This window comes from Streptococcus sp. F0442, assembly GCF_000314795.2.
Lineage (GTDB): Bacteria > Bacillota > Bacilli > Lactobacillales > Streptococcaceae > Streptococcus.
Map to the genome: position 1 here is coordinate 554,418 of NZ_KB373314.1, position 230,686 is coordinate 785,103.

212 protein-coding genes, 1 tRNA gene, 1 pseudogene, 2 riboswitches and 1 other annotated feature are annotated in these 230,686 nt (G+C 42.8%); of the genes and pseudogenes, 39 read left to right on the forward strand and 175 right to left on the reverse strand.

The genetic code is table 11. The annotated features are described in order from the left end of the window. Both HMPREF9186_RS11055 and recJ read right to left on the reverse strand, forming a co-directional pair. A partial coding sequence (locus HMPREF9186_RS11055) for a TipC family immunity protein (protein ID WP_009731323.1) occupies positions 1-214 on the reverse strand: 214 nt, incomplete at its 3' end. After that, complete coding sequence (gene recJ / locus HMPREF9186_RS02880) at positions 211-2,436, reverse strand: single-stranded-DNA-specific exonuclease RecJ (protein WP_009731324.1); 2,226 nt, start codon at positions 2,434-2,436, stop codon at positions 211-213. The genes HMPREF9186_RS11055 and recJ, both read right to left, overlap by 4 nt. 469 nt (positions 2,437-2,905) lie before the next feature. On the opposite strand from recJ, the gene HMPREF9186_RS02885 reads away from it, so the two are divergent. Next, complete coding sequence (locus HMPREF9186_RS02885) at positions 2,906-6,730, forward strand: Spy0128 family protein (protein ID WP_009731325.1); 3,825 nt, start codon at positions 2,906-2,908, stop codon at positions 6,728-6,730. Positions 6,731-6,781: 51 nt separating this feature from the next. On the opposite strand, the gene HMPREF9186_RS02890 is transcribed toward HMPREF9186_RS02885, so the two are convergent. From HMPREF9186_RS02890 to miaA, 7 genes are read right to left on the reverse strand one after another with little or no spacing between them, the layout of a single operon-like run. Beyond that, positions 6,782-7,186: a GNAT family N-acetyltransferase gene (locus tag HMPREF9186_RS02890; protein ID WP_009731326.1), complete on the reverse strand. Its 405-nt coding sequence runs from the start codon at positions 7,184-7,186 to the stop codon at positions 6,782-6,784. Position 7,187: 1 nt separating this feature from the next. After that, positions 7,188-7,898 (reverse strand): class I SAM-dependent methyltransferase, encoded by a 711-nt coding sequence (locus HMPREF9186_RS02895; protein ID WP_009731327.1) that lies wholly within the window; start codon positions 7,896-7,898, stop codon positions 7,188-7,190. 10 nt (positions 7,899-7,908) lie between these two features. Then, positions 7,909-8,664, reverse strand: a complete 756-nt coding sequence (locus HMPREF9186_RS02900; RefSeq protein ID WP_009731328.1) for an SDR family NAD(P)-dependent oxidoreductase — start codon at positions 8,662-8,664, stop codon at positions 7,909-7,911. A 1-nt stretch (position 8,665) separates the two neighbouring features. Further along, positions 8,666-9,595 carry a ribonuclease Z gene (rnz, locus tag HMPREF9186_RS02905; RefSeq protein WP_009731329.1) on the reverse strand — a complete coding sequence of 310 codons (930 nt, stop codon included), beginning with the start codon at positions 9,593-9,595 and terminating at the stop codon, positions 8,666-8,668. 3 nt (positions 9,596-9,598) lie between these two features. Continuing rightward, the gene (locus HMPREF9186_RS02910; protein ID WP_009731330.1) at positions 9,599-10,228 is read right to left on the reverse strand and encodes a hypothetical protein; all 630 of its coding nucleotides are present in this window, start codon (positions 10,226-10,228) and stop codon (positions 9,599-9,601) included. Next, positions 10,212-11,459: a GTPase HflX gene (hflX, locus tag HMPREF9186_RS02915; RefSeq protein WP_009731331.1), complete on the reverse strand. Its 1,248-nt coding sequence runs from the start codon at positions 11,457-11,459 to the stop codon at positions 10,212-10,214. The genes HMPREF9186_RS02910 and hflX overlap by 17 nt, the downstream gene beginning before the upstream one ends. Continuing rightward, positions 11,452-12,339: a tRNA (adenosine(37)-N6)-dimethylallyltransferase MiaA gene (miaA, locus tag HMPREF9186_RS02920; RefSeq protein WP_009731332.1), complete on the reverse strand. Its 888-nt coding sequence runs from the start codon at positions 12,337-12,339 to the stop codon at positions 11,452-11,454. The genes hflX and miaA overlap by 8 nt, the downstream gene beginning before the upstream one ends. Positions 12,340-12,422: 83 nt before the next feature. Here miaA and HMPREF9186_RS11060 point away from each other — a divergent pair, with 83 nt between their 5' ends. Then, on the forward strand, positions 12,423-12,593 hold the full coding sequence (locus HMPREF9186_RS11060; protein ID WP_003002781.1) for a DUF3042 family protein: 171 nt from the start codon (positions 12,423-12,425) through the stop codon (positions 12,591-12,593). 357 nt (positions 12,594-12,950) lie between these two features. Here HMPREF9186_RS11060 and HMPREF9186_RS02925 read toward each other — a convergent pair whose 3' ends face one another. From HMPREF9186_RS02925 to rexB, 3 genes are read right to left on the reverse strand one after another with little or no spacing between them, the layout of a single operon-like run. After that, positions 12,951-13,268, reverse strand: coding sequence for a DUF4298 domain-containing protein (locus HMPREF9186_RS02925; RefSeq protein ID WP_009731333.1), 318 nt, complete (start codon positions 13,266-13,268; stop codon positions 12,951-12,953). Positions 13,269-13,271: 3 nt separating this feature from the next. Continuing rightward, entirely contained in the window at positions 13,272-16,937 is a 3,666-nt protein-coding gene (gene addA, locus HMPREF9186_RS02930) for a helicase-exonuclease AddAB subunit AddA (RefSeq protein ID WP_009731334.1), read from the reverse strand. Next, positions 16,934-20,200 (reverse strand): ATP-dependent nuclease subunit B, encoded by a 3,267-nt coding sequence (rexB, locus tag HMPREF9186_RS02935; RefSeq protein WP_009731335.1) that lies wholly within the window; start codon positions 20,198-20,200, stop codon positions 16,934-16,936. The genes addA and rexB overlap by 4 nt, the downstream gene beginning before the upstream one ends. Before the next feature lie 158 nt (positions 20,201-20,358). On the opposite strand from rexB, the gene HMPREF9186_RS02940 reads away from it, so the two are divergent. Then, positions 20,359-20,841 carry a glutathione peroxidase gene (locus HMPREF9186_RS02940; RefSeq protein ID WP_009731336.1) on the forward strand — a complete coding sequence of 161 codons (483 nt, stop codon included), beginning with the start codon at positions 20,359-20,361 and terminating at the stop codon, positions 20,839-20,841. Between the two features lie 314 nt (positions 20,842-21,155). Here the strand turns inward: HMPREF9186_RS02940 and HMPREF9186_RS02945 are convergent, their stop codons facing one another. The 17 genes from HMPREF9186_RS02945 to trpX form a co-directional block, all read right to left on the reverse strand. Beyond that, on the reverse strand, positions 21,156-23,024 hold the full coding sequence (locus HMPREF9186_RS02945) for an ABC transporter ATP-binding protein (protein ID WP_009731337.1): 1,869 nt from the start codon (positions 23,022-23,024) through the stop codon (positions 21,156-21,158). Beyond that, positions 23,014-24,759 carry an ABC transporter ATP-binding protein gene (locus tag HMPREF9186_RS02950; RefSeq protein WP_009731338.1) on the reverse strand — a complete coding sequence of 582 codons (1,746 nt, stop codon included), beginning with the start codon at positions 24,757-24,759 and terminating at the stop codon, positions 23,014-23,016. The genes HMPREF9186_RS02945 and HMPREF9186_RS02950 overlap by 11 nt, the downstream gene beginning before the upstream one ends. Before the next feature lie 224 nt (positions 24,760-24,983). Then, the gene (locus HMPREF9186_RS02955) at positions 24,984-26,753 is read right to left on the reverse strand and encodes a glycerophosphoryl diester phosphodiesterase membrane domain-containing protein (RefSeq protein ID WP_009731339.1); all 1,770 of its coding nucleotides are present in this window, start codon (positions 26,751-26,753) and stop codon (positions 24,984-24,986) included. A gap of 97 nt (positions 26,754-26,850) precedes the next feature. After that, positions 26,851-27,996, reverse strand: a complete 1,146-nt coding sequence (locus HMPREF9186_RS02960) for an FtsX-like permease family protein (protein WP_009731340.1) — start codon at positions 27,994-27,996, stop codon at positions 26,851-26,853. 3 nt (positions 27,997-27,999) lie between these two features. Beyond that, positions 28,000-28,680 (reverse strand): ABC transporter ATP-binding protein, encoded by a 681-nt coding sequence (locus tag HMPREF9186_RS02965; protein WP_009731341.1) that lies wholly within the window; start codon positions 28,678-28,680, stop codon positions 28,000-28,002. Then, positions 28,677-29,252: a TetR/AcrR family transcriptional regulator gene (locus HMPREF9186_RS02970; protein ID WP_009731342.1), complete on the reverse strand. Its 576-nt coding sequence runs from the start codon at positions 29,250-29,252 to the stop codon at positions 28,677-28,679. Before HMPREF9186_RS02970 ends, HMPREF9186_RS02965 begins: the two co-directional genes overlap by 4 nt. A 148-nt stretch (positions 29,253-29,400) precedes the next feature. Further along, on the reverse strand, positions 29,401-30,324 hold the full coding sequence (locus HMPREF9186_RS02975; protein WP_009731343.1) for an aldo/keto reductase: 924 nt from the start codon (positions 30,322-30,324) through the stop codon (positions 29,401-29,403). A gap of 103 nt (positions 30,325-30,427) precedes the next feature. Beyond that, positions 30,428-31,642 (reverse strand): ABC transporter permease, encoded by a 1,215-nt coding sequence (locus tag HMPREF9186_RS02980; RefSeq protein ID WP_009731344.1) that lies wholly within the window; start codon positions 31,640-31,642, stop codon positions 30,428-30,430. Continuing rightward, entirely contained in the window at positions 31,639-32,532 is an 894-nt protein-coding gene (locus HMPREF9186_RS02985) for an ABC transporter ATP-binding protein (protein WP_009731345.1), read from the reverse strand. The genes HMPREF9186_RS02980 and HMPREF9186_RS02985 overlap by 4 nt, the downstream gene beginning before the upstream one ends. A gap of 11 nt (positions 32,533-32,543) precedes the next feature. Then, positions 32,544-33,329, reverse strand: a complete 786-nt coding sequence (locus HMPREF9186_RS02990; RefSeq protein WP_009731346.1) for a DUF3169 family protein — start codon at positions 33,327-33,329, stop codon at positions 32,544-32,546. A gap of 2 nt (positions 33,330-33,331) precedes the next feature. Beyond that, positions 33,332-33,541, reverse strand: a complete 210-nt coding sequence (locus HMPREF9186_RS02995) for a helix-turn-helix transcriptional regulator (protein ID WP_003002675.1) — start codon at positions 33,539-33,541, stop codon at positions 33,332-33,334. Between the two features lie 13 nt (positions 33,542-33,554). Continuing rightward, positions 33,555-33,863 carry a hypothetical protein gene (locus HMPREF9186_RS03000; RefSeq protein ID WP_009731347.1) on the reverse strand — a complete coding sequence of 103 codons (309 nt, stop codon included), beginning with the start codon at positions 33,861-33,863 and terminating at the stop codon, positions 33,555-33,557. 235 nt (positions 33,864-34,098) lie between these two features. Continuing rightward, positions 34,099-36,504 (reverse strand): phenylalanine--tRNA ligase subunit beta, encoded by a 2,406-nt coding sequence (gene pheT / locus HMPREF9186_RS03005; protein WP_009731348.1) that lies wholly within the window; start codon positions 36,502-36,504, stop codon positions 34,099-34,101. A gap of 157 nt (positions 36,505-36,661) precedes the next feature. Beyond that, the gene (locus HMPREF9186_RS03010; RefSeq protein WP_009731349.1) at positions 36,662-37,177 is read right to left on the reverse strand and encodes a GNAT family N-acetyltransferase; all 516 of its coding nucleotides are present in this window, start codon (positions 37,175-37,177) and stop codon (positions 36,662-36,664) included. A gap of 2 nt (positions 37,178-37,179) precedes the next feature. Further along, positions 37,180-38,226: a phenylalanine--tRNA ligase subunit alpha gene (pheS, locus tag HMPREF9186_RS03015; protein WP_009731350.1), complete on the reverse strand. Its 1,047-nt coding sequence runs from the start codon at positions 38,224-38,226 to the stop codon at positions 37,180-37,182. A gap of 313 nt (positions 38,227-38,539) precedes the next feature. Then, positions 38,540-38,959 (reverse strand): chromosome partitioning protein ParB, encoded by a 420-nt coding sequence (locus tag HMPREF9186_RS03020; RefSeq protein WP_037614032.1) that lies wholly within the window; start codon positions 38,957-38,959, stop codon positions 38,540-38,542. A gap of 78 nt (positions 38,960-39,037) precedes the next feature. Then, positions 39,038-40,039, reverse strand: coding sequence for a tryptophan ABC transporter substrate-binding protein (gene trpX, locus HMPREF9186_RS03025; RefSeq protein WP_009731352.1), 1,002 nt, complete (start codon positions 40,037-40,039; stop codon positions 39,038-39,040). Between the two features lie 129 nt (positions 40,040-40,168). Next, positions 40,169-40,401, reverse strand: a binding site (T-box leader). Between the two features lie 150 nt (positions 40,402-40,551). On the opposite strand from trpX, the gene HMPREF9186_RS03030 reads away from it, so the two are divergent. Further along, positions 40,552-42,213: an Rqc2 family fibronectin-binding protein gene (locus tag HMPREF9186_RS03030; RefSeq protein ID WP_009731353.1), complete on the forward strand. Its 1,662-nt coding sequence runs from the start codon at positions 40,552-40,554 to the stop codon at positions 42,211-42,213. Positions 42,214-42,249: 36 nt separating this feature from the next. On the opposite strand, the gene budA is transcribed toward HMPREF9186_RS03030, so the two are convergent. The 3 genes from budA to HMPREF9186_RS03045 all read right to left on the reverse strand — a co-directional run bounded on the left by budA (position 42,250) and on the right by HMPREF9186_RS03045 (position 45,431). Next, a complete protein-coding gene (budA, locus tag HMPREF9186_RS03035; RefSeq protein ID WP_009731354.1) occupies positions 42,250-42,966 on the reverse strand; it encodes an acetolactate decarboxylase in 717 nt (238 codons plus the stop codon). A 67-nt stretch (positions 42,967-43,033) separates the two neighbouring features. Continuing rightward, positions 43,034-44,266, reverse strand: a complete 1,233-nt coding sequence (locus HMPREF9186_RS03040; protein ID WP_037613908.1) for a tetratricopeptide repeat protein — start codon at positions 44,264-44,266, stop codon at positions 43,034-43,036. Beyond that, positions 44,256-45,431 (reverse strand): AI-2E family transporter, encoded by a 1,176-nt coding sequence (locus HMPREF9186_RS03045; RefSeq protein WP_009731356.1) that lies wholly within the window; start codon positions 45,429-45,431, stop codon positions 44,256-44,258. The genes HMPREF9186_RS03040 and HMPREF9186_RS03045 overlap by 11 nt, the downstream gene beginning before the upstream one ends. Before the next feature lie 165 nt (positions 45,432-45,596). Between HMPREF9186_RS03045 and HMPREF9186_RS03050 the strand changes: the two genes are divergently transcribed. Together HMPREF9186_RS03050 and HMPREF9186_RS03055 are read left to right on the forward strand one after the other, a co-directional pair. Then, a complete protein-coding gene (locus HMPREF9186_RS03050) occupies positions 45,597-46,607 on the forward strand; it encodes a lactonase family protein (protein ID WP_009731357.1) in 1,011 nt (336 codons plus the stop codon). A 73-nt stretch (positions 46,608-46,680) separates the two neighbouring features. Further along, positions 46,681-46,866: a hypothetical protein gene (locus HMPREF9186_RS03055; protein ID WP_009731358.1), complete on the forward strand. Its 186-nt coding sequence runs from the start codon at positions 46,681-46,683 to the stop codon at positions 46,864-46,866. A 102-nt stretch (positions 46,867-46,968) separates the two neighbouring features. Here HMPREF9186_RS03055 and eno read toward each other — a convergent pair whose 3' ends face one another. Continuing rightward, the gene (eno, locus tag HMPREF9186_RS03060; protein WP_009731359.1) at positions 46,969-48,273 is read right to left on the reverse strand and encodes a surface-displayed alpha-enolase; all 1,305 of its coding nucleotides are present in this window, start codon (positions 48,271-48,273) and stop codon (positions 46,969-46,971) included. A 211-nt stretch (positions 48,274-48,484) separates the two neighbouring features. On the opposite strand from eno, the gene HMPREF9186_RS03065 reads away from it, so the two are divergent. Beyond that, on the forward strand, positions 48,485-48,937 hold the full coding sequence (locus HMPREF9186_RS03065; RefSeq protein WP_009731360.1) for a DUF1694 domain-containing protein: 453 nt from the start codon (positions 48,485-48,487) through the stop codon (positions 48,935-48,937). 42 nt (positions 48,938-48,979) lie between these two features. On the opposite strand, the gene HMPREF9186_RS03070 is transcribed toward HMPREF9186_RS03065, so the two are convergent. The 9 genes from HMPREF9186_RS03070 to HMPREF9186_RS03110 form a co-directional block, all read right to left on the reverse strand. After that, positions 48,980-50,095, reverse strand: coding sequence for a glycerate kinase (locus HMPREF9186_RS03070; protein WP_009731361.1), 1,116 nt, complete (start codon positions 50,093-50,095; stop codon positions 48,980-48,982). Then, positions 50,080-50,748 (reverse strand): phosphoserine phosphatase SerB, encoded by a 669-nt coding sequence (gene serB, locus HMPREF9186_RS03075; RefSeq protein WP_009731362.1) that lies wholly within the window; start codon positions 50,746-50,748, stop codon positions 50,080-50,082. The genes HMPREF9186_RS03070 and serB overlap by 16 nt, the downstream gene beginning before the upstream one ends. 112 nt (positions 50,749-50,860) lie before the next feature. Beyond that, complete coding sequence (gene ezrA / locus HMPREF9186_RS03080; protein WP_009731363.1) at positions 50,861-52,585, reverse strand: septation ring formation regulator EzrA; 1,725 nt, start codon at positions 52,583-52,585, stop codon at positions 50,861-50,863. A gap of 86 nt (positions 52,586-52,671) precedes the next feature. Beyond that, the gene (gyrB, locus tag HMPREF9186_RS03085; protein ID WP_009731364.1) at positions 52,672-54,621 is read right to left on the reverse strand and encodes a DNA topoisomerase (ATP-hydrolyzing) subunit B; all 1,950 of its coding nucleotides are present in this window, start codon (positions 54,619-54,621) and stop codon (positions 52,672-52,674) included. Between the two features lie 12 nt (positions 54,622-54,633). Further along, positions 54,634-55,197 carry an HAD-IA family hydrolase gene (locus HMPREF9186_RS03090; protein WP_009731365.1) on the reverse strand — a complete coding sequence of 188 codons (564 nt, stop codon included), beginning with the start codon at positions 55,195-55,197 and terminating at the stop codon, positions 54,634-54,636. Between the two features lie 164 nt (positions 55,198-55,361). Continuing rightward, positions 55,362-55,913 carry a DJ-1 family glyoxalase III gene (locus HMPREF9186_RS03095; protein WP_009731366.1) on the reverse strand — a complete coding sequence of 184 codons (552 nt, stop codon included), beginning with the start codon at positions 55,911-55,913 and terminating at the stop codon, positions 55,362-55,364. Between the two features lie 15 nt (positions 55,914-55,928). Further along, the gene (locus tag HMPREF9186_RS03100) at positions 55,929-57,158 is read right to left on the reverse strand and encodes an FtsW/RodA/SpoVE family cell cycle protein (protein WP_009731367.1); all 1,230 of its coding nucleotides are present in this window, start codon (positions 57,156-57,158) and stop codon (positions 55,929-55,931) included. Positions 57,159-57,191: 33 nt separating this feature from the next. Then, on the reverse strand, positions 57,192-58,172 hold the full coding sequence (locus HMPREF9186_RS03105; RefSeq protein ID WP_009731368.1) for a YeiH family protein: 981 nt from the start codon (positions 58,170-58,172) through the stop codon (positions 57,192-57,194). Next, positions 58,169-60,631, reverse strand: coding sequence for a bifunctional DnaQ family exonuclease/ATP-dependent helicase (locus HMPREF9186_RS03110; RefSeq protein ID WP_009731369.1), 2,463 nt, complete (start codon positions 60,629-60,631; stop codon positions 58,169-58,171). The genes HMPREF9186_RS03105 and HMPREF9186_RS03110 overlap by 4 nt, the downstream gene beginning before the upstream one ends. Positions 60,632-60,749: 118 nt before the next feature. Between HMPREF9186_RS03110 and HMPREF9186_RS03115 the strand changes: the two genes are divergently transcribed. Then, complete coding sequence (locus HMPREF9186_RS03115; RefSeq protein ID WP_009731370.1) at positions 60,750-61,385, forward strand: MBL fold metallo-hydrolase; 636 nt, start codon at positions 60,750-60,752, stop codon at positions 61,383-61,385. 75 nt (positions 61,386-61,460) lie between these two features. On the opposite strand, the gene ftsX is transcribed toward HMPREF9186_RS03115, so the two are convergent. From ftsX to prfB, 3 genes are all read right to left on the reverse strand, one after another. Further along, positions 61,461-62,387, reverse strand: coding sequence for a permease-like cell division protein FtsX (gene ftsX / locus HMPREF9186_RS03120; RefSeq protein ID WP_009731371.1), 927 nt, complete (start codon positions 62,385-62,387; stop codon positions 61,461-61,463). Next, complete coding sequence (gene ftsE / locus HMPREF9186_RS03125; RefSeq protein WP_009731372.1) at positions 62,380-63,072, reverse strand: cell division ATP-binding protein FtsE; 693 nt, start codon at positions 63,070-63,072, stop codon at positions 62,380-62,382. Before ftsE ends, ftsX begins: the two co-directional genes overlap by 8 nt. A 42-nt stretch (positions 63,073-63,114) precedes the next feature. Continuing rightward, a protein-coding gene (gene prfB / locus HMPREF9186_RS03130; RefSeq protein WP_156801299.1) for a peptide chain release factor 2 occupies positions 63,115-64,210 on the reverse strand; the annotation gives its coding sequence in 2 pieces (ribosomal slippage) (positions 63,115-64,137 and positions 64,139-64,210; 1,095 coding nt in all). Between the two features lie 174 nt (positions 64,211-64,384). On the opposite strand from prfB, the gene HMPREF9186_RS03135 reads away from it, so the two are divergent. Continuing rightward, entirely contained in the window at positions 64,385-65,242 is an 858-nt protein-coding gene (locus HMPREF9186_RS03135; protein ID WP_037613909.1) for a metallophosphoesterase, read from the forward strand. 304 nt (positions 65,243-65,546) lie between these two features. Here the strand turns inward: HMPREF9186_RS03135 and HMPREF9186_RS03140 are convergent, their stop codons facing one another. The 3 genes from HMPREF9186_RS03140 to HMPREF9186_RS03150 form a co-directional block, all read right to left on the reverse strand. Then, positions 65,547-66,215: an MIP/aquaporin family protein gene (locus HMPREF9186_RS03140; protein WP_009731375.1), complete on the reverse strand. Its 669-nt coding sequence runs from the start codon at positions 66,213-66,215 to the stop codon at positions 65,547-65,549. A gap of 120 nt (positions 66,216-66,335) precedes the next feature. Beyond that, entirely contained in the window at positions 66,336-69,020 is a 2,685-nt protein-coding gene (locus tag HMPREF9186_RS03145) for a calcium-translocating P-type ATPase, PMCA-type (protein ID WP_009731376.1), read from the reverse strand. A 203-nt stretch (positions 69,021-69,223) separates the two neighbouring features. Further along, positions 69,224-69,607 carry a DUF1934 domain-containing protein gene (locus tag HMPREF9186_RS03150; protein ID WP_037614034.1) on the reverse strand — a complete coding sequence of 128 codons (384 nt, stop codon included), beginning with the start codon at positions 69,605-69,607 and terminating at the stop codon, positions 69,224-69,226. 115 nt (positions 69,608-69,722) lie between these two features. Here HMPREF9186_RS03150 and HMPREF9186_RS03155 point away from each other — a divergent pair, with 115 nt between their 5' ends. Genes HMPREF9186_RS03155 through HMPREF9186_RS03170 form a run of 4 tightly spaced genes read left to right on the forward strand, consistent with a single transcriptional unit; the run spans position 69,723 to position 74,291 of the window. Beyond that, a complete protein-coding gene (locus HMPREF9186_RS03155; protein WP_009731378.1) occupies positions 69,723-71,033 on the forward strand; it encodes an HD domain-containing protein in 1,311 nt (436 codons plus the stop codon). Continuing rightward, positions 71,023-71,829, forward strand: a complete 807-nt coding sequence (gene yidA / locus HMPREF9186_RS03160) for a sugar-phosphatase (protein WP_009731379.1) — start codon at positions 71,023-71,025, stop codon at positions 71,827-71,829. The genes HMPREF9186_RS03155 and yidA overlap by 11 nt, the downstream gene beginning before the upstream one ends. Before the next feature lie 3 nt (positions 71,830-71,832). Continuing rightward, positions 71,833-73,047: an aminoacyltransferase gene (locus tag HMPREF9186_RS03165; RefSeq protein WP_009731380.1), complete on the forward strand. Its 1,215-nt coding sequence runs from the start codon at positions 71,833-71,835 to the stop codon at positions 73,045-73,047. A gap of 8 nt (positions 73,048-73,055) precedes the next feature. Continuing rightward, positions 73,056-74,291: an aminoacyltransferase gene (locus HMPREF9186_RS03170; RefSeq protein ID WP_009731381.1), complete on the forward strand. Its 1,236-nt coding sequence runs from the start codon at positions 73,056-73,058 to the stop codon at positions 74,289-74,291. Between the two features lie 79 nt (positions 74,292-74,370). Here HMPREF9186_RS03170 and tpiA read toward each other — a convergent pair whose 3' ends face one another. The 4 genes from tpiA to ftsW form a co-directional block, all read right to left on the reverse strand. Then, positions 74,371-75,129 carry a triose-phosphate isomerase gene (tpiA, locus tag HMPREF9186_RS03175; RefSeq protein ID WP_006595928.1) on the reverse strand — a complete coding sequence of 253 codons (759 nt, stop codon included), beginning with the start codon at positions 75,127-75,129 and terminating at the stop codon, positions 74,371-74,373. A gap of 164 nt (positions 75,130-75,293) precedes the next feature. Beyond that, complete coding sequence (gene tuf, locus HMPREF9186_RS03180) at positions 75,294-76,490, reverse strand: elongation factor Tu (RefSeq protein ID WP_009731382.1); 1,197 nt, start codon at positions 76,488-76,490, stop codon at positions 75,294-75,296. 254 nt (positions 76,491-76,744) lie between these two features. Continuing rightward, positions 76,745-79,570: a phosphoenolpyruvate carboxylase gene (gene ppc / locus HMPREF9186_RS03185; protein ID WP_009731383.1), complete on the reverse strand. Its 2,826-nt coding sequence runs from the start codon at positions 79,568-79,570 to the stop codon at positions 76,745-76,747. A 45-nt stretch (positions 79,571-79,615) separates the two neighbouring features. After that, entirely contained in the window at positions 79,616-80,857 is a 1,242-nt protein-coding gene (gene ftsW / locus HMPREF9186_RS03190) for a cell division peptidoglycan polymerase FtsW (protein ID WP_009731384.1), read from the reverse strand. A 247-nt stretch (positions 80,858-81,104) separates the two neighbouring features. Between ftsW and HMPREF9186_RS03195 the strand changes: the two genes are divergently transcribed. The 3 genes from HMPREF9186_RS03195 to HMPREF9186_RS03205 all read left to right on the forward strand — a co-directional run bounded on the left by HMPREF9186_RS03195 (position 81,105) and on the right by HMPREF9186_RS03205 (position 83,234). After that, entirely contained in the window at positions 81,105-81,980 is an 876-nt protein-coding gene (locus HMPREF9186_RS03195) for a GH25 family lysozyme (protein ID WP_009731385.1), read from the forward strand. A gap of 142 nt (positions 81,981-82,122) precedes the next feature. Next, positions 82,123-82,596 carry an aminoacyl-tRNA deacylase gene (locus tag HMPREF9186_RS03200; protein WP_009731386.1) on the forward strand — a complete coding sequence of 158 codons (474 nt, stop codon included), beginning with the start codon at positions 82,123-82,125 and terminating at the stop codon, positions 82,594-82,596. Positions 82,597-82,610: 14 nt separating this feature from the next. After that, entirely contained in the window at positions 82,611-83,234 is a 624-nt protein-coding gene (locus HMPREF9186_RS03205; protein ID WP_009731387.1) for a histidine phosphatase family protein, read from the forward strand. Between the two features lie 131 nt (positions 83,235-83,365). Here HMPREF9186_RS03205 and lysS read toward each other — a convergent pair whose 3' ends face one another. From lysS to HMPREF9186_RS03225, 4 genes are all read right to left on the reverse strand, one after another. Next, positions 83,366-84,856, reverse strand: coding sequence for a lysine--tRNA ligase (gene lysS, locus HMPREF9186_RS03210; RefSeq protein WP_009731388.1), 1,491 nt, complete (start codon positions 84,854-84,856; stop codon positions 83,366-83,368). A gap of 273 nt (positions 84,857-85,129) precedes the next feature. After that, positions 85,130-86,467 (reverse strand): ABC transporter permease, encoded by a 1,338-nt coding sequence (locus HMPREF9186_RS03215; RefSeq protein WP_009731389.1) that lies wholly within the window; start codon positions 86,465-86,467, stop codon positions 85,130-85,132. Next, entirely contained in the window at positions 86,467-87,162 is a 696-nt protein-coding gene (locus HMPREF9186_RS03220) for an ABC transporter ATP-binding protein (RefSeq protein WP_009731390.1), read from the reverse strand. Before HMPREF9186_RS03220 ends, HMPREF9186_RS03215 begins: the two co-directional genes overlap by 1 nt. Then, entirely contained in the window at positions 87,146-88,303 is a 1,158-nt protein-coding gene (locus HMPREF9186_RS03225; protein ID WP_009731391.1) for an efflux RND transporter periplasmic adaptor subunit, read from the reverse strand. The genes HMPREF9186_RS03220 and HMPREF9186_RS03225 overlap by 17 nt, the downstream gene beginning before the upstream one ends. Before the next feature lie 179 nt (positions 88,304-88,482). Here HMPREF9186_RS03225 and gor point away from each other — a divergent pair, with 179 nt between their 5' ends. Continuing rightward, complete coding sequence (gene gor / locus HMPREF9186_RS03230; protein ID WP_009731392.1) at positions 88,483-89,832, forward strand: glutathione-disulfide reductase; 1,350 nt, start codon at positions 88,483-88,485, stop codon at positions 89,830-89,832. A 43-nt stretch (positions 89,833-89,875) separates the two neighbouring features. On the opposite strand, the gene HMPREF9186_RS03235 is transcribed toward gor, so the two are convergent. From HMPREF9186_RS03235 to HMPREF9186_RS03245, 3 genes are all read right to left on the reverse strand, one after another. After that, positions 89,876-90,607: a cyclase family protein gene (locus tag HMPREF9186_RS03235; RefSeq protein ID WP_009731393.1), complete on the reverse strand. Its 732-nt coding sequence runs from the start codon at positions 90,605-90,607 to the stop codon at positions 89,876-89,878. Positions 90,608-90,619: 12 nt separating this feature from the next. Further along, complete coding sequence (locus HMPREF9186_RS03240; protein WP_009731394.1) at positions 90,620-91,762, reverse strand: 5-methyltetrahydropteroyltriglutamate--homocysteine S-methyltransferase; 1,143 nt, start codon at positions 91,760-91,762, stop codon at positions 90,620-90,622. A 159-nt stretch (positions 91,763-91,921) separates the two neighbouring features. Next, the gene (locus tag HMPREF9186_RS03245) at positions 91,922-92,134 is read right to left on the reverse strand and encodes a YdbC family protein (protein ID WP_009731395.1); all 213 of its coding nucleotides are present in this window, start codon (positions 92,132-92,134) and stop codon (positions 91,922-91,924) included. 90 nt (positions 92,135-92,224) lie between these two features. Here HMPREF9186_RS03245 and HMPREF9186_RS03250 point away from each other — a divergent pair, with 90 nt between their 5' ends. Then, a complete protein-coding gene (locus HMPREF9186_RS03250) occupies positions 92,225-92,557 on the forward strand; it encodes a hypothetical protein (RefSeq protein WP_037613912.1) in 333 nt (110 codons plus the stop codon). Between the two features lie 14 nt (positions 92,558-92,571). Here HMPREF9186_RS03250 and HMPREF9186_RS03255 read toward each other — a convergent pair whose 3' ends face one another. Both HMPREF9186_RS03255 and HMPREF9186_RS03260 read right to left on the reverse strand, forming a co-directional pair. Then, positions 92,572-93,858, reverse strand: a complete 1,287-nt coding sequence (locus HMPREF9186_RS03255; RefSeq protein WP_009731397.1) for a peptidase U32 family protein — start codon at positions 93,856-93,858, stop codon at positions 92,572-92,574. A gap of 96 nt (positions 93,859-93,954) precedes the next feature. Next, entirely contained in the window at positions 93,955-94,884 is a 930-nt protein-coding gene (locus tag HMPREF9186_RS03260; protein WP_009731398.1) for a peptidase U32 family protein, read from the reverse strand. Positions 94,885-95,013: 129 nt separating this feature from the next. On the opposite strand from HMPREF9186_RS03260, the gene HMPREF9186_RS03265 reads away from it, so the two are divergent. After that, complete coding sequence (locus HMPREF9186_RS03265) at positions 95,014-95,307, forward strand: DUF3270 family protein (RefSeq protein ID WP_009731399.1); 294 nt, start codon at positions 95,014-95,016, stop codon at positions 95,305-95,307. A 134-nt stretch (positions 95,308-95,441) separates the two neighbouring features. Here the strand turns inward: HMPREF9186_RS03265 and HMPREF9186_RS03270 are convergent, their stop codons facing one another. The 7 genes from HMPREF9186_RS03270 to HMPREF9186_RS03305 form a co-directional block, all read right to left on the reverse strand. After that, positions 95,442-95,894 carry a YtxH domain-containing protein gene (locus HMPREF9186_RS03270; RefSeq protein WP_009731400.1) on the reverse strand — a complete coding sequence of 151 codons (453 nt, stop codon included), beginning with the start codon at positions 95,892-95,894 and terminating at the stop codon, positions 95,442-95,444. Between the two features lie 14 nt (positions 95,895-95,908). Further along, on the reverse strand, positions 95,909-96,292 hold the full coding sequence (locus HMPREF9186_RS03275; RefSeq protein ID WP_009731401.1) for a DUF948 domain-containing protein: 384 nt from the start codon (positions 96,290-96,292) through the stop codon (positions 95,909-95,911). Positions 96,293-96,295: 3 nt separating this feature from the next. Further along, positions 96,296-97,078 carry a prolipoprotein diacylglyceryl transferase gene (gene lgt, locus HMPREF9186_RS03280; RefSeq protein ID WP_009731402.1) on the reverse strand — a complete coding sequence of 261 codons (783 nt, stop codon included), beginning with the start codon at positions 97,076-97,078 and terminating at the stop codon, positions 96,296-96,298. Beyond that, entirely contained in the window at positions 97,075-98,007 is a 933-nt protein-coding gene (gene hprK / locus HMPREF9186_RS03285) for an HPr(Ser) kinase/phosphatase (protein ID WP_009731403.1), read from the reverse strand. The genes lgt and hprK overlap by 4 nt, the downstream gene beginning before the upstream one ends. Positions 98,008-98,213: 206 nt before the next feature. Then, the gene (locus HMPREF9186_RS03295) at positions 98,214-98,495 is read right to left on the reverse strand and encodes a PspC domain-containing protein (RefSeq protein ID WP_009731404.1); all 282 of its coding nucleotides are present in this window, start codon (positions 98,493-98,495) and stop codon (positions 98,214-98,216) included. A 74-nt stretch (positions 98,496-98,569) separates the two neighbouring features. Beyond that, positions 98,570-99,025 carry a SprT family protein gene (locus HMPREF9186_RS03300; RefSeq protein WP_009731405.1) on the reverse strand — a complete coding sequence of 152 codons (456 nt, stop codon included), beginning with the start codon at positions 99,023-99,025 and terminating at the stop codon, positions 98,570-98,572. Then, positions 99,012-101,138, reverse strand: a complete 2,127-nt coding sequence (locus HMPREF9186_RS03305) for a Tex family protein (RefSeq protein ID WP_009731406.1) — start codon at positions 101,136-101,138, stop codon at positions 99,012-99,014. The genes HMPREF9186_RS03300 and HMPREF9186_RS03305 overlap by 14 nt, the downstream gene beginning before the upstream one ends. Positions 101,139-101,293: 155 nt before the next feature. Between HMPREF9186_RS03305 and HMPREF9186_RS11540 the strand changes: the two genes are divergently transcribed. The 4 genes from HMPREF9186_RS11540 (at position 101,294) to zwf (ending at position 104,809) form a co-directional block, all read left to right on the forward strand. After that, positions 101,294-101,440, forward strand: coding sequence for an SPJ_0845 family protein (locus HMPREF9186_RS11540; protein WP_009731407.1), 147 nt, complete (start codon positions 101,294-101,296; stop codon positions 101,438-101,440). Next, positions 101,440-102,345, forward strand: a complete 906-nt coding sequence (locus HMPREF9186_RS03310; RefSeq protein ID WP_009731408.1) for a permease — start codon at positions 101,440-101,442, stop codon at positions 102,343-102,345. Before HMPREF9186_RS11540 ends, HMPREF9186_RS03310 begins: the two co-directional genes overlap by 1 nt. Continuing rightward, a complete protein-coding gene (locus HMPREF9186_RS03315) occupies positions 102,342-103,157 on the forward strand; it encodes a TIGR03943 family putative permease subunit (protein ID WP_009731409.1) in 816 nt (271 codons plus the stop codon). The genes HMPREF9186_RS03310 and HMPREF9186_RS03315 overlap by 4 nt, the downstream gene beginning before the upstream one ends. Positions 103,158-103,342: 185 nt before the next feature. Continuing rightward, the gene (gene zwf, locus HMPREF9186_RS03320) at positions 103,343-104,809 is read left to right on the forward strand and encodes a glucose-6-phosphate dehydrogenase (RefSeq protein WP_009731410.1); all 1,467 of its coding nucleotides are present in this window, start codon (positions 103,343-103,345) and stop codon (positions 104,807-104,809) included. 476 nt (positions 104,810-105,285) lie between these two features. On the opposite strand, the gene ftsY is transcribed toward zwf, so the two are convergent. The 10 genes from ftsY to yycF all read right to left on the reverse strand — a co-directional run bounded on the left by ftsY (position 105,286) and on the right by yycF (position 116,820). Further along, positions 105,286-106,890 carry a signal recognition particle-docking protein FtsY gene (ftsY, locus tag HMPREF9186_RS03325; protein ID WP_009731411.1) on the reverse strand — a complete coding sequence of 535 codons (1,605 nt, stop codon included), beginning with the start codon at positions 106,888-106,890 and terminating at the stop codon, positions 105,286-105,288. Then, the gene (locus HMPREF9186_RS03330; protein ID WP_009731412.1) at positions 106,891-107,712 is read right to left on the reverse strand and encodes a Cof-type HAD-IIB family hydrolase; all 822 of its coding nucleotides are present in this window, start codon (positions 107,710-107,712) and stop codon (positions 106,891-106,893) included. It abuts the gene before it with no gap. Then, entirely contained in the window at positions 107,709-108,515 is an 807-nt protein-coding gene (locus HMPREF9186_RS03335; protein ID WP_009731413.1) for a Cof-type HAD-IIB family hydrolase, read from the reverse strand. The genes HMPREF9186_RS03330 and HMPREF9186_RS03335 overlap by 4 nt, the downstream gene beginning before the upstream one ends. Continuing rightward, entirely contained in the window at positions 108,505-112,041 is a 3,537-nt protein-coding gene (gene smc, locus HMPREF9186_RS03340; RefSeq protein ID WP_009731414.1) for a chromosome segregation protein SMC, read from the reverse strand. The genes HMPREF9186_RS03335 and smc overlap by 11 nt, the downstream gene beginning before the upstream one ends. Beyond that, positions 112,032-112,733 (reverse strand): ribonuclease III, encoded by a 702-nt coding sequence (gene rnc, locus HMPREF9186_RS03345; protein ID WP_009731415.1) that lies wholly within the window; start codon positions 112,731-112,733, stop codon positions 112,032-112,034. Before rnc ends, smc begins: the two co-directional genes overlap by 10 nt. A gap of 99 nt (positions 112,734-112,832) precedes the next feature. After that, entirely contained in the window at positions 112,833-113,219 is a 387-nt protein-coding gene (locus HMPREF9186_RS03350; RefSeq protein ID WP_009731416.1) for a YbaN family protein, read from the reverse strand. Positions 113,220-113,252: 33 nt separating this feature from the next. Further along, the gene (locus HMPREF9186_RS03355) at positions 113,253-113,798 is read right to left on the reverse strand and encodes a hypothetical protein (RefSeq protein ID WP_009731417.1); all 546 of its coding nucleotides are present in this window, start codon (positions 113,796-113,798) and stop codon (positions 113,253-113,255) included. A 158-nt stretch (positions 113,799-113,956) separates the two neighbouring features. Continuing rightward, a complete protein-coding gene (locus HMPREF9186_RS03360) occupies positions 113,957-114,766 on the reverse strand; it encodes an MBL fold metallo-hydrolase (RefSeq protein ID WP_003015609.1) in 810 nt (269 codons plus the stop codon). Positions 114,767-114,773: 7 nt separating this feature from the next. Continuing rightward, a complete protein-coding gene (gene vicK / locus HMPREF9186_RS03365) occupies positions 114,774-116,126 on the reverse strand; it encodes a cell wall metabolism sensor histidine kinase VicK (protein WP_009731418.1) in 1,353 nt (450 codons plus the stop codon). Further along, positions 116,119-116,820, reverse strand: coding sequence for a response regulator YycF (gene yycF, locus HMPREF9186_RS03370; RefSeq protein ID WP_009731419.1), 702 nt, complete (start codon positions 116,818-116,820; stop codon positions 116,119-116,121). Before yycF ends, vicK begins: the two co-directional genes overlap by 8 nt. A gap of 883 nt (positions 116,821-117,703) precedes the next feature. On the opposite strand from yycF, the gene HMPREF9186_RS03375 reads away from it, so the two are divergent. After that, positions 117,704-118,753 carry a DUF389 domain-containing protein gene (locus tag HMPREF9186_RS03375; protein WP_009731420.1) on the forward strand — a complete coding sequence of 350 codons (1,050 nt, stop codon included), beginning with the start codon at positions 117,704-117,706 and terminating at the stop codon, positions 118,751-118,753. A gap of 211 nt (positions 118,754-118,964) precedes the next feature. On the opposite strand, the gene thrS is transcribed toward HMPREF9186_RS03375, so the two are convergent. The 5 genes from thrS to ccpA form a co-directional block, all read right to left on the reverse strand. Further along, positions 118,965-120,908, reverse strand: coding sequence for a threonine--tRNA ligase (gene thrS, locus HMPREF9186_RS03380; protein WP_009731421.1), 1,944 nt, complete (start codon positions 120,906-120,908; stop codon positions 118,965-118,967). Positions 120,909-120,964: 56 nt separating this feature from the next. Further along, complete coding sequence (locus tag HMPREF9186_RS03385; protein WP_009731422.1) at positions 120,965-121,288, reverse strand: hypothetical protein; 324 nt, start codon at positions 121,286-121,288, stop codon at positions 120,965-120,967. A gap of 274 nt (positions 121,289-121,562) precedes the next feature. Continuing rightward, on the reverse strand, positions 121,563-122,885 hold the full coding sequence (locus tag HMPREF9186_RS03390; protein ID WP_009731423.1) for a glycosyltransferase family 4 protein: 1,323 nt from the start codon (positions 122,883-122,885) through the stop codon (positions 121,563-121,565). Between the two features lies 1 nt (position 122,886). After that, positions 122,887-123,885 carry a glycosyltransferase family 4 protein gene (locus HMPREF9186_RS03395; protein WP_009731424.1) on the reverse strand — a complete coding sequence of 333 codons (999 nt, stop codon included), beginning with the start codon at positions 123,883-123,885 and terminating at the stop codon, positions 122,887-122,889. A gap of 142 nt (positions 123,886-124,027) precedes the next feature. After that, positions 124,028-125,032, reverse strand: a complete 1,005-nt coding sequence (ccpA, locus tag HMPREF9186_RS03400; protein WP_009731425.1) for a catabolite control protein A — start codon at positions 125,030-125,032, stop codon at positions 124,028-124,030. Between the two features lie 160 nt (positions 125,033-125,192). Here ccpA and HMPREF9186_RS03405 point away from each other — a divergent pair, with 160 nt between their 5' ends. Together HMPREF9186_RS03405 and HMPREF9186_RS03410 are read left to right on the forward strand one after the other, a co-directional pair. Next, positions 125,193-126,275, forward strand: coding sequence for a M24 family metallopeptidase (locus tag HMPREF9186_RS03405; RefSeq protein ID WP_009731426.1), 1,083 nt, complete (start codon positions 125,193-125,195; stop codon positions 126,273-126,275). A 24-nt stretch (positions 126,276-126,299) separates the two neighbouring features. Continuing rightward, positions 126,300-126,638, forward strand: coding sequence for a hypothetical protein (locus HMPREF9186_RS03410; RefSeq protein ID WP_009731427.1), 339 nt, complete (start codon positions 126,300-126,302; stop codon positions 126,636-126,638). A 97-nt stretch (positions 126,639-126,735) separates the two neighbouring features. On the opposite strand, the gene HMPREF9186_RS03415 is transcribed toward HMPREF9186_RS03410, so the two are convergent. The 4 genes from HMPREF9186_RS03415 to HMPREF9186_RS03430 form a co-directional block, all read right to left on the reverse strand. Further along, entirely contained in the window at positions 126,736-127,185 is a 450-nt protein-coding gene (locus HMPREF9186_RS03415; protein WP_009731428.1) for an Rrf2 family transcriptional regulator, read from the reverse strand. A 111-nt stretch (positions 127,186-127,296) separates the two neighbouring features. Continuing rightward, entirely contained in the window at positions 127,297-128,139 is an 843-nt protein-coding gene (locus tag HMPREF9186_RS03420) for a metallophosphoesterase family protein (RefSeq protein WP_009731429.1), read from the reverse strand. A gap of 344 nt (positions 128,140-128,483) precedes the next feature. After that, on the reverse strand, positions 128,484-131,207 hold the full coding sequence (locus HMPREF9186_RS03425) for an ABC transporter permease (RefSeq protein ID WP_009731430.1): 2,724 nt from the start codon (positions 131,205-131,207) through the stop codon (positions 128,484-128,486). Positions 131,208-131,220: 13 nt separating this feature from the next. Then, positions 131,221-131,922: an ABC transporter ATP-binding protein gene (locus HMPREF9186_RS03430; RefSeq protein WP_009731431.1), complete on the reverse strand. Its 702-nt coding sequence runs from the start codon at positions 131,920-131,922 to the stop codon at positions 131,221-131,223. A 168-nt stretch (positions 131,923-132,090) separates the two neighbouring features. On the opposite strand from HMPREF9186_RS03430, the gene HMPREF9186_RS03435 reads away from it, so the two are divergent. After that, positions 132,091-133,437 carry an Nramp family divalent metal transporter gene (locus HMPREF9186_RS03435; RefSeq protein WP_009731432.1) on the forward strand — a complete coding sequence of 449 codons (1,347 nt, stop codon included), beginning with the start codon at positions 132,091-132,093 and terminating at the stop codon, positions 133,435-133,437. A 345-nt stretch (positions 133,438-133,782) separates the two neighbouring features. Continuing rightward, the gene (locus tag HMPREF9186_RS03440; RefSeq protein ID WP_009731433.1) at positions 133,783-134,325 is read left to right on the forward strand and encodes a TetR/AcrR family transcriptional regulator; all 543 of its coding nucleotides are present in this window, start codon (positions 133,783-133,785) and stop codon (positions 134,323-134,325) included. Between the two features lie 129 nt (positions 134,326-134,454). Here HMPREF9186_RS03440 and tehB read toward each other — a convergent pair whose 3' ends face one another. The 15 genes from tehB to HMPREF9186_RS03515 all read right to left on the reverse strand — a co-directional run bounded on the left by tehB (position 134,455) and on the right by HMPREF9186_RS03515 (position 148,190). Continuing rightward, positions 134,455-135,318: an SAM-dependent methyltransferase TehB gene (gene tehB, locus HMPREF9186_RS03445; protein ID WP_009731434.1), complete on the reverse strand. Its 864-nt coding sequence runs from the start codon at positions 135,316-135,318 to the stop codon at positions 134,455-134,457. 128 nt (positions 135,319-135,446) lie between these two features. After that, the gene (gene smpB / locus HMPREF9186_RS03450) at positions 135,447-135,914 is read right to left on the reverse strand and encodes an SsrA-binding protein SmpB (RefSeq protein ID WP_009731435.1); all 468 of its coding nucleotides are present in this window, start codon (positions 135,912-135,914) and stop codon (positions 135,447-135,449) included. Continuing rightward, the gene (gene rnr, locus HMPREF9186_RS03455) at positions 135,877-138,237 is read right to left on the reverse strand and encodes a ribonuclease R (protein ID WP_009731436.1); all 2,361 of its coding nucleotides are present in this window, start codon (positions 138,235-138,237) and stop codon (positions 135,877-135,879) included. The genes smpB and rnr overlap by 38 nt, the downstream gene beginning before the upstream one ends. A gap of 97 nt (positions 138,238-138,334) precedes the next feature. Further along, complete coding sequence (gene secG, locus HMPREF9186_RS03460; protein WP_009731437.1) at positions 138,335-138,568, reverse strand: preprotein translocase subunit SecG; 234 nt, start codon at positions 138,566-138,568, stop codon at positions 138,335-138,337. A gap of 41 nt (positions 138,569-138,609) precedes the next feature. Then, positions 138,610-138,759 carry a 50S ribosomal protein L33 gene (rpmG, locus tag HMPREF9186_RS11075; protein ID WP_003005699.1) on the reverse strand — a complete coding sequence of 50 codons (150 nt, stop codon included), beginning with the start codon at positions 138,757-138,759 and terminating at the stop codon, positions 138,610-138,612. Beyond that, positions 138,749-139,867, reverse strand: a complete 1,119-nt coding sequence (locus HMPREF9186_RS03465; protein ID WP_009731438.1) for a multidrug efflux MFS transporter — start codon at positions 139,865-139,867, stop codon at positions 138,749-138,751. Before HMPREF9186_RS03465 ends, rpmG begins: the two co-directional genes overlap by 11 nt. Positions 139,868-139,964: 97 nt before the next feature. Next, complete coding sequence (coaE, locus tag HMPREF9186_RS03470; RefSeq protein ID WP_009731439.1) at positions 139,965-140,561, reverse strand: dephospho-CoA kinase; 597 nt, start codon at positions 140,559-140,561, stop codon at positions 139,965-139,967. Then, positions 140,562-141,386, reverse strand: a complete 825-nt coding sequence (gene mutM / locus HMPREF9186_RS03475; protein ID WP_009731440.1) for a DNA-formamidopyrimidine glycosylase — start codon at positions 141,384-141,386, stop codon at positions 140,562-140,564. It lies immediately after the preceding gene. Positions 141,387-141,432: 46 nt separating this feature from the next. Further along, on the reverse strand, positions 141,433-142,332 hold the full coding sequence (gene era, locus HMPREF9186_RS03480; protein ID WP_009731441.1) for a GTPase Era: 900 nt from the start codon (positions 142,330-142,332) through the stop codon (positions 141,433-141,435). A gap of 29 nt (positions 142,333-142,361) precedes the next feature. Beyond that, on the reverse strand, positions 142,362-142,760 hold the full coding sequence (locus HMPREF9186_RS03485; protein WP_009731442.1) for a diacylglycerol kinase family protein: 399 nt from the start codon (positions 142,758-142,760) through the stop codon (positions 142,362-142,364). Continuing rightward, positions 142,741-143,238, reverse strand: coding sequence for an rRNA maturation RNase YbeY (gene ybeY / locus HMPREF9186_RS03490; RefSeq protein WP_009731443.1), 498 nt, complete (start codon positions 143,236-143,238; stop codon positions 142,741-142,743). The genes HMPREF9186_RS03485 and ybeY overlap by 20 nt, the downstream gene beginning before the upstream one ends. 403 nt (positions 143,239-143,641) lie before the next feature. Beyond that, a complete protein-coding gene (locus HMPREF9186_RS03495; protein WP_009731444.1) occupies positions 143,642-145,378 on the reverse strand; it encodes an ABC transporter ATP-binding protein in 1,737 nt (578 codons plus the stop codon). Position 145,379: 1 nt separating this feature from the next. Continuing rightward, entirely contained in the window at positions 145,380-147,104 is a 1,725-nt protein-coding gene (locus HMPREF9186_RS03500) for an ABC transporter ATP-binding protein (protein ID WP_009731445.1), read from the reverse strand. 393 nt (positions 147,105-147,497) lie between these two features. Then, positions 147,498-147,570, reverse strand: a tRNA-Thr gene (locus HMPREF9186_RS03510). Between the two features lie 50 nt (positions 147,571-147,620). Next, positions 147,621-148,190, reverse strand: coding sequence for a GNAT family N-acetyltransferase (locus HMPREF9186_RS03515; RefSeq protein WP_009731446.1), 570 nt, complete (start codon positions 148,188-148,190; stop codon positions 147,621-147,623). A gap of 205 nt (positions 148,191-148,395) precedes the next feature. On the opposite strand from HMPREF9186_RS03515, the gene ald reads away from it, so the two are divergent. Beyond that, on the forward strand, positions 148,396-149,508 hold the full coding sequence (gene ald, locus HMPREF9186_RS03520) for an alanine dehydrogenase (RefSeq protein ID WP_009731447.1): 1,113 nt from the start codon (positions 148,396-148,398) through the stop codon (positions 149,506-149,508). Positions 149,509-149,820: 312 nt separating this feature from the next. On the opposite strand, the gene HMPREF9186_RS03525 is transcribed toward ald, so the two are convergent. The 8 genes from HMPREF9186_RS03525 to rplK form a co-directional block, all read right to left on the reverse strand. Further along, positions 149,821-150,819: a PhoH family protein gene (locus tag HMPREF9186_RS03525; protein WP_009731448.1), complete on the reverse strand. Its 999-nt coding sequence runs from the start codon at positions 150,817-150,819 to the stop codon at positions 149,821-149,823. Between the two features lie 79 nt (positions 150,820-150,898). Beyond that, positions 150,899-151,114 carry a YozE family protein gene (locus tag HMPREF9186_RS03530; protein WP_009731449.1) on the reverse strand — a complete coding sequence of 72 codons (216 nt, stop codon included), beginning with the start codon at positions 151,112-151,114 and terminating at the stop codon, positions 150,899-150,901. Between the two features lie 10 nt (positions 151,115-151,124). Further along, positions 151,125-151,979 carry an RNA-binding virulence regulatory protein CvfB gene (gene cvfB / locus HMPREF9186_RS03535; RefSeq protein ID WP_009731450.1) on the reverse strand — a complete coding sequence of 285 codons (855 nt, stop codon included), beginning with the start codon at positions 151,977-151,979 and terminating at the stop codon, positions 151,125-151,127. A 99-nt stretch (positions 151,980-152,078) separates the two neighbouring features. Then, a complete protein-coding gene (frr, locus tag HMPREF9186_RS03540) occupies positions 152,079-152,636 on the reverse strand; it encodes a ribosome recycling factor (RefSeq protein ID WP_003005165.1) in 558 nt (185 codons plus the stop codon). Positions 152,637-152,655: 19 nt separating this feature from the next. Then, on the reverse strand, positions 152,656-153,387 hold the full coding sequence (gene pyrH, locus HMPREF9186_RS03545; protein ID WP_009731451.1) for a UMP kinase: 732 nt from the start codon (positions 153,385-153,387) through the stop codon (positions 152,656-152,658). Between the two features lie 135 nt (positions 153,388-153,522). Beyond that, entirely contained in the window at positions 153,523-154,965 is a 1,443-nt protein-coding gene (locus HMPREF9186_RS03550) for an APC family permease (protein WP_009731452.1), read from the reverse strand. A 128-nt stretch (positions 154,966-155,093) separates the two neighbouring features. After that, positions 155,094-155,783 (reverse strand): 50S ribosomal protein L1, encoded by a 690-nt coding sequence (rplA, locus tag HMPREF9186_RS03555; protein ID WP_003005355.1) that lies wholly within the window; start codon positions 155,781-155,783, stop codon positions 155,094-155,096. 97 nt (positions 155,784-155,880) lie between these two features. Further along, complete coding sequence (rplK, locus tag HMPREF9186_RS03560) at positions 155,881-156,306, reverse strand: 50S ribosomal protein L11 (RefSeq protein WP_003005369.1); 426 nt, start codon at positions 156,304-156,306, stop codon at positions 155,881-155,883. A 160-nt stretch (positions 156,307-156,466) separates the two neighbouring features. On the opposite strand from rplK, the gene HMPREF9186_RS03565 reads away from it, so the two are divergent. Beyond that, positions 156,467-156,811, forward strand: a complete 345-nt coding sequence (locus tag HMPREF9186_RS03565; RefSeq protein WP_009731453.1) for a DUF3397 family protein — start codon at positions 156,467-156,469, stop codon at positions 156,809-156,811. A gap of 190 nt (positions 156,812-157,001) precedes the next feature. Here HMPREF9186_RS03565 and HMPREF9186_RS03570 read toward each other — a convergent pair whose 3' ends face one another. The 6 genes from HMPREF9186_RS03570 to HMPREF9186_RS03595 form a co-directional block, all read right to left on the reverse strand. Beyond that, entirely contained in the window at positions 157,002-159,320 is a 2,319-nt protein-coding gene (locus HMPREF9186_RS03570; RefSeq protein ID WP_009731454.1) for an HAD-IC family P-type ATPase, read from the reverse strand. Between the two features lie 8 nt (positions 159,321-159,328). Further along, positions 159,329-159,715 carry an SMU1112c/YaeR family gloxylase I-like metalloprotein gene (gene gloA2, locus HMPREF9186_RS03575; RefSeq protein WP_009731455.1) on the reverse strand — a complete coding sequence of 129 codons (387 nt, stop codon included), beginning with the start codon at positions 159,713-159,715 and terminating at the stop codon, positions 159,329-159,331. A gap of 65 nt (positions 159,716-159,780) precedes the next feature. Then, positions 159,781-162,141 carry a DNA translocase FtsK gene (locus HMPREF9186_RS03580; protein WP_037613914.1) on the reverse strand — a complete coding sequence of 787 codons (2,361 nt, stop codon included), beginning with the start codon at positions 162,139-162,141 and terminating at the stop codon, positions 159,781-159,783. A 152-nt stretch (positions 162,142-162,293) separates the two neighbouring features. Continuing rightward, entirely contained in the window at positions 162,294-162,797 is a 504-nt protein-coding gene (locus HMPREF9186_RS03585) for a hypothetical protein (protein ID WP_009731457.1), read from the reverse strand. Next, on the reverse strand, positions 162,790-163,668 hold the full coding sequence (locus HMPREF9186_RS03590) for a hypothetical protein (protein WP_037614042.1): 879 nt from the start codon (positions 163,666-163,668) through the stop codon (positions 162,790-162,792). Before HMPREF9186_RS03590 ends, HMPREF9186_RS03585 begins: the two co-directional genes overlap by 8 nt. Positions 163,669-163,736: 68 nt before the next feature. Continuing rightward, on the reverse strand, positions 163,737-164,999 hold the full coding sequence (locus HMPREF9186_RS03595; protein WP_009731459.1) for a hypothetical protein: 1,263 nt from the start codon (positions 164,997-164,999) through the stop codon (positions 163,737-163,739). Between the two features lie 197 nt (positions 165,000-165,196). On the opposite strand from HMPREF9186_RS03595, the gene HMPREF9186_RS03600 reads away from it, so the two are divergent. Further along, positions 165,197-166,042 (forward strand): peptidylprolyl isomerase, encoded by an 846-nt coding sequence (locus HMPREF9186_RS03600; RefSeq protein ID WP_009731460.1) that lies wholly within the window; start codon positions 165,197-165,199, stop codon positions 166,040-166,042. A 311-nt stretch (positions 166,043-166,353) separates the two neighbouring features. On the opposite strand, the gene HMPREF9186_RS03605 is transcribed toward HMPREF9186_RS03600, so the two are convergent. The 8 genes from HMPREF9186_RS03605 to tmk all read right to left on the reverse strand — a co-directional run bounded on the left by HMPREF9186_RS03605 (position 166,354) and on the right by tmk (position 172,131). Next, positions 166,354-167,895: an ABC-F family ATP-binding cassette domain-containing protein gene (locus HMPREF9186_RS03605; protein WP_009731461.1), complete on the reverse strand. Its 1,542-nt coding sequence runs from the start codon at positions 167,893-167,895 to the stop codon at positions 166,354-166,356. An 84-nt stretch (positions 167,896-167,979) separates the two neighbouring features. Further along, entirely contained in the window at positions 167,980-168,333 is a 354-nt protein-coding gene (locus tag HMPREF9186_RS03610) for an arsenate reductase family protein (protein ID WP_009731462.1), read from the reverse strand. A gap of 5 nt (positions 168,334-168,338) precedes the next feature. After that, the gene (locus tag HMPREF9186_RS03615) at positions 168,339-168,830 is read right to left on the reverse strand and encodes a methylated-DNA--[protein]-cysteine S-methyltransferase (protein WP_009731463.1); all 492 of its coding nucleotides are present in this window, start codon (positions 168,828-168,830) and stop codon (positions 168,339-168,341) included. Then, positions 168,814-169,395 carry a GNAT family N-acetyltransferase gene (locus tag HMPREF9186_RS03620; protein ID WP_037613917.1) on the reverse strand — a complete coding sequence of 194 codons (582 nt, stop codon included), beginning with the start codon at positions 169,393-169,395 and terminating at the stop codon, positions 168,814-168,816. Before HMPREF9186_RS03620 ends, HMPREF9186_RS03615 begins: the two co-directional genes overlap by 17 nt. A gap of 17 nt (positions 169,396-169,412) precedes the next feature. After that, positions 169,413-170,270: a 16S rRNA (cytidine(1402)-2'-O)-methyltransferase gene (gene rsmI, locus HMPREF9186_RS03625; protein WP_009731465.1), complete on the reverse strand. Its 858-nt coding sequence runs from the start codon at positions 170,268-170,270 to the stop codon at positions 169,413-169,415. 2 nt (positions 170,271-170,272) lie between these two features. After that, positions 170,273-170,593, reverse strand: coding sequence for a DNA replication initiation control protein YabA (yabA, locus tag HMPREF9186_RS03630; RefSeq protein WP_009731466.1), 321 nt, complete (start codon positions 170,591-170,593; stop codon positions 170,273-170,275). A gap of 9 nt (positions 170,594-170,602) precedes the next feature. Beyond that, complete coding sequence (locus tag HMPREF9186_RS03635) at positions 170,603-171,496, reverse strand: DNA polymerase III subunit delta' (RefSeq protein ID WP_009731467.1); 894 nt, start codon at positions 171,494-171,496, stop codon at positions 170,603-170,605. Then, positions 171,493-172,131 (reverse strand): dTMP kinase, encoded by a 639-nt coding sequence (gene tmk / locus HMPREF9186_RS03640; RefSeq protein ID WP_009731468.1) that lies wholly within the window; start codon positions 172,129-172,131, stop codon positions 171,493-171,495. Before tmk ends, HMPREF9186_RS03635 begins: the two co-directional genes overlap by 4 nt. 149 nt (positions 172,132-172,280) lie before the next feature. On the opposite strand from tmk, the gene HMPREF9186_RS03645 reads away from it, so the two are divergent. Next, a complete protein-coding gene (locus HMPREF9186_RS03645) occupies positions 172,281-173,168 on the forward strand; it encodes a YitT family protein (RefSeq protein ID WP_009731469.1) in 888 nt (295 codons plus the stop codon). Positions 173,169-173,208: 40 nt separating this feature from the next. Here HMPREF9186_RS03645 and HMPREF9186_RS03650 read toward each other — a convergent pair whose 3' ends face one another. The 13 genes from HMPREF9186_RS03650 to HMPREF9186_RS03710 form a co-directional block, all read right to left on the reverse strand. Further along, positions 173,209-173,865, reverse strand: a complete 657-nt coding sequence (locus tag HMPREF9186_RS03650) for a CBS domain-containing protein (protein WP_009731470.1) — start codon at positions 173,863-173,865, stop codon at positions 173,209-173,211. Between the two features lie 174 nt (positions 173,866-174,039). Further along, positions 174,040-174,750: an ABC transporter ATP-binding protein gene (locus tag HMPREF9186_RS03655; RefSeq protein WP_003008277.1), complete on the reverse strand. Its 711-nt coding sequence runs from the start codon at positions 174,748-174,750 to the stop codon at positions 174,040-174,042. After that, positions 174,750-175,514: an ABC transporter ATP-binding protein gene (locus tag HMPREF9186_RS03660; protein WP_009731471.1), complete on the reverse strand. Its 765-nt coding sequence runs from the start codon at positions 175,512-175,514 to the stop codon at positions 174,750-174,752. Before HMPREF9186_RS03660 ends, HMPREF9186_RS03655 begins: the two co-directional genes overlap by 1 nt. Then, entirely contained in the window at positions 175,514-176,461 is a 948-nt protein-coding gene (locus HMPREF9186_RS03665; protein ID WP_003008278.1) for a branched-chain amino acid ABC transporter permease, read from the reverse strand. The genes HMPREF9186_RS03660 and HMPREF9186_RS03665 overlap by 1 nt, the downstream gene beginning before the upstream one ends. A gap of 3 nt (positions 176,462-176,464) precedes the next feature. Further along, entirely contained in the window at positions 176,465-177,334 is an 870-nt protein-coding gene (locus HMPREF9186_RS03670) for a branched-chain amino acid ABC transporter permease (protein WP_009731472.1), read from the reverse strand. An 81-nt stretch (positions 177,335-177,415) separates the two neighbouring features. Continuing rightward, positions 177,416-178,573, reverse strand: coding sequence for an ABC transporter substrate-binding protein (locus HMPREF9186_RS03675; RefSeq protein ID WP_009731473.1), 1,158 nt, complete (start codon positions 178,571-178,573; stop codon positions 177,416-177,418). A gap of 110 nt (positions 178,574-178,683) precedes the next feature. Further along, positions 178,684-178,962, reverse strand: a complete 279-nt coding sequence (locus HMPREF9186_RS03680; RefSeq protein WP_009731474.1) for a DUF2129 domain-containing protein — start codon at positions 178,960-178,962, stop codon at positions 178,684-178,686. A gap of 123 nt (positions 178,963-179,085) precedes the next feature. After that, positions 179,086-179,676, reverse strand: coding sequence for an ATP-dependent Clp protease proteolytic subunit (locus HMPREF9186_RS03685; protein WP_009731475.1), 591 nt, complete (start codon positions 179,674-179,676; stop codon positions 179,086-179,088). A 127-nt stretch (positions 179,677-179,803) separates the two neighbouring features. After that, positions 179,804-180,433 carry a uracil phosphoribosyltransferase gene (upp, locus tag HMPREF9186_RS03690; protein WP_009731476.1) on the reverse strand — a complete coding sequence of 210 codons (630 nt, stop codon included), beginning with the start codon at positions 180,431-180,433 and terminating at the stop codon, positions 179,804-179,806. A 221-nt stretch (positions 180,434-180,654) separates the two neighbouring features. Further along, entirely contained in the window at positions 180,655-183,315 is a 2,661-nt protein-coding gene (mgtA, locus tag HMPREF9186_RS03695; protein ID WP_009731477.1) for a magnesium-translocating P-type ATPase, read from the reverse strand. A 206-nt stretch (positions 183,316-183,521) separates the two neighbouring features. Further along, positions 183,522-183,679: riboswitch (M-box (ykoK) riboswitch) on the reverse strand. Positions 183,680-183,714: 35 nt separating this feature from the next. Continuing rightward, on the reverse strand, positions 183,715-184,878 hold the full coding sequence (locus tag HMPREF9186_RS03700) for a MalY/PatB family protein (protein ID WP_009731478.1): 1,164 nt from the start codon (positions 184,876-184,878) through the stop codon (positions 183,715-183,717). A gap of 1 nt (position 184,879) precedes the next feature. Beyond that, complete coding sequence (locus HMPREF9186_RS03705) at positions 184,880-185,977, reverse strand: cystathionine gamma-synthase (RefSeq protein ID WP_009731479.1); 1,098 nt, start codon at positions 185,975-185,977, stop codon at positions 184,880-184,882. Between the two features lie 290 nt (positions 185,978-186,267). Beyond that, positions 186,268-187,896 carry a putative polysaccharide biosynthesis protein gene (locus HMPREF9186_RS03710; RefSeq protein WP_009731480.1) on the reverse strand — a complete coding sequence of 543 codons (1,629 nt, stop codon included), beginning with the start codon at positions 187,894-187,896 and terminating at the stop codon, positions 186,268-186,270. Between the two features lie 87 nt (positions 187,897-187,983). Between HMPREF9186_RS03710 and HMPREF9186_RS03715 the strand changes: the two genes are divergently transcribed. Continuing rightward, on the forward strand, positions 187,984-189,429 hold the full coding sequence (locus tag HMPREF9186_RS03715; protein ID WP_037613920.1) for a UDP-N-acetylmuramoyl-L-alanyl-D-glutamate--L-lysine ligase: 1,446 nt from the start codon (positions 187,984-187,986) through the stop codon (positions 189,427-189,429). 38 nt (positions 189,430-189,467) lie between these two features. On the opposite strand, the gene HMPREF9186_RS03720 is transcribed toward HMPREF9186_RS03715, so the two are convergent. The 4 genes from HMPREF9186_RS03720 to pflA all read right to left on the reverse strand — a co-directional run bounded on the left by HMPREF9186_RS03720 (position 189,468) and on the right by pflA (position 192,535). Continuing rightward, positions 189,468-190,118 (reverse strand): DUF1803 domain-containing protein, encoded by a 651-nt coding sequence (locus tag HMPREF9186_RS03720; RefSeq protein WP_009731482.1) that lies wholly within the window; start codon positions 190,116-190,118, stop codon positions 189,468-189,470. Beyond that, the gene (locus HMPREF9186_RS03725; protein WP_009731483.1) at positions 190,102-190,614 is read right to left on the reverse strand and encodes a YiiX/YebB-like N1pC/P60 family cysteine hydrolase; all 513 of its coding nucleotides are present in this window, start codon (positions 190,612-190,614) and stop codon (positions 190,102-190,104) included. The genes HMPREF9186_RS03720 and HMPREF9186_RS03725 overlap by 17 nt, the downstream gene beginning before the upstream one ends. Before the next feature lie 63 nt (positions 190,615-190,677). Continuing rightward, positions 190,678-191,613 (reverse strand): manganese-dependent inorganic pyrophosphatase, encoded by a 936-nt coding sequence (locus tag HMPREF9186_RS03730; RefSeq protein ID WP_009731484.1) that lies wholly within the window; start codon positions 191,611-191,613, stop codon positions 190,678-190,680. A gap of 127 nt (positions 191,614-191,740) precedes the next feature. Next, positions 191,741-192,535: a pyruvate formate-lyase-activating protein gene (pflA, locus tag HMPREF9186_RS03735; protein WP_009731485.1), complete on the reverse strand. Its 795-nt coding sequence runs from the start codon at positions 192,533-192,535 to the stop codon at positions 191,741-191,743. Positions 192,536-192,748: 213 nt separating this feature from the next. Here pflA and HMPREF9186_RS11080 point away from each other — a divergent pair. Further along, positions 192,749-192,931, forward strand: a pseudogene (locus tag HMPREF9186_RS11080) (UTRA domain-containing protein); the annotation flags it as partial. Between the two features lie 182 nt (positions 192,932-193,113). On the opposite strand, the gene HMPREF9186_RS03740 reads toward HMPREF9186_RS11080, so the two are convergent. From HMPREF9186_RS03740 to HMPREF9186_RS03765, 6 genes are all read right to left on the reverse strand, one after another. Continuing rightward, positions 193,114-193,917, reverse strand: coding sequence for an ABC transporter ATP-binding protein (locus HMPREF9186_RS03740; protein ID WP_009731486.1), 804 nt, complete (start codon positions 193,915-193,917; stop codon positions 193,114-193,116). A 12-nt stretch (positions 193,918-193,929) separates the two neighbouring features. Continuing rightward, entirely contained in the window at positions 193,930-194,820 is an 891-nt protein-coding gene (locus tag HMPREF9186_RS03745) for an ABC transporter permease (protein WP_009731487.1), read from the reverse strand. A gap of 10 nt (positions 194,821-194,830) precedes the next feature. Then, a complete protein-coding gene (locus tag HMPREF9186_RS03750; protein ID WP_009731488.1) occupies positions 194,831-195,808 on the reverse strand; it encodes an ABC transporter substrate-binding protein in 978 nt (325 codons plus the stop codon). Between the two features lie 409 nt (positions 195,809-196,217). Further along, the gene (locus tag HMPREF9186_RS03755; RefSeq protein ID WP_009731489.1) at positions 196,218-197,567 is read right to left on the reverse strand and encodes a hemolysin family protein; all 1,350 of its coding nucleotides are present in this window, start codon (positions 197,565-197,567) and stop codon (positions 196,218-196,220) included. A 115-nt stretch (positions 197,568-197,682) separates the two neighbouring features. Then, entirely contained in the window at positions 197,683-199,164 is a 1,482-nt protein-coding gene (locus HMPREF9186_RS03760) for a M protein trans-acting positive regulator PRD domain-containing protein (protein ID WP_009731490.1), read from the reverse strand. Between the two features lie 138 nt (positions 199,165-199,302). Beyond that, positions 199,303-200,430, reverse strand: coding sequence for an AI-2E family transporter (locus HMPREF9186_RS03765; protein WP_009731491.1), 1,128 nt, complete (start codon positions 200,428-200,430; stop codon positions 199,303-199,305). Positions 200,431-200,504: 74 nt separating this feature from the next. On the opposite strand from HMPREF9186_RS03765, the gene HMPREF9186_RS03770 reads away from it, so the two are divergent. Continuing rightward, positions 200,505-201,296 (forward strand): ABC transporter ATP-binding protein, encoded by a 792-nt coding sequence (locus tag HMPREF9186_RS03770; RefSeq protein WP_009731492.1) that lies wholly within the window; start codon positions 200,505-200,507, stop codon positions 201,294-201,296. A 340-nt stretch (positions 201,297-201,636) separates the two neighbouring features. On the opposite strand, the gene HMPREF9186_RS03775 is transcribed toward HMPREF9186_RS03770, so the two are convergent. The 7 genes from HMPREF9186_RS03775 to HMPREF9186_RS03805 form a co-directional block, all read right to left on the reverse strand. After that, a complete protein-coding gene (locus tag HMPREF9186_RS03775) occupies positions 201,637-203,691 on the reverse strand; it encodes a cation:proton antiporter (protein WP_009731493.1) in 2,055 nt (684 codons plus the stop codon). Positions 203,692-203,702: 11 nt separating this feature from the next. Next, entirely contained in the window at positions 203,703-203,957 is a 255-nt protein-coding gene (locus HMPREF9186_RS03780; RefSeq protein ID WP_003008329.1) for a hypothetical protein, read from the reverse strand. Further along, a complete protein-coding gene (locus tag HMPREF9186_RS03785; protein WP_009731494.1) occupies positions 203,950-204,507 on the reverse strand; it encodes a tRNA (mnm(5)s(2)U34)-methyltransferase in 558 nt (185 codons plus the stop codon). The genes HMPREF9186_RS03780 and HMPREF9186_RS03785 overlap by 8 nt, the downstream gene beginning before the upstream one ends. After that, the gene (locus tag HMPREF9186_RS03790; protein ID WP_009731495.1) at positions 204,491-205,450 is read right to left on the reverse strand and encodes a TIGR01212 family radical SAM protein; all 960 of its coding nucleotides are present in this window, start codon (positions 205,448-205,450) and stop codon (positions 204,491-204,493) included. The genes HMPREF9186_RS03785 and HMPREF9186_RS03790 overlap by 17 nt, the downstream gene beginning before the upstream one ends. A 57-nt stretch (positions 205,451-205,507) precedes the next feature. Next, positions 205,508-206,158 carry a phosphatase PAP2 family protein gene (locus HMPREF9186_RS03795; RefSeq protein ID WP_009731496.1) on the reverse strand — a complete coding sequence of 217 codons (651 nt, stop codon included), beginning with the start codon at positions 206,156-206,158 and terminating at the stop codon, positions 205,508-205,510. Next, a complete protein-coding gene (locus tag HMPREF9186_RS03800) occupies positions 206,148-206,705 on the reverse strand; it encodes an ECF transporter S component (protein WP_009731497.1) in 558 nt (185 codons plus the stop codon). Before HMPREF9186_RS03800 ends, HMPREF9186_RS03795 begins: the two co-directional genes overlap by 11 nt. A 219-nt stretch (positions 206,706-206,924) precedes the next feature. Continuing rightward, positions 206,925-207,074: riboswitch (FMN riboswitch) on the reverse strand. An 81-nt stretch (positions 207,075-207,155) separates the two neighbouring features. Then, a complete protein-coding gene (locus tag HMPREF9186_RS03805; protein ID WP_009731498.1) occupies positions 207,156-207,698 on the reverse strand; it encodes a tRNA (cytidine(34)-2'-O)-methyltransferase in 543 nt (180 codons plus the stop codon). Between the two features lie 332 nt (positions 207,699-208,030). Here HMPREF9186_RS03805 and trkA point away from each other — a divergent pair, with 332 nt between their 5' ends. Together trkA and HMPREF9186_RS03815 are read left to right on the forward strand one after the other, a co-directional pair. Then, the gene (gene trkA / locus HMPREF9186_RS03810; protein WP_009731500.1) at positions 208,031-209,395 is read left to right on the forward strand and encodes a Trk system potassium transporter TrkA; all 1,365 of its coding nucleotides are present in this window, start codon (positions 208,031-208,033) and stop codon (positions 209,393-209,395) included. Beyond that, a complete protein-coding gene (locus tag HMPREF9186_RS03815; RefSeq protein WP_009731501.1) occupies positions 209,392-210,831 on the forward strand; it encodes a TrkH family potassium uptake protein in 1,440 nt (479 codons plus the stop codon). Before trkA ends, HMPREF9186_RS03815 begins: the two co-directional genes overlap by 4 nt. 74 nt (positions 210,832-210,905) lie before the next feature. Here HMPREF9186_RS03815 and yidD read toward each other — a convergent pair whose 3' ends face one another. From yidD to HMPREF9186_RS03885, 14 genes are all read right to left on the reverse strand, one after another. Next, the gene (yidD, locus tag HMPREF9186_RS03820) at positions 210,906-211,148 is read right to left on the reverse strand and encodes a membrane protein insertion efficiency factor YidD (protein ID WP_009731502.1); all 243 of its coding nucleotides are present in this window, start codon (positions 211,146-211,148) and stop codon (positions 210,906-210,908) included. After that, complete coding sequence (locus HMPREF9186_RS03825; protein WP_009731503.1) at positions 211,145-211,876, reverse strand: pseudouridine synthase; 732 nt, start codon at positions 211,874-211,876, stop codon at positions 211,145-211,147. Before HMPREF9186_RS03825 ends, yidD begins: the two co-directional genes overlap by 4 nt. Continuing rightward, the gene (gene scpB, locus HMPREF9186_RS03830) at positions 211,866-212,435 is read right to left on the reverse strand and encodes an SMC-Scp complex subunit ScpB (RefSeq protein WP_009731504.1); all 570 of its coding nucleotides are present in this window, start codon (positions 212,433-212,435) and stop codon (positions 211,866-211,868) included. Before scpB ends, HMPREF9186_RS03825 begins: the two co-directional genes overlap by 11 nt. Further along, on the reverse strand, positions 212,419-213,138 hold the full coding sequence (locus tag HMPREF9186_RS03835; RefSeq protein WP_009731505.1) for a segregation/condensation protein A: 720 nt from the start codon (positions 213,136-213,138) through the stop codon (positions 212,419-212,421). Before HMPREF9186_RS03835 ends, scpB begins: the two co-directional genes overlap by 17 nt. Next, the gene (gene xerD, locus HMPREF9186_RS03840) at positions 213,138-213,869 is read right to left on the reverse strand and encodes a site-specific tyrosine recombinase XerD (protein WP_009731506.1); all 732 of its coding nucleotides are present in this window, start codon (positions 213,867-213,869) and stop codon (positions 213,138-213,140) included. The genes HMPREF9186_RS03835 and xerD overlap by 1 nt, the downstream gene beginning before the upstream one ends. Beyond that, positions 213,866-214,327, reverse strand: coding sequence for a cyclic-di-AMP-binding protein CbpB (gene cbpB, locus HMPREF9186_RS03845; RefSeq protein WP_009731507.1), 462 nt, complete (start codon positions 214,325-214,327; stop codon positions 213,866-213,868). Before cbpB ends, xerD begins: the two co-directional genes overlap by 4 nt. Next, positions 214,324-214,845: a metallophosphoesterase gene (locus HMPREF9186_RS03850; protein ID WP_009731508.1), complete on the reverse strand. Its 522-nt coding sequence runs from the start codon at positions 214,843-214,845 to the stop codon at positions 214,324-214,326. The genes cbpB and HMPREF9186_RS03850 overlap by 4 nt, the downstream gene beginning before the upstream one ends. Beyond that, positions 214,818-215,798 (reverse strand): nucleoside-triphosphate diphosphatase, encoded by a 981-nt coding sequence (locus HMPREF9186_RS03855; protein WP_009731509.1) that lies wholly within the window; start codon positions 215,796-215,798, stop codon positions 214,818-214,820. Before HMPREF9186_RS03855 ends, HMPREF9186_RS03850 begins: the two co-directional genes overlap by 28 nt. Further along, positions 215,795-216,589 (reverse strand): glutamate racemase, encoded by a 795-nt coding sequence (racE, locus tag HMPREF9186_RS03860; RefSeq protein ID WP_003008361.1) that lies wholly within the window; start codon positions 216,587-216,589, stop codon positions 215,795-215,797. Before racE ends, HMPREF9186_RS03855 begins: the two co-directional genes overlap by 4 nt. A gap of 77 nt (positions 216,590-216,666) precedes the next feature. Beyond that, positions 216,667-216,912 carry a YneF family protein gene (locus HMPREF9186_RS03865; RefSeq protein ID WP_003005109.1) on the reverse strand — a complete coding sequence of 82 codons (246 nt, stop codon included), beginning with the start codon at positions 216,910-216,912 and terminating at the stop codon, positions 216,667-216,669. 55 nt (positions 216,913-216,967) lie between these two features. Beyond that, positions 216,968-218,218, reverse strand: coding sequence for a diaminopimelate decarboxylase (locus tag HMPREF9186_RS03870; protein WP_009731510.1), 1,251 nt, complete (start codon positions 218,216-218,218; stop codon positions 216,968-216,970). Positions 218,219-218,313: 95 nt separating this feature from the next. Then, positions 218,314-219,000, reverse strand: a complete 687-nt coding sequence (locus tag HMPREF9186_RS03875) for a Bax inhibitor-1/YccA family protein (protein WP_003008369.1) — start codon at positions 218,998-219,000, stop codon at positions 218,314-218,316. A gap of 28 nt (positions 219,001-219,028) precedes the next feature. Next, positions 219,029-219,520, reverse strand: a complete 492-nt coding sequence (locus tag HMPREF9186_RS03880; protein WP_009731511.1) for an HDIG domain-containing metalloprotein — start codon at positions 219,518-219,520, stop codon at positions 219,029-219,031. A gap of 82 nt (positions 219,521-219,602) precedes the next feature. Beyond that, positions 219,603-220,349 (reverse strand): TrmH family RNA methyltransferase, encoded by a 747-nt coding sequence (locus tag HMPREF9186_RS03885; RefSeq protein WP_009731512.1) that lies wholly within the window; start codon positions 220,347-220,349, stop codon positions 219,603-219,605. Between the two features lie 73 nt (positions 220,350-220,422). Between HMPREF9186_RS03885 and HMPREF9186_RS03890 the strand changes: the two genes are divergently transcribed. Beyond that, complete coding sequence (locus tag HMPREF9186_RS03890; RefSeq protein WP_009731513.1) at positions 220,423-220,701, forward strand: acylphosphatase; 279 nt, start codon at positions 220,423-220,425, stop codon at positions 220,699-220,701. 77 nt (positions 220,702-220,778) lie between these two features. After that, positions 220,779-221,696, forward strand: a complete 918-nt coding sequence (gene yidC / locus HMPREF9186_RS03895) for a membrane protein insertase YidC (RefSeq protein WP_009731514.1) — start codon at positions 220,779-220,781, stop codon at positions 221,694-221,696. A gap of 421 nt (positions 221,697-222,117) precedes the next feature. On the opposite strand, the gene greA is transcribed toward yidC, so the two are convergent. From greA to HMPREF9186_RS03930, 7 genes are all read right to left on the reverse strand, one after another. Then, positions 222,118-222,600 (reverse strand): transcription elongation factor GreA, encoded by a 483-nt coding sequence (gene greA, locus HMPREF9186_RS03900; protein WP_009731515.1) that lies wholly within the window; start codon positions 222,598-222,600, stop codon positions 222,118-222,120. 63 nt (positions 222,601-222,663) lie between these two features. After that, positions 222,664-224,193, reverse strand: a complete 1,530-nt coding sequence (mltG, locus tag HMPREF9186_RS03905; RefSeq protein ID WP_442852219.1) for an endolytic transglycosylase MltG — start codon at positions 224,191-224,193, stop codon at positions 222,664-222,666. Between the two features lie 59 nt (positions 224,194-224,252). Next, a complete protein-coding gene (locus HMPREF9186_RS03910) occupies positions 224,253-224,762 on the reverse strand; it encodes a GNAT family N-acetyltransferase (RefSeq protein WP_009731517.1) in 510 nt (169 codons plus the stop codon). Positions 224,763-224,777: 15 nt separating this feature from the next. Next, a complete protein-coding gene (locus HMPREF9186_RS03915) occupies positions 224,778-225,191 on the reverse strand; it encodes a GNAT family N-acetyltransferase (protein ID WP_009731518.1) in 414 nt (137 codons plus the stop codon). A 77-nt stretch (positions 225,192-225,268) separates the two neighbouring features. Next, positions 225,269-226,603 (reverse strand): UDP-N-acetylmuramate--L-alanine ligase, encoded by a 1,335-nt coding sequence (gene murC / locus HMPREF9186_RS03920; protein WP_009731519.1) that lies wholly within the window; start codon positions 226,601-226,603, stop codon positions 225,269-225,271. A gap of 9 nt (positions 226,604-226,612) precedes the next feature. Then, positions 226,613-227,260 (reverse strand): hypothetical protein, encoded by a 648-nt coding sequence (locus HMPREF9186_RS03925; RefSeq protein WP_009731520.1) that lies wholly within the window; start codon positions 227,258-227,260, stop codon positions 226,613-226,615. 55 nt (positions 227,261-227,315) lie between these two features. Then, positions 227,316-230,414, reverse strand: coding sequence for a DEAD/DEAH box helicase (locus HMPREF9186_RS03930; RefSeq protein ID WP_009731521.1), 3,099 nt, complete (start codon positions 230,412-230,414; stop codon positions 227,316-227,318). Positions 230,415-230,686: the final 272 nt, after the last annotated feature.

A 230,686-nucleotide genomic window follows, 5' to 3' on the forward strand; every position in this document is an offset into this window, starting at 1 on the left:
GGTAGGTCTGAAAATCCTCGTTTTCTTTCCAAATACCATCGTTCCCTATCGTTTCTGTATAAGGCTTAAACATCACATAGCGCATCCATCCACCATTTTCAGAATAGTTAATTTCTTCCATGGGGTTCTTCAAGCTCAGGTAGATTCCCAACCAATAAAGGCAAAAAAGTAGGATAGGAGTAAGCCAGAGAAACTGTTTTAGAGGTTTTTTCATAAGGTCTGTCTTGTCAGATAATCATAGATTTCACGAACTGTTCCAAGGGCCATCAATTCCTGCTCTTTCACCGTTTGTTTGAGTTTTTGGTAGATGGTGCTTTCTGCGATTTCCCGTTTTTCTGCTGTTTTATTGACCTTCATGATGCCATTTTCAATGGTCACAAAGCCCAGCTCTTGGAAGATCTGGATCATTTTGACCAAGAGGATCTGCTGGATCTTGAGATAGGCCGCTAGGTCTTTGAGTTTGTAACGGACATCGAACTCTGGGTATTGGTAAATGGTTTTATAGAGTTTGGCATACTGGTCCCTGCTACCGTAGCCTGTCAGATAGTAGGCTTTGGCGATTTCATTTTTGAAATAGACGACCTGGAAATCATGCTCTTGAAAGATGTGACGCAGTTGCTCTATATCCTCAGGGATATTTCCAACCACTACAGCAGTTGCTCCTACTAGATCAGGCAGTTCTTTGGTAAAATCAAGAACAGGAACACCTGAGGGGAGGCTGGCTGTTTTAGAGCGAATATTAAAGAGCTGGACGCCGTCCACACGCGCATCGACCAGCATGAGCTGAAGGGTCGTTTGGCCATTCCATTGGTTGACAGACAATTGCACGGCTAGCTCTAAGTCTTGCGCCTGGGCAAATTCTGTTTCTAAGCTTCCCAAGCCAAAGGCAACCACCTCAAAGGTCGCATCTTCTTGAGAAATTTTGAGTTTCAAGTGAGTATTGCCAGCTCCCATTGAGCGTGCCCCTTCTACCTTGAAGTTACGGATCAGAAAGACAGGCTTTTTATTATCCATGCCAAAAGGACTCAAGCGATCAAAGCTTTTCAAGGTTTCAAGCGTTAATTCTGTTAAATGCAGTTCCTCATCGATCGCTAAGCTAGACTTGCTGCTGAGATCTATCTCTTGCTCTGAAATATAGTCGGTAAGGGCCTGAGACAAGGCAGGGAGTTGGTCCACCTCGAGCGTCATCCCTGCTGCACCGGCATGTCCTCCAAAGGCAACAAAGAGTGACCGGTGAGGATCGAGAGCCTCAAAGATATTGACTGACTCAGGACTGCGAGCGCTTCCTTTAGCTCGTCCATCTTCGATACTTAAAACAACGACCGGCTGGTGAAGTTCTTCTAAGAGACGACCGGCAACAATGCCAAGCACTCCCGGATTCCAGCCTTCTTTAGCCAAGACCTGGGCAGACAAGCTTGGGTCGACCATGGTTTTAGCTTCGTCGTAGATGCTTTGGACGATCTCTTTGCGTTCTTCATTCTTTTGATGAATCATGAGAGCAATTTCGTGCGCTTCTTCATCATCAAAACCAGTCAGTAGTTCGATGGCTGGATTTGGGTCATCGAGGCGACCAAGGGCATTGAGACGAGGGGCGATCTGAAAGCCAATTGTTTCTTCATTAACATCCTCCGGACGAATCCCTGCGATCTCCAAAAGCTCCTGCAAGCCCATGCGCTGGGTATGTTGGAGAACCCCCAGGCCGTATTTGACCAGAATTCGATTTTCATCTGTCAGGCTCACCATGTCAGCGATGGTCCCGATCGCGACCAAGTCTAAGAGATCGACGGGCACTTCCTCTAGGAGGGCACAGGCCAATTTAAAGGCCACACCACAGCCTGCTAGATAATGGAAGGGATAGGCCGCATCTGGATGCTCTGGATGGATGATCGCATAAGCATGCGGCAAGTCCTCTGGCATAGAGTGGTGGTCCGTTACTATGACATCTACTCCCATTGCCTGGGCCATAGCGATGGCTTGATTGCCCGCGACACCATTGTCCACCGTGACAATCAAAGAAATACCTTGCTGCTCGATAAAGTACTTGTAGACACTCTCATTGGGACCATAGCCGTCTGTGAAGCGGTTGGGTAGGTAGACTTGCACCTCTGCTCCCATCTGCTCCAAGGTTTCCTTCATAATAGAGGCCGAGGTCATCCCGTCCGCGTCATAGTCTCCATAGATGAGGATCTGCTCGTAATCTTCGATGGCCCGACGAATGCGCTCCACTGCCTTGTCCATATCATGGAGCAAATAAGGGTCGTGAAGCTTCTCCAGCTTGGGCTCTAAAAAGTCTTCTAAATCCTCTTTGGTCTGAATGCCACGCTCATACAGCAAGGTTGCTACGGACGCTTCCAGGCCTGCTTTTTTAGCAAGGGCTAAAAAGGCCTCATCTGCACTTGGCGAAGCTAACTGCCAATCGTATTTTGAAGTGATCATCTAGCTTTTGGTCTCCTCTTTTTCTTATCTGAATATTATATCATGAAAGCAGGAAATGTCGGGAAATAAAGGGTCAGACAGATCTTGAAATAAAATGAACAGCAAGCTCTATTTTTGTTTCATTTGGCTTGACTTATAGGTATAAAAACTTATAATATATTATGATAATAATCTTTTTAAATATGTGATGGGATGATTATTCTGTTATAATTTCAAACGTTTATTATCGTTTTAACATTACTAAGCTTGTCATTTACCTTATTTTTCTATGTAAACAAACGTAATTAGAGGCTTTGATGCGGATCTGATCGCTGAGGTTGTTACTTTTAGCTAACAGATCATTTATAGATCCATCATCAAATAAGGCGACTAGTTTCAAGGAGTAGAAATTAGAAGCCTTTCTGTTTTAGGATATATCACTATATAGAAAAATGGGAGAAGGCATGCAAAAGAAAGGAAATGAGGCCAATTGAAATCTCTTTATAAAAAGATAGTTGCATTTGTAGCTATCATCGGTGTGGTAGCCTTAGGCTTGTCTGTGATCAAACCTGTTAGCGCAGCCACTGTTTCACCAACTGTCACCAATTTAAAGGCTCAGACAAGTGGACAAAAAGTTACATTTTCATTTGACTGGGATTTAACAGGTAAATCTGTTAAAGAAGGCGACACTTTCACAATCGATGCTCCAGAAGGTGTCAATATCACTGAAATCGCAACACAATCACTACAAGCAAACGGTGCTGAAGTGGCGACTGTTTCGATGACAGGTAAAAAGATTACTTTTACTTTCAAAAAAGCAATCGAATCAATGAACCAAAACGTAAAAGGTGGATTCTCATACAAAGCGGAATGGGATAACACTCCAGGAAACCCTGGAAACAAGACTGCCACTTCTAAAGTCGGTTCAGAATCTGTCATCATCACTCGTCCTGATGGACCCGGCGTATTTGAATCTGTCTTAAATAAATATAATCGTACTGGTGATTTTGTTTCTAAACAATTCAAATTAGATGCATCTGAAAACTATGCATGGATGAACGTTGGAGATGACTATTACCTCACTACTTGGTTCATTCGTATTAACGGAGATGGTAAGAAACAAGCCATCACAAATCCTGTTGTATCAGATAAAATCCAAGCTCCAGCTGTCGATTACTCAAAAATCACTTTTGCTCCAGCTGCCAATCACGCTGCAAGTGAATTCTTCGTTGGAACATACTTGAAACCATCCTTCACATTAAGAAAAGGTGGACAAGTGGTTGCTTCAGGATGGGACTTCTGGCAACATGTGAAATTCGATGCAGACGGTAATGGATTTACCGTGAATTTATCAGATGTCAGTGATGTATTTAAAACAGCGTCTAGCGATGAATTGATCGTTGAATACCAAACATTAATTCCTAAGACAACTATTCGCGTAGATAACAATGCTACGTTAACAGCTGATGAAATCAAAACACCACAAACAGATCCTGCATTCTGGAATAACACAGAATTGAACTTCTGGGTAACTGGTGACAAGACTGTTACAGTTCAAAAAGAATGGGTTGGCGATAGCGAAGCAGATCGTAAAGATATCACTGTTCAATTAGTAGCTGATGGTAAAAAATTAGACGGAATGACTAAGACCTTGACAAAGGCTTCTGGTTGGCAAGCAGAATTTACTAAATTACCAGGTATCAAAGACGGTAAGAAGATTGAGTACTCCGTAGTGGAAACAAATACACCTGATGGATATACTTCAAAAGTTGAACCAATCAATGAGTCGAATGTTATCAAAGTTGTAAACACTTCAAATAAACCAAAAGTTACTGAAACCACTGCAAATCTTGTTATTAAAAAAACTTTCGAAATAGCCGGCGATCAGGAACATACACAAGTTCCGATCACAGAAGGTCAATTCGAATTTGTCTTGAAAGACGAAAATAACAAAGTAGTCGAAACTGCCAAGAACCAAGCAGATGGCACTGTTAACTTTAAGTCTCTGACTTTCAATAAAGAAGGTACTCATACTTATACCATCACTGAAAATAAGGGTACAGATACTAGTGTCAACTATAGTACACAAAGTATCAAGGCTACTGTCGATGTGAAGAAAGATAACGACAAACTCGTTGCTACTGTCACTTACTCAGGTGGAGATGGTGAACAAAAAAATACGATCACCAATACTCAAAATAAACCAAAAGTTTCAAATGCTAAGGTAACCTTAAAACTTAAAAAAGCATTTGAAGGTGGCGAACTGAAGGGCGATGACTTTGAGTTTGTTGCAAAAGATGCAAACGATAAAGTTGTTGGTACAGCTAAGAACAAAGAAGATGGTTCGATTACTTTTGATACCATCACTGTAGACCACGCAGGAACATTCACCTATACCATCACTGAAACAAAAGGTAGTGACAAAACCATTACCTACAGTGATAAAACCATCACGGCTACGGTTGTAGTGGTTGAAAAAGACAATGCTTTAGTTGTCGAACAAATCAACTACTCTGATGGTCAAACTAACACAGATACGTTCATCAACAAAAAAGAAGCTCCTAAAACAGAAAGTGTAACAGCTACACTTCAAGTGAAAAAGCTCTTTAAAGAAGATGAAACAACCTTACCGATGGCAGACAATCAATTTGAATTTGTCTTAAAAGAAGGAAACACTACCCTTGAAACTGCCAAGAACAAGGCAGATGGTACTGTAACCTTTAAGGAACTTTCTTATACTGCAGAAGGAACACACGCTTACACCATTACCGAAAACAAAGGTACGGATGCTTCTATCAACTATAGCACACAAACCATCACGGCTACTGTTGCTGTGAAGAAAGCAAACGACAAACTCGTCGCTACTGTGACTTACTCAGGTGGAGATACTGAAAAAGGTAATACCTTCACAAATACGAAGACACCTCCGACACCTCCAACGCCTGTTCCTCCAACAGTGAAACCAACGTCAGCTCAATTTAAGGCTAAAAAAGTTTTGGCGATCAATGGTTCGAGCGATCGTACATTAAAAGCTAATGAATTTACTTTCCTTCTCAAGGATCAAAATGGTACAGTCCTTGATACCAAGACAAATGGTGAGAATGGTGATATTCTCTTCAATCCAGTAACCTTTAGCAAGGCCGGTACTTTCACCTACACAATCGCTGAACAAAAACCAGCTACGCCAGAATCCGCTATTACTTATGATGAAACTGTTCATACTGTAACAGTAACTGTCACAAAAGATGCAACTGGACAATTGACTGCGGATGTGAAATACGATGGTAAGATGGATACTCTTACTTTTACCAACACGTATACACCTCCGACACCTCCAACTCCAAGTGAAAAACAAATTACCACAAGCAAGATTTTAGAAGGTCGTGACCTTCAAGGTGGTGAATTTAGCTTTAACCTCTTGGACGAAAATGGAACTGTTCTTCAAACAAAACAAAATGCTGCAGATGGTACAGTGACATTTGATGCGATCGCCTACACGGAAGCGATGATTGGTACTCATCAATATACCATTAAAGAAGTCGTACCAGCTGATCAGGCAAACATCCAATACGATGAAGGTCAAGTGGATGTCACAGTTACTGTCACAAAAGATGAAGCATCAAATGCGATCCAAGCGGTAGTTTCTTATGGTGACAAGAAAACCTTTATTAACAAGGTCATCCCACCAACTCCACCAACAATTGATATTCCTGAATTGAAACTTTACACCCTTAAGGTTCGTAAAGTAGATGAAAAGGGTGATTACCTTGCCGGTGCTGTATTTGGACTCTTTGAAGCAGATGGTGTGACACCTGTTGCAAACCCATATGGACAAGGCCAAGCGCAAGCAATTTCTGGTCAAGATGGACTTGCAAGCTTTGTTGGATTTGAAGCGAAAGATTACGTAATCAAAGAGCTCTCTGCTCCAAGTGATTACCAACTTTCAAATGAAGTTATCAAAGTTTCTGTAAGCGACTATGTTGCTGCTACAAACCTTGTTGTTGATAAAGGAAACGTGGTGAATAAACTTCTTCCACCTCCACCATCAACAGATAAACCGAAATCATCAACACCTCCACCATCAACAGATAAACCTAAATCATCAACACCTCCATCACCAAATGGAGATAAACCTAAGTCTAACGACAAACCTAAATCTAGTGAAACTCCTAAATCTAGTGACAAACCTAAAGAAAATAAAAAATCTCTTCCTTCAACAGGAACTGAAGATCATTTAGGACTTCTTGTAACTGGTTTGACATTCGTCGCTACAGCTATTGCTTCTATAACACTTAAGAAGAAAGAAGACTTCTAAGAAACATGAAAGATCTAGTCAAACGTGACTAGATCTTTTTCTTGTATGATATTAATTTTTATAAATCATCCCTGTACAGGCTTGCTCTGACAGTTCGACAAAACCCAGGGATTGGTAAAAGGCAAGATTTTTCTCACTTCGTTCAGTAACAAGGAGCCGTTGATAGACAGTAGGGAAGGTCGCTAAAGCCTCTTCTAAGAGTTTCTTTCCAATGCCTTGGCGCTGGTGATCTGGTCGCACCAATAGGTCCTGCACAAAAATGACAGAATGGCCATCTCCTACTAAGCGAATGTAGGCTACTAACTCTTCCTTATCATAGACCGCCAACTGCCAGAGACTGGCTTTGACAGCTTCTTCCAACATGGTTGGATTGTTAGTATAATTGGTCCAGCCGACTGAGCTATAGAGTGCGAGTAGGTCTGTCATCTCTGGAATTTCTTTTTTATAATGTAACATCTTAACTCCTTTTTAAGCTATAGTGCTGGAAGAAGGCGATATCTCTGTAAGGGGACTCTTGGCAAACGGCCAGCTCCATTTTGAGCATAGACTCTCGCCAGCCTTCTTCGCTCTTGAAGCGATTGTCCTGCAAGGCATAAAAGACACGAATTCCTTGGTAGTCCTGAACTTCGAGGGCTAGGTCTTCTACTACTGCATCGATATCATAGGCCTGAGCCAAGCCCATGGAGTGGGTTTCCAGATCCTGACCTGCTAGCAAATCAAGGGCCTTCTGAGAATCATTTTCAAAGACGACGGTCTGTAGGACGCGGCCAACCTCATTGTGCTTGACGATAGAGAGCAGGCCTCCTGGTTTCAAGAGACGGGTGAATTCCTTGAGAACATCCTTGCGATCCTCCACATACTCCAAGACATTGTGGCAAAGGATGACCTCAAAACTGGCATCTTCAAAGCTTTCTATTTGGTCCAAACTCCCGACCAGTTGCTGGTAAGGATGATCCTGGACCCGCAAGGCCACCATTTCCTCATTAGGCTCCACAGCAAGGACTTGATTGTCTTGCGCCAAGTGGTTGGCTACAAGACCGAAACCACTGCCAAAATCGAGCACTCGCTTTCCCTTGATGTCCTGTAATTGTTCAAAAAGGATATCATAATAGATCTGTCCCCAGGGTTGCCGAAGGTTCTCTAAATAGGCTTGAATATTTGTGGCCATCTATCTCCTCCTATTTGAAGTTAAACATCTTGCAGGCTAGCTTGTCTGAGATGCGTGGGAAAAGGGTATAGAGCTTGTGGGTCAGGTTCAAGAGCCAAGGCAGATTGAGCTCACGTTTTGCTTTTCCAAAATTTTTGACAATTTTCTTAGCCACAAAGTCCGGTTCCAAAATATACCGGTCTACAGCTTTGACATAACTTCCGTCTGGGTCTGCCTGATCAAAGAAAGTGGTCCGAATTGGGCCTGGATTGACTGTCGTCACATGGACACCAAAGGGCATGAGTTCCAAACGCAAAGCGTTAGAGAAGCCAATGGCCGCAAACTTGGTGGCCGAATAAAGGCTGGATTTGGCAGTTGCGACGAGGCCCGCCATGCTGACGATATTGACAATGTGCCCCTTTCCTGCTGCCTTCATGTGCGCACCCATCAAGCGTGAAAGCTGCATGAGGGCAAAGGTATTGACTTCAAACATCTCCTGCACCTGCTGGTCAGAAATGCGATCAAAGGCCTCAAAAATCCCATAGCCTGCATTGTTGACCAAGATATCGATCTGTCCGTAGCGCTGATAGAGCTCTTCTACCAAATCTTGGACGGCTGAGGAATCGGTGATATCAAGCCCGATGCATTCGGCTTGAGGATGGTCAGCATAGAGGTCTTCCAGTTTCTCTTGATTTCTCCCTAAGAGAATGAGCCGGTCTTCAGGGAGGAGCTTGACCATTTCCTGTGCCAATCCTCCACTTGCTCCTGTGATAATGATGGTTCGCATCTTAGATCTCCACTTCTTCTAGATCTTTGACCACATAGACATTTTCAAAAATGCTGGACGCATCCTTGCGCAATTGGCTGATGTCTTTTGATAAGAAGCGAGCACTGATGTGATTCAAAAGAAGGCGCTTGGCTCCAGCTTCACGCGCTACTTCTGCCGCCTGCATATTGGTCGAGTGGCCGTGTTTCTTAGCAATCTTCTCATCTCCCTTGCCATAGGTGGACTCATGGACCAAGACATCCGCATTGACTGCTAGTCGTACACTAGCATTTGTCTTCCGTGTATCTCCTAGGATCGTGATAATCTTACCAGGTCGAGGGGCTGAAATATAGTCGGCTGCAATGATTTTGGTGCCATCTTCCAGGGTGACGTCTTGCCCATTTTTGACTTTCCCAAAGAGCGGTCCAAAAGGAACTCCTGCCGCCTTCAACTTCTCTGCATCCAGTGTTCCTTCAAGGTCCTTCTGCATAATCCGGTAACCTACACAGAAAATGGTGTGGTCCAAAGCTTCCGCATAAACCGTGAATTTATCAGTTTCTAAAATTTTTCCTAGAGAGTTTTCATCGAATTCATGAAAATGGATGCGATAAGGCAGGCGAGAACCCGATACGCGAAGACTTGTCATGACAAAAGATTTGATCCCTACTGGTCCATAGATATCCAGATCCGTCTGCTCTTCATTGGCCTGGAAAGCCCGGCTAGAGAGGAAACCTGGCAAACCAAAAATATGGTCTCCGTGTAGGTGAGTGATAAAGATCTTGCTAACCTTTCGCGGACGAATGGTCGTTTCTAAAATTTGATTCTGTGTCGCCTCGCCACAATCAAAGAGCCAGACTTCATTGATCTCATCCAGCAATTTGAGTGCTAAGCTCGATACATTCCGGGCTTTTGAGGGTTGCCCAGCTCCCGTTCCTAAAAATTGAATGTCCATTGTCTACTTTCTATCTATATAAATCATGGCCGTCCGGTTCTCTGAACGGAACGAATGGTTGAAAGGATAGGCTTGAGCATGCTCAAGCAGCTCCTCCTGGTTATAACCTGACAGTTTCAAGCGTCCATCTTCCAATGTCATCAAATCCGTCAGGGCTGAGAGGGCTTCTGTTTTAGTGACCACTTCTGGGCCGGCCTCTTGCAGACAGATCTTGCCATCTTTTTCAAAGACCAAACAATGCGGAAAAATCTCTGCGATTTCGAATAAAATCGAAGGGGTGATTTCCGCCACTGGATGTTCAGCAAAGACACAGGCTATCTCTCCATTTACATAGGCCAAGCCATAAGACTGACCTGATAAGTTGAGACGGATAAAAGGTTTTTGTTCATTAAAGCTTTTCTGAACTGTGAATAAGTCAAATGCTCGGCTCAAGTCCAAGAAATAATCCATGGCCTCCTTGGGACTCTTCTTTTGGTAGAGCTCTGCGAAATAAGCGTTGATCACACTTGGGGGAGGCGTAATCACACGGAGACGCAATTCCTCAGGGATCGTGCTTAAAAGATTGGTCAGATAGACCCGATCGAGGCTGGTATAGCCTCCATATTTTATTGCTAAATCAACGTAATCCGTCATAAAATTCTTCCAACTTCCACTTATTTTTCTCTGCGATATAGCCTTGAATGACCTCGACATCTTCTTCAAATTCGCGCTGGTCAATGATCGCGACCGTCTCTAAGTCATGTGTCCGATAGGATTTTGAAAAGGGAACGCGAATGGTAAAGGGAACAAAGAGTTCTCTCAGTTTTTCTAGGAACAAAGCCTGCAGATCCTCACGGGCTGTCTCAGAGCGAGCTGAAATCAAGCTAAAAGGTGTCTGGGTTGGGGTAAAGTCCGCTACTTTATCCGCCTTGTTGTAGAGGGTTAAGCGAGGAATCTCCAGCATATCCAGGTCCTTCATGATAGAGAGAACGGTCTTTTCATGCTCTTCATGATTGGGATCAGAAGCATCGATGACATGGACCAAGAGATCCACGTTCTTACTTTCTTCCAGGGTCGACTTAAAGCTCGATACCAACTCTGTTGGCAGATCTTGGATAAAGCCAACCGTATCGGTCAGGGTCACTTGCAGATTGCCTGTTAGGTGGATGCTCTTGGTTGTGGCGTCCAAGGTCGCAAAAAGTTCATCTGCTTCATATTGGCTCTTACTGGTCAGCTGATTCATAATGGTCGACTTTCCTGCATTGGTATAGCCGATCAAACCAATCTTGAAGACAGGTGATTCCAAGCGTTTTTCACGAAGGGTTTCCCGATTCTTTTCTACTGCCTTGAGCTGGCGCTCGATATCGGTGATTTGATTGCGAACGCTCCGGCGGTTCAACTCCAACTGACTTTCCCCTGGACCACGAGAACCAATTCCCCCAGCCTGACGGCTGAGCATGATCCCTTGACCGACAAGGCGTGGCAAGAGGTATTTAAGCTGGGCCAAGTGCACCTGCAACTTCCCTTCATGACTCCTAGCTCGCATGGCAAAGATATCTAGAATCAGCTGCATCCGGTCAATGACCTTAACCCCAAGGATTTCTTCTAAATTGACATTTTGCCGGGGTGTTAGGCGGTTATTGACTACCACTGTCGTAATCTCATCTGCTTCGACCATCTGAGCAATTTCTTCTAATTTTCCTGAGCCGACAAAGGTCTTGGTGTCGTATTTCTCCCGCTTTTGTGTATAAGAGCCCCGGACATCACCACCGGCTGTTTTAGCTAGACTGGCCAACTCCTCCATCGACATATCAAAATTATCCATGCCTTGTAGTTCCACACCGACCAATAGGATGCGTTCTTGTTTCTTTTCTGTTTCAATCATGCTCTAAAAACTCCTTTACATCTGCAAGAACCTGCTCCTTGAAGTGGGGGGCAGAAATGGCGTAAAAGGTTACTTCCATCCGATTTCGAAACCAGGTCAGTTGCCGTTTAGCAAAACGCCGGGTGTTGCGCTTGAGGGTCTCACTGGCTTCTTCAAGGCTTTGCTCCCCCTTAAAGTAAGGAAAGAGTTCCTTGTAGCCAATCCCTTTACTGGCTTGCACATCTGGATAATGGTCATAGAGCCAACGGGCTTCCTCTAATAAGCCCTCCTCTAGCATGCGATCTACTCGACGATTGATGCGATCATAGATCAAGGACCGATCATCATCTAGGCAGATCAGATAAGGTTCATAATCGGTCTCTTCGTTTGCTAGGTCTTTCCCCAAATGCGCAATTTCAAGAGCCCGCATGGCCCGACGACGATTGATCTGAGGAATCACAAGTCCTTGCTCCGCCACTCTTTGGTACAAGTCTTCGTCTGAAAGCAAGTCTAATTGAGCCCGATAGGCCAGAATCTCTTCATGGGGAACTTCACCACCAAGATGATAGCCTTCAAGAAGACTTTGGATGTAGAGGCCCGTCCCACCTGCAATGATGGGCAACTTCCCTCGAGCTGTGATATCCTCGATGGCCTGCTTGGCTTCCTCTACAAAATCAAAGGCCGAGTAAGACTCGGTCACCTCCCGCACATCGATTAAATGATGGGGAGCCGCAGCTTGCTCCTCTGGCGTCGCCTTGGCAGTTCCAATATCCAGCTTGCGATAGACTTGCTGGCTATCGCCACTGATGATCTCACCATTGAAGGCTTGAGCCAAATCGATCGCAAGAGCTGTCTTTCCAACCGCGGTCGGTCCCACAATCACAATTATCTTGGTTTTCATCGTTTTTCCTTGCAAAATTCACGTTTTTTCGTTACCATATATTATAACATAAATATTTAAAGTTCAGAAAAGGAGAAATTCTCATGGCTAAAGGATTTGGTAAAGGTTTTGTTACTGGTGTTGCTGGTACAGTTGCTGCTGTCGCAGGTGCAGTTTACACATTCAAGAAAAAAGTAATCGAGCCAGAAGAACAAAAAGCAGCTTTCATCGAAGAAAACCGCAAAAAAGCAGCACGTCGTCGTGTCTCACACTAATCCAACAAAAAGCCCCGGGAAACCGGAGCTTTTTTTGCTGAAGAAAAAAGTCCATTTTGGAAAATTTTCTTTTACTGGTAGGTTTTGTCAAGATAAGCTAACACAAGTAATGCTAAAAGAATTAGAATGATATATGTTATGTTTATTCAAACATTACTGAAACTTTCCGCCGTGAGAAAAGTGCTAGAAACACGATAGTTTCTAGCACTCGGGAGTTTTGAAACTTTAGGTTCAAAACTAAGTCATGGAACTTCTTCGAAGTTCGCTGACGTCCGTACTCACCTAAGGAAAGTTTCTATGATGACGTTTGTCCTCAATCTAAAAGCTCCGGTTTCCCGGAGCTTTTAGATTGAAATTTCACCGTTCTTTGATCATTTTCGTTGCGATCTCCAAGAGTTCCACTCCCATCTGAAAATGCTCGTCTAACAAATCATAGACGGCATCTTCAGACAAGACACCACAAGGAAGATCGGCTGGAAAATCAGCTTGATTGGACAGTTCCAAGTCATCAAAATAGGCCTGACTACTATAATAATCGCGCAGTTGGATATAGCTCTCTTGATGCTCTTTTAGTCGATCCACTGCTTTTTTTGTTTCTTCCAAAGTCTTGGCATAGTCGTTCAAATAACCTTCCATCCTTTGGATGCGTTCAATTTTTTCCTTTGCAATTGTCATGTGTTACTCCACTTTCACCACTTCTAGATGAGGGCCACCTAAAAGTACCAGATATTTTTCAACGTGCTCTTGGCCATAGGAACGGCGAAGAGCTTCTGCATAAAGATCGAGCTGATCTCGGTATCGTTCGACCAATTGGCTAGGGTCCTTGTAGTGATCTGTCTTGTAGTCAAAGAGCAAGATCCGATCTTCTAGCACCATATACCCATCCAAGATCCCCCGCACGACAAAGTCCTCTCCACTAGCTGGATCTTTCTTCAGCATGGCAAAGGGGGCTTCACGATAAACACGAGGGGCTTCTCTTTGAAGTAAGGTTCCCAAAGGCGTCTCATAGAAAGCGAGAATAGCCTCTAGCTTGATGCGCGCTTTGACCGCTGGCTCTGCTTGGACTTGCTCCAAGGCTTGACGCAGTGTATCAAGAGTGATTGCTTCTTCAAGAGGCACGCGCTGCATGAGTTCATGGACAGCACTACCAACTTGGGCTCCTGTCACCGCTTTTTCTTGACCAAAAGTTGGGAGCTCAAAGTCAGGTGTCACGGTCTTCGCATCCATGATCTGGACGCCATTGGCATCCATGACCGGCTCGTAGAATTTCTTGATCTGGCTAGGGGTACGGACACTAGGTAAATGAATGGCCGGAGCATAAAGCTGATTGAGCCGATCAACATTTTCCAAGATATCCAAAGCCCGACGAATATCCTCTGACTGGCGGACATCCTTGAGCTGATCCAGGCGGGAATCCTTCTCCTTCTCTAGTGGCTCCAGCTGGTTCGGTGTCAGGTCTTCATCTGTCACAAAACGCGTGTCATAGGCCAGAGTATTCTTGGCAAACACATCTTGAATGGCAAAGAGCCAGTCCTGATAAGAGGTCCATTCTTTTCGTTTTTCCGGATCCAGCTTGCCATTGCGACTGGTCCCCCAATCGGTATCTCGCAGTTTGTCCTCACGGCCTTTTCCGACCAGATAGAGCTTGAGCTCGGCCCGTGTCATAGCAACATATAGAAGACGCATCTGCTCTGAAATCGTGGCTAATTTTGTTTCTTCCACATTGCCTTGGTAGCAAGGTGTTTCGATCTGCAGACGAATGGACTCTGGAGCAGCTGGATTTTCGGTCTTAACTGGCAGGTTGGCAATGTATTTAAAACCAATCCCTTTTTGGCGACTGAGGATAATCGGTCCCGATTGATCCTTGCGGTTGAAAGCCTTGTCCATATTGAGAATAAAGACATACTTGAATTCCAGCCCCTTACTCTTATGGACGGTCATGAGCTGGACGGCATCTTTGGGTGCTGCCAGAGGAACGCTGGCCAAATCGTGTTCATTTTCAATGATCTTATCGATCATAGCAATGAAGCGCGACAAGCCCTTAAAGCTGGCCTTCTCATAATCATTGGCCCGAAGCGTCAAGGCATAGAGGTTGGCCTGGCGCTGGGCGCCATTTGGAAGGGCGCCAACATAGTCGTAGTAATAGCGATCCTCATAGATTTTCCACAGCAAATCATAAAGCGAATGGGTCTTGGAAGCAGCGCGCCAAGTAGATAAAACCTGGAGGAAGTTCTCGATTTTAGCTAGGAGCTTGGCATCGATCAGATTTGCATGCTCTGCAGTTTTTTCAAAGGCTAACTGGACCTTGTGGTAGAAGGCCACTTGCTTTTTCTCTGGAAGCGTCTGCAAGGAAATCCGTGCCAGCTCATCTTCATCAAAGTCAAACATAGGGGATTTCATAAGGGCCACTAAGGGGTAATCATGCAAGGGATTATTAATGGTCCGCAAGGTATCCAGCATGACCATCACTTCTAGTGACTCAAGATAATGCGCCTGTCCGCTATCTGCCACAATCGGAATCTGGTACTGGTCAAAGGATTCCAGAATCGCGTCATTTCGCGTTCGAGTCGCGGTCAAGAGAGTGATCTCTTTAAAAGGCACTTTTTCCACCCGATGGAGGCGTAAAATTTCTTTGATGACAAGGAGAATTTCTCCCTTGGAAACCGTCTCGAGTCCAGAAGCAACTTCCTCGTCTTCGGCCTTTTCTTCCTGGTCTTGGCTACCATCATAGAGCAAAAATTCAGCCCGATGTTGTGGCAAGGCCATCCGCTGCTTGTCGCTTCCTGCAACTAGATAGTGGGTTTGATTGTAGTCAATCTCTACTACCTCTTCGTCCATCAAATGGCGAAAGACATCATTGGTCGCATCCAACACTTCCACATGACTCCGGAAATTTTCCTTGAGGAGAATCAACCGCCCTTTTGCCCCTTCTTCTTGGTAGGCCTTAAATTTATCATTGAAAATCTGTGGATCTGCCTGACGGAAGCGGTAAATGGATTGCTTGATATCCCCCACCATGAAGCGATTGTGGCCATTTGACAACAAGTCCAACATCCGCTCTTGGGTATGGTTGGTATCCTGGTACTCATCAACCATGACCTCATGATAGCGCTCCTGAAAGGCTTGTCTTACCTCTGGGAATTGCTCTAAAATTTGAATGGCAAAATGACTGATGTCTCCAAATTCATAGGCTTTCTCTTGAATTTTTCGCTCCAGATAAGCACGAGCAAAGTCTCTGATAAAGTCCCGCAGCAAGGAGAGCATGGGGCCTTCTTCTTGGTGGAAGGTTTGTTGAAATTCCAGCTGATAGAGCTGATTTTCCAAGTCTCTGAGGCGGTTGATATGAAGATTTTTGTCTTGGTTATAAGCCGTAACTAGGTCTTTCAGCTCTTCCTTTCGGGCTCTATTGGTCAAGGCTCCCCCATTTGAAGCTCGACTAATCGCCACGACTGCCTTTAGGACAGAGGTCAGTTGCGCTTTATTAGGGCGCTCTGTGAGGCTTCCAATCTGATCCAGCACCTCTTGCACGGCTTCCAAATATTTGGCCTTGCCAAATGCTTGGCCTTCATTAGACAAATGAAAGGCAAAAAAGCTCTCTGCCTCATAAAGGGCCTGCTGGATGCTCTCCATTAGGGTAGTTTCCACCTGTTCAAAATCGGTCTCTTCATAGCCTTTTAAGAAATGCTCCTCCAACCATTTCTCCGGATCACTGGTGGACTGAAGAAAGTCATAGATCTGGTAGACCTTCTCTTTAAACAAGGTCAAATTTTTGCGCTGTCCCGTGAAATTCTTGACCATCTGGACAAAGGCTTCTTGGTTTTCTCCTTGGTAATAGCGGTCAAAAACAGCTTGAAAGACTTCATTTTGCAAGAGACGCTGCTCACTGGCATTTTGTAAAATGCGAAACTGGGGCGCCAACCCAAGCAAATAGCCATAGCGCGTTAGGACCTTTTGGGTAAAGGAGTCCATGGTTCCGATATCGCTCGTTGCGACATCTGCGATTTGACTGGCCAGGTGTTGCTTGAGTTCTGGGTCATCGCTCGCTTGCAGGGCTTTCCCAAGCTCACTTTCCAAACGTTCCTTGAGCTCTCCTGCTGCCTTGACCGTAAAGGTAGAGATAAAGAGCTCCTTAATCGAAATGCCTCGCTGGATCTGATCCAAAATCCTTTGCACCATGACAAAGGTCTTCCCCGAACCAGCCGAGGCCGACACCAAGATATTGGTCCCCGAACTATAGATGGCATCGATCTGTTCTGGTGTTCGTTTTTGCTCCTTAGTAGAGGCTGCCTCTTGGGCCTGAAGGGCCTTGATTTCTTCTCTTGTCAAAAATGCTTGTTTGATCATTTGTTCAAGACCTCCTTCATCTTCTCGATCCAAGCGGCTTTCACCTTTTCACCGCGTATTCCTTTTTGGTCTAGTTTGGTCAAGAACCGTGCCTGACCGAGGTGACGATCGGCTTCAAAGCCTGTGATGGATTTAAACTGCTCCACATATGGTGCGATATTGCGCCCATTTTCACTATAGGGATTGATGGCAAATTGCCCTTTGAGAATCCCTTCTGCTGCTGTTTTATAGAGATAAGCGTTGTACAAGAGGAGCAGGTCCAGCTCTTCCTTACTCAGCATCATGGCCTTGTTCTTATCATAGGCCTCGCCCAGATAAGGCGCCTGATCTGCCATAAAGAGCCCCTTGTACTGTTGACTTTTCATAGTTTGGTTGATGGCGTCCTCTACTGTCTTGGTCTTTTTCAGATCCACTAGGGGATCTCCCATTTCTAAATACATGGCTCCGAAAATCCCTTGTTCCTCTTGGTATTCCTTCAGATCCTGAATGGCAGAGAGATAGGTTGGCAATTGAGAATTCAGACCATTAAAGAACTTGTCATAGTGGAATTGCGTCAAGCTCGACTTGTAATCCACAACGCCAAGAGCTCCTTGTTCTCGTAATTGGTCAATTCGGTCCACCTTTCCTCGTAGCTGTAAGAGCCTGCCATCAGATAAAGGATAAGAGGTGTGAGCACTCCCTCCAAAGAGGGTCTCCTCACCAATGGTCTCGATGCCATTTTGCTGGGCGAGGACCCGTCCGGTTGTTTTAGCGGTATCAAGAAGCAAGTTGCGAATAAACTCGGTCTCTCCATTTTCTCCATACAATTGCTGGAACTCTGCTTCTTGGCTGGTTTCTCGAATCGCCTCGCTTAAGCGCTGATCAAAAGCTTGATCGGAGCTGTCTTTTAAGACTTTTTCAAAGATTCGGTGCAAGAAATTCCCATGACTGCGAGCGTCTGGCCGGATCGTCTTATCTTCTTGTAAGCCCAAGACATAGCGCAGATAAAAGGCATACTGGTGCTTGTAGTATTCATTCAAGGCAGAAGCAGATAAGGTCAAGGCTTTGCCTTCTGGATAGAGCGCTTGAAGGGTATCCGACTGAAGCTGGCGACTCTTTAATTCCGTTGAAATCTGAGGAATCTGAATGCCTTCTGCTTGCAATTTCTTGCGCAAGACCCGCACCGCCACACCCCAAAAGCTGGCTTCTTCAGCAGACAGCTCACTAGTGATCTCTTCTTGATGGAGTTCGATCACGCGCGCTAAGAGGGCTCGGTAGGTCCCGATGTCATCACTCGAAGCTTGGGCTTGTTTGCTTGTCCACTCGATGGCAATAGGCTCCTTGGCCAATTCTAGAAGGTAAGGAGAGACACTATCTTCCGTTTCATTCACCAAGCTAGGGGCCGATAGGACCAACTGCTTGGTCGCTGCATTGAGTAACGAAACCGCCACAAAGCGATTCTTCTTGAGATTTTCGCTGGTCACCACCTGGAGCTCTGTTCCTTCTTGGGTGGCCTCATTAAGCTGCTGGCGCTCGTCTTCACTGAGAAGCGAGGTATTCTGCGCGATCTTGGGAAAACGTTCCTGGGTCAGCCCGATCGCGTAGACATAAGGTGCTGTCAAGGGTTCAATCAAGTCATAGGACTGAACCATCACCACATCGACAGTAGCAGGAACTGTCCGGTATTGAGACAATTGCATCCCCGATAAGAGGAGGGCCAAAAAGTCATCCACTGTCAGCTCTTGGTCCTCAAAAACCAGATTCAATTCTTCTGAGACGTGGAGGAAGGCCTTCCAGACCTGGTCATAGCGCTCCTGCTCTTCCAAAGCTAGATCCTTGATCAAAGCTTGTAAATTCTGAGAAAGCTGAGCCTCTTGCAGAAACTCTGTAAAGGCCATTAAGAGATGGGTCACCTTTTGTTTGCGCTGTGAAAAGAAAGGAGCTAAAGGTTCTGCGACGCGTTCCCGGAGAGTATTGAGCCCTTCCAAATTAAACTTACCCTGACGATTGCTGGTAAAAGGCTTGTGAAATTTTGCAGCCCCCTTTACTTCCGCAAAGCGAAGGTACTGCTCAAAAGAATCGACTTCTTCTTGGGTCAAGTCACTATACAGACTCGTTTTCAACAGATTGATGACGTCTTCGGTCTGGTAATTGAACTGCTTGATCCGCCACAAGGATTCAATGACCTGAATCAAGGGATGATGGACCATGGCTTCACTTCGTCCCAAGTAAAAGGGAATCTGATACTGATCAAAAATGGTCTTGAGCTGCAGTTGATAAGCTTCTACATCGCCTAACAAGACCCGAATATCCCGATACCGGGCCCCATCATGAAGACGCTGACGGATGGATTTAGCGACAAATTCCAACTCTTCTTTTTGCGTATTGGTTTGCCAGAGTTGGACAGCGGTTCGATCTTGGTTCTCCAGCACATCTTCCATTTGTGAAAAATCGTAGCGCGCTTCCAACATGCGGGTCATGCGACTAAAAGAATCTTCGATTGCTTGCCCACAATATTGAGGTTGAACCTGAAAAGTCTTAGCTAGCTGGAGCAGAAAATCAACACTGGCCTGGTAAAGATTGCCCTCTCTAAAGCTTGCTCGATAGGCTTTTTCACTGGCATAGACCCCGATGACAATCTCCACTCCTTTTCGGTGAAGGAGACCAATCAAGGCCTCTTCTTCTGCAGAAAAACGCGTGAAGCCATCGACGACGATCGCCACATCCTTTAATTGCTCCTCTAAGTGCCCTGCTTCGACCTGATTGAGGAAAAAGGCCATCTTGGACTGGGATTCATACTGATGCTGGACCAGCATCTCAGAGACCGCTTCAAAAATCGCCAAGAGGTCCTCTCTTTTTTCAGCTTCCTCGAGCAACTCCAAATCTGTAAAATCCATCTGGGCCGTCTGCAATTCATGATAGAGCTGAACCAGTTGCTGGATAAACTGAGAATCCTTACGCAAGGCCCCATAAACTTTAAGGTCCTGCTCCTTCATGTGGGAAAGAGCTTTAAAAAATAACATGCCTAGTCCGATGTCATCTAAGGCTTTCTCCTCAAAAACCTGATTCAGGATGAAATAACGGGCCATTTGAGTAAAGCGCGTAACGGTTATGGCAAAAGAAGCCTGACCTTCTAAATAGGACAAGACCTTGGCTTCTTTTTCAAAGGAAAGAGAGTTAGGTGCAATGTAAAACACACGCTTGCCATCTTCTACTAACCCTACGGCTTCTTGCGTCAGGACCTGGGTCAAGGGGGTCCGAACATCCGTATAGAGTAATTTCATCCGATCCGTTCTCCTTTGGGCACTTTCTTGAGAGCTTTTATCTTCTTATTATATCATTTTCACAAGTGGGACTAAAGCAAGAAGTCATGGTCCTCTTGGCCCAATTTTAGGATATTTGTGCTACAATTAAAGATGAAAAGACAGAAAGGATAACACCTATGACCAGCATTTATGATTTTTCTTTAGAAAACCAACAAGGGGAAGAAATTTCTCTTTCCCACTACCAAGGTAAAGTCCTTATCGTGGTCAATACAGCAACAGGCTGTGGCTTGACCCCGCAATACCAAGGACTGCAAGATCTCTACCTGCGCTACAAGGAAAAAGGGCTGGAAATCCTAGACATCCCTTGTAACCAATTCATGGGACAAGCTCCAGGAACTGCAGAAGAAATCAATAGCTTCTGTAGCCTCAACTACCAGACCACCTTCCCACGATTCGCTAAAGCCAAGGTCAATGGTAAAGAAGCCCTTCCTCTTTATGACTGGCTCAAAAGCCAAGCAGCTGGACCACTGGGCAAACGCATTGAATGGAACTTCGCAAAATTTGTCATCGACCGACAAGGCCAAGTCGCCCAACGCTTCTCCTCCAAAACAGAACCAGATGCTATGGAAGACTTAATCCAAGAATTACTTGAAAAATAAGCAAAAAAGCTTGAGCGCTGGCTCAGGCTTTTTTTATGTAGACAAACTATTTAGAAATAAGTTAAGAGATTCTGCAAAAAATAAAATGAGTTCTAATTTTTAAAATGAATCAAGAAAATACCAAAACTTTCCGCCGTGAGAAAAGTGCCTGAAACAATTAAGATTCAGGCACTCGGAATTATTGAGACCTTAGGCTCAATAATTAGTCATGGAACTTCGTAGAAGTTCGCTGACGTCCGTACTCACCTAAGGAAAGTTTTTAAGATGACTTTGTCTTCATTCTATGCCTGAGCGCTGGCTCAGGCTTTTTTTCTTTAATCAATTTCAAGTCCACCAGTGTACAAACGGTGATAGGTTCCTTTTTCTGCCATCAAGGAAGCATGGTTGCCTCGCTCGATGATGCGTCCATGGTCCATCACCATGATGACATCGGAATTGACAATTGTCGACAGACGGTGGGCAATGACAAAGACAGTCCGACCTTCCATCAAGCGGTCCATCCCTTCTTGCACCATCTTCTCTGTCCGTGAGTCAATCGAAGACGTCGCTTCGTCCAGAATCAAGACTGGCGCATTGGCAAGGGCTGCACGGGCAATGGCGATCAATTGTCGTTGACCATTTGAAAGGCCAGCCCCATCATCCGTCAAGACCGTTTCATAGCCCTGATCCAAGTGTTTGACAAAGGAATCTACATTGGCAATCCGAGCTGCCTCAAGGATCTCCTCCCGCGTTGCATCGGCACGGCCATAAGCGATGTTTTCCGCAATCGTACCAGTGAATAAGTGGGTATCTTGAAGAACGATTCCGAGGGAACGACGAAGAGAATCTTTCTCAATCAATTTGATATCGATCCCATCATAAGTAATCATTCCGGATTGGATATCATAGAATCGGTTGATCAAGTTGGTGATGGTTGTCTTCCCTGCACCGGTCGCTCCGACAAAGGCCACTTTTTGACCCTTATCCGCATAGAGATTGATCCCATGAAGAATTTGTTTCTTCCCATCATAAGAGAAATCAACATCATCAAAGACCACATTTCCGACCATCTTGACAAGCTGATAATCTCCATTTGGACGCGGGTGTTTCCAAGCCCATTTGTTGGTTTTCTGATCGGTTTCGACCATTTCTCCGTCGACCAGTTCATAATTGACCAGCGTCACTTTTCCTTGGTCAACTTCTTCTTCTTCGTCCAAAAGATCAAAGATACGATCTCCACCAGCCAAGGCCATCAGGACAAAGTTCAATTGTTGAGAGACCTGGGCAATGGGACCCGTGAAGGAACGGTTCAATTGCAAGAAGGCCATGAGACCACCAATGGTTAAACCACCGATGCCATTTAGGGCAATGATCCCACCGATCAAGGATGTCAGAACAAAGGAAACATTTCCTAGGTTCCCAAGAATCGGCATGAGAACATTGGCATAGCGATTGGCTTGGTAAGAAGATTCAAAGAGTTGGTCATTGATCCGATCAAAATCCTCGATGCTTTCTGCTTCGTGGACAAAGGCCTTGACCACCTTTTGACCCGACATCATTTCTTCAATAAAGCCATTTTCGATCCCTAAGTTCTTTTGTTGGGCCCCAAAGTAACGGCCGGACTTGCCAGAAACATCCTTGATAATAAAGAACATAACGATGACCATAATCAGAACAATTAAGAACAAGAGCGGACTGACGGTCAGCATGGTAATCGTTACCCCAAGGATCATAATCGCTGAGGATAAAAGTTGGGGAATGGATTGTTCAATCGCTTGGCGAAGAGCGTCAATGTCATTGGTATAGATAGACATGATGTCCCCGTGTTGGTGGGTATCAAAGTAGCGAACGGGCAGTTTTTGCATGCGAGCAAACAACTGATTCCGAAGGCTTCTAAGCGAGTCTTGTGAAATGGTCGCCATAATCAAGGTAAAGCCATAGTTGGCAAGGACCCCGATCAAACAGATCAAACCAACCCTTGTCAAGAAGGACAAGAGCGGTCCAAAGTCATGGCTGTTGGACGACAGCATGGGCTCCACATAGACGTCGACCAAGGACTGAATCGAAGCTATCACATTGACCGTCGCAAGAGACGATAGAATGATTAAGATAAAGGAAACAATCAAGGACAGCTTGTAGTTTTTCCATAGGAAGTCCAGTAGGCGAAGGAGTGAACCTAGATTTGCTTTTTTCTTAGTTTTCATCTGCTACTCCTTTCCCTTGTGTTTGCATTTCATATACTTCTTGGTAGATGGCATTGGTCGAAAGCAATTCCTCGTGGCTACCGATGGTATCGATTTGACCATCATTCATGACGATGATACGATCTGCATCCTGAATAGAGGATATCCGTTGACCAATGATAATTTTGGTAGTCTCTTTTAAGCTCCTTGCCAATCCTTGACGGATCAAACTATCTGTCTTGGTATCGACCGCTGAAGTCGAATCATCCAAGATCAAGATCTTCGGATTCATGAGAAGAGCACGCGCAATACAGAGACGTTGGCGCTGTCCACCGGAGACGTTGGATCCCCCACGCTCAATCATGGTGTCATAACCCTCTTTGAAATCTTGAATAAATTCATCGGCTTGGGCAATCTTACAAGCTGCGATGATCTCTTCATCCGTCGCATCTTTATTTCCCCAGCGCATATTTTCTTTAATCGTACCAGAGAAAAGAACATTGGTCTGAAGAACCATGGCCACTTGCTTACGAAGGGAATCAAGATCGTATTCTTTGACATCGTGGCCTGCTACTGTCACCCGACCAGACTCGACATCATAGAGACGAGGAATCAACTGTACTAGACTAGACTTCCCTGATCCTGTCCCCCCTAAGATACCAATGACTTCCCCTGAACGAATGGAAAGGTTAATTCCTTGCAAGACATGGGTCTTGTCGCCATTCTCATCAGTATAGGCAAAGGTCACATCTTCAAAGTTGATGGATCCATCTGCAACTTCTTTGATTCCATTTTCTGGGGAGACAATCGTCGCTTTGGTCGTCAAGACTTCATTGATCCGCTCGACCGAGGCCATGGAAATCGACAACATGACAAAGATCATCATAAACATCATCAGCGACATGAGAATGGTCATGGTGTAGCTAAACATAGAAGTCAAATTCCCAGTAGAGAGTTGGCCACCAACGATCAGATGTGCCCCAATCCAAGAGATCAAAAGGAAGGAAGCATACATGGAAAGCATCATAGCTGGGCTACTAAAGACAACGATACGGATTGCCTTCATAAACATGTTGTAAATCCGGCGGGAAGCTTTTTGGAATTTAACCGTTTCGTCGGCTTCTTTAACGTAAGACTTCACCACTCGCATATTGGTAATGTTTTCCTGAATGCTGTTGTTAAGATTGTCATAGGATTCAAACACTTCTGTAAAGAGCGGATAAACAATCTTCATGATGATGCTTAGAACAGCTGCCAAAAAGATGGTCACATAGACAAAGATCATAGCCATTTCCGGGTTGATCAAGAAACAGGCCGCAATGGCAAAAATCAAATTGAGCGGTGCCCGTACACAGATCCGGATGACCATTTGATAGGCATTTTGCACATTGGTCACGTCCGTCATCATCCGAGTAACCAGACCACCAGATGAGAACTGGTCAATATTTTCAAATGAGAAGGTTTGAACCTTTTTGAAAATGGCCCGACGAAGGTTTTTAGCAAAACCAGCTGAAGCATAGGCACCATAACGGGCAGACTGCATCCCACAAAAGAGGGAGAGAAAGGCACAGACCAGCATGAGCCCACCGTAAAATAGGATATTGTTCATGTTTCTTTGTTGAACACCCTGGTCCAATAGACTCGCCATGACAAAGGGAATCGAAATCTCAAACATGACTTCAAAGACCATGAACAAGGAAGCCAAAATCGAGGGCTTCTTGAATTCTTTGATCTCGGAAATTAAGGATCGAATCATCATTACCTCCAAAGTTTTTCATACTTTTTTCTGCGGGAGAAGCAAAGCTTTTTCCCACCGAAAAATAGGTCAAAACACACAAAATTCCCTGAGGGAAAGACCCTAGGGATTACGCATGTATACTAATTAAGTATCATTGTATACTAATTTCACAAAAAAAGCAAGATTTAAGTCAGCTAAAAAGGCTTCTCCTATTTTGAGAAACCTTTAAAGCAGAGTGCCTCTTATTCTTCCTTAGACGTAGCGACAAGATTTAAGACGCGATCAAAGTAGGACTTGTTTTGTTTCAAATCTTTTTTCAATCTTTGAGCCTCTGTCAATTCATCCGTAATCAAGCCATCAAAGGGTTGTTGCAAATACTTCGTCAACTTCTGCTTGTCATTGATGGTCCAGACATAGAGCTCTTTTTTCATCTCATGGGCCTGGGTCACCAATTCCTCCTGATAAGAAAAGTCTTCAATCGCAAAGAAGTCTACCGAATCATTCTCAAAGCGACCAAATTGAATGGGAATAACATAGCCAGTCTTGATCTCAGGAGCTTTTTTCTCGACCTTTTCCATGACCGACAGATCCAAAGACATGGCCGGATAGTCTTTCTCGATCCCCAAGTCCCGCATCTTCTGGACGAAAAGATCCACGTAGTTTTTCGGTTCTGCACCGTGAGGCTTAAGCTCAACCAAGAGCTTCATCTTCAATTCTTTGGCCCGTTTAACATATTCTTCAAAAGAAGGGATATGACTCGTGTGACCATCCTGCTGAATCTTAAGGCCTTGCACCTCAGCTAGGGTCATGTCTTTCACGTCCTTGTCAACCCCAGCCAGGCGCTTGAGGTTGTAGTCATGCATGACAACAAATTGATGGTCCTTGATGAGAAGAATATCCATCTCTGCATAAGCCGCCTTTCCCTTGGCTGCTGCTTCTAAGGCTTCCAGGGAATTTTCTACCCCCTTAGAGACATCGCCACGATGGGCGATGAGCTTGATCTGATCATTGACTTTTAGGGTTGCTAGTTCAAAGGCTGATATCCCCGATTGCAGCATGAGAAAGACCACTGTCAGAGCAAAGAGCCCCTTCATCTTTCGACTGCCTTTGGAGCGCATGACGGAACGGCTCGGTACTTCCCATGCAGAATCCAAGATGATGCCGAGCGACCCCACCTTTGTCAAGACTGTAAAAATAAACAGGAAGGTCCGAATCAAGACCAAAAAGATGGTCTCCACCCAGAAATACTGCCCCTCTTTATCGATCACCGTCAAGGTAAAGACCAGACCCAAGACCAGCAAAATCCCTAGAAAGGTTAAGAGAAACTCAAAGGACAGAATTCTCCATAAGAGACGAAAGCTTCCTCTTTTGGTCATGCTCCAGCTTTTTTTCAAGGCACGACCAAATGGAAGCTCCTCCACCACGAGGTTGGGAACTGTATAGATGAGGCGAAGATTGAGATAGATAAAGGTCAGCTGCACCACTAAGAGTCCGATGGAGCCAATCGTGGTCTTTTCAAACTCCCCTGTGATAAAGGTTGGAATGTAAAGACCATCAGTCAGAGTCGATCCAATCAAGACACCTGCGACAGGCAAGGTCAAAAGAAGATAGAGCAGAAAGTAAAGCAGGTTTCTCCCCGACAAATCCTTCAAACGACCAAATGATTGCCGCAAGACCTTTTTAAAGGACAAGTGTCGGTCGGTTCGCGATAGGTAAATGACCGAAATCAGGGTCCGCATCTCCAACATAAACAAGAAAGCAAAGACCATGATAAAGACCAAAAGAGCCAGCAAACTCAAGGGATGGCTCATAACAGAGACCAAGTTGTTCTTATCGATATTGGCCTGACCAGCAAGCAAGACTGCCAGTTGAAAGACCCAACTCAACGCCGCAGCCCCAATACCAACCACAAATTGCAAAAGGATCCCCACAGAGATAAAGGACCATTTATTGCGCCAGATCAAGTAAAAGGCCCCCTTCAGGTCCTGCCAGTAACTCCGTTTCATCTCCATCCCTTTCCTTTTCTTTCATTCCCCTAGAATAGCGGAAAAGCCCTCCCTTGTCAATGACTTGCACAAGAAAAAGGCTGGGAAACCCAACCTTTTCTGATCATTCTGCTAAGAGCACTTCTTTGATGGTTTGTTTTTGGAGTTTTCTGTTGGATAGATAAAAGAGGCTTTCGTAAACCACAGCAAAACCGAGCAAGGTCCAGAAGCACACATTCCCATCAAAGTGATGCTCAATCTTTTCAGGTACCGTGTCTTTGATCACACCAATCAAGATTTCCATGATGCCATATTGATAAGCTGTCCCAAGGGCAAATCCTAGATAAGCCCAGAAACGATAAGGAGCGAGAATATGACTTTGGCATTCACGATCGGTGTAGCCAAAAGCCTTCATAAGGGCCAAGGTTTCGCGACTTTCTGAGACCACAATTCCCAATGACAAAAAGAGGATCGAGAAAGAAAGGATCAAACCAATCATAATCATCATCGTTTGGATGATGTCATCTGTGTAGTCCCTTAGCCCAAAAGACAATTGAACCATGGCCGCGAAACACATGGAGCCAAAAACCACAAAAAACAGGATCGATTTTCTCCCCCAAATCAGTGATGAGGACAGTTCTTTTAGGAAAGATTTGTCTTTCTTGGAAACCCTCTTTCTCCTTTGGGCCTTGATTGGTGTTGGAGATTTTTTCAATAAGCGAAGGGCCGGCGTTTGTAGTTGTCTTCTAGCATAAGCAATCGCAAGGACCATAAAGAAAGTCGTTGGTAGCATCACTAAAGCAACTAAGAGTTGCCAATGAAAATGAATGGTAATGTCTGGCAAAATCCCCTTCTCATTGCGAAAGTCATAAAAATGCCCCATCATTAGAAAAGAAGCGAAATAGCCAAGAAGTGCTCCAACTCCAAAACTGAGTCCAAAAGCCCAAAATCGTTTCGCCAACTGGCCATTGCTATAGCCCAAAGCCTTTAAAATCCCTAATTGTTCCTTGTGGTCATCGACAAATTGTTTGATATAAAAACACATGAGAAGGATCGACGTCAAGGACAAGACGACCCCACTGACCATGGCCACCATCCAGGAAAGCGAAACCTGGGCATCATAGTAGGTCGTAATCATGGGATTGGTTTTAGAAATCTCCAACTGCTCGATATCCAGATAAAAATTCAAGAAGAGATTGGCCACAAAGACCGCACAAGCTCCGATGATACTGACGACAACTAATTTTCGAATATCTTTTACTGAAAACATGGCTTACCATCCAATCTCATAGGCATTCTGAGGCTGATCGTTGGTCACAACTTGGGTAATCTTGCCACTATTGACGCGAATGATGGTTCTGGCCATATCCGCAATATTTTGGTTGTGCGTCACCATGATTAAGGTAAAGCCTAGCTTTTCCTTCAACTTCCAGATATAGTCGAGAATTTTGCGCCCTGTTTCTTCATCCAGGGCCCCCGTCGGCTCATCTAAGAAAAGAATCTCTGGCTTTTTGGCCAAGGCACGGGCAATGGAGACTCTCTGCTGTTCCCCACCAGACAATTCACTTGGATACTTGTCCAGCTTATCACCAAGCCCCAAATCCTCGATAATCTGCAAAAAATCATGATTGCTTGCCAGGTCAGCTCCCATCTTTACATTCTGTCTAACCGTCAGATTCGGTAATAAATAATACTGCTGAAAAATAAAGGCTATCTTCTCACGTCTAAAGGCTGTCAATTGAGCATCAGTGAGTTGAGACAAATCCTGTCCTTGAATGAGAATATGCCCCTCATCTACCTTTTCTAATCCGGATAATACGTTTAAGAGGGTTGACTTTCCTGATCCAGAAGGACCTAGGATAACCACATCATCCTGGTCTTGAATCTGCAAATCAATCCCTTTTAAAACCTTGGTTTGACCGTAACTTTTGTGAACATTTTCTAGTTGAATCATTTCTTTCCTACCATTTCTTTGATGAGAGATTGACAAACTTCTGTCAATAAACCAATCACTTCTTCCATGCTGAACTGATAAATACCAGAAGCAACCATAGAGGCCATTCCGTGTGAGTAGATAAATAAATGCTGGTACAGGCGACTAGCCTCCTCTAACGTCAAAGGATAGTCTGCGACAATCGAATCCAGAACTAATTGGTAACTATGATCCTTCATGGGAAGAAAATCTTGAAAGCGACGAATCGGATCTTTGCTAGGATTTTGGAAAAGCAATTGAAAGAGTTGGGGCTCTTTTGAGGCGAAGAGGATATAAGCAACCCCGACAGATCGAAAAGGTTTCTCATCTTCTAAGGCCTTGCGAATATACCCCACCACTACCATTTCCGCAGCAACAATAACCTCTGCTTGTAACTCAGCCATATTAGCAAATTGCCCAAAAATGACCCTTGGCGTGGCTCCCAGTTTCTCTGCTAATGCTCGAGCCGTCAAACTAGCCAGGCCCTCTTCTCTCACCAATTGTAAAGCTGTCCCAATGATAGCCTCTTTACTAAATTTAACCTTGGGTGGCATAAGACTCCTTTCACGCAACAAACGTTGCGCAACACTTGTTGCATAAAGAATACCATAACAAAGTAAGACTTGTCAAGAAAAATTCGTAAAGTATAAAACAAAAGACCAGCCCACTGATACAAGTGAAGTCTGGTCTACTAACAAGATTCTAAGGCAAATCATTTCCCGCCGCCAAGTAGATTTGGTACCATTCCTTGCGCGTTAGAGTGACTGTTGCTGCTTTCCCCGCTTCAAGGATATGCTGGGGTTTGGTCGTTCCGATGACAGCCTGCATCTTACCCGGATAGCGGAGGACCCAAGCAAGGGCAATGGCTGTCGGAGTGACTTGGTATTTTTTCGCCAAGTCATTGAGGACGTGATTGAGGGCCGCAAACTCTTCCTTGCCCACAAAATTCCCCTTGAAATAGCCATGCTGGAGGACAGACCAGGCTTGAATCACCGTATCAGTTAAACGACAATACTCAAAGACACTGCCATCTCGCACGGCTGCTTTTGGCCCTTCCATGTTGACATGAAAACCGGCTTCAAAGCTAGGCGTAAAGGCGGCACTCAACTGCAACTGGTTGACCTTGAGTGGTTGTTTGACAGCTGTTTTGAGCAATTCCATCATCATAGGATTTTGATTGGACACCCCAAAATGACGGACCTTTCCCGCTTGCTCCAAGTGATCAAAAGCTTCCGCCACTTCTTCCGGCTCCATGAGGGCATCCGGTCGGTGAAGGAGGAGACTATCTAAGCGCTCGATCTGCAGACGCTCGAGGATACCGTCGACAGAGTCCGAAATATAGTCCTTAGAAAAATCAAAATAGGTAAAGCCATCTTTGCGAATCCCACACTTGGACTGGATCCACATCTGGTTCCGTAGATCCGGACGACGCTTGAGAACCTTCCCCAGCAGGACCTCACACTGGCCATCGCCATAGATATCCGCTAGGTCAAAGGTGTTAATTCCAATCGACAAGGCTGCTTCCACCAAGGCCTCCACCTCATCTTCACTCATCTGACTGATCCGCATCATCCCAAGGACAATCGTGGACAGACGCTCATTTTCAGCAAACTCAATATAGTTCATGTCCGCCTCCTTTTCATTCTACTTTCATTATAATGTAAAGAAGATCAAACAGCAATGATTTCACAAAGGAAAACACCTCCAGTATCTACTGAAGGTGTCTCTTTTAGCGATAGCTCAAGGCTTTTTTAACTGTTTTGACCAAGCCTAGGTCATCCGTTTGTAAGATTAGGCTAGAATAGATTTTTCCAATGATCATGGTGCCGAGGAGCGTGAAGGCCAAGGCAATTCCGAATGAACCCCATGATTCAAGTCCACTTGCATAGCCATTGATGGTACGGAATGGCATGAAGAAGGTTGAAATGAATGGGACGTAAGATCCAATCTTCAATAGTGGGACATCTCCTGCGCTACCCAAGGTAGTCACTCCAAAGAATCCAACCATCACCAACATCATCAAAGGAGAGAGGGCCTTCCCTGTATCTTCAGGACGAGCAACTGTTGACCCTAGGAAAGCTGAGAGTACAACGTACATGAAGATTCCGAGAATGATAAAGAAGAAGGTATTCAAGGAAATAGATTGTCCAATATGTTGAGTAATAGGAGAGTCTGGAGATAAAATATCTTTCACAAGAGGAATGGAATCTCTAAAGATCCAAACGCCTCCCAAACCTACTGCATAGATACCAATATGGGTAAAAATCACTCCGAAAAGACCAATCATACGAGCATAGAAATAGTGAGTAGCGCGAATGCTTGAGAAGACCACTTCCATGATCTTGGTTCCTTTTTCACTAGCTACCTCTTGAGCAGTGATACTTGAATAAAAGATCAGAATCATGTAGATAAGAAAACCAATTCCTCCAGCTACCATGGTCTGCACCATTTTCAATCCTTCTTTTTTCTCATCAATTTTTTCAGTAAATGAGACCTGTTGAGAAAGGGCTGCTAACTGCTCTTGGCTTAAATCCGCCTTAGAAACATTGAGCATTTGTTGGACCTGACTCAATTTTGCCATGACGATTGATTTGAAATCTGGCTTCATGGCATCCTCACTCTGGTAGCGAGCCTCTAGCTGGCCATCCTTTTCTTCAACTGTGAGGATACCTTTAATCTCTTCCTCTTTCATGGCCTTTTTAGCTGCTGCTTCATCCTTATAGTCAAAGGTCAAGCCATCGGTGTCTTTCAAGCCTTCCTTGACAGGAGCTTGATCTGTAATCAAGGCGATGTTGCTTTTAGCAGAGGTAGAAGAGCCAACGAAGTAGTTTATTCCGATGGTCAATCCAATGAAGAGAAAGGGAGAAAGGACCATCAGGAAAAAGCTCCATGATTTCACTTGGCGTAAATAAGTTTCTTTGATAACAATCAGCATCTGTTTCATACTTCTACTCCTGATTCTAATTTAAAGATTTCATCAATGGTTGGGGCTTGTTGGTCAAAGGTTGCTAGATAGCGACCCTTGGTCAACTGGTCGAAGAGGTCTGGACCTGCTGTCTCATCATCCAATACCAACTTCCATAGACCTTGCTTGGTCATAGTCACTTTAGTCACATGAGGCAAGGCTTCCAACTCCTCTTGACTGAAGTCATTGGATACGAAGAGACGAGTCTTGCCAAAGCTATTCCGAACTTCTTGTACGGGACCTGAGAGAATCACAGATCCATCACGGATCATAACTAACTCATCACAGAGTTCTTCCACATTGGTCATGACATGGTCCGAGAAGATAATAGTCGCACCGCGTTCTTTTTCTTCAAAGATGACCTGCTTGAGCACTTCTGTATTGACAGGATCCAGTCCACTAAAAGGCTCATCCAAGATGATCAATTTTGGCTCATGGATCATGGTAATAATCAATTGAACCTTTTGTTGATTCCCTTTTGAGAGGCTCTTGATCTTATCGGTTAATTTCCCTTTTACTTGGAGTTTTTCCATCCAGATTGGAAGTTTCTCCTTGACCTCTGCGGTGCTCATTCCTTTCAAAGCAGCCAAATAACGGACTTGCTCATAGATGGTCAACTTAGGCATGAGGCTCCGCTCTTCTGGCAGGTAACCAATTTCCTTATAGGTTTCTTGACTGATTGCTTTGCCATCCAATTGGATATCGCCACTGTAGTCAAGGAAGCGGAGGATACTATGGAAGATGGTGGTCTTCCCTGCTCCGTTCTTCCCGATCAAACCTAAGATGGATCCTTTTTTCGCAGTCAAGTCAATGCCGAACAAGACCTGCTTCTTGCCAAAGCTTTTTTCTAAATTTCTAATTTCTAACATGGATGACTCCTTTACTCTTTATAATAACGTTTGGTAATTTTGTATTGTGAAATAAGGATATAAATATAGAGAATGGATACGACGAACAAAGCTAAGAGGATATCCGTTTTGAAGGCAACTCCAATGAGGAGGAGAGCAAGGAGAAAGCTCGGCAAGATATAATTGCTTAACTTAACCACCACTTCGAAATTTTCCTCGTAGTTTATCTGTTTTTCTGCCTCATCCATCATACTCATCATAAATTCACGCATTTCCTTGGCATCGGCATTGCGGGGAATCGGTTTCCCATAAACCAAGTTAAAGGTCTTACGATAGAAGATACCCACTAGGAAAAATAGGACAATCAAGGCAAGAAAAAGATAGAGCATGGTAAAAGGTCCAAAGATAAAAGCCGCAGGTTTATCCAAATTCACCAATTGAATATAAAAGATGATAATAAAAAAGTATGGTAAGATCATGATTCCTTTAAAGATGGTCGCTAACCCATACAGTTTTTCCTTCTGGATATCATAGTGATAGGCTTCATCCTCGTCTTCTATTTGGAGAATCTTGTAATGAAGTTTACTTACCCGCATCAATAGGACCATCGTGATCATAAACACGACCAAGAATAAAACTACTGAGCCCAAAAGGAGCACCTCTTTACTAAAGAAGGATTGGATTTCAAGGGGCTTTTCGGATCCAAACATGCCTGTCAAAAAACCAATGACTCCTCCAATCAAGCCGGAACCTATGATGATTCCGACATTTCTCCAAAAACGGTAACGATCAGATCGTTCTTGTTGTTGCTTTTTCATTTTTATTCCTCTCCCTCTACTAGACTAAAGACATTCTCCACCGGTTCCTTGAAAATTTGGGCGATGGTGATCGCAATGATAACCGAGGGGGTGTATTCCCCCCGCTCCAAGAGACTGATGGACTGGCGCGAGACTCCTGCTAGCTTGGCTAGCTCGGATTGGTTGAGCCCATCACGCGCCCTCAGCTCTTTCAGTCGATTTTTTAAAATCATGGCTTTCGCCCCCTTATAGTTGAATACCTTGAATATCTTCGATGCGGACTAATTTGGTTTCCTTTTCTTTTTTATTATTCTCACGGCTCAATTTGACCCAATCTTCGTCGATATCCAAAATTTCATACTCGAATCCAACACCACTCACTAAAACAGTGGCCGTTTGGCCTTTCAATTCTTCTAAAAGTCTAGACATGTCTTGATTTCCTTTCACTTGTTTTTCTAATCGTCTGATGCGTTTGTTCAACCTTTTTATCTTCTTTTCTGAGCTTGCATAAAATATAAGCAGAAAAGGGATAAAAATAATCCACACGGCTCCCATAAGAAAACCTCCTCTTCTTTCAACTGAAATCATTGTAACACTTCTTTTTCTTTTTGACAAGTATATTTTACAAAAAAATAAAAATATTTGTCAAAAATAGAAGGATGGTTGACATGTATATTTTGAGTACTTAAAGGAATTTCTTTATTTTTATAGGGTTTTAAAGCCTATAACTTGCAAATCCTGGAAGAAAAAAACAGCTGAGAAATTCTCAACTGTTTCATCTTTTAACGATTTAGCGCACTTCTGCGTCGACTTTTTCTTCGAGTGATGCTTGAATTTTTTCCATATAGCGAGCAACTTCTTCGTCTGTCAAGCTATCTTCTGGATTTTGGAAGGTCAAGCTATAGGCCATGGACTTCATTCCAACTCCTAGTTTTTCACCGGAGAAGACGTCAAAGAGTTTAATGTCTGTCAAACGTTTCACGCCCGCAGCTTGAATGGCATCAATAACCTCTTGGTGAGTCACTTCTGCCTTGAGGAGAAGAGCGATATCACGGCTCACCGCTGGGAACTTAGTAATTTCCACAAAGGCTGCTGCTGGTTGAAGGGCTTCTTCAATAGCTGAAAGGTTGATCTCAGCTACATAAGTTTCTGGAATATCGTAAGCCTTAGCCGTCACAGGGTGCACTTGACCGAGGAAACCGACTACTTGATCACCAAGTGAGATCAAGGCTGTGCGTCCTGGGTGAAGACTCTTGATCTCTTGCGTTGCTGTATAGGTCACTTCAAGACCCAAGCGAGCAAATAGAGCTTCCAAAATTCCCTTAGCATAGAAGAAGTCAACTGGAACAGCTGGAGTCTGGAAGTCTTTTTCAGCGACTAAACCAGTCAATGCAAAGGCAAAGCTGTTGATTTCATTTGGCAAGTCTTCTTTTGGATTACCCGTTTGCTCGAAGACTTTTCCAATCTCGTAAAGAGCCAAGTCTTTGTTCTTACGCGCTACGTTGTAGGCAACTGTATCAAGGATACCAGAAACCATATTTTGACGGAGGACTGAACGATCCACGGTCATTGGCCACATGAGCTCCGTTAAGTTACTTGGTGCAGTCGTGAACTCCACTGCTTTTTCAGGAGTCGTAAGAGCGTAGGTGATGATTTCTGTCAATCCAGCACCTTCTGCAATGGTACGAACTTGACGACGCAATTTTTGTGTCGCTGTTAATTCACCGGCTGTCCCATCATCTTTTGGAAGACTGGTTGGCAAGCGATCGTAACCATAAATCCGAGCGATTTCTTCAAAGAGGTCCGCTTCGATGGTGATATCCCAACGGCGACGTGGAACGCTAACTGTGAAGGCTTCTGCATTTCCAGAAAGGCCAAATCCTAGACGACGGAAGACATCCTCTACATCCGCGTAGGAAAGCTCAGTACCAAGGACACGGTTAACGTCTGCAAGAGTAGAAGAAACTTCTACATCAGAAGTATCCAATTCACCTGCTGAAACAATCCCCTTACGCACGTTTGCACCAGCCAATTCAGCAATCATGCTCGCTGCTGCATCAAGGGCTTCATTAACGGTTGCCACATTGATGCCTTTTTCAAAGCGAGAAGATGATTCAGAACGAAGGTTGAGGCGACCACTAGTCTTGCGGATTGATTTACCATTGAAGACAGCCGCTTCAAGGACGACTCGACTAGAGTTTTCAGAGATTTCTGTAGCCTCTCCACCCATGACACCTGCAAGGGCTACTGGTTTGTCAGCAACAGTAATAACTAAATCAGTTGTTTCCAACTCACGCTCTTCCCCATCCAAGGTCACTAATTTCTCACCAGCACGCGCTTCACGCACACGGGTATCAGTTCCTTCAAAGGTATCCAAGTCAAAGGCATGCATAGGCTGACCAAAGTAAAGCAGGATATAGTTGGTCACGTCAACCACATTATTAATCGGACGGATGCCTTCGTTCATGAGGAGGTTTTGCAACCATTGTGGACTTGGTGCAATGGTCACATTATCCAAGACACGAGCTGCATAGTAAGGAGCCTTGTCTGTATCGATGCTGACAGAAAGAGCATCTGCTGCAGCTTGGTCTGTTTCGGTCAAGGTAAAGTCTTTGAAGTTGACTGCCTTGTCATAGATGGCTGCTACTTCATGTGCTACCCCACGCATCGAAAGGGCATCTGCACGGTTTGGAGTGATCGAAAGCTCGATGATTTCATCATCCAAGTCTAGGTAGGAGAAGATTTCTTCTCCTGGAACAGCTTCTTCCGGCAAGATTTGGATGCCATCTGCAAATTCTTTGGGTACAACGGAGTCAGAAATGCCCAACTCACCAAGTGAACAGATCATCCCGAGGGATTCCAAACCACGGATTTTCCCTTTTTTAATCTTGTAGTTATCTGCGATGCGTGCACCTGGAAGAGCCACCATGACCTTGATGCCTGCACGCACATTTGGTGCTCCACAGACGATTTGACGGGCTTCTTCTTCACCCACATTGACTTGGCAGACATGAAGGTGTGTCTCTGGCACATCTTCACAAGACAAGACTTCTCCGACGACAATTTTTGAGAGACCAGCAGCAGGTGATTCCACACCTTCTACTTCGATCCCTGTGGTTGACATTTTTTCAGCCAACTCTTGTGATGGTACATCAATGTCCACCAATTCTTTTAACCATTTATAACTAACTAACATATGTAAGATACCAAGGGCTATGTAGAAATCTAGATGACTTTCCTAGATTTCCTTTGGCCCTAGTTTAGATCCTTTCATTTTGTGTTTTCCAGCTCGAGGCTGGCTTAGGTAGGTCTAGTAACCTCCCCTTCTCTAGAATAGAAGTTTCTTGTTCCTTCTAGATCAATTTCTTTCTCAACAACCAGTCTGTATCCACGGTATCTCCGGTTATATACTGGTGTTCACTAAATCGTTCAAAACCAAAGCGGTAGTAAAAATCTTGCGCCTTAAAATTACGCTCCCAGACACCTAGCCATGCCCATTCAAAGCCACGGCTCTTGGCTTTATCCAGCGCAAAGGTAAACATTTCCTTACCGAAACCAGCCCCATGAAATTCCTTTTTGACATAGATCCGTTGAATCTCAAAGGACTTGTCCATCTCTACTGGCTCGGTCTGCGCTTGACCCCAGTTGATCTTAAGAAAACCACTGATTTCTTGACCTTCATTGAGGACAAAATAGGTTTCGGATTCTGGATCTAGCAGATCCTTCTCGATTTGCTCCAAAGAGAGCACGGTAGAGAAGTACTCTTCCAAATCTTCCTCAACAATATAGGGACCGAAGGTATCCCGATAGGTTTCTACCTCTAGGTCACGTAAGGTCTGTAAGTGATCGATTTTTACTCTAACTAACATGATTATTTAAACTGTTCTGAGAAGCGAACATCTCCTTGATAGAAGCCACGGATATCATTGATTCCATAACGAAGCATGGCTACACGCTCCTGCCCAAGTCCAAAGGCAAATCCTGAATAGACGGTTGCATCAATGCCACTCATTTCAAGGACGCGTGGGTGAACCATACCAGCTCCCATGATTTCAATCCAACCTGTCTTCTTACATACATTACATCCCGCTCCACCACATTTGAAGCAAGATACATCGACCTCAACAGATGGCTCTGTAAATGGGAAGTAAGAAGGACGCAGACGGATTTGGCGTTCTGCACCAAACATCTTTTGCACGATCAACTGAAGCGTTCCTTGAAGATCTGCCATAGAAATATTCTTCCCAACGACCAAACCTTCGATCTGATGGAACTGGTGGCTGTGGGTCGCATCATCTGTATCCCGACGGAAAACACGCCCTGGAGAAATCATCTTCAAAGGTCCCTTGCTAAAGTCATGCGCATCCATCGCCCGCGCTTGAACTGGAGACGTGTGGGTCCGAAGCAAGATTTCTTCTGTGATGTAGAAGGTATCCTGCATATCACGAGCTGGGTGATCCTTTGGCAAGTTCATGCGTTCAAAGTTGTAGTAGTCTTTTTCAACTTCAAAGCCATCTACGACTTGGTAGCCCATCCCGATAAAGATATCTTCGATTTCTTCACTGGTTTGGGTCAAGACATGGCGGTGACCAGTCGCAACTGGACGTCCCGGAAGCGTCACATCGATACTTTCACTAGCCAGTTGAGCTTCCACTTTCTTTTCTTCCAAGAGTTTAGCGGTTTCTTCAAAGGCAGCCGTCAAGACATCACGGGCTTCATTGACGTGCTTTCCGATAACCGGACGCATTTCAGCAGAGACATCTTTCATCCCTTTAAGGATTTCAGTAAGGGAACCTTTTTTCCCAAGGACAGAGACGCGTAACTCTTGCATCTCTTTTTTATTTTCAGCAGAGATCTGCTTCAAAGCTGCCAGCGTTTCTTCCCGAAGCGCTTTTAATTGTTCTTCAATCGTTGACATATTTCCTCCATCATGGTCTTCACTCAGACATAGAAAAAACCACGCGCCACACCCATATTCGGAGCGTTGACACGCGGTACCATCCGTCTTTTATCTGAAACTCAGACCTTAATTTCTAAATCCTTGCGCAAGTGAATTCACTCAGCTTTCATGCAAAGAGCTTTCAGTCACGGCTCTTCTCCCTGTTGCACTTCCCTTGAGGTACTAGTCTTGCAGATTTCTATTCAATTACGTTCTAGTTTATCAGATTTTTAGTTAAAAAACAAGTTAGATGAGACTAATTTCAATAGACAAAGAAACAAGACGCAGTGCATTATCTATTTGCCTGGTCTGCTTCATCTGCTTTCCTTTTCAATAGAAGAGATGCTGCTTGGTTAAAACCATCACACCAGTTATACCATTTTGCTGCATACTCATCTTGAGGTAAGATATGATGTTTTAAATCCAGAATAGAGGTTATCTTTCTTTCCTCGCAAGCTTGCGCATAGAGATGATAAATTTCATCACCACCATCTTTATCAAACTCAGCAGAAATCGTATCCCGACCTGCCAATAAAGCCTGATAAGCCCTGTGATGGCCGTCTGTAATCAAGAAGCGATTTCCAAATGCAAGAATACTAATTGGATCCATATTGATGATTTCTGCCGACTGATCAAGCATCTGGATAGCTTGCAACTTCTTTTCTGATAAGTATAGTTGGGTCGGATGAAGATCCGTTAGCTTGACTTTCATTTCTTTCCCCTCAAAGGTCCCGATTAAAAGACCTATCAAAGCCAAATTCTCCTGCCACTCTTGTGATTCGTTTTCTTTTTATTTAATGACTTGTCCAGCATCTTTCAAGACAGATTCTGGAATAGTAATGCCCAATTCATCTGCGACTTTTTTATTGATGACAGATTTTCCTTGGCTAAAGATTTCAACAGGTGTGTCTGCAGGTTTTTGACCTTTCAAGATCTTGGCAGCCATTTTACCAGCTGCTACCCCAAGATCGTGTTGGTCGACAACGACTGAAGCAAGACCACCCGCTTCTACCATGGCTGTCGCACTTGGGAAGATTGGTTTTTTAGCATCTTTATTGGCTTCAACAACAGTTGAGAAGGCTGATGCGATGGTATTGTCGATTGGAACCCAGATGGCATCGACTTTACCAGTCATGACAGAAACTGTTGAAGCAACTTCGTTTGTTGAAGGTACAGAGTAAGGAATCACCTTGAAACCTTCTTTTTCAGCCAATTTTGTAAATTCTTCTACTTGAGATTTAGAATTGTCTTCACTAGTTGAGTAAAGGGCACCGATTGTTTTCACGTTCGGAGTCAATTCTTTGATCAATTTCAATTGTTGCTCAGTTGGATTGTGGTCAGATACCCCTGTGATATTGCCACCTGGTTTTTTCAAATCTTTGACCAAGTTTGCACCGACTGGATCGGTGATGGCTCCCATGACAATTGGTTTGTCTTTAGTTGCACTGGCCAAACCTTGAGCAGATGGGGTTGCGATTCCAATCAAGACTTGGTTATCCTTGTCTACCAATTGTTTACTCATGGTTGCAACCTTGTTTTGGTCGCCTTCTGCATTGAGGAAATCAATGTCCACTTTGTCCTTGTCATAACCTTCTTCAGCCAAACCATCTTGAATTCCCTTGTAGATCAAATCAAGTGAAGGGTGGCTGACCAACTGCAAGACCCCAACTTTAGCCTTCTCATTGCTGCTTGCTGCCTTGTTGTCCTTGCCTGCTGTAGCTGAATAGATCGCTGTCCCAATGACTGCCGCTGCAATCAAACCAATAATTCCCATTAACCGTTTATTTTTCATTTTACTACCTCTTCTATTTTTATATTCTTTTTTTCTTTCAACCTAAAAACTGAGACGCCATCGTTTCTTCATATCTTTTTCTCCCTTCTCATCTGAAACAAAAAACACGCCCACACATAGCAAAAGCTATGTGAGGACGTGTCATCGCGGTGCCACCTCACTTATGGGAAAAGGATAGTCTCTCCCCATATCTCTGTCTTGTCTAGCAACAAGTTGCACGATAAGGTGTGCCAACCGAATTTTTATTGTTTCAAATTCATCTCATCATTAGTCCAATTTCATAAACTGCCGCTACCCACTCTCAGCAACCGTGGGCTCTCTTCAAACTTTCATTTACTACTTTTCTAATTTCTTACATTTTAAAGTTTTCTTTCAAAAATGTCAATACTTTTTCAGTATTTTTTTGGAAACGTTCGCATTTTCTATTCTACATCCTCTTGCTTCTTTCTGGGATTTCCGATCTATTTTTGATATAATTTACTAGAATAACAGCTAGAATGATGAGGAATCCCATGTCTTTTGATGGATTTTTTTTACACCATATGGTGCAAGAATTGAAGGCCCAACTCTTGAGTGGTCGCATTCAAAAAATTAACCAACCCTTCGAGCAAGAATTGGTGCTCCAAATCCGAGGCAATCGGAAAAACCAAAAACTCTTGCTCTCTGCCCATTCTGTCTTCGGGCGAATCCAACTGACCCAGACCAACTTTGAAAACCCAGCCTTTCCTAATACCTTTATTATGGTCATGCGCAAGTATCTTCAAGGCGCTGTCATTGAAGGAATTGAGCAATTGGACAACGACCGGATCCTCGAAATCCGTGTTTCCAATAAAAACGAAATCGGTGATGCTATTTCCGTCAGCCTCATGATCGAAATCATGGGCAAGCACAGCAATATTATCCTCCTGGATCGCACCAGCAATAAAATCATCGAAGCCATCAAACACGTCGGCTTCTCACAAAATAGCTATCGGACCATTCTCCCTGGATCAACCTATATTGCACCTCCAAAGACAGATGCGGTTAATCCTTTTACTATTGGAGATGAAGCCCTTTTTGCCCTTCTTCACAAGGAAGAACTAAGCCCTAAGAACCTTCAAAAATGTTTCCAAGGGCTTGGCCGAGATACGGCTCAAGAATTAGCTAAGAGACTTGAAACAGATGAAAAATTAAAAACCTTCCGTACTTTTTTCAAGACACCTTCTGAGCCTCGCCTAACGACCAAATCCTTCTCGGCTATTCCCTTTGAAGATGCCACTAGTCAGACCTTTGAGACACTTTCAGATCTACTGGATGATTATTACCGAGACAAGGCTGAGCGCGATCGGGTGCAACAACAGGCCAGCGAATTGATCCGGAGGGTCGAAAACGATCTTGAAAAGAACCGAAAAAAATTAGCTAAACAAGAAGCCGAGTTAGCAGCGACCGACAATGCGGAAGAGTTTCGCCAAAAAGGGGAATTACTGATCACCTTCCTCCATCAGGTACCCAACGACCAAGATCAGGTTGTCCTAGACAATTACTATACCAACGAACCGATCACCATCCAACTCAACAAGGCTCTTACCCCCAACCAAAATGCTCAACGCTACTTCAAGCGTTACCAGAAATTAAAAGAAGCCGTCAAACATTTAACCATCCTGATTCAAGAAACCAAGGAAACCATCTCCTACCTGGAAACAGTCGAAACAGCCCTTGCCCAAGCAAGCCTTTCTGAAGTCGCCGAGATCCGAGAAGAGCTGATCCAAACCGGCTTCATCAAACGACGTAACCGAGAAAAGATCCACAAACGGAAAAAACCAGAGAAGTATTTAGCTTCTGACGGGAAAACCATTATTTTAGTCGGGCGCAACAATCTCCAAAACGATGAACTGACCTTTAAGATCGCTAAAAAAGACGAGCTCTGGTTCCATGCCAAGGATATCCCAGGTAGCCACGTGGTCATTACCGGAAATCTCGATCCAACAGATGAAGTGAAGACCGACGCTGCAGAATTGGCCGCCTACTACTCCAAGGCCCGGCTGTCAAACCTAGTCCAAGTAGATATGATCGAAGCTAAGAAACTCAATAAACCAACCGGTGGAAAACCTGGCTTTGTCACCTACACTGGTCAAAAGACCCTTCGGGTTACTCCAGAAGAAGAAAAAATCAAAGCCATGAAACTAGCTGATTGATTTCAAAAATAAAAGGTTGAGCATCGCTCAACCTTTTTATTCTGCTTTATGAATGTCTTGTCTCACTTCATCAACATTGAATTTAGCAAAGAGATACTGACGGTCTTGAACTGGGAAGCGTTGGTCCAGTTGATCGATAGCCCCTACTTCTACAATGCCTTCTGTAATGACAAAATCCATGACATGGCCACCAAAGGTGAAATCATCTGAAATAAAATGCAAATGATAGCCTGCCACGCTGACACCGTGGAAAATTTCTGGGGTCCAAAAACCGACGATGGTTCCTGTCACGTTTTCCCGTGTATACTCTGGCTGATGGGTTGCTACTTCCGCAAATTTCATCTCTGGTGTAGATTTTGGAATCATACGGACATGCATCTTGGCAAAGTCACCACGAATCTTGATGGAGCGAAAAAGATTCTCCCCATCGTAATAAGACTCAATACGTGCTTCTAATTCCTCATCCGTCATTTCAAAGCGTTGCCGAAAGATCACTTCTGCCTGGTGAGGAACTACGGCTGCATATGGAACCTTGGCATCAGGAGAAACTTCGACAATTTCAGGATGGTCGCCAGAGCCCTTGGCCTGATAGGCCTTACCATCTAATACGATCAACTCTCCATCAATAGAATCCAGGGTCCCAATTCCCAGATCTCCATGTTCTAAAAGCTCACCAATCGTAAATGAGCCCCCATAAAGACCTGCCATCAGGGCACCCAAAGTATTGTATTGAAAAAGTTTCACCGGTTCCATGTTTCTCTCCTCATTCTATCTTCTACCAGTATACCATAAACTGTTCCGAAACTTTACTACTTGGTTTTCATTCAAGGCTTTCATAGATGGATTGCATTTGCACATCATCTGGAACAATCGCCAAATAGTGCTTGGCCACTTCACGCGCCCTCGTCACATCTCCAGCTTCACGCAACACATACACATAGGCTTCCAGAAATTCTGGATTATCCTTTAAGTCCTCGTAGAGCTCTTGGTAGGCTGAAACGGCCTCTTCTGTTTTCTCTAAGGCAGCCAAAGCACGGGCAATGTTCCATTTGGTCACAAGGTTTTCGACTTCTTCTGTTTGCCAAGCTAGGACTTCGTCAAACCGTTCCTGTTCTAAATAGAGCGTCGTGAGGCGAAGAACAATCTCTTCCAGGTCATCCGCCACTTCTTTGGCTTCTAACAGGTAAGCTTCCGCTTGCTTAGGCTGGTGAAGTTCATATGAAAGCTGAGAAGCCAGGAGCTTCAATTGGGCATCAAATGGATTCTTCTGAATCCCTTGTTTAGCAATCTCAAGCGCTTTTTCACGGTCATTCTCTGCCTGTAAGGCCAAGGCATAGCCATACTCATAGCCCTCAAAATCAGGCGACAAGGTATCAATTTGTTTGTAGTAGATGACGGCCTTTTGATATTCTTCTTGGTCAGACAATAAGGTCGCTAATTCGTAAGCAATCTGGTCATCAAACTCAATCTCCAGAGCTTTCTCTAAGAAGGGAACAGCAGCTTCAAATTTACCAAGATTGGCATAGGCAAAACCGATCCGTTGATAGGTAGAAATTCCTGTCGCTTCCAAAATTTCTCGATTGTCCAACTGGGCATACTCTTGAATAGCCTCTTGGTAGCGTTCCAATTCCAGATCAATTTCAGCTAGCCCTAATTGAATGATGGGATCATCCGACAGACTGGCTGCTTGGACTAATTTTTCACGCGCCACATCAGCTAAGCCTTCCAACTGATACAGATCCGCCTTAACCAACAAACTCGCCACATACCAGTTTGACTCAGGGCCAATTTCTTCTAAATAAGCAAAGGCCTCTTCCATTTGACCATCTTCAGCAAGAATGGTTGCCAAACTCAGATATACTTCCGGATAGGTTGGGGCAATTTGTTGATAGATTTCTTTTGCCTGAGGGTAAAAACCGATGCTCTCAAGGTATTGGCCCAAATCCAATAAGTCTGCAGCCTCATCCTCAAGCAAGGCCTTTTGATATTGAATTTCTGCCTCTTCCAACTCTTGCATTTCGAGAGCCTCTACCATTCGTTGACTATGATTCACTGTGTTTTTCCTCTACTAATTCATGATTTTCTTCATACAAGCCACTAACTACCTTGTACCATTCAAAGATGGCTCCAATGACAACCTTAGCGGATGCATAGACTGGAATCCCAAGAAAGACTCCCCAAATTCCAAACATAGATCCTGAAGTCAAGAGAACAAATAAAATGGTAATCGGATGAATATTCAACTGACTGCCCAAAACCAAAGGCGATACAAAGCGACCTTCAATGGTTTGCTCCACGGCAAACACAATCAAAACCTTGATAAACATCTCCGGTCCTGCCACCAACCCCAAGACCATAGCAGGCAACATAGCCAAGAAACTACCCAAGTAAGGGATCAAATTCAAAATCCCCGCAGAGATCCCAAGTGTCACTGCATAGCGCAAGCCAATGATTTTAAAGAAGAGGATAAACATAATGGCAACAACTATGGCTACCGTAATTTGTCCTCGAACATAGTTGGAGAGCTGGGTATTGACATCTGAGAGAACTTGTTCAGCTGATTTCCGAATCTTAGTTGGCAAAAAACGAACAATATGACCCTTTAAATTTTTTCCATCCCGAAGAAGATAAAAGACAATAAAAGGCATGATGATCAAGGCAACAATGACTTGAGATGCCACTCCGATCAAATTGCTGACCCAGTTGACTGCCCGACCAGAGATAGTACTACCCCAAGAAGTGATGTTTGCAGACAGTTCCTTGGTGATCTCGTCCAACTGGGGTTTTATATCAGAGGAGACGCGGTTGTCTAGAAAATCATCGATGGTCGCATTGGCCTTCTCCAAATAAGTTGGTAAATTATGAAAGAAACTAATGACTTGTCGTTGAACAGCTGGAATTACGACAGCTAGCCCCCATACCAAGAGGACTGCAATCAAGAAAAAGACTAAGGAAATCGCAAAAATCCGCTTGATTCCTTTTCTTTCAAGAAAGTCGACAATAGGGTTGAGCAAGTAATAAAGCAAGCCAGAAATAATGACTGGCAGCATGACGGCTCCTGCAAACTCAAAAATCGGTATAAAAATAAAGGTAATTTTACTCAAGACTAAAAGATTCAGACCCAAGAGCAAGGTAACTAAAAACACGGTGATGGCCTTATTGTCTAAAAACCATCTAAAAAACCAGGACATACTAAACTGTTTTTCTTTATTATCCACAGGGAACTCCTTTTCATTTCAATCTGTTTCTATTTTAGCATTTTTTGAGCGTGAAGTTACGAAAAAACTGGTAAAATAAGAAAGACCTCTCCCTTCTTCAACTAGCAATTGCCTTCCAATAGGACCTTTGATATAATAAACCTAACAAATCATACGAGGTGACCTATGTCTCAATCTATTTATTTCGGAACCTATACCAAAAAAGAATCCAAAGGAATTTACAAGGCCGCATTTGACCCTGAAGCAGGATCATTGAGCGATCTTAAACTCCTTGCAGCTGAGCCCAATCCAACCTATATCGCTTTTTCTGAAAAAGGAAATCTTTATAGTGTTGGAGCTGAAGATGGCAAAGGAGGGATTGCTAGTTTTACAGCCGATTTTCAACCGCTCAATCACGTTGTTGAAGATGGAGCACCACTCTGCTATGTCTCTGTCGATGACAAACGTCAACTAGTCTATGGGGCAAACTATCACAAGGGACAGGTTCTCGTATACAAACTAGAAGTTGATGGTAGCTTAACCTTTGTCGATCAAGACACTCACCAAGGAAGCGGTCCTCACGCCAACCAAGCCAGTCCGCATACCCACTATGCCGATCTGACTCCAGATCACTACCTGATCACGTGTGATCTAGGAACCGATAGTTTACATGTCTACGATCTTAGCGAGGAAGGAAAACTAAGTCTGATCAATCAGTATCAAACAGCACCCGGCGCAGGACCTCGCCACCTTGTTTTTCATCCCCATTATAAGACTGCCTATTTGATCAATGAATTAAACGCTACCATTGACGTGCTCTTCTACGATGGAATGGGAGAGTTCGAACATTTCCAAACCGTCTCTACTCTTCCTTCCGACTACGAGGGACAAAAATGGGCTTCTGCTATCAAGCTCTCAGCCGATGGAAAATTCCTCTACGCTTCTAACCGGACTCATAACTCGATCGCTGTCTTTCAAGTTTTGGCAGATGGCAGCATCGAACTGATTGAAATTGTTCCAACACATGGACTCAATCCACGCGATTTCACTATTAGTCCAGATCAAAACTACCTCATCGCAGCCCATCAAGATTCACCTAACGCAAGCGTCTTCAAGCGAAATCTAGCTAGTGGAAAATTGACCCTTTTATCCCATGACTTCTATGTTCCAGAAGCTGTTTGTACCGTTTTTCGTTAAGTCGTTTTAGTTGTCAAACCTCTAAAAAAATGATTAAATAGTGATAAAATAAATAGTTTATAGGAGAAACCTCATGAACCCAATGGATCTGTTTAACCAAGTCAAAGAAATGATCGAAAAGAAAGATTTCGATGCTGCAAAGAAATTTGTGGATGACAATAAAGATAACCTTGGTGACTACCTTGAACAAGCCAAAGGGCTTGTTTCCGGAAACGAAATGGTTAGCGGTGCCTTGGACAAAATCAAAGGCCTATTCTAATAGATTTACTCCTCAACTACATAGTTGAGGAGTTTTTCTTTGGCTCAATAACAAAAAAATCCTTGAGAAAACTCAAGGATCTTTTTAATCTAGTAAACTAGCTTATTTTTTCAAGTTGTAGAATGATTTCAATCCACGGTATTCAGCTACTTCACCAAGTTGATCTTCTATACGAAGCAATTGGTTGTATTTAGCGATACGGTCTGTACGTGAAAGTGAACCAGTCTTGATTTGTCCTGCGTTTGTTGCAACTGCGATGTCAGCGATTGTTGAATCTTCAGTTTCACCTGAACGGTGTGATACAACGGCAGTGTAACCAGCTTCTTTAGCCATTTCAATAGCTTCGAAAGTTTCAGTAAGTGTACCGATTTGGTTAACTTTGATAAGGATTGAGTTAGCAGCACCTTCTTGGATACCACGTGCAAGGTACTCAGTGTTTGTTACGAAGAAGTCGTCACCAACCAATTGGACTTTCTTACCAAGACGTTCAGTAAGAGCTTTCCATCCTTCCCAGTCGTTTTCATCCATACCATCTTCGATAGTGATGATTGGGTATTTGTTAACCAATTCTTCAAGGTAGTCGATTTGTTCTGCAGATGTACGAACAGCAGCGCCTTCACCTTCGAATTTAGTGTAGTCGTAGACTTTACGTTCTTTATCGTAGAATTCTGATGATGCACAGTCAAATCCGATGAATACGTCTTTACCTGGTACATATCCAGCAGCTTCGATCGCAGCAAGGATAGTTTCAACACCATCTTCAGTTCCTTCGAAACGAGGAGCGAATCCACCTTCATCACCTACGGCAGTTTCCAAACCACGTGATTTAAGGATTTTCTTAAGAGCGTGGAAGATTTCAGCACCGTAACGAAGAGCTTCTTTAAATGTAGGTGCACCAACTGGCAAGATCATGAATTCTTGGAAAGCGATTGGAGCATCTGAGTGAGAACCACCGTTGATGATGTTCATCATTGGAGTTGGAAGAACTTTAGTGTTGAATCCACCAAGGTAGCTGTAAAGTGGGATTTCAAGGTAGTCAGCAGCAGCACGAGCTACAGCGATAGACACACCAAGGATTGCGTTTGCACCCAATTTACCTTTATTAGGAGTTCCGTCAAGAGCGATCATTGCACGGTCAATAGCTTGTTGATCACGTACATCGTAACCGATGATTGCTTCAGCAATAATGTTGTTCACATTGTCAACCGCTTTTTGAGTTCCAAGACCACCGTAACGAGATTTGTCACCGTCGCGAAGTTCTACCGCTTCGTGTTCACCAGTAGAAGCTCCTGATGGAACCATACCACGTCCATGAGCACCTGATTCAGTATAAACTTCTACTTCAAGTGTTGGGTTACCGCGTGAGTCTAGGACTTCGCGAGCGTAAACATCAGTAATAATTGACATTTCTTACTCTCCTTATTGAGTTATATTTTTTACTCCTCTATCATATCGTAATTAGGCTATTTTTTCAAGAAAAAACAAGGAAAACATCGAAAATTGAGAAGTTTTTAACAAGAAAACGGTTCCAGTTACAGTTTCACCTTCGTTTTCATAGCTGATTTAATTTTTTCGCATTCCTCTACTCTTCCGCTTGGCTTTATGCTATACTTAGCTTATGACAGATATTAATAAAACCATTTTAGAAAAAGCTGCAGGCCCTAGTCGTTTCAATCCTGATGAGCAGCGTCGATTTTTGGAAACCTATGAGGAGCGCGTGATTGCTTCATGTACCTTGGTGGAGGCAAGGGAAAGTAAGTATCTGGAGCATTACTCGACCATCCTTACGGAGATTTCCGAGCGCTTTGATCCTGTCTTGGTCAAGATTTCTCCCGCCCTAGATGAAAGCAGCCAACTCCAGTATTTGAAAAAGACCAAGGACCTCGGTCTGGTTGCCAGTATCGTTTCAGATGACTGTCGCCATTCACCATTTGGTTTCATCATTCATACCGACCACCCATCTGGAATAGATCCAACCGATCTCCGTCTCCAGTATCCAGATCTCTTTGAGAAGAAGCAGGAAACTTCTGCTCCAGAAAAGAAATCATTTTGGAAACGCCTCTTCGGCTAAAGAAAACCAATTGAAAAGGGAAGCCCCTCTTTCAATTGGTTTTTAGTTTGTTTTCATTTTTAAAAGATTGCCAATATTCCGAGCACAGGAAATGAGATTGCTCTCTGCCTGTGCAAGTGCTTCTGTCACCTCACAAGGCCCTGTTAGGATAGAGAAAGCAGCGTCAATGTGATGACTTGGAAAAGCTGGTAAATCTGAGGCTAGAGCCCCGCAAATTGCAAGGACTGGGATCTGGTCTGGGGTTCTTTGAGCAACCCCAACAGGTGCTTTTCCGGAGAGTGACTGAAGGTCCATCCTGCCTTCCCCAACGACGACCAGATCTGCTTTTTGCACTATGCGATCAAAATCAATTAAATCCAGACTCTTCTCAATTCCTGAAGAAATCTGCCCTCCTGCAAAGGCGACCAAACCAGCTGCCATGCCCCCGCCAGCACCAGCTCCCTCTATAGTTAATATTCGTGAATCTACTAGCTGATAAAACTTTTGCATGGCCTGATCCACCGCTGGAAATAGGAGAGGATTTAACCCTTTTTGCCCTCCAAAAATATAGGTTGCTCCTTGACTACCACAGAGAAGATTGGTCACATCTGTTAAGACTTGGAGATCAATCTCTTGTAGCGCCTTGGGAACCGCACTGGTATCTATTCTAGCCACACGACCGAGTGAAGCACCTATAGGACGAAGCAAATGACCTTGCTCATCATAGAAAGCTACACCTAAGCCAGCAGCCATTCCGATGCCACCATCATTGGTTGCAGAACCGCCAATTCCCACACAGATCGTTTTGATCCCTTGATCAACTAACTGCAAAATGAGTTCACCAATTCCTCTTGTTTCCAGTTCAATAGGATTTCGTTTTTCAGCTGGAATAGAGGCTAAACCGACAATCGAGGCCATTTCAAAAAAAGCCATCTGGTCCCTTTGATAGTAGGGCATTGAAACAGGCTGTCCAAATGGACCCGTCACTTGAGTGTGGTACTCAGTTAAATTCAGAACTCCAGCGAGAGTATCCATGGTCCCTTCGCCACCATCCCCGATAGGAAGAAGGTCAAAGGTAGCATTTGGTAGGGCTTCTTGAAACCCCTTTTTTAAGGACTCTGCTACTTGTTTAGCAGATAAGGATTCTTTAAAGGAATCCGGTGCTAGTAGAATATGCATCTTGTATCCTTTCCATGCTTGTCTAGAATCTCAAGAACAAGTCTTAAATCCCTTGTCTCAATCCGATAAGAAGCTAGTCTTGACACGATTGGCTTGGCCATAAAGGCAATCCCCATTCCGGCAGTCTTTATCATAGGAAGATCATTGGCACCGTCCCCTATGGCAATGGTTTGACTTGTTTGAACATGATAGTCTCTAGCCCAGGTCAAAAGGGTTTCTTTTTTCTTCTCGGGCGTGACAACTTCACCGAGCACTTTTCCTGTCAAACGGCCATCAGCAACTTCCAATCGATTGGCTTGGACGAGATCAATTCCTAGAGACTGAGCGATGGGATCAATGACTTCATGAAAACCACCTGAAACCAAACCGATCTTGTATCCTCTTAGACGAAGTTCAGTGATCAAGTCACCTGCCCCTCTTGTTATATCTATCTGCTCCAAAATTTTTGGAAAGACGGAGGTCTCCAAGCCCTTCAAAAGCTCCACTCTTGCGTGTAAAGAGGTAGCAAAATCCAAGTCTCCATTCATTGCCCCTGCTGTGATCTCTGCCACTTTTTCTCCCATATCAGCTGCTTGAGCCAGTAGATTAATTCCTTCTTGTCGGATCAAGGTTCCATCTACATCCATGACAAGGAGTCCTGAAACTTTCTTCATTTTTTCCCTCTCTTTACTTCTCCCTTACTATACAAAAAGAGGTAGCAAATTTCAAGTTTCAAGAGTAAGCTAATAAAAAAAAAACGACCTTCAAACAGGTCGTTTTCTATCCTTAGAAGCGAATTTGCTCCCGCGTTTTTTCATATGAAGTAACAAAGCGGTCAGTTACTCCTGCTTCTACCATTTCCAAAGCATCTGAGATGACTTTGAAGGAAGCCGCATAATCGTACTCTCTTTCGAAAATATATAGCGATTCGTCAAAAGCCGCTTGTACATGATCATCAAATGAACGGTAACGATTCGAGTATTGCAATAATTGCTCTGTCAACGTCGCATTTTGCACAATTCGATAAGCCGCTTCTTCCAGTTCATTCATATCATTTGTTAGGATATCCAATAAACGGTTGGTTGTTTCAATATCGACTTTTTCGCCTTCCAATTCATTCATCAATGCTTCAGTATTGTTACTTGCTGTGAAGAAAATTTCTAAGAATTCTTGAGGAATTCCTGGCAAGTTTCGCTTATCCATGTAGCGTTTGATCGCATGCAAACGGTTGGCATAGATATTAACCTTTTGGCGAGCATTGGCATCGTCTTTTTCAATTTTTGAAAGGGAATTGCTTAAGTTGATTTGTTCATCTTCAATTTCTTTCAAACGAGTTTCAATCGCTTCTAATTCCTCTTCAACGATGGAATAAGCTTTTTGTGTTTCAGATGAATCTTTCAAAGCATCCTCCACCACATCTTCTTGTGAAGACAATTCAGCTTCCAACTCTTTTAACTGTTGGCTAAAGGCTTCATTCAAGACAAAGGTTTTACCAAGACGTTCTACTTCCGTTGCAAGGTTTTTATTGTTTTCCTTTGCATGGTTCAAATAACCAGGCAATTGTTTCACTAACTTCTTGACAACTTTTTGCGATTCAATCTCACGGGTAAAAATGTGATACAAAGCATCGATCTCTTCTTGAATTTGCTCATTTTCGTAAATGGCATTGTCCAATTCAAGAGCTGATACATTTGCCATGTTATTCTTCAAAGAAGCATGCAATTGTTGGAAGCGAGATTCAATATCCGTTTCAGTAAAATGATAACCAGATTCTAAAAGCTTGCGGTAGCCACTTTCCAAATCTTCCAATTGATCCGGAAGTTTTGATTGAAGGGCTGTGACAATTTCTGGTACCCGCTCTACAATTTGTTTTAAAGCAACAATATGATTTTCAGCAGTATCAAGAATTTCAGCAGCCTCAACAGGGTCCCCTGAAGAATTCAGAGTGACAAATTGTGAAAATTCAGATTGAATATTCCCAATTTGCTTTTCAATTTCAGGAAGAGCACTACCATAACGATCTGGATTCGAAGTAACTTCTTTTTGAAGTTCCTCAAACATATCTAAGGCATGGACAACACGACCGCTATTCTTTTGCTCTTGCTCTTTCAGATCTGAAAGGGCTTGGCGAATCGCCTTGATATCCTCCTCGATTAATTGGATCTGACTTTCGATATTGTCAATGGCTTGTTTGGCCTTCATGAAACGGAAAGAATTATTATAACCTTCTGCTTCAAATAGATTGTTTTCAATATCAGCAAATGAATTCAAGGATAAGTCTACCCATTTTTGATTCCATTCACGAAATGCCACTTGACTTTGACCAATCAAATGCATGTTTTTGACAGCCTCTACTTCATCGTTGACCGGAAGGTTGTATAACTTTTCTTTTCGTTCTTCCAGTGCTGCCAGTAAGGCTTCATTTCTTTTTCTCAAAATCACTGCAACCACATATCCTACAATCAAGATAAGGGCTACAATAAAGATGAGAGCAATTAGTCCACTAGACATATAAAAACTCCTTCATCGTATTACTTGAGCGTAATCCTTGTAATTATACCATAAAATATCCATTAATGGGAAGTGTTCAGTGAATTTTATACATCGAGAGTACTATATTCAGCGTTTTCTTCGATAAATTCACGACGCGGTTCTACTCGGTCCCCCATCAACATATCAAAAATCTTATCCGCTTCGGCAGCATCATCTACGGACACGCGTGCCATCAAGCGGTGTTCAGGGTTCATGGTTGTTTCCCAAAGCTGGTGATCATCCATTTCCCCAAGACCTTTGTATCGTTGAATCGTTGGTTTTGAGCGACCTTCTGAATAGCGTTCCAAAGCGGCAGCTAATTGTGCTTCTTGGTTCGCACCCGGTTGGATATATTCTTTGATTTCACTACCGACTTTTACACCATAGATTGGTGGTTGAGCGATGTAAACATATCCTGCCTCCAAAACTGGTTTCATATAGCGATAGATCAAGGTTAACAGAAGGGTTCTAATATGGGCGCCATCGACATCGGCATCTGTCATGATGACTAATTTTTGATAACGAGCTTTTGATACGTCAAATTCTGCACCAAAACCGGTACCCATAGCGGTAAATAAACTCCGGATTTCTTCATTGGCTAGAATTTTGTCCATGCTAGCTTTTTCCACGTTGAGGATTTTCCCACGAATAGGGAGAATCGCCTGGAACTCTCGGTTTCGACCTGACTTTGCAGATCCTCCGGCTGAATCCCCTTCGACGATAAAGAGTTCTGTTTCTGCTGGGTTGTTTGAAGAACAATCTGCCAATTTACCAGGAAGGTTTGAGATTTCTAAACCAGATTTCTTGCGGGTCACTTCCCGCGCCCGCTTAGCAGCGACCCGAGCCTTAGCTGCTAAAATCCCTTTTTCGACGATTTTCTTAGCAATTTGCGGGTTTTCCAATAGAAAATCAGAAAAGGCATCACTAAAGAGTCGGTTGGTAATTTTTACAACTTCTGAATTCCCAAGTTTGGTCTTGGTTTGTCCTTCGAACTGTGGGTTAGGATGCTTAACCGAGATTACTGCTGTCAACCCTTCCCGGACATCTTCCCCAGTTAGATTGTCTTCGTTTTCTTTTAAGAGCTTATTTTTCTTGGCATAGTCATTGATGACGCGAGTGAGGGCTGTACGGAATCCCTGCTCATGGGTTCCACCTTCATGGGTATGGATATTATTGGCAAAACTCATGACGGTTTCGTGATAGCCGGTTGTGTATTGCATGGCTACTTCAACCGTAATATCATCCATTTCGCCATCTGTGTAGATCGGTGTTTCAAAGATAACATCCTTGTTTTCATTGATGTATTCTACATAGCTTGAAATACCACCCTCATAGTGGTAATCTTTCGTTTGCTCCTGCCCTTCACGCTTGTCCGTGATCGAGATGCGCAAGCCACGATTCAAGAAGGCTAATTCTTGAATCCGCTTGTTCAACTTGTCAAAGTCAAATTCAGTAGTTTCTGTGAAAATTTCTGGATCTGGAATAAAGTGGACGGTTGTCCCTGTTCGATCGGTCTCCCCGATGATTTTCAAGTCATCTACAACATGGCCTCGACGATATTCTTGGTAATGGATACTGCCATTTTTGTAGACACGAACATCCAGTGACGTGGACAGGGCATTCACGACGGAAGAACCTACCCCGTGTAGACCACCAGATACCTTATAGCCACCACCGCCGAATTTTCCTCCTGCGTGAAGTACGGTAAAGACGGTTTCAACAGCAGGACGACCTGTCTTTTCTTGGATATCCACTGGGATTCCCCGTCCATCATCGACAACCGTGATGGAGTTATCCGCTTCAATAAAAACTTCAATATGGCTAGCAAAGCCGGCCAAGGCTTCATCAATCGAGTTATCTACGATTTCCCAGACCAAGTGATGGAGACCTTCTTTTGAGGTAGATCCGATATACATCCCCGGACGCATCCGCACTGCCTCTAGTCCTTCCAAGACCTGAATTTGACTGGCATCGTATTCTTGTGCTTGAACTTCTTGCTGTTTATCCTCTGTCATAATTTCCCTTTTCTATTCAAATATAAACTGGTGTAATTGGGGCATGGTATCAAATAAATAAGTTGTGAGACCTGCTGCCTTTCCAGCTTCTATATCGATCGGACGATCTCCGATAACCAGGCCGTCTTGGATGCCATATTTTTCCTTTAAATAAAGCATAGAGGCTGGATCTGGTTTGCGAGGGAACCCCTCGTCTGCTGTTACAATCTCCGTAAAGAAAGACGCGATACCCGTCTGATCAATGAGAGTCAATACTTGGCGATCCCGATGGGATACCAAAAAATGATGACCTCCTTGTAATTGAATCTCTTCTAGCAACTCTTTCGCTCCCTCAAACAGTACCGGCTCTTGCAAGGCAACGGCTTCTTTTTTCTTATATTCTGTACGAAATTCAGAGATATGAGGTGCAAAGGTAGCAATCGCATCCTGTGTTGAGATTTTTAATGCTGCATAAACAGAATCATGATCAGCTTGGATGTGAAAGTCCTTCAATGTCGCTACAAAGGCATTTGTGGACATTTCGTAATTATCCAACAGCGTCCCACCAAGATCCCATATAAAATCATGATAATTCATAGTCAATATTATACCACAAATGGACAAAAAAAATAAGCCAAAACCCTCATTTAGGGCGGATTTTAGCCATTTTTTACCTTCGTTTCGTTTTACATCAAAGAGAAGGCATTTCCTAGCAGAAAATGCCTCTCTCCCTTACAAAAACTGTGGCCCAAAGCACATTTTTAGGCGTCTCCAAAGACGTCTTGGTAAAGCATCCCTTGGCGAAGACTTTGGGCGTCTCCTCCAAAATGGTCTACCAAGGCATAAGCCAAGGCTAGGGCAGTTGAAGGACCACGACTGGTTAGAAGGTTGCCATCCTTGACGACTGTCTCCTTTAGATACTGTCCGTCTTGAATCTCCTCTTCAAAGCCATCGTAACAGGTATAGTGTTTATCTTTTAAGAGACCGGCACGCGCCAAGACAATGGGAGCTGCACAAATCGCAGAGATGGTTTTTCCTTTGCTACTTTCTTCTTGAAGGGCTGCAATCAATTCTGGATTATCCCGTAAATTCACTGCTCCTGGCATTCCACCTGGTAGAAAGATCCCATCATAATCTGACAAGTCTCCATTCCAGAGACGGTCTACTTCCACCGAGATTTGGTGAGAGCCTGTTACAGTCTCTTCCATGCCAATAAGGTCACAGTCAATCCCTGCACGTCTCAAAACATCGACAATGGTCAAAGCTTCAATTTCTTCAAATCCATTTGCTAAAATCGTTGCTACTTTTTTCATCTTCATTCCTTCTTTCTATTGCGCTCCTTTAAGGATGACTTTTTTACGGATCGGCACCTGCTCCTTTGGCTCTTTCTTTTTGCTACTATGATTGTAAATCGAGAGAACCAGACCAATACCGATCAGGTTACTAATAATAGAGGAGCCACCTTGAGAGATAAAGGGAAGGGGAATCCCAGTCAATGGCAGTAGCCCCGTCACTGCTCCAACATTTTCAAAAATATGAAAGACCAACATCATAATAAACCCAATGGAAATATAGGTATAAAATTGGTTATTGGACCGTAGAGTGATTTTTAAAATTCGGTAAATTAAAGCTACATAAAGAATCAAAAGCAGGAGAGAGCCAACAAAACCGAAGTCCTCTGCTACTACTGTAAAAATCATATCGCTTTCCCGAACAGGGACCAATAAATTGGAGACATTAAATCCTTGTCCAAAGAGACCACCGCTAGCAATAGCCAACTGTCCTTGGGCTTGCTGATAGGTTGTTGTTTGGGCATAATCAAAGGGATTTAACCAGGCAACGATCCGATTCATTTGGTAAGTAGGCATCCCTACTTGCTGGTGAAGAAAAGCACGGCCACCTTCTGATAAAAAGAGAAAGAGAAAGCCTGCTACGCCACCCGCTACAAGTAAGATCACCGGAAAAATAATTTTCCAGGAAACTCCTGAAACCAGCACCAAGCCTGAAAAGATGGCTAAGAATACCAAAGCCGTTCCCAAGTCCTGTTGTAAAGCCAGTAAGACAAAAACAGGAATCGTATAAACAATCAACTCGAGGATCAAAAACCAATCTTGTCGCAACCAGCGCTCACGCCCTTTGTTTCGTTGTAAAAATAAGACAATCGAGCGTGACAACATCAGAATAAAGGGAATCTTCATAAATTCTGAAGGCTGAAATAAAGTGATATTGCCATAAGCCACCAAGTTTTTAGCCCCTGTTGAAGCCACCAAGTTGGGATTATAAAAAACAAGAGGAAGAACCATCAAGGCCAAACCGAGTATATAGAGAAAGGGAGTGATTTTCCAAAGAAATTTTGTGCTAAAAATCGTCACAATGAGGCAAATAAGAACTCCTAGACCAATCCAGGCCAATTGTTGTCCCAAAAAAGGCCAGACCCATTGGGGATAATCGTGAGAAACCGCGACATAAACAGATAAGATCCCAATCAGGAGAAGAATAAGGACAATCGTAATAATCGAATAATCCAGGTGTACCTTCCAGTACTGCTTTTTCTTCATTCACATTCCTTTCTAAAAAGGTGATAAATTCAATTAATAAAATAACATTTGTAGAATCAAGCTAGATCCTGCTACAAAAAACCAAGCTATCAAGCCAACTAAAAGAGGAGCTGCTCCAGCAGCGCGGAACTGTTTCCAAGAAACCTTACTGCCGATTCCAACCAAGGCCATAGCCATAAAGAGATGAGAAAGGTCCTTTAGGTAAGGAAGGACTACCTTAGGAACCACGCCGATAGAAGATAGAATGGAAGCCACAATAAACCAAATGATAAACCAAGGAATAATTTGTTTCACCATTCCTTTGTTACCTTCCTGGTACTGACTCTGATACCATTTTAAACCGATCATGCCCAAACAAACCGGCACGATCATGAGAGCCCTTGATAATTTTACAATCGTCGCCATTTCACCAGCCGCTTTACTGTAGGAAAAGGCTGCCGCTACAACAGATGATGTGTCGTTAATAGCTGTCCCTGACCAAAGGCTAAATTGAAAATCAGACATGTGCCATAAATGACCTAATAGCGGAAAGATAAAGACAGCCAAAATGTTAAAAAAGAAAATGGTTGACATGGATAGAGCAATTTCCTCTTCATCTGCTTCAATGATGGGCGCGGCGGCAGCGATAGCTGATCCACCACAAATAGCTGTTCCAAAACCGATTAAGGTTCGTAAATGAGATTTCAGATGAAAGACTTTCCCAAAGATCACAGCAGCAAGAAAGGCAACCGCAATAGTGGGCAAACTAATCTTCAGGGAAGAGACCCCTGTAGAGGCAACGGTCGCAATAGGCAAGCTAAAACCCATGAAGATAATCGAATACTGCAACAATTTCTTACCGGACCAATTGAGTCCTGGCCGCGACGTCTCAGGCAGGTCTACCAATTCATTGAGGACAATTCCTAAAATCAAAGCAAAGACACTTGAGCCAATGATGGGAAAGAACTTTCCCAAAAACATAGCGCCCAACGCTAATACAAATGCAAATGCAAGTCCAAATCCCTTATTTTTCATTCTCTATTTTCCTTTTTGAAAAAGTTGGCTGTTTGCTCAACAAGTCGTTCTCTCAATGTCGTGTGAAGGGGCAATACCTGTTGCAAGCTATCTAAAATTTGTTTTCCATATCGTTTGGTCACCACTCGCTGGTCTAATAGGAGCACTAAAGATTCCTGTTCTTGGAAACGACTGGTTCTCCCAATGGCCTGCTTTAGTCTCAAAATCGCGACTGGCAGACTATAGTCATAAAAAGGGTTCTTCCCCTCTTGTCTGAGTTGGCTATTTACCTTTTGAACCATATAGTTTTTAGGATTATCAAAAGGCAAACGCGTGATGATTTGAATCACTTCTCTTTGTTGGGAAAAATCGACTCCCTCCCAGAAGCTTCCTGTTCCCAATAAAATCGTACTCTCTCCACGATCAAATCGTCGTTTAATATTGGCTGCATCCCCATTTCGGTACTGAGCCAAATGAGGAAACTTCAAAGCAGCTGAGGTCTCCAGTAATAATTCTTTTGAAGTGAATAAAAGAAAGATTGGTTTTCTAAGAGGAAGCAACTCTTCGATCAGTCGACTGATTTCAATTGCATACTCTGATGAAGACAGGGAAACCACATCTGGAAAATCAATTGGTAGGAGCATTGCCTGGTGTTGCTTTAACTGGGTTGGAACCTGGTAGATTTGCTGCTCTTGGTAACCTAATAGAGAAGGCAAATTCACCTTTTTACTAATAGCGATGGTCGCTGATACAAAGAGCACGGGCACTTCTTCAGGAACAAAATCCCTAAAGGAACATAAATCCTCAACTCCTGCATGAAGATGAAGGATTTGGTGTCTATCGACCACTTCTTTATCTATCCAAAAGGTCTGGTAGCGCTCATCAAATAATTCTCTTAGTTTCTCTAAAGAGTCGTTTTTTAATTCCGATACATCTTGACGTATTTTGGCCACTGTTTGATCGGATAAAACTGCCGTTTTTCCTTGCTGGATTTCTTTGGAGCAGGCATTTAACTCAAATTGAATACTCTCCAACAAACGCCGTTGCAGAAGATCTTTCTCCTCCTCAATTGCGTGTTGCAGGCTCATTAGAAGAGATTGCAAGGTCTCTTCTCTCTGTGAAAACTGCTCCAAAGCAAAGAAGAGTTTTTGTGCTTCATCCACAACCAGGACAGTCTCTTGAAGCAGACTTTTGTCATCTTCTAGGCGGGTTAAAAGATAAGCATGATTGGTCAGAATCACCCGGCTAGTTTTTACTTTTTCCTGGCCAAGACGCCAGAAATCTTCCTGATAAAAAAGTGAATGCTTCGACAATTGGCCATCGTGACTTATTTCAGAGACAAAATGGGCATGACGATAAAGCTGGCCAATCTCACTTAACTCTCCTGTTTCTGTCATGGTTAGCCAAACCAACAGTTGCATCTTAAAGCGTCGGATCATCCGATTATCTGAATCACTCTGTAAGGTCTCATAAAATTTATCAAGTTGGATGTAATCCTTGGGACTTTTCAGGCTATGAAAGGGGATTTGGAAAAGATCCTGAATAGCCTTTCCTTCCTTTTTCATTATTTGATCCTGAAGAATTTTAGTCGGTACACTCACAAGGATACGCTTAGAGGTTTTGGACAATAGCGTTAACAGATAGGCGTAGGTCTTCCCAATTCCTGTCGGAGCCTCTATAAAACTTGGAAGAGGCTGACGCAAACTTTCCTCGAGATAAGCCACAAATTGACTCTGCTCCGGATAAGCCTCCAATCCCAACAACTGCATATTGAGTTCAAATTGTTCAGATAAATGGTAGCTTTCCAGAAACTGCTGTGGCTTTCGCAAATAGAGTCCATGAACTTCGAATAAATGAGACGGCAAAAAGAGGCTACTGTCTTCAAGTGCATCTTCTATCAACAGCCGTGATTCATAAATCAAACAATCTGCCATCGAAAGGAGGTTCTCAATCAATCCTCTTGGTAAGCTCGCAATTTTTTCTCTTAACTTCAACAGCAACTGGGCTGTTGCCATAGCATCAGCTAGGGCAGAGTGAGCATGATGCAACTCAATGTCCAGTTCAGTCGCAAGTGCTCCTAAATTGTAACGTTCCAAAGTAGGATAGAAAATTTGAGACAATTCGACCGTATCAATTCGAGGAGTGGTTAGCTCAAAGCCTTCCCAAAAGAGGGCTTCTGCCAATAAATTCGCATCAAATTTGACATTATGGGCCACAAAGACGGCATCTTCTATTAACTCAAAAATTTCTTTTGCCACTTGTGCAAACTCTGGAGCTTTTCGCAAGCGAGCATCTATCAGGCCAGTCAATTGTTTGATGTGCTCATCCAATCGTTCATGGGGATTCACATCCGTCTCATAGGATTGAGTGATCCTGCCATCTTCAACGATGACAATTCCAACCTGAATGATCTTGGCATTGCTTCCAGCACTGGTGGCTTCCAGATCCACAATGGCGTATTTCCGTTTCTGTCTTGTCATAGTACTTAAAATTATATCACGTTTGAGCAAGCTATGCAGATTTTTTTATCCTTTCAAGCCGACTTCAATCCTGTTATTTTCCTTGTAATTTGATACACTATTCTAGAAAGGAGTCCCAATGAAAATCTATCGAACTGTTAATCCTGTAGCTTATGAAAACACCTACTACCTTGAAAATGACCAGGCCCTTATCCTAGTAGATCCAGGTAGCGACTGGGCTACTATTCAAAAACAAATTGATCGCATAGGAAAACCAATCGTAGCGATTCTTTTAACCCATACGCATTACGATCACATTATGAGTCTTGAAAAGGTTCGTCAACAGTATTACTTCCCACCTGTCTATGTCCACCCAGCAGAATCTAGTTGGTTGTCTTCTCCTGTTGACAATTTATCTGGTTTGGATCGTCATGCAGATTTGCAAGATGTGATTTGTAAAGAAGCAGAGTTTCTCTATGAGATTCGCAGTGAGTATGACATAGCGGATTTCCACTTTTACGTTCTGGAGACACCGGGCCATTCGGCCGGTGGAGTCTCTATCGTCTTTCCCGACGACCACTTGGTCCTATCCGGTGATGCCCTCTTTCGTGAGACCATTGGACGGACCGATCTTCCAACTGGAAATGCTACACAGCTATTAAACAGTATCAGGGAAGAACTCTTTCCTCTTCCATCTTCCTACACCGTCTATCCTGGTCATGGCCCTGAAACTTCTATCGGACATGAAAAAATGTTCAATCCCTTCTTTAGGTAATCTTAAAAAGCCCTGTCTCATCCTTCCTGTACTAATTAAAGGATACAAAAAAGCAAGTGTGAACTTGCTTTTTTGTTATATTTTAAGGAAACGTCTCATGGAGATTGAAGAACCGATCGCTCCGATCAAAATTCCCAATCCAAACAAGGCACCGACCATAATAGGCACCAAGAGATTTGGGCTATATAGGTACAAGTTTTGGTCCGCTAAGTTATTGTTCATCGATGTGTAGACAACATTGTAGACATAGAAAACCAAGGCAGAAGGGACCACGGCTCCTAAGAGACCGATCCAAGCTCCTTCTAAAAGGAATGGCGCACGAATATAGCCACTTTTCGCACCAACTAGACGCATAATCTTAATCTCACGACTACGTGAAATAATAGTGATCCGAATCGTATTGGAAATCAAGAAGACCGCGATAAAGATCAATAAGGCTACACCAATCAAGCCCCAGTTTCGAATAAAGGTTCCAAGGGCAAATAAGCGTTGGGTATCTACCCCACCATCTTTAACTTCAGAGACCCCTTCAATTTTTTTGGCATCAGCCGAAACTTGCTTAACATATTTAGGAGCTGTGGTCTCTACATAATAGGCATCATAAAGAGGATTTGCATCTCCATCAAAAATCTTCCAGTTGTTTCCAGCTGTTTTGATCAGTTTATCATACTGTTCTTCCTTACTAGAAAAAACTACCTTATCGACATGTTTCATGGCTGTTAAAGCATCGTAGACTTTATGGTAATTTTCATTAGTGACAGTCTGACCTTCTTGTTCAATCTGTTCGCTCTGATCTTGAATATCTTTGCGCATGTATACTACAACCCGCACACTGTTTTGAATATCATCTGAGAGCTTGATGGTATTGGCAATGACAGAGGCAAAGATAGCAACCAAGCTAAGGGTAATCATAACCGAGCTGACTGCCGCAATCGTCATCCAACCATTTCGTTTCAAGCTTTTAAACGATTCGATTAAGTGTCGGAAAAATCTTCTAATCATCGTATCCGTACTCTCCTTCCGCTTCATCACGCACGACACGACCATTTTCAATCGCGATGACACGGTGACGTAAGGTATTTACAATTAAGCTATTATGGGTCGCCATTAAGACTGTGGTCCCTTGTAAATTAATCCGTTCCAAAAGATTCATGATCTCCCACGAATTATCTGGGTCCAAGTTACCAGTGGGTTCATCCGCAATCAAGACTTTAGGATTGTTTACAATGGCCCGCGCAATGGCAATCCGTTGTTGTTCCCCACCTGACAATTCATTCGGGAATGAACGAACCTTGTGTTTTAAGCCAACAAGATCCAAGACTTCCATAACGCGCTTTTTAATATTCCGTCGGCGTTCCCCAATAACTTGCATAGCATAGGCAATGTTTTCATAAACTGTTTTCTTTGGAAGCAATTTGTAGTCTTGGAAGACTACCCCAACGTTCCGACGCAACATAGGAATATCGCGTTTTTTGATTTTATCTAAATCAAAATCAGCTACTTTCAAACTTCCTTTATCGTGTTTTACTTCACGGTATAAAAGTCGAATAAAGGTCGACTTCCCTGCACCAGAAGGTCCTACAATATAGGCAAATTCTCCCGGTTCAATTTGGACCGTTACCCCTCGAAGGGCCGTAGTCCCGTTGTCATACTTTTTGACAACATCTTTCATTTCAATCATTGACATGTAATGAAATTCCTTTCATTCTTTTTAGGTATCCACTTTAGGTTATTGGAGTCTCCATTTGAGATAGGCATCGATAAAACCATCGATATCTCCATCCATCACCCTATCCACCTGCGCAACTTCGTAGTTGGTCCGGTGATCCTTAACCATCGTGTATGGGGTAAACACATAAGAGCGGATTTGACTTCCCCAAGTGATTTCTTTCTTATCCCCTTTTAGAGAATCCACTTCTGCAGCTTTTTTCTCTTGCTCTAATTGATAGAGTTTGGCTTGCAACATCTTCATAGCCCGATCACGGTTTCCGTACTGAGTCCGGTCAACCGTCGAAGCTACTACAATCCCTGTCGGAATATGTGTCAAGCGCACCCCAGTAGAGACCTTGTTGACATTTTGTCCACCAGCACCACCAGAGCGGAAGGTATCCATCTTGATATCATCATCTCGAACTTCCACTTCGATAGTATCATCTAATTCTGGCATGACTTCAACAGAAGTGAAGGAAGTATGCCGACGTTTGGCGGAGTCAAATGGAGAGATCCGAACCAAACGGTGAACCCCCATCTCAGACTTGAGAAGACCATAGGCATGAGGCCCTTCAAAGGATAAGGTCACAGACTTGATTCCAGCCTCATCACCAGCCTGATAGTCCAAGACTTCAACTTTAAAGCCGTGGGCATTTCCAAAACGTGTATACATCCGAAGAAGCATGTCGCCCCAGTCCTGAGCCTCTGTGCCTCCTGAACCTGGGTGGATTTCTAAGATAGCATTATTATTGTCATAGGGTTCAGACAATAGTAAGGTCATCTCATAGCTGGTCATTCGTTTGTCTAGTTCTTCTAACTTTTCGATCAATTCTTCTTTGACCGAATCATCTTCTGCCAAAAAGTCCAGTAAGATTTCAGACTCATCAAAGAGATCCACCATTTGATGGAAATTTTCATAGGTCTGCTTGAGTTCATTCAATTCCTGAGATGTTTTTTGCGCAGCAATATTATCATCCCAAAAATCAGGTTCTGTCATTTTATTTTCTAAAATGGCAATTTCTTCTTCCAATGCCTCTAAGTCAAAGAGACCCCCTGAAAGAAGCTAATTTTTCACGATTTGCGTCAATTTTTTGACGAATTTCTGAAATATCCATAAGTACCTCTTTCTATGTATCTAGTCTATTATATCATAACCTTCATTATTTGCCCACTTTCCAATATGGAACCTACTGGTTTACGACTATCAAACCAGCTTATTTTCAGTCTTTTTCTATTTATTTGTAACCTAATTGTTAGAAAAAAAGAACCGGATATGCTAGACTGATAGCATGACAAGAGTAGCTTTTATGTCCGATTTACATATTGATTCGAACCTCTTTGGCCAAGAAGAAATAGAGACCCTCATCACCCTTTTCAAGCAAGAAGAGATTCAACACCTCCATATCGCAGGAGATATTGCCAATGGCTTTGAAAAGATCTCACAAGATTTTATAGCCCAACTTCAACACCAAGTCCCCGTAACCTTCAGTCTGGGGAACCATGATATGCTGGGGCTATCAGAAGAATCTATAAAACCTTTTGAATTTCAAAAGATTTCCTTTTCAAAGCATACTCTTCTGGCCTTTTCAGGCTGGTATGACTATAGCTTCGTTCCCGCCATCTCTCCTCAAAAACATCTTCAAACTAAGAATCTGTTTTGGTTTGATAGACGCCTCAAACGAAGGGGGTCCGATCCAGAGATTACCAAAAATCTTTTGCAAGAGCTCCAAGAAGAACTGAAGCTGGTGGATCAACCCTTGGTCATCGCTATGCACTTTGTTCCCCACGCTCATTTTCTTATGCGCTATCCTTATTTCGAGCGTTTTAATGCTTTTCTCGGAAGCCAAGCCTTCCATGAACTTTTTAGGCAATTCCCTGTCAAAGATGTCATATTTGGACACAGCCACCACCGAATTTCAGATAGGACAATCGACAATATCACCTATCATGCCAGACCTTTAGGCTATGTTCGAGAATGGGAACTTTGCAAGCAATTCTTCGAAGACTTCCCTCAATTTGATTTTCCCAAACGGTATGATCCCTACAAACGCTATCGCAAAATAAAAGACCTGCCAGAATTTCAGGCATACAAGAAAAAACAACTTGCCCATGAATTCTCCCAAGCCATGACTATCCTTGAACTATAAAAAAATTAGTCCTCCTAGAATCAATTTAGAATGTAGACAAACTACTTTAAAATAAAATAAGTTAAGCGATTTTGCAAAAAAAAATTCCAATTTTTAAATCGATTCAAGAAAATACCGAAACTTTCCGCTGTGAGAAAAGTGCCTGAAACAATTACGTTTCAGGCACTCGGGAGTTTTGAGACCCTAGGCTCAAAACTAAGTCTTGGAACTTCGACGAAGTTCGCTGACGTCCGTACTCACCTAAGGAAAGTTTTTTATATGACTTTGTCTTCAATCTGAATTGGTCCCTCTGGAACCAATTTTTTTACTCTTCTGTATCTAAGAGATTTTTTGCAACGATTGCTGCGAGAATTCCTCCAACAATTGGAGCCAAGATAAAGATCCAAATTTGTTGAAGGGCCGCACCACCTACAAAGAGAGCAGGAGCCAAGCTACGAGCTGGGTTTACAGAAAGTCCTGTAATATTCAAACCAACAAGAATAATCAAAGTCAAGCTCAAACCGATCACAAGACCAGCGATCTTCCCATTTCCTTTAGAAGCTGATGTCACGGTCATGATGACCAAGATAAAGATAAAGGATGCAATCACTTCAAACAAGAAACCGCCAAATAGAGTCACTCCTTTAGCCAAGGCATTTTCACCAAGACTAGCGGTTGACATACCTGAATTGGACAAAAGGAAGAAGACAGTTGCAGTCGCAAGGAAAGCTCCCACTACTTGCGCTGCGATATAGTTGACCAAGTCTTTAGAAGACAAGCGTTTGTTGACAAACATAGCAATGGAAACAGCTGGGTTCAAGTGAGCACCAGAAACAGTCCCAATAGAGTATGCTGCTGCAACAATCGACAAACCAAATGCCAAGGCAATTCCTAAATGACCGAGACCTTCAGTCCCATTTCCAAAAACAACTGCTCCAGTCCCGATAAAGACAAGCATAAATGTGCCGATGACTTCAGCAATAAACTTTTTCATAATCAAGTTTCCTTTCTTAAAACTGTTGTCTAGTTTATCAAAAATCGACTCTTGCCTCAAGAAATATGCCTAGTCATTTTCTGTCAGATAAAAAAGCCATCCGAAGATGACTTTTCATACTTAAATCGCGTTTTTATCTTTACCTAGAGATCGTTGAACAGCTTTGACAATCTCAACAAGGACCACAATCATCATTGCACCTACAGCAACCACCAACCATTGCGTCAAACTCAAATTTGAAACATGGAAGAGTTTGTTAAATCCTGGAACCATGATGGTTGCCATTAAGAGAATAAAGGCAACTGGAATAGACCAGTTAAAGGTCTTGTTCTTGAAGAGTCCCACTTTAAAGATTGATTGGTAAACGGATTTAACGTTAAAGGCATGGAGCAATTGGATCAAACCAAGAGTTGCAAAGGCCATGGTAAGGGCGTCTGCATTCATCTCTGCATGACCTTGGTGCTCTGGGAAGAGAATAGCCCAACCGTATACACCAAGTACCAAGATAGTTTGGAAGATCCCTTGATAAAGGATAGCTCCAAAGACACCACCATCAAAGAAGTTAGACTTACGGCCACGAGGTTTGTGGCTCATGACACCTGGTTCAGCTGGTTCCACCCCAAGAGCGATAGCTGGTAGGGTATCTGTTACCAAGTTAATCCAGAGAAGGTGTACTGGTTGCAACACATCCCAACCAAAGAGGGTTGCAAAGAAGATGGTGAATACTTCAGCCATATTGGCAGACAAGAGGTATTGGATGGATTTTTGGATATTGGAGAAGACCTTACGTCCTTCTTCTACTGCTACAATAATAGTTGCGAAGTTGTCATCGGCAAGGACCATATCAGAAGCCCCCTTAGAAACCTCTGTACCTGTAATCCCCATACCGATACCAATATCTGCTGTCTTAAGTGATGGCGCATCGTTGACTCCATCACCTGTCATGGCAACAACTTTACCTTCTTTTTGCCATGCTTTCACGATCCGAACCTTGTGTTCAGGTGATACACGAGCATAAACAGAGTATTGCTTAAAGACTTTTTGGAATTCTTCATCAGAGAGTTCATTCAACTCCGCACCAGTGAAGACATGGTCTTCTGTATCATTTGGATCGATGATCCCCAAACGTTTGGCAATAGCTTCAGCCGTATCTTGGTGGTCACCCGTAATCATGATCGGACGGATACCCGCTTCCTTAGCGACACGAACAGCTTCTGCAGCTTCTGGGCGCTCAGGGTCGATCATGCCGACCAAACCAGAGAAGATGAGGTCAGATTCAACAATTTCAGATTCCAAGGTTGGAATTTCCTTACTTGTCTTATAAGCCATCATCAAGACACGAAGGGCTTGTTTGGCCAAGTCTTTATTGGTAGCAAGGATAGCTTGTTTATCTTCTTCTGTGATGGGGCGAACTTCCCCATTGACTTCAATACGAGTCACGCGCTTGAGCAGCTGATCAGGTGCACCCTTGACAGCGATAAAGTAAGAACCGTCTGCTTCCTTATGAATGGTAGACATGAGCTTACGATCAGAGTCAAATGGCAATTCAGCCACACGAGGCTCATCCTTCAAGACTTCACGGACATCAAAGTTGTGGTCCAAACCAAACTGTACCAAAGCAGTTTCTGTTGGATCCCCAATCAATTTACCAGATGGGTCTACCTTGGTATCATTGGCAAAGTTCATGACACGAAGAGTATTGTTGCTAGCAGCAATTTCACTTGCTGAGCTTTGCAATTTACCGTTGGTATACACTTTTTCAACAGTCATTTGGTTCATGGTCAAAGTACCTGTTTTATCAGATGCGATGATTTCTGTTGAACCAAGTGTTTCAACCGCTGGTAATTTACGAACGATCGAATTCCGTTTGGCAAGGGTTGTCGTCCCCAAAGAGAGAACGATGGTTACAATGGCAGGAAGTCCTTCTGGAATGGCCGCAACCGCAAGGGCTACCGCTACCATCAAGCCTTCCAATGGATGTTCACCACGAACGAAGACACCAACTAAGAAGGTAATCACTGCAATCACAACGATTAAGTAGGTCAAGGTCTTAGACAATTGGGTCAAGCTTTGTTTCAACGGTGTTTCCGTTTCATCCGCATTAGCCAACATATCCGCAATCTTACCAACTTCTGTATACATACCAGTGTTAGTTACAACACCAATACCACGACCGTAAGTTACGTTTGAGTTTTGGTAACCCATATTAACGCGGTCTCCAATACCTGCATCAGCTTCGACAAGTCCTGTCACATCTTTTTCTACTGGGACAGATTCCCCTGTAAGAGCTGCTTCTTCGATTTTGAGGGAAGCTGCTTCAAACAAGCGCATATCAGCAGGTACGACATCTCCTGCTTCTAGCAAGACGATATCCCCAGGCACCAATTCTTTTGAGTCAATCTCAATGACATGACCATCACGACGAACACGAGCCATCGGGCTAGACATATTTTTCAACGCTTCAATAGCTGCTTCAGCTTGACCTTCTTGGTATACCCCAAAGGCAGCATTCAAGACAACAACAGCCAAGATGATTATAGCATCTGTTAAGCCATCCATTCCTTCTGTAATCACAGAAAGTGCCGCAGCCGCAAGCAAAATGATGATCATTAAATCCTTAAATTGATCAAGGAATTTAGCTAGTAGGCTACGTTTTTCGCCCTCTTCCAACTCATTCCGACCATAAGTCGCTAAGCGTTCTTGAGCCTGAGCAGTTGACAAACCTTCGATAGATGAGTCCAAGTTCTTTAGGACTTCTTCTGAGGTCTGTGTGTAAAACAAGTCTTTATTTTGTTCTTTTGACAAAACAGTCTCCTCCTTTTTGGCCTCTTTTTACAAAAAAAGAGACCTGTTTTTTAAAAAAACAAGTCTCGCTGTTTAATATAGTGCCGGAAATAATTCGGAATGACGACACTATCGCGGTTAACCGCCAGCTACTCCCTTGAGTGGTATTATTATACCATTTTTATGGAATAAAGCAAGCAGGATCGCAAATAATTTCATAGATCCTATTCTCCCCATTCAACCAATAATTGATAATGGGCAAATTCTTGCTCCCCATCGAGCGTCATCAAGCGATAGGAAAGATGTAAACGACTATCCTCTAGTTGAAAGAGGTCTGTTGCGATCAAAAATTGCTGGATTCCCATCGGAGTTGGAATAACAGCCCCACCGTCTTCAAATTTGTAGAAGCGCATGATGGATTTCGGGCTTGAAAAGCGGGTCATAATCAGTTCAGCCTTAGAAAATTTCAAGGCAACTTTTTCCTTTTCTTCATTGGTATATAAAAGATAATGAAAACCAGCTTTTTCTTTCCACTCTCCTTGATAGTACTGATCGATGATTTCCATTTCTTCTCCAAATCGAATCGTATTTTGAATATGAATCTGCACCTTTGTCTCCTTCTCTTCTTTCATTGCTTCTCTATTCTATCAAATTTTACGCTTTTTGACTGCCCTCATTAGCCTCTAGATCGCAAAATAGGCTTTTTTTTGCTATAATAGACCCATGAATGAAAAAGTCTTTCGCGATCCCGTACATGATTATGTTCACGTGGATCATCCCATCATTTATCAATTGATTAATAGTAAAGAATTTCAACGACTACGCCGCATCAAACAACTGGGGACATCTGGTTTTACCTTCCACGGTGGGGAGCATAGTCGTTTTTCTCACTGTCTTGGCGCCTATGAGATTTCAAGACGCATTCTCTCAATTTTTGAAGAAAAATATGCAGATCAATGGAATTCTGATGAAAACTTACTGACCATGACAGCCGCCCTTCTTCATGACATCGGGCACGGTGCCTATTCCCATACCTTTGAAGGACTTTTTGGGACCGATCATGAAAAAATGACCCAGCTCATCATCACCAATCCTGAGACGGAGGTCAATCAAATCCTATTACAGGTGGCACCTGATTTTCCAAATCGTGTAGCCAGCGTCATTGACCACACCTATCCCAATAAGCAAGTGGTGCAGTTGATTTCCAGTCAAATTGATGTGGACCGAATGGATTATTTACTACGAGATGCCTACTTTACAGGTGCTTCCTATGGGAAATTTGACTTGACCCGCATTCTTCGCGTCATTCGACCGATTGAAAATGGCATTGCCTTTCAACAAAATGGGATGCATGCCGTTGAAGATTATGTAGTCAGCCGTTACCAAATGTATATGCAAGTCTACTTCCACCCAGCTACTCGTGCGATGGAAGTCCTCCTTCAAAATCTACTCAAACGCGCTCGAACTATCTATCCAGATCAGAAAGAGTATTTCCAACTGACTTCGCCTCGCTTGATTCCTTTTTTTGAAGAAGAGGTGACCATTGACGATTACCTGAATTTGGATGACGGTGTGATGAACACCTATTTCCAAGTCTGGATGGAGAGCCCGGATACCATCCTGTCTGATCTTGCTCAGCGCTATATCAATCGGAAAGTCTTTAAATCGATTCTATTTACAGAAGATAAGCGAAAAGACTTAGCAATCCTTGGAAAACTGATCAAAGAGGTTGGGTTTAATCCTACTTATTACACCGCCATCCATGAGAATTTCGATCTGCCCTACGATATTTATCGACCGGAGCTTGAAAAACCACGTACTCAGATCGAGATGATCCGAAAAGATGGTAGTCTAGCTGAATTGTCTCATTTGTCCCCACTCGTTGCAGCTTTAGCTGGAACCCGCTATGGGGACAACCGTTTCTATTTCCCAAAAGAAATGCTGGAAGCCAATGGACTTTTCAGTAAACAAGTGGAGGAATTCACTTCCTACATCACCAACGATTATTTTACAGGAGAGATGAATGGCCATTAAATTAGTCGCGATCGATATCGATGGTACGCTACTTAATTCAAAAAAAGAAATTACACCTTCCGTTTTTGAAGCCATTCAAGACGCAAAAGCTGCAGGTGTGAAAATCGTGATCACAACTGGTCGTCCCATCGCAGGTGTCTCAAACTTGTTAGCACAACTTCATCTCACGGATCCTGAGGATTATGTCATTACTTTTAATGGGGGCTTGGTCCAAGAAACTGCTACTGGAAAAGAAATCATCAAGGACCTTTTAGATTATGAGGACTATCTCGATATCGAGTCTCTGGCCAACAAACTCCAGATTCACTCTCATGCCATTACAAAAGACGGTATTTACACCAGTAATCGAGATATCGGACGCTATACTATTCATGAGTCTCAACTGGTCAATATGCCCCTTTACTACCGGACGCCTGAAGAAGTGCGAGAGAAAAAATTTGTTAAAGCCATGTACATCGATGAACCAGAAATTCTGGACGCTGCGATTGCAAAAATTCCAAGAGAATTTCAGGACCGCTTCACTATGGTTAAATCAGCTCCATTTTATTTAGAAATTCTCGGGAAAACGACCAATAAAGGAGCTGCCGTTCTCCATCTGGCTGAACAACTTGGAATCAAACAAGAAGAGACCATGGCTATTGGAGATGAGGAGAATGACCGCTCCATGTTAGAAGTTGTAGGACATGCTGTCGTTATGGAGAATGGCAATCCTGCCCTCAAAAAAATTGCTACAACTATTACCAAATCAAACGATGAATCGGGCGTAGCCTACGCCCTTAGAAAGTGGGTATTATAAGAAATGTATCATTACCAGCTAGGAATTTCTGCCACTGAGCATGATAACTTTGTTATTCAGAGTGACCAGACTAATCTCTTACAAAGTAGCTCATGGGCAAAAATCAAAGATAATTGGGGAAATGAACGAGTTGGTTTTTATCAAGAAGACCAATTAGTCGCCGTTGCAAGCATTTTGATTCAACCCCTGCCACTTGGCTTTTCCATGCTTTACATTCCTCGAGGCCCCATCATGGATTACCAGAACAAGGAACTAGTTTCATACGTGATGCAGTCCCTAAAAAAAATAGCCAAACAATACAAGGCCTTATTTGTGAAATTTGATCCAAGTCTTTTCTTGAGCAAACACTTGATTGGACAAGAAAATATGGAAACGACGGATGTACAAGCGATCATTGAAACCCTAACAAAAGAAGGGATTGAATGGACAGGCCCTACAAGTGATATGGGAGAAAATATCCAACCACGCTTTCAAGCCAATATTCATAAAGACTTTTTTACCGAACAAAACCTTTCTAAATCGACTCGTCAAGCGATACGAACTGCTCGAAATAAAGGGATCCAAGTGCAATTTGGCGGGATAGAATTGTTAGAATACTTCTCTTCCCTCATGAAAAAGACGGAAGCTCGGAAAAGCATTCATTTACGTGGAAGAGACTACTACGAGAAACTGCTGACAACTTACCAAGGACAATCCTACATTACCTTGTCTAGCCTTGATCTCGTAGAGAGGAAGGCCATGCTGACAAACAATCTTGAGAAAAATAAGGCTGAGGCTGAAAAATTCACAGAAAAAACTAAACCTGGAAAGGTAGAGAACAACCAGAAAGAAAAAGAACGCTTAGAAGAAGAGTTGCAATTTCTTGAGCAACATCTCCAAGCAGGCAGACAGGTCGTCCCTCTATCTGGTACCTTGACACTCGAATTTGGTGGGACATCTGAAAATGTCTATGCAGGGATGGATGAAGAATTCCGTCGTTACCAACCTGCCATCCTCACCTGGTACGAAACAGCTCAACACGCCTTCGATCGTGGTGCTTCGTGGCAAAATATGGGGGGAATTGAAAACTCACTAGGTGGTGGACTTTATCATTTCAAATCTAAATTCAATCCTGTCATTGAAGAATTTGTTGGGGAATTCAACCTCCCAACCAGCACACTCTATCCACTTGTAAACAAAGCCTACAAGATCCGGAAAAAATTAAGAAATAAACAATGAGGTAACCGATGACTTTCGCTATTCTGACCCAAAAAGAGTTCGCTAGCCATGCTAATAGCGCCTCCTATCGTTCCTTTATGCAGACACCTGAAATGGCTAGCCTTCTTGAGAAAAGAGGCTTTAAGATCCAGTATGTCGGTTGGAAAACAGGAACTCAAATTACCATCTCTGCCCTCCTATATTCAATTCCTATGACAGGCGGATTTCACATAGAAGTTAACTGTGGCCCAGTTATTACTGATCGTTCCCATCTTCAGGATTTCTATCAGTCTTTGCAGGACTATGCCAAGAACCAAGGGGCTCTAGAATTGATTATCAAACCCTACGATACTTATCAAACCTTCAATAGTGATGGTAATCCAATTTCAGAACCTAACCAAGACTATATTAACGAATTGACCCATATCGGCTATTCCTTTGACGGATTACAAACGGGATATCCTGGTGGAGAGCCTGATTGGCACTATGTAAAAGATATGGAAGGCATCACCGAAAAAGATCTTCTCAAGAGTTTTAGCAAAAAAGGAAAGCCACTTGTGAAGAAAGCGAAATCTTTCGGGATGAAACTGAAACGATTAAATCGAGATGAACTGCAACTTTTCAAGGATATCACTTCTTCTACCAGTGACCGTCGAAACTATCTGGATAAAACTTTGGATTATTACCAAACCTTCTACGATAGTTTTGGGGACAAAGCGGATTTCATGGTTGCTACTCTGAATTTCCACGATTACTACACCAATCTTGAAAAAGACCAAGGCAAACTAGCTCAGAAGATTGAGAAATTACAGAAGGATCTTGAAGTCAATCCACATTCAGAGAAAAAACAAAATCAACTTCGTGAATTTTCTAGTCAGTTTGAGACCTTTGAGGTGAGAAAGAAAGAAGCCAAAGAATATATTGAAAAATATGGTGACCAAGATGTCATCCTTGCAGGTAGCCTCTTTGTCTATATGCCGCAAGAATCTACCTATTTATTCAGTGGCTCTTATACAGAATTTAATAAGTTCTATGCTCCTGCTGTGCTCCAGGAATACATGATGCTTGAAACAATTAAACGTGGCATTCCAAGATATAATTTCCTAGGTATTCAAGGAATTTTTGACGGCTCAGACGGTGTTCTTCGTTTTAAACAAAACTTCAATGGCTATATCGTTCGTAAGATGGGAACCTTCCGTTATTACCCAAATCCTCTGAAATTCAAAGCCTTGTCCTTGATCAAACGAATCTTAGGACGCTCATAAGAAAACAAAAGCCAGCTTACTAGCTGGTTTTTTTAAAGATAAAAAAAGACGAGAAATATCTCGTCTTATTTATGTTCGATTAGTTTACGAAGTTCAACAATGCCAAGAAGCTTTCTGGATCAAGTGATGCACCACCAACAAGAGCTCCATCAACGTCTGGACAAGCCATGTATTCTGCAACATTTTCAGGTTTCACTGAACCACCGTATTGGACACGTACTTTGTCAGCTACTTCTTGACCGAAGTCAGCAGCTACAACGTCACGGACCACTTTACACATTTTTTGTGCGTCGTCTTGTGATGCAGATTTACCAGTACCGATCGCCCAGATTGGCTCATAAGCGATAACGGATGCAGCTACTTGCTCAGGAGTCAAACCAGCCAAAGCAGCAGATACTTGAGCACCTACGAATTCAGCAGCTTTACCAGCTTCGTAAGTTTCAAGACTTTCACCACAACAGATGATTGGAAGCAAACCATTAGCAAAGATAGCTTTTGCTTTTTTGTTGATGTCTTCGTCTGTTTCGTGGAAGTAGTCACGACGTTCTGAGTGACCGATTACCACGTAGTCCGTACCGATTTCTTTCAAAACTTGTGGGCTAGTTTCACCAGTGAAGGCACCAGCGTTTTCAAAGTAGCAGTTTTGAGCAGCAACTTTAAGGTTTGAACCTTTAGCTGCAGCAAGAACAGTTGTCAAGTCAAGTGCAGGAGCTGCAATCCCAGCTTCAACAAGATCAGATGAAGGAAGTTTTGATGCTACTGCTTCAACAAATGCTTTTGCTTCTTCTGGATTTTTGTTCATTTTCCAGTTACCAGCGATAAATGGTTTACGTGACATTTCACATACCTCGTTTTTCTAATTTTATACTACCTATTCTACCATAATTTTCGTCATAATGAAAGGTTGCACAAGCTCATTTTACTTTTTACCAAAATAAAAACCCCGTCTTCACGGGGTTTTCTGTCTGTCTATATAATTGTTAATCTGGGAACTAGATCGAATTAAGCTTCGATTTCAGTAACCATACCTGAACCAACAGTACGTCCACCTTCACGGATTGAGAATGTAGTACCTTGTTCAACGGCGATTGGGTGGATCAACTCAACGTCGATAGTCACGTTATCACCAGGCATTACCATTTCAGTTCCTGCTGGAAGTTCGATAGATCCAGTTACGTCAGTTGTACGGAAGTAGAACTGTGGACGGTAGTTGTTGAAGAATGGAGTATGACGTCCACCTTCTTCTTTAGTAAGGATGTAAACTTCACCTTTAAATTTAGTGTGTGGGTTGATTGAACCTGGTTTAGCGATAACTTGTCCACGTTCGATTTCATCACGTTGGATACCACGAAGAAGCACACCAACGTTGTCCCCTGCAAGACCTTCGTCAAGTTGTTTACGGAACATTTCAACACCAGTAACAACCGCTTTTTGGATTTCTTCTTTAATACCAACGATTTCGATTTCGTCGTTGACTTTAACGATACCACGGTCGATACGTCCTGATGCTACAGTACCACGTCCAGTGATTGAGAATACGTCTTCGACTGGAAGAAGCAATGGTTTGTCAGTATCGCGTTCTGGTTCTGGGATATACTCATCAACAGTGTTCATCAAGTCCATGATGATGTCTTCGTATTTAGAATCACCTTCAAGAGCTTTAAGAGCTGAACCTTGGATAACTGGAAGGTCATCACCTGGGAAATCGTATTCTGAAAGAAGGTCACGGATTTCCATTTCAACCAACTCAAGCAATTCTTCATCGTCAACCAAGTCAACTTTATTCATGAAGACGATCAAGTGTTTAACACCAACCTGACGTGAAAGAAGGATGTGCTCACGAGTTTGTGGCATTGGTCCGTCAGTAGAAGCTACTACAAGGATAGCTCCGTCCATTTGAGCGGCACCAGTGATCATGTTTTTAACGTAGTCCGCGTGTCCTGGAGCGTCAATGTGAGCGTAGTGACGTTTTTCAGTTTCGTACTCAACGTGCGCAGTGTTGATAGTGATACCGCGTTCGCGTTCTTCTGGAGCAGCATCGATAGACGCATAGTCTTTAGGTTGGTTAACTGCTGAAGGCAAGCGACGTGCCAAAACAGTTGTGATAGCTGCAGTTAGGGTAGTTTTACCGTGGTCAACGTGTCCGATAGTACCAATGTTAACGTGTGGTTTACTACGATCGTATTTTTCTTTTGCCATTTGAGTAAAAGCCTCCAATAAAATATATTTTATAGATAGACAGTAGGCAATACAGTCTAACTTTCCTTACTATTCTATCTAATTTTAGATGAAATTGCAAGCCTTTTACCTATATTTTCTTAATTATTCCTATTCTTATCTTTTATTTTTCCATCTGGCAGAAAGATCTTGATCCAGCTTTGAAAAATCTCCCGTTAAATCCCCTATTTCTTCTGATTCTGAATAAAAAAATCGGAACAAGGGTTCCGATTTTTTTAACCTGAATTTCGTAGTCCTGTAGCCACCCCATTGATGGTAATATGGATTAGCTTGTCCTGATCAGCCGGTAATTGACCAGTTCGTTGACGGCGAATCAATTCTAACTGGATATAGTTCAAGACGTTAAAGTACGGCATCCGATAGTCCAAACTTTCTTTCAGATAGGTATTTTCCGCAAGCAACTCTTCTTGTTCCTCAATCATTAGGATGATATCCTTGGTCAATTGCCACTCATGCAAAATAATTTGATAGATATTACGGACTTCTTCTTCCTCACATAATTGAGCGTATTCAAAGGCGATATCCATATTCGCTTTTGACAAGACCATGTCTACATTGGACAAAAGGGACTGGAAGAATGGCCAGTTTTTATACATGTAGCGAAGGGTTTCGATGTTTTCAGGATCCTCATCAATGAATTCTTTAAAGCTAGACCCCACTCCGTACCAACCTGGGAACATCACCCGACTTTGTGACCAAGAGAAGACCCAAGGAATCGCACGCAAGCCACCAATTTCTGTAATGGTCTTACGAGCAGCTGGACGGGAACCAATATTAAAGCTAGAGATGGCTTTAATCGGACTGGATTCAAAGAAGTAATCATAGAAATGCTCGTTCCCGAAGACCAAATCACGGTAGATATCGTAACTGCGATCGACCACTTTATCCATGACTTCCCCGAAGCGATCAAACATGGAGAGAGGGCTCTTTTGTTCTGAAATCATGCGGTTAATAGTTGCAGAAACAAGCATCTCAAGGTTGTAGTAGGCTGCATCCTTATTTCCGTATTTATTACCAATCACTTCCCCTTGCTCAGTTAGACGGATACGGTCATTAATCGATTTCAATGGTTGAGAAGTGATGGCTTCATAAGTAGGGCCACCACCACGACCAACCGTTCCTCCACGGCCATGGAAGAAGGTGATCTTCACGCCAAACTCATCCCCGATAGCGGTCAATTGTTGTTGCGCTTTAAAGAGGGTCCAACAAGAAGACAAGTATCCACCATCTTTGTTGGAATCCGAGTAGCCTAACATAATTTCTTGGTAATTATGTTTTGAAGCAATCCAACGTTTAGCAATAGGAAGAGACAAGTAACTTCTCATGGTTTCTTCCGAATGATCTAAGTCTTCAATCGTTTCAAACAAAGGGACAATTTGTACACGTGCTTTTTCAGTATCGATTAAGCCCACTTCTTTTAACATCACGGCCAATTCCAACATGTCTGATACACTTGTTGCATGGGAAATGATATTTTGACGGATGACTTCTTCTCCCAAACGGTCTTTCAATTCACGCGCCGTTTGGAAAATCGCCAATTCCTTTTCAAGTAAGTCAGACTTTTCGACATGGGTAGCTGATAAAATCCGTGGATCTTCCAAGAGTTCCTTCAAGAGAACCTGACACTTCTCATCTTCAGACAAATCTGAATAATGGTCATTGATCCCAGCAGATTTCAATAATTCAGCCACACAGGCTTCATGGACACTGGAATCTTGACGCATATCAATGGATGCAAGATAGAAACCAAAGACATCAATCGCCTCTAGAAGTTCTGCAAATTCACCAGAAATTAAATACTCTGATTTATTTTCCAATAAGGAGTTTTTGATCTTTTCAAGATCTTCTTTAAATTCTTGAGCAGATGCATATGCAGGAGACTCTTTTGCAGAAATTTCCTTTAAAGCTCCAGAGATACGATTACCGATATAATCGGACACTGGCCCTTGTTGATGAGCGCTTGCTCCCAATAGTCTCTCTACCGCATAACGATCTTCTCTTGTTTCTCCAATCATGGTCCACTCTTTTAAGTTGACCAAAGTTTGGATCAATTTTGATTGGATATAGTGGAAGGCACGACGGTAGGGTTCTTTTTCACGAAAAACGGATGTATCACTTGATAGGGCAGCCATTTCAGCCACTGCTTCACTTGTTTTCGAAAGACTAGTTGAAAGTGAGAAGTGACGGTATAATTTAGAAATCTTTTCAATGTAATAGTTCAAAATGACTTCACTTTGAATAGTGGCTGACCGTTTCAAAGTATCAGCCGTTACAAAAGGATTTCCATCCCGGTCTCCTCCAATCCACATGCCCATTGTAATTGGACGTGGTTGTTGGAGTTCAACACCATGTTCTTTTGCTAGGCGTTTGTACTCCAACATCAGATTTGGAACAGCTTGTAAGAAAGAACTATTGTAATACTCCATGACATTGGTGATCTCATTGGTCACCTTCAATTTTTTATCACGGATCATATCCGTTTGCATCATGATCTCAATATTACAGCGAAGGTTGCTATACCATTTATCCTCATTAATCAATCCTGCTTTAACATCCCGATGCTGGCGAAGCAGGGCGTGGATATGATTAGTTAGATCCAACATGGTTTTTCTTTGTACTTGAGTTGGGTGAGCTGTTAAAACAGGCACAATATTAAGATTTTCAAGAATTTCTTGTGCATCTTCTTGTTTCGCAACCTCTTGAATAGTTGAAGATAGCTTCCCTAGATACTCGCCATTGACATTATTGAGATGATTGATTTCATAAGCTAAATCGACATCTTCAGAAATATTGATCAAGAGTGGCAAAATCGCAAAATAACGCGAAATTACTGTCATTTCCTCATTGGTCAGTTGTTCCACTAATTGGTTTAACTCTTGATAATTCTTTGTTTTGGATAGATCCTTCAATTGTGAAATTTTTTCAAAAGTTTCCGGACGAACCAAATTCTTGGTAATATCATCTAATAAGTCGGTTAAAATTTCGGCTTCTTCTTTGACAATATCTTTATTTCTATAGTTCTCTAATTTTTGTAAGACCATTTTTTCTCCTTTTTGAATCCTCATTAAACAATTGTCTCTTAGCTTTTAGTAATACGGTTTGATTTTACCTTTTTCTTCAAAAACCATACCATCCTGTTCCATCTTCGCTCGTTTTTCACTGGCATCAATATTTAAGACAAAAGCAATCGCAACTGATAGGACCCATAAACTGTTTCCCCCTTGGGATAAGAAGGGGAAGGTTACTCCAGTAGATGGAATCAAACCAGAAATACCTCCAATATTAATGAAGGTTTGCACCAGAATCATGCCTCCGATACCAATGGCCATCATAGAATTGAATGGATTCTTTGCTCGAATACCGACTAAAATGATGCGAAGAATTAAAAAGAATAAGAGAGCGAGAATCAAGCTAGCTCCAACAAAACCTAATTCTTCAATCACAATCGCAAATACAAAATCCGTATGAGCTTCTGGTAAATAACCTTGTTTCTCAATAGAATTACCAAGCCCCAATCCAAACCAACCACCATTACTCATCGCATAATAGGAATTAGCCAATTGGTGGCCCGCACCTGACAAATCATTAAAGGGGTTAAAGAAGGCACTAAAGCGTTTTGCCACATAACCAAAGACAGGGATTTTAGCGACACGGTCTACACCAATTATCCAAATAGATCCAAGGACCAAGGTAGCTGCTCCAATGACTATACCAAGTAAGGAGGTGAACCAACGATAGCCCACTCCACTAACAGTAACCATGACTAAGACGGTCAAGGCCAAGATCGTCGCATTTCCCAAATCCGGCATGATCACAACGATTCCAATAAGGATCATGGTCAACCAACGCCAATCGTTTAAATTCCTTGGAATCCATTCATTGTGGGTCAAGGCCTGGTAATCATAATCACGGATCTCATCTTGTCGTTTAGAAAATATCAAGGCCAAATACCAGACTAAAATAACCTTGAGGTATTCGGCTGGCTGGATGCTGAAGCCCCCAGGGATCGTTAACCAACCATGTGCCCCATTGACCGTATCCGTAATAAATCTGGACAGAATTAATAAAATCACTTCAATGAAGATGACAAAAGCCAATACTTTTTTATTTCGCAAGAAGTTTAAGCTAAACTTATAAATTAATGCGATGGTCAAGAGGCTAAGGATAAAAAAGAGGCCCTGGGTCCGCACCATCCGAATAGAACTCACTCCATTTTGAATCGCCAAGGCACTGGTTGTAGAATAGACCACAATCAAACCAATAATGGATAAAATCAAATAAGGAATGAGAATGGAATAATTTAATAGATGTCTTTTTTCAATTTTCATAGTTCACCATATTGCTGATATTCAACCTTCATTATATCATTTTTAAGGTCCAAAACCAAGGAAAGGCCGGAAAAGATTCGGCTTCTTCACTTTTTTTACTAGATATTCGAATGATTCTTCTTATTTTCATATATTTTTATCCTTTTTGGAGGAAAAGATTCCTATTTTTTGAAAATAATAGCTTAAATCAGCATCTTTAAGCATTAAGTTTTGCCTTTTCGTTTTTTTTACGGTAAAATGATTCTGTATGAGAAAAAGGATAAAACCCGTTGTTCTCTTGGCCTTTTTTATCGGTATCATTTCTTTCCTCGTTCTTTCAAGAACGATTGCCGATCTTCAAGCTAGAGAACGACAAGAAACAACCAAAACTATTCCGAACTCCAATACATCTAAAAAGACAACCACTGCAAGTTCTTCTTCTAAAAAAGAAGAAGACATTAATCCAGAATTGGTTGGCCGCCCAATCATTGATATCTCGGGTTGGCAATTGCCAAGCGAAATCGATTACGATATCCTCTCTCAAAATGTGGGAGGTGTAATCATTCGTGTCCATAGTGGGGCCCAAGCCAAAAAAGAAAATGCGGCAACCTACCTCAATGGTCTGGATAAATCATATAAAACTCATATCCAAGAATTCCAAAAACGAAATATCCCTGTCGCTGTCTATGCTTATGTAGCAGCCAAGGATAAAAAAGAAATGGAGAAGGAAGCAGAGGAATTTTATAAAGCTGCTTCTCCTTACAAACCTACCTACTATTGGTTAGACGTTGAGGAAAAAACCATGAAGGATATGAATGCAGGAGTTGAAGCTTTCCGAGCGAAATTAGAAGCCCTCGGAGCTAAAAATATTGGAATTTATATCGGAACCTACTTCATGGAAGAACATAGTATCTCCACTGATAAATTTTCTGCTCTTTGGATTCCAACCTACGGATTTGATGATGGCTACTATAATGCCGCACCAGATACCAATACGGAATACGACTTGCATCAATATACTTCTCAAGGGCAATTAAATGGATTTTCACACTACTTGGATCTCAACCAAATTGCTCCAACGCAAGATCAAGAAGCGATTTATCGGAAACTATTCAAGGTACAAAAAGATAGCTCTTCCTCATAGCCTCAAAACAGCAGATTATGTGCTCTAAGCCTTCTCTGCTGTTTTCTATTTTTGAGGAGGAAAACAAGATCAGTTCTATTATATGATATAATGGTTTAGGTGAAATCTGATTTTGCAAAGACAAATAGAAAGGGAGAAAGTAATGGCAAAAAAACAAAAAGTGAAAAAAACATTGGTTGAACAAATACTGCAAAAAGCAAAAATCAACCATACAGGATTGCAAATCAACGCCCTTGAGGGAATCATTCCAGATGGGATTACGACCGATCAAATCTATAAGACACTAGCCCTAACAGGCGATAAAACTGGTCCTGTCATCGGGATTGTTCCCATCTCTGCCCACTTATCAGAAAAAAAATTAGCCAAACTCTCTGGCAATAAAAAAGTTAGTATGATTCCGCAAAAAGACTTAGAAAAGACGACGGGCTATGTTCACGGAGCCAATAATCCTGTTGGCATTCGACAAAAACACAACTACCCTATTTTTATTGACCAGTCAGCCCTTGATCTAGATCAGATAATTGTCTCTGCAGGTGAAGTTGGTCACAGTATTCAAATCAAGGCGCAAGATTTAGCTGATTTTGTCAAGGCTAGCTTCGAGGACTTAGTTGAGTAAAGGATAAAACCAATATGAAATTATATTTTGTCCGTCACGGACGTACTGAGTGGAATGAAGAGGGACGTATTCAAGGGGCAAATGGCGACTCCCCGCTGTTAGAATCTTCCATCCAGCAGTTGGAAGCCTTGGGCCAGCATCTATCTCAAACATACTTTGACGCAGCTTATTCAAGCGACTTGCCAAGAGCCGTCCATACTGCTCAAATCATTCTCGAGCAAAATCAACATCCTATCTCCCTCCAAGAGACTCCTGCTCTACGGGAATGGCGGCTTGGTAGCCTAGAAGGTAGAAAAATTATGGAGTTGAAGGCTCTCTATCCGGAGGAAATGAAGGCCTTTCGTCATAATTTAGCTGAGTTTCACCACGATATTTTCAGAGCAGAATCCGTTGAAGAAACCACCCAGCGGACCGGAAATTTTATCAAAAGTTTAAAAGACAAGTCTGGCGAGGCCATTCTAATCGTTGGCCATGGAGCCAATTTAACCGCTTCTATTCGGACCCTACTTGGTTATAAACCAGAGGAACTCCGTAAAAACGGTGGCCTCGACAATGCCAGTGTGACCATTTTGACAACAGATGATTTTGAGCACTTTTACTTAGAGACTTGGAATGATACCTCTTATTTGGAAGACTAAAAAACACTGTTTGCAAGATAATTGTTTTAGAATAAAAGTTATTTTTTGAAAATCATCTAGTTGTCTTATGTAAAACAATAGTCTGTATACATTCAAAAACACTGATCATCAGATCAGTGTTTTCTTTTAGCTTATTTCATAGTTGGGAAGAGCAATACGTCACGGATAGTAGTCGTATCAGTAAGGAGCATGCAGAGACGGTCGATACCGATTCCCAATCCTCCTGTTGGTGGCATACCATATTCAAGAGCTTCTACATAATCGTAGTCAATTCCAGTTGCTTCGTCGTCTCCCAATTCTTTGGCGCGTGCCTGCGCTTCGAAACGTTCCAATTGGTCGATTGGATCGTTCAATTCTGTAAAGGCATTAGCATATTCCTTGGTCATGATGAAGAGCTCGAAACGATCCGTGAAACGAGGATCCTCGTCATTCTTCTTAGCCAATGGTGATACAGCTACAGGGTGGCCATAGACAAAGGTTGGTTGTGTCAAGGTTTCTTCCACATATTCTTCGAAGAAGGCATTGATGATATGACCCACTTCAGTGTAGTGTTTTTCAACTGGCACATGTTTTTCTTTGGCAAGGGCTGCTGCTTCTTCAAAGCTCATTTCCTGCCAGAAGTCAACACCAGCAATTTCCTTGATCGCATCCACCATATGAACACGCTTGAATGGTTCATTGATCTTGATTTCAGTTCCTTGGTAGTTAACAGGACCATCCCCATGAATAGCTTTCGCAGCGTGTTGGATAATCCCTTCCGTCAAGTCCATAATGTCTTGGTAGTCAGCATAGGCTTGGTAGACTTCGATGGAAGTAAATTCTGGATTGTGGGTAGCATCCATTCCTTCGTTACGGAAGATACGGCCAATCTCATAAACGCGTTCCATCCCACCAACAATCAGGCGTTTCAAGTGAAGTTCGGTCGCAATACGAAGGACCATGTCAATGTTTTGGGCATTGTGGTGAGTGATAAACGGACGCGCAGATGCTCCACCAGCTTCATTGTGAAGGACAGGAGTTTCTACTTCAAGGAAGCCTTGACCATCCAAGTAACGACGGATTTCTGAGATGATTTTTGAACGAGTGACAAAGCGCTCGAAACTTTCACGGTTAGAAATCAAATCCAAGTAACGTTTGCGGTAGATGGTTTCTACATCTGAAAGTCCGTGGAATTTTTCAGGCAAGGGACGAAGAGCTTTAGACAAGTGTGTGATGTGAGTAGCTTTGATGGAAAGCTCACCCATGTCTGTCCGCATCACTTCTCCTTCTACCCCGAGGAAATCTCCAAGGTCAGCCTTTTTGAAAATTTCATAATTTTCTTCACCAACCGCATCTTTCCGGACGTAAATTTGGATTTGACCTTCACGGTCTTGAAGGTGGGCAAAACCAACCTTTCCTTTTCCACGTTTGGTCACAAGACGACCCGCAATAATGGCTGTTTCGTTCAAGTCATGAAGTTGTTCTTTATCTAATTCTGAATATTTTTCTTTCAATTGACCAGAATCTGCAGTACGTTCGAATCGCTTTCCAAATGGGTCGATTCCTTGTTCACGAAGGGCCGCCATCTTTTCACGACGGACAATCTGCTGGTCATTTAATTCTTCCATATGTTCAGTAGTCATTTGGAACCTCCTAAGTTATTCTTCCCTATTTTATCATATTTAGAGCAGAAATTCACTAATAATTACCAATTAAACAAAAATAAGGCTGAGCAATGACTGTCCCTCCTTCAACCCTACTCAAAAGCTATTCTGCTAGACTGATGGATGGCCCATACCGTTTTAGCTGTCTAAAGATAATGAATTAAAAAGAGCTAAAGCTTTCTATTACGTGAACATAGAAAAAGGAGCAAGGTAGATGTTGACGAATCATTCATCCTGTCTCCCTCCTATTTTTTATTCATAACGCAGTGCTTCGATTGGGTTTAATTTAGAAGCTTTGTTGGCTGGTAAAATCCCAAAGAGAATGCCTACAAAGGCAGAGAAAATAATACTACCAATCGCAACATTTAAAGAAATAATTGGTGGCCCTTCCAGGGTTGCTGCAGCGACTGAGGCAATCAAGCTATTCACACCATAAGCCAGACCGAGACCAATGAGCCCACCAATGATGGTCAAGACCATCGACTCAATCAAAAATTGGACCAAAATCTTACTTCTTGTTGCTCCCAATGCTTTTCGAAGACCAATTTCTCTCGTCCGCTCAGTGACAGAAACCAACATGATATTCATAACTCCAATACCACCAACTAAGAGAGAAATCCCAGCAATAGCACCGATGACTGTCGTCATAATTCCTACAACTTTATTGGTTTCCTCTAGGATACTATCCAAATTAAAGATTTGGAATTCCCCTTGGCGAACACCTGAAAGTTCTGTTAACTTTTGAGCAGCTTCGATCCCAACGGTCTTGATTTGCTTCACATCTGGAACGTGGACGACAATATTTTGAATTTCTTCTGTTCCAAATTCAGAGGCAAGCTGGGTATTGGCCATGAGTGCACTACCACCTGAGGATGCTCCATATAGGGCTGTTCCAGCATTTGGATCCTTGAAAATGCCAACGACTCGATAGTTGTTATCTCCAACAGAGACTACCTGATTGAGAGGATTCTCAGTTCCAAATAATTGTTGAGCCAAGCCTTCATCAAGGAGCACAACCCGTGAAAAATTACTGTAATCTGAAGGAGTTAATTTCCGTCCAGATAATAGTTCAACTTTTTTAACTGAAAAATAGGTTTCATTAACTCCTTGGATGTTCACCCCGTCTGCCTTTTTCTTTTGAAAAGCAATCGTTGCATTAGAAGTATTGCCAACATAGTAGCCATCAATTCCTTCAATCTTGGTTAATTCCTTGACCCAAGATTCTTGCACAACTGGCGGTGTTTCTTGGACTTGACCGTCAATATCTTCTGCATTTTCCCCATCGATATCTGATGGAGCAGCCATCCCTCGGTCTTCAGCCGCAGGACCACCTTCTCCACCGCCCTCCCCCATATCGTCAGAAGGACCAATATTGATGCCTGTCACATAACCACTCTTATTTGGAGAATAGGAGATTTGTACATACTCTTGATCTTTGGTGAAGGTCTTGGTGACACCAGCCTTCATGCCATCTCCCAGTGCCATGATCACCACCACAGAAGCGACCCCAATAATGATCCCCACCATGGTCAAGAAAGACCGTAATTTATGGCTCATAATCGAGCTCATCGCAAATTTCCAATTTTGCATTAGGGCCTCCTTTCCAGCTTGCTATCTGAGGAGATTTCCCCATCACGAATAACGATGCGACGCTTGGCAAAGGCTGCAATTTCTGGTTCGTGGGTTACCATAATAATGGTTTTTCCTTCTTGGTTCAATGTGGTTAACAAATCCATAATTTGTTCCCCCGTCTTGGTATCCAAGGCACCAGTCGGTTCATCTGCCAAGACAATGGCCGGTTGATTGACGAGAGCTCGAGCTATCGCAACCCGCTGCTTTTGCCCACCCGAAAGTTCCGAAGGCAAATGGTGCATACGCGAATGGAGCTCCACCTTTTCAAGGTACTGCTCAGCTAATTCCTTCCGTTTAGCAGGATGGACACCTGCATAAATGAGAGGGAGTTCGACATTTTGAAAGGCATTGAGCTTGGATAGGAGAAAGAACTGTTGAAAGACAAAACCAATCTGTTCATTTCGAACACGCGCCAATTTTTTCTCACTGAGGTTTCCAACTTCTTGACCTTCAAGGAAATAGTCCCCACTGGTTGGACGGTCCAACAAACCGATGACGTTCATCAAGGTCGATTTCCCGGAACCCGATGGACCCATAATGGCAACAAATTCACCCTCTTCGACTTCCAGGTCGATATCTTTTAAAACACGAAGCTCTTGATCCCCATTTTTATAGGTTTTATTGATTCCTTTTAGTTCAATCAATTTTGTCATATTTACCGATCTCTTTTCCATCTTCCAGTTTCTCACTAGGATTTACGATGACTTGGGCGTCTTTCTTGAGGCCTGACAAGATTTCTTGGTTTTCAGCATCGGCATTTCCAAGAGTCACTGTTACTTTCTTAGCCTTGCCATTTTCAACTGTCCATACGTAGCTTGTCTCTCCATCAGCCATAACACTTGTTACTGGAACAAGTGGATGTTGAGTGGAACTTTTGACCTCAATATTAACAGAAAAACCTTGTTTGAGTTCTCCAATGTCACTAGTAATATCTACTGTGAATGGGTACTTGGCTCCCCCACTTCCTTGTGTTCCACCTGCTGCATTGGCACCTGCTTGAGCCGCGTCAGTCGGATAGTTGGCTACATACGAAATCTTTCCTGTCCAAGTTTTATCAGGATAAACTTTGGAAGTGAGGACTACTTCCTGACCTTCAGAAATATTGGCCAAATTGTATTCGGACAATTCCCCTTTTACTTGTAAATTCCCATTGCTCACAATATGAACCAGAGTTTGATTGGTCCCTGTAGTTGATTTTGAAACATCTTTATTGACTTCAACGACAGTGCCATCTGTGTTACTCTTGACGGTTGTTGCATCCAGAAGAGCCTTGGCCTTGTTCATATTATCAACCGCATCAGACTTGGCATCACGTAGATCGCTAGCTTGCGAATCCACGGTTCGTTGCGTTTGGGAAGCCGACTTAGCGTCTGCCTCCTCATCTCCTGTCGTATCAATAGTCACACCATTTGTTAGCAAATCATTTAACTGACGATCGGCCTTATTGACGGCTCGAACGGCAGCATCGTAAGCTGTCTGGGCCTCTGTACTGCTGTACTGGACGATCGGCTGACCGGCCGTCACTTGATCTCCCACATTGACCAGAATCGATTGCAAGTCTCCTTTTGTTCCATCAAAATAGACATACTGTTCTTGGTTAGCGGTAACCTTTCCTGTTAACAAGACTGAAGAGGCGATCGATCCATCCTTGACCGTTTGGACCATTGGAGTTTCATTCGTCACTGCTTGATCAGGAGAGCTCGGACGTGAAAACATCATCACACTTCCTGTTCCGATCACCGCAATTGCTGCTCCAGCAGCTGTAAATAGTTGCCATTTTTTTAATTTCTTCATCGTTTTTCTCCATCAACGAAAGCGTTTTATTCTATACCATAGTATACCATACTTCCTTTCTTTTCTATCTAAAATTGACACAGCAAAATGAAATTTAAATGCTTGGGAACATGCTAAACCCTTGACTTTTGTAACAATTGATATTACAATCAAACTGAAATCCCATTTAGGAGGAAAACATGAAAGAATTTGATATTATTTCAATCGGTGCAGGTAGTGGAGGAATCGCTACGATGAACCGGGCTGGGGAGCACGGAGCACGCGCTGCTGTCATCGAAGAAAAACAATTGGGGGGCACCTGTGTCAACAGAGGATGTGTACCTAAAAAGATTATGTGGTATGGTGCACAAATTGCAGAAGCCATTCGTGATTACGGGCCAGATTATGGATTTACTTCTGAACAGACCGAATTTGATTTTGCAACCTTAAGAAAGAATCGCGAAGCCTATATAGATCGTACTCGGAATTCTTATGATGGTAGTTTTAAACGCAATGGAGTCGAATTGATTCAAGGTCGTGCTCGTTTTGTGGATGCTCATACGATCGAGGTAAATGGAGAAACGATCCAGGCCAAGCATATCGTGATTGCGACTGGAGCCCATCCTCATATTCCTTCTGTTCCTGGAGCAGAATTCGGCGAAACTTCTGATGATGTCTTTGCTTGGGAAGAACTCCCTACATCTGTTGCCATTATTGGGGCAGGCTACATCGCGGTGGAACTAGCCGGTGTGCTCCACCATTTAGGCGTTCAAACAGACCTCTTCATCCGAAAAGATCGGGTTTTACGTAGTTTTGATTCCTATATTACCGATGGTTTAATGGAAGAAATGGAAAAACAAAACCTTCCACTTCACAAACATAAGGTTCCCATGAAGCTTGAAAAATTAATAGACGGACGTGTCAAGGTATACTTTGAAGATATGACCAGCCATGTAGCTGAACATGTCATCTGGGCAACCGGACGCAAACCAAACGTCAAGGATCTGAATTTAGAAGCAGCAGGTGTTACTTTAAATGAAAAGGGATTTATCGCAGTAGATGATTACCAAAACACCGTTGTTCCGGGCATCTATGCTCTTGGTGATGTCACTGGTGAAAAAGAGTTGACTCCAGTGGCCATTAAGGCTGGGCGAACCCTTTCTGAAAGACTATTTAATGGAAAAGTCGATGCTAAAATGGATTATACTAGCATCCCTACCGTTGTCTTTTCTCACCCTGCTATCGGAACGGTTGGCTTAACTGAAGAGGAAGCCCTACAAACTTATGGAAAAGAGAATATTAAAGTCTATACTTCTCAATTTGCTTCCATGTATACCGCCGTTACCCAACACCGCCAGCAGGCAAAATTTAAACTCATCACTGCGGGGCCAGAAGAAAAAGTCGTTGGTCTCCATGGACTTGGATATGGAGTGGACGAAATGATCCAAGGATTTGCCGTTGCTATCAAGATGGGAGCGACGAAAGCCGATTTCGACGCAACCGTCGCCATTCACCCAACTGGATCAGAAGAATTCGTAACCATGAGATAAAAAATAAGCTTGAAGTCGTTACACTTCAAGCTTATTTCTTCTCTTATGGTAAGATGGCAATGGCACGAACAGGTGAACCAGTTGCCTTGTCCCAATGAGGGAAGGCAATTGAAATCAAGGCACCTACAGCTGGTACTTGATCCAAGTGGTTCAAGACTTCAACTTGGTAGATATTTTGTTCCAAAAGGTAGTATTCATTGACCAAGCCATGCTCTGCTGCTGGAATACCTGCATCGGTATCGAAGGTTTCATGACCCACTGCTTTGACATGGCGTTCATGAATCAAGAATTCCAAGGCTTCACGGCTCCATCCTGGACTTTGTTGAACCCCATTTTCATCAAGATTGCGCATAGCATCTTGATCAGGCCAACGTTTTGACCAATCACTACGGAAGGCCACAAAGGCCCCTTCTGCAATTTGTCCATGCTCTGCTTCGAAATCTAAAATATCTTGTTTGCTCAAGATAAAGTTTGGATTGGCTGCAACTTCTTTAGACTTGTCGATAACATAGAGTGGCAAGAGGAGATCTTTAAGGGCAATCTCATCCAACCAACGACCACCTTCTACAAAGTGAATTGGTGCATCGATATGCGTACCGTATTGACCAACCACTGTAAATTTTTGAACATGGAAGCCATCTTTTAATGTGAAAAGATCTTCTTGTTGCAAAGCAGGAAGGGCTGGGAAGTGTGGACTTTCCGCATTGATCTGGTGACTCAAGTCCACCCATTTTTTAGCTTGCAATTCTTTATAAATACTTAGTAAATCTGACATGTTTCTTCCTCCTTATTCGCCCCAAACATCAGCGACAATTTCTTTAATCAAGCCGATTTTTTTCCATTGGTCCTCTTCTGTCAAAATGTTTCCTTCTTCTGTAGAAGCAAAGCCACACTGGGTAGACAGATAAAGATTTTCCAACGGTACATACTGACTCGCTTCTTTAATACGAGCAATGACCTCATCCTTGTTCTCCAATTGACCACTCTTAGATGTCAAGAGGCCTAAGACGACTCCTTTTCCAGGGGTTACTTCAGCAAGTGGTTCAAAACCGCCGGCACGATCGGTGTCAAACTCAAGGAAGTATGCATTGACCGCTTCTTCTCCCAGGAGTTCTTTGGCAATCGGTGCATAGCCACCTGATGAAGCCCAGGTGGAATGGAAATTCCCACGACAAACGTGTGTATTGACGGTCAAACCAGCTGGAACATGTTGGTAGACATCGTTGTTAAAGGTCAAGAAGAGATCAGCCAGTTCCCGGCGAACCTCATCTTTTGACTTGCCTTGAGCTGCTCCCCAAGCCGTCAAGAAATTATCGTCTACCAAGACACCCCACGTACAATCATCTACCTGAAGTGTCCGAAGTCCTGCATCATACAAATCTTGAATCACTTGAAGATAGGCTTGCTTGATGTCTTCACGAACAGCCGCAAAATCAGGATAGATGGTATTCAATTGCTCCACATGTTCGGCATCACGAATCAGTTCAAAATAAAATTGCGCTGGCGCTGGAATAGTATATTTAGCCTCTACACCATCTACATCTGCCACAAGATCCCGCAAGAACTTATAATGCTCTACAAATGGATGATTGGCTCCCGTGATCTTTCCAATGACAAGAGCTGAGTCCGCCTTGGTCGTTTCATCATGGAAATGATATCCCTCTGCCGCCTGGACATGATCAATTCCTCCAAAGCCCCAGAAGAAATCCAAATGCCAATAAGCACGGCGGAATTCTCCATCTGTTACTGACTTTAGACCAGCAGCAATTTCTTTTTCAACGAGGTCACGAATCGCCTGATCCTCTACTTTTGTTAAGTCAGCCTGACTGATTTTTCCAGCTGCGAAATCTTCACGAGCCTGAACCAAAGTAGCTGGACGAAGAAATGAACCAACATGGTCTACGCGATAAGGTGCATGTGTATGTGTCAATATTAGTTCCTCTTTCCTATAAGTTTTACATTAATTCATCAATGCAACCATTATAGCAGTCTAACACTTGATAAACAAGGGTTTAAGATAATCTAATATCTTTGATATCTATATAGTTTTAGACTATAATAAAAAGAAGTCCTTGAAAGACCCCTTTTCTTAATTTTTAAATGCATCGAGCATGACTTGGAACTCTTCGTTCGTGAGTGTAATCCCTTTGCCCATCTTTGTATGGTCTGGACTCCAGGTGCGAAGATCATACTTAGCAGGAGCACCGTTAAAACTTACACGGTTCAGTTCTTTGGTCCACCCTTTGTCATTTTCAGACAAAATCAATAAATGCTCCTCAATTTCAAATGAAAATTCTGCCATTTTACGACTCCTTTCTTGCTTTCTCATCTCTATTATTCGTAAATCATTTACAAAATCGTGGAAATTATCTATAATATATTGTATCAAGTTATGGAGAATTTAGCTATGAAAAAATTTCTCGAGATCGTTAAAGACCGAGCGAATGAGTTTTTCAATGGAAAAGTCAGCACCCCTGCCCCAATAGAAGATGAAAGAATTACTGAAATCATTCAACAAGCATTGCGAAAAAAGCAAGGAGTTCATGTTATTTTTTCAAATAAAAGTTTTACGGGTGACATTGTCAAGTTTGACCAAGAGCGCCGACAACTGATCGTCAAAAATTTCAAGAAAAGTATGTCAACCATTATCCGAATTTCTGAGATCCAGAAAATCAGTTTGGTTCCCAATAATATTCGCATCGCCCAACAAAAAGGAGAGGTTTAACCCTCTCTTTTTTCTTATGCTCGAACAGTTTTACTTGCCCCATCTTTGGAGTAGAGATTGATCAAGCCTTCTTGGCACGAACGAATCATATCTCCTGGTTTTACTTCCTGTGGGACGGTGATGGTTAAGAGTTCCATCGGATTTGGTGCACGATCAATCTTCACTCCGTCCTTGTCATGCAAGTCTTGGATCTGGCATTCAAAATGACGGAAACCTGGTCCATAGAATTCCACCTGGTCGCCTTCATTGATGACATTCCGCTGTCGAATAGTCGCAGTCATGGTAGATGGATCAAAATCAACCACTTCTCCTACAAATTTATATTGAGGAATCTTTCGACGAGCGCCAAACAATTGCTCATTTTCTGTAGGAGTTTGGTAGTAGAAACCAGTCGCCAATTCACGTTGGGCAACCTTCCACAATTCATTAATCAAATCTTCCTTGATCGCATAAAAGGCCTCTGGACTTTCCATATAAGCATCACAGGCAGCCTTGTAACAGTTGGCAACCGTTGACACATAATGGACAGATTTCATCCGACCTTCAATCTTTAAGCTATCAACCCCATTGTCAATCATGTCCGGGATATTTTCAATCATGCACATATCCACAGCTGACATTGAGTATTCTTCTGGTACTTGGCCTTTAACACTTTTTCGCTCTTGACCAAATGGCATATCATAGAGATCGTATTTCCACCGACAAGATTGGGAACAACCACCACGGTTGGCATCACGATCTGACATGTGGTTTGAAAGGGTACAACGTCCGGAATAGGAAATACACATGGCTCCATGAACAAAGGCTTCGATCTCCAGATCGGTACGCTTACGGATCTCAGCCAACTCTTCCATGGACACCTCACGAGCCAATACGACACGGGTCAAGCCATATTCTTTCCAGAAATGGAAGGTCTCCACATTAGTCGCAGAAGCTTGCGTAGACAAGTGGATATTGAGACCAGGTGCATTCGTTGCACAGATTTCAATCAAGGCCGGGTCTGATACGATCACGGCATCGAGCCCCATATCCCGCAATTCACGAAACCACTCACCAGCTCCTTGTTCATTTCCTTCGTGAGTTACCATGTTCGAAGCTACGTGTACATCGACCCCACGTGCATGAGCGTATTCAATTCCCTCGCGCAGTTCATCCATAGTAAAGTTTCCGGCACGGCTCCGCAACCCATAGGCTTGTCCACCAACGAACACAGCGTCTGCTCCGTAATTAACGGCGACTTTTAATTTTTCTAAGGTTCCAGCAGGTACCAAGACCTCTGGACGTTTTTTTGTATTTGTCATTTTTTCTCCAATTTACAAGATTGTCGATATGATGAATTGCTCCTTCGTTCCCTGAAAAAGGAAAAATCACAAACGAAGAAGCTACTACTTTATTTATTATTTTACACGATCTGGTTCATAATCATAGAAACCAGTATCCAAGCCACGATTAGCTGGATGCAATTTGCGAATCTCTTCATCAAACAGATAAGCTTGATCTTGCGTGAAGGTTCCATTTTGAATCAAATCACGCGCCTTGATAAAGTACTCTGTAATCTTAACAAAGTTCTCACCCGGACAGTAGACCCCATCAAGTTTCCAATGATCATATCCATGATCCACCAACTCTGACAATTTGGTCATCATGTTCAAATCATTATTTGAAAAAATATGGGTTCCATGTTTGTCTTCGTAGACCGAATAGTGAGAATCTGGATCTCCCGGTTCTGCTAGGAACAAATCACGATCTTTGGTCACAGACTCCTCTGTCTTGATGAAGTTGTAATAGTTCTGAAGAAGAGGACGCTTGGAATGGTGAATAATGCTAGCACCGTAGACCAATACTTCTGCTGGGATTTGAAGATTCTCAGCCATCACAAATAATTCAGCAGACGGAATTTCACGGGCCAAAACAGCCTCAGAAGCTCCTGCTTGTTTCCCCCAGAAATTGATCTGGCGACTAGAGGTTACCATAGTAGAAGCATCGTAGATGGTTTTGAAGGGATAGCCATCTCGTTTCAAAACATAAAAAACGCCCGCATCTCCGACAGTAACATAATCAGCCTGAATTTCCTTTAGAAAATCAAGGAATGGCTTGATTGAATCCATCATCGATTGGTGCATCAGTGCATTTACAGCTACTGTCAATTCTTTGCCAGCAGCATGGACCAGTTGTGAAATTCGATTTATTTCGTCATAGCTTAAAGTTTGAGGCAATCGTAATCCATAGTCTTTTTCGCCGACATAGATCCGGTCAACCCCCGCATCAATCAAGGCTTGCGCTTGCTCAACGCTCTCTGCTGTTGCTGTTATAATAATATTTTTCATAGATCCATTATAACAAAAAATCCGATATTCTAGAAAAATTTATTCATTTTGTAAAATTTGTAACATTTTTGTAACATTTATAAAGCTGAATTCATGATAGAATAATAGAGTACTGTTAGGAGAGAGAAAATGCCCGTAAGAAATTTAAGACACTATGACGAAGAATTCGACTATATCGAATTAACCAAACAAACCCAAGAATCCCCTATTCAGGACTACGCTCCTGAAGCTGAACCCGCCCCTCAATTAAGTGAATTGCTGTATTTTTTAAATATCGCTGTTTTCTGTGTGCTGACGGTTGTGTTTAGCTTTATTTTCTTGGCAACCAAGATGAACACCTTATTTGCTTTTACCTTAGCTATTGCTACTAGTTTCGCGAGTATCCAAGGATTTAGAATTTACTACCATAAAAAGAAAAAATAAAAATCAGGTTAGCCTGATTTTTTGTTATACTCAAAATGTAATAAATGGAAATAAAAGTTCAAGCAGTCTATGTCATCGATTGCCATCTACTCTTTACTAAATCTGAAAAGAGGCTCATTGAGCCTCTTTTTTTATTATTCGTTTCCTTCTTCTACTGCTTCTTCAGCATGATTTTCATCTAACTCTAGAACGATCTCCTCTGATTCTGTTTGCTTACGAATAGATTGAACCAACTCATTGCCACTAAGATTTTCTTTTTGAATCTTGTCTTTAAATGAATGATAAACTTCTTGTGACTTTTCAACCACATCTTGTGTCTTTTCTTTAACAGATTCTATAACAGTTCCTGTTGTAATTTCTCCTGAACCAACTTTTTCCTTGGTTTGCTGAATCACTTCAACTGCTTGTTTTGAAACATCTTTAGCAGTTTGTTTAACCGATTCATGCACTTCTTGAGGATCTTCTTGATAATCTTTTACAAAGCGCGCAACTTTTTTAGTAACTTTCTTACCTTGCTCTGTTGACAAATAGTAGGCTGCTGAAGCACCTGAAATCACACCAATTAATAAACTAGATAAACGTCCCATCTTTTTCCTCGATTCTATTTAAATAATTTTGAAGCCATCCGAACAGCTTTAAGGCCCATAGAGGCTTTTACAGTTTTCCCACCAGCTGATGCAGCTTTAACACTCAATTGACGTGCTTGGTCATTCAAATCTGAGACAGACTCTGAAAGATCTGCTACAGCTGTAAACAAGGGGTCGATCGTTGCCACTTTTTGATTCAAATCATCCGTTAAAACATTGACTTTTGCCAATAGATCATTGGTCTGATGCAAGGTGACATTGACATCCGATGTTAAAACTTGGATGGTCTTTTGCGTCTCATCTACGACTTTTCCAATCTTTGAGAGGAAGAAAATCAGGTAAATGACTAACGCTACTAAAGCAAGGCCTAAGAGACCGTATGCAATTTCAATAAACATATGTTACTCCTTTACTTCTACATAATAAGGGGCTTTTTTGCGCCGCTGATAAATAATAATAACGAGTCCAACTAGAATTAGAATCATTGATAACCATTGAGAAACACGCAGACCTGCAAACATCAAGCTGTCCGTCCGCATTCCCTCGATAATCATTCGCCCAAAACCATACCAAATGAGGTAAAAGGCTGTGATTTCACCTTGCCTCAAAAAATGAGGTTTTCTGCGAAGAAGCAATATCAAGACAAAGCCGAGTAAATTCCAGCTGGATTCATATAAAAAAGTTGGCTGACGGTAACTACCATCTATATACATTTGATCTCGGATGAAAGTTGGTAAGTAGTTAAGACTTTTGACCGCAGCCCCATAGGCTTCCTGGTTAAAGAAGTTTCCCCAACGACCAATACTCTGTGCAATCATGACGCTTGGAGCAGCAATATCCAAAAAATCAATTGGCTCAATGAAGCGTCTACGAGAAAATAGATACAAGACCAATGCCCCAGTTAAGAGACCGCCATAGATTGCGATTCCTCCATTCCAGACTGCAAAAATCTCATCAAGATGCTGGCTATAATAGGCCCATTCGAAGATAACATAATAGAGCCTAGCTCCGACAATCGCTAGTGGAAAAGCAATCAGGATGAAATCAATGATATCATCTGGATTCATTTTCTTTCGAGGTGCCTCTTTCATGGAAAGATAAACGGCTAGAATCAAGCCAGAGACAATACAGATCGCATACCAGCGAATACTGATCGGACCTAATTGAAGTGCTACTGGATTCATTCCTTCACCTCATTTTGACTGATCAACTGAGACAAACGTTCTTCAAAGGTTTTAGTGGCATCATAGCCCATTTCTTTGGCACGAACATTCATGGCTGCTGCTTCAATCACGACCGAAATATTTCGACCTGTCTTCACTGGAATGCGAATACGAGGAATGGTGACTCCACCGATTTCCAACTCTTCTGCGTTGTTACCAAGACGATCATAAGTTTGGTCCTTAGTGTAATTTTCCAGGTAAACGGCGATTTGAACTTGTGAAGAATCCTTCACAGCGCTCGCACCGTAGAGACTCATCACATCGATAATGCCGACACCACGGATCTCTAGTAAGTGACGTAAGATCTCAGCTGGCTCTCCCCAAAGGGTCATCTCATCTCTCGCATAGATATCGACTCGGTCATCCGCTACGAGACGGTGACCCCGCTTGACAAGTTCCAAACCTGTCTCGCTCTTACCGATCCCGCTATCTCCTTGGATCAAGACCCCCATCCCATAAATATCCATCAAAACACCATGAACACTGGTACGTTCTGCCAAGCGGCTATCCAAATAACTGGATAACTCACCAGACAAACGGCTCGTTGCAACATTGCTCTTTAAAATAGCCAGCTGCTTTTCTTCCGCAGCCCGTAACATTTCTTCTGGAATTTCTAAATTCCGCGCAACAATGATGACGGGTGTCTCTGGCTGGAACATCTTGCGCAAGACTTGATGACGGTTGTGAGAGCTCATCTTCACCAAGTAAGACCATTCTTTCATTCCTACAAGCTGAATCCGCTCAGGTGTATAATAGTCGAAATAACCCGTCATCTCAAGACCGGGACGTGAAATATCCGCAGTCGTAATTTCCTTGTTTAAGAGGCGATCATCCCCGTAAACAACCGAAAGACGAAGCTTTTCCTGTATATCGCGAACAGTAACTGCCATATCATTCTCCCTTTTCAAATTCTCTTTCTATTATAGCAGATTTTCTCTTCATACGAGAGACTAAAGTACCATTTGAAAGATCCATTTTAACCCGCTTTTTAAAAAGTAAAAAGAGGCCAAGACAAAAGTCTCCAGCCTCTAGGAAATGATGGTAAGATATAAAGAAACGCAAAGTAATAGAACTTCTGCTTCAACCGGATCTCCTTTTAGAAAAACGGACTATCATTCTGATCATGGATAGGTTCGGCCTCTTTTCTCCGACGAGGTCGAAGGCCATCGTCAAATATTTCCTGCTCCTCCTCTTCCTTATAAGGTAAGGTCGTATCTAACAGTAAGTAGATAATCACACCGATAAAGGCATGGGAGACTGTAAAGAGTACAAACAAGAAACGTAGCAGCGTTGCACTCAGACCAAATTTATCAGCTAGACCAGCTAGCACACCTGAAACCAGGCGGTGGCGTTTTAATTTATAAAATGATGATGTCATTTGATTTTCCTCTTTCTAGTTAGACCTATTTTAGCAGAGTCTAACCCAGAAGAGATCCGCCTAAAGACCGATTCTCATTCCTGTCTCATTTCAAGGAGTTGCAAACGACCGTGACAGCGACCGCAAGCATATTTCCTCAGATCGATTTTTCGCTTTCGTCTATACTCTTGACCACAATGGGCACATTGATAGAAATAGATCCGCTTGACACGTCCCCTCTTCTCTGGAAGAGGTGGCGTAAAACGAAGGCCATCCACTTGCTGAAGGAGCTGTTTAAAGGCTGGATCTTTGTGGCGATAGCCCTTTCCTTGATCGTAAAGATGGTAATGGCAGAGCTCATGGCGGACGATTTTCCGAAAGGTCTCTAATCCGAAAGCCTGGTAGACCTTCGGGTTAAAATCAAGATGGCGATCCTTAGGAAAGAAACGACCTCCGGTGGTCTGGAGACGCGCATTCCACTCTGCTCGATGGCGGAATTCTCTCCCAAAATCTTCCAGAGATACCTGGCGTACATAGTCAGTCAGATTCATTCGGTGCTACCAGACTGAGGTTGACTTTCTCACGTTCCACGTCAACTTTCTTGACCCAGACCGTCACTAAATCTCCTACAGAGACGACTTGACTTGGATGCTTGATAAATTGCTTGCTCATATGGGAGATATGAATTAAGCCATCCTCGTGAATGCCAATATCGACAAAGGCTCCGAAGTCAACCACGTTGCGCACAACCCCTTCTAATTTTTGGCCAATGTGCAGGTCTTTAATATCCAAGACATCCTGACGGAGCACTGGTGCATCAAAGGAATCCCGCAAATCGCGACCTGGTTTTAGGAGATCAGCAATGATATCTTTCAGGGTTTCCGGCCCCAGTTCTAGCTGGGTCGACATTTCCTCTATCTTGACAGCTTTTAATTTTTCTTGAGCAGATTCATCTAGTTCGGTAATCCCAAGGAGTTGAAAGAGTTTTTCAACTTCCTTATAACTTTCAGGGTGGACGCCAGTATTGTCCAAAATGTTTTTACTTTCAGGAATGCGTAAGAATCCCGCCGCCTGCTCGAAAGCCTTGGCTCCGAGACGAGGGACTTTTTTAATCTGCGCGCGTGAGAGGATCATCCCTTCTTCTTCCCGGTATTTCACAATATTTTCAGAGATGGTCTTATTAAGCCCTGCTACATGCGCTAAGAGAGACGGACTAGCCGTATTGATATTGACCCCAACTTGGTTGACGACCGTATCCACCACAAAATCCAAACTTTCCGTCAATTTTTTCTGATTGACATCGTGCTGGTATTGACCCACACCGATCGACTTGGCATCGATTTTCACCAACTCAGCCAAGGGATCTTGCAAGCGGCGGGCAATAGAAATAGCAGAGCGTTTTTCAACTGTTAGCTCTGGGAACTCATGACGGGCCAACTCACTAGCTGAGTAGACAGAGGCTCCACTTTCATTAACAATGACATAGCGAACTCCTGGATGGTCATGGAGGACCTCTGCGACAAAGGCCTCACTTTCACGGCTGGCGGTTCCATTTCCAATCGCAATAATTTCTACTCCGAACTTCTTGATCAAGGAGGACAGATCCTTTTTAGCCTGCTCGATCTGAGCTGGTTTTGCAGGAGCAACTGGATAGATGACCTGGGTTGCAAGCATTTTGCCTGTCTCATCGACAACCGCTAATTTGGCACCGGTCCGAAAAGCTGGGTCAAATCCAAGGACCACGCGCCCTTTCAATGGAGGTATTAACAGGAGATTCCGTAGATTCTCAGAGAACAATTGAATGGCCCCGTCTTCTGCCACCTCCGTCAACTCTGTCCGAATCCGACGTTCAATCGCAGGTACGATTTTTTTCTTAACCGCTTGCTGAATAACTTCATCTACATAGGCATTTTTGGTTTTAAAACGAGCCTCAAAAATACGAATGATCCGATCCAGATGGTGCTCGAATCCGACTTTGAGAACGCCCAATTTTTCCCCACGATTGAGAGCCAGGGTCCGGTAGCCTTGCATATTCTTGATCTTCTCGGAAAAATCATAGTAGATTTCAAAGGTTCTCTTAGGATCTAAGCTTTCATCCTTCAAGGTTGACGTCATGAGGGAATGCCCATGAATTTCTTGATAAGTGAGGGCTCGTAATTGGGTATCCTCTGAAATAGCCTCTACCAAAATATCCACTGCACCAGCTAAAGCCGCTGTTTCAGTCGGGAAGGTCTCACAGGTAAATTTCTGTGCCTCTACTTCCAAGTTTGGACTATTTTGCAGGATGAGACGTGCCAAGGGGAAAAGTCCTGCTTCTCGAGCAATCGTCGCCTTAGTCCGCCGTTTTTCCTTATAAGGTAGATAAAGCTCTTCGACATCCGCTAATTTTTCAGCAGCTTCAATAGCCTGCTTGAGCGCCTCTGTCAGTTTGCCTTGTTCCTCAATCTTAGCAAGGACGGTTTCCTTCCGTTCAGCTAGGGCTGTTAAGGATTTGTCCCGATCAATAATAGCCTTGATTGCAACCTCATCTAAATTTCCCGTCAGATCTTTTCGATAACGGGCAATGAAGGGAATGGTTGAGCCTTCTGCTGTCAGACTCAATACGGTATCGATTTGTTTTAAGCTAACACCCAATTCTTGGGCTATTTTTTCATATTTATCCATAGCTTCTATTATAGCATATTTTAGCGTAGCCAAGGCTTCTAGCAACCTATTCTGCTATCTATCTCAGGGCTAGCCATTCCCCTTTCTATACTCCATTTCCCCCATGGTCTTTCCTTTTTGTTATAATGATAGAAAAGGAAAAAGGAGGCCCAAAAATGGCTATTAAATTTTCTAAGACGGATGATCTTGATAAAATGTTTGAAAACTTTGCAAGTTTTCCAGATCTAGAAAAAACAGTTGAATTCCCCGAAGAAAAAAAGAAAGCAGAAACGGCTGCTAAAGATGCAAAGAAGGCTAAATAATGACATTCTTTCAACACCTTCCCTCTAGCGTCTTGCAGGCTGGGGCTATTTTTCTCTCGATTATCATCGAGGCCCTGCCCTTTGTCCTGATCGGAAGTATCATTTCAGGAATGATTGAGGTTTATGTCACACCTGAGAAGGTTTACCGTTTTCTTCCCAAAAATAAATTTGGGCGGATCTTCTTTGGGACCTTTATCGGCTTTATCTTTCCTTCCTGTGAATGCGGAATTGTTCCCATTATCAATCGCTTTCTAGAAAAGAAAGTCCCTAGTTATACTGCTGTTCCCTTTTTGGTGACAGCACCGGTCATCAATCCCATCGTTCTCTTTGCGACCTACTCAGCCTTTGGGAATTCTGTTAAAATGGCCCTCTACCGCGCCCTTGGTTCCTTGCTTGTCGCAACGGTACTAGGGATCTTCCTTGGCTTTATTCAGACAGATTCGATCCAAAAAGAACATCGCAAACCTGTGCATGAACATGATTTTAGCGATTTGAGCAAAGGCCAAAAGCTCTTTCAAGTCTTGGTGCAGGCGATTGATGAGTTTTTTGATACAGGACGCTACCTGGTATTTGGTTGTCTCTTTGCCAGCCTCGTCCAAGTCTATGTCCCAACACGGATCCTTACCTCGATCAGTGCGACACCGGTTATTGCTATTCTCCTCCTTATGGTCTTGTCCTTCCTCCTCTCACTTTGTAGCGAGGCGGACGCCTTTATCGGCTCTTCTCTTTTGAGTAGTTTTGGAGTAGCGCCGGTGCTGGCCTTTCTGGTGATTGGTCCCATGCTGGATGTCAAGAATCTCCTCATGATGAAAAATTACCTCAAGACCCGTTTTATCTGGCAATTTATCGGAATTGTCAGTGGAGTTGTGCTCCTATACTCTTGGATTGTGGGGGTAGCTTTATGATACGATTTTTGATCTTAGCAGGTTATTTTGAGCTTACCATGTACCTGCAATTATCTGGTAAGCTCAATCAATACATCAACTTACACTATTCTTACTTGGCTTATATTTCAATGTTTTTGTCCTTTGTTTTAGCTCTTGTGCAGCTGATCATCTGGGTCAAACAACAGAAGATCCACAGTCATCTATCTGGCTTCTGGGCAAAAGTAGCGAGTGTCTTCTTGCTCTGTATTCCTCTTTTTGTCGGCTTATTTTTCCCAACAGTGACGCTGGATTCACAAACAGTCTCTGCAAAAGGCTACCACTTTCCGGTTGCAGCAGGTTCTTCCAAAGAAATCCAACAGGATGAAGGGACAACAACTCAGTATCTCAAACCGGATACCAGTAGCTATTTCACTAAGTCTGCCTATGAGTCAGAGATGAAGCAAGCAGCTAAGAAATATGTTGATAAAAAGGTGATCCAGGTGACCACTGAGAATTATATGGAAGTCATGGAGGTCATTTATGATTATCCAGATCAATTTGCGGGAAAAACCATCGAGTTGACCGGTTTTGTATACAATGATCCTAATAACAAAGACAGTCAATTTCTCTTTCGTTTTGGGATCATCCACTGTATCGCAGACTCAGGTGTCTACGGTCTTTTAACAACCGGTGCTCCTCAACATTTTGACAACAATACCTGGATCCATGCAAAAGGAACCTTGTCCATTGAATACCACAAACAGCTCAAGCAAAGTTTGCCTGTCCTCCACATTACGGATTGTCAAACCATTACACAACCAGATAATCCTTATGTCTACCGCGTATTTTAATGGAGAGACTAAGTTCCTTCAAGAGGTCTTAAACCCATATAAGCTAGAACACTCCTTCGTTCTAGCTTTTTCTATGCTATCTACTAAAATCCCATCGGAAAATATTCAGAACAACGATTCCATCAAAGAAATCTTGCTGATTTTATGGTAAAATATGGTTAATTAAATAGGAAATAGGTACTTAAATGTCTTCAAAAGTTATTGTAACCATTTTCGGAGCTAGCGGGGATTTGGCCAAGCGCAAACTATACCCGTCCCTTTTTAGGCTCTACAAATCAGGTAATCTATCTGAAAACTTTGCAGTGATCGGGACAGCCCGCAGACCATGGAGCAAGGAATACTTTGAATCGGTCGTGGTAGAATCTATCACAGACCTCGCAGATAGCCCTCAACAAGCTCAAGAATTCGCCAGCCATTTCTACTATCAAAGTCATGATGTCAATGATACCGAACATTACATCGCTCTGCGCGAATTGCAAAGCAGCTTGGATGAAAAATACCAAACGGAACACAACAAGGTCTTCTTCTTGTCTATGGCTCCTCAATTTTTTGGAACCATTGCTAAACACCTAAAATCAGAAGGGATTGTGGATGGACAAGGTTTTGAGCGCCTGATCGTTGAAAAACCTTTTGGTACAGATCTAGAAACGGCTAGTCAGCTCAACAAAGAATTGGAAGAAACCTTTGATGAGGAGCAAATCTTCCGAATTGACCACTACCTTGGCAAAGAAATGATCCAAAATATCTTTGCCATTCGTTTCGGCAATCTCATTTTTGACAACCTCTGGAACCGAGATTTTATTGACAATATCCAAATCACCTTTGCTGAACGCCTGGGTGTTGAAGAACGCGGTGGCTACTATGATCACTCTGGAGCCCTCCGAGACATGGTGCAAAACCATACCCTTCAGCTTTTGTCTTTGCTTGCCATGGATAAACCAGCTACCTTTACCAAGGATGCGATTCGAGCTGAAAAAGTTAAAGTTTTTGAGCAATTGCACAATCCAACAGATGATGAGTTAAAGAAATTCTTTATCCGTGGTCAATACCATTCAGGGACCATCGAAGGGAAAAAAGATATCTCTTATCGCAGTGAGCCCAATGTCGACCCTGAATCTACTACGGAGACCTATGCTTCTGGGGCATTCTTTGTTGATAGTGATCGCTTCCGTGGAGTTCCTTTCTTCTTCCGTACTGGAAAACGCTTGACGCAAAAGGGAACCATGGTCAATGTGGTCTTCAAGCAAACCGACTCCATCTTTGGACATAGTTTGCAACCTAATGTCTTGACCATTTATATCCAACCAAATGAAGGTTTCTCATTGAGTATCAACGGAAAAGAGGTCGGAGAAAAATTCAGTATCGCACCGATTTCCTTTGACTACGAGACAGATGCGACCGCAACTGGAGCTTCCCCAGAGCCTTATGAAAAATTAATTTTCGACGTGTTGAACAATGACTCAACCAATTACAGCCACTGGCACGAAGTCCGCGCTTCATGGCAATTGATTGACCGGATCGAAAAATTATGGGCCGAAGATGGAGCACCGCTCTATGAGTACAAATCAGGATCCATGGGACCAACTGCATCCGATGATCTCCTTGCAGACTACGGAGCAGAGTGGGTTTGGAAACCTGAACCTAAGAATTAAAGTAAGCCACCTTCGGGTGGTTTTTTGATAGCGCAAGGAAACAAAAAGGAAGCTGGGACAAAAAGATTTTGATTTTAGGAATTCTCTATTATAAATTTTTAAAATCGATAGATTAGACAAAAAAGCGAACAAGACAGTATTCTGAGTGTCAGGTAAACTCGTTTTGTTCGCTTTTTATATTTAAGGTTAGACTTTTGTCCCCAGACTCCCCAGAATGGTGACAAACTATTTTAAAGGAAAATAAGTTAAATGATTCTGCAAAAAAATTAAAATGGGTTCTAATTTTTAAATAGATTCAAAAAAATACCGAAACTTTCCGCTGTGAGAAAAGTGCCTAAAACAATAACGTTTCAGGCACTCGGAATTATTGAGACCCTAGGCTCAATAATTAGTCATGGAACTTCGAAGAAGTTCGCTGACGTCCGTACTCACCTAAGGAAAGTTTTTAATATGACTTTGTCTTTTTCTATTCGACTTTAAATCAAGCCTTCCAAGAGACCTCTCATGAAGTTTTCTGAATGGAATGGTCCGATGTCATCAATCTTTTCTCCAAATCCAATCAACTTCACCGGGATGTCCAATTCTTCACGGATCGCAAGAACAACCCCACCTCGAGCCGTTCCATCGATCTTGGTCAAGACAATCCCTGTCACAGGCGTAATTTTTGAAAACTCTTTGGCTTGCACCAAGGCATTTTGACCAGTTGAAGCATCAAGAGCCAGCAAGGTTTCATGCGGTGCATCAGGCACCACTCGCTTGATAATCCGGCCGATTTTTTCAAGCTCGGCCATGAGGTTATCCTTGTTTTGCAGACGACCTGCCGTATCAATCATCAGAACATCGATATTTTCAGCAATCGCGCGTTCCATTCCATCGAAGACGACACTAGCAGGATCTGATTTTTCAGGACCTGTCACAACTGGAACATCTACTCGGCGCCCCCATTCTGCCAGTTGAGCCACTGCTCCTGCACGGAAGGTATCTGCTGCAACCAACATGACTTTCTTGCCTTCTTGTTTGTATCGGTGGGCTAACTTCCCGATAGAGGTTGTTTTACCAACTCCATTTACTCCGACAAAGAGCATAACCGTGAGGCCATCTTGAAAACGAATGGCTTCATTAAATTGGCCATCCTTTTCATACAAGTCTACCAATTTTTCGATAATCACGCGCTTGAGAGCATCTGGTTTTTTAGCATTTTCCAAACGGGCCTCATAGCGCAACTCTTCGGTTAAATTAGAGGCAACTTGAACCCCAACGTCACTCATGATCAAGAGTTCTTCCAATTCTTCAAAGAATTCTTCATCGACTGAACGGAAATTCGCAAAGAAGGCATTGAGACGTGCGCCAAATCCAGTCCGTGTCTTTTTCAAGCTACGATCATATTTTTCCTGAATAGTTTCTTGCTGAGGTGCGACCTCGTCTTGAATCGGCTCCTCTGCCTCTTCAACAATTCTTTCCTCAACGGCTGATGCAGCTTCTCCTTCAGGAAGTCTGGACTCGGCTTCCGCTACTTCTGAAGTTTCCTCTACTTGAGCGATCGCTTCTGATGCTTCCGGTTCTGGAACCTTCACTTCTGTCGTGCTCACTTCTACTGGCTCAGCGTCAGGTGATGGTGACTCTTCTTCCAGTTTTATAACATCAATCTCATCTGCTTCTTCAACATGTTCAGTTTCTTCCGCTTCAGATTTCACTTCTTCAAGAGGCTCAGTTTCCGTTTCATCAGCTACAGGTGAAGCTTCTTCAGGAGTTTCTTGTGTTTGAGCAGGTTCAAAGACAACCGGAGACTCCTCTACAGGTGCTTGGTCTTCATAAGTCTCTGAAGTTCCAATTTCTTCAACAAGAGGCTCCTCTGATGGCTCTTCTTGAGTGACCTGATGAGTAGCTGCAATTCGCGCTTTGAGCTCTTGGTAATAAGCCTCCATATCAGCGATTTTTTGCTCTTCCTTGTCATTTAAGGTAGCCACTGGCTCCTCTTTGACAGTTTCTTCAACCTCATTACTTTCCGTCACTTCTTCAGAAGACGGAAGCACTTTTTCAGCTTCTTCTTTCTTTCCAAATAATCGATCAAATAATCCCATTTATTCACTCTCCTTTAACACATAATTTTCAATCGCCCATGCGACAGCATCTTGGTCATTGGTCACGGGTGCAACAAGTGCCGCCACCTCTTTCACTGCCGGGACCGCATTACCCATAGCAACCCCTAGTCCAGCCCACTGGATCATTGACAGGTCATTGGCTTCATCTCCACAGGCCATGACTTGATCTGCCTCAAGACCCAAAATAGAAGCCAGTGCCTCTAAGCCCGTTGCCTTATGAACATTTTTGGGGCACCATTCCAACAACATTTCCCTAGATTTAAAAATTTCATAGTCTTGAAATAAGTCCGGCCTGATCTGCTTGATCACCGTATCTAAAAAGTCTTGATCAACGGCTGTCACACACTTGTTGTAGGATAACGTAGATGGCAGGTCTTTAAAATCTGTATCAATAAAGTTCAGGTAGGGATTGTAAAGGGAATAGAGAGACTTTCGCTCTGAATGAATCTCATAAACCGTTCCCTCACTGATCGCATCCAGCGGAAGGCCGAGACGAGCTGTTTCATCATGAATGGTTGCAACATCTTCTGCTGCCAAGACAACTTTTGAGAGGATCTCTCCATTATTTCTCTGCACCAAGCCACCGTTGAAAGTAATTGTATACTCTTCTTTGAGGCCTGCTGTTCCCAATTCTTCCAAAAGAAAATCCATAGCTTTCAAGGGGCGACCAGTGGTTAGAACCACCTTGACACCTTTGGCCTGTGCAGCAGAAAGGGCTGCTCTATTGCGAGGAGAGATCTTTTTTTCAGAATTGAGAAGGGTCCCATCTAAATCCAGCGCAATCAAGGCAATCTGACTCATAGGATTTCCTCCATATAGCGTAGGACAGAACCCGTCTCATGGTGGCCGATGACTGTTTCAGCAATCGCTAAGATTTCAGGACGTGCATTTTCTGGCGCTACAGGATGGCCCACGACTTGCATCATATGGAGGTCATTTAGGTTATCCCCAAAAGCCATCACCTGATCCATCGTGATCCCTAGTTTATCCGCTAAGGCAGTAATCGCCACTCCCTTATCGACATAATCGAGGACAATATCAATCGATTCAAAGCCTGTCGTCATCGCTTTGACACCTGGGACATTCTCAGTGACCCATTGCTCTCCTTCAAGAACAAGAGCTGCATCGAAGTTGGTGGTCATTTTGAAGATTTCATCTTGAATATCGACTAAACTCTTCACTTTTTGAATATTTTCATTATAGTGTTGACTCAAGGCAAGATAGTCAGGATCCACTGTTTCTAGGACATAGCTCCCTTTTTTCCCTGTCAAAAGCAATTTATTGGGGTCTGCATAAGGGGAAGATTTTAGAGCTTCAAAAACACCCAAATAAAAGTCTTTGGACATGGTCGCTTCGTAGAGATCTTCTCCATGAAATTCTACCACACTACCATTTTCAGCAATGAAAATCATTTGGTCCTCAAATCCTTTAAAGAGGGATTTGAGAGAAAGGAGGGCACGGCCACTCGCAGCAGCAAAATAAATGCCTTTTTCTTTGCAGCTGGCTAATACCTTGCCTAATCGTTCTTGATCGTACTGATGTTGGTCATTTAGAAAGGTTCCATCCATGTCCGTAGCAATCAATTTAATATCATTATTCTTCATTTTCTAAGTCTTTCAATTTTACTGAGACGATTTTAGAAACCCCAGATTCCTGCATAGTCACCCCATAGATAGAATCTGCAGCTGACATGGTTCCCTTCCGGTGCGTCACGACGATAAATTGGCTTTCCTTATCAAAGCGGTTGAGGTAGTCTCCAAAACGCTTGACATTGGCTTCATCCAGGGCTGCCTCTACCTCATCCAGAATGACAAATGGAATGGTCTTGACACGAATAATCGAGAACAAGAGGGCCAAGGCAGACAAGGCCTTTTCTCCACCACTCATGAGGTTTAAGGATTGGATCTTTTTACCAGGTGGCTGCACAGAAATCTCAACACCAGCTGTCAGAAGATCCTGCTCTGTCAGAATCAAATCAGCAGAACCCCCACCAAACATTTGACGGAAAGTGACTTTAAAGGATTCACGAATGGCTTCAAAGGTTGATTTAAAGCGTTCCTTGACTTCGTCATTCATATCGTTGATGGTCGACAGAAGCATGTTTTTCGCAGCCAAGACATCCTCACGCTGGCTAGAAAGGAAATCAAAGCGTCCCTTCACTTCATCGTATTGCTCAATCGCATCCACATTGACTGGACCAAGTGCCTTAATGTCTTTTTCGATGCTCTTGAGCTGGTTTTCAGCTGCCGCAAGATTTTCAACCGGTTTGGCCTGTTCTTTGGCTTGGTCAAAGCTTTGCATGAATTCATCGGTAATTTGCGTTAAGAGCTTGTTCAAGCGATCCGCATGCTTTTCACGTGTTGCTTCAGCCTTGGCTTGTTGGCGAATCCACTCTTCGTTTTTCTTGCGCGCTTGTTCCATCTGTTCTGCCACATCTTCGGCCTGGCCTTCCAAATCATCCAGCTCAAAACGTTTCCGAATAACTCCTTGTTCCAAATCTGTCTTCTTGGCTTGCGCTTGTGTCAATTGATTGGATAGCTGCTCCACATCCACTGTCTGAACTTGGGCATCGCCTTGTTCAATCAGTAATTGCAACTGATGCTCTTCTACTTCCAACTGGGAGATCGTTTCTTCCAAGCGACGAGCATCTGTTTGTTCGTAGCTTTGTTGGCTCTTATATTCCGTCTGTTGGAGTCGCAATTCTGCCAATTGCTCTTGCAGGTTTTGTACCTTTTGTTGCAGAACATCTTTGTCCGACTTCATGGTTTCAATGTCGCGGTTCAAGTTTTCTTTATGAAGCTCAATTTCTGCCAATTGCTCAGTAAGGGACTCCAGCTCTTCTTGGAGAGTTTGAGTCGCATCTGTTGCCAATTCTGACTTCAAAGCTTCCAAGAGTTCCTGAATTTCTTGCAGTTGTTCTTGGCTTTGTTGGTAAGCCAATTGGGCCCTCTGTTGCTCCAGACGCGCTTGCTCACCCTGGCTTTGAATAGAGGCCAAGTATTCTTGCGCTTGCTTAAGCAGATTGTCCTTGGTCTCTACCTCTTGCTCTGCTTCTCTCAAACGAGTATCCAGAGCTTGCATTTCCTGTTTTAAACTGTCCAATTCTGGTTTGACAAAGACCGTATTTTGGGAACGATTGGCACCACCGGCGTAAGAGCCACCCGTCCGCAATTCGGTCCCATCTAGGGTCACGATCCGAACTTGATAGTTGACTGTACGAGCCGCCTCACGCGCATGCTCCGTCGTGTCAAAGATGGCCGTTACTCCAAGCAAGTTTTGGAAAATCTGTTCAAAACGATTCTCATAGGTTACCAAGTCACTCGCAATGCCTAAAAATCCTGCACTGGTTTGAATCAGCTCCAGATTCCGCGGAGAAAGTTGACGGGCTTTGATCGTCGTTAGCGGGAGGAAAGTTGCCCGTCCCAAGCGATTGCGTTTCAAGAAGTCAATCGCTCGCGTTGCCGCCTTTTCATCCTCGACAATGATCTGTTGGCTACTAGCCCCCAGAGCAATTTCAAGCGCTGTCTGGTAGTCTTTTGAGAAGCTCAAATTCTCACTAACAGCCCCACAGATGCCTCCTAGACGTTCTGCTTCTTGTAAGACGCTCTTGACGCCTGCATAGAAGTTACTATGGTTCTTCTGAATGGCTTCCAAGCTATTGATCCGCGCCCGTTTGTTTTTGCTCTCATCCATCAAGTCAAACATGGCCGTTTGAGCCTCTTGGTAGGCAGCTTTGGCTTGCTCCACTTTTACCAATTGATCTTGGTATTCTGCTAATAGGGCTTTGACCGTCGCTTGTGCCTGATCCAACTCTTCCAATTGTCGAACTTCTTTTTCCTTGGCAGCTTCAAAATTGGATTGCGCCTTGATCAAGTCCTCTTGACGATGACTAGATTCTTGCAGGAGTGCTTGGATCCGGCTCTCAATAGCAGTCCGCTCATTAGATTTTTCAGCTTCTGTCTGTAAGAGCTCCACATACTGCTCACGTAGATGCTCAATGACTTGTTCCGGATCTTCTTCATAGTTAGCTAATTCTTTTTCCAACTCTTCTTGTTGCTGACGGTTCTCTGTCAGATTTTGTTGAAGAGTTGCTAGCGTCTCTTGTTTTTCAGCCAGCTCTTTTTTCGCTTCTTCCAGACGGGCCAAAACAGCATCCAGTCGCTCTAGATTTTCCTTGCGACTATGGGCTGCTTGACTCGATTGCAACTTAGCGACTTCGATTTGCTTTTCTAAATCACTAATCAAACGAGTGACCTCTAGCAAACTGGCCTGATCTTCAGCCAAGCTCGCATCCAACTGATGGCGGGCTTTCTTAATACGGAGGTTATCTTCTTCTAAAATCTGACGACGTTGGTAATAAGAGGCCAACTGTTCTTGAATGGCTTTTTCTTCTTGGTTAGCCTTTTCATAGAGATCCTTTGTCAGATCTACTTGAGCGACCAAAACGTCCAGTAAGAGAACCTGGCGTTCTTGATCTAATTCCAAGAAACGGCGAGCAACCGTCGCTTGCTTTTCAAGAGGTTGGATCTGTCCTTCTAATTCATAGAGGATGTCTTCCAGACGGTCCAAATTCTCCTGGGTTTGGTTGAGTTTGGTCTCCGTTTCCTTGCGCCGCGTCTTAAATTTCAAGACACCAGCAGCTTCTTCAAAGATAGCCCTGCGTTCTTCCGGTTTGGAGTTAAAGATCTCCTCTACCCGACCTTGAGAGATAATAGAGAAGGAATCCCGTCCCAATCCCGTATCCATGAACAAATCATGCACATCTCTGAGACGTACTTTCTTACCATCGATCTTGTACTCGCTGTCTCCCGAGCGATAAATATGGCGTTCGACCCGAATTTCTTTCCCCGCTTGTTGGATAAAACCATCCTGGTTATCCAAGACAACCGTTACACAAGCATAATTTAGCGGTTTACGCGATTCTGTCCCTGCAAAGATGACATCGGGCATCTTGCCCCCACGTAGACTCTTGACACTGGATTCTCCTAAGGCCCAGCGCAAGCTCTCCGTGATATTTGATTTTCCAGATCCATTAGGCCCTACAACAGCAGTGACTCCTTTGTCAAACACGACTTTTGTCTTATCCGCAAAGGATTTAAAGCCTTGGATTTCAATCTCTTTTAGATACATGGCCCATCGTTCCTCGTTTCAACTGCATTGCGGGCTGCTTCTTGTTCCGCTAATTTCTTGGAGCGACCATGACCGTGCCCTAGGGTTTTGCCGTTCACGAACACTTCCACTTCAAACTCCTTTGCATGAGCAGGGCCGGACTCGCTGACCACTTGGTACTGGATCTCCACATCCCCATGAACCTGCAACAGTTCTTGCAAACGGGTCTTGTAGTCAATAACTTGAGAAAATTGACCCGTTTCCACCTTGGGAATCATAACCTGATAGACAAAGCGCTTGACCGCTTCCACACCTTGATCTAAGAGCAAGGCACCTAAAAAGGCTTCAAACAAATCGCCAAGAATCGTATCGCGGTCCCGACCGCCTGATTTTTCTTCGCCTTTGCCTAGTTTAATATAACGGTCAAATTGGCAATCCCGAGAAAAACCAGCCAGACTTTCTTCACGGACAATCATGGAACGGAATTTAGACAAATCTCCCTCAGGTCTGTTTGGGTGTTCCTTATACAAATATTCGGAAATAACTAATTGAAGAACAGCGTCTCCTAAAAATTCCAAACGTTCGTTATGTGAAATTTTTAAGAGGCGGTGCTCATTGGCATAAGACGTGTGTGTAAAAGCTGTATCTAATAAACTGCTATCTGAAAAAACGATCTGAAACCGTTCCGATAACAGGGCTTGTAATTTCTCCATAGGAAGCCTACTTTCTAATAAATTCATACCTTTAAGTATACCAAAAAAGAAGCACGAACGCACTTCTTTTCCTAGTTCAAGGGCCTGAATTCTCCATTTTTACTCAGGATCTTCGTCTGTTTGATTTTCCGGCTTATTGGGGATCACTTTTAAGAGATAAAAGGTGATAAAAATCGTCAAAGCCCCTAAAGCAAGCTTCACCCAAATAATCGGTGCCAGATAGATGGAAATGCCCATCAGAATGTAGATCTGAAGAAGGATCCATTTTTTCCGTTCTTTGGCAATCGATTTGGTCTCTCGATAATCCGCTACATAGATTTGATAAAGCTTGGTTTGGTAAAGCCAAGTTTCAAAGCGTTTGGAACTTTTGGCAAAGCAAGCCATAGATAAGAGTAAAAAGGGGGTTGTCGGTAAAATAGGCAAAGGAATCCCAATAATTCCTAGTCCCAATGATATAAAACCAATCGTAAGATAAACAAGGCGCATTTTCTTCTCCTTTGTATGTTTCTTTTTTCGTAATCACTCTACAGCGTTCACATCTGACATTTGAAGTGTCATCTTAGAGGGGTCTGACATTCCATCGACAATCGCCATTTGCTCCTCGTTCAATGGTAATAATATCAGAGTCGCTGTATGAGAGGGTAATTCTCCACTATCTTTGATGAAATAGCTAACCTTTTGATTCTTAAAAATAGTCTTACCATCATAAGACCACGTAATTGAAAAATTTAAATCTTTCTTGATATTTACATCTGTCTTATTGACCAACATGAGCGCTGCTCTTCCTTCAGAAATAACTCCCGTGAAGTAGAGCGCCATATTCCCCTCGCTACCAACTTCAGGATGGTCTTTAACCAATTTCTTCCCTAACTCAATAAGATCAGACGTCTTTCCTTCATATTGAGGGGCCACCACAAATTTCAATTCTTTTTCTTTTTTTGAAGACTCTGATACTTTTGTTTCCTTCGCCATTTGAGTGGAGGTTGACTCTTTCGTATCTTGCTTAGACTGACTACAAGCTGTTAAAGCAACTAAACTTGCCAGTAATAACATCATCTTTTTCATTTTTCATTTCTCCTCTTCTTTGATTGTACAAAACGTGACTCTCATTCAGAATTCGCTCTTTCTTATCATACACGAATTTAAGGTAAAGAGCAAATTCATCACTAGATGAAGGGATTTTCAACAGCTATCAAAAAACCACCCGCAGGTGGTTTTCCATCTTATATCTTCGTCAAAGGGGTCGCTGTGTCTGGTGACGTATCCAGCACCTCAAAATCATGACCGACTGCTAGATCTGCTCGAGCCAGTTGATTTTCCATGGTCATATGGGCCAATTCTTTGATATTGTTCTCTTTTGACAAATGGCCCAGATAAATCTTCTTGGTACGATTTCCCAAGGTTCGGATCATGGCATCTGCACCATCTTCGTTAGAAAGGTGGCCTAGGTCAGACAAGATCCGTTGCTTCAAACGCCAAGCATACGAACCTGCTCGAAGAATCTCTACATCATGGTTGGACTCAATCAGATAGCCATCCGCATCCGCGACGATACCTGCTAAGCGATCGCTCACATAGCCCGTATCCGTTAGCATGACAAAGCTTTTGCCATCCTTCATAAAGCGATAAAATTGAGGGGCTGCAGCATCGTGACTGACCCCAAAACTTTCGATATCGATATCTCCAAATGTCTTGGTCTTCCCCATTTCAAAGATATGCTTTTGAGCATCATCGACCTTTCCTAGATACTTGGTCCCTTCCATAGCCTTCCAAGTGGCTTCATTAGCATAAAGATCCATGCCATATTTCCGCGCTAAAACACCCACACCATGAATATGGTCTGAGTGTTCGTGCGTAATCAGAATGGCATCTAAATCTTCTGGTTTGCGATCAATTTCAGCCAATAGCCCCGTAATCTTTTTCCCTGAGAGCCCTGCATCGATGAGCAGTTTTTTCTTTGGTGTCTCAAGGTAGAAAGAATTTCCACTAGATCCTGAAGCTAAAATACTGTACTTAAATCCCTTTTCTGTCATTGACTCCTTATTCTTCCTCTTCTGTATCCCAGTCGTCTTTAATCGCATCTTTATCGTACGGCAAGACAATGGTAAAGGTAGATCCCTTACCATATTCACTCTTGGCCCAAATAAAGCCTTTGTGCTGCTTAATGATCTCCTTAGCAATGGCTAAGCCCAGACCTGTCCCACCTTGGGAACGGCTACGCGCCTTATCTACTCGGTAAAAGCGATCAAAAATCCGTGGCAAGTCTTTCTTGGGAATTCCCAAGCCCTCATCTGAGATGGAGATAATCAACTGGGCATCTGTTGTTTTCATCCCTACCTTGATTTTCCCACCATCGGGTGAGTATTTGATGGCATTGTTCAAGATATTGTCGATTACCTGGGTCATTTTATCCGTATCAATTTCAACCCAAATAGGGGTGATTGGATATTCACGGATCAGTTCATACTTCTTGGAACCTTCTTGCGATTGGCTCTTGATCTTATCAAACCGGTTTAAAATAAAGGTAATAAAAGCTGTAAAGTTGGTCAACTCAATGTCCAACTGACTAGTTTCATTATCGATTCGTGACAAACTCAACAGATCTGTGACCATACGCATCATCCGGTTGGTTTCATTGAGCGAAACCTTGACAAAGTCTGGTGCTACCGGCTCTGACAAAGCACCATCGTCCAAGGCCTCCAGATAGGATTTTACACTGGTCAAGGGTGTCCGCAATTCATGACTCACATTAGAGACAAAGAGACGGCGTTCCCGCTCTTCCTTTTCCTGCTCTGTCGTATCGTGCAAGACAGCTACCAATCCAGAGATAAAGCCAGATTCGCGACGGATCAAGGCAAAGCGCACTCGAAGACTAATGTATTCCCCATTTTCATCCTGAGAGTCAATCGTCAACTCTGGTACTTCCGTAATCAACTTCCGCAGATCATAGTCGTCTCCGATCGAGAGCAAATCAAGAATACTGGTATTGAGAACCTCGTCCGGATTGACATTCAATTGCTTGGCTGCCATTTCATTGACCATGATGATCTGACCCCGTCTATTGGTCGCAAGCACTCCATCTGTCATATAGGCTAGAATACTGGTCAGCCGCTTGGTTTCCTGCTCCAGGTTTTCATGCGTCAGACGAATAACCTCGGACAGATCATTGATACTATTGGTCATATCGGTCAGCTCGGGGCTTCCTTGCATGTCGACCACTTCAGAGTAAACCCCAGCAATCAGATCCTTAATTTTCGTGTTTAGTTGTCTGAGCTTGATATTGTCCCTACGGTTCTCTAGAAGAAGTAAGGCCACCACAATGATAAACCCAACCGTAATCAGAACAAAGACAAAGTTCGACGACATGACAAAATGTTTTATTAGATCAATCATTGTTTCTCATATAATACCCGACACCACGGCGGGTCAAGATATATTCCGGACGTCCCGGTGTGTCTTCAATTTTTTCACGCAAACGACGAACCGTCACATCCACTGTCCGAACATCTCCAAAGTAATCATAGCCCCATACTGTTTCCAGAAGGTGCTCACGAGTCATAACCTGACCCACATGGGTCGCAAGGTGATAGAGCAACTCAAACTCACGATGGGTCAAATCCAATTCTTTATTGCCTTTTTGAACCAAGAAAGCATCTGGGAGAATGTGGAGATCTCCAATTACAATCTCCGTATCGGCCTCATTTTCAAGCTGAGGATCCGCCGCAAACTCGGAACGACGCAACAAGGCCTTCACACGTGCTTGCAATTCTCGATTAGAGAATGGCTTAGTCACATAGTCATCTGCCCCAATTTCAAGACCGATGACCTTATCAAATTCTGTATCTTTGGCAGAAAGGACAATGATGGGCACATTACTGGTCTTCCGAATGGTACGCGCCACTTCCAAGCCATCAATCTCTGGCAACATCAAATCTAGAATAATAATATCCGGATTCTCAGCCGAAAAGACTTCCAAAGCTTCCCGGCCATCAAAGGCTGTCAAGACTTCATAGCCCTCTTTTGCCATGTTAAATTTGATAATATCTGAAATTGGTTTTTCATCATCAACGACTAATATTTTTTTCATCTTACATACCTGTTTCTAATGCTTCTTTTCCTAATCAATCTCTATCCTCTTATTATATCAAACTTATGAAGAAATGTGGAGCCTCAATTGCTGAACTTTCCAATAAGAAAGGGTAAAAAAGACCGAGAAGTTAAAATCTCAGTCTCAGAAAAAACGAATGATATGTAGAAGATAAAATCACTTGAGTGATTCTAAAAAAAGTTAATTTCCTACTTGCTAGAAGGAATGAATCATTTATTAAAAACTTTCCGTCGTGAGAAAAATGAGAGTGGGACAGAAATCGGTAATTCGTTAGAATTCGATTTCGTCGTCCCACCTCCGCACAGTTGAGTAGGGCTGTAAAAGCTGATGAAATCAGCCTAGTAGAGCCCACTCAACCACTGCGTCTTGCTCGATAATCCAAAGACAATTGAGAGGCTAGGACTTTTGTTCCATCCTCACTCGGGAGTTTTGGAACTTCATAGAAGTTCGCTGACATTCTTACTCACCTAAGGAAGGTTTTTTAGATTGTTTTATCCTCAATCTTTTTATTTTTTCATTATTTCTCAACACGTGATTTGTTGGCGATATCAGCTAGGATTGCTGCTACAAACTCATCATGTTTAAACATTAAAACGGTATCTACTTTCAGAGGAGATATCGTTTTTCTTCTTCGGATAAGGATACAAAAATTTCTTCCTTTCTCTATCTTTTGAATTAATTGATTTCTTCAAAGACTGACTGTAAAATTTTTGATATAATATGCAGGATGGACTGATGGATATTTAAAAGATAATGTTCAAAAGAATTATAAGTGAGCATTAAAAATATGTCAGTTTGGACAGAAATCTCTCTACCATCATCCATGCAGAAACAAGATTATATGAAATAAAAGGAGTAACCAATGTCCGGAAACTATTCAACACGTGAATTCCGCGAGAAACTATATGATGACCTTCATGTTCGATTAAGAGATACAGTGATTTTGATGTGTTCGATTTTTATTGCCTCTATAGGTCTAAATATGAATTCAACAGCTGTCATTATTGGAGCCATGCTGATTTCCCCTCTTATGACACCGATTATTGGACTTGGGTTTGGTTTAGCTATTTTTGATACGCGTTTAATCAAGCAATCTCTAGGGGTTTTATTTACTCAAGTATTGGTCAGTTTGCTTGTCTCGACTCTATATTTCTGGATTTCTCCCTTATCTTATGCAAGTAGCGAATTGATTGCACGAACCTCTCCAACCATTTGGGATGTTCTCATTGCTATTGCGGGTGGGATAGCAGGTGTCATTGGTTCAAGGAAAAAAGAAGCAAACAATATCGTGCCAGGAGTAGCCATTGCAACTGCTCTAATGCCACCTATCTGTACTGCAGGTTATGGTTTAGCTAATGGAAATGTACGATTTTTATTTGGAGCTCTCTATCTTTTCTTGATCAACTGTGTCTTTATCATGCTAATCAATATTGTTGGAACAAGAATTATGATGAGACAATCTCCCTTAAGTTCATTTAATGAGCTAAACATTAAAATGAAAATTGGGTTGATATCCTTGATTGTATTATTGGTCCTTCCAGCCAGCTATTCAGCAGTCACTCTGACGATGGATCAAGCGCGAAAAGAAGGGATCAAACAGTTTGTAGGAAAAGAGTTCGCCAATCATACGGTCATTAATCAAGTCTACAAGTCAAGGAATAATGAATTGGTCTTGACGGTTGTTGGAGATCCGATTTCAGAAGAAAAATTAGAAACCATTCGCCAAAAACAAGCCTCTTACGGTATTCAATCTGTTCAATTGAAAGTCAATCAAGTCCATAATTCGACAAAATTAGATAGTGAGACGACCAAGGAATTTTACGAAAATATTGACAAGTATATCGATCAAAAACTCTCTGAAAAAGATTCACAAAACGATCTCGTAAAAGAAAATGAAGCAGACAAGGACTGAGGATAGTCAACTTATCTAACTCATGGAAGCAAATCTTGGGAAGATATCCTATATCCAAAAGTTAATGGATAAAAAGGATTGTTAATGAGGATACTATTTGTAGTGGTTTGACCGATCACTACTAGCTCAGGTTAAACAAAATAGAAAAAGCAACAACTGAAATAGTTGTTGCTTTTTCTTACTAAAAAATATTTCTCAGACTGTGATCGTTTTATTTCTCAACACGAGATTTGTTGGCGATATCAGCTAGGATAGCTGCTACAAACTCATCTACTGACACAGTGTTTGTTTCTTTTTGTCCATAGCGACGAACGTTGACAGTTCCATCTTCCATTTCCTTGTCACCAACGATTAATTGGTAAGGAATCTTGCTAGTTTGTGATGCACGGATTTTGAATTGCATTTTCTCATTACGTTCATCCACATCAGCACGGACACCACGGTCACGGAGCTTCTTAGCTACTTCCCAAGCGTAGTCAACGTGTTTCTCGTTAGATACTGGGATGAGGGTTACTTGATGTGGTGCAAGCCATGTTGGGAAGGCACCCTTGTAGTTTTCAATCAAGATCGCTGTGAAGCGTTCCATAGTTGAGATAACCCCACGGTGGATCATAACTGGGCGATGTTCTTCACCATCAGCTCCGATGTATTTAAGGTCAAAGCGTTCTGGAAGCAAGAAGTCAAGCTGGATAGTAGAAAGGGTTTCTTCTTTTCCAAGGGCAGTCTTAACCTGGATATCCAATTTGGGTCCGTAGAAGGCAGCTTCCCCTTCAGCTTCAAAGTAGTCCACGCCCATTTCATCAAGGGCTGCACGGAGCATGGTTTGGGCATTTTCCCACATTTCATCATTATCAAAGTACTTATGAGTATCTTGAGGGTCACGAAGAGAGAGGCGGAAACGGTACTCGTTTAGGTTGAAGTCTCCGTATACATCGATAATCAACTGAAGGGCACGTTGGAATTCTTCTTGGATTTGTTCTGGAGTCACAAAGAGGTGACCGTCATTAAGAGACATTTCACGTACACGTTGAAGACCTGTCAGGGCACCAGATTTCTCATAGCGGTGCATCATTCCGATTTCAGCGATACGGATTGGCAATTCACGGTATGAGTGAACATGGTGTTTAAAGACTTGAATGTGGTGTGGGCAGTTCATTGGGCGAAGGACGAATTCTTCCCCGTCTCCCATGTCCATAGTTGGGAACATGTCCTCTTGGTAGTGATCCCAGTGACCAGAAGTCTTGTAAAGCTCTACAGAAGCAAGTGGTGGAGTGTAAACGTGTTGGTAGCCAGAAGCCAACTCCTTGTCTACGATGTAGCGTTCTAACTCACGACGGATAGTTGCCCCATTTGGCAACCAGAATGGTAGACCTTGACCAACTTCTTGAGAAATCATGAACAAATCAAGCTCTTTCCCAAGTTTACGGTGGTCACGTTCTTTGGCTTCTTCACGCATTTGAAGGTAGTTTTTCAAGTCTTTCTTGTCGAACCAAGCTGTACCATAGATCCGTTGCATCATAGCGTTGTCACTATTTCCGCGCCAGTAGGCACCAGCTACATGGAGAAGGTGGAAGATTTGGATACGACCAGTTGAAGGGACGTGAGGTCCACGGCAAAGGTCTACATACTCACCTTGACGGTAGATGGTCAAGCCACCCTCGTCTTCTGAGTGCTCTTCGATCAACTCCAATTTATATGGGTCGTTCTTGAAGATTTCACGCGCCTCGTCTTTAGTCACTTCTTCACGTATTGATGGGAAGTTTTCTTTAACGATTTTCTTCATTTCTTCTTCGATACGAGGAAGGTCTTCGTTCGAGATTTGACCCGCTTGGTTGTCTGTATCGTAGTAGAAGCCATCTTCGATAGCTGGACCAACACCCAAGTGAATGTCTGGGAAGAGGCGACGAGCAGCCTGAGCGAACAAATGAGCTGCTGAGTGACGCAAGATTGGAAGAGCATCTTCGTGATCTGGTGTCACGATTTCAATGCTTCCGTCTTCAGTGATAGCACGAGTTGTGTCAATCAATTTGCCGTTGAATTTACCAGCAAGAGCTTTTTTAGCTAGGGAATTGCTAATGGATTGAGCAATGTCAAAAGTTGTAACGCCAGATTCGAATTCACGAACAGCGCCATCTGGGAAAGTAATGTTAATCATAATATTCTCCTTTTTTATATTTCATAGTTTCTATGCATTGACTTTTTATTAGCAGACTACTTCCTAGTATGAATGTTCAACTGCTTTTCTTTATCAGAGAGGAAGTTTTCCATTTCCGTCAGGATGTCTATCTCCAAACGTTGAGAAAGTTCTACTAGCCACCAGATATTTTCTGAAAGTTTATGTTCCAGTGTGTAAGGTGTTTCATCATAGTAGCGTCCTTGCTTGGTCATCACTAATCGTTGGAAATTTCCAATATCATTTGATAAAGCCAAGAGGTCTTCTTCTACCGTCCACTTGGAATCATGATGCTTAACTTCCAGATCATGATAAGCTTGTCGGATTGCCCAACTGCGCTCCACTAATTCTTGCAACTCCATAGTTAGTCTCCTCACAAAAAAATTGCGACATCCAAAAAGGACGTCGCAACGTGGTTCCACCTTCATTTATGTTCCTCAAAAAAGAGGGACACCTCTGATTGGCTCTAACGTAGCCACCGTTTTATGTTTGCATAAAAGTATCTCGAGTAGTCCCAAACCTATCCTCTACGCGATTTCCAGCTCCACGCGCTCTCTATCAGATTTCCTAGATTTGATATGTCTCTGTCAGTTATTATAGCACGATTGAAAAATTTTGCAAGAGAAAGTTTCTTTTTCAATCAAAGAAATGCGTAATTTTACGGATTTTCTTCACCTGTTTGACCGAAGCCTTCATTATCTTGACCGATCCATTAACCGGAAGAGCAATGACCTTGGTCGGAATTTTCACAATGGTCTTGGACATCCGCTTAACCCGACTTTGCTCTGGGTTCAAGTCATTCGAAAAGTCTTTAGAGATGATTTTATCCAGATAAAATTCATAGACTCGACGGCCGAAGGTTGCTGCAGAAATATCATCAATCTTTTCTGCCCACTTATCCTCATCGATTGCAGGCATCTCTTCAATCGCTTCAAGAATTGCTTGGGCTAGATCGCTCTCCTCATAAAAGAGCTTCCCAAACATGGGGTCATCAATCACATGATCAAGATAAGGATTCCCATGAGCAATGATCGGCGTACCGCTAGCAATGCTCTCTAAATAGGTCAGCCCTTGCGTCTCACTCGTTGAAGCTGAAATAAAGAAGTCAGCCGCCTTATAGTAGAGAGCGGTCTCATTTGGTTGGATCATACCTGTGAAGATGATCGCATCTGATACACCAAGCTTGGTTGCTTGTTTTTTCAAATCATCCAGATAAGGACCATCTCCAGCCACGATCAACTTAACTTTAGAATTGACCTGGAGGACATCCGGAAGAGCCGCAATAACCGCTTGGATATTCTTTTCATAAGAGACCCGTGAAAGACTCAATAACAATGTTTCATCTTCTGTCACCTCATATTTCTCACGAAGAGCATCTGTCTCTGTCGGAGTAATTTCTGGTCGGTCAAATTTGGCCAAATCAATCCCTGTAGGAATAATACGTTTTTCTGCCTTTACCTTGTATTTCTGGAGCAAGTCATAAACGATCTCGCTTGGGCAGATCACTCCGTCCAGATCATTCATATAGCTTCTCACAATGTATTTGACCATACTTGGACGAATGACCATACCTCTCGCTATATAGCGGACATAGTCCTCATATTGGGTATGGTAGGTGTGAATGACTGGAATCCGCAACTCGCGTCCAATCCAAACTCCCAAAAGGCCTAGTGAAAACTCTGTCTGGGTGTGGATAATATCCAACTGGTATTGCTTGGCAATGGCAAGCGCCTTTGAGAAGCCTCGATAAGCGACCCGACGGTCCTTAAAGGCAAAGAAGGGCACACTCGGAATCCGAATGATCTGCCAATCCTCATAGCGGTTCACATCTTTATCTGTTGTCGTAAAGATAAAAACTGTATGACCCAATTTTTCTAATTCTGTTTTGAGCGTCCGAATACTGGTCGCCACTCCCGAAACTTGTGGGAAATAGGTATCTGTGAATAAACCTACACGCATCTTACATCTCCAAAACTGTTTGATAGGCCTCAACCAATTGATGAGCCACTATGTCGATCGAACGACTTTCAGCGACCTTGTAGCCGGCCTCCCGCTTGTCCACTTGTCCATTTAGGACCTTGTTCAAGGAATCCACAAATTCATCCACATTGTGGCACAATTCAGATGAGGTCTCGTCAATCCAGCCATTGTAGACAGGAATATCTCGCAGGACGGTGTGCTGATGGCTAGCCAAAGCTTCCAAAACAACGATTCCTTCGGTTTCTTCATAAGATGGGAAGAAGAAGGCGTCAGCTCCCGTCATAGCTCCTTGGAAGACCGCTCCCTTGAAATAGCCAGGGAATTCCACATTGCTAGGATGATCCTTTTCCACTAGGCGGCGGATCTTGCGCGGGATAATCCATTTGTTGATAGAACCTAGCCAAATAAAGCGCACATCTGGCATGCGACGAGCTACTTCTACGAAATCTTCGATTCCTTTGCGCCTGAAATAAAGCCCTGCACAGATAACCACCTTTTGGCCTTCTTGGATATTAAAATGCTTGCGAAAGACTTCTTCTTTTTTCGGATCCTTCTTGTATTTTTCCAAATCTATTCCATTGGAGACCGCAATAATCGGTGTTGTCACTCCATAGGACTGAATCAAGTGTTTGGAATACTCAGAAGGCGTGATGACATAGTCCGCCTTTTGGTACATGTGAGCCAAATATTTCCCAAACAAGGGCGCAAAAAAGTTAGACCCGATAAAGGAATTTTCAAAATCCTCACGGGTTGAATGGCCATGCATGATGACTTTCTTTCCACGACGTTTTGCTGCATGGAGCAAAAGGAAACTCCGAGGGCCATAGGTATTAATATGGACCACATCATAATCCCCTAAAATATCTGTCGTATGCGGAATTCCAGCCAAATCCAGCGCATGCATTTGGTGCTGCAAAGCTCGACCAATTCCTGATTTTTGTAATACGGATTTTCCTTCTAAATACAGTAAAACTTTCATACCCCCTATTATACCGAAATAAAGAGTGCCCTTCAAGTTTCTACCTGTTGATAGTATAAAAAAGAGGCCAGAACAGCTCTGTTCTAACCTCTCAGACTAGTAGACACGTCTTCTCCATTCGAGACTCTAGTCTACTCAATTCTTATTTTTTGGTCGTTCCACGTTGGTTGATCGTATGGGACAAAAGCACTTCCCGTTCTTCCAACTCTTCTTTGTGCATGATCTTGGTCAACATGCGCATGCTGATCGCACCAAGGTCATACAGCGGTTGCCCAATCGTCGATAGGTTTGGACGTGTATAACGGGTTACTTGTGAATCATCGCTGGTAATGATTTCGAAGTCCTCTGGCACCTTAACACCTTTATCAGACAAGCCGTTCAAGAGACCTGCAGCCAATTCATCCCCAGTTACAAAGGCCGCTGTTGCTTTGGATGCAATGATGCGTTCTGCCAAATTGTAGCCTTCATGGTAACGGTATTTGGATTCAAACACAAGTCCTTCGCTATAGCTCAATTTTTTCGCTTTCAGGGCTTCTTTATAGCCTGACAAACGAATTTTACCATTGATATCATCCACCAATGGACCACTTACAAAAGCAATTTTCTTGTTGTGTTTTGCTAACTCTGTAACAGCATCCACTGTTGCTTGCTTGTAGTCGATATTGACACTTGGTAATTGGTGCTCAACATCCACAGTTCCAGCAAGGACCACTGGTGTACGTGAGCGTGAAAACTCTGAACGAATCTTTTCTGTCAAATGATAGCCCATGAAAATGATCCCATCTACTTGTTTAGAAAAGAGGTTGTTCACAACTGAAACTTCTTTGTCATCATCTTCATCGCTATTAGCAAGGACAATGTTGTATTTGTACATTTCAGCAATGTCATCAATCCCTTTAGCCAAGGTAGAGAAATAGCTGTTGGTGATGTTTGGAATAACAACCCCTACTGTAGTTGTTTTCTTGCTAGCAAGACCACGCGCAACAGCGTTTGGACGGTAATCCAAGCGTTCGATCACTTCCAAAACTTTCTTCCGCGTATTTTCTTTAACGTTTTTATTTCCATTCACTACACGACTAACGGTTGCCATTGAAACCCCTGCTTCACGGGCGACATCATAAATTGTAACTGTATCGTCTGTATTCATAAGATTTCCTTTCATTATTGAAAATTTCGTTTTCACTCTCTAATTAATCCTATTTTATCATGTATTGTAAACACTTTCAAGCATTTTGGTAAAATTTTGTAAACTCTTGCTTTTTTAGGGAAAATTTGACAAAATAGATCCATAGAAAGAAGGTAGCATTATGTCTAAATTAGATCAAATCGTCGATTTTCTTGAAACTGAAAAAACAGATGTCGCTGTTGTATCCGATCCTGTCACCATCAATTACCTGACTGGATTTTACAGTGATCCCCACGAACGCCAACTCTTCTTGTTCGTCTATACAGACCACGAACCCCTTCTCTTCGTTCCTGCACTTGAAGTGGAACGGGCGACTGCAGTTGTCGATTTCCAAGTGGTTGGCTATGTGGATTCTGAAAACCCTTGGGAAAAGATTAAAGGGGCTATCGCTAAACCAGATGCCAAAACTGTTGCACTTGAATATGATAACTTGATTCTGACCAAGTACAATGGTTTGCGCACTGTCTTTGAAAAAGCCGAATTTACTAACTTAACACCACGGATTAACCGCATGCGCTTGATCAAATCTGCTGATGAGATCCAAAAGATGTTGGTGGCTGGTCAATACGCAGATAAGGCTGTCAATATGGGTTTTGACGCCATCTCACTGGATAAAACAGAAACTGATATCGTTGCAGAAATCGACTTTGGCATCAAACGCTTGGGCTATGAAATGAGCTTTGAAACGATGGTCTTGACTGGAAATAATGCAGCTAACCCACACGGAATTCCTGGAAGCAACAAAGTCGAAAACGATGCTCTCTTGCTCTTTGACCTTGGCTGTATGGTGAATGGTTATGCGTCTGATATGACTCGTACTGTTGCTGTTGGGAAACCAGATGATTTCAAAAAAGAAATCTACCACTTGACTTTAGAAGCTCAACAGGCTGCTTTAGATATGATCAAACCAGGTGTAACAGCGCATGAAGTAGACCGTGCTGCCCGGAGTGTCATTGAAAAAGCAGGTTACGGCGAATACTTCAACCATCGCCTCGGACACGGCATTGGAATGGATGTGCATGAATTCCCTTCTATCATGGAAGGAAATGACCTGGTCATCGAAGAAGGAATGTGCTTCTCAGTCGAACCGGGGATCTACATCCCTGGAAAAGTCGGGGTTCGAATTGAAGACTGTGGCTATGTGACAAAAGATGGCTTTGGCCTCTTTACCGAAACCAGCAAAGACTTGCTGTATTTTGATTAAGTTAGAAAATAAGGAGATTGTTGTATGATTGTTTGGCGTGGTAAAGGCTTGCTCGTTCCCCTTGCTTTTATGCTGGGCGGGGCACTAACCAATATTATTTTTATGGCTCTTCATCTTAATGTGAGAAATAGAGCTGATAGTATCATACTTGGATGTATGATGGGAATCTTTTCAGCTGGTATCAATTATTTACTGACAAAGAAATTTGTTTCCGATCAAGTTCGGTATATGATTGATGAGGAAACCGGGCAACGCATAGCTTTGCGCGATCGTTCTTCCTTCATGTTCATTCCTAATCGATACTGGACATGGATTTTTGCAGTAACCTGTATTCTAGTCAGCTTCGTAGCCTTAGTGAAGTAAAGCTAGAAGGATGGTTAATATTTTACTCCATGAACACAAAAAGCCTTTCAGTCTAAACTGAACGGCTTTTTTACATCGAGTTTCTCACAGACTCAAATCAAGAAACGGTTGCTAGCTCCATCTGCTTCTTGGTTTGCTCCACCACTTCTTTAAGGCTGGTCTGAGCCATTTCCTTTTCCATGGCCAATTGAATCTCTTCGAGCTTCCCATCTAGAACGCCATGGATGCTATTTCCAATCGGACAAGCTGGATTTGGATGCTCATGGAAGCCAAATAATTGACCGGTCTTCCCCAGGCATTCAACAGCCAGATAGATATCTAACAAACTAATGGCTTCCAATTCTTTGGCCATTTCAGCCCCACCTGTTCCACGCGCCACATGGATTAAACCTGCCTTTTTTAATTGGGATAAGGTCTTCCGAATAATGACCGGGTTCACCCCAACACTGCCAGCAATCATATCACTAGTCACCTTGGTACAGTCCCCTTTTAGGGCAATCATCACTAGTACATGGGTTCCAATGGTAAAACGACTTGAAATTTGCATATCTCCACTCCTTTCTACCTGTTTGGAAGGTATCTTCTACTGGATATTTTTCAATAGATGATACTCATTATCCCTATTATACACTTTTGCGTTGTAATGTCAATAGTTACACTATTGAAAGAATTCCTCTAACCAAGCATTAATCTCTCGATCATGGCCTTCTCTCCGCTCAATTTCATGAAGCAGCTCATGATTGTGGGTATGATGAATCCCATTGATCAAACTTTCGTAATACACTTGATAATAAGGGAGATGGAGATCTTTGGCAAGTTGGAGTTCTTTGTTGACATCATAGTCCACCCGTCTAAAATCGACATCTTTTAGTCCCATTTGATCAAATTCGAGAATGGCATACATAGCCCGAAGGTCCTTGCGAAGATTCTTTTCCAAAAAGAAGGGTTGACCGATCGATCCAGGGTTGAGGATTAGTTCTCCGCCAGTCCCATAACGGAAAAATTGCTGATGGATGTGGCCATAGACTGCGATATCACAGGCTGGATTTGTCACCAAGCGATCGAAATCCTTCTGATCCCCGATATGGATCAATTCGCGTCCCCAATTCTTATCGGGTAAGTGGTGGCTAATACCGATTTTCAATCCAGCAATTTCCCGGTGCACCTGCATGGGCATTTTCTGCATGGCTTCGATTTCTTGAGGAGTGATTTCTTCGAGAATATATTGACACTGGCGCATGAGGTAGCGATGACTCGGTCTAGTCTCATCCAACATCCCCTTCATAGCCCGCCACAGGCTATCTTCCCAGTTTCCCAAGACTTTCACCGTAATAGGAAGCTCCTCTAACAGCTCCAATAGTGCACGTCTGCCTGTCCCTGGCATTAAACTATCTCCCAAGAGCCAATATTCATCCACCTTGGCTGTTTGGCTATCTTTTATAACAGCTTCTAAAGCTGTTGTATTTCCATGAATATCTGAAAGCAAAGCAATTTTCGTCATGATCTTCTCCTTGCATCCATTATAACAAAGAGAAGAAAAACTTCCACCCTCAGGTGAAAGTTTTAAAAACATTTGATGCTGGTAAAATGAAAAAGAAGGCTAGGGCTCTTTTTGTCAACATCAGATGCGGGCTTTGTATCATAGTGAATTGCGACAGGATGAGGGAGGATCGATACTATCCTCCCGAAGAGTTAGTAATTCGTGTAGGAAAACCACTATCGTGCTTGCCGTTACACGAATTGAACACGCCTACAACTCTTTGGAAAAAGATAAATCCAACTAGAAGCGGACGCTTCGTCGTTGGATTTCCTATTTTCCTTTGAGTTGCTTAACGGCTTTGTATCTTAGTCTACTGATTTGAGAGCTTCGAGCATATCCACTTTCCGGAGGTAATAGTCGACATAGATTCCTAACAGGATCAGGAGAAGGACAATCCCTCCAACAGGGAAGAAGCAGACACCCAGTCCCACGTAGGGATAAAAGAGAATGGCATCAGGTGCAATCATGGCAATAAGGAATTGATGAAGATAGTAGCCTCCTCCTAACCCTAGCAGAATCCCTATGACGGACAATAAGATGGTCTCTCGGTAGATATAAAGCGTCACTTCCTTATTGTGAAAACCTAAGACCTTAATGGTTGACAATTCCCGGATTCGTTCTGCCACATTGATATGGGTTAAGTTGTACAAGATCACAATAGCTAGCAAGATCGATACCACCACCAGGATCATCATGGTTTTATCCAAAGATTTGGCAACAGAGGTAAACAGCGAAATCATCGAAGCATTCTGACTGACTCCCTTAACAGCTGCAAGAGCCATCATATCCCGACTCACAGCTTGCACTTCTTGTTGAGACGGATCCTGCAACTGCACCAAATAACTATTTTCAGGAGCCTTCTTCCCGTATATTTTTTGATAAGTTGTCTGATCCATATAGATAAAGTGTCCGACATAATTTTCAGTGATCCCTGCCACCTTGAAAGAATGACCGTCTATCGTTAATCGATCCCCATCCGTAACCCCTGCAAGTTGTGCCAGTTTGCTGCTGATGATAACCCCTTTCTTTAGAGACAAGGGTTCACCTTTATGGAGAGAAGCCAGGGTTACAAAGGGCGATAAATCTGCTCGATCCGTCACCATCATGGTAATGCTTTGCTTGTCTCGACCACCTTTAAGAGAAGCTTCAAGCAGCTGGCTATAGAGAGATTGATAATTTTTGATATCTGATTTTGCTAGACGATTGGTTAGTTCCTTGCTTTCTTGGGGAGAAGCGTTGGTTTTTTTGGCCACAATCAGCTCATAAGACAAGATTTCTTGAAATTGCCGATTTGGAACTCCTTTTACAGAGGATTGAATGCCAAGGCCTGCAAAGAGAAGAGCAACCGAACCTGCCACACCAAAAATGGTCATCAGCATCCGTAGTTTGTAACGAAAGAGATTGCGAGCAGCAACCTTGTGGGTGAAACTCAATCGTTTCCAGATAAAACCAATACGCTCTAGGAAAATCTTAGAGCCTGAATCGGGTGGTTTCGGAAGCAAGAGAAGATTGGCTTCTTCTTTTAATTCCTTACGAGATACCCAATAAGCTGGAAGAACACTGGCTACAAGGGACAGGCCGAGAGCCATGAGAGTCATATTTGCATAAAAATATTCTTTGCTGTCCCCAATGACCATCCCTTGTGTGATAATCTTGGAAATAATGCCTGATAGGAAATAATGGCCTAGCAAGTTTCCTAGAAGCGTCCCGATGGTTCCTGCGAAAAATCCATAGAGGACAAATTTGAGAACGATGTCCTTGGTACGATAACCCAGCGCTTTAAAAATGCCTGCATTGGTCCGCTCTTCATCGACAAAGCGTGTCATCGTGGTAAAGGTGACCATGGCTGCTACTAGATAAAGGACCACAGGAAATATATTTCCGACGGCAGAGATGCTACTACTAGCATTGCTATACATGAGGTATCCTTGCCCACCAGGCATGGTCTTGCGATCATAGACGTGGTAGGATGGGATTTCTAGTTGCTCCAGATCCCTTTGGGCCTGGAGCAACTCTTCCTCTTTTTGTGCAAGCTCAGTTTGACTGCTCATCCATTCTTTCTTTTTCTGATCCAGCTCTGCTTTAGCTTGCTGGATCTTTTCTTGACTGCTTGCTTGTTGCTGAGCTGGTAGGAATGGACCTAGTTTACTTAGCTGGGCCTCTTGCAAGCCTAGTTGCTTTTGACCCTGATCGATTTGGGACTTAGCTATTTGAAGTGTATCTTTAGCACGACTGAGTTCCTTTTGCCCCTTTTGGATCTCTGTATCAGCCGCCTGCTTGAGTCTTTGGTAGCGAGCCTTTCCATTATCTTTCAGCCGCTTTTCTATGTCCTCTTGATGGACTTGGAGTTGTTTTTGGTAGGCTAGGGAGAAAGAATCCAACGATTTCAGATCATCAAACAGAATACGTGCTATCATAGGCAGTTTATTCGTGAAAACTTCTTTCGAAACTAGAGCATAGGCATCTAGATTTCCAATTCCACTCCTTGCACTGCCTAAATTTTTCTGAGACCACATTTCAGATGATTGAACAAAGCCAACAATAGTAAAGTGCTTTCTCTTTAAAACAGACTTTTCTCCAACCTTTTCTTCAACCGTAAATCGATCTCCAATCTGATAGCGACCGGACCAAAAACTAGCTAGGGCCAGTTCTTCTTCATTCTTTGGCAGACGCCCCTTGGTCACACGAAAGGACGAGATGCTCTTTGGAGGAGAAAAGAGCCGAATAGCCTTCCCTGTTCCTTTCACCGTCACATCCGTCAGAGAGCCAAATTCGACACGGGTCCCACTGAGTCCTTCCAGCTCTTCTTGATCCGCTTGATCTAATCCCAAGTCTCCCATGACAGCAAGATCCAGCATCTCTTCTTGCTGGATAAACTGGTTAGCGGTTCGATGCATGTTTGGAGTAGTCACTTTCAAGCCAACTAAGGCTAAACTCCCTAGCATCATCAAGGTTAAGATGGAAAGGAAACGCCCTTTTGACTCAGTAAAAGAATGAAAGAGGTCCTTCCAATATACTTTTCGTTTCATACCTCCACCTCTTCTAATATTCTAGTGTCGCAATATCTTGAGGAGCCTCATTGACTTCGACTGACTGAACCTTTGCATCGTGCATGCGAATGACTCGGTCCGCAATTGGAGCCAGAGCACCATTATGGGTCACGATGATAACAGTCGCTCCTTTTTTTCGGGACATGTCTTGCAAAATCCCTAACACTTGCTTCCCTGTCTGGTAATCCAAGGCTCCTGATGGCTCATCACAAAGAAGGATTTTAGGGTTTTTCGCCACAGCACGAGCGATGGCTACCCGTTGTTGTTCCCCACCTGACAATTGGGCTGGAAAATTATGCAGACGATTTCCAAGTCCTACTTCTTTTAATACGGTTTCTGGATCTAGAGCATCAGAAACAATTTCTGATGCCAACTCGACATTTTCCTTAGCTGTTAGATTGGCCACTAAATTATAAAATTGAAAAACAAAGCCAACATCATCCCGCCGATAATCCGTTCGTTGATGGGGATTGAGCTTAGCAATATCCACACCATCAATCAAAACCTGGCCTTCATCGTTGGTGTCCATCCCTCCTAAGATATTGAGAACCGTTGATTTACCAGCACCCGAAGCTCCTAAAATGATGACCAATTCTCCTTGCTCAATCTCAAAAGAAACATCTTGATTGGCGAGAATTTCTGTCTCTCCACTCTTGTATCGCTTGTAACAATGTTTCATTTCGATGTAGGCCATTTTCTCTTTCCTCCTGTAGTTTCTATCTATATTATAGTCCTTTTCTTCTAGATCTCAAAGAAATAGGGAGATCAAAGATTTGCAAGATCCCTTAGAATCATGAATGATTGTCAATTTTATGCTATAATGAGAAACAAATTTTAGTTATTGTTAGAAAGAAGGCTCATTGTGAGTTTACAACAGTTTGAAAGGAAATCACTTCAAGAAATCAATCAATCTATTGATGTTCCAAAAGGAATCCCCTTTTGGAAGGCCCTCCTGCTCTTTTCAGGACCAGGTAGTCTCGTAGCAGTCGGCTATATGGATCCCGGGAACTGGATCACCAGTGTCGTTGGAGGAGCACAGTATCGGTATCTCCTTTTATCGGTGGTTCTCCTCTCTTCTTTAATTGCCATGCAGTTACAACAAATGGCTGGTAAACTAGGGATTGTCCATCGCAAAGACCTGGCCCAAACGACCGCCCATCACTTACCCAAATGGCTTCGCTATACTCTTTGGCTTGTGATCGAGCTAGCTTTAATGGCAACAGATTTAGCTGAGGTCATCGGATCAGGGATTGCCCTCCACCTTCTCTTTGGTTGGCCCTTACTCTTTTCCATCCTCATCACCATCTTTGATGTCTTCCTTCTCCTAGGACTCATGCATCTGGGCTTTCGTAAGATCGAAGCTATCGTTTCAACCTTGATCCTAACGATCCTCGCAATTTTCGGCTACCTAGTCTTCCTATCGAAGCCAGATATCGGAGGAATCTTCGCCGGCTTTCTCCCTCAAAAAGAAGTAGTCGGAATCGGGCTTCCAAAGGGAAATGAAGCCTTGACCTTGGCATTAGGAATCATCGGGGCAACGGTGATGCCCCACAACCTCTACCTCCACTCTTCGATCTCTCAAACACGAAAAGTCGATTACAACGATCCAGCGGACATCAAGCGGGCGGTGCGTTTTATGACCTGGGATTCCAATATCGAATTAAGTTTGGCCTTTGTCGTCAATTCCCTGCTCTTGATTCTTGGGGCCGCCCTCTTCTTCGGACACGGTGACAAGATCGGTGCTTTCTCTAGCATGTACGATGCTCTCAAGGATAACCAGATTGCAGGAGCTATTGCCAGTCCTTTTCTGTCCACACTCTTTGCCATCGCTTTGTTAGCTAGTGGTCAAAACTCAACCATTACTGGTACCCTAACCGGTCAAATTGTTATGGAAGGTTTCCTAAAATTCCGACTGCCACAATGGTTGGTCCGTCTTATGACCCGCATCATTGCTCTCCTTCCAGTCATCATCGTTGCGATTTTATTTGGAGACCAGGAACATGTCTTGGACGACCTGCTGGTCTATTCTCAGGTCTTTCTATCAGCAGCCCTCCCCTTCTCTATCTTCCCCTTGGTTTATTTCACCTCCAATAAAGATATCATGGGAGAACACGTCAATGCCAAATGGAATACCCTCTTAGGCTATCTAGTCGCTATTATCCTAACCATCTTGAATGTTCATTTAATTGTAACAACCTTTATCAAATAAGGAAAACCAGCACTTTGAATGGTGCTGGTTTCTTTTGTTTCTCAGGTCACTTTCTCCATCTTGTTTATTCTTTTCCTAAAAATTTCCTGACCATTTTTTTAGAAGGGAATTATTTTAAATCACTAATTATTGTGATATTTTCACAAATTCTTGCCGAGCCCCGCCAGTCATAAACTTGTGATTTTTTTACATACTTTTACAAGCCTTTCAAGAATTGGAAAAGTTGTCTGATTTATCTTTTTAGAGTATAATGCTATTTGTTAGTGGCGTGAAATTATTTAACCTGTAAATTATTTCAACGTCAAATAAATAGAAACAGACTCATACAACAATAGAAAGGAACATATGGCACGACAAAGACAAACGACAACCAAGGCCGATTTGAGAGACGCGCTTTCAAAACTGCTACTGCAGCAACCTTTTGAAAGCATTACGATTCGACAATTGACAGAAACCGCTGGGATCAACCGCGGGACCTTCTACTTGCATTATGTAGATAAATACGACATGTTCGAACAAATGAAAATGGATATGGTGCAAGAATTGGATAGTCTTTTTGTTGAAGGAAGCCCTGTCAAGGTGAATTTTCTCAATGTCTTAACGACCATTAAAGAAAACTATGACTTTATATACGCCCTCACTCAAGCCTGCTATTCGGACTTTCGTAAATTGGTAAGAGGTTTTACCCTTCATGCATTAGACGATACTCCCCATGCTGAGGAGCACATCATCTCAGACTTCCAGGTTCCCTACAAATATGGCCTTGAGATTTTCATTGCTACAATCGAATCTGTGATTGTGACCTGGCTAGAATCTGGATCTAAGGAAGATCCAATCGAGATTGCAACCATCATTCTTAGTGTCTCAGATTTTACTAGCTGGAACTAAGCTAGCCAACCTTTTCCAACTTTCGTGGAGAAGGTTTTTCTTTTTGGCAAGTAAGGAAGGACAAAATCTCCTTGTGTAGATTCTTCAGCCGAGATCAAAAAAGCGAGATCCTATTGTCTCGCTTCCATTCTATTCCTTTTTCTTTGCTAACATGGTTGCAAATCGAAGTTGGATTCGATTGCCGTTCTCATCTCGTCGATGAAGATGGCCGGGATTTTCGTTGTACTTAACCAATTCCCAATCCTTATAATACTCCGCCAGTTCCCCTTCTTTAAAGGTAAAGGAGAAGGGCACCTGGCAGGGATAATCATCCGTATCCATGGCACAGACAATCAGATTGTAACCACCTGGATTGGTCTGTTCCTGCATATTTCGGATGATAGCTGGAATCCGATCAGCCTCTAGAAACATGAAAACTACCGTTGACACAATCAAATCATAGTGTTGGGTGAGGGCTGCAGCATTGATATCATAGAGTCCCACAGGCATTTCTAGATCTTCCTCAGCGACAATGCTTTGCAAGATTTCAAGAGCCAGTTCATTTTGATCCACTGCTGTCACGTCAAAGCCATGTTGGGCTAAAAAGAGAGCATTGCGACCTTGCCCGCATCCTAGATCCAGTGCCTTTCCAGCTGGAACAATCTTCACTGCTTCTAACACTTCTGAATGGACAGGATTGGTGTTGTACTTTTTGGGAAAATAGTCTTTTGGCTCACAGTAAAATTCTAAGTACCACTCCACATCGTCTGTTGCAGCTTCGACACGGTGCCAGGCTTGGGGTTCTACCATGGGGTTCTCGGCTCCAGCTTCAAAGATATGGCTAGCGATTTCTTCCCCATCTTCTGTCAATTCAATAAATCTTAACTGACCTTTTAGAACCGTAATCTTCCCCCAGGTCCCCACCTTTGTATTGTGTTTGTGTCGGAGGGCTTCTGGCATGGTATCCTTGTTCCAGAGGGGCATGCGCTTGTAGGCAATCAATTTTTGAGTCATATAGCTTCTCCTTTTTCTTTCAGTACCTTTATCATACAGAAAAAAGAAGCTCTTGACAAGTTCGAAAAAGAAGAGGCCGTCTCTAAGAAAAAAGCAGTTCTGAAACAAGTTTCAAAACTGCTTTTTGATTACCGTGTATTGTATTGCTTCATGACCCGTGCGATGTCTCGGTTTTGTTCCCGACGTTTGATGGATTCGCGCTTGTCATAATCATGTTTCCCTTTGGCAAGTCCCAAAAGCAATTTGGCATAACCGTCTTTAAGATAGACTTTCAATGGCACCAGGGTCATCCCAGTTCCTTTGGTTTCTTGGTCCAGCTTTTGGATTTGCTTTTTGTGAAGCAGGAGCTTGCGGCGACGATCTGGATCTTGGTTCCAGATATTTCCTTCCTCATAAGGGGCAATATGGACATTACTAAGCCAAACCTCACCATTTTTTACTTGTGCAAAGCCATCTTTCAAGTTAATGCGTGCTGCACGGACACTTTTGATCTCTGTTCCTGTCAGGACCATCCCTGCTTCAATCGTATCCACGATGGTATAGTCGTGTCTCGCCTTTTTATTTTGCGCGACTACCTTTCCTTCGCCCTTTGCCATGTTTGGCTCCTTTCTTTGCTACTTCCTTGTAAAAAGGTTTCTTTCCTTTTTTCTTTTTGGATTTAGGAGAAGCATCTTTCCGTTTTTCGTCTCTTCTGATAGACGAACTCTTAGAAGCTTTTTTCTCCTTGCGTCTACGTTCTCTGCGATTGCTATCGCGATCACGCCCCTTGGCCTTGAGCCCTTTTTCAACGACATCCCATTCACTTGGAATATAAGAGAAATCAATCTCTCCGGTCATCTTGTCAGCTCTTTCTACCTTGATCCGGATTTGCTGACCAACACGGAAAGTCACTCCCGATTTCTCCCCGCGAAGGGTTAGATCCCGTTCGTTAAAATGGTAGTATTCCGGTAGATTGGTAATATGAATCAAGCCTTCGACCGTATTGGGTAGCTCCACAAAGAGACCAAATTTCACCACACTAGAAACCACAGCATCGTACTCTTCCCCAACATAGTCTTCCATGTATTCGGCCTTTTTCATAGCTTCTACTTCACGCTCGGCATCAATAGCCCGGCGTTCTCGACTAGAAGATTGGCTGGCAATGTCTGGAAGAACTTGTTCAAAGTGCTCTGCCACTTCTTGGGATTTTCCATATTCACGCACCATTCGATGAACCATCAAGTCCGGATAACGACGGATGGGACTGGTAAAGTGGGTGTAATATTCCGCAGCAAGCCCATAGTGGCCATGGTTGTGCTCTGAGTAACGGGCCTGTTGCATCGAGCGCAACAACATCATCGAAAGGACATCTGCATAAGGTTCTCCTTCAACCTTGCGCATGATTTCTTGCAGGGCTTCTTGGCTCATCTCACTAGCCGTTCCGTAGATCTGGATCCCAAAGCTAGAAGCATAATCGATAAACTTCTGTACTTTTTCTGCCTTTGGATCTTCGTGGATCCGGTAGATGAACGGCAGTTTCATTCGTGTAAAGTGCTCCGCCACCGTTTCATTGGCAATCAACATAAAGGACTCAATCATCCGCTCCGCAATTCCTCTTTGACGGAGGACGATATCAACTGGTTTTCCTTCTTTATTGACTAATATTTTAGCCTCATTGGTATCAAAATTGAGGGCTCCTCGGCGAATCCGCATGCTTTCTAGAATACCATGCAAGGTCGCCATTTGATGAATACTTGGGACAATTTTCTTAAATTCTTGAGCCTTATCTTCGTCTCCCGCTAAGATATCATTGACGTCGCTATAGGTCATTCGGAAGGTTGTATTGATCACTGTTTGGGTAATGGTATGCTTGACGACCTTTCCATGAGGATCAATCTCCATGATGGCAGACTGGGTCAGGCGGTCTACATTCGGATTTAAAGAACAGATCCCATTGGACAAGCGTTCTGGAAGCATGGGCACTACTCGGTCGGTCACATAGACAGAGGTCGCACGATTTAGAGCTTCCTTATCAAGAGCTGAGCCTTCTGTAACGTAATAAGAGACATCTGCGATGTGAACCCCCAGCTCAAAGTTGCCGTTCTTGAGTAGCTTGATATGAACAGCATCATCCAAGTCTTTGGCATCTGCCCCATCAATCGTGAAGGTGATCTCCTCTCGCAGATCCAAGCGTCCTTCTATATCCTTTGCAGACGGTGCATCTGGAACCTGCTCGGCTTCTTTCAAAACTTCCTCAGGAAATTCTGAGACGATATCCATAGATTCCAACACTTCCAAGACATCAATGCCTGGATCTGTCACATGACCGACCACATCGCGTACAGTCGCTACAAAATAATTGTGCTTACGGCTCGGGTATTGGTCAATTTCAACCTTGAGAATTTCGGTACCTTCTAATTGGATGGCTGGCTTTTTCACATAGATCAGCTGACTGATCTTTTGATTTTTTGAACGAATATAGCCCGCATATTTGGGCTTTTCCTCGTCCAGGACGATTTGTCCGACTACCGTTTTAAGACTATGTTCCAAGACATCAATAATCTTGGCCTCAGCTGCAGTTCCCTTGTTTCGGTCTGCAACCTTGGTGATGACGATCTCAACGGTATCCCCATCGATGGCATGATAGACATCATTTCGTCCAACAAAGAGGTCCTCTTCTTCGCCCTCTAAACTGACAAAACCAAAGCCATTTTTATGGGCGTGAAAGGTGCCCTTGAGGGTAATTGCTGGCGCCTTCTTTTGGGATAAGCACAGGGAGCCATCATCCTCAAATTTTAACTCATGACGGCGTTCCATCAGAGAGATGGTCTTGACCAACTCACGGAAATCCTTAGACCCGTCTTTTCCTAGAGCAGCTGCTAAATCATTGATCTGGACTTTGCCATGCTCTTGTAAATATTCTTTTATATCTGTTTTCATTGATTTTTTGCTGGTTATCCAGCCTCCTTTTTTCTATCTAATTTTATAATATCGTTTTGCAAAATAAAAATAGGCAAAGACATTGTCTGAGCCTATCTTATTTACTAGAAAGTACCATTAAGATCATCGCGATCAATAACCAAAAGAAGATCATAATGGCTGTCAAACGCTGCATCACGGCTTCAAAACCACGCGCTTTTGAACGTTCAAACAAGTCATTTGAGCTAGCGTCAAAGACGTTGCTCGATTGGTTTTTAGTTGGTTGCATAAAAATTGCGATAATAATCAATGCTGATAATACTAGTAAAATAGTTGTTAATGCTCCGCTCATATTCAAAACTCCTTAAAATCTTCACTATTATACCACGAAAATCATTTTGATTCAATATGTAAGGTTACTTTTCTTTCCTTGGGACAATACTTCAAGACCTCGATCTTCTCAGGATGGGTTTTGGTATTTTTACTGGTCAAATAATTCTGACTCCCACAGCTTGTGCAGGTCAATTGAACTTTAATTCGCACGTATCTCTCTCACTTTCAAATACTTTCTAAATAAGAATAAGAGGAACATTAAATCAGTAAAGGCCAAAAGGGCTGTTCCGTAAAAGACCCAATGATAGCCAAAATGCATGAAAATACTCGATCCCATCATCGGACCGAACACCCCACCCAGATAATAAAAGAGCTGGTTGTAGCTAAAGATCCGGGAGATCCCTTCAGGAGGAGTTAAGCGATTCAACAAAGCAGAAACTCCTGGTAAAAGGGCACCGGTCCCAACTCCAAAGAGAAAACGTAAGATTCCTAATTGCAGGGGCGTTTGTGCCTGAGCGCAGAGGAGATAGAGACAGCCACTATAGAGAAGGGCGATTAATAAAAGCCGGTGATTCCCGATTCGGTCTCCGAGTTTTCCCATCCAACCTGAAAAGAGCATACTAGAGACTCCCATAGCCGAAACAATCATCCCAGATACAAAAATCAAGTTATCTCTTTGCCCTAAAGCTCGCACATAAAGAGGCAAGATTGGAGAAATAGATTGGGCGATCATTTGAATGGTCATACTGGTCAAAAAGAGGCCTAAGAGAATATCCTTTTGCTGAATGGACATGAGCAACTGCCAACTGGATTTTTGTTCTTCTTTTGGCAGGGGCTCATAGTCTTCCTCGATGCCCCAAAAGGTTAAAAGGGACACTAGAAATAAGAAACATCCTACCAAAAGAAAGACATTCCGCATTCCCATATTTTCGGCAATGAGGCCCCCAATCAAGGGGCCCATTAAGGTCCCTGCTACGACACCGGTCGATAAGGTCCCTAGGGCATAGCCAGATTGGTCCTTTGGGACTTGACTAGCAATCAAGGCTGTACTATTGGGGACAAAGCCTGAAAAGACCCCATTTAGCAAGCGCAGGACCAAGAGCCAAAAGACCGATGGCACAAAGGCAATGCCTCCCATGGTCAGCGTCATGGCAATAGAAGCCCTGAGCATCATGGGTTTTCGACCATAGCGATCAGCTAGACTTCCCCAGATGGGAGACATGATCGCAGAAGTTACAGAGGAACTAGCGACGGCAATCCCAGCATAAAAAGGAACAGCCTTGCCCGTAACCCCCAACTCTTCTACAAAGAGGGCCATAAACGGCACAACTAATGAAAGACTGGCTCCGATGAAAAAGCATCCGATCCAGGCGATCCATAGATTTTTACGCCAATTGACTTCTCTTGTGATAAAATCATCTTCTTTCTAATTGTTCTAAGGCTCTATCTAATTGGGCATAGAGAGCAGCTAGATCCTCATTATTGTCTAAGACCAGATCTGCATGGGTTCTTTTTTCTTCTAGTGGCATTTGAGACGCAATGCGCTCTTGAGCCTGTATTTCTGACAAGTGGTTGCGTTCCATCAAACGTTTGAGCTGAGTTTCTTTTGATACAGCCACCAACCATACGGCTTCAAACCACTCTTCATAGCCTTGCTCGATCAAGAGGGGAATATCCATAAAAAAGAGATCGGATTGAGCTGCTTGCCTGTCTCTTGCATCTGCCAAAGCCTCACGAATGAGCTGGCCTTGGACGCGATTGGACCAGTCTCGTTCACTAGGATCTGAAAAAATCCGTTGACCTAGAGCGACGCGATCCAGTTCTCCATTTTCTGTGAGTATCCCCTTCCCAAAATGGTCTACTAGGACACGGTAAAGGGCTCCTCCTGGTGCCTGCAAGTCACGGACCACTCGATCAGCATCAATGACAGGATAACCTTTTTCTTTCAAATAGGAGGTGACAGTGGACTTTCCTGAAGCAATTCCTCCTGTTAATCCAATGATTCTTGCCATCTAGTTCTCCTTTTGACAGTGGGGGCAAAAATGGGTTCCGCGTCCCCCCAGCTGGATTTTTTCAATCGGTGTCCCGCAACGCAAACAAGGCTGGCCTGTTTTCCCATAGACCTGGTGTTCCTCCTGCATGGTGCCATCCTCTCCGAAGACATTGCTGTAAGAGCGAATGGTGGAGCCACCCTTTTCAACAGCCTGAGCCAATACGGCAATTGTTTCTTTGCGGATAGCTTTGGCTTCTCTAGCAGTCAAGCTTTGACCCAAACGAGCTGGATGAACCTTGGCTCGATAGAGAACCTCATCTACATAAATATTTCCCAGACCAGCCACTAATTTTTGATCCAAAAGGGCTGATTTAATGGGTTTCTTTGATTGTTTAAGAGCTGCTTGGAAGGCTGGTTCTTTAAAATCCGCTTCCGTCGGCTCTGGACCAATTTTTTTTGCCAAAAAATAGCTGTCGACAAGCTCAGGTACTAGGACTTCCATGGTCCCAAACTTGCGGACATCTTCATAGACCAGAGTGCTACCATCTGTAAAATGAAAGAAGACATGGGCGTGCTTGCGAAGAGGAACTTCGTCTGGATAAAAGAAATACTTACCTTCCATCCGCAAATGCGAGATGAGGACCAAATCCTTCAGATAAAACAAGAGGTATTTCCCGCGGCGCCCCATAGCCCGAATTTCTTGACCTGGGAGATCTTGACGAAAAGCATCCAGATCCGTCTGAATCATCTTTGTATACTTTACTTCCACTGACTGGATAGTTTTTCCAAGAATTAATTTCTCAAGACCTCGTCGAACGGTCTCTACTTCTGGTAATTCAGGCATAGAACTCCTTTCAAAAACAAGAAGCAGGCCTTCTGCCCACCTCTTCTTAATATTCTTTTTCGTTGTAGCCGAAATCAGCAAGATCCAATTTCTTATCCCGCCAATTTTTCTTGACCTTGACCCAGGTTTCTAGGAAGACCTTGTCCCCTAGCATGAGCTCGATATCCTTACGCGCAAGGGTTCCAATCTTCTTGAGCATGGCGCCACCTTTTCCGATCACAATGCCTTTTTGGCTATCGCGCTCGACCATGATGGTTGCTCGGATATGGACCTTATCTGTCTCTTCATCCCGCTTCATAGAATCCACCACTACTGCAACAGAATGGGGAATTTCTTCCCGAGTTAAGTGCAAGACCTTCTCGCGGATCATTTCAGAAATCAAGAAACGCTCTGGGTGGTCAGTGATTTGGTCAGCAGGGAAATATTGGAAACCTTCTTCTAAGTTTTCGCTCAAAATATCAATCAAACGCGAAACATTGTTTCCTTGAAGGGCTGAAATCGGCACAATTTCCTTGAAGTCCATCTGACTACGGAAGTCATCGATTTGCGCCAAGAGCTGGTCTGGATGGACCTTGTCGATCTTGTTGACCACGAGGATGACGGGCACCTTGGCTGCTTTGAGGCGCTCGATGATCATGTCATCGCCTTTGCCACGTGGTTCATCTGCTGGCACCATGAAGAGAACGGTATCGACTTCCCGAAGGGTACTATAGGCTGACTCCACCATGAAGTCTCCGAGGGCTGTCTTGGGTTTGTGAATCCCTGGGGTATCGATAAAGACGATCTGTTCCTTATCGGTCGTGTAGATTCCCATAATCTTGTTGCGCGTTGTTTGCGCCTTGTCACTCATGATGGCAATCTTTTGACCCATCACATGATTCAAAAAAGTTGATTTCCCGACATTGGGACGTCCTAAAATGGCTACAAAGCCTGATTTAAATGTCATAATATCCTTTCATGAGGGGAGTCTCCCTCTTATCCAAATACCAAAGCCCAGAATTTGGGCACAAAAATGATCAGTCCTGTCACCAAGGCAAAACCTGATACGACCAGGACCGCTCCAGCCGCCATGTCTTTGGCATTCTTTGCCAACATGGAGAAATGGTAGTTACTAGCTAAATCCACCACATTTTCAATGGCTGAATTCACAATTTCAAAAGCAATCACCAAGGTGATGCTCAGCAATAAAAAGAGCCATTCCGTCACAGAAATCCTAAACACCAAACCAGCAAGCATAGCTACAAGGGCTGATAAGGCGTGTTTGCGCATATTGCGCTCTTCTTTGATCGATGTGAAAATTCCTGTTATCGCAAACTCCAGGCTTGAAGTGAAGTCCCGATTTTTCCATTTTCGCTTATTGTCTTGTGAGTCCATAGGCTGTCAAAATCTCTTCCTGTAAGCCAAACATTTCCTTTTCTTCTTCTGGCGTATAATGATCATAGCCATTGATGTGAAGAAAACCATGTACTGCTAAAAATCCCATTTCGCGCTCAAAGCTATGGCCATATTCTTCCGCTTGCTCCCGCGCCTTGTCAATTGAAATAAAGAGCTCACCAATATAGGTATCGAATTCTGCCATCATCTCTGCCAATTCTGGATTTTCTGCAAGATCTTCCTCGTCAAAAGAAATCTCCATCTCTGGCTTGTATTCTAAACTGATGACATCTGTCGGACGATCCGTATCACGGTATTCAAGATTTAGTTCATGACTGCGTTCATTGGTCACAAAAGTCACAGCCATTTCCTTGTCTTCTTTCCCAATTTTTTGAGCAGCAAATTCTAAAATTTCTTGCGTTTGTTTTAAGATTTCCTTAGAGACTTGACCCGTCTCATCTACCATTTCAATATACATCTGGATCACCTCACTATTATCACTTCATTATAGCATAAAACCAACCCATATACTAGATACAGGCTGGTTTAAAATATTGATCCGTAGTTTTTCATATCAAAATATCAAGAAAGCTATAATAATTTTTATTTTTTTGATCAGTCAAGATACTAATAAAACTTTCCGCCGTGAGAAAAGTGCTTGAAACAATACTGTTTCAAGCACTCGGGAGTTTTGAGACTTTAGGCTCAAAACTAAGTCATGGAACTTCGAAGAAGGTCGCTGACGTCCGTAATCACATAAGGAAAGTTTCTAAGAATCTTTTATCCCATATATTAATCAGCTTATATCTAAAATATAGTCTGTTTTATTACAAATATAAATTAGCTAGGGATTTTCCTCGTATTAAACAGTCAAACTCATCTTACACCACTGTTTGCTGGATGGCATTCATCTGGGCATAGATCCCGCCTAGTGCAACCAGGTCCTCATGTCTACCACGCTCTACAATGTGTCCTTCAGATAAGACTAAGATCTGATCGGCATCTTGGATAGTGGACAAGCGATGGGCAATGATAAAGGTGGTCCGGCCATTTTGGAGGACCGCCATAGCTTGTTGGATAATTTCTTCTGTTTCTGTATCGATGTGAGAGGTGGCCTCATCCAAAATCAGAATTTGCGGATTCATATAGAGCGTTCGCGCAAAGGAAATCAACTGGCGCTCGCCACTTGAAAAGGCAGACCCTTTTTCGACTACTGGATGGCCGATTCCCTTTTCAAGGCGCTCTACAAAGGGCCATGCTCCAACTTTCTTCAGCGCATCTTTGACTGCCTCCCGATCAAAGTGATCCTGACTCATGGCCACATTACTAGCAATGGTCCCTGAGAACAGATAAGGATCCTGTAAGACAATTCCCATGTGAGAGCGAAGACTCTCTCTAGAGAAATGGCGAATGTTCTGGCCGTCAATCCGAATTTCTCCCTCCTGCGGATCATAGAAACGATAAAGCAGGTTCATGATAGAGGATTTGCCCGAACCGGTATGACCAACCAAGGCGACGCTCTCACCTGGATGGGCTTGGATGGAAATATCCTTTAAAACAGGCTTGCCAACCTCATAAGCGAAGCTGACTTGGTCAAACTCTACAGTTGCCTTTTCTATTTGAATCTCTTCTAGCGCATCTTCCTCCATCTCTTCATCTAGGAAATTCAAGACTCGCTCCCCTGTTTCCAGAGAGCGTCGGATATCCGGTAGACGACGGATCAAATTGGCCATGAGGTCAAAAAGTTGAATAATATAATTGAGATTGATAAACAAGAAACCAGCGGTAATCCCAGGATTCCCCCCAAGATAAGAAAGTCCTGCAATGGTTAAAATCCCTGCAATGACGATGTATTTCAAGAATTCTGTCAGGGTCCAAGAGGCGATAGAGTCTGCTAGCACTAGGCGATCATAGGCGACGGTCATCTTGTCTATCGTCTGATCAAATTCATCAATCACCCGCTCTTCTTGTCCGTAGAGCTGGATCATACTAGCTCCATGGAGGAGCTCATTGACCTGCGTATTGGTTTCACTTCTTGAATCAAAGAAGTCCTTCATAGGCTTGTCTGTTAGTCGTTTATATAAGATTTGAACACCATAAAAAATAGGGAAAATCAAACATAAGAGGAGACCCATCATCGGATTGATATAAAAGAGTACCCCCATGATAAAGAAGAAACGCACCAAATGAATCGCTATAGTGATACAGGAGTTATAAAATTGTGTCCGCAAAGTTTCTGTATCATTGACGATCCGGGTCGCAATTTTCCCTGCCGGCTTATCATCAAAGTAAGAAATCGGCAATTGTTGCATCACCAGGAAGGCTTGATCGCGTAATTGCGCGGTTATCTTATTGCCACCATGGATTAAGACCCGATTCCCTATGTAGCTGATGATTTGTCCTAGTGCCAGAACCATCAAATAGAGCCCACCCATAGGATAGAGTTTTCCTAATTCTCCTCCCTGACTTAAGTCTGTCAACGGACCATCAATCATCTTTTGAAGGACGAAAGGAGATAGATCAGATAAAAGAGTTGCTAGCAAGAGACAAACAAAACCAAGGACAAAAATGCTAGGAAAAAGCGACAGCTTCTGTAATAATCGTTTAAAAATGACCATCTTACTCTCCCTCCTGTCTTTGTTGCCGTTGGTATTGTTCATAATACCAACCTTCTTGAGCCAGTAAATCACTAGCTGTCCCTTCTTCCACAATCCGTCCCTGATCCAGCACCAAAATCCAATCTGCCTGATGGACAGCTGAGAGGCGGTGAGAGACTATCAAGGTGGTCTTCCCTTGTCGCTCATTTTGTATCGTTTCGATAATAGCCTGTTCTGTCTTAGCATCCACTGCCGATAAGGAATCGTCTAAAAGGAGCAACTGGGCGTCACGTAAAAAGGCGCGTGCTAAGGAAATCCGCTGCTTCTGTCCTCCTGATACGGATACTCCCTTTTCTCCAATCAGAGTATCCAGACCATCCGACATCCGTTCCAAATCATCTGCGAAGGCTGCCTGAGCAATAGCTTCCATGATTTCCTCTTGATTAGCTCCTTTCTTACCAAGGGAAATATTTTCTAAAATAGACTTCGAGAACAGAATATGTTCTTGAGAGACGTAGCCGATTTTTTCCTCAATGGAGCGTCTCACGTAGCGAGCAACAGGCTGTCCATTGATGGTAAATTTCCCTTGTCCGAGAGGGTATTGACGTAAGAATTGACGGACCAAACTTGTCTTTCCAGCTCCTGTTCGACCCACAATTCCAATGGTTTGCCCTTTATTGAACCGCAAATCAATCTGCGATAGACTTTCCTTTTCCGCCATTGGATAGGTAAAGGAATAGTTCTCAAAGACCACTTCATCAAGCTCCTCTAGCCATTTCTCACCATCCGGTTCCAAATCATCATCCTCTTCAACCAATTCTGACAACTTTTTGTATGAGGTCTTTCCTGTTTGATAGACAAGGATGAAATCCGCTAACATCCACATTGGCTCGATTAAAGCTACTAGATACAATTCTAGGCCCAAAAGTTGGCCCAAGCTAATCTGTCCAGATTTCAAGAAGTGACCCCCACAGACCAAGAGAAGAACAGTAGAAACCCCAATAAAGAAGAGAGCAAAGGGACCCAGAGCATTCTGGATAGAAGCAATCTTATCCCCCGTTTTGGCTAAACTTTCAGTCCGTTTTTGAAATTGCTGTACTTGACGCTCCCTGCGACTATAGGCCCGCATGACCCGAATTCCTTCAATGGATTCCAAGACCTCATCATTTAGTTGCGCCACCGCATCTCGGTTTTTATCCACATATTCCTCTTCTTTTTTCCCTAAATGATAGGTCGATAAGATTAAAAAAAACATAGGAATAAAAGAAATCAAGCTCAGCTGCCAGGAAATCAAAAACATGGTCGGAATGATAAAGAGAAACAAGCCACCTGCATAGACAACAATCATCAGCCCGTAACCAACCATCTCCATCATCCCGTCCACATCCGTAGTAAATCGAGTCAAGAGATCCCCTGAGCGAAATTTTTCATAAAAGGGTCGCCTCATGGCTACAAGCTTCCGAAAAGCTTGCCCCTGTAATCTACCCTTGTACCGCACCGAAGCTTGAAATAGCTTCAAATGCCAGTAATAAGCTGCCGTATAATTTAAGATGGTTGTCGCAAACAAAAGGCTAATATCCCTTACAAAACTTGACTGGGTCAAGGTCTGCTTGCTTAGCTGATCAACCAATCGTTGAATGACCTGTGTCGGTATTAAAATCGTATAATCATAAATCACTAGGACCACAGCGATGCTGAGATACAGCCACTTATGCTCCCAGATATACTCCCAAATAGCTCTGATCATATATTCTCCTTTTCAAAATAGCACAGAAAAAACCCAAGTAGGAGCTGAGTACGTGCTCAGTCCACACTTGGGCCTTCTGATGCCTATCACCAATTCAGTTAAGGCAGGCAAAAATGCATACAAAAAACCCAAGACAGACTCCTCCATCTTGGGTTTCATTCATTGTTTACATGGAACTCAACTGAGATTGGAGAAGTGGTGTATTTAATTGTGTCATCAAAACATCTACTTTGTTCATGATGGTTTTCTCCTTTCTCTTTGTTGTTCTAACTTTACCACGGATTTCAGTGCTTGTCAACGTTTTTTGGAAAATTGTTGAAAAAAGCAAGACTGTTAAAGATGAACTCGCAAAAAAAGAAGCCTAGATTCTCTCTAAGCTTCTCTCTTCTGCTATGCTAGTTGCCGGGATTGAACCGGCGACCTCATCCTTACCATGGATGCGCTCTACCGACTGAGCTAAACCAGCAGTACCTATCTACTATATCATGGAGAGTGGTCTTTTGTCAATATCCTGACTCATTTTTCTGCCAAATATTCTTCCTTTGTAAGAACATAATGGACTCTCGTCACCATTCGCCCTTCTTCATGCAGGTCTAGCATCGCGTAGGGCTCCTCGTGAGAATATTTCATCCCTGATTTGGCCATCACCCGTCCAGAAGCTGGGTTGTCCTTATCATGGACGGCAATGAGCTTGTTCATCCCTAACTGTTCAAAAGCCAAGGCAATGACTATCTTGGTAGCCTCTGTCGCAAGACCCTGGTTCCAATAGTCTTTATTCAGAACATAGCCGATACTCCCCTTTTTCAGACAAAGATCCAAATCCAGTAAATCAATCGTCCCAATAAATTTTCCATTCTCTTTGAGTTCAATCCCCCATCTTCCAAGTGGGCTCGCTAGGTAAAAGAGGGCAATATTATTACGCGTCTCTTCTAGACTTTGATTGGTTGGAAAAGTGTAGCGTGTAACAGCTTCATCAGAAGCGTACTCAAACATAGCCGGTGCATCCTCAAGAGTGACCGGACGCAAGTGCAAACGCTCTGTCTCCACTTTACGATAAGCTGCTAACTTTACATATAAATTTTCCATTTGACACTCCTTCTTTAGGGATTAGTTTAGCAAATAACCTAAAGGAAGGCAAGCTCAAATTTTTCTTGCTTTTTAGCTCGCTTTTCTATAAAATAAAAACAACCAATAAAAACAATCGGCTGAGGAGTGAAAAAGGTCATTGAGTTAGGAGAGCAATCTCACACCAATGATCTTTTTACACCTGAATCCGAGTAAGGAGAAAACGATGCTAATTGGAATTCCAAAAGAAATTAAAAACAACGAAAATCGTGTTGGTTTGACACCTGCAGGGGTACACAGCTTGGTAGGCAAAGGTCACCAAGTTTTGGTGGAAACCAATGCCGGACTCGGTTCTGGCTTTGCAGATGAAGATTACGTTAAACAAGGGGCAACTATCGTTGCGACTGCTGCAGAAGCTTGGGCAGCTGAATTAGTGGTTAAAGTGAAAGAACCTCTTGCCGAAGAATATGGCTTCCTTCGTGAAGACCTCTTGCTCTTCACTTACTTGCACATGGCTGCAGCTCCTGAATTAGCAGATGCTATGGTCGCCGCTAAGACAACTGGGGTAGCCTATGAAACTGTACGAGACCAAGATGGACAATTGCCACTCTTGGTACCAATGAGTGAGGTTGCTGGACGCATGGCGGTGCAAATCGGGGCTCACTTCTTGACCAAACAAGAAGGAGGATCAGGCGTCCTCCTAGGTGGTGTACCTGGTGTTCCAAAAGGAAAAGTCACCATCATCGGTGGTGGGGTCGTTGGAACCCATGCGGCCCGTATCGCTCTTGGACTCGGTGCACAGGTTACCATTCTGGATATTAGTGCCAAACGTTTGTCTGTTCTGGAAGATGTCTTCGGTCATCAAATCCAAACCCTCATGTCTAATCCATTTAATATTGAAGCCAGTGTCCGTGATGCCGATGTTGTCATTGGGGCTGTCTTGATTCCTGGTGCAAAAGCTCCAAAATTAGTGACGGACGATATGGTTAAACAAATGCGTCCAGGTTCCGTCATCGTCGACGTAGCCGTGGACCAAGGTGGAGTTATCGAAACAGCAGACCGTGTGACAACACATACAGAGCCTGTTTACGAAAAACATGGCGTGCTCCACTATGCTGTTGCCAATATTCCAGGGGCTGTCGCACGCACTTCTACCATCGCTCTTACCAATGTGACCCTTCCTTACGTCGAAGCTTTGGCTGACAAAGGCTTCCATAAGGCTATCGCCCTTGATGAAGGCTTGCGAGAAGGAGTTACTACTTACCAAGGCCATATCACAAGCCAACCGGTCGCAGAAGGCCTAGAACGTAACTTCACACCAATTGATGAATTGGTTTAAACAATCATATATTTAAAGAATTATCATCGAAAAAAATAAGCAACTTATTTTTTCATCTGAACTAATTAAAAAAGTTTTGGAAAAAACAAGTTGTTTTGAGTTTTTTAGATCATTTTCAGAGACTTTCCGCCGTGAGAAAAGTGCCTGAAACAATTTAGTTTCAAGCACTCGGAATAATTGAGACCTTAGGCTCAATTATTAGTCATGGAACTTCAAAGAAGTTCGTTGACGTCCGTTCTCACCTAAGGAAAGTCTAGAAAATGATTTTATCGTCAATTTAAGGCAAAGATCCTCTGATCTTTGCCTCTTCTTTTATTCTGCTTCTTCTTCCACATCCAGTTTTTCTTTGAGGACTGGATTTGGGATGGGCTCGTAGGCCCGGATAATCTCTGCTACTACCGGATGGCGAACGACATCCTTGGCAGAGAAATGTACAAAGTCAATTTGAGAAATGTTCTTCAACTTCTCCTGAGCATCAATCAAACCGGATTTGACATTTCGTGGAAGGTCAATCTGGCTGGTGTCTCCATTGACAATCATCTTGGAGTTAAAACCAAGACGGGTCAAGAACATCTTCATCTGCATGATGGTGGTATTTTGCGCTTCATCGAGAATGACAAAGGCATCGTCCAAGGTCCGCCCCCGCATATAGGCCAAAGGTGCTATCTCGATAATCTCACGCTCCATCATCCGAGTTGTTTGGTCCTTGCCCAGGATTTGGTAAAGAGCATCATAGACCGGACGGAGATAAGGGTCTACTTTTTCTTTGAGATCTCCTGGAAGGAAACCAAGGCTTTCTCCGGCTTCTACAGCTGGACGAGTCAAAATAATGCGCTTGACTTGACCACGCTTGAGAGCTGTGACGGCCAAGGTCACCGCTAGGAAGGTTTTCCCTGTCCCCGCTGGTCCGATTCCAAAGGTGACATCATGATTTTTGACACTATCGACATAAATCTTTTGACCCAGCGTTTTAACCCGAATAGGCTTGCCATAACTATCCTTGATAATCTCTTCTTCATACAGAGCGATAAACTTATCTAATTCATCATTGCGAACCATTTGAATGGCGGTCACCACATCCGGCGTCCCGATAGTCATGCCACGATTCACTAGGACCAAGAGAGCCTGGATGACCTGACGAACCTGCTCGCAGCTTTCTTCTTCTCCAATGATTTGGACGATTTCTGTCCGGGCGTGAATAGTCACCCCAAATTCTTGCTCCATCAAACGGAGATGGCGTTCGTTAGATCCAAACAAATGAAAAAGATCGTCTGGATGCGTTAATGTAATTTCAACTGAATGTTCTTGCAAATAAAGAACCTCTCTACCTGTGTTTTTCTATTATTATAACAAAGAGGCCGAGAAAAAACCATTCTCGACCTGTCCTTTTCTAGTGGGCTTGGTATTCTTCCCAAATGGCATCAAAATCGCTAAGATTAAAGGAAAAGCTAGCATGCTCTTCTAGATAGCGACTGACTTCATCAAAGTCATCTGTATGCTTAGGAAAAGCAGACTCGTGAAAAGCTAGGTCCGCCAGAAGGGCCTTAGGAGCATTGCTTTTAGGATTGCGCTCTGTCATCAGCCAAGTATAAAACGATTTTCGCATAAGCCCCCTTTTAGATCAACTCTGTTCCAAATTGGTCTTGCTTGATTTTTTTAGCCTTCATCAGCCCACCCAAAGCCTTTTTGAACTGCCCTTTTGAAATCCCAAAGGTTGCCTTGATATCTTCTGGAGACGATTTATCATTCAAAGTCATAAAGCCTCCATTGGCTTCCAAATAGGTCAGAATCATTTGAGCATCGTTTTCAAGCATTTCAAAAGATCGTGGCTTCAGCGACAAGTTCAAGGTCCGATCCACCTCACGGAATCCAATGACCCGGGCATCTAGGACTTGTCCCAAGCGTGGTTCTACATAGCGCTCACTTGGATGGATAAAGCCCAGCATATTGTTCTCTGGGAGATAGACAAAAGTCCCAGACAATTTCAAGCGGTAGACAATGGCTGGCCAGTTTTGGTTTTGCATATTGTTGTAAGCTGGACGAGCCAAACGCTGGAAATCTTCCTGATAGGCCAAGATCCCCCAAATACGATCTTTCTTATCAACTTCTAAGCGAATATAGAGACGATCGCCCTTTTTAGGCCATAGATCTTTGATCTCCGGTAGGATATCTAGTGAGACAACAATCTGCTTATCTGGAAGCCCTGTATCGACAAAGACTCCCAGGTCCTTGCGCACTTCCGTGACCGTTCCCCAGCCAAAGCTTTCTTGAGTCGCAGTGACTTCAAGCGTCGTGAGTCGGAGCTTTTGCTTCATATCGGTATAGGCAAAGCCCTTAACACTTTCTCCGACTTGATGCGATCCTTCTGCTTTATCAAGCGCGTAGATCTGGCCATCTTTTTGAACAAAATAGAAGTGATCATTTTCATCAATGACCATTCCCATGATGTAGCTTGCTAGATTCGTATTCATGTTTCCTTCTTTCCTCTTGCTTCTTCACAAGAATAATGGAAATAAAACCCAGCCAGCAGTGCCAACTGAGTCTTTCTTTCCTGTAGTGGTTGAGATGGATTAAACTTCCATCAATTCTTTTTCTTTGTGAGCTGTCATTTCATCTACATGTTTGACCGCATCATCCGTTACTTTTTGGATCTCTTTTTCAAGACCTTTCAATTCATCTTCTGTGATTTCTTTTGCTTTTTCTTGTTTCTTCGCTTCGTCCATAGCATCACGGCGAATGTTACGGATCGCTACTTTAGCATTTTCACCTACTTTTTTCACTTCTTTTGCCAAGTCACGACGAGTTTCTTCTGTCAAAGCTGGGATGACCAAGCGGATAACAGACCCATCATTGGCTGGAGTGATACCAAGGTCAGATGCATTGATGCTGTGCTCGATGTCTTTCAAAGATGATTTATCAAATGGTGTGATCAACAAGACACGCGCTTCTGGAATCGTGATAGATGCCAATTGGTTCAATGGAGTCTCTACTCCATAGTATTCTACGAAAATACGATCCAAAAGACTTGCATTTGCACGTCCAGCACGGATGCTACCAAATTCACGTCCCAAACTTTGGTGAGACTGAGTCATTCTTTCTTTTGCTTTTTCTACGATTGGGTTTGCCATAATTTTCCTCTATTTTCTATTATTTTTCTACGTTATTTGATACAGTTGTACCGATATTTTCACCAAAGACAACGCGTTTGATATTGCCTGGTTCATTCATATTAAAGACAACCAAGTCAATGTCGTTGTCCATGGAGAGAGTGGAGGCTGTTGAGTCCATGATGCGAAGACCTTTGTTGATGACATCACGGTGGGTCAATTCCTCAAATTTCACAGCTGAAGCATCTTTTTTCGGGTCGGCATTGTAAACACCATCCACCCCATTTTTGGCCATAAGAATGGCATCTGCTTCAATTTCAGCTGCACGAAGGGCTGCGGTCGTATCTGTTGAGAAGTAAGGAGAACCAATCCCGGCACCAAAGATCACGATCCGATCTTTTTCAAGGTGACGAAGGGCACGACCACGGATATAAGGTTCTGCGACTTGTTGCATGGCAATCGCTGTTTGAACACGGGTATCCACACCAACTTGTTGAAGCGAATCTGCCATCACAAGAGCATTCATGACAGTTCCGAGCATCCCTGTGTAGTCTGCTTGGACACGATCCATCCCTGCTTCAGCAGCAGGTTCTCCACGCCAAAGATTTCCACCACCGATAACCAAGGCAATTTCAATTCCAAGTTCGTGAACTTCCTTGATTTCTTGAGCCATTTTTTGGACAGTTTTGATATCGATTCCGACACCACGTTCGCCAGCAAGGGCTTCACCAGATAGCTTGATTAAGATACGTTTATACTTAGGTTCTACCATTTTCTCTCTCCTTTTTTGATCTGTATTATTTTACCATAAATTACGTTTTTTATATAGTCATATCCATCAAAATTTTTTATTTTCAAAAAGCTGTCTAACAAGGAAAAATCCCAGTCCGAGGACTAGGATTTACCATTAGACTTTTTTCTTTTCGCGACGGGCAATCCATGGCAAAATAATGCCTAATGCAATCAAGACAAGCGGAGTCAAGATATTGGTCAATAGAGAGAATTGCCAAGCGACTGGGTCCACCTTAAAGTCCACTTTTGGCACCATCCCTAAAATACAGGCAAAGGCCGTGAACAGGAAGCACCAAGCTCCAATAATAAAGCCTAGTTTTGGACTCTTGGTCATCTTGTATTCTGCATCTTTGTACTTCTTCCAAGCACGATTGAGCATGATATAGGCAAAGAAGACCCAGAGGTACCGCATTGGCATCACAACAGAATTCAGGTTGGTCATCCATTTTACTAACCCATCGATTTCTTGAATCCCAAAGAGGGGAACGACGATAAGAAGACTGACCAAAATTCCTGTCAGGAGGTAACCATTGGTCAAGACGCCTTTCTTGCTACGTTTGCGAAGCCAAGAAGGAATATATTCATCGTCTGCATTATGGAGCAAGATTTGAAGCGGAGCATCAATCGAAAAGGCCAGGGCTGCGATTTGTCCAATCATGTCTGTCAAAGCATAGACAATCACTAAGACATTCCCAACTCCCCAGTGTTTCCCAAGAATTTGGAAAGCTTGGAAGGCTCCATTTCGCATCAAATCTTCTGGAATATGTCCACTGTCAAAGAGCATCCCCATAGCCAAGGAACCAAGGATGGCAGAAAGTCCAACCATGATTGCCATAACAATCATTCCTTTCGGAAATTCACGCGCAGGATTACGGGTTTGGTTGACATAAGGAGAGATCTTCTCAGCTCCACCTACCGCAAAGACTAAGAGAGAAATAGTAGTAAAATAAGAGAAGTCAAAGTTTGGAATATAGGTGCTCACCTGATCCATATGTTGGGTCGCAAATTGCATACCCGGATTGATGAAAGGAACTCCAACTGCTAATAAGACAAAAAGGAAGGACATGATCAGCATGGCACTACCAGCCAAACCACCAATGACTTTCAAGGTCGTCAAACCTTTGGTAGAGAGATAGAGAAAAATTCCAAAAATAATCAAGCAAAGGATAACCACCCATTGGATGCTTAAGCCACTCACAAATTTGTCATTCCCTTGAAGAACCCAACCTAGAGAAATCAGAATTCGTTGAGGTTTTTGAGCTAAATAGGGAATATGTACAACCCAGTAGGTCCAAGCCGCAAAATAGGCGAGACGTTTTGTAGATGTCTTTTCAACCCACTCACTGACACCACCCCCACTTTCTTTAAAGGTTGAGCCCAATTGGCCAACGATCAAAGCATAGGGAATGAAATAAATTGCCAAGATCAGGATCCAGGAAACAATAACAGAAATGCCTTGGGTCGAATAGTTATTCACGACATTTCCCAATCCCCACACCATATTAAAAGCAATGAGTGAGACCATGAGCCAATTTAATTGGTTGTGATCTTTCTTCATAATAGATCTCCTTATTTTTTGATAGATCTAGTATAACATTTTACTTCTGGTTTGTAAGCGTTTTCTGGTGATTTTGTTAAAAGTTTTTGACACAAAAAAAGCTACCCGAAGGCAGCTTTTCATTTCAATTAAAGTGAGTTAACATCCACTTTGATACCAGGACCTTGAGTTGTAGTCAAAGTCAAGCTAGTTACGTAAGTACCTTTAGCTGTAGCTGGTTTTGCTTTTTGGATTGTGTCGTTGAAAGCTTTAAAGTTTTCAACCAATTTAGTATCATCGAATGAAACTTTACCGATGATCGCTTGAACGATACCTGCTTTATCAGCACGGTAAGTGATTTTACCACCTTTAGACTCTTCAACAGCTTTCGCAACATCCATTGTTACTGTACCAGTTTTAGGGTTTGGCATCAAGTTACGTGGTCCAAGGACACGTCCAAGACGTCCAACAAGAGCCATCATGTCAGGTGTAGCGATAACTACGTCGAAGTCCAACCAACCATCGTTGATTTTCGCAACAAGGTCATCTTCACCTACGAAGTCTGCACCAGCAGCTTTTGCTTCTTCAGCTTTTGCACCACGTGCAAATACAAGAACGCGAGCAGTTTTACCAGTTCCGTTTGGCAATACCATTGCACCACGGATTTGTTGGTCAGCTTTTTTCACGTCGATATTCAAGTTGTAAGCAACTTCTACAGTTGCGTCAAATTTTGCAAAGTTAGTTTCTTTTGCAAGAGCTACAGCTTCTTCTACGCTGTAGACTTTTGTGCTGTCGATTTTTTCAAGAGCAGCACGAAGTTGTTTGCTTTTTTTAGCCATTTTATCTTTCTCCTTGTAATGTGGTCATATCGATTTTCATCTCCCACGTCACTCGTCATTTGATCAAGTGTATTGCGGGCAAATAGGATTGTTACAATTAGTCAGTAACAGTGAATCCCATAGAACGAGCAGTACCTTCGATCATACGCATTGCAGACTCAATGTTTGCAGCGTTCAAATCTGGCATCTTAGTTTCAGCGATTTGTTGTACTTGTGCACGAGTTACAGTTGCAACTTTCGTTTTGTTCGGTGTACCTGAACCTTTTTCAACACCTGCAGCTTTTTTCAAAAGAACAGCAGCTGGTGGTGTTTTTGTAACGAAATCGAATGATTTGTCTTCATAAACAGTGATAACAACTGGGATGATCATACCAGCTTGATCAGCTGTACGAGCGTTAAACTCTTTAGTGAATCCCATGATGTTGATACCTGCTTGACCAAGCGCTGGACCAACCGGTGGAGCTGGAGTAGCTTTACCAGCAGGGATTTGCAATTTTACAAGTTTTTCGACTTTTTTAGCCATTTCTTAAATCCTCCTTTGTGGTTTTGGCGGTAATTACAGATTTTTACCTCCCACAAGTATGCTTTGTGCATACCTTTCTATTATACACGATTTCTCTTTTTTTGCAAGAAAAAATTAAAATATAGTAAACTTTTTTTTCGTTTTATGATAGAATGAAGCTATGTTAATCAAAGTTGCTTCTGTATTATTTATTTTTTTAACGCTAATTCTGAGTGGCATCATTGTTCACCTCTTTAAACTCCAAAAAAGAGGATGGCGATCCACAGATATTGCCTTTCCTTTATTTGCTTTGGAGTACTATTTGATCTCAGACAATGCCTTTTACCACAGCCTCTTACCTTTGCTGTCCTTGAGTCTGTCTCTTTTAGCCCTGGGGCTAACGATTTATTTCTTAAAAAAGAAAAAGAGTTTTTACTATCCTAAATTTATCAAATACTTCTGGCGTGCTGGATTTCTGGTTACCTTCTTGCTCTACCTGATCTTAACAGCTAGTTTGTTTATCTAATACCAAAAGGAGGCTGGGACAAAAGTCCTAGCCTCTTAATTGTTTTTGGATTGTCGAGCAAGACGCAGTGGTTGAGTGGGCTCTACTACGCCGATTTCATCAGCTTTTACAGCCCTACTCAACTGTGCGGAGGTGGGACGACGAAATCGAATTCTAACGAATTACCGATTTCTGTCCCACTCTCTTTCTTTTATTTCTTCCGATGAAAGAACCAGCCCACTAACTTCTTGAAGAGTTGAATCAAGACGAGAGCGAGAACTTCCATGATGGCGCAGATAAACAGCGTTTGAAGTCTCAAGGGGCTCATGTTAAAGAATTTCCCTAGGATACTACTTGAAACCAGAAAAGCTAGGATATTTCCTAGAAGAACCAGTCTCTTGTAGTGATTGAGAGGCTGGGATTCTTGATAAATGATGGTAAATCCGACGAAGGCCATCAAGCAGATGGCTGCACTCGAGAGTTCTTCCGACTTGATGCCAAACGCTGAAGAGAACAGTACTAAACTAAAGATCAGTATAAAATCCGTCAAGGCAGCAGGCAGTGCATTTTTAAAGACCGTTTCGATAAAGCGTCCTTTGATACGCTCGCTATTGGGCTCAAGCGCTAGGAAGAATCCTGGAATCCCAATTGTAAAACCACTGATCAAAGACATCTGCGACGGCATGATTGGATAGGTAAAGGCTAAGAGCGTCACTGAGATGGCCAACAAAATGGAGAAGATATTCTTGATCAAAAAGAGACTGGCTGATCGTTGAATGTTATTGACCACCCGCCGACCTTCTGCCACGATTGACGGCATCTTCCCAAAGTCAGAATCCAGTAAGACCACTTGCGCCATCTTTTTGGTCGCATCATTTCCAGATTCCATCGCAATACTACAATCCGCTGTTTTTAAGGCTAAAATATCGTTGACACCATCTCCGGTCATAGCTACTTTATGCCCCTTTGCCTGCAAGCCTTCTACAAGGCTTTTCTTTTGCTCTGGGGTCACCCGACCAAAGATTGTATACTGGCTCGCCGCTTGGTGCAAGTCTTCTTCCGTCAGTAAGGTTCTGGTATCGATCCGGTCTTCAGCTCCTTCAATTCCTGCTTTTTGTGCAATAGCTGAGACGGTAGCAGGGTTGTCCCCTGAAATGACCTTAATGGTTACACCTTGTTCTTTAAAGTAGGCGAAGGTTTCTTTGGCATTTTTTCTCAAAGGATTGGAGAGAATAATCCAGGCTACTAAATCTACAGGAGCCTCTAACGTCTCTCTAAGGTCTTCTCCCCTATATTTTCCAAAGGCCAAGACCCGATTACCTGCCTGCGTAGCAGGGGCGATCTCTTTTCCAAGCTCAGAGAAGCTTTCTCGTAAAACAAATTCTGGTGCGCCTAATACATAGATCCCCGATTCAAAGGCAATGGCCCCATACTTTTTTTTGGACGTAAAGGGCAGTATTTCAAGAGTCTTCCAAGACCTGCTAACTGGCGTCTTGTGAAAATTTCGGAGGGCATCCATGGTATCGTTTTGATCCATACTAGCTTCTACATACTGAGCTAGAACTTCCAGGTCTTGATCGTCTTTAACTGGACGAATCTCTGTCACTTCCATACCAGGCTCTGTAATGGTCCCTGTCTTATCGACACAAAGGACATCCACGCGCGATAAGGTCTCAATCCCCTTCATGCTATTGAGCAAGACCTTTTCCTTGGCCAATCTGACAGCACCAAGAGCCAGCGCCAAGGTCATCAAGAGGTACAAACCTTCTGGAATCATCCCGATCAAGGCTCCGACTGTTGAAGTCACACTGAGCTTAAGGCTGTCACCTAGGCTGATATAGCTACGAAGAAAAAGGAGGGAACCTAGCGGAATGATAAGGAGACCAATGATCCCTACGATGCGGTTAACTGCATGAACCATATCAGACTCCTCATGGGACTTGACCTGCTTGGCTTCCAAGCTCAATTGGTTGATGTAGGAGTCATTCCCCACTTTTTCCAATCGTGCTAGTCCTTGACCAGCAATCACAAAGCTACCTGACATGAGCGCATCTTGCGCTCCTTTTTTGACCTCATCCGCTTCACCTGTCAATTGCGACTCATCGACTTTTAGATCGCCCTCCAGCAAGATCCCATCCGCATAGATCTGATCTCCAGCTTGAAAGCGAACTAGATCACCCTCCACCAGCTGATCGATAGGTAGAGCGACTTCTTTGCCTTCGCGAAGAGCGATCGCCTCACTCATGTGTAGAAATTGCATCTGACGCAAGATCCGTCTAGAGCGGACTTCCTGCACAATTCCAACTAAGGAGTTGACCACGACAATCGGGACAAACAAGAGATTGTTCCAAGACTTCACTGCTACCAGCAAGGCCGCCAAGACCAGGAATATCAGATTAAAGTAAGTAAAGACATTGTCTCGAATGATCTGTCCTAGGCTTTTTTCTGTCTGGATTGTAACCTTATTTTGCTTGCCCTCTTGGATCTTTTTAGCTACTTCTTCCTGACTGAGTCCTTCTAATCTATCCATTGTGTTCCTCACTCATGTATTTCCAAAGGTAATCCTTCTGGATCGAAGAAAAATGCCATTTTCTTACCATCAAAGTCATCATAGCGAAGGCCTGTATTCTCAATACCTAGCTGATCCAATCTAGCTAGATACACCTCTACATCTTCCACTTTAAAGGCTAAATGACGCAGTCCCGCATGCTCGGGCAAGGGAAGCTTAGGCCGTTCTGGGGCCGTCGGTTTGATAAAGAGTTCTAACGTCAGCTGGCCCTGACGGAGATTGATCAAGATATCTCCGCGTTCAGGACGGTCATATTCACTGACAATCGCAAAGCCCAACTGCTCCACATAGAAATGCAACATAGCATCGCGATTCCGTCCAATGATGGCAATATGATGAATCATGTCTAACTTCATCTGGTCCTACTTTCTATTTTCTATAAAAAGAAAAGGGAGTGGGACAAGCGCCCTTTTCCCTATCCTTATGATTGTTGCAATACTTTCCGAGGTTTGGTTCCTTCAGCAGGACCGATCACACCTGCTGCTTCCAACTCTTCCATGAGGCGAGTCGCTCGATTAAAGCCAACTGACAAGCGACGCTGAATCATCGAAGCACTGGCTTTTTGAGTTTCAACCACGAGCGCCTTGGCCTCTTCAAAGAGAGGATCCCCCTCATCGGTGCCACCCATGCCTCCATCAAAGTCCGACTCCGATACTTCGCCTGGATCAAAAGCATCATCATAATCGGCTTCTGCCTGCTCCTTGACAAAGTTGACAATCCGCTCCACATCGTCATCTGAGATAAAGGATCCTTGCAGACGAATCGGGTGGTTTTCATCGATCGGTTTAAAGAGCATATCTCCGCGACCGAGTAATTTCTCCGCTCCATTTTCATCCAAGATGGTCCGTGAATCGGTCCCAGATGAAACCGCAAAAGCGACACGAGAAGGCACATTGGCCTTGATCAAACCTGAGATAACGTCAACCGATGGCCGTTGGGTCGCAAGAATCATGTGGATCCCTGCTGCACGCGCCTTCTGTCCAAGACGAATAATGGCATCTTCCACTTCTTTACTTGCAACCATCATCAAGTCTGCCAACTCATCGACAATGACCACAATCAATGGAAGTGGTACTTGCTTCATCTCAGACTGGGCATTGTACTCCGCCACCTTGGCATTAAAGCCAGCAATATTGCGAGCACCCACTTTCGAGAAGAGCTCATAGCGATTTTCCATCTCATCGACAACCTTTTGTAGGGCCCGACTGGCCTTGCGTGGGTTGGTCACCACTGGAATCAAAAGGTGAGGAATATCATTGTAAACAGAAAGCTCCACCATCTTAGGATCGACCATCATAAATTTGACTTCGTCCGGACGGGCCTTCATCAAGATACTCGAAATAATCCCATTGACCGCTACTGACTTACCAGATCCGGTAGAACCCGCTACCAAGAGATGGGGCATCCGAGCCAAATCAAAGGTCCGAGCTGAGCCATCAACAGCCTTCCCAAGAGGAATCTCAAGGAGTTTAGCAGGATCAGTTTTGGACTGCTCCCACAATTCACGGAAGGAAACGGTCGCAATCTCTGAGTTGGGCACTTCAATCCCGACCAGAGATTTCCCTGGAATCGGTGCTTCAATCCGCACATCCTTGGCTGCTAGGGCTAGGGCCAAATCATCTGCTAGGTTGGAGATACGGTTGACCCGCACACCGACAGCTGGTTTAACTTCATACTTGGTGACAGAGGGGCCGATTTCCGCCCGCTCCACTGTCGCCTTGATGTTAAAGCTTGCAAAGGTTTCTTCCAAAATGCGGATGTTCTGACGAACGATGTTTTTCTCTTTGGATTGGTTTTTCGGCTTATCAGGCGCAAAGAGATCAATCGTTGGAAGTTTGTACTGAAGGAGTTCCTTAGGTGTGAAGTCCACCTGAACTTCCTCCCCATCGTCTTCGAATTCTTCGGCTACCGAAAGCTCTTCATATTCTTCAGGCTCTTCCGGCCATCCTTCATCTGGCAGGTAGATTTCTGGTGTTGCTGGTGCAACAATTTCAGCTTCTGGGAAGGACTCTGTAAACGGCTCTTCCGCCAACACCTCTCCTGTTTCAGGATCTACAGGATGCCCTTCCATAGAAAGGGGAGTTGGAAGAACAGCTCTTGCTTCTTCTTGCTCTCTTTCAGCTGCAGCAGCTTCCTCAGCAGCTCTCGCTTCCTTTTCAAGGAATTTCTGCTCGCGACGTTCTTTGCGTTTTTCCATAGAAGCATGGAAAGCTTCGGACCCCTTTTCAAACAAATCATAGATGGAGTAAGGGCTCATCAAGAGGATCCCCAACCCGATAAAGAGAAGACCGATAAAATAAGAGCCAATATTTGAAAACAGGAAGGAAATCGGAGCATAAAGAAGGGCACCGATCATACCACCACCAGCAAAAGTCTCCACCCGCAGATGAATCAAGTCTGCCATGATTCTTGAAAAGGTAACCTTGATCCCATTATTGTCTAAATGAAGCGAAGATACAAAGAAGGCCTGAAACATCAAAAGAACCCCAGCAAAGAAACTTAGGAATCCTGAAATCACCCCCTCGTGTTTATCCAGCCATTTAAAGGCATAAAGGTAGAAAAAGGTCGCTAAAATAGCCAAGTAAGCCAAACTCCCAACAAATAGTCGGATCAAGTTGTAAGCCAAGACCCCTACTGCTCCCAATTTCAAGGCCGCAAAAATTAAGACCAGACTAATCAGAATGGTCGCAATCATGCGATGAATTGCTTTTTTTCTTTCTAATTCTGTTTTGGACAGTCGTCTTGTCGACCGTGTTTTTTTTGATTGATTATTGTTTGCCATAACCTTTATTATATCACATTTCCAAGCTAGTTCTCTAGTAAAATCACTTTCACAAATTTGTAGCAGAAAGCAGAAAAACAGCACCGAGTGGGCACTGTTCTTTAGAGCTGTTTAGAACGATATTCAATGATGTTCAAATTTCGAAATGGATCTTACTCAGATTTTTTATCCACCGGTGTAATGGTATCTAGAACTTGATCGACCTTTTGCTCTCTTTCCAATTCGTTATCCATTTGAATGATATCGATTTGATTTTGTACATTTGTTTGTTGGACTTGTGGTTTGAATGACGAAGTAAATCCTACTCCAATCACTAATAGACTCGCTCCAAGTACGCAAAGTCTTTTGACACGCCAAGCCATCGGCAAGGGAATTTTCGCTCGAATCCCTGATTTCTTAACCCAATCCGGATGGTCTCGCATCACACGATTTGCTGCCATCAGAGGCATAAGGTAGCCAAAGAGCGTAATGACCATGGTCAAACCAATAACTCGAAAACGATTCTGATTGGATGGAGAAACATGGTTCACTTCCATCAGGACCATACCCGTAATCACCAAAATAATGACCAGCAATAGTCCCAAAGATCTCCATAGACCTTCTCTACGGTAGCATTTCAATTCATCAAATGACATCTCTTCAAAATGTTTATTCATGTTTCAAGTACTCCTGGTGTTTCTTCAAATACTTTTTGCCATACCATTCTTCTACAGATTTGCCTTCCCATTCACGGTATTCTTCAGGATATTTCCATTTGTAGTAGGCTTGGAGGAAGTATGGTAAACCTATAAAAGCAATGATGGCAACCACTACTATATTACAAAAGATCCACAGCAATAAAAAGCCAAATGCCTTGATGGAAGTTGAAACATCTAATGAAAAGATTCCCAAAATATGCTTGATAATGATCCCTATTCCTAAAATAGCCATCCCATAAAGAGAAATCATTTTTGCAATCTTATAAAGGAAAGTATCTTCAGAAAGCTCTGCATACATAAGTTTTCTTAATCCTGCTAGCGCAATTGTGAATAGCATGTAAGTTGCTATCATCATGATTCCATAAATAGCAATGATTTCAAAAGTTGATAGATTTGCCAATAAAATGTCAAAAACAACTAGATCCATTTCCAATAAGAACCAAACCATAAACGTAAACGCATGAAACTGATAGCGATATGGTAACAGGTAAGCTCGTTTCACCCACTTTCCAATCACAATAAAGGAAAACCAAATGAAAACCAAGATTAAAAATACATTTACTGTTAAGGATTCATGCTTAGCTATTGGAAGAGTTAACGTCTTACTTTCATGAAATTCTATTGATACAATCAGCAGAAAGAAGTTAAAACCGACAGGGAAAATAAGGGATAAAATCAAACTTCGAATTCGAAACCAAAGAGAAGCATACCCATTCTTAAAAAATTTCGCTGTCCTATCATGTTGCTCTTGCTGTAACTTTACAAACCCATCATCTTCGAGATTGAGACTCTCTTCAAAGCTTGCTTTAAAGATTGATTGTTTTTTCAATTTTCTTGAATCCATTTATTGATTTTTTTACCTCAATCCACCTTCTAGCTCTCATTGTTTGGCACTTTTTAATGTTTTTCAACTCTGACCGTTCCCTTTTCGTATCCGGAATACATTGGACTGTACCGACTCACGTAAGTACGAATATCATGTGAAGAGTCAGACTGCTCGAAAAGCGACAGTGAACCCCATTGTAAAATTCCATCATATTGCTTTCCATCGACGGTCAACTCGATATCTTCCCGATCAAAAGGATAAGTCTTCTCCTCACCCTTCTCCTTCACTATCACATGATCTCCATCAATCTTGATCCAGGATTCTTTATTAAGCGAGGCAGTTTTTGTCTCCATATTATCGACCGACAAATAATAGATCCCATTAATTGGCCGATTGGACTCCACCAAGTTCATGATGATCGCTCCGACAAAAAGAATCGGAAAAATCAACAATAACCATTTCCATTTCTTTTTCCCCTTCTTTTTAGGAAGTTCTACCTCAGGAAGAGGTAGATCAGCTGTCAGAGTTGCAAGTCTATCAGACTCCTGCTTTGGAGCAGGTACAAGAGCAGATAAAAAGTGATCTTCACTCACTAACCATTGCTTGGCCATCCGGACAAAATACAAACGTTCATCTTCTTGCGCGATTTCTTCAAATAAGGAAGTAGCCTGCACCAAATCTCCCTTTAACTGGGCATTTAATCCTTTGAAATAACGATTTTCCAAGCGTTGAAAAGCCTGTGAACCGCTCACATGATCAAAATAATCATTCGGTTGTTGGTCCACAAGAATGTCATAGATGGCCAGTTGCTTCTGAAGGGCTTCATCTTTTTCCGCTTCATCCTTGAAGGAAATATAAGAAAACTTCTTCTGAATCTCTTCCTTGCTGATAGCATTTCCTGAAAGAAGGGAAGATTTTATGAAAATTCCCAAGAGGGATGAACGATCAGTCCTGGCTATGTTTTGATTTTGTAAATACTCTATTCGATCGATTGCCGATGAAAAATCTCCGATCATGTAGCAATAGACCACACTAGCAAGACGGGCAGATTGTTTGCTTATACTAAATCTAGCACGATTTCCCGATTGAGACCATTCATACCAAAAATCGATTCCAGTCGAAGCATTTAGAATCTTAAGAGCTTCTTTTCCAAACCATTTATTCATCAAAACATAAAGAAGAAATAGAAGACCAAGCACTACTAGCAAGGTATTCGAGTAAAAGTCTTGATGATCCGGATACAGACTAGATAAATAGAAATGGCCTACAAATAAACTAATCATCCCAATCCAAAGTAGTATGACATATTTTTTTCTTAATTTGCTATAACTCATTTGAAAATACCTCTTTTAGTGTTATCTCCCATCATACCTGATTTTCTACCTAACCGCAAATTCCTTTTTAACTAGTGATTTATCAAGCCTTGTCAATCTTGAAATAACTCTAGTGAACAGAGATTTCCGTCTTCATTTGAAAGTATCGCAAAATTAAGGTACAATAGAAAAAGACAACTATGTTGGAAAGGAAGAATATGAAAAAATTAATCGCACTACTATTATTTTCCGGCTTGGCTTTAACAGCTTGTTCGTCCAATAAGACAGACGCTAACCCTTCAAGCTCAAGCAAAGAAAAGACAGAGCAGACAGCAACTTCTAGCTCTAGTGAAAAAGATCAAAAGAAAATTGAAGAAGAACAAAAGAAATTAGAACAACTGCGCAAAGATTTTAACGACGCCATGACCAATGAAAATGCCGTCTTCCCACAACTTTCAACTGACGTGGCTGAAGACGAAGCGGAGGTTAAAATCACAACGACTGAAGGCGACATCACTGTGAAGCTCTTCCCTAAATATGCCCCACTTGCAGTTGAGAACTTCTTGACCCATGCAAAAGAAGGCTACTACAATGGTTTACTTTTCCACCGTGTCATTAACAACTTTATGATCCAAACTGGGGATCCTAAGGGAGATGGTACTGGTGGTGAATCCATCTGGAAGGGCAAAGATAAATCAAAAGATTCAGGTACTGGTTTTGAGAATGAGTATTCTCCATACCTTTACAACCTTCGTGGAGCCCTAGCCATGGCCAATTCTGGTCCAAATACCAACGGTAGTCAATTCTATATCAACCAAAATAAGGAAGATATTTCTAGCAAGCTCCCGACGGATCGCTTCCCAGCTAAGATCATCGATGCTTATAAAAATGGTGGAAATCCAACCCTTGATGGCGGTAACTACACTGTCTTTGGACAAGTCGTCGATGGCATGGATGTCGTCGATAAAATTGCATATGCCGAAACCGATGATAAAGACAAACCAAAAACGGACATCAAAATTGAAAAAATTGAAATCTTAAAAGACTATGATTTCAAGAAATAATGAGAAGAGAACCAAACGGTTCTCTTTTTAAGATATTGATAAACATTTTACATAAAATTAGCTAATAGATTCATTGGTAAATAAAATGAATTCTAATTATTTAAGACATTCATCTACTGAAACTTTCCGCTGTGAGAAAAGTGCCTGAAACAATACAGTTTCAGGCACTCGGAATTATTGAGACCTTAGGCTCAATAATTAGTCATGGAACTTCTACGAAGTTCGCTGACGTCCGTACTCACCTAAGGAAAGTTTCTAAGAAGTCTTTAACTTCAATCTGAAAAGAGAACCGCACGGTTCTCTTTTTGTGTTTACGTTAATTCATTAAAGTCCCAGATTTGGTCCATCCAGCCTTCATAGAAGTCTGGTTCATGGCAAACCATGAGGATAGATCCCTTGTACTCTTTCAGAGCCCTTTTCAATTCATCTTTAGCATCCACATCCAAGTGGTTGGTTGGTTCGTCCAAGACCAAGACATTGTTTTCACGATTCATGAGGAGACAGAAGCGTACCTTGGCTTGCTCCCCACCGGATAAGACCTGGATTTGGCTCTCGATATGCTTGGTGGTCAAACCACAGCGGGCAAGGGCTGCACGGACCTCTGCTTGGTTGAGAGCTGGAAAGGCATTCCAAACTGCCTCTAGCGGTGTCTGACGATTGCCCCCTTCGACCTCTTGTTCAAAGTAGCCAAGTTCTAGGTAATCTCCCCGTTCTACTTCCCCAGCAATCGGTGGGATGATTCCCAGCAAGCTCTTTAAGAGAGTGGTCTTCCCGATCCCATTAGCTCCGATGATAGCTACCTTTTGATTGCGTTCAAAGGTCAGGTTTAAAGGCTTGGTTAAAGGACGATCATAGCCAATTTGGAGATCCTTGGCCTGGAAGATAAAGCGACCAGGAGTCCGGGCATTTTTAAATTCAAAGGAGGGCTTTGGTTTCTCACTTTGCAACTCAATGAGTTCCATCTTGTCCAGCTTCTTCTGACGGGACATGGCCATATTCCGTGTAGCCACACGCGCCTTATTACGGGCTACGAAATCCTTCAAATCAGCAATTTCTTTTTGCTGACGCTCATAAGCCGCTTCCAATTGCGATTTCTTCATTTCATAGACTTCAAGGAATTGGTAGTAGTCCCCAGAATAACGGGTCAACTGCTGATTTTCCACATGGTAGACGATGTTGATCACATCGTTCAAGAATGGAATATCGTGGGAAATGAGGACAAAGGCATTTTCATAATTTTGCAAATAGCGCTTGAGCCAATCGATGTGCTCTGCATCCAAGTAGTTGGTCGGCTCATCTAGTAGCAAGATATCTGGTTTTTCAAGGAGGAGTTTGGCCAAGAGGACCTTGGTCCGTTGCCCACCTGACAAGGAGGTCACATCCGTATCCATCCCAAAATCCATGACCCCAAGAGCCCGGGCTACCTCATCAATCTTGGCATCCAAGGTATAGAAATCACGGCTTTCTAGACGCTCTTGGAGTTCTCCAACCTCTTCCATCAAAGCATCGACATCAGCTCCGTCTTCTGCCATGGCCATATAGAGGTCATTGATCCGAGCTTCTGCTGTGAACAACTCATCAAAAGCTGTCCGCAAGACATCGCGCACCGTTTGTCCTTCTTTTAGGACAGCGTGTTGGTCCAGGTAACCAGCGGTCACATACTTAGACCACTCGACCTTTCCTTCGTCTGGTTGCATCTTACCGGTCACGATGCTCATGAAGGTCGATTTCCCTTCACCATTGGCCCCGACCAGACCGATATGCTCTCCCTTTAGCAAACGGAAAGACACATCCTCAAAAATCGCACGGTCCCCAAAACCGTGACTCAAATTTTTCACTTCTAAAATACTCATGCTTAACTCTCTTTCGTAGATTTCACTCGTATGATTATATCATCTTCAACTCAAAATGAAAAGGGAGTCCAACTCCCTTTTCATTTACAAATCTAAGTCTGCGTATGGTTTCCGGTAGCCCACTTGAACCACTTTTCCGTCTTTGACAAGTAGGGGGCGCTTGATCAGCATACCGTCTGAAGCAAGGAGATCCGCTGCTTCTTTCACTGTCAGTTGATCCACCTTATCTTTCAAGCCGAGTTCCCGGTATTTCATCCCGCTGGTATTAAAGAAAGATTTGATCGGTAGGCCAGACGCTACCATCCAGTCTTGCAATTCTTGACTAGTCGGTGTTTCGGTTACAATATTTTGGCTCTGAAACTCACATTGGAGACCGTCCAATTCTGATTTAGCCTTTCGACAAGTCGAACATTTTGGGTATTCAATAAAGGTATACATCGATTTCATTTCTCCTTCCAGGTAATTCCTTCGTGTTGTAAGAGCCAGCGTTTACGATCGAGTCCAGACGCATAGCCTGTCAATTCTCCATTTTTTCCCATCACGCGGTGACAGGGGACTAGAATTGTCAAGGGATTGCGCCCAACAGCTTGTCCCACGGCCTGAGCAGAACCACAAGAAAGATCCTGTGCAAGCTGCCCATAGGTCTTGGTCTCACCATAGGGGATCTCTCGCAACAACTGCCATACCCGCTCTTGAAAGGCTGTTCCTTTTGGCGCTAATGGAAAGCTGACGGGAATTGGATCCCCCGCAAAATAGTGGTCCAACCACTCCTTCACCTTTTCATGGAAGGGATGAACTTGCTCTAGGGCTCCATCAGAATCTGGTACAGGCTCTTTTGGATCATAAAAATCAAGCTCTACAAGGCCTTCTTCGCTGACAATGATCGAAAGAAGTCCCATAGGGCTTTCATAGAATTGTTTAAGATAAAGTGTCATTGTAGGCCGCTTCTGCTCTTTGGTCCCAGCGGTCCTCTTCTGAGACCACTTGGAACAAACTGGTTTCTGCTTTTCGTTTGATCTTTTGATAAGCCAGACGGACACCATCAATTGGGACCTTTCCACAATAATGGTAGCCTAATTTTTCAAGCAAATGTTGCATGACCAGATTATCCGGATGCGTATCGCAACGGAAATCAGGCCCTTTTTCTCCTTCGATCAACCCTTGGAGGAAGGTCTGAGCCACCCCTTTGCCAGCAGCTTCTTTGGCCACAGCGACACGGTGAAAGGTAACATACATATAGTTGTCATGCTCCCACTTGCCATCGTAAATCTCATTATAGGCCGCTTCATTTCCCTTGTGGACGGCTGCATAGGCTACGACCTCTTGGTCTTCAACGGCCACATAGCCACGACTTTCTAGTATATCCTCAAAAATGATCTCTTCATCTGGATAGCCATCCTGCCACTGGTCAACCTGTCTTTGAGCCAGGCTTTCCTTGGCATCTTGGATGATTTCCATAATTCGCTTAATCTCGTTGGGATAAGCCATTCTAATTTCCATCCTGCTTTCAACCTTTCTTACTCTTGGTGGTAACGAGCATAGAGCTCACTCTTTTGCAGGCCGTATTGTTTGGAGACCTGTTTAATTGCTTGATTTTTCTTCATGCCCTCTTGGACCAAGGTATCGATCTCTTGGATTAAGTCAACCTCTTCTAGGTCTAACTCTTCTTCTTTGGCTCCTTCGACGATCAAGAGACACTCCCCTTTAAGGGGATTTTCTTCAAGAAATGCGACTAACTCAGAAATACTGCCACGAGTATATTCTTCGTAGATCTTGGTCAATTCACGAACCAAGACAACCGGACGATCCCCATAGACAGCCAACATATTCTCTAAGGTCGCCTTCACCCGATGGGGCGACTCATAAAAGATCTGGGTCTCTGGATAGGCCACTTTTTCTTGGAAAAAGGCCTTTTGTTGCCCCTCTTTGCGAGGCAGAAATCCATAAAAAATATGAGGTTGAGGGGCTAGGCCACTGGCAATCAAACCAGTTATTCCTGCACTAGGACCAGGAACAGCTACGACAGGAATCTCTCGTTCAATCGCTGCCTTGACCAAATCATGACCAGGATCAGAAATACTTGGGAGTCCTGCATCTGAGACTTGCGCCACATCCTTTCCGGATTCTAAATGGGCGATCAGATCTGGAATTTTCTCCATGGCATTGTGTTCATGAAAGCTAGTCTGGGGAGTCCTAATCTCAAAATGCTTGAGCAAGAGGCCTGTATTTCTAGTATCCTCAGCTGCGATCAAGTCCACATCCTTCAAGGTCTGGACCATGCGGTAACTCATATCTTCACGATTGCCGATCGGTGTTGGGACCAGGTAAAGCACCCCTGTTTTCTTTTCCCCTTTAAAACTTCGTTGGATCTGCATGCTTACTCCCTAAATAACAACTCGTCACAAAACATACACTCTTCATCGTTCTCACGGCGTTGACCATAGGAATAGGTGCAAATATGAAAGCCGTCATTGTAAATTCGTTGCAAATTTTCACGACCATGGTGTTGTGACTTTGTGGAGGAGGACTTCTCCACTTCCCCCAAACGCTCTCTCAATTTATCATTTTCTAAGCGAAGAGCTGTATTTTCTTCGATGACTTGTTTCAAATTTTTCTTGATGGCTTCGACTTCAGCCAAGGTGACCAACAAATTCTGAGAAAAGCCGTCTAAAGCATCAAATAATTCTTTTTTATTCATTCTGACTCCTTAACTTTCTAAGCTCAAAACCATATATTCTAGAGCATTTTGAAAAGAAACATTGGCCTTCCACATGGTGCGAGCAAGACTCAATTTTTCCAGCAACTGCTGGGATCTGCTCAAGCGCAACTGCTCTTCTAAAGCCAACTCCATCAATCGAAAGGCTTGGCTTTGTTTTTCCTTATCATCTGCTAAGCTCACCAATCGAGTCACTTCCAAATAGGCGCTATTCAAATTGGAGTGACAACGTTCGATGAACTGATTACAAACTTTAGCCAACTCAAAAAAAGTAGCATTCTTTTTTTGCTGCTCTGCCTCTTCAAGACTAAAACTAAATCGAGCTACTAGACTTGCCTGCGATTTAATCAAACCTTCTTTTTCTAGACGTTCGGTAAGGTAGGCTTGCTTTTTTGGAAAATGGACCTGCTGGGCCCGACTTTTGATGGTCGGTAAAATCAAGTTTTCATCGGATGTCAACAAGAAGAGATAGATCTCACTCTGGGGCTCTTCCATGACTTTTAAGAGAGAGTTGGCTGCATTGGTATGCATCTTATCCGCATCTTGGACGATAAAGACCTGCCGACTTCCTTCAAATCCGGATTGAGAAAAGTCTTGAACCAGCGAGCGAATACGATCAGTCTTAATGATCTGGTTGACTGGACGCACGATCTTCACGTCAGAGAATTCTTCTTCCGCAATCAAGCGGCAGGACCGGCATTTACCACAAGGCCAGACTCCCTGCAAATCTTCGCAAAACTGACTTTGAGCTAGCAAGAGGGCCATCTCAAAACTGGCAAAAGAACCTGTAAAGAGATAAGCATGACTGAGCTGTTTGTGTTCTAGGATCTGGGTGAAGCGCTCCACCAATTCTGGCTGGAGCTGTTGGATCTCTTCTAGCTTCATTTCAATGTCCCCAAGCGATCTTCTAAAACAGCCAAGACATCCGTAAAGACGTCTTCAAAGGATTGACTGGCATCGATTTTCACGATTCGCTCTGGTTCCTTTTCATACAAGGCTAAATAACCTTGTCTGACCTTTTGGTGAAGTTCCAATCCTTCCAAATCCAAACGATTGACTTCCCGCTCTTGGTTTTTCGCAATTCGGGCGAGCCCTTCTTCGACATCCACATCAAAGTAAAGGGTGAGATCTGGCTTAAGACCATCTGTCGCGAATTGATTGAGCCACTCGATGTCTTCCACGCTCAGACCGCGACCATACCCTTGATAAGCCACCGAGCTGTCAATAAAGCGGTCCATCAAGACAATCTTCCCAGCTGCAAGGGCTGGCAAAACACGTTCTACCAAATGCTGCCGGCGACTAGCAATATAAAGCAACAACTCGGTCTTGGCATCCATACTGGTATGGTCTGGATCCAAAATGACCTGGCGGATCTTTTCGGCAATGTCGACACCACCTGGTTCACGGGTTGTGATATAAGGAATTTCTTTTTCTTCAAGTAGAGGCAAAACGGCTTCTAGGATCGATGATTTCCCTGCTCCTTCTGGTCCTTCAAATGAAATTAATGTACCGTTTCCCATAGTATCCTCTTTCTGTTTTTCTTCTTTTTATTTTACCAAAAATAAGGGTAAAAATCTTGTATTTTAGGAGAGAAAATTTTTCAAAGTCATTTTCATTTTTTCACTTTTTTGTTACAATATTCTTATAAAGTTTTAGGAGACTACCTATCATGTTTAAATTTAAAGATATTCTGGCTATCATTTTGGGGGCCGGCATTTTTTCATTTGGGATCTATTTTTTGGTCATCCCTTTTCACTTCTATGAAGGAGGAGCAACAGGGATTACCTTGATCACCTATTACCTCTTCAAAATCCCCGTATCCCTCATGAACTTACTGATCAATATCCCTCTCTTTGTTCTCGCTTGGAAACTGCTGGGTAAAAAATCTCTTTATCTGAGCTTACTGGGGACCTTCTCGGTTTCGGCTTGGATGGCGATTTTTGAAGCCATGCCCCTCAGCCACCGCTACCATCACTTCATCTTTGACGCCTTTAAAGGAGATATTCTGCTTGCCTGTATTGCCTCAGGCGTTGTGCTTGGTTTGGGGCTAGGGATCATCTTCAATGCCGGTGGAACTACTGGAGGAACAGATATCCTCGCTCGCATCTTTAATAAATACACTTCCCTCAGTATGGGAAAACTCATGTTGATTGTCGATGCCATTGTTCTGACAACTGTTGTCGTAGTCTTCCAAGATGTCCGTACCGCCATGTACACTCTCTTCTTTATCCTGATTGACACCCTTGTGATAGACTTGATTGGAGAAGGTGGTTTTGCTGGAAAAGGCTTCCTCATCGTTACATCTAAACCAGAAGAGATTGCCCAAAAGGTATCTGATGATCTGGGTCGTGGGATTACCTTTATCCGTGGAATGGGCTATTACAGCCGTAAAGATCTGGATATCGTCTACTGTGTCGTTTCACGGAATGAGATGAAACAAATGAAAGACATCATCAATCAGATCGATCCATTCGCCTTTATCACGATTTCCGAAGCCCATGAAATTCTCGGAGAAGGCTTCACTTTAGATAAAGAAAAACAACCCATTAACCGTTAATAAAAAATCAGACTGGATTGTCATCCAGTCTGATTTTTTATTAAATAGCTTTTGCGCTAGTTCGAGTGATTTCATCTACTTTCAAACCGTTGGCTTCAAATTTAGTACGGATCCCTTCTAGATCTGTCACCCCATCAATTTGAACTTCGATGACGACACGATCGTCTTTGGTTGGGATATTGACTGTATTGGCGATGTTATACCCTTCTTCTACAATCAAGTGAATGATTTGTTCTAGAACGCCAACCTTATCTTCTGTCACAAAGCGAACACGGACTCCTTCTTCTCCATAACCGGACACTTCAAGGAAGGCACGGAAAATATCACGGTCAGTGATGACACCGGATACTTGCTCATTGTCCACGACTGGAAGGATTCCTACCTTGTTCTTATACATGAGGTAGGTCGCATCTTCTAAACTTGCAAATTTTGAGACGGTAATGACATCGCGAAGCATGACATCTTTGACCTTGGTTTTGTTCAACAGATAGTTCATCTCGAAAATAGACAAGCTGGTTGCTTTAGATGGACTTGCTTCTGCAATCGTACCTTCTGTCACCAAGCCAACTAATTGATCATTTTCAATGACCGGCAAACGGTGTAAACCTTGTTCGCGCATCAAATCTGCCGCATGAGCAATTGTAGTATCTGGACTAATGTAAACCACTTTACGTGTCATAAAATCTTTAACAGCCATAACAAGTTCTCCTATGCTTTTACTAGTTTTATTATACTTGATTTTAAGAATGATTTCAAACGCTTTCAGCAGTTTTCGCTTGTTTTCAAAATTTAGAAAAATCAAACAGGAGAGATAAAAAAAGAAAGGTCTTTCGGGCCTTTCTTTTTAACGTTCTAGTGAATTTTAGAAATCTTATCCACCAAGGTAAGCCTTGCGGACTTCTTCTGAGGCTAAGAGTTCTTTTCCTGTTCCGGACAGAACGACTTTCCCTGTTTCCAAAACATAACCGCGGTCTGCGATGGCAAGAGCCTTGTTGGCATTTTGCTCGATTAAGAGAACCGTTGTTCCTTGTTTTTGGATATCTTGGATAATATCAAAGATTTCTTGGATAAAGATTGGGGCCAATCCCATAGAAGGTTCATCCAGAAGCAAGAGTTTTGGCGTTGACATAAGTGCACGACCCATTGCTAACATTTGTTGTTCCCCACCAGATAGGGTTGCTGCATCTTGGTTCTTCCGTTCTTCCAAACGTGGGAAACGGGAGAAGACTTTCTTCAAGTTAGCTTGATTTTCTTCTCGATCTTTCTTCAAGAAAGCTCCCATCTCCAAGTTTTCCATAACAGTTAAACCCGGAAAGACGTGGCGGCCTTCTGGAACTTGAGAGAGTCCGGCTGCTACAATCTTTTGAGCAGGAACCTTTTGAATCTCCTGACCCAAAAACTCGATTTTCCCAGCACTTGGACGCACCAAACCTGAAATGGTACGAAGAATAGATGTTTTCCCAGCACCGTTAGCACCGATAAGAGAAACAACTTCCCCTTCGTTTACCTCGAAACTGACATCACGGACAGCCTGGATCATGCCATAGTGTACAGAAAGATTTTCAACTTTTAACATAGACATTAGGCTTCACCTCCTAGATATGCTTCGATTACACGTTTGTTGGTCTTGATTTCATCTGGCCTACCATGGGCAATCAAGCGACCATATTCCAATACATAAATCCGTTCTGTTACTTCCATGACCAAGCTCATATCGTGTTCGATCAGCATGATCGTAATATTAAATTCTTTTTGAATGCGACGGATCAATTGGGTCAATTCTGCTGTTTCTTGAGGGTTCATCCCTGCAGCAGGTTCATCCAAAAAGAGGATTTTTGGCTCTGTAGCAAGGGCACGAACGATCTCCAAGTGACGTTGTTGTCCGTAAGCTAAGTTCTTAGCCAAGGTATCTGCTTCTTTTTCCAAACCAAAAATCGCTAATAATTCAAGGGCTTTCGCTTTCAACGCTTCTTCATTCTTGTAATAGCTTGGCAAGCGGAACAGACTAGCAAAGACATGTGGTTTGTGGTGGTTGGCAAAGGCAATCAAGACATTATCCAAAACGCTCAAGTCTTTAAAGAGACGAATATTTTGGAAAGTCCGTCCCAGACCACCTGCAGCGATTTTATAAGGTGCTTTGCCATTAAGTAGCTGACCATCTAAGGTAATGGTCCCTTCACTTGGCTCATACACTCCTGTTAGGAGGTTGAAGAGGGTTGTTTTTCCGGCACCGTTGGGCCCGATCAAACCAACCAATTCCCCTTCATTGAGTTCCATGGTCACATCCCCAACGGCTGTCAAACCACCAAAGTTTTTTGTTAAATTTTTTACTTCAAGAAGTGCCATTAGTTAGCCTCCTTTTTTGAGAGTAGTTTTTTCAAGCTGAATTCCCATGTTCCAAGAAGACCACCTGGACGGAAGATCATCACGAGAATCAAAGCCAATGAGTAAATGATCATACGGACACTTGAGAAGTCTTGAAGCACCATGTTCAAGATCCCCAAGACGATAGCTGCCACAACTGTTCCTGACATTGATCCCAAACCACCAAACACGACAATGATCAAGACATTAATAGTATTGGTGAAAGAATAATCTTTAGGAACAACGGAGCCAATAAAGCCAGCTTGGAGAGATCCAGCAATCGCCGCTGTGATCGCACCAAATACAAAGGCGATGACTTTGACTTTGGTCGTATTGATCCCAACAGATTCTGCTGCGATTTCATCTTCACGAACAGAAAGGGTAGAACGCCCAATTGGACTGCGTAAGAAGTTAATCGTAAAGATCGTTGTAATCACGACAAAGAGGTAAACCAATTGCCATGTTGTAAAGGCTGGCAAACCAAGGATACCAGCGGCACCATTTGTTAGAGTACCGCCATTGACGATCAAGATCCGGATGATTTCAGAAACCCCAAGTGTCGCAATCGCAAGGTAGTCTCCTTTCAAACGAAGGGTTGGAACCCCAACGATCAAGGCAACGACACCAGCAATCAAGGCCCCTAAAACCATCGCGCCAAAGAAAGCACCGTAAGTTGGTGATTTGGAACCGAGAATGGCTGCAGAGTAGGCACCAATTGCCATAAATCCGGCATGTCCGAGTGAGAATTGACCTGAGAAACCAACGATGAGGTTCAAGCCAACTGCAAGGATAATGTTAATCCCGATTTGTTCCAAAATTTGGATATAGAAGAGGTTGAGCACACCCGCTGCAACCAAGACTTGGATCAAGGCAAAACCTGCGACCAAAAGACCAAGCCAGACTAAATTCACTTTTAAATTTTGTTTCATGGCTTACACCTTCTCTTTCACATTTTTACCGAGGATACCTGCTGGACGTATGAGCAAGATTACAATCAAGATGGCATACACAATGGCATCACGGAAGTCTGAAAGACCGATCGCTGTAGCGAAGGTTTCCAACAAACCGATGACAAATCCACCTAGGGCAGCACCTGGAATGATTCCGATTCCTCCAAGAACGGCTGCGACAAAGGCTTTGATCCCTGGTGTCATCCCCATCAAAGGCTCAATCGAGTTGTAATACAAACCGATCAAGACACCACCAGCACCTGCCAAGGCTGATCCCAAAGCAAAGGTAAAGCTGATGGTCCGGTTTACATTAATCCCCATCAATTGAGCAGCATCACTATCGACAGAAACAGCACGCATAGCTTTCCCCATCTTTGTCTTTTGGATAATAAATTGAAGAGCGACCATCAAGAAAATAGACACTCCTAAGATCATCAACTGAATGTTGGAGATTGAAATAGGACCAAAGTTGTAACGAACAGTTTCAATGACTTGCGGGAAGGAACGGGTATTGGCTCCTACAAAGAAGACCATCCCATATTCAAGCAAGAAGGAAACCCCGATGGCTGTGATCAAGGCTGCAATCCGAGTCGAATGACGAAGCGGACGATAAGCCAAGTATTCAATCACAACCCCTAAAATAGCTGTTCCAACCATAGCTAGAAGCAAAGCTACAAAGAAGTTCACTTTCAATGAGTTTAATAAGAAATATCCCATAAAGGCACCTACCATGTAGATATCCCCATGGGCAAAGTTGATCAATTTGATAATTCCATACACCATAGTATAACCAAGGGCCAAGAGTGCATAGACACTTCCCAAGATTAGACCGTTCACTAATTGCTGGAGCATTTGAACCATCCTTTCTAACAATAAAGAGCGAGGCCAGGAATTTTTATTCTCCCAGCCTCTTGTACAAACAACAAATGATAATTATGGTTTAACAGACTCAACAGATTTGACTTTACCATCTTTCAAGCCAATCATCAGAGCTGATTTAACCGGGTTGTGGTTCTTGTCGATTGACATTGTACCAGTCACACCTTCCAAGTCTTTCAACTTCGCAAGGTTGTCTTTCAATTCGACAGAGTTCTTAGCACCTTTAGATGCTTCTGCAACCATGTAAACTGAATCATACGCCAAAGCTGCAAACATTGAAGGTTCTTCGTTGTATTTTGCTTTATAAGCTTCTACGAATTTCTTGGCTTTATCAGTCATTTCACCTTCAGTAGAGAATCCAGCTACGTAGTAGATGTCTGTAGCTGCAGCAGGTGTTGCTTGTTCAACGAATTTCGCATCGCTAAATCCATCACCACCAATAATTGGTTGTTTGATTCCCATACCACGTGCTTGGTTTACGATTTTACCAGTTTCAGTGTAGTACCCTGGAAGGACAATCGCATCGAAGTCTTTGTCTTTGATTTTTGTAAGAGCAGCTTGGAAGTCTGTATCCTTAGATTGGAAAGTTTCTGTTGCTACGATTTCACCTTTATAAGATTTCTTAAAGGCTTCAGCAATTCCTTTAGCATAGTCAGATGAGTTATCGTAGTAAAGAACGACTTTCTTGGCTTTCAAGTTATCCATTGTATATTTTGAAATGATTTGTCCTTGGAAGCTATCGATGAAGGTTGCACGGAAAAGGTAATCTTGACCTTTTGTCAAATCATCTTGAGTTGCAGATGGTGTAACCAGTGGAACACCAGCTTTACCAGCATTGGCAACCGCTGCTGCAGTAGCACCTGAAGTGGCAGGTCCTACAAGAGCATTTACTTTTGATTGAGTAACAAGGTTTGTTGTAACGGTAGCTGCTTCAGCTGTTTCAGACTTGTTATCTTTGTCTGTGACAACGATCTTCTTACCGTCAGCTCCACCCTTAGCGTTGATTTCATCAACGGCTAATTGAGCACCTTTTTGTTCAGCACTACCGTAGGCTGCAACTTCACCAGTTTTTTCAAAGTTAAAACCGACTTTTAGTTCTTTGCCGATTTCGTTACCAGTTGTGTTTGAACCTGAAGTAGAAACTTCACCACAAGCCGCAAGAAGAGCGACACTTGCAATGGTTAAAAATGAAAGAGCAAATTTTTTCTTCATTTGTAATGATCTCCTTAAATAAATCTTAAAATAAATACATATTAAGAATATACCGAATTATCTGACAATTGTCAATAAAAAAAGCGCAATCCAGAAAATGATTGCGTTTTCTATCCTTTTAGGGCCACAGATGAGGTCTCTAATCGCTGCAAACTACCGACAAAATCTGTATCTAACTCTTTGAGATAGCAAGGCAAGACCTTTTTGACATAACGTTCTTTCTTTAAGTCTTCCATGATTTGATCAGCTTTGCCACTATCCACATACAATTGGACATAGCGACATTTCTTGGAATGATACAAGACATCTCCAACTGATTGTAATTTTTTTCCATCCCGATTGTAATACAATTTAACAATCAAGCCTGTTCTTTCTTGTTTCTCAAACATGGTTAATCCCTTTCTCGTTCTGTTACTAGTATATCAAATTTCAAGAAAAAGAACTACTCTTTTATGAGTAGCAAAAAAGGCTGGACCATCGCCCAGCCTCCATGGTCTTCCCTTTAGAAAGGGTTAGCCCAGATTATTATTGGCCATGATTTCATCAATAAAGCCATATTCAAGAGTTTCTTGCGCACTCATCCAATTATCACGTTCTGCATCTGCATGCACTTTTTCGATCGGTTGACTTGAATTTTCCGCAAGGATTTTTTCCAAGTTATTCCGTGTTTTGAGCAAATGTTCTGCTGCGATCGCCATATCGGTTTGTTGGGTACCGCCACCAGTGCCCCCCATTGGTTGGTGGATCATGTACTCAGCATTTGGCAACATGAAACGTTTGCCTTTCGCACCACTTGACGCAATCACAGTCCCCATTGAAGCTGCCATCCCCATAACAATGGTTTGGACATCTGACTTGATAAAGTTCATGGTATCGACGATAGCCAGACCTGCTGAAACAGAACCTCCTGGGGTATTGATATACATATAGATATCTTTGGTGTTATCTTGAGCATCCAAGAAGAGCAATTGGGCAATAATCGAATTGGCCATTTGATCCTCAACTGGACCTGTCACCATGATAATCCGATCTTTCAACAGACGGGAATAAATATCGTAAGAACGTTCTCCACGGCTGGTTTGTTCAATAACTACTGGAATCATTTATTCTTCTCCTTTAGTATCCATTCATTCTCACAATTCGTGAGGTTCAAGGTATATTTGCTATTATAAACCAATGGTCAAAAAAGGTCAATTTTTTAGCACCTATCCCTTACTATGACTGGGCTTTTTATTTAGTACCGAACAAACGGTCACCCGCATCTCCAAGACCTGGAACAATGTAGCCATGATCATTCAAGTGGTCGTCGAGAGCTGCTGTAAAGATATCAACATCTGGATGCGCTTCTTGAAGAGCTTTCACCCCTTCTGGTGCCGCCACCAAGCAGACAAACTTGATATGGCTAGCGCCACGTTTTTTCAAGGAATCAATTGCTAGAATAGCGGATCCGCCCGTAGCAAGCATCGGGTCTACTACAAAGATGCGACGTTGATCAATATCTTCTGGCAATTTCACCAAGTATTCAACTGGCTTCAAGGTTTCTTCATCACGGTACATCCCGATATGGCCAACCTTAGCAGCTGGTACCAAACTCAAGAGCCCATCGACCATCCCAATGCCTGCACGAAGGATTGGAACAATGGCCAATTTCTTCCCTGCAATTTGTTTTTGAACGGTTTTGGTAATCGGTGTTTCAATTTCTACATCTTCAAGAGGTAATTCGCGCAAGACTTCGTAACCCATCAACATAGCAATCTCATCTACCAATTCACGAAAGGCCTTCGTAGAGGTATCTGTCCGACGAAGAATAGATAATTTGTGTTGAATCAGTGGATGTGTAATAACTTCTAGTTTTCCCATTTTTGAGATCCTTCTTTCTAAGCTGCGATCCTTTAAAAAGGAGCTTGGATTGAGAAAGAGTCAAGCTCTCCCTCTTTCTGTTACTCCTTTTTTGATACGCGCAACACGTGGAAATCATCTTTTCCAACTTTATATTCGTCTTATTATACCAAATTTTACCAAAAAAAGAGAGCCCTTACACTTAATTTTTTAAGTTCGGACTCACTCTTTCTATGGAAAAATCACAACCATTCTTTGTATTTCTTAATATAGATACGTTTGACAACTGTCACACTCAGCATATAGAGGACGATAATCGCAAACAATAGAACAAAGTACAATCCATTTAGCTGGCTCAACTTCAAGATAGAAGCCAAAGGACTATATGGAAGGGAGGTTACAAAGAAGGCTGCTGCTAGGGTCGTCACCACGACTGAGAAGGCTGGACGACTTTGGATAAATGGCAGTTTTGGTGAACGCAACATATGAATAACCATGGTTTGAGACCACATGGATTCGATAAACCATCCGGTTTGGAAAACCATAATAAAGGCTGCTGCGTCTGCTGCTCCATGGTTGTAGCCATGACCTAAAATCATTGGGACAAGAAGGAAGTAAAGAAGCATGTAGGTGATGATATCAAATACAGATGAAATTGGACCAATCCAGGCCATAAAGCGCATGATAGAGTTTGCTTCCCAGATACGAGGTTTCTTGAGGAATTCCTTGTCGACATTGTCAAAAGGTAGGGCGATACAAGAAAGATCATAGATAAGATTGAGCACAATCAAATGAACGGGAGCCATTGGAAGGAAGGGCAAAAAGATGCTAGCAAAGAGAAGAGAAAAGATATTCCCGAAGTTAGAAGAGACCGTCATCTTGATGTACTTGGTCATATTGGCATAGACCTTGCGGCCTTCGACCAAGCCTTTTTCAAGAACCATCAAGTCCTTATCCAGAAGGATGACATCTGCCGTTTCTTTGGCAATATCAACAGCGGTATCCACGGAGATCCCAACGTCTGAGACCTTCATAGATGGAGCATCGTTAATACCATCTCCCATGTAACCAACCTTGTGGCCATTGTTCTTTAGGCACAAGATGATCCGGGCTTTTTGATCTGGTGATAGTTTGGCAAAGACCGTTGTTGTTTCCACAACTTGTGCTAACTCTTGGTCAGTCATCGTATCAATTTCGCTTCCCAAAAGAATCCGCTCTACATCTAGTCCTACTTTTTCACAGACAGCTTGGGTGACCTTTTCATTGTCCCCAGTTAAGATCTTGGTGGTTACCCCATATTCTGCAAGAGCTTTAATCGCTGGAGCTGCAGAAGGTTTTGGTGGATCAAGAAAGGCAAGGTAACCGGTTAGGATCATGTCTCCTTCATCTTCAACACTAAAGATTTCATTTTCGTCCAAGTCGGTTTTGTAGCTGACACCCAAAACACGAAGACCTTGTTCATTTAACTGAGCAACTTCAGCGAGGACCTCTTGACGGACTTCATCTGTCAAGCGTTTAATCTCTCCCTTGTACTCAACATAAGTCGATACAGAAAGCATTTCTTCCAAGGCACCCTTAGTCACCATGCTGACCACACCGTCTTCGTCTTTGACAATGACACTCATGCGACGACGTTCAAAATCAAAGGGCAATTCATCAATCTTATGGAAGTTTTGATCCAGATCGCGGACGATTTCATGTTTCTTGGCTTCTTTATGGGTCCGATTGATAATCGCCCGGTCCATCAAATTTTTTAGCCCGGTTTGGAAATAGGAATTCAAGTAAGCCCGGCGAAGGACTGATAGATCCAAATCGCCATGGATATCAAGCGGATACTCCAAAACGATTTCATCTTGGGTCAAGGTTCCTGTTTTATCTGTACACAAAATATCAATAGCCCCGAGGTCTTGAATGGCATTGAGTTTTTTGATAACGACTTTTTCCTTGGCCATGATGATGGATCCCTTAGCAAGACTCGCTGTAATAATCATCGGCAGCATTTCAGGAGTCAAACCAACCCCAACGCTGAGGGCAAAGACACCCGCTTCTAACCAGTCACCGTCTGTGAGGCCATTGATCACAAAGACAACGGGCACCATCACTAACATGAGCCGAATCAAGAGCCAAGAGATGGTATTCATTTCTCTCTCAAATGAGGTTGGTTCGTCATAGGTGTTGATGGTTTGCTCAATAGCGCCCATCATGGTTTCATCCCCCACGACCAAGACCAAGGCTGTCGCCCGCCCTGAGATGACATTTGTCCCCATAAAGGCCAAGCTTTCACTCTCCAAAAGACTATCTAGATTTTGACTGTCAGCTTTTCTGAGACAAACCTTTTCAACAGCATCACTTTCCCCTGTGAGACCAGATTGTTGGACAAAGAAGTCACGGGAATCAATCAAGACCACATCAGCTGGGATCATATCACCGGCACTCAGTTTGATCACATCTCCTACGACGATTTCATCAATAGGAATTTCTTGTTCTGATCCATCACGCAGAACGGTTGCTGTATTGACAATCATACGTGATAAGTTGCTAGCTGCTTTGTCGCTCCGCAATTCTTGAATGAAGCGGATCCCACCAGAGATCAAGACCAAGGTCACAATGATGATAGAGGTCGTTGGGTCCTGCTCACCTGGTTTTGCTAGCCAGACATTAGTGATGAAGGAAACCAGCGCAATGACCAACAAAATCACTGTAAAAGGATTGATGATCGATTCGTAGATCTTTTTGATCATGGAATCTTCTTGACCTTTTGTGATGACATTTTCGCCATAAGTATCTCGGTTTTCTTCTACTTGATCGTCAACCAAACCAAGGGCACTGGTTTTGTAGGTAGCAAAGGTGCTTTCAAGCGGTTCTTGAAGAGCAGCAATGAGTCTTTCTTTATTTGTTTGCATTGGTATCTCCTTTTTCAATCAGGAGCCAATCACTTTTGGAGTCCCTACGACACAAATCAGCGATTGGCTGGTTCGGTACGGTTCGGGATGATCGTCGATTTGTATCATAGCTCTCTCCTTTCTCTTTTCTAGGTAAGGCATAAAAAGAGTCCTACCCTTGATCGGTAGGACTCATGAAACTCGTCATTTATTTTTCAATCAAAACTCTTAAAAAACTGACCGTCCAAGCTTTAGCTCCGCAAGGCGATGAAATGAGCTTAGTCTTGACCTTTGCGATCAGGACTGTTGACCAACGAGTAGTGTCTCCACTGCTTTGCGGTAGTCATCCGTATCCTTGTGGTAGCCTCACCTACCGTATTTCGAGTTTATTGTACTCCTTCACTTACAGAAAGTCAACACTTATTTGTGAAAAGTTTCCACCAAGCGTTTGGTGATTTCTTCAATGAGGGTGAAGGGAGCTGCCACATTAAGGCGGGCATGCAAGGTTCCTTCTTTTCCGAAATCTGATCCACGGTTCAAAATCAATTTAGCTTGGTCATGGATTTTAGCATGTAGCTCATCATCCGTATAAGGATAGGCTGAAAAGTCCAACCAAAGAAGATAGGTTCCTTGGGGCTTCATGACACGGATTTGGGTCTTTTCATGCAATGCATCTACCACATAGTCAATGTGTTTTTCAAAGACTTGCTTGAGCTCCGTCAACCATGGCTTACCATGACGATAGGCAGCTTCCGTTGCAATATAACCTAAGCCTGAAATTTCATGTTGATTATTGGCCAATTGCCGTTGTTTAAAGGCTGTCCGAAGTTTTGGATTTTCAATGACCACATAGGAATTTTTTGTTCCTGCAATATTGAAGGTCTTGGTCGCACTAGTTAAGATCAAGCTAAAATCTTTAAAGCTTGGATCAACCGTGTTAAAGCTGGTATGACGGTGTCCAAACAAGGCTAAGTCTTGGTGAATTTCATCTGAAACGAGAAGGACTCCATGTTTTTGACAGAGATGGCCAATTTTTTCCAAGACCTCACGATCCCATACACGACCACCAGGATTGTGCGGATTACACAAGACATAGAGTTTGACATCCTGCTCCACAATATCTTTTTCCAACTGATCAAAATCAATTTGAAAGAGTCCGTCTTTTTCAATCAGCGAATTTTCAATCAATTTTCGTCGATTGCACTTGACACTTCGTGCAAATGGAGGATAGACCGGTGTATTGATTAAGACCGCATCCCCTTCCTTGGTGAAGGCTTGAATAGCTGTTGAAATAGCTGGAACAACACCTTCGATAAAGACGATCGCTTCCTTGTCAAAGGAATAACCGTGTTCTTCTTTTTCCCACTCAAGGATCGACTGATAGAGGCTGTCTGCAGCATAGGTGTAGCCGTAGACCATTTGGTCAGCATAGCCAATCACCGCTTCTCGTACTTCTGGAATGACGTTAAAATCCATGTCCGCGATCCAAGCCGGAATGATCTCTGGATCCGTCTCTGTCTCTTTCCATTTATAGGTATGGTGGGTCAAGCGATTGGGTAAAGTCGTAAAATCATATTTGCTCATCTTAAGCCTCCAATGCTTGCTTCAAATCGTCAATCAAATCATCCGCATCTTCGATTCCGATAGACAAACGAAGCAGGTCATCTGTCAAACCGTATGAATGACGAACTTCAGCTGGAATATCAGCGTGGGTCTGGGTTGTAGGATAGGTAATAAGACTCTCAACTCCCCCCAGACTTTCTGCAAAAGTAAAGACTTGAAGAGAATTTAAAAAGTTAGGAATTTTTGTCTCATCCTGAATTTTAAAGGAGACCATTCCCCCTTTTCCAGTGTAGAGGACTTCTTTAACTTGAGGTGCTGTTTTCAAGAATTCAACCACCTTGCGAGCATTCTCTGTCGAACGCTCCATCCGGATCGAAAGTGTCTTGATCCCACGAATCAACAGATAACTGTCAAATGGGGAAAGAACGGCTCCCGTCGTGTTTAAATTATAAAAGAGTTGGTCATACAGGTCTACGTCATTGGTCACCACCACACCTGCTAGGACATCGTTGTGACCAGCTAAGTACTTGGTTGCTGAATGAAGAACAATATCTGCCCCCTCTTCAATCGGACGTTGGTAGATAGGGCTGTAGAAGGTATTGTCCACCACAACTTTGGCACCTTTTTCATGGGCTAATTTCGCTAAATGAGTAATATCAAATTCCAGCATCAATGGATTGGTTGGTGTTTCAATATAGAGGACATCCACCTGATCTTTTTCCAAGTGTTGGAGCAGTTCTTCCTCCGTGTTGGCATAAGTAAAAAAGAAACGACCTTCTTGTTCTTGTTGGTTAAACCAGCGGAAAGAACCCCCGTAAAGGTCACGAACTGCAAGCACTTTTGAACCAACAGGAAAAATGCTGAAAGCAAGAACAATCGCTGACATACCAGAGCTTGTCGCTAAAGCATAATCTGCACTTTCAATAGCAGCTAAAGTCTTTTCAGCTGTTGCACGGGTAGGATTTTTCGTACGGGTATAGTCAAAACCTGTAGACTGTCCAAATTCTGGATGTTGGTAAGTGGTTGAGAAATGCAAAGGAGTCGTCAAAGATCCAGTTGCTTTATCCGACTTGATTCCTGCCTGTGCCAAAATAGTATTGATTTTGCGTTTTTTACTCATATTGCCCTCCGATAACAATTCAATCTAACTGCTTACTATTTTATCACTATTATAGGAAGAGCGGTTTTCCCATTTTCAAGACCCAGCTATAGTTTCAAACTATAAGAAAGAGAGTGGGACAGAAATCGATAATTCGTTAGAATTCGATTTCGTCGTCCCACCTCCGCACAGTTGAGTAGGGCTGTAAAAGCTGATGAAATCAGCGTAGTAGAGCCCACTCAACCACTGCGTCTTGCTCGACAATCCAAAAACAATTAAGAGGCTAGGACTTTTGTCCCAGCCTCACAGGTTTATTTAATCCGGAATTTCTGTCTGAGTCGTACTGCTTGCCCACCGATAAAGCGGTCAAAATACCGAAGCCATAGTCCTAAGGATCCATAAATGGCAACGCCTAATCCACCGATGACGAAGAGATAAATCATACTCGATACACGGCCATTTGGTGGGAAAATCAAGCCCATAATCAAGCCTGCAATCAAAACTCCAAGGAGCATCACCACTGTTAGGATAGCACCAAGCAAGGTCCGCTTGAAGACGATGGTCCGATTAAACTGAGTAATGCTTTGGATCTCCCGATACATGAGTACGATTGGTACCAATAAGGCGATGGTCGTTGACAAGAGCGGACCATAGGAACGAAAGACTAGGATAAATGGAATTTGTAAAAACAATTTCACTACCACTCCATAAAGGAAGTAGCGAATGGCCTTGCGATTTTGGAAAAGGGCTTGAATCATAGGGGACAAGACTGTGTAAAGACCCAAAATCACCGTCTGCAACATTGCTACAATGAAGAGGCCCAAAGCTAAGTTATCTGGTTGCCCGTAGAAAACGGTATAGAGGGGTCTTGCAACAGCTACGGCCCCAATAGTGGCTGGAAGCAAGAAAGCTAATAGCATGGTCAAGTTATCCTGTACGAGCTTACCAGCCGCTTTTAGGTCACCCTTGACATAATTCTCTGTCAACAGAGGAATCCCAACTCCCCCAATCGAAGTCGCTACTGCGATCAAGATCATGGTGATTTTGTTTGGATTGGCAGAGAAATAACTAAACATGACCATCAGCTGTTTCTGACTATAATCTGTAAACCAAGACATGACATTGATAAAGGTCATCTGGTCGACAATTTGGAAGAGCTGGATAGCTGAACCGGTGATGATAAAAGGAATGGCTTCACGGATGGTATCTAGCAGAAGAGCTCGAGTGTTGATCTCTTCACTTCCCTCTTGCTTTCTAAAAATAGAAGCGAGCAAACCTGTCTTTGCAAGGTAATATAAGAGAACCAGAAGGCTCGCTCCCATCCCGATAAAGGCAGCAAAGGTCGACTGCGTAACAGCCTGCACATAATCTCCTGAGCCAATCTTCATAATGAAGAAGGTCGTAAGCAACATCCAGATGACCCGGATGACTTGCTCTGCGATCTGGCTAATGGCGTAAGGTTTCATGTTGTTAAAACCTTGGAAAAAACCTCGGATCACACTCATGGAAGGAAAAATTAAAACTGCCCAAGAAAGGCTCTGCATGATCGGAACGAGCTCTTTTCCACCACCTGAAAGGCTAGCAAAGACAGGAGATAAAAGATACATGAGAATGGCAAATCCAAGGCCTAGAATTCCCATGAATTTCAAGAATCCTCGAATCAAAGCAAAGCTATGATCGGCTTGGTCCCGGGTATTGTACTTGGCTACTTGCTTGGCAACAGCTACAGGTACCCCAGCTGTCGAAATCAAGAGAAACCAAGCGTAAATATTGTAGCCCATTGTAAAAAGACCATTGGCTTGTGGCCCATATTTTCCCATCCAAATATACCAAGGAATAATATAAGCGGCTCCTAGCAAACGGCTGATAAAATTACTGGCTGTCATCCAAGCAGTCCCGCGAAGCATCTGGGCTTGCTGGTCATTTTGTTCGTGACTCATAAACGTCCTCTTTCGTTTCTTCTTCTCTTCATTATAAACTTTTCCTTTACACTTGTAAAATAAGGTCTTTCAGTTTAAAATAGGATTATGATGAAGATAGAAACTGTATTAAACATTTTAAAAGAGGATCACAACTTTCGTGAGATCCTACAAGACGGAGAATACCACTATTCAGCAAGTGGTGTTTCTTTTAATCAAATTAGCTACGATAGTCGAAAGGTCAACGCTGAGACCCTCTTTTTTGTCAAGGGGGCAAATTTCAAGAAGGAATTTTTGGAGCAAGCGATCGAGCAAGGTCTCCAGTGGTATGTCGCTGAGCAAGACTTTGAGGTCAGCATCCCAGCCATTCTCGTTACGGATATCAAACAGGCTATGAGCTTGATTGCCATGGAATTCTATGGCCACCCTGAGCGTCAGCTAAAACTCTTAGCCTTTACAGGAACCAAGGGCAAAACGACTTCTGCTTACTATGCCTATAAGATTCTTGAACAAGGCCACCGTCCAGCTATGCTATCCACTATGAACACAACCTTGGATGGCAAGACCTTCTTCAAGTCAACCTTGACGACTCCAGAAAGCATTGATTTGTTTGAAATGATGGCCCAGGCAGTTGCCAATGATCGAACCCACCTGATTATGGAGGTCTCTAGTCAGGCCTATTTAGTCAAACGGGTTTACGGTCTGACCTTTGATGTCGGTGTCTTCCTCAATATCAGCCCTGACCATATCGGACCGATTGAACATCCGACCTTCGAAGACTACTTCTACCACAAACGTCTCTTGATGGAAAATAGCCGTGCTGTTGTCGTCAATAGCGATATGAATCATTTTGAGATTCTTGCGGAAGAGGTCGCTGAGCAAGACCACGACTTTTACGGTAGTCAATCAAGCAACCAAGTCCAGAACTCAAAAGCCTTTAGCTTTTCTGTCACTGGCAAGTTAGCCGGCGACTACGAGACCCAACTGATTGGTCGCTTCAACCAAGAAAATGCTGTGGCTGCAGGTCTTGCCTGCCTTCGTCTAGGGGCGAGTCTCGAAGACATCCAAAAAGGAATTGCCAAGACGCGCGTTCCTGGCCGAATGGAAGTCTTGACTCAAAAGAATGGGGCCAAGGTCTTCATCGACTATGCCCATAATGGAGATAGCTTGAAAAAACTGCTCTCAGTTGTCGAAACCCATCAAACCGGAACCATTTCGCTGGTCCTTGGATCAACCGGGAATAAAGGAGAGAGCCGTCGCAAGGACTTTGGCTTGCTCTTAGAAGACCATCCTGAGATCCAAGTCTTCCTCACAGCGGATGACCCTAACTATGAAGATCCTTTGGCCATCGCTGAAGAGATTAGCAGTTTCATCACGCGCCCTGTAGAGAAAATCGCAGACCGCGAACAAGCCATTCAACAGGCTATGGCAACGACCAGCAAGCCTGAAGATGCTGTTATTATCGCCGGAAAAGGAGCTGACTGCTACCAAATCGTCAATGGCGTAAAAGAAGAGTATCCAGGGGATGCCGCCATCGCTGAACGTTATCTATAATCAAACGAAATAGGGCTAGGAAATTTTCCTAGCCTTTTCTATTGTTTGATAAACATCAATCTTTCCTTGTCCAAGTCCACTACTAATTCATATTTGCCTTCATCATTTTTTCGGATATAGCCTAAGATTTCTAAACTGTCTACAAAGATGTCTCTGCGCTTTTGCTGGGCTTCTTCTTTTTTGAGGAACTTGAGCAAAAAGCTAGTCATATACTTGAGAGCATACTCTGGATTGACGTCTCCCAAAATGGCATAGAGCTTCTCTTGCTCCTCCGTCAAAGGGTATTGGTGAGCCACCTTGTAAAAGTAATTGGAAAGGGTCTGTGCATTTCGCTCAAAGTCAGTCTCCTCTATGAGAAGCACTGCATTGGTCGTGTTGCGGAGTTCCGTTTGGAAGACCTTGACTTTCAGTTCCTGATAAAATTCACTATCCTCTCGGACAAAGACTTCTTGATCCAAATCAACGAGATCAGCTGACTCCAAGAAAGGCAGGTTGAGGGTGTAGCGTTTATTTTCTCGAAGGATCAAGCCCGCTTTGATATACTCCTCCATCAGTTTATCCACTGGTTGATCTGGAAATTGGGCCTTGATTTGCCGCAAAATCACATCATCCTGCTGATCCAAATAGTTGATCAAGTCCTTAAAAAAAGGCTGACGTGTCAAACGTGTGGGGTTAATGATGGTAATCATCCAAATACCTTTCTTTAAATTGTAGATGGGGAGACTGGGCTAACTGACTCGGGTTGGTCCCGGGCTGATCTAGAGGAACGGCTAGGCCAAGCTCCTTGTAGTAATCCAGCCAGAACGGACTAATCTCCTCTTCCTCATCTCCAAACTTCATGGGAATGGTTTCAAAAATAGGGAGAATTTCTGCTACAAACTGGGAACAATAGAAACCATCTCCATCTGGATAAAAGGAAGCATTGTAGGGAGCACCTAAAAGGCTCTCTGCCAGCTTTTTGACCTCTTTGTGATCCATTTTCGGATAGCGATAAAGGTCATAGACTTTTCCAGCTTCAAAGAAGTCCTCAGGAGCCTGGGCAAGGACACCGCCTTCCACCGTAGCATGATAGACCTGTCCATCCAAAAAGATGGCCACGTGGCTATAGTTACCAGTAGATTCCTGGATGGCCTGTCCTATATCCGAATCATCTTTCACAAAAATCAAATCGCCATTTTCTAACATACTTCTCTCCTAGCAAAAAAGGAGCCGAAACTCCTTTTTAACAATGGGCTTCCCCATCTATGATTATGCATTAAAGCTTTCAGTCAATTGTGGTACCACTTGTTTCTTACGTGAAACAGCACCTGGAAGGAAAGCGTGGTTGTTTTCAAGTTTGAAGTTGAAAGCTGCTTCTACCTTGTCCATATTAGCACCAAGAGCCAAAATTTCTGAGTTTGAGTTGACGATGTCTGTAATCATCAAGACAAAGTCAGAGTAGCCGTTAGCTGCATTTGCGGCTTGGATAGCTGCTTCGATTTCAGCTTGGCGTTCCAAGACTTCAGCAATATCAACTGTGTTCACTTGAGCCACACGAACATTGTTTCCGTTGAGTTCAAATGTCTTGGCATCGATATCAATCAATTCTTCAGCAGATTTGCTTGCCAAGTTTGTACCAGCCTTGAGCATGGCAAGACCGTATTCTTCCAAGTTCACACCAGCCAATTCAGCCAATTCAGGCGCAATCACCTTATCAGATGGGTGGGTTGTTGGTGATTTCAAAAGAAGGGTATCTGAAATCAAACCTGATAGCATCAAACCTGCGATTTCTTTTGGAACAGCTACGCCATGCTCTTTGAACATGCGGTAAACGATAGAGGATGCTGATCCAACTGGTTCCAAACGCATGTAAAGTGGGCTTGCAGTTTCAAAGTTAGCCACACGGTGGTGGTCCACAACACCATACACTTCTACTTCAGCGATATCTGAAACAGATTGTTGGAATTCATTGTGGTCTGTTAAGATGACTTGCTCTGCACCTTCTGCTTTAGCAGATGTGATCACGCGCGGTGCTTCTACACCAAAATAGTTCAAGACGAAAGCTGTTTCTTCATTTGGAGTTCCAAGGGCCACTGCCTCTGTATCCAAACCGTAAGCTTCTTTTGCAAGGTAAGCAAAAGCTACAGATGAACCAATGGCATCTGAGTCAGGGTTTTGGTGACCAAAAACAAGAATTTTTGACATGTTTCTACCTCTTCATTTTCATTTCTATAGTCACTCTATTTTAGCACGTTTTTCCGTTTAAAGAAAGGGAATAGTTGTGCATTTCATTAGAAAAAGACAGCTGGAAGGACCAACTGTCTTAACTTCTTTACCTTTTAACTCGTTTCAAGTAATCTTGATAACTTTCGGTTTCCATCAAGTCCTTCGCATTTTGAACCCGTTCTTTTGTTGGAGGTTTCACTCCTTCTAAAGAATAAGGAATCCCTAATTCTCGCCACTTGAACTCACCCATGGTATGATAGGGCAGAATTTCAAACTTATCAACATTTTTAAGAGTTTTGACAAATTTTCCAAGTTCGATCAAATCATCATCTCGGTCTGTCAGACCTGGCACCAAGACATGGCGAATCCAAACGGGCTTGCCAATATCAGACAAATACTTGGCACAGGCCAAAATATTCTTATTGGTTTGACTAGTTACAAATCTGTGCCGTTCATCGTTAATTTCCTTGATATCAAGAAGCACCAAATCGGTCACTGCCATCAGTTTATCAAATTTTTCCAGGTAACGCGGGGTATTGCGGAAAGGTAGAGCACAAGTATCGAGCGTACAGTGGATGCCTAGTTCTTGAGCTTTGGTAAAGAGGGCAATCAAGAAGTCAATTTGAAGCAGAGCTTCTCCTCCACTGACTGTAATTCCTCCTTTATTTCCCCAGAAGCCTTTAAACCGCAAGGCTTCTTCTAGAACATCATCCACCGTCCGTTCACGGGACTTATTGGTTTCCATAGCCCAAGTATCTGGATTATGGCAATACTGGCACCGCATTTGACAGCCTTGAAGAAAGACAATAAAACGGATCCCTGGTCCATCCACTGCACCAAAGCTTTCCGTAGAGTGTACTATTCCTGTTACTTTTCCATAGTCAACTGTTTCATTTTCCATGCCTTGTCCTTCTCTCCTGAAAACGTTTTATGATTTTATTATATCACGATTCCTTGTGAATAAAAGGATTTTAATGATTTTTTAGAAAATAAACTGTTTTCCAATTTCATCCCATTGTATTAGTACAGGCCATTCCAGTAGCTGTTACTCTTACCTATTCTCTATGGTAAAAAAAGAAAACGAAGAGCCGTTTTCTTTTTTTTAATATCTTAAGAAATCTTGATTTCACCAATCGATAATCGCGATAAAATCTTACTAGATCTTGGAAAAGACCAACACGTTGTAACGGTCCGCTCCCAGGTCTTCCTTGCAGATGGGTGGCAATTCCAGTTCACCGAAAGCCGTCATAAATTAGACAAGTTTCATTTTGTCGACTATGCAGAGCGGAGGAAATAAAAGAGGCTGGGACAAAAGTTCTAGCCTCTCAATTATCTTTGGATTGTCGAGCAAGACGCAGTGGTTGAGTGGGCCCTACTACGCTGATTTCATCAGCTTTTACAGCCCTACTCAACTGTACGGAGGTGGGACGACGAAATCGAATTCTAACGAATTACCGATTTCTGTCCCACTCTCTTTTTCTATCCCAAGACCAATTCATCACTCACCAAAGTTTCACCACTATTCTTGTGGAAGAGGTGCATCAAATCTTCAACCGTTAGGTTTTTCTTTTCTTCTCCTTTGACGTCTACGACGATCTTTCCTTGGTAGAGCATGATCAAGCGGTTGCCATATTCGATAGCATGGTTCATATCATGTGTAATCATCAAGGTTGTTAAATCATGGCTTTCCACGATCTTTTGGGTCAATTCCATGACCATTTCACTGGTTTTAGGATCCAGCGCTGCGGTATGTTCATCCAGAAGCAAGAGTTTCGGTTTGACCAAGGCTGCCATGACCAGGGTCAAAGCTTGACGTTGTCCACCAGACAAATATTGGGTATCCACCTTGAGACGGTTCTCTAAACCAATGTTCAATTCCTTCAAGGCTTCACGGAATAAGTCACGGTCTTTCTCCCGAACCCCCCAGCCCAAACCACGAGATTGACCACGACGTTGGGCAATGGCCATATTTTCTTCAATGGTCAAACGAGAAGCCGTCCCCATCTTAGGATCTTGGAAGACACGCGCAATATCCTTGGCACGCTTACGAACACTCGTATTTTTGATAGAGTTGCCTTCTAGCAAGATATCCCCTTCATCTACGACTAGATTTCCTGCCAAAATGTTCATCAGCGTTGATTTCCCAGCACCATTCCCACCGATAACCGAAATGAAATCCCCCTCTTCTACTTGGAGATCCAAGCCTTTGAGGACATGGTTTTCATTGACCGTTCCTGCTTCAAATGTCTTATGAATGCCTTCAATTGATAATAATGTTGCCATACTTTTCTCCTACTAATTTCCTAACTTCAATCCGCGAACGCGAAGACGTTTTTGCGCCTCAGGAGCGAACAAGACAATCGCGAGCAAGATCGCATTGAAGAGACGAACCATATTTTGATCGAGATTTGGAATCTCGTAAATATTTAAGATAATCAAACGGTACACAATAGCCCCGACCCCGATTGAAAGCAAACGCCAACCAATGGTTAATTCATGAATCAGGACTTCTGCGATAATGACAGCACTTAAACCAACTACGATCGTCCCTGTCCCAGAAGTGACATCTGAGAAACCATCATTTTGAGCAAACATAGCCCCACAAAGAGCTATCAAGCCGTTCGAAATCATGTAGCCCAACATCTTCATGTTATCCACATTGACCCCATTAGCCTCACTCATCGGAATATTATCACCAGTTGATCGCAAGACCAAGCCAAGTTGCGTCTTCATCAAGAGGGTCAACAAGATACAAACGATGATCAAGCAGGAAATACTAATCAAGAAAACAGCTTCTTCATTAGACAGACCTAATTTCATGACACTCTTAAAAATCGTACTGGCATCGCCAATAGAAAGGTTAGGAACCCCTCCCATGATTTTGATATTAATAGAGTAGAGACCAGTCAAAGTGACAATCCCTGTCAAGAGGGCTGGAATTTTCATCTTTGTATGAAGAATCCCAGAGATCAAGCCTGCGATCATCCCTGCTAGAAAAGCCAATAAGGTCGCCAGCCAGGGATTTCTTCCCGCTTGAATCTGTGAAGCCACAACCGCTGCTCCAAGTGGAAAGGCTCCTTCTGCCGTCATATCGGCAATATCTAAAATTCGAAAAGTTAAGTAAACACCGATCGCCATGATCGACCACAATAAACCTTCTGATAAACTTGATAAAACGAAATTCATCCCAAACCTCCTATTTCTCTACCTTCAATGAACTGATATCAATTCCTAGCTCTTTGGCCATCTCTTTATTGGTGTGCAATTCTAATTTTTCAGGCGCTTCAACTGCGATCTTTTCAGGTTTTTCGCCCTTCATGATGCGAATGGCCATCCGTGCAGCTTCTCTACCCAATTCTTCATAATCCGTACCAAAGTTGTACAAGCCTCCAGTAGCCACCATCTCAGTAGAACCCCCAAAGACTGGAATCTTGTGGCTGAGGGAAACCTGTTTAATGGTTTCCATTGTTGAAGAGATGATGTTATCCGTCGGTACAAAGACGATATCTGCTTCTGACATGATACTGTCTGTTGCTGCTTTCACATTGTTACTATCAAGAATTGTTTTTTCAACCACTTGATAACCTTTGGCTTCTAGGATCTTCTTCGCATTGTCTTTTTGGACAACTGAATTGGGCTCGCTTTGTGTATAAAGAATTCCGACTGTTTTCGCTGTTGGAAGCACTTGTTTGATCAAGTCCACCTGTGTAGCGATCGCATCTTCTGACTGGTCACTTGTCCCAGTGATATTGCCCCCTGGTTCCTTCAAGTTCTTCACCAACTTGGCTGCTAATGGATCGGTCACAGCTGAGAAGACCACCGGCGTTGTTTTCGTGGTATTGGCCAAACTTTGAGCAGATGGTGTTGCAATTGCAAAGACGAGATCACTTTCTTCCGCCAATTGTTTGGAAATATTTTTCAGATTTCGCTGCTCCCCTTGAGCATTTTGAAAATCAATCTGAATTTTTTTTCCATCCACATAACCTTCTTTCTTCAACTCCTCGATAAAGCCTTTTCGAGTTGCATCGAGGGATTTGTGAGTGATGTACTGGGAAATCCCAATCCGATACACATTCTCTTTTTTAGCATCCTTTAGATGGTGCAAGGTCACCAATGATGTTAACAGAAGTCCTACAACTAGGACAGGTGCTAGTAATTTTTTGACTACTTTCATTTCAAACTCCTTTACTGCAAAAATAAATAAAAAATCCGCTTAGATCATTCTCTAAACGGATGCTTGAAATTCTCCAACAAGATACAAAAACCTTGGTCCATTTAGATACTAGCTCTATGGACCATCATCAAAAATCTTAGCCACATAGATACAAACAAATTGCTTGGGTTGTTTGCATCCATGAGATCATGTCTACAAACACTATCTAAAGTAGCTAAAGTAAAATTTTTGAGTTGAAATGGCTTGTTGCTTCATGTTTATTTTCTGCTTTCTTTTTTTATGGGTATTATCTTACCGTAATTTTTTTTGACTGTCAAGACTATTTCAGAAATTTTTGAAATTTTTTGAAAATTCAACTGGTCCTGACAAGAAAAAAACAGAGGCTGGAACACGTCCAGGCCTCTATTTTCTAATCTTCTTTTGATTTAGTTTCTTCATCTTCCTCGACGATTTCAGAAATTTCAACTTTCACCTTGGTCACACGACCATTTTTTACTTTGTCATTTGTCAAAATGAGGTGTTTCTTTTGACTATCGACTTCACAGCTGAGTCGCTCTTTCAAGGTTGGAATTCGCCCAACCTCTGTCAGATAATACCCTGCAATGGTATCCACATCATCACTTTGCAACTCAACATCAAAATATTCGTTAAAGTCATTTAGTGACATGGCTCCTTGTACGACATAGGTATTGTCCGCAATTTCAAAGACATCAATTTCTGCTTTGTCAGTCTCATCGTCAATTTCACCGACGATTTCTTCCAAGAGGTCTTCAAGAGTAACCAAACCAGACAGCCCACCATATTCATCAAGCAGAATGGCCATTTGCCTTTGGGTATTGCGCAATTCCTTCAAAAGATCATCTACAAAAATGGTCTCTGGAACAAACAAAGGTTCTTGTAAAATCTTTCTTAAGACAATATTATCAAAGCCATTGATAAATCCTTCGTTCAAGAGACGTTTGGTATGGATGAGACCGATGACATTGTCCTTGTCATCATCATAGACAGGAATCCGTGAAAAATTTTGCTTAAGGATACTTTCAATAATTTCTTTGGTATCATCATTGATATCAACCATGAAGGCATCTGTCCGTGGCACCATGACTTCACGCGCTACCATTTCATCTAATGAAAAGATCCCTTGGAGCATCTCAATCTCGTCCGCATCTAGTGTTGCTTCACTATTGGTCAGCATATACGCGATTTCATCCCGCGTCATCTTTTCATCCGGATCATCGAATTCCATTGGCGTGATACGGCTCAAAAGGTTGGTCGACACTGAAAGCAACCAAACAAAGGGGCTAACAATTTTTCCTAATAAAATGACAATCGGAGCTGTTCGAACAGCTAACTCATCTTTCAGGTTCATAGCGATTCGTTTCGGATAGAGTTCCCCAAATACGATCGAAATATAAGTCAAAAACGCTAGAGATAAAAAGCTTCCAGCTGTAATAGCCGTTTTAGTATTCCCCATCCATCCAGCAATGACATGACCAAGGCTATCTGCAAGACTCGCCCCAGATAAGATGGTAATCAAGGTGATCCCCACCTGAATAGTGGATAGGAAATGGTTGGGCTGTTCCAAAACGCTAAGAAGACGAATGTATTTTTTATCCCCTTCTTCAGCCTTTTGCTCTACACGAGAGCGATTCAACGATACCATTGACATTTCGGTCGCCGAGAAAAAGGCGTTCAATAATGTCAAAAAAATCAATAAAATAAATTCCAGTAAAATTTCCTGACTACCAGGGTCTTCCATGGATACAATCCTCCAGTATATAATATTGTTTATTATACCACAAAATACGAGAGCCTGCATTCATCTATCTGATTTTCTTTTTTTCCCATCAAAAAATCAGGAACGAGTCCTGATTTTAGTGTTCTGCACTGGTAAAATCATAAAAGAAAGCGTTGAGTTTTTCTACTAACTCAAGGGACGAGAGGCTACTTGTACAGATAAATGGTTTTCTCTTTAATTCTGGCATCATAAAGTTGGCTACCACAACATCAGCATCCGAAGCTTCGATATCGTCCACTGTTAGATTGTACTTGATCATCTGTGTGAATTCAAAGTTATCCGTACAATAGAAATCAAGGAAGTCAATCATGGATTTAGCATGGTGGTCATCAAAACGACTGATAATCAAGACCTTAATCGATTTCCGACGGCGCAATAATTGCGGTAAGAGACGCTCCCAGTGTGTGTAGACTGTATAGATCATGTGCTTGATAATTTCTTCATTCAGATCTTGCTTCATCGTTTTCATATAGGTGATCAAATGATCTCTCAAATCATCATAGAAGGCAGGGAAGATGCTCATAAAATCTTCATTGGTATTGGTCTTCGTATCAAATAAGAGAAACTCCGAGAACAATTCCTTACGACCTAGATGCGAAGTATTATGCACGTGCATCAACATCTCATCTAGATTTTCAATCTCTAAATCATAAGTATAGCATAGATCTTTGAACATATCTTTGATGAGAGCTGTCGACTCTTTTGCATAAGGATCTGTTTCTGCTGCTTCGATCAAGCTTTCTGGACTAAAATAGAAATTCTCCTGAATAAAGATAATGAAGAACTGCTCCAAGACTTTTTCATTCAACTCTACACCTAGTTGCAAGCTAAAGTAGCGCAACATTTCTTCGACATTGGTCACCCCTTGATACTGTTCCTTGTAGGCATCAAAGTTCGTCGGCATGTCGATAAAATAGCCTTGCTTGATGCGGGAGAGATAAACCGTCAAGAGAACTTTATAAGACTTGATAACAGAGAAGGTCAAGGGATAGCCATAGAGCTTGAAGAAGAAGGTGATCAAATCGGTCACAGCATTTTCCTTGAATTCAGGGAAAGGCCACTCCATGTAGTAATAACGCTCCGCAAAATACTGGGCATAAAAGAAACGAACATCAATCTCATCTCCAACTAGATTGAGAGGTTTCAAATCGATCTTTACATTGTATTTTGTTTGCAGTTTTTGATTAATGGTCCGAATTAAGCGATAAAAAGATTGATAACTCAGATCAAACTTTCTACAAATATACTCATTGGATACATCCTTGTTGAAAAAGAGGTATTCAATCAAAGCGAAGGCTTGTGATTCTTTAAAAAAGTGATGGTAAATTACCTCGAGCCCAACCGAATCCTCATAACTAATTTTGATCCCATTGGTCGACGATTCAATTAAAAATTCATCAAACGTACTACGAAGATTAGACAAATCCTCTTTTAACGAGCGTTCAGTACAATCTAATTGCTTGGCCAGTTCTTTTAAGTGGAACCATCTTTTTTCCTTGATCAAGATTTCCAACAATTGCAATTGGCGTCTCTGTTTTTTGGATAAAAGGAGTCTCATCTTTCCCCACCTTTTTCATATTTTTCTTTCAAAATTACTTTTATTTTAACACATTTCAAAGCGCTTGTTGACTTTTTATCGGCATTTTTTCAAAAAAATGTACAAAAAAGACTCCAAGGCCCATATAGGCGTTAGAGTCTATGATTTATTGATGATTCCAAATTCTTCTTTTTTCTTCTGTTCCTTGGCAGCCCGGTGATTATCATATAGATTGGCCAAGAATTTCACGATTTCTTTTCCTATTGAATAGACTGGAATAGCGACAACCATACCGATAATTCCGTAGATATTGCTAGAGAGCAACAAAAGAACCATAATGGTGATCGGGTGAACCTTCATGACGCCTCCAACAATACGCGGATAAAGAATATTTCCATCGATCTGCTGGATAATCAACATGTAAATGACTGCTTTGATCATCATATCCATGTCTGTGAAGGCATAGGTGATAATCATTGGAATCAAGCCGATGGTTGGTCCTACATAGGGAATCAAGTTGGCCAGTCCAGAGAAGATGGCAAAGACCAAAGCGTATTTCAAGCCAATAAAACTATAGCCAATGTAGGCTAGTGTTCCAATGATCAAGGCATCGATTGAAATACCACTTATATAGCGGGAGACCGTTTCATTCAAACTAACCAAGAGGGTTGAGATGTTGAGTTTGTCATTACGTAAAATGGTTCGCTCTAGCATGGGCAATAACTTCTTCCCATCGATCAAGAAATAAACCAAGAAGACGGGGGTCATGATCAAAATAAAGACCGTATTGACAATGGTGTTAACCACACTTCCTAAACTGTTGGTCACACTATTCAAGAGATTTTGTAGGATATCCACATAAGAGAGATTCAACTGCTGAATCGTCGATTGGATATTCACATTCTGGAACAAAGGGTTGGTCGAGAGTTTTCGAACTAAACTTTGGACTTCCCAATACAGGCCTTGGGTCGAGTTGATCAGGCTGGTTAACTGATTGATTAAGATGGGGAGGAGATAAACAATCCCCAAGCCCACGATGCCAAATAAGAACACCAAGGTAATCAAAATCCCAAATACACGCTTGATTTTAAGGTGTTTCTCCAACAATTCCACAACTGGATTGGTAATGTAGTATAAAAAACCTGCAATTAAAAATGGTAAGAGGATGGTATTCAGAACAGATACAAATGGAGAAATCAAGGTGCCCATCGATTTCCAAATATAGAAAATCACCGTCAATAATAAAATCTCACATGTCCAGAATAACAATTTACTATTTCGAAACATTCCTTACCTCCTACTTCCTATTCTACCATATTTTATGATAGAATAGAGGGGATTTTAATCAAAAGGATGAAGTTATGAATAATTTGATTGAACTACAAGACGTCAATTTGATCCGAAATGGAAAAGCTCTTTTAAAAGAGCTCAACTGGCAAGTAAAAGAAAATGAATGCTGGGCCATCTTAGGTCTAAATGGGGCAGGAAAATCAACCCTCCTCAAACTATTGATGTCAGAATACTGGGCTAGTTCCGGTCAGATAACCGTCCTTGGAACTCGTTTTGGAGAAGGGGGAATTCCTGAATTACGAAAGCGCATTGGGATCGTTAGCTCCTTTATTTCAGAAAGATTGCCAGAGCATCTCCTAACGGAGCAAATTGTCCTCACTGGTCAATACAAGAGTAGTATTTTATATGCTACTTATGGGGAGGAAGAACTGAACTGGGCACGAGAAATGTTGGCGTCGATTGGGGCTAGCTCTTTGATCGGCCGCAAATACCGTGACCTTTCCCAGGGCGAAAAACAAACGGTCCTCATTGCACGAAGCCTCATGGATCAGCCAGATCTGATCATCTTTGATGAAGCCTCGAGTGGACTGGACCTCTTTGCCAGAGAAAAACTACTCCGTCACATTCATCAGATCAAACAACTGGATCATGCTCCAACCATGATCTACGTCACCCACCATGCCGAAGAAATCACCAAAGATATGACTCATGTCCTCCTACTCAAAGATGGACAAGTTGTGGATCAAGGACCAAAAGATCAAATTCTAACACCAGATGTTCTCAGCCAGTTTTACCAGGCTCCAGTTTCTCTTATCGATCTAGGAGACGGACGGCTCTTTGTCAAACCAGAAATCGCACGCTGAACAGAAAGTGAATAAAGCAAAAAGTGCTAAGATTCTCATCTTGGTACTTTGAGAGTATAGACAAACAGTTCTTCTGTTCAAATCTAATAAATTCTATAAAAATAAAATAATTTAATCGTTAGAATTATTCAATCATCTACTGAAACTTTCCGCCGTGAGAAAAGTGCTAGAAACACGGTTGTTTCTAGCACTCGGAATTATTGAGACCTTAGGCTCAATAATTAGTCATGGAACTTCGTAGAAGTTCGCTGACGTCCGTACTCACCTAAGGAAAGTTTTTAAGATGACTTTGACTTCAATCTGAAAAGTGCTAAGATTCTCATCTTAGCACTTTTACTTTTTATCGATTCCGTGCATACTCGATCATATCATATGGGAGAGTATTGGCACTTTCTCTTAGGGAATAGCTTTCTAATTCATTGACATTTTGTCGCATACGGCGCGCTTGCTTGGCGGTAATCAGGTGTTGCGCTTCGTATTCAAAAATAATCTTACGCTCCAAATAATAGCCTCGTAACATTTCATCGATATTATTTGGTTTCACGCGATTAATAACCCGCTCCACAAAGGCCCCACTGGTAATAATAGCTGTCTCTCTCAGACGAGATTCTTGTAGGAAAGAGATCAAACTACTCCGATAAACACCCTTGAGGTCTTCCAAACTTTCGATGATGATTTCTGTATTGGCCAGATAAAGGGCCGCAATCTGGTCATAATCAATGGCCTCTAACTTGCTGTCTTCTCGGGTCCACCAGTTTCGCAAGCCAGACCCAAAAGTTAAGATCTCATGAACTAATAAACGCAAGAGACGGAAAGACACCAAGAGGTAATAGGTTAGACGAGACGAAAGATTGCGATTGACACGTTGTTCCATATTGTGAAGATAGCGTTGGTAGACGCGGTAGCCACGCTCTCGAATCATCCCTTCTTCATAAGCCTGTTCCAAGCCATCACTTTCAATACTCAAAATCAAGAGCTTCAACTGCTCCCAGTCCTTTTGGATGAGCTTGTTTTCCTGACTTAAAATCAAATTTTCAATCCGACCATGATAGTTATCAATCGCTGCATACAAGGGGCCCTTATGCTTACTATTCTTTAGCTCTGCTTCTAATTCCATGACAACATCATTCAAAATCGCGATCTGCATTAGGTAATCATTGGTTTCTTCCTTGTCTTCTGACAATTTTGGGAGCACCATCAATCCTGTAATAAAGCTAACAAGAGTAACTCCTGCCACTAAAAAGAGCAGGATAGGGTATTCTATTTCGATCTTAGTTGGGATCAAAAGAATCGTCGCAATCGAAACCGTTCCCTTCACACCGGAGAAGGTCAGCAGTAAGGCATCTTTTAGATAATTTCGAACCGACTTTTTGAGACGAAGGGTTCGAAACCAGTAAAAGAGATAAACCATGACAAAGCGAATCAAAAATAGCAAAGCTGTCAACACAAAGACCGAAAGAAGCAAGAGAAGATTATTATAAATCGAGCTGCTTAGGATCGGCTTAGCAATCATTTCCAATTCCATTCCCAAAATCACAAAGACCGATCCATTTAAGATAAAGTTGACCGTATTCCAGACAGTATGACTGACGGTATCTACCCGTGCTTCCAAAAGGGTAATACGCTTAAACCGACTGGCTTTGAGGATCCCAGAGACAACCACGGCGATAATCCCAGAGACATGAAGTTCCTCAGCTAAGAAAAAAGTCAACAGAGGAAGACTGAGTTCTAATATCAATTCACTGGCAATATCACTGGCACGAACACTCAAAAGTAACTTTTGCAACCATCGATTCACAAAGGCCGTCAAGATTCCTACCGCAAATCCTCCAATAATGGAGATTCCTAAGGAAACGCCTGCTTCTCCTAGGGAGAAACTTCCGGTTGCAAGGGCCGTCAAGGCCACTCGAAAGGCAACCAAGCCAGAGGCGTCATTTAGTAGGCCTTCCCCTTTTAAGATATTCGAAACCCGCTTTGGAAAGGTAAAGCGCTCAGACAGAGAAGCAAAGGCTACTAAATCTGTCGGACCTAAGGCCGCACCCACTGCCATACAGGCTGCTAAAGGAAGAGGCAGCCATAAGGAATGGGCAGCCCAACCCAAACTAATGGTTGAGATAAAAATCACTGGGAAAATCAAATAGAGAATGATGCGCCAGTGCTTTAAGACGGAAGTGATATCTGCTTCTTCTGCCTCCCGAAATAAAAGAGGACCAATGACCAAAGCCAGAAAGAGCTCTGTATCCAAATGAAAATTTTCTTCTGGAATAAAGAGGGCCCAACCAATGCCCAGTAAGATTTGGAGCAAGGGCAGAGGAAGACTCGGCACAAGCTTGTTGGTAGCATTTGAAGCGATCAAAATCATCGAAAAGATCACTGCATAAAGGAGTAATTCCATAGCACTCCTCCCTAACGTTCTTGGCAACAGGTCTCAAATTGCTGTTTCAACTCCGCAATCTTTTGGTCAGTCTTAGTTACATCCTTGTGCTCAATCTTCTTTTGACAGCGTTCCATTTCAAGCGAAACCAATTTCTTTTTTATTTTGAGCATCTTTTTGGTCATATGGGCTTCGTCAAAAAAACCTGTTTCTCGTTCGTGGATGGTTGATTCGACAAAATGATGTCTCATCCCTTCAATTTTGTTCTTTAAATATTCTTTATCCATGACGGTAGCTTTCTAATTTTTCGATCATGACCAAAAACGGTGGCTGATTCACTTGATTCAGTGTCCGGTAGATAGTCGCTGTATATTCTTTTTGTGGGAGCTGGCTGACAAAGTCCAGCACTGCATCGCGCTCGATGTCTCCCCCTTCATGACCATAATAGATCATTATAGCCATTCGCCCTCCTTTTTGTAGGCGAGCACAAATTTTCTCCATCGCTTCAATAGTGGTCGCTGGAAGGGTGATGACTGATTTATCCGCAGATGGTAGATAACCCAGATTGAAAATAGCTACTTTGAGGGTCTCTACATATTGGTCCACATGCTGGTGGCCATCCAAGATCAACTGGACATGTTGAAGCCCCAACTTCTCCAATTTTTCTTGAGTGTTTGCAAGCGCCTGCTCTTGAATATCAAAGGCATAGACCTGACCTGCTAATTGGGCTAAAAAAACCGTATCATGCCCATTTCCCATAGTCGCATCCACCACCACATCTTCTTTGGTGATCACTTCTGCTAAAAATTGATGGGCCATTTCAAGCGGTCGTAACATCAGCACTCTCCTTTTCTTCCAGCTTACATCCTTGGGTACTTCCACGGCGACGCATTTCGGTTTCAATAGCATTTAAAACTTCCCATTTGTTGAGGCTCCACATGGGACCAATTAGCATATCACGTGGCGCATCCCCTGTAATCCGGTGGATGACAATCTGTTTAGGAATGATCTCTAGTTGGTCACAGATAACCTTGACATATTCCTCTTGGCTCATGAGTTGGAGGCGCCCTTCATGGTAGTCCCGTTGCATGCGTGTATTGGTCATCAAATGCAAGAGGTGCAACTTAATCCCATCAATCTCATTGTCAGTCACACAACGGCGAACATTTTCCACCATCATCTCATGCGTCTCCCCAGGAAGGCCATTGATCAAATGGGAGACGATCTCAGCCTTCGGCACTTGTTTGCGAATATGCTTGACTGTTTCAACATAGAGGTCATAACTATGAGCCCGATTGATTAATTCTGAAGTCGCTTCATAGGTGGTCTGAAGACCTAACTCAATCGTCACATGCATGCGCTCGGTCAACTCTGCTAAGTAGGCTAAGGTATCATCAGGCAAGCAGTCCGGACGCGTACCAATGTTGATTCCTACAACCCCTGGCTCATTGATGGCCTGCTCATACCGCTCTCGAATGATCTCGACCTTATCGTGCGTATTGGTGAAATTTTGAAAATAAACTAAATATTTCTTTACATCTGGCCATTTCCGATGCATAAAATCAATTTCTTTGTAAAATTGTTCCCGAATCGGAGCTTCTGGGGCCACAATAGCATCTCCAGAACCCGAGACCGTACAAAAAGTACAGCCACCATGGGCGACTGTTCCGTCTCGATTGGGACAATCAAAGCCAGCATCAATAGGGACTTTAAAGGTCTTTTCTCCAAATAAATTTCGATAATAATCATTCAAGGTATTATAGGATTTCATACCCTTCATTATAGCAAAAAAAGAGTCGAACTCAAAACACGAGTCCAACTCCAATTGCTTAAGATGTTACTTTTGTTTTCCTGTAAATCGCCATTGAAAGCGCAGGCGATCATACAAAGGGTACTCAAACTGCAAGACAGCAAAACCAAGGATCATACTACCAAGAACATCTGATGGGTAGTGAACACCTACATAAATCCGGGAAACCACAATGGTCACAATTCCCAGAACCAGCAAGCCTTGAAGACAATAGCGAGCTGTTTTGTTTTTTACATGCTGGCCAACAATGATGATTAAGCTTCCCAAAACAAGAGTCGATGCCAGTGAGTGGCCGCTCGGGAAAGAAAAGCCTTTTTCCTCTACTAGATGAAGAAGGGCTGGTCTCGGTCTCTGGTAGATATTCTTTAGAAGCAGAACCAAAAGGCCTGTCAAAACCAGATTGCTCCCAAGAAAGAGGGACTCACTGTACCATTTCTTATAAGCAAAAACAGCTAGAAGAAGACCGACCCAGATCACAATAACCTTTGTGTCCATGACATGGGTCACCTTGGTAAAGAAGGCTGTCAGTGTTGCAGGCAGGTCTCCCCGAATAGCAGATTGAATGCTGCTATCAAAGCCAGTTAATTGTTGCGGGTAGAAACGAATCACATACCCTAGAATGACAAAAATGAGAAGGGCGAAGCTTGCCTTCGCCCAATGTTGTTGTTTATTTTTCATATCTTTTCAAAATCGGTTGCAAAAGAGTGTAGATCAACCAAAATGCTATGGCCCAAATCACTCCTTCGATTAGGTTAAACGGTGCAACCATTGTAGCTAAATAGTGAACAAGCCCTAGTGTTTTCGAAATATCATAGTTCATAAAACGAGCATACAAAGGGATTGCATAGACATAGTTCACCAATACCATCGTGATACTCAAGCTGATCGTACCGACAATCGTTGCCAGGACAAATCGACCATTGGTCCGTTTTTTGTTCCAAATCCATGCAAAAGCAAGGACAAAAACTAGGACTGCAATGATATTGATAGGTAACCCGATCAAGGTTTCAAGTCCCTTATTATTAAGAGCTAATTTAAGAACAGATCGGATCAAGGTCACCCAAATGGCACTTTTGAAATCCAACAAGACCAAAGCCAATAAGATGGCGATGATACTTAAATCAATTTTGAAGAAATCTATCACGAAAGAAAATTGATAGAACATCAAAATAAAAGATAAAGCGGATAAAACAGCCACAAGGGTCAGTTTACGTGTATTTGTCATAACAGGTTCCTCCAATTTTTAAAAAATTAGAGAAGCTGGAAAGACGTCTACCCCATCATTCTACTCTAAACTATTTAAACAAAGCTTAAACTAGAAAACAATCTAGTCACTTTAGCTGCTCTCCATTGACAAATCCCGCAAGTAAGTCCCTAGACCCCATGGTTCCTGTCTCATTGCGTCAGCTCTAAACAGATCAGAATAGCTTTTAGTCTATTCGTCTCTCGTCTTCTCCCATCCAGACTATACTGTCGGTTGTGGAGTCTCACCACATCAGCTTATGCTCGCGGACTTCTTTAAGTGTGAGGAAAAAACACTTTCCAAGTTAAAGTCACCGCCGGTCGGGAATCTCACCCTGCCCTGAAGACCTTTTTATGATAACAAAAAAAACCTGCCTAGGCAAGTTTTTGTAACGTCATAGATTATACCATTCGGATTTTTTATTTTCTTTGGTTATTTGAGCTTATCTTGCTCATACTGGTGAGTTAACTCAAGTCCTTTGAATCCTTGCTGACGAAGTGCTTCGTAGATGATCATACAAACGGTATTAGAAACATTTAAACTTCGCACATGCTTGTCATTCATCGGAATGCGAATAACCTTTTCTTCGTGCTGACGCATAAAGTCTTCTGGCAAACCTTTATCTTCACGGCCAAATAAAAAATAGTGGGACTTTCCATCCTGATAGGAAACATCTGAATAGGTCTGATTGGCAAACTTGGACACCAAGTGCACCTGCCCATCACTTGCCGCCTCCATAAACTCTTCTAGGCTATCATAAAATCGGACATCCAGCTTGTCCCAGTAATCTAGTCCAGCCCGCTTCATCTTGCGATCGTCAATCGGAAAAGCCATGGGGCGAATGATATGCAAAGGAGAATTGGTCGCCGCACAAGTCCGTGCAATATTTCCCGTATTTTGTGGAATCTGAGGTTGGAACAAGACAATGTGATTTTGAGCAGCTTCCTCTTGATAGTCCAGTTCTTCAATATTCATACTCGATCCCTTTCTGATAAAAAAATAGCCACACTGCCCGGAGTCAAGCTCAGCAAACAGCGTGGTTACAGCTTCATTAACTTAACTCACAACAGGTTTGAGGTAAATCAACGAAGGTACTTTCTTAGTATAACACTTTTGAAGCTCCTGTCAATAGTTTTTTTAGATTTTTTTAAGAAACTTTTTCAGAGCCTTCAATCCGTTTTCATTCTCCTCTTTTTTTAATTTTCCTACTTTTTCTCTGCCTTGTAAAATTCCCATAGAAAGTCCTAAAAAAAGATGAATTTTTCTTGAAAATAGAGTATGATAGAAACATACTCTGGAGGTAATCTATGAAAATTATTGTTGTTGGTGGAGGAAAAGTTGGAACAGCCCTTTGTCGTTCTCTCGTTGCTGAAAACCACGATGTTATTTTAATTGAGAAAGACGAATCCGTTCTAAACCATATCACCAAACGGTTTGACATCATTGGGATTCTAGGAAATGGAGCCAACTTTAAGATTTTGGAGCAAGCAGATGTTGAAAACTGCGATATCTTCATTTCCATGACCGAATACGATGAAGTTAATATGGTTTCTGCTGTTTTGGCCAAAAAAATGGGAGCCAAAGAAACCATTGTCCGGGTACGCAATCCTGAATATTCTAATTCCTACTTTAAGGAAAAAAATATCCTAGGCTTCTCTCTGGTTGTCAATCCAGAATTGCTGACTGCTCGTTACATTGCCAATATTATTGATTTCCCAAATGCGCTTTCTGTGGAGCATTTTGCAAATGGTCGTGTAGCCTTGATGGAATTTAAGATCCGACCAGATAGTAATCTCTGTAATATGAGCCTGTCTCAATTCCGCAAGAAATATGGAAATGTCATTGTGTGTGCTATCGAACGGGGAAATGAGCTCACGATTCCAAACGGAGACTTTGTTTTACAACCTCAAGACAAGATTTTTGTGACAGGAAATCGGATCGAGATCGTCCTTTTCCACAACAATGTCCGTCCTCAAGTCATTAAGAGCATGATGATGATTGGTGCCGGCAAAATTGCCTACTATTTGCTCAATATTCTCCAAGATGTCCGTCGCAAGATCGATCTCAAGGTCATCGAGGTCAATCGCAAACGAGCTGAATTCTTTAGCCAAGAATTCCCTGACCTCTATGTGGTTCATGGAGACGGGACTGCTAAGGATATTCTCTTAGAAGAAAGTGCCAACAACTACGATGCTGTCGCCACTTTGACAGGAGTTGATGAGGAAAATATCATCACCTCCATGTTCCTGGATTCTATCGGCGTCAAAAAGAACATCACCAAGGTTAACCGAACCAGCCTGTTAGAGATTATTGGGGATCAGGATATGACCAGTATCGTCACTCCAAAACGCATTGCTGTGGATACCATCATGCACTTTATTCGTGGACGCTACAATGCACAGTTCTCAAACTTAGAGGCTCTACACCATGTTGCAAATGGCCGGATCGAAACCTTACAATTCCAAATCAAGGAAGATAATAAACTAACCCAAGGGCCACTATCCGAATTGAAATTGAAAAAAGGGGTTCTAATCGCTGCGATTATTCGAAATGGCAAGGCTATTTTCCCTAATGGAGATGATCATTTAATAGTGGGAGACCGAATCATCGTAACCACCTTGATCCAAAATGTTACCAAGATTTACGATCTACTTGAGAGGTCAGCCAAATGAATAGAAGTATGATTCGTTACCTCTTGTCCAAACTCCTCTTAATCGAAGCTGCCCTTCTCCTTGTTCCTTTGACGGTAGCTACGATCTATCAGGAACCTGCTAAGGTCTTTATCTCTATTGGAGCAACCATGGCCATCTTACTTGGACTTGGACTTCTTGGGAGTTTTCAAAAACCCAAAGACTTTCATATCTATGCCAAGGAAGGAGTCCTAATTGTGGCCCTCTGTTGGATCTTATGGTCCTTCTTTGGTGCCCTTCCCTTTGTTTTTTCCGGACAAATCCCAAACATCATCGATGCCTTCTTTGAAATTAGCTCGGGCTTTACAACAACAGGGGCAACGATTTTAGATGATGTCAGTGTCCTTAGTCACTCCCTTCTCTTTTGGCGCAGTTTTACCCACTTAATCGGAGGGATGGGAGTATTGGTTTTTGCTCTGGCTATTATGGACAACAACAAGAACAGCCACCTGGAAGTCATGAAGGCAGAAGTTCCTGGTCCAGTTTTTGGAAAAGTGGTTTCCAAATTAAAAAGCACGGCTCAAATCCTGTATTTCTTGTACTTGGGTTTGTTCTTCCTCTTTGTGGTTCTTTATTTCCTTGCCGGCATGCCCCTTTATGATAGTTTTGTCATCGCCATGGGGACAGCTGGTACTGGGGGCTTTACCGTCTTTAATGATGGGATCGCTCACTACAACAGTAGTCTAATTACCTATTTGGTCAGTATCGGGGTCTTGGTCTTTGGGGTTAACTTTAACCTCTACTACTTCCTTATGATCCGAAAATTCAAGGCCTTCTTTAAAGATGAGGAATTGCGGACCTACATGACTATTGTAATCCTATCTAGCGTATTGATTGCCTACAATTGCCTTCACCTTTATGCTAATGTTGCGAAGAGTTTTGAGATTTCCTTATTCCAAGTTTCCAATATCATCACCACAACCGGTTTTGGTTATGGGACAACGGAAAAATGGCCTCTTTTCTCACAGTTTATCCTCTTGATGCTGATGGTGGTCGGTGGTTCTGCTGGCTCGACTGCTGGTGGGCTAAAAGTCATTCGCTTCTTGACCTTATGGAGAATTGCTAAAAATCAGGTGCTTTCAACCTTGTCTCCCAATCGGGTTCTGACCCTACATGTCAATGATACCGTACTCGATAAGGACACCCAACACCGGATCCTTAAATACTTTACAATATATAGTTTTATCATGATCGGCTTACTCTTTGTAGTGAGTCTAGACAATAATAACTTTATGACGGTTGTCAGTGCTGTCTTTAGTTGTTTCAACAATATTGGACCTATGATTGGTACGGGTCAAACCTTCTCCATCTTTAGTCCGATTTCAAAACTGTTACTTTCCTTAGCCATGATTGCCGGACGGCTTGAAATCTATCCAATGATTCTGCTCTTCCTTCCTAAAACATGGTCTAAACGCTGATAGACAGCTCCTGTACAAAGAAACACCCTTAGAAAAATAATTTCTAAGGGTGTTTCTGTATATTTACGATCGTCCTATTTTGATTCTTCATTTCGTCTCAGACTAAAGTGGTCTGGTAAGGGATCTGGTCCCGCTTGGCTTCCAGGATGGCATCGAAAGATCCTCGCAATCCCCATCAAGACACCTTTTGCTCCAAAGCGCTCAATCGCTTGGATCATATAATTGGAACAGGTCGGTTGAAAGCGACAAGAAGGCGGAAAAATCGGAGAGATCCATTTTTGATAGCCTCTAACCATAGCAATCAGGATTTTTTTCATGCTTTTTTCGATTTAGTCACAGCTAGATTGTGCAACTGGCTAATTTCTTTTTTGTTCAAGCGACGGTATTCACCTGGACGAAGGCCTGTAACATCCAGGTTCCCAAACCTAGTCCGAGATAGTTTGTCCACCAAAAGTCCTACAGCTTCAAACATTTTCTTGACCTGATGGTTGCGCCCTTCATGAATAGTCAACTGAACCACTGAACGGTTCTTTTCGACATCTACTTTCAAGATCTCGTAAGTCGCTGGCTTGGTTTTCTTCCCATCAATGGTCACGCCCCGCGTCAAGGGACGCAAGTTTTCCTTGTTGGCAATGCCTTTGACACGCGCCACATAGACCTTATCAATTTCATTCCGCGGGTGGATCATTTCATCTGTAAAATCGCCATCATTGGTCAAAATCAAGACACCAGATGTATCCCAGTCCAAACGTCCTACTGGGTAGATCCGTTCAGGGACTTGAGACAAGAGGTCGACAACCGTTGTTCGTCCCTTGTCATCGGATACACTAGAGATGACACCGCGTGGCTTGTTTAAAAGATAGTAGACCTTTTCCTCATTATAGATTGGAGTGCCTTCTACTTCAACCTGATCACCGGTCTTAATAATGGTCGCTAATTCACGCACAACTTGGCCATTTACTGTCACCAAGCCTTGCTTGATCAATTCTTCGGCCTTGCGACGACTAGCCACGCCTGCATGGGCAATGTATTTGTTAATTCTCATCTAGTTCCTCTGTTCTCTCTGAAAATAATTGACCTTCTTCTGGATCGATGTCCACTTCCTCAACCTTTGGCAATTCCTCCAAATGATTGATCCCCATATAATCCAAAAAATACTCCGTTGTGACATACAAATTGGGACGCCCGAGGACTTCTTTTTTCCCATCCTCTCGGATCAGATCAAATGACAGTAGTTTGGTAATGGCACCGCTGGAATTGACACCCCGAATATCATCGACCTCCACACGGGTGATCGGTTGCTTATAAGCAATGATTGATAAGGTTTCGAGGGCAGCCCGAGACAAACTTTGGTTCATGGGCGTTCTAGAATAGTCTCGTAAAACCGAAGCGTAGTCTGCCTTTGTCACCAATTTATAACGGGAAGCTGTCTCCATCAAGCACAGACTGGTATCTGTGTCCTCCTGGTATTTTTGGCTTAATTTTTCTAAACTTTGCACCACACCTGTCGGAGGTAAAGAGAGAAGGTCTGCGATTTGTCTGGCAGTAATTCCTTCTTCACCCGCTACAAATAAGAGTGCTTCAATTTCAGCTAATTTGCTCATGTTCAATCCTATTTAAGTAAATTTCTCCAAAAGCCCTATCCTGGATCACCGTTACTTCTTGAATCTTGATCAATTCAAGGGTTGCAAGAAATAGAGTAATGACCTCTTGGAGATCCGCTGCTTCTAGAAACAAGTCCTGCAAGAGAACTTTTGAGCGATCGTGGAATCGGTGACGCAGCTGGTCCATCAGATCCTCAATCTTGTATTCATCCTTTACAATGGTTGTATGGTTCTGGCGGAATTCTTCTTTTTTCTTGGTCAATAGTTTTGAGAAAGCCAAGAAGAGATCCACCGTGGTGCGATCATGGAGTAATTCGGTATCGTCATAAATCAATTCCATCTTTGGTTTTGAATAATAGAGGGCGCGCTCCTCGTGCTGTGAGGCCATCAACTCTCCTAATTGCTTGTAAGTACGGTACTCTTCCAATTGAGAAAGGAGGTCCTGCTCGAGATCCTCTGCTTCATCCATCTCCTCTGCAACCTTAGGAAGAAGTCTTCGACTCTTGATCAAGGTTAGTTGACTAGCCATCAGCATGTATTCTCCTGCTACCTCTAGTTTCATAGCCTGAAGGGTCGCCAGATAAGCCAGATACTGTTCGATCACCTCAATCAAGGGGACCTCATAAATATCCATCTGGTATTTAGAGACCAAGTGGAGCAAGAGGTCCAAAGGCCCTTCAAAATCTTTAATTTTAATATCCATTATTTATATTTTTCTAATGTCACCATGGTTTTTAGGCCCAATTCACGCGCAATACTAAAAAGATCCACACCGAGTTCTCGTTGTTTCAAAATATATTGCTCACGAATCGATTGTGCCGAAAGGTCTTGATTCCCTTTTTCGATCAAGAAGGCTTCTAATTGTCGAAATCCCCACTGACGGGAGTATGATTTTCCTTTATTATCAAAGAGATAAATACCATCTAGGAAGAGTTGCAACTCATCCAGTAACGGCTCTGGAACTTTTAAAACCCGTTTTTGGCCATCTTTGCCCACTCGAATGACATGAAAGTCCAGCTGAATATCTTCGACCTTGACTTGGAGGATCTCACTTGGCAACAAGCCCATCTCCAGAATCAACAAGGCCATCAAGCGTCCCTGAGGGTTGGTTGATTCTTCCCAAAAATGGGTCAGATCCAACAATTCCCGATCATGGGTCTTGGCCGGTTGAATTTTAGGCAATACCAAACGATGGTATTCAGAAATAAAGCGTTCTTGATACAAATAATATAAAAATTGGTTGACAGCAGATAATTTTCGTTTTTGAACCGCCGGTTTAAAATCTTTAATCGAAGCTTGGTAAATTCTCAAATTTGTCGGTGTCACTTTTCCATGGATCGATTCAATAAATTGGTCCAAATCATAGAAATAGGCAGACTGAGAATTTTCACTTAATTCTTTTTGATCAATAAAACTTGCAATAAATTCTTTCATTTTGGAATCATCTCGTATTCATTTGAAAAATCATGCATTAGCGAATTGATGGCTTTAAGAATCGATTTCCGTGTAATAATCCCTTGGAAATAGCCTTCTTCATCCACCACCGAAAGGAAGGAGTCATCCACCAACTTGTGAAGGACTTCTGTCAAATTGAAGTCTAAGCCGATGACCCCGACCTCTTTTTTTGCAACGTCTACGATATCCATCGAGGCAAAAGTCTCCTCAGGAATCTCGTTTTTCAATTGATAAGATAGAATATCCGTTAGGGAGATCGTCCCCACAAACTTGCGTTCATCCGTCACTACCGGAATACGACTATAGCTAATCTGGCTCAACAACAAGACAGCATGGTCTACATTGTGGTTATCAATCAAGACCGCTAAATTTTTGGCTGGAGTTAAGAACGTTTCTTCCTGCGCCAGCAAGAAACGTTCAAATTCCTTTGCTATCATCTGCTAAACTCCTTTGTCAATTCAGGATACAACTCATGATCTCGCGTATAATACTCTACCTTGTAATTAGAATCATCTATCTCAATTTTAGCATAGAGACACTCTCGAATCAGACCGCGTGGCTGACTGATCGATCCAGGATTCACAAAGAGGGTTCTTCCTTCCTTCCAAGCATCTGGGATATGAAGGTGGCCGTAAAGACAGATATCTGCTTCTTCCTCTTGGGCCCACAAATCCAATTTTTGAAAACTAAAATTGATCTGGAAGAGATGCCCGTGGGTCTGGATGATCCGTGTTGGCCCTAGTTGGGTCACCAAGCGTTCCGGATAGCCATCATAAAAATCCATATTTCCTTGGACAACGTGGATCCCTTCCCAGACAGGATCATCACTTTTTAGTTCAGAATCCCCATTGTGAAAGATCCCATCGACCTGACCTAGGTATTTTTCTTTAATAGCTTCAACAATGGAGCGGTCTCCATGCGAGTCACTCATAACGATGATTGTTTGCTTTGCCATGATGGAAATACCTCCAATAACTTTTTAACAGCTAAAGCACGATGTGATTGTGTATTTTTTTCTTCTAGCGTTAATTCAGCAGCAGCACGGCCCGTTTCCCCAACTAAGAAGAGAGGGTCATAGCCAAAGCCGTGTTCCCCTTTTGGCTCAAAATTAATATACCCTGGCCAATCAGCTTCCACCACTAAGCTTTCCTTGCCTGGTCTTGCAACCACCAAGGTCGTATGGAACTGAGCTGAGCGATCTTTCAAGTCAAAGACCATGGCCAATTCGTGCAACAATTTCGCATTGTTTTCCGCATCTGTCGCACCAACTCCCGCAAAGCGAGCTGACCAAACTCCTGGTAAGCCTCCCAAGATATCCACCTTCAAACCTGAATCATCCGCTAAGACTGTTTTCCCAGTTAGCTCTGCAATGGTTTCAGCTTTTAGGCGGGCATTCTCTTCAAAGGTCATCCCTGTTTCTTCGACTTCTGGAAGCTCTGGGTATTGATTGAGATTTTCCACTTCAAAGCCCAGCTTTTCAAACATATTACGGAATTCTTTGGTTTTTCCTTCATTTCGAGTCGCAATAAGAATCGTATCTTTGACCTTGTCTTGACCCAAGAAGGCTTCCACATCCACCCCATCACTTGGCAAATGCAAGTAAAGCAGTTTCCCTTTTTCAACCAAGAGCAAGGCTCCTTGACGCTGTACGATCTCAAAAGCTCTTCCCTTGACTTCATTCAAGATTTCGGTCAAAAAGGTCAGAAAACGAAAGGCTGAACCATAGCGCATCACCGATAGATTGAGAGGGAATCCTTCAGGATCCTTGGCAAAGAGAAGTTCCAGCTGATCTAACAGAGTGGAAGCTTCCGCAGGCACTTGACTAAATTGGTTGTAGTCTGCATCTTCTCCCCATTGGGCAATATACCAATCTTGGGGATCTTTGTATTCAAATAGTTTGTCACTCATAAATTTACATGCTCCACATTCACTGAACGTTCTAGCCATTTTTCGGCAATCGCTGCAAAGCTATTGGCATTTGCAGTGGTATAAAAGCGGTGGGTCTGCTCTAAGAGTTCCCGACTCTTATTGAGCTCAAAATAGTTTAATAAAACGGAAATATCCCGAACACACTCTGCCCCACTATCAATCAATTTGACATCCGGTCCCATCACATTTTGAATGATCGGTTTTAAAAGGGGATAATGGGTGCATCCCAAGACTAAGGTATCAACCTTTCCAACTAGTGGTTTTAGGGTTTCGTAAACCACCTTTTTGGTCACACTGGATGCCAACTCGTTTGATTCCACTAAAGGAACAAACTTGGGACAAGCTAAACTGCTGACTTCCATGTCTGGTGCTAGACTTTGAATCTTCTCTTTATAAATTCCAGAAGAAACCGTCATCGGTGTCCCAATGACCCCAATTTTTTGATGGGTCGTCGATTTAATGGCTGCAGAAGCTCCGGGCAAAATCACTCCTAAAACAGGAATATCAAGTTTCTCCTTGACTTCTTCCCAAACCACTGCCGTCGCTGTATTACAGGCTAAGACAATCATCTTGACATTTTTGGTCAGAAGGAAGTTCACCATCTGCCAAGTATACTCGCGAATTTGGTCTGCTGGTCTAGGACCATAAGGTGCACGCGCTGAATCTCCAATATAGACGACATCTTCGTGAGGAAGCTGACGGAGCAATTCGCGGACAACAGTTAGGCCCCCTACTCCAGAATCTAAAAAACCAATCGGTCGGTTATCCATATCTCTTCCTTCCAAAAGGAGGGACTAAGAAATTCCTCCAAGCCCCTCTCATTTATTATCGTGAGATTGCCCCACTCTTATTTTTTCTTGTTTTTCGCCATTGCTGATTTTTGTTGGTTCACAATTTGGCGATAGACTTGTTGAACTTTTGCTTCGCTTGGACGTTGGCCGCTGGCACCTAAAAGCGTACGAACTGCTTCAACATTCAAACGTGGGTTTGATGCAAATTCTTTTTCAAATTGACGACGAAGCAAGAACATTCCTGCAACCATCCCACCAAAGAAAGCTAAAATAATCAACAAAATTCCTAAAAAGAGATTCATACAATTTTCTCCGATCCATTATTTTTACATAACTATCATTATATCAGACAATCGCTTATTTTTCAATGTCAAAGCCGTAGAGTGTCGCAAGATAATCTTCTGGTTTTTCTGCTCGACGAATCAAACGGGCCTGCCCATCTTCTTGAAGCAAAACTTCTGCCGAACGCAACTTGGCATTGTACTGATAGCCCATTGAAAATCCATGGGCTCCAGTGTCATGGATCACGAGTAAATCTCCAATCTCCGTCACGGGTAGTTCTCGTTGTTTGGCAAATTTATCGTTGTTTTCACAGAGACTTCCCACGACATCGACCACTTCAGTTGGTCCCTCTGGACGATCCATATTGGTAATATGGTGATAAGCACCGTACATAGCCGGTCTAAGAAGATTCACAGCTGAAGCATCGACACCCACATAGGTCCGGTAGGTTTTCTTTTTATGAGTGACTCTGGTTACCAAGAGGCCGTGTGAAGCCAGCATAAAGCGACCAAGCTCGGTATAGATTTTCACATGACCAAATCCTGCTGGTTTGAGAATCTCATCAAAAACGCGATGCACACCTTCCCCAATAATGTCAATATCATTTGGTTCTTGTTCTGGCTTGTAATTGACCCCAACTCCACCAGAGAGGTTGATGAATCCCAAATGGACACCTGTTTTCTCGACGACTTCCACTGCCAATTCAAAAAGTTGACGAGCTAGCTCTGGATAGTAATCATTGGATACTGTATTAGAAGCTAACAAGGCGTGAATGCCAAACTCTTCCACACCCAGTTCTTTCAACTCGATAAAGGCTTGGATCAATTGCTCCTTGGTCATTCCAAACTTGGCTTCTTCCGGATTGTCCATAATATCAGTTCCCAGTTCAAAGACTCCACCAGGATTATAGCGACATGAAATGACCTTGGGAATGCTGGTCACAGACTTCAAGAAAGCAATGTCTTCATAGGCATCCAGATTGATGGTTGCCCCTAATTCACGAGCATAGATGAACTCTTCAGCTGGCGTGTTGTTAGAAGAAAACATGATCTCTTTTCCAGCAAAGCCAAGTTTATCTGCCATCAACAATTCGACGTAGCTGGCAGTGTCAACTCCACAGCCTTCTTCTTGCAAAATTTTTAGGATGGATGGGTTCGGAGTCGCCTTGATGGCAAAGTATTCTTTAAATCCTTCATTCCAAGCAAAAGCTCGATGGAGAGCACGAGCCGTTTCACGAATTCCTGCTTCATCATAGAGATGGAAAGGGGTCGGAAATTCTTGGGTCAGGCTTTCTAATTGTTCACGGGTTACAAAAGGTGTTTTCATAAGCGCTCATTTCTATACTTTAGTCACTATTAGTATAGCACAAGTCGGAAGACAAAAAAAGCCGAGGCAACTGCCCCAGCTCAATCTCTCTTTGATTAGTCGTTTCTTCCGAAAATACGAAGAAGGCTGATAAAGAGGTTGATAAAATCAAGATAAAGTTCCAAAGCCATCGCTACTGCCCAACCTGTAGCAGGTTGACCATTTGTTTGATCATAGACATAGCGAATCTTTTGGTTATCCCAAGCCGTCAATCCTGCAAAGAGGAAGACAGAGATGATACTCAAGATATAGTCCATTCCAGAACTTCTCAAGAACATATTCACAACAGAAGCGATGATCACACCGATCAAGACTCCCATCAAGGCACGTCCCATACCAGACAGGTCTTTTTTCACGACGCGTCCGATAGCTCCCATGACAATAAACATCAAGGCACTGACCAAGAAAGCCTTATAGACAGTTGCTTGCATGTAGCGAGCAATGATAAAGCTCAAGGTAAAGCCATTCAAAGCTGAGTAGATCAAGAAGATCGGAAGAGCAGACGGGCTATTTTTAACAGCCTTCCCACTTGCAACAAAGACCAAGATCAATTCTACAACCACTGCTGCATAGTAAACCATTGGTGCGGTTGTCAAGATTTGAACGAAGAAATCTTGAAAGACTGTCATCATAAGGCCAGACACAAGAGCTGAAATCCCTACACCGATCCCAACTAATGAATAGATTTTGTTATAAAAAGCATTCAATCCACTTTGTTCTTGGATTACTGAATCATTATACATATAAACAAGTTCCTTTCAAATTTGTTTACTACGATTTTAACATTTTTCGATGAAAAAATCTCCTTTTAGCCATCTTTTTACGCCATGGTTCTGAAGCTTCTTTAACAGCCCAGTATTTATCCACCATGGTCACTACGAAGGATTCTTTGTAGCGAGGCGGGGCAAGGGTAGCACCCCACATGTGTTTAACGATGATGTCTTCTTCCTTGGCATTGAGGTCTGTAATCTTTCGCGCATTTCTCACAGCAATGCGTGGATGGATCCAAGCATGACTCTTGGTAAACTTGGTATCACGCCAATCATAGTAAAAGAGGTCATGCAAAAGGCCACCCCGAGCCGTGCTTTTGGCATCCCAACCAAATTTTTTAGCTAGTTTATAACTGGTATAGCTAACATGAATGGAATGCTCCAAGCGATTGGAATGAATATGATGGGGGATGTCGGCTAATTTTTGAACCTTAGGGTGCTGGATCAACTGTCCCACATAGGTCATGTATTCTTTGTCACGATGATATTGCATCAGATCACCACCTTTCCTTGATAAGCTCTCCCAATAAGATTTCCACCAATTTCTTTTTTCAACTTAAGTATACTGCTTTTTCTCAAAAATTCCTTAAATGAAACATCAAAATTCCAGCTGCTACTGCAACATTCAAACTCTCAGCCCGACCCGGCATGGTAATATGAACCAGCTGGTCTGCTTGTGCCGCCATTTCTGGACTGATGCCCTTGCCTTCATTACCCATTACCAAAATCAATTGATCAATCTGAGGGATCTGACGGTAATCCATGGAAGCTTCTGATAGCGTCGTTGCGAGGACCGCTAGATTGGATTGACTAGCTCGTTCAAACAGTTCTTCTCGGTCCATTTTCCAGATAGGAAGATGGAAATGACTTCCCTGCATGGATCGAAGAGTCTTGAGACTAAAGAGATCTGCGGATGCTTTCGAAATCATGACACCATCAAAGCCGGCTGCATCTGCTGTTCGAATCATGGTTCCCACATTACCTGGATCTTGGACATCCTCTAAATAGAGGTAACGACCATGTAACTGATCTGGAAGGACGGGTTGCTCTAGAAGAATCTCTGCGACAATTCCTTGAGGGGTCTTCGAATCAGCCAAGAGACTCAAAATCTCCGAAGTCACGACAGTGACGTTTTGGATATTCTCTACCCGGTCTAAATAAGCTTCTAAAACAAAGACCTGACGAATGATCGCCTGATTTTCTAGTGCCTCTTCAAAGAGATGCCAACCTTCAATGAGATAGGAATCTGTCCGATATTTTTTTTGATGTAATTTTTTAGCATTTTTGATTACATTATTGGATTTAGACGTTATAATATTCATAGACCTATTATAGCACAAAGAAAAAGAAGAAATCATGCCTCAGATAGATTTCTTCGAGTCAAGGAGGATGCACATGCAAAAGGTAAAAATGATTGCCCAAGGACGGGTTCAAGGAGTTGGTTTTCGCTGGGGAGTCTACAGTCTTGCTTTAGAGATCGGTGGGATCACTGGCCGTGTCTGGAACAATGACGACGGGACGGTTGGTATTCTAGCTCAGACAGAGTCTAGCAGTCAAATGGCCAAATTCATCCAAGAAATACGCAAAGGCCCTACGCCGTTTGCGCATGTGACCTACTTGGATGTTACACTAGCAAATTTTGAAAACTATAAGGACTTCAAAATTACAAATTAAGGCCAGCGAACTATTGTGTATTTTCAAAAAAAACAGTAGAATAGAAAGGTAACATTTTAAAAAAGAAGGAACGATTTGTGAAAAAAAATAAACTTGCATTATTTGCATCGATGGGACTAGCCTCGCTTGTCTTCTTATCTGGATGCGTGAGTGTCGATCGGAAAACTGGAAATCCAACAGGATTAATCTGGAATCTTCTTGGCCGTCCAATGGGCGAAGCCATCAAGTTCTTTGCCAACAACCTCGACTTAGGTTTTGGGATCGGGATTATTATCGTCACCTTGATCGTACGCTTGATCATCTTGCCACTTGGTTTGTACCAATCATGGAAGGCAACCTACCAATCTGAAAAGATGAACTACTTGAAGCCTATCCTTGGACCAATCCAAGAGCGCATGAAGAACGCTAGCACACAAGAAGAAAAGCTATTGGCGCAACAAGAATTAATGGCTGCTCAACGTGAAAATGGGGTCAGCATGTTTGGTGGAGTTGGGTGTTTGCCACTCTTGATCCAAATGCCATTCTTCTCTGCCCTCTTCTTTGCTGCCCAACATACTAAAGGGGTAGCAGATAGTAGTTTCCTTGGCATTGCTCTTGGAAAACCAAGCCTGCTCCTGGCAGCTATCGTAGCGGTTCTCTACTACATCCAAAGTATGCTTTCTCTTCACGGAATTGAAGATGAAAGCCAAAAAGAAAGCATGCGTAAAGCATCGCTGATGAGCCCGATTATGATCGGTGTCTTCTCATTGATCTCTACAGCCGGAGTGACGCTTTACTGGGTAGTCGGTGGGGTGATCCAAATTATCCAACAATTTGTCATCAACTACTTGATTCGTCCAAATCTTCGCAAGCGCGTTGCTGAGGAATACAAAAACAACCCTCCAAAAGCGACCAGTCACCGTGTGAAAAAAGACGTTACACCAACTACAACGACACAAATTCAACACAAACCAAAAAACAACCGCAATGCAGGAAAACAACGCAATAGAAAGTAGTACAAGATCCTAAATTCTAGCGGAATTACTTAAGCACTTGAACCCTCTAGTTCAGGTGCTTTTTTGATCCCTTTCAATCAGTCAACGAAACAGTTTCACCCTCACAAGAAGAGTAAGAGCACAAAAAGCAAGCCCTCTAAGAGTGCTTGCTTTAAGACCGTTTTTACCTAAGTAATGTTAAAAAATAAAATGATATAAACTATTAGGTTCATAGAGCAGATACCGAAACTTTCCGCCGTGAGAAAAGTGCCTGAAACAATTATGTTTCAGGCACTAGGGGAGTTTTGAAACCTTAGGTTCAAAACTAAGTCATGGAACTTCGTAGAAGTTCGCTGACGTCCGTACTCACTTAAGGAAAGTTTCTAAAAGGACTTTATCTTTAATCTGAAACAAGCCCTCTAGGAGAGCCTGCTCTTTATATTTACGCTGTTTTTTCTACGTTCAAAATTTTCACTTGGTAACTTCCAGCTGGTGTTTCAACAGTGACCACATCACCTGTTTTCTTACCAATCAATGCGTGACCGATTGGGCTTTCGTTCGAGATCTTTCCTGCAAAGGCATCTGCCCCTGCTGAACCGACGATGCTGTATACTTCTTCATCTGTTTCGCCAACTTCTTGAACTGTAACGGTTTTTCCGATCGCTACTTCGTCTACAGCAACTGCATCGCTATCGACGATTTCAGCATAGCGGATTTTAGTTTCCAAGCTCGAGATTTGACCTTCAACAAAAGCTTGTTCATCTTTTGCTGCTTCGTACTCAGAGTTTTCTGAGAGGTCACCGTATGAACGAGCGATCTTGATTCGTTCTACCACTTCCGGTCGACGAACCAATTTCAATTCTTCTAATTCTTGTTCCAATTTTTCTTTTTCCGCTAGGGTCATTGGGTATGTTCTTTCTGCCATTATTCTTCTCTTTCTCTTTCTATTATTTGAATGAAAAAGCTGTGGATGCGCCACATGCTTTTCCTAGTTTGAACTTGCTTGTGTCAATTTACTATTGACGTGTTCTTCTACATTTTTATTGTGTTCTTCAAATGTCTTAGCGAAGAAGACTTCACCATTTTCGACATTTGCTACAAAGTACAAATAATCGGTTTTACTTGGATTTACTGCTGCTTCAATCGCTGAGACTCCAGGATTGTCCACTGGGCCAGGCATCAAGCCAGTATTCTTATAAATGTTGTATGGGGAATCTATTTCTGTATCGATCGTTGCGTCTTCTTTTAAGGTTGTCTTTTGCCCAAGTTTGCCTTCTGCATAAAGGATAGCAATGTTACTTTGCAACGGCATATCTTGGTTCAAACGATTATAGAAGACACTAGCGATATCTTTACGGTCCTGGTCTGTCGCCCCTTCTTTTTCAACCAAGGAAGCAAGGGTCAATACTTCATTCACATTGATGTTCTTGCTTTCAAGTGTTTCGTAGTATGGGCTTAAGTTTTGATCCATGGCCGCAAGCATCTGATCAATCATTTCATTTACTGTGGTATCTTTCCCATAGTTATAAGTCGCTGGGAAGAGGTAACCTTCCAAACGGTAACGAACACCAGAGTCCTTACTTGGCAGGTTAGCCAAGAGTTTTGGATATTTGGCCACCATCTTCTCAATAAAGGCATCATCTTGGACAGCCTTCAAGAAATCTTCTTTCTTAAATGGAGTCTTGCCTGCCTTCTTCGTAGAGACATCAGATGTGATCGCTGTTGCAATCTGATCAATGGTATAGCCTTCAGGAATCGTCACCTTACCAAGAACTGGAGCTTGAGGAGTTTTGGTTCCCTCTTCCTGCAGTTTTTGGATGATGGTTTCTAAATCCATGCTCTTTTGTAAATTAAAATAGCCTGACTGGAAATTGCTATAGTTCTTAAACTTGGTATAGTAGTTAAAGAACTGGCCATTTTTAACGAGTCCTTTTTTCTCAAGGATCGCTCCAATTTCACGATTACTTGAACCTGCGGGAATTTCAACCGTTACAAATTCTGTAGCATTTTTATCCATTGGCTTTACTGCTGAATGAATATAGGTCACGGCAAAGATCCCGGTAGCCACGATCACGATCAACAAGAGGCTGACCACTGTCCGCACGATACGTTTGGCGATTTTATTTTGTTTCTTTTGTTTCTGTTGACGTTTGTTGCGAGAAGAACGTGTTAAGTTTTCCTCCACCGGTTTCTGACTTGGTTCTTTAAGAGCCGGCTTTGTAGGCTCGCTCTTTTCTTCCACAGTAGGACGGACCGCTTCTTGCTCCACTAGATCTGCTTGGGAAGCTGAAGTCGATTCTTCTACTTTCAGAGGTGGTGTTGTTTCTTCCTCCTCTTTTCCTGAAGTAGGAGTTTCAACCTCTAGATCCGGTAGATCATACTCTTTTTCAATCTTTAAAAGTTGCTCATTGGCCTCTTCTAAATCTCTGAGGATCTGTTCTTTGAAGCTTAATAACTTCTCACTTTCTTGTGATTTATCAGTCAAATAATTGACCTCCCTCATCATAATCCTTAATATTATATCTTAAAAGATTTAGAAAAGCAATACAAATCGCCTTTCTTCTTTAAAACACCTATTTAATCAAGGTTTTTGTTTTCCCAAACCAGATTATACCAAACTTCACCCGCATATTGGGAAGCAGAGAGACCCTCATTGGTAAACCCTTGTTTTTCATAATAAGGAATCAAATAATCATGACAGGTTAGATTGATCCCCTCACGGCCATCCTCCATCGCAATCTCTTTCATCGCTTCAAGTAAGAAGGTTCCGACTCCTAGCCCTTGGGCTTCTTTGGCAATGGATAGACATGTAATAGAAATAAAGCCTCTCTCTATCTGACTGAGATCTTCGACCTCTGTAAAGGAGGCATCGATCAAATAACGCTCTGGTCTAACAGGTCCTTCTAGATACCCTAAAATCTGACCCTCGCACTCGGCTACTAGAAAAGTCGTTTGGATCTTTTCAATATGATCTTTTAAAATCTCACGCTCAATCGCTTCTTCCTCTGAAAAATTTTCGAGTTCAATGCGCTCAACCGCATCCAAATCTTCTATCCTTGCTTGTCTCACTTGAATCTTTTTTTTCATCATCTACTCCTTCTATCAATCCCAAACCATATGGACACCTAAAGCAGACTCCCCTTCATCCCGGAATCCTTGCTGGGCAAAATAAGACAGCAAGTCTTCCGAGCAATCGATCCAAATGGCATTCTTTTCTTTTTGAACAGCTAGGTCTTTTAAAGCAGCTATTAAAATGGAACCATATCCTTGACCTTGAAAGGCTGGTCTAACTGCTAATCGCAATACTATTAGGTTTCCCTTTACTTGCTGGTCTTCTGTCGCCAACAAGTAAGCTACAATATCCCCAGCCTGCTCTGCAAGCAAAGAAATAGCCACCTTCGAATTCAGCGCTTGCTCAAGAGTGGTTTTTGGCTCCTTCCATGCATTGTCATGAAGTTCTTCTTCAATCAAAAGCAAACGCTCTTGATCAGCTGAAGTAATGGGACGAATGATCATCCTACACTCCTCTCATCGATTTTCATAGGACAGATAAATTTGAGTCTGGAACCAAGCGATTCCAGACTCATCATCTCTTATTGTACATTATGTGTCAAACTTGATAATAAACGCTCAAATGAGTATTCATAGGTTTGAATATCTCCAGCTCCCATAAAGACATAGACTGCATTGTCATGATCAAGAAGAGGAGAAACATTTTCAGCTGTAATAATAGCCGACCGTTTGACAATCTTTGCTTCCAAATCTTCAACCTTCACATCGCCATGGTCCACTTCACGCGCAGAACCATAGATTTGAGCTAAGTAAACGGCATCGGCTTGATTCAAAGCTTCCGCAAATTCATCCAATAGAGCGATCGTCCGTGTAAAGGTATGGGGTTGGAAAATCGCCACAATTTCTTTACTTGGATATTTTTGACGGGCCGCATCCAAAGTTGCAATAATTTCCGTTGGATGATGGGCAAAGTCATCGATGATCACCGTACCATTGACCACTTTTTCAGTGAAGCGACGTTTGACTCCAGCAAAGGTCTTCAAATGCTCGCGGACTAAATCTAAGTCAAATCCTGCAATGTGAAGCAACCCAATGACAGCTGTGGCATTCATGATATTGTGGCGACCAAAAGTTGGGATATGGAATTGTCCCAAATCTTCTCCACGAAAATGAACGTTGAAGGTTGAACCAGTCGTTGAACGAAGCAGGTTGTTCGCCACAAAATCGTTATTTTCTTTGTCAAATCCATAATAATAGATAGGTGCAGACGAGGTGATGCGACGCAATTCCTTGTCTTCCCCATAGATGAAGAGACCCTTACTGATTTGTTTAGCATAGTCGTCAAAGGCATTGAATACATCCTCTAAACTCGTGAAGTAGTCTGGATGGTCAAAGTCGATATTGGTGATGATGCTGTATTCAGGATGGTAAGGCATAAAGTGACGCTCATACTCATCCGATTCAAAAACAAAGTATTTGGCAGCAGCAGAGCCACGGCCTGTCCCATCTCCAATCAAATAACTCGTGTCTGTAATATTTGATAAAACGTGAGAAAGCATCCCTGTCGTTGAGGTTTTCCCATGTGCTCCAGCAACTCCTATGCTGACAAAGTCACGCATAAACTCACCAAGGAATTCATGGTAGCGTTTATAGGTTAAACCATGCTCATCTGCATACGCAATTTCCACATTATTCTCTGGACGGAAAGCATTCCCCGCAATGAGGATCTTATCACCTTCCAAATTTTTCACGTCAAATGGATAAATTTGAACTCCTGCTTGTTCCAAGCCACGTTGCGTAAAGTAATACTTCTCAACATCTGAACCTTGAACAGTATGTCCCATTTGGTGAAGCATGAGAGCCAAAGCACTCATTCCTGCTCCTTTAATTCCAATAAAATGGTATGTATTAGACATGTTATCTCCTTATTCTTGATCTAGATGGGTTAAATCCAATTCTTGTTTGATTGGCTGTGGTTTCAGCTTGTGTTGGTCTTTATTATAAATTTGACTGGTCTTCAAGAAATCATAATTATTTTTCTTTTCGGTAGGTTCTACTACTGTTTCTCCTACAGGTTCCAGCTCAGCCAGAATCAACTGATCCTGACGCAAGCGTTTGCTATATTTCAACAATTCGCCCGGGTTTTCCTTTTGGAAAGGTGCTGTTGGCTGACCAGGTTTCCGTTCTGAAATAAATGGTTTCTTCCGCTTGTTTGTGGTGATCGCTGGATCTGTTGTCAAATAAGGTGCCGTGCGTTTCTTTTTCAGATCTTCACGCGCGCGCTCTCTTGCTTCTTCTGCATAACGATTGGCAGGACTTTTTTTATCAATCGGCTCTTTAAAATCAGGTTTTCTTACTGGCCGTCTTTTGGGTAGGGACTCTTCTAGAGGTTGATGGTAAGGGTGCTTGGGCTTGGTATTTTCAGCAATGGGTTGCCATTCCAAATAATTTTTATCCACATATTCGCCTGTAATATTACTAATCAAGTCTGAATCATCGTACAGGTTCATATGGGGCATCTCCGTTAACATCAACTCATTATCCCCTACCTGAGGAAAATATTTTTCTGTCATGTTTTCTTCCTTTCGACACTCCATTAATTATAAACTATTCACAGAATTTTTCAAGTTATTCCGACTGAATTCCTAGAATCTCGCGAATTTCCTCTACGGATAGGCTAGATCTTGTTTCCGTTCCATCAAGAATCGTTGAAACCAGATGGCGTTTTGAAACTTGGAGCTCTTGAATTTTTTCTTCGATAGTCCCACGGGTAATCATGCGGTAGACTTCAACATTTTGTTCTTGTCCCATTCGATGGGCCCGGCCAATCGCTTGTTCTTCTACAGCAGGATTCCACCACAAATCGACTAAGATAACGGTATCGGCACCAGTGAGGTTCAATCCAACCCCACCAGCCTTCAGTGAAATGAGAAAAGCATGGCGCTCTCCTGCATTAAAGGCATTGGTCATTTCTTGACGATCTTTTGCGGGAGTAGAACCCGTGATTTTAAAGGAGGTCATGCCGAGCTGGTCAATCTCCTTCTCCAGAATATCCAACATGCCTCTGAATTGGGAGAAGATCAAGACCCGATGGTCTCCATCCTGGATTTGAACCAGAAGGTCGCGAAGACTCTCCAACTTCCCACTGTCTCCTTGATAGTCTTCCATAAAGAGGGCTGGGGTATCACAGATTTGGCGAAGGCGCATGAGGCCGGAGAGGATCTCCACCTTGCTTCGATTTAATTCTTCCTCGCTAGAGCTTCGAACCCGATCTTGAATTTGCTTTAATTGGGCTAAATAGATGGTTTTTTGGCTTTCGTCCAACTCATTGTGATAGATGGTTTCAATCAAGTCTGGTAATTCTTGAAGGACCTCTGTTTTTTTCCGTCTCATGACAAAGGGTTTTACAAAACGGGCAATGGTCTCAGGGCTTAATTTTTGAAATTCTTTTTTAGCAGGAAATAGACCAGGAAGCACAATTTGGAAAATGGACCAAAGTTCTCCAACATGGTTCTCAATGGGTGTGCCAGAAAGAGCAAATACATGTGGCACATCAAAACCACGTAAGTGTTGAGCAATCTTGGTTTGGGCATTTTTCATGACCTGAGCTTCATCCAAGATCAAGTATTCATATTGATTTTTTTGGTATTCCTCTACATCCTGACGGAAAGAGGCATAGCTTGTAATGACCACTTGGGGATTGGTTGCAATGAGTTCATCTCGATGTTGCTTGAGGCCGTAAACAACTGCCACTTCCATCTGAGGAGCGAACTTTGCAAATTCCTGTTTCCAGTTGTAGATGAGACTAGATGGCGCTAGAATCAAGATTTTGGTTTCAGTCTGGGCTACACTCGTTAGAAATGAAATAGTCTGCAGGGTTTTTCCAAGCCCCATATCGTCGGCTAAAATGCCCCCAAAACCATAATGATTCAGCATGGAGAACCATTTGACCCCTGTCTCTTGGTAATCCCTTAGGGTCGCTTGGATCGCTAGCTGAGGAAGCTGGTATGCTTCCGGATGGGTCAGATCATGAGCCAAATTCCTAAATTCTTCAGAAAAATGAACATTTTCTTGATCTGCTAACAAATCAGATAGCTGGTAAGCTGCAATTCGACGGGTCTGCAATTTGCCACCCTTCTTCATCTTAGCCCTTAGATCAGCCAAGGCCCGACTAATTTTCTTAGTTTCTTCATCAAAAACAAGGACTTTTCCGGTATGGCTGACAAAGTAGTCTTCTTGCTCTACTAGAGCTTTTAGGACCTGGTCGACCTCAGCTGGGTCTATACTTTCAAAATCAAAGCCAATCTCCAGTAAACTGCCATTGGTTTTGACATCAATTTTGGGACGTTCCACTTGATAAAGATCCAAGAGACTATCGGATAAGGTAACCTCTCCTAAAGTTTCAAAAGTCGGAATCTGTTGGTGAAAGAAAGGATAGATCTGCTCACTTGCTAACGGGCTTCTTTGAGAAGAAAAGTCATCTGTAAAGCCTGCTGCCAGCATAGTCGAAAAGACCTCTTGTTCCTTATCGAAATCACTGGAATAGGGAAGGTTTAGCAGTTCCTCGCGCGTAGTAACCGCACGATCCTGGTATTGAAAGACTACATCCAGTAAGACAGTCTGGTCCTGCGCTAAATCAAAATGGAATGCTGGAGTGAAATCGTGGATTAAAAAGCTCGTCGGAGCTGTTATTTTCCCCAGTTTTTTAAATTCTTTTAAACTATAGGAAAGCTTGGTCTGGTCTGTTGGATCAAAGTGCAGGCGTTTTTTGCGGTCCTGATCCATCGGCAGGTCTTGGATGGCCTTCCATAAGGTGCGCTGTTGGGGCGTCAGGTGATAGAAGACACCATTTCGAAACAGATAAGTAGCAGAATCGACAACCTTTATTTGAGGCTCAGTAATGATCAATTCGTAAAAATCATCATGGTCTTCTACCTGAAAATGAAAGAGATCTTCCTCCCCATGGACGTCCTGGAAATAGACTTCAGAAAAATCATACAAGCTATATTGCAGGAGGAAAGAATCCAAATTCATCAGTAATTCTACAGCTTCTTCAAAGAGAGTCGGTGGGAAATAGAGATGGCGACCAGCATTGGGGAAGAAATCTTGCTCTTTTGAAGCACTATCTGTGATCAAGCCTTGTAGGAAATTGATCACATCCTGACTAGCACTATCAAATTCTAGGTAAGAAATGGGTTCATAATAACTTTTGCCAATGGCATAATGGCCTTCTTTTTGAAGGGTCTGCAAAAAGGCAAGGACATCTCTGATCACATAGGAGCGCTCATCTGGTAAGCGACGGATGCGAAGGGTCCAAAGAAATTGACCCGAATAATCGTCTTCATGTCCAACGGCTGATAAGACATAGCGAGTTTCTTTTTTCTCAATTTTTGGAAGCACCTGGTCTAAAAACAAACTTCCAAAGGAGACTTTCTCCTGGGTTTCTTCTGTCGCAGTAGCATCTTCCTCAAGACTCGTAAGAGCAGCCTTCCCACTGTCATCATTCTTCAAAAAAGCCTCTACAGCTGCCAAATGTGTACAGAATTTTTTCTTTTGAAAGAAAGCACAGCTACAAAAAACTGCATCGTCATCCAAACTGTAACGCAAGCTTTCTTCTTCCACCCGAAAATACAGGTATTTTTCTTTTACTTCCTGAAGGGAAACTTTCCCAGCTTCATAGAGAAGGCTCCCTTGTGAACGAACCTTCCCAGGAATTAATTTTGCCATCTTTACCACCTTAGATTAATCCCTTTATTATACCATATTTCAAAGTATAGTTAAAATTAATGCCATAAAACTTATTAAAATAGGCGTTTTCGAACCATCTACTATTCAATGATACCCCTTAAAGCTTTCTCAAAGTTCCTAAAAAGTTCACAAAAAAATACCCCATAGGGTATCTATCAATTTACGAGTTCAGCAGGCAAGATCTAGCAAGCCTCACCCGGTGCTTTTTTACTTCAAAAGTGGTAGGCTACCGCGCACCAATGGGTGCTCGA

Bases quoted from the DNA above. Each gene is read 5' to 3' on its own strand.
- recJ (WP_009731324.1), bottom strand. From the start codon at position 2,436: ATGATCACTTCAAAATACGATTGGCAGTTAGCTTCGCCAAGTGCAGAT.
- HMPREF9186_RS02890 (WP_009731326.1), bottom strand. From the start codon at position 7,186: ATGTTACATTATAAAAAAGAAATTCCAGAGATGACAGACCTACTCGCA.
- HMPREF9186_RS02895 (WP_009731327.1), bottom strand. From the start codon at position 7,898: ATGGCCACAAATATTCAAGCCTATTTAGAGAACCTTCGGCAACCCTGG.
- HMPREF9186_RS02900 (WP_009731328.1), bottom strand. From the start codon at position 8,664: ATGCGAACCATCATTATCACAGGAGCAAGTGGAGGATTGGCACAGGAA.
- rnz (WP_009731329.1), bottom strand. From the start codon at position 9,595: ATGGACATTCAATTTTTAGGAACGGGAGCTGGGCAACCCTCAAAAGCC.
- HMPREF9186_RS02910 (WP_009731330.1), bottom strand. From the start codon at position 10,228: ATGACGGATTACGTTGATTTAGCAATAAAATATGGAGGCTATACCAGC.
- hflX (WP_009731331.1), bottom strand. From the start codon at position 11,459: ATGATTGAAACAGAAAAGAAACAAGAACGCATCCTATTGGTCGGTGTG.
- miaA (WP_009731332.1), bottom strand. From the start codon at position 12,339: ATGAAAACCAAGATAATTGTGATTGTGGGACCGACCGCGGTTGGAAAG.
- HMPREF9186_RS11060 (WP_003002781.1), top strand. From the start codon at position 12,423: ATGGCTAAAGGATTTGGTAAAGGTTTTGTTACTGGTGTTGCTGGTACA.
- HMPREF9186_RS02925 (WP_009731333.1), bottom strand. From the start codon at position 13,268: ATGACAATTGCAAAGGAAAAAATTGAACGCATCCAAAGGATGGAAGGT.
- addA (WP_009731334.1), bottom strand. From the start codon at position 16,937: ATGATCAAACAAGCATTTTTGACAAGAGAAGAAATCAAGGCCCTTCAG.
- rexB (WP_009731335.1), bottom strand. From the start codon at position 20,200: ATGAAATTACTCTATACGGATGTTCGGACCCCCTTGACCCAGGTCCTG.
- HMPREF9186_RS02940 (WP_009731336.1), top strand. From the start codon at position 20,359: ATGACCAGCATTTATGATTTTTCTTTAGAAAACCAACAAGGGGAAGAA.
- HMPREF9186_RS02945 (WP_009731337.1), bottom strand. From the start codon at position 23,024: ATGAAAACTAAGAAAAAAGCAAATCTAGGTTCACTCCTTCGCCTACTG.
- HMPREF9186_RS02950 (WP_009731338.1), bottom strand. From the start codon at position 24,759: ATGATTCGATCCTTAATTTCCGAGATCAAAGAATTCAAGAAGCCCTCG.
- HMPREF9186_RS02955 (WP_009731339.1), bottom strand. From the start codon at position 26,753: ATGGAGATGAAACGGAGTTACTGGCAGGACCTGAAGGGGGCCTTTTAC.
- HMPREF9186_RS02960 (WP_009731340.1), bottom strand. From the start codon at position 27,996: ATGTTTTCAGTAAAAGATATTCGAAAATTAGTTGTCGTCAGTATCATC.
- HMPREF9186_RS02965 (WP_009731341.1), bottom strand. From the start codon at position 28,680: ATGATTCAACTAGAAAATGTTCACAAAAGTTACGGTCAAACCAAGGTT.
- HMPREF9186_RS02970 (WP_009731342.1), bottom strand. From the start codon at position 29,252: ATGCCACCCAAGGTTAAATTTAGTAAAGAGGCTATCATTGGGACAGCT.
- HMPREF9186_RS02975 (WP_009731343.1), bottom strand. From the start codon at position 30,324: ATGAACTATATTGAGTTTGCTGAAAATGAGCGTCTGTCCACGATTGTC.
- HMPREF9186_RS02980 (WP_009731344.1), bottom strand. From the start codon at position 31,642: ATGAAACAGATGCTGATTGTTATCAAAGAAACTTATTTACGCCAAGTG.
- HMPREF9186_RS02985 (WP_009731345.1), bottom strand. From the start codon at position 32,532: ATGTTAGAAATTAGAAATTTAGAAAAAAGCTTTGGCAAGAAGCAGGTC.
- HMPREF9186_RS02990 (WP_009731346.1), bottom strand. From the start codon at position 33,329: ATGAAAAAGCAACAACAAGAACGATCTGATCGTTACCGTTTTTGGAGA.
- HMPREF9186_RS02995 (WP_003002675.1), bottom strand. From the start codon at position 33,541: ATGATTTTAAAAAATCGACTGAAAGAGCTGAGGGCGCGTGATGGGCTC.
- HMPREF9186_RS03000 (WP_009731347.1), bottom strand. From the start codon at position 33,863: ATGGGAGCCGTGTGGATTATTTTTATCCCTTTTCTGCTTATATTTTAT.
- pheT (WP_009731348.1), bottom strand. From the start codon at position 36,504: ATGTTAGTTAGTTATAAATGGTTAAAAGAATTGGTGGACATTGATGTA.
- HMPREF9186_RS03010 (WP_009731349.1), bottom strand. From the start codon at position 37,177: ATGTTAGTTAGAGTAAAAATCGATCACTTACAGACCTTACGTGACCTA.
- pheS (WP_009731350.1), bottom strand. From the start codon at position 38,226: ATGTCAACGATTGAAGAACAATTAAAAGCGCTTCGGGAAGAAACGCTG.
- HMPREF9186_RS03020 (WP_037614032.1), bottom strand. From the start codon at position 38,959: ATGAAAGTCAAGCTAACGGATCTTCATCCGACCCAACTATACTTATCA.
- trpX (WP_009731352.1), bottom strand. From the start codon at position 40,039: ATGAAAAATAAACGGTTAATGGGAATTATTGGTTTGATTGCAGCGGCA.
- HMPREF9186_RS03030 (WP_009731353.1), top strand. From the start codon at position 40,552: ATGTCTTTTGATGGATTTTTTTTACACCATATGGTGCAAGAATTGAAG.
- budA (WP_009731354.1), bottom strand. From the start codon at position 42,966: ATGGAACCGGTGAAACTTTTTCAATACAATACTTTGGGTGCCCTGATG.
- HMPREF9186_RS03050 (WP_009731357.1), top strand. From the start codon at position 45,597: ATGTCTCAATCTATTTATTTCGGAACCTATACCAAAAAAGAATCCAAA.
- HMPREF9186_RS03055 (WP_009731358.1), top strand. From the start codon at position 46,681: ATGAACCCAATGGATCTGTTTAACCAAGTCAAAGAAATGATCGAAAAG.
- eno (WP_009731359.1), bottom strand. From the start codon at position 48,273: ATGTCAATTATTACTGATGTTTACGCTCGCGAAGTCCTAGACTCACGC.
- HMPREF9186_RS03065 (WP_009731360.1), top strand. From the start codon at position 48,485: ATGACAGATATTAATAAAACCATTTTAGAAAAAGCTGCAGGCCCTAGT.
- HMPREF9186_RS03070 (WP_009731361.1), bottom strand. From the start codon at position 50,095: ATGCATATTCTACTAGCACCGGATTCCTTTAAAGAATCCTTATCTGCT.
- serB (WP_009731362.1), bottom strand. From the start codon at position 50,748: ATGAAGAAAGTTTCAGGACTCCTTGTCATGGATGTAGATGGAACCTTG.
- ezrA (WP_009731363.1), bottom strand. From the start codon at position 52,585: ATGTCTAGTGGACTAATTGCTCTCATCTTTATTGTAGCCCTTATCTTG.
- gyrB (WP_009731364.1), bottom strand. From the start codon at position 54,621: ATGACAGAGGATAAACAGCAAGAAGTTCAAGCACAAGAATACGATGCC.
- HMPREF9186_RS03090 (WP_009731365.1), bottom strand. From the start codon at position 55,197: ATGAATTATCATGATTTTATATGGGATCTTGGTGGGACGCTGTTGGAT.
- HMPREF9186_RS03095 (WP_009731366.1), bottom strand. From the start codon at position 55,913: ATGAAAAAAGTAGCAACGATTTTAGCAAATGGATTTGAAGAAATTGAA.
- HMPREF9186_RS03100 (WP_009731367.1), bottom strand. From the start codon at position 57,158: ATGAAGAAAAAGCAGTACTGGAAGGTACACCTGGATTATTCGATTATT.
- HMPREF9186_RS03105 (WP_009731368.1), bottom strand. From the start codon at position 58,172: ATGAAAAATAAGGGATTTGGACTTGCATTTGCATTTGTATTAGCGTTG.
- HMPREF9186_RS03110 (WP_009731369.1), bottom strand. From the start codon at position 60,631: ATGACAAGACAGAAACGGAAATACGCCATTGTGGATCTGGAAGCCACC.
- HMPREF9186_RS03115 (WP_009731370.1), top strand. From the start codon at position 60,750: ATGAAAATCTATCGAACTGTTAATCCTGTAGCTTATGAAAACACCTAC.
- ftsX (WP_009731371.1), bottom strand. From the start codon at position 62,387: ATGATTAGAAGATTTTTCCGACACTTAATCGAATCGTTTAAAAGCTTG.
- ftsE (WP_009731372.1), bottom strand. From the start codon at position 63,072: ATGTCAATGATTGAAATGAAAGATGTTGTCAAAAAGTATGACAACGGG.
- HMPREF9186_RS03135 (WP_037613909.1), top strand. From the start codon at position 64,385: ATGACAAGAGTAGCTTTTATGTCCGATTTACATATTGATTCGAACCTC.
- HMPREF9186_RS03140 (WP_009731375.1), bottom strand. From the start codon at position 66,215: ATGAAAAAGTTTATTGCTGAAGTCATCGGCACATTTATGCTTGTCTTT.
- HMPREF9186_RS03155 (WP_009731378.1), top strand. From the start codon at position 69,723: ATGAATGAAAAAGTCTTTCGCGATCCCGTACATGATTATGTTCACGTG.
- yidA (WP_009731379.1), top strand. From the start codon at position 71,023: ATGGCCATTAAATTAGTCGCGATCGATATCGATGGTACGCTACTTAAT.
- HMPREF9186_RS03165 (WP_009731380.1), top strand. From the start codon at position 71,833: ATGTATCATTACCAGCTAGGAATTTCTGCCACTGAGCATGATAACTTT.
- HMPREF9186_RS03170 (WP_009731381.1), top strand. From the start codon at position 73,056: ATGACTTTCGCTATTCTGACCCAAAAAGAGTTCGCTAGCCATGCTAAT.
- tpiA (WP_006595928.1), bottom strand. From the start codon at position 75,129: ATGTCACGTAAACCATTTATCGCTGGTAACTGGAAAATGAACAAAAAT.
- tuf (WP_009731382.1), bottom strand. From the start codon at position 76,490: ATGGCAAAAGAAAAATACGATCGTAGTAAACCACACGTTAACATTGGT.
- ppc (WP_009731383.1), bottom strand. From the start codon at position 79,570: ATGGTCTTACAAAAATTAGAGAACTATAGAAATAAAGATATTGTCAAA.
- ftsW (WP_009731384.1), bottom strand. From the start codon at position 80,857: ATGAAAATTGAAAAAAGACATCTATTAAATTATTCCATTCTCATTCCT.
- HMPREF9186_RS03195 (WP_009731385.1), top strand. From the start codon at position 81,105: ATGAGAAAAAGGATAAAACCCGTTGTTCTCTTGGCCTTTTTTATCGGT.
- HMPREF9186_RS03200 (WP_009731386.1), top strand. From the start codon at position 82,123: ATGGCAAAAAAACAAAAAGTGAAAAAAACATTGGTTGAACAAATACTG.
- HMPREF9186_RS03205 (WP_009731387.1), top strand. From the start codon at position 82,611: ATGAAATTATATTTTGTCCGTCACGGACGTACTGAGTGGAATGAAGAG.
- lysS (WP_009731388.1), bottom strand. From the start codon at position 84,856: ATGACTACTGAACATATGGAAGAATTAAATGACCAGCAGATTGTCCGT.
- HMPREF9186_RS03215 (WP_009731389.1), bottom strand. From the start codon at position 86,467: ATGCAAAATTGGAAATTTGCGATGAGCTCGATTATGAGCCATAAATTA.
- HMPREF9186_RS03220 (WP_009731390.1), bottom strand. From the start codon at position 87,162: ATGACAAAATTGATTGAACTAAAAGGAATCAATAAAACCTATAAAAAT.
- HMPREF9186_RS03225 (WP_009731391.1), bottom strand. From the start codon at position 88,303: ATGAAGAAATTAAAAAAATGGCAACTATTTACAGCTGCTGGAGCAGCA.
- gor (WP_009731392.1), top strand. From the start codon at position 88,483: ATGAAAGAATTTGATATTATTTCAATCGGTGCAGGTAGTGGAGGAATC.
- HMPREF9186_RS03235 (WP_009731393.1), bottom strand. From the start codon at position 90,607: ATGTCAGATTTACTAAGTATTTATAAAGAATTGCAAGCTAAAAAATGG.
- HMPREF9186_RS03245 (WP_009731395.1), bottom strand. From the start codon at position 92,134: ATGGCAGAATTTTCATTTGAAATTGAGGAGCATTTATTGATTTTGTCT.
- HMPREF9186_RS03250 (WP_037613912.1), top strand. From the start codon at position 92,225: ATGGAGAATTTAGCTATGAAAAAATTTCTCGAGATCGTTAAAGACCGA.
- HMPREF9186_RS03255 (WP_009731397.1), bottom strand. From the start codon at position 93,858: ATGACAAATACAAAAAAACGTCCAGAGGTCTTGGTACCTGCTGGAACC.
- HMPREF9186_RS03260 (WP_009731398.1), bottom strand. From the start codon at position 94,884: ATGAAAAATATTATTATAACAGCAACAGCAGAGAGCGTTGAGCAAGCG.
- HMPREF9186_RS03265 (WP_009731399.1), top strand. From the start codon at position 95,014: ATGCCCGTAAGAAATTTAAGACACTATGACGAAGAATTCGACTATATC.
- HMPREF9186_RS03270 (WP_009731400.1), bottom strand. From the start codon at position 95,894: ATGGGACGTTTATCTAGTTTATTAATTGGTGTGATTTCAGGTGCTTCA.
- HMPREF9186_RS03275 (WP_009731401.1), bottom strand. From the start codon at position 96,292: ATGTTTATTGAAATTGCATACGGTCTCTTAGGCCTTGCTTTAGTAGCG.
- lgt (WP_009731402.1), bottom strand. From the start codon at position 97,078: ATGAATCCAGTAGCACTTCAATTAGGTCCGATCAGTATTCGCTGGTAT.
- hprK (WP_009731403.1), bottom strand. From the start codon at position 98,007: ATGGCAGTTACTGTTCGCGATATACAGGAAAAGCTTCGTCTTTCGGTT.
- HMPREF9186_RS03295 (WP_009731404.1), bottom strand. From the start codon at position 98,495: ATGACATCATCATTTTATAAATTAAAACGCCACCGCCTGGTTTCAGGT.
- HMPREF9186_RS03300 (WP_009731405.1), bottom strand. From the start codon at position 99,025: ATGAATCTGACTGACTATGTACGCCAGGTATCTCTGGAAGATTTTGGG.
- HMPREF9186_RS03305 (WP_009731406.1), bottom strand. From the start codon at position 101,138: ATGGATAAATATGAAAAAATAGCCCAAGAATTGGGTGTTAGCTTAAAA.
- HMPREF9186_RS11540 (WP_009731407.1), top strand. From the start codon at position 101,294: ATGGCTATTAAATTTTCTAAGACGGATGATCTTGATAAAATGTTTGAA.
- HMPREF9186_RS03310 (WP_009731408.1), top strand. From the start codon at position 101,440: ATGACATTCTTTCAACACCTTCCCTCTAGCGTCTTGCAGGCTGGGGCT.
- HMPREF9186_RS03315 (WP_009731409.1), top strand. From the start codon at position 102,342: ATGATACGATTTTTGATCTTAGCAGGTTATTTTGAGCTTACCATGTAC.
- zwf (WP_009731410.1), top strand. From the start codon at position 103,343: ATGTCTTCAAAAGTTATTGTAACCATTTTCGGAGCTAGCGGGGATTTG.
- ftsY (WP_009731411.1), bottom strand. From the start codon at position 106,890: ATGGGATTATTTGATCGATTATTTGGAAAGAAAGAAGAAGCTGAAAAA.
- HMPREF9186_RS03330 (WP_009731412.1), bottom strand. From the start codon at position 107,712: ATGAGTCAGATTGCCTTGATTGCGCTGGATTTAGATGGGACCCTTCTC.
- HMPREF9186_RS03335 (WP_009731413.1), bottom strand. From the start codon at position 108,515: ATGAAGAATAATGATATTAAATTGATTGCTACGGACATGGATGGAACC.
- smc (WP_009731414.1), bottom strand. From the start codon at position 112,041: ATGTATCTAAAAGAGATTGAAATCCAAGGCTTTAAATCCTTTGCGGAT.
- rnc (WP_009731415.1), bottom strand. From the start codon at position 112,733: ATGGAGAAATTACAAGCCCTGTTATCGGAACGGTTTCAGATCGTTTTT.
- HMPREF9186_RS03350 (WP_009731416.1), bottom strand. From the start codon at position 113,219: ATGCGCCTTGTTTATCTTACGATTGGTTTTATATCATTGGGACTAGGA.
- HMPREF9186_RS03355 (WP_009731417.1), bottom strand. From the start codon at position 113,798: ATGAAAAAGATGATGTTATTACTGGCAAGTTTAGTTGCTTTAACAGCT.
- HMPREF9186_RS03360 (WP_003015609.1), bottom strand. From the start codon at position 114,766: ATGACAGAAAAGGGATTTAAGTACAGTATTTTAGCTTCAGGATCTAGT.
- vicK (WP_009731418.1), bottom strand. From the start codon at position 116,126: ATGATTGATCTAATAAAACATTTTGTCATGTCGTCGAACTTTGTCTTT.
- yycF (WP_009731419.1), bottom strand. From the start codon at position 116,820: ATGAAAAAAATATTAGTCGTTGATGATGAAAAACCAATTTCAGATATT.
- HMPREF9186_RS03375 (WP_009731420.1), top strand. From the start codon at position 117,704: ATGTCCGGAAACTATTCAACACGTGAATTCCGCGAGAAACTATATGAT.
- thrS (WP_009731421.1), bottom strand. From the start codon at position 120,908: ATGATTAACATTACTTTCCCAGATGGCGCTGTTCGTGAATTCGAATCT.
- HMPREF9186_RS03385 (WP_009731422.1), bottom strand. From the start codon at position 121,288: ATGGAGTTGCAAGAATTAGTGGAGCGCAGTTGGGCAATCCGACAAGCT.
- HMPREF9186_RS03390 (WP_009731423.1), bottom strand. From the start codon at position 122,885: ATGCGTGTAGGTTTATTCACAGATACCTATTTCCCACAAGTTTCGGGA.
- HMPREF9186_RS03395 (WP_009731424.1), bottom strand. From the start codon at position 123,885: ATGAAAGTTTTACTGTATTTAGAAGGAAAATCCGTATTACAAAAATCA.
- ccpA (WP_009731425.1), bottom strand. From the start codon at position 125,032: ATGAATACAGACGATACAGTTACAATTTATGATGTCGCCCGTGAAGCA.
- HMPREF9186_RS03405 (WP_009731426.1), top strand. From the start codon at position 125,193: ATGTCTAAATTAGATCAAATCGTCGATTTTCTTGAAACTGAAAAAACA.
- HMPREF9186_RS03410 (WP_009731427.1), top strand. From the start codon at position 126,300: ATGATTGTTTGGCGTGGTAAAGGCTTGCTCGTTCCCCTTGCTTTTATG.
- HMPREF9186_RS03415 (WP_009731428.1), bottom strand. From the start codon at position 127,185: ATGCAAATTTCAAGTCGTTTTACCATTGGAACCCATGTACTAGTGATG.
- HMPREF9186_RS03420 (WP_009731429.1), bottom strand. From the start codon at position 128,139: ATGACGAAAATTGCTTTGCTTTCAGATATTCATGGAAATACAACAGCT.
- HMPREF9186_RS03425 (WP_009731430.1), bottom strand. From the start codon at position 131,207: ATGAAACGAAAAGTATATTGGAAGGACCTCTTTCATTCTTTTACTGAG.
- HMPREF9186_RS03430 (WP_009731431.1), bottom strand. From the start codon at position 131,922: ATGGCCTACATCGAAATGAAACATTGTTACAAGCGATACAAGAGTGGA.
- HMPREF9186_RS03440 (WP_009731433.1), top strand. From the start codon at position 133,783: ATGGCACGACAAAGACAAACGACAACCAAGGCCGATTTGAGAGACGCG.
- tehB (WP_009731434.1), bottom strand. From the start codon at position 135,318: ATGACTCAAAAATTGATTGCCTACAAGCGCATGCCCCTCTGGAACAAG.
- smpB (WP_009731435.1), bottom strand. From the start codon at position 135,914: ATGGCAAAGGGCGAAGGAAAGGTAGTCGCGCAAAATAAAAAGGCGAGA.
- rnr (WP_009731436.1), bottom strand. From the start codon at position 138,237: ATGAAAACAGATATAAAAGAATATTTACAAGAGCATGGCAAAGTCCAG.
- secG (WP_009731437.1), bottom strand. From the start codon at position 138,568: ATGAGCGGAGCATTAACAACTATTTTACTAGTATTATCAGCATTGATT.
- HMPREF9186_RS03465 (WP_009731438.1), bottom strand. From the start codon at position 139,867: ATGGCCCTCTTTGTAGAAGAGTTGGGGGTTACGGGCAAGGCTGTTCCT.
- coaE (WP_009731439.1), bottom strand. From the start codon at position 140,561: ATGGCAAGAATCATTGGATTAACAGGAGGAATTGCTTCAGGAAAGTCC.
- mutM (WP_009731440.1), bottom strand. From the start codon at position 141,386: ATGCCTGAATTACCAGAAGTAGAGACCGTTCGACGAGGTCTTGAGAAA.
- era (WP_009731441.1), bottom strand. From the start codon at position 142,332: ATGACATTTAAATCAGGCTTTGTAGCCATTTTAGGACGTCCCAATGTC.
- HMPREF9186_RS03485 (WP_009731442.1), bottom strand. From the start codon at position 142,760: ATGGACTCACAAGACAATAAGCGAAAATGGAAAAATCGGGACTTCACT.
- ybeY (WP_009731443.1), bottom strand. From the start codon at position 143,238: ATGTATATTGAAATGGTAGATGAGACGGGTCAAGTCTCTAAGGAAATC.
- HMPREF9186_RS03495 (WP_009731444.1), bottom strand. From the start codon at position 145,378: ATGGTCATTTTTAAACGATTATTACAGAAGCTGTCGCTTTTTCCTAGC.
- HMPREF9186_RS03500 (WP_009731445.1), bottom strand. From the start codon at position 147,104: ATGATCAGAGCTATTTGGGAGTATATCTGGGAGCATAAGTGGCTGTAT.
- HMPREF9186_RS03515 (WP_009731446.1), bottom strand. From the start codon at position 148,190: ATGGAAAATTTATATGTAAAGTTAGCAGCTTATCGTAAAGTGGAGACA.
- ald (WP_009731447.1), top strand. From the start codon at position 148,396: ATGCTAATTGGAATTCCAAAAGAAATTAAAAACAACGAAAATCGTGTT.
- HMPREF9186_RS03530 (WP_009731449.1), bottom strand. From the start codon at position 151,114: ATGCGAAAATCGTTTTATACTTGGCTGATGACAGAGCGCAATCCTAAA.
- cvfB (WP_009731450.1), bottom strand. From the start codon at position 151,979: ATGAATACGAATCTAGCAAGCTACATCATGGGAATGGTCATTGATGAA.
- frr (WP_003005165.1), bottom strand. From the start codon at position 152,636: ATGGCAAACCCAATCGTAGAAAAAGCAAAAGAAAGAATGACTCAGTCT.
- pyrH (WP_009731451.1), bottom strand. From the start codon at position 153,387: ATGGTAGAACCTAAGTATAAACGTATCTTAATCAAGCTATCTGGTGAA.
- HMPREF9186_RS03550 (WP_009731452.1), bottom strand. From the start codon at position 154,965: ATGAAGAAAGATCACAACCAATTAAATTGGCTCATGGTCTCACTCATT.
- rplA (WP_003005355.1), bottom strand. From the start codon at position 155,783: ATGGCTAAAAAAAGCAAACAACTTCGTGCTGCTCTTGAAAAAATCGAC.
- rplK (WP_003005369.1), bottom strand. From the start codon at position 156,306: ATGGCTAAAAAAGTCGAAAAACTTGTAAAATTGCAAATCCCTGCTGGT.
- HMPREF9186_RS03565 (WP_009731453.1), top strand. From the start codon at position 156,467: ATGTTAATCAAAGTTGCTTCTGTATTATTTATTTTTTTAACGCTAATT.
- HMPREF9186_RS03570 (WP_009731454.1), bottom strand. From the start codon at position 159,320: ATGGATAGATTAGAAGGACTCAGTCAGGAAGAAGTAGCTAAAAAGATC.
- gloA2 (WP_009731455.1), bottom strand. From the start codon at position 159,715: ATGAAGTTAGACATGATTCATCATATTGCCATCATTGGACGGAATCGC.
- HMPREF9186_RS03580 (WP_037613914.1), bottom strand. From the start codon at position 162,141: ATGGCAAACAATAATCAATCAAAAAAAACACGGTCGACAAGACGACTG.
- HMPREF9186_RS03585 (WP_009731457.1), bottom strand. From the start codon at position 162,797: ATGAATAAACATTTTGAAGAGATGTCATTTGATGAATTGAAATGCTAC.
- HMPREF9186_RS03595 (WP_009731459.1), bottom strand. From the start codon at position 164,999: ATGAGTTATAGCAAATTAAGAAAAAAATATGTCATACTACTTTGGATT.
- HMPREF9186_RS03600 (WP_009731460.1), top strand. From the start codon at position 165,197: ATGAAAAAATTAATCGCACTACTATTATTTTCCGGCTTGGCTTTAACA.
- HMPREF9186_RS03605 (WP_009731461.1), bottom strand. From the start codon at position 167,895: ATGAGTATTTTAGAAGTGAAAAATTTGAGTCACGGTTTTGGGGACCGT.
- HMPREF9186_RS03610 (WP_009731462.1), bottom strand. From the start codon at position 168,333: ATGTATACCTTTATTGAATACCCAAAATGTTCGACTTGTCGAAAGGCT.
- HMPREF9186_RS03615 (WP_009731463.1), bottom strand. From the start codon at position 168,830: ATGACACTTTATCTTAAACAATTCTATGAAAGCCCTATGGGACTTCTT.
- HMPREF9186_RS03620 (WP_037613917.1), bottom strand. From the start codon at position 169,395: ATGGAAATTAGAATGGCTTATCCCAACGAGATTAAGCGAATTATGGAA.
- rsmI (WP_009731465.1), bottom strand. From the start codon at position 170,270: ATGCAGATCCAACGAAGTTTTAAAGGGGAAAAGAAAACAGGGGTGCTT.
- yabA (WP_009731466.1), bottom strand. From the start codon at position 170,593: ATGAATAAAAAAGAATTATTTGATGCTTTAGACGGCTTTTCTCAGAAT.
- HMPREF9186_RS03635 (WP_009731467.1), bottom strand. From the start codon at position 171,496: ATGAAGCTAGAAGAGATCCAACAGCTCCAGCCAGAATTGGTGGAGCGC.
- tmk (WP_009731468.1), bottom strand. From the start codon at position 172,131: ATGGGAAACGGTACATTAATTTCATTTGAAGGACCAGAAGGAGCAGGG.
- HMPREF9186_RS03645 (WP_009731469.1), top strand. From the start codon at position 172,281: ATGTTTAAATTTAAAGATATTCTGGCTATCATTTTGGGGGCCGGCATT.
- HMPREF9186_RS03650 (WP_009731470.1), bottom strand. From the start codon at position 173,865: ATGGCTGTTAAAGATTTTATGACACGTAAAGTGGTTTACATTAGTCCA.
- HMPREF9186_RS03655 (WP_003008277.1), bottom strand. From the start codon at position 174,750: ATGTCTATGTTAAAAGTTGAAAATCTTTCTGTACACTATGGCATGATC.
- HMPREF9186_RS03660 (WP_009731471.1), bottom strand. From the start codon at position 175,514: ATGGCACTTCTTGAAGTAAAAAATTTAACAAAAAACTTTGGTGGTTTG.
- HMPREF9186_RS03665 (WP_003008278.1), bottom strand. From the start codon at position 176,461: ATGAAACAAAATTTAAAAGTGAATTTAGTCTGGCTTGGTCTTTTGGTC.
- HMPREF9186_RS03670 (WP_009731472.1), bottom strand. From the start codon at position 177,334: ATGCTCCAGCAATTAGTGAACGGTCTAATCTTGGGAAGTGTCTATGCA.
- HMPREF9186_RS03675 (WP_009731473.1), bottom strand. From the start codon at position 178,573: ATGAAGAAAAAATTTGCTCTTTCATTTTTAACCATTGCAAGTGTCGCT.
- HMPREF9186_RS03680 (WP_009731474.1), bottom strand. From the start codon at position 178,962: ATGTTTGAGAAACAAGAAAGAACAGGCTTGATTGTTAAATTGTATTAC.
- HMPREF9186_RS03685 (WP_009731475.1), bottom strand. From the start codon at position 179,676: ATGATTCCAGTAGTTATTGAACAAACCAGCCGTGGAGAACGTTCTTAC.
- upp (WP_009731476.1), bottom strand. From the start codon at position 180,433: ATGGGAAAACTAGAAGTTATTACACATCCACTGATTCAACACAAATTA.
- mgtA (WP_009731477.1), bottom strand. From the start codon at position 183,315: ATGCAAACAAATAAAGAAAGACTCATTGCTGCTCTTCAAGAACCGCTT.
- HMPREF9186_RS03700 (WP_009731478.1), bottom strand. From the start codon at position 184,878: ATGAGCAAATATGATTTTACGACTTTACCCAATCGCTTGACCCACCAT.
- HMPREF9186_RS03705 (WP_009731479.1), bottom strand. From the start codon at position 185,977: ATGAGTAAAAAACGCAAAATCAATACTATTTTGGCACAGGCAGGAATC.
- HMPREF9186_RS03710 (WP_009731480.1), bottom strand. From the start codon at position 187,896: ATGAGTCACGAACAAAATGACCAGCAAGCCCAGATGCTTCGCGGGACT.
- HMPREF9186_RS03715 (WP_037613920.1), top strand. From the start codon at position 187,984: ATGATGAAGATAGAAACTGTATTAAACATTTTAAAAGAGGATCACAAC.
- HMPREF9186_RS03720 (WP_009731482.1), bottom strand. From the start codon at position 190,118: ATGATTACCATCATTAACCCCACACGTTTGACACGTCAGCCTTTTTTT.
- HMPREF9186_RS03725 (WP_009731483.1), bottom strand. From the start codon at position 190,614: ATGTTAGAAAATGGCGATTTGATTTTTGTGAAAGATGATTCGGATATA.
- HMPREF9186_RS03730 (WP_009731484.1), bottom strand. From the start codon at position 191,613: ATGTCAAAAATTCTTGTTTTTGGTCACCAAAACCCTGACTCAGATGCC.
- pflA (WP_009731485.1), bottom strand. From the start codon at position 192,535: ATGGAAAATGAAACAGTTGACTATGGAAAAGTAACAGGAATAGTACAC.
- HMPREF9186_RS03740 (WP_009731486.1), bottom strand. From the start codon at position 193,917: ATGGCAACATTATTATCAATTGAAGGCATTCATAAGACATTTGAAGCA.
- HMPREF9186_RS03745 (WP_009731487.1), bottom strand. From the start codon at position 194,820: ATGAATTTCGTTTTATCAAGTTTATCAGAAGGTTTATTGTGGTCGATC.
- HMPREF9186_RS03750 (WP_009731488.1), bottom strand. From the start codon at position 195,808: ATGAAAGTAGTCAAAAAATTACTAGCACCTGTCCTAGTTGTAGGACTT.
- HMPREF9186_RS03755 (WP_009731489.1), bottom strand. From the start codon at position 197,567: ATGGAAGACCCTGGTAGTCAGGAAATTTTACTGGAATTTATTTTATTG.
- HMPREF9186_RS03760 (WP_009731490.1), bottom strand. From the start codon at position 199,164: ATGAGACTCCTTTTATCCAAAAAACAGAGACGCCAATTGCAATTGTTG.
- HMPREF9186_RS03765 (WP_009731491.1), bottom strand. From the start codon at position 200,430: ATGTTTCGAAATAGTAAATTGTTATTCTGGACATGTGAGATTTTATTA.
- HMPREF9186_RS03770 (WP_009731492.1), top strand. From the start codon at position 200,505: ATGAATAATTTGATTGAACTACAAGACGTCAATTTGATCCGAAATGGA.
- HMPREF9186_RS03775 (WP_009731493.1), bottom strand. From the start codon at position 203,691: ATGGAATTACTCCTTTATGCAGTGATCTTTTCGATGATTTTGATCGCT.
- HMPREF9186_RS03780 (WP_003008329.1), bottom strand. From the start codon at position 203,957: ATGGATAAAGAATATTTAAAGAACAAAATTGAAGGGATGAGACATCAT.
- HMPREF9186_RS03785 (WP_009731494.1), bottom strand. From the start codon at position 204,507: ATGTTACGACCGCTTGAAATGGCCCATCAATTTTTAGCAGAAGTGATC.
- HMPREF9186_RS03790 (WP_009731495.1), bottom strand. From the start codon at position 205,450: ATGAAGGGTATGAAATCCTATAATACCTTGAATGATTATTATCGAAAT.
- HMPREF9186_RS03795 (WP_009731496.1), bottom strand. From the start codon at position 206,158: ATGAAAAATAAACAACAACATTGGGCGAAGGCAAGCTTCGCCCTTCTC.
- HMPREF9186_RS03800 (WP_009731497.1), bottom strand. From the start codon at position 206,705: ATGACAAATACACGTAAACTGACCCTTGTGGCTGTTTTATCCGCTTTA.
- HMPREF9186_RS03805 (WP_009731498.1), bottom strand. From the start codon at position 207,698: ATGAATATTGAAGAACTGGACTATCAAGAGGAAGCTGCTCAAAATCAC.
- trkA (WP_009731500.1), top strand. From the start codon at position 208,031: ATGAAAATTATTGTTGTTGGTGGAGGAAAAGTTGGAACAGCCCTTTGT.
- HMPREF9186_RS03815 (WP_009731501.1), top strand. From the start codon at position 209,392: ATGAATAGAAGTATGATTCGTTACCTCTTGTCCAAACTCCTCTTAATC.
- yidD (WP_009731502.1), bottom strand. From the start codon at position 211,148: ATGAAAAAAATCCTGATTGCTATGGTTAGAGGCTATCAAAAATGGATC.
- HMPREF9186_RS03825 (WP_009731503.1), bottom strand. From the start codon at position 211,876: ATGAGAATTAACAAATACATTGCCCATGCAGGCGTGGCTAGTCGTCGC.
- scpB (WP_009731504.1), bottom strand. From the start codon at position 212,435: ATGAGCAAATTAGCTGAAATTGAAGCACTCTTATTTGTAGCGGGTGAA.
- HMPREF9186_RS03835 (WP_009731505.1), bottom strand. From the start codon at position 213,138: ATGGATATTAAAATTAAAGATTTTGAAGGGCCTTTGGACCTCTTGCTC.
- xerD (WP_009731506.1), bottom strand. From the start codon at position 213,869: ATGAAAGAATTTATTGCAAGTTTTATTGATCAAAAAGAATTAAGTGAA.
- cbpB (WP_009731507.1), bottom strand. From the start codon at position 214,327: ATGATAGCAAAGGAATTTGAACGTTTCTTGCTGGCGCAGGAAGAAACG.
- HMPREF9186_RS03850 (WP_009731508.1), bottom strand. From the start codon at position 214,845: ATGGCAAAGCAAACAATCATCGTTATGAGTGACTCGCATGGAGACCGC.
- HMPREF9186_RS03855 (WP_009731509.1), bottom strand. From the start codon at position 215,798: ATGAGTGACAAACTATTTGAATACAAAGATCCCCAAGATTGGTATATT.
- racE (WP_003008361.1), bottom strand. From the start codon at position 216,589: ATGGATAACCGACCGATTGGTTTTTTAGATTCTGGAGTAGGGGGCCTA.
- HMPREF9186_RS03865 (WP_003005109.1), bottom strand. From the start codon at position 216,912: ATGAATCTCTTTTTAGGAATTTTGTTGATTATTTTAGCTTTCTTTGGT.
- HMPREF9186_RS03870 (WP_009731510.1), bottom strand. From the start codon at position 218,218: ATGAAAACACCTTTTGTAACCCGTGAACAATTAGAAAGCCTGACCCAA.
- HMPREF9186_RS03875 (WP_003008369.1), bottom strand. From the start codon at position 219,000: ATGTATAATGATTCAGTAATCCAAGAACAAAGTGGATTGAATGCTTTT.
- HMPREF9186_RS03880 (WP_009731511.1), bottom strand. From the start codon at position 219,520: ATGCAATATCATCGTGACAAAGAATACATGACCTATGTGGGACAGTTG.
- HMPREF9186_RS03885 (WP_009731512.1), bottom strand. From the start codon at position 220,349: ATGAATATTATAACGTCTAAATCCAATAATGTAATCAAAAATGCTAAA.
- HMPREF9186_RS03890 (WP_009731513.1), top strand. From the start codon at position 220,423: ATGCAAAAGGTAAAAATGATTGCCCAAGGACGGGTTCAAGGAGTTGGT.
- greA (WP_009731515.1), bottom strand. From the start codon at position 222,600: ATGGCAGAAAGAACATACCCAATGACCCTAGCGGAAAAAGAAAAATTG.
- HMPREF9186_RS03910 (WP_009731517.1), bottom strand. From the start codon at position 224,762: ATGAAAAAAAAGATTCAAGTGAGACAAGCAAGGATAGAAGATTTGGAT.
- HMPREF9186_RS03915 (WP_009731518.1), bottom strand. From the start codon at position 225,191: ATGATCATTCGTCCCATTACTTCAGCTGATCAAGAGCGTTTGCTTTTG.
- murC (WP_009731519.1), bottom strand. From the start codon at position 226,603: ATGTCTAATACATACCATTTTATTGGAATTAAAGGAGCAGGAATGAGT.
- HMPREF9186_RS03925 (WP_009731520.1), bottom strand. From the start codon at position 227,260: ATGACAGAAAAATATTTTCCTCAGGTAGGGGATAATGAGTTGATGTTA.
- HMPREF9186_RS03930 (WP_009731521.1), bottom strand. From the start codon at position 230,414: ATGGCAAAATTAATTCCTGGGAAGGTTCGTTCACAAGGGAGCCTTCTC.